General features: G+C 69.6%; 208 protein-coding genes, 3 tRNA genes, 1 pseudogene and 3 riboswitches (2 of these 215 running past the window's edge). Of the genes and pseudogenes, 85 read left to right on the forward strand and 127 right to left on the reverse strand.

The features are described from left to right. From IE250_RS08155 to IE250_RS08180, 6 genes are all read right to left on the reverse strand, one after another. Positions 1-1,255, reverse strand: partial view of an outer membrane protein assembly factor BamB family protein gene (locus IE250_RS08155; protein ID WP_189668760.1) — the 5' portion only. It extends 413 nt beyond the left edge of the window; 1,255 of the gene's 1,668 nt are visible here — the first part of the coding sequence; its start codon is at positions 1,253-1,255; its stop codon lies off the left edge, out of view. 44 nt (positions 1,256-1,299) lie between these two features. After that, positions 1,300-2,997 carry an outer membrane protein assembly factor BamB family protein gene (locus IE250_RS08160; protein ID WP_189668761.1) on the reverse strand — a complete coding sequence of 566 codons (1,698 nt, stop codon included), beginning with the start codon at positions 2,995-2,997 and terminating at the stop codon, positions 1,300-1,302. Positions 2,998-3,085: 88 nt separating this feature from the next. Further along, positions 3,086-4,678 carry an outer membrane protein assembly factor BamB family protein gene (locus IE250_RS08165; protein ID WP_189668762.1) on the reverse strand — a complete coding sequence of 531 codons (1,593 nt, stop codon included), beginning with the start codon at positions 4,676-4,678 and terminating at the stop codon, positions 3,086-3,088. 70 nt (positions 4,679-4,748) lie between these two features. Beyond that, positions 4,749-6,515 (reverse strand): outer membrane protein assembly factor BamB family protein, encoded by a 1,767-nt coding sequence (locus tag IE250_RS08170; RefSeq protein WP_189668763.1) that lies wholly within the window; start codon positions 6,513-6,515, stop codon positions 4,749-4,751. Beyond that, positions 6,512-7,729, reverse strand: coding sequence for an ABC transporter permease (locus IE250_RS08175; RefSeq protein WP_189668764.1), 1,218 nt, complete (start codon positions 7,727-7,729; stop codon positions 6,512-6,514). The genes IE250_RS08170 and IE250_RS08175 overlap by 4 nt, the downstream gene beginning before the upstream one ends. Further along, entirely contained in the window at positions 7,726-8,625 is a 900-nt protein-coding gene (locus IE250_RS08180; RefSeq protein WP_189668765.1) for an ABC transporter ATP-binding protein, read from the reverse strand. The genes IE250_RS08175 and IE250_RS08180 overlap by 4 nt, the downstream gene beginning before the upstream one ends. Positions 8,626-9,010: 385 nt before the next feature. Here IE250_RS08180 and IE250_RS08185 point away from each other — a divergent pair, with 385 nt between their 5' ends. After that, positions 9,011-9,556: a hypothetical protein gene (locus IE250_RS08185; protein WP_189668766.1), complete on the forward strand. Its 546-nt coding sequence runs from the start codon at positions 9,011-9,013 to the stop codon at positions 9,554-9,556. Positions 9,557-9,749: 193 nt separating this feature from the next. Here the strand turns inward: IE250_RS08185 and IE250_RS08190 are convergent, their stop codons facing one another. The 4 genes from IE250_RS08190 to IE250_RS08205 all read right to left on the reverse strand — a co-directional run bounded on the left by IE250_RS08190 (position 9,750) and on the right by IE250_RS08205 (position 13,606). Beyond that, complete coding sequence (locus tag IE250_RS08190) at positions 9,750-11,039, reverse strand: type II toxin-antitoxin system HipA family toxin (protein ID WP_189668767.1); 1,290 nt, start codon at positions 11,037-11,039, stop codon at positions 9,750-9,752. After that, on the reverse strand, positions 11,032-11,286 hold the full coding sequence (locus IE250_RS08195) for a helix-turn-helix transcriptional regulator (protein ID WP_189668768.1): 255 nt from the start codon (positions 11,284-11,286) through the stop codon (positions 11,032-11,034). The genes IE250_RS08190 and IE250_RS08195 overlap by 8 nt, the downstream gene beginning before the upstream one ends. A gap of 92 nt (positions 11,287-11,378) precedes the next feature. Then, a complete protein-coding gene (locus tag IE250_RS08200; RefSeq protein ID WP_189668769.1) occupies positions 11,379-12,062 on the reverse strand; it encodes a response regulator in 684 nt (227 codons plus the stop codon). Further along, positions 12,059-13,606, reverse strand: coding sequence for a sensor histidine kinase (locus IE250_RS08205; RefSeq protein WP_189668770.1), 1,548 nt, complete (start codon positions 13,604-13,606; stop codon positions 12,059-12,061). Before IE250_RS08205 ends, IE250_RS08200 begins: the two co-directional genes overlap by 4 nt. Before the next feature lie 151 nt (positions 13,607-13,757). Here IE250_RS08205 and IE250_RS08210 point away from each other — a divergent pair, with 151 nt between their 5' ends. Then, positions 13,758-14,573 (forward strand): MBL fold metallo-hydrolase, encoded by an 816-nt coding sequence (locus tag IE250_RS08210; RefSeq protein ID WP_189668771.1) that lies wholly within the window; start codon positions 13,758-13,760, stop codon positions 14,571-14,573. Between the two features lie 87 nt (positions 14,574-14,660). On the opposite strand, the gene IE250_RS08215 is transcribed toward IE250_RS08210, so the two are convergent. Together IE250_RS08215 and IE250_RS08220 are read right to left on the reverse strand one after the other, a co-directional pair. After that, positions 14,661-14,906: a YbdD/YjiX family protein gene (locus IE250_RS08215; protein ID WP_229872264.1), complete on the reverse strand. Its 246-nt coding sequence runs from the start codon at positions 14,904-14,906 to the stop codon at positions 14,661-14,663. Beyond that, positions 14,903-17,194 carry a carbon starvation CstA family protein gene (locus IE250_RS08220; protein ID WP_189668772.1) on the reverse strand — a complete coding sequence of 764 codons (2,292 nt, stop codon included), beginning with the start codon at positions 17,192-17,194 and terminating at the stop codon, positions 14,903-14,905. The genes IE250_RS08215 and IE250_RS08220 overlap by 4 nt, the downstream gene beginning before the upstream one ends. Positions 17,195-17,313: 119 nt before the next feature. Here IE250_RS08220 and IE250_RS08225 point away from each other — a divergent pair, with 119 nt between their 5' ends. Then, entirely contained in the window at positions 17,314-18,132 is an 819-nt protein-coding gene (locus IE250_RS08225; RefSeq protein WP_189668773.1) for a CPBP family glutamic-type intramembrane protease, read from the forward strand. Positions 18,133-18,140: 8 nt separating this feature from the next. Here IE250_RS08225 and IE250_RS08230 read toward each other — a convergent pair whose 3' ends face one another. The 3 genes from IE250_RS08230 to IE250_RS08240 form a co-directional block, all read right to left on the reverse strand. Continuing rightward, a complete protein-coding gene (locus IE250_RS08230; protein WP_189668774.1) occupies positions 18,141-18,920 on the reverse strand; it encodes a DUF305 domain-containing protein in 780 nt (259 codons plus the stop codon). 181 nt (positions 18,921-19,101) lie between these two features. Further along, on the reverse strand, positions 19,102-20,433 hold the full coding sequence (locus IE250_RS08235; protein ID WP_229872266.1) for an LVIVD repeat-containing protein: 1,332 nt from the start codon (positions 20,431-20,433) through the stop codon (positions 19,102-19,104). 292 nt (positions 20,434-20,725) lie between these two features. Continuing rightward, complete coding sequence (locus IE250_RS08240) at positions 20,726-22,165, reverse strand: LVIVD repeat-containing protein (RefSeq protein ID WP_229872267.1); 1,440 nt, start codon at positions 22,163-22,165, stop codon at positions 20,726-20,728. A gap of 287 nt (positions 22,166-22,452) precedes the next feature. On the opposite strand from IE250_RS08240, the gene IE250_RS08245 reads away from it, so the two are divergent. Next, positions 22,453-23,166 (forward strand): DUF305 domain-containing protein, encoded by a 714-nt coding sequence (locus tag IE250_RS08245; RefSeq protein ID WP_189668776.1) that lies wholly within the window; start codon positions 22,453-22,455, stop codon positions 23,164-23,166. Between the two features lie 53 nt (positions 23,167-23,219). Here the strand turns inward: IE250_RS08245 and IE250_RS08250 are convergent, their stop codons facing one another. The 5 genes from IE250_RS08250 to IE250_RS08270 all read right to left on the reverse strand — a co-directional run bounded on the left by IE250_RS08250 (position 23,220) and on the right by IE250_RS08270 (position 30,179). After that, complete coding sequence (locus IE250_RS08250) at positions 23,220-25,334, reverse strand: YhgE/Pip domain-containing protein (RefSeq protein WP_189668777.1); 2,115 nt, start codon at positions 25,332-25,334, stop codon at positions 23,220-23,222. A 341-nt stretch (positions 25,335-25,675) separates the two neighbouring features. Next, complete coding sequence (locus tag IE250_RS08255; protein WP_189668778.1) at positions 25,676-26,881, reverse strand: ROK family protein; 1,206 nt, start codon at positions 26,879-26,881, stop codon at positions 25,676-25,678. Positions 26,882-26,910: 29 nt separating this feature from the next. Continuing rightward, a complete protein-coding gene (locus IE250_RS08260; RefSeq protein ID WP_189668779.1) occupies positions 26,911-27,777 on the reverse strand; it encodes a carbohydrate ABC transporter permease in 867 nt (288 codons plus the stop codon). Continuing rightward, positions 27,777-28,670 (reverse strand): carbohydrate ABC transporter permease, encoded by an 894-nt coding sequence (locus IE250_RS08265; protein WP_189668780.1) that lies wholly within the window; start codon positions 28,668-28,670, stop codon positions 27,777-27,779. Before IE250_RS08265 ends, IE250_RS08260 begins: the two co-directional genes overlap by 1 nt. Positions 28,671-28,775: 105 nt before the next feature. Then, positions 28,776-30,179 carry an ABC transporter substrate-binding protein gene (locus IE250_RS08270; RefSeq protein WP_189668781.1) on the reverse strand — a complete coding sequence of 468 codons (1,404 nt, stop codon included), beginning with the start codon at positions 30,177-30,179 and terminating at the stop codon, positions 28,776-28,778. Positions 30,180-30,239: 60 nt separating this feature from the next. Here IE250_RS08270 and IE250_RS08275 point away from each other — a divergent pair, with 60 nt between their 5' ends. Further along, a complete protein-coding gene (locus IE250_RS08275; protein ID WP_189668782.1) occupies positions 30,240-31,694 on the forward strand; it encodes an MGH1-like glycoside hydrolase domain-containing protein in 1,455 nt (484 codons plus the stop codon). 291 nt (positions 31,695-31,985) lie between these two features. On the opposite strand, the gene rplI is transcribed toward IE250_RS08275, so the two are convergent. From rplI to IE250_RS08305, 6 genes are all read right to left on the reverse strand, one after another. Further along, the gene (rplI, locus tag IE250_RS08280) at positions 31,986-32,435 is read right to left on the reverse strand and encodes a 50S ribosomal protein L9 (protein WP_189668783.1); all 450 of its coding nucleotides are present in this window, start codon (positions 32,433-32,435) and stop codon (positions 31,986-31,988) included. A gap of 17 nt (positions 32,436-32,452) precedes the next feature. Then, positions 32,453-32,689 (reverse strand): 30S ribosomal protein S18, encoded by a 237-nt coding sequence (rpsR, locus tag IE250_RS08285; RefSeq protein ID WP_108492916.1) that lies wholly within the window; start codon positions 32,687-32,689, stop codon positions 32,453-32,455. 79 nt (positions 32,690-32,768) lie between these two features. Next, positions 32,769-33,317: a single-stranded DNA-binding protein gene (locus IE250_RS08290; RefSeq protein WP_189668784.1), complete on the reverse strand. Its 549-nt coding sequence runs from the start codon at positions 33,315-33,317 to the stop codon at positions 32,769-32,771. A gap of 109 nt (positions 33,318-33,426) precedes the next feature. Further along, positions 33,427-33,717 carry a 30S ribosomal protein S6 gene (gene rpsF / locus IE250_RS08295; protein WP_189668785.1) on the reverse strand — a complete coding sequence of 97 codons (291 nt, stop codon included), beginning with the start codon at positions 33,715-33,717 and terminating at the stop codon, positions 33,427-33,429. Between the two features lie 213 nt (positions 33,718-33,930). Next, positions 33,931-36,453, reverse strand: coding sequence for a transglycosylase domain-containing protein (locus tag IE250_RS08300; protein WP_189668786.1), 2,523 nt, complete (start codon positions 36,451-36,453; stop codon positions 33,931-33,933). Between the two features lie 210 nt (positions 36,454-36,663). Next, positions 36,664-39,177, reverse strand: coding sequence for a transglycosylase domain-containing protein (locus tag IE250_RS08305; RefSeq protein WP_189668787.1), 2,514 nt, complete (start codon positions 39,175-39,177; stop codon positions 36,664-36,666). Positions 39,178-39,509: 332 nt separating this feature from the next. Here IE250_RS08305 and IE250_RS08310 point away from each other — a divergent pair, with 332 nt between their 5' ends. After that, a complete protein-coding gene (locus IE250_RS08310; RefSeq protein WP_189668788.1) occupies positions 39,510-40,157 on the forward strand; it encodes a PadR family transcriptional regulator in 648 nt (215 codons plus the stop codon). Then, positions 40,154-41,245: an inositol-3-phosphate synthase gene (locus IE250_RS08315; RefSeq protein ID WP_189668789.1), complete on the forward strand. Its 1,092-nt coding sequence runs from the start codon at positions 40,154-40,156 to the stop codon at positions 41,243-41,245. Before IE250_RS08310 ends, IE250_RS08315 begins: the two co-directional genes overlap by 4 nt. Before the next feature lie 107 nt (positions 41,246-41,352). Here IE250_RS08315 and IE250_RS08320 read toward each other — a convergent pair whose 3' ends face one another. Continuing rightward, on the reverse strand, positions 41,353-42,696 hold the full coding sequence (locus tag IE250_RS08320; protein WP_189668790.1) for an MATE family efflux transporter: 1,344 nt from the start codon (positions 42,694-42,696) through the stop codon (positions 41,353-41,355). Between the two features lie 373 nt (positions 42,697-43,069). Here IE250_RS08320 and dnaB point away from each other — a divergent pair, with 373 nt between their 5' ends. After that, positions 43,070-45,658, forward strand: a complete 2,589-nt coding sequence (gene dnaB, locus IE250_RS08325; protein WP_189668791.1) for a replicative DNA helicase — start codon at positions 43,070-43,072, stop codon at positions 45,656-45,658. 133 nt (positions 45,659-45,791) lie between these two features. Here the strand turns inward: dnaB and IE250_RS08330 are convergent, their stop codons facing one another. The 5 genes from IE250_RS08330 to IE250_RS08350 all read right to left on the reverse strand — a co-directional run bounded on the left by IE250_RS08330 (position 45,792) and on the right by IE250_RS08350 (position 50,616). Then, positions 45,792-46,151: a DUF7660 family protein gene (locus tag IE250_RS08330; protein ID WP_189668792.1), complete on the reverse strand. Its 360-nt coding sequence runs from the start codon at positions 46,149-46,151 to the stop codon at positions 45,792-45,794. Between the two features lie 162 nt (positions 46,152-46,313). Then, positions 46,314-47,171 carry a nucleotidyl transferase AbiEii/AbiGii toxin family protein gene (locus IE250_RS25040; RefSeq protein ID WP_189668793.1) on the reverse strand — a complete coding sequence of 286 codons (858 nt, stop codon included), beginning with the start codon at positions 47,169-47,171 and terminating at the stop codon, positions 46,314-46,316. A 29-nt stretch (positions 47,172-47,200) separates the two neighbouring features. After that, positions 47,201-48,274, reverse strand: coding sequence for a serine hydrolase domain-containing protein (locus IE250_RS08340; RefSeq protein ID WP_189668794.1), 1,074 nt, complete (start codon positions 48,272-48,274; stop codon positions 47,201-47,203). Positions 48,275-48,364: 90 nt separating this feature from the next. Then, entirely contained in the window at positions 48,365-48,985 is a 621-nt protein-coding gene (locus IE250_RS08345) for an AAA family ATPase (RefSeq protein WP_308434118.1), read from the reverse strand. A gap of 254 nt (positions 48,986-49,239) precedes the next feature. Further along, on the reverse strand, positions 49,240-50,616 hold the full coding sequence (locus IE250_RS08350; RefSeq protein WP_189668795.1) for a HEPN/Toprim-associated domain-containing protein: 1,377 nt from the start codon (positions 50,614-50,616) through the stop codon (positions 49,240-49,242). Positions 50,617-50,688: 72 nt separating this feature from the next. On the opposite strand from IE250_RS08350, the gene IE250_RS08355 reads away from it, so the two are divergent. The 9 genes from IE250_RS08355 (at position 50,689) to IE250_RS08390 (ending at position 59,949) form a co-directional block, all read left to right on the forward strand. Further along, positions 50,689-51,291, forward strand: coding sequence for a hypothetical protein (locus tag IE250_RS08355; protein ID WP_189668796.1), 603 nt, complete (start codon positions 50,689-50,691; stop codon positions 51,289-51,291). A gap of 353 nt (positions 51,292-51,644) precedes the next feature. Beyond that, positions 51,645-51,881 (forward strand): mechanosensitive ion channel protein MscS, encoded by a 237-nt coding sequence (locus IE250_RS08360; protein WP_189668797.1) that lies wholly within the window; start codon positions 51,645-51,647, stop codon positions 51,879-51,881. 134 nt (positions 51,882-52,015) lie between these two features. Beyond that, positions 52,016-52,828, forward strand: a complete 813-nt coding sequence (locus tag IE250_RS08365; protein ID WP_189668798.1) for a TnsA-like heteromeric transposase endonuclease subunit — start codon at positions 52,016-52,018, stop codon at positions 52,826-52,828. Beyond that, positions 52,821-55,043 carry a Mu transposase C-terminal domain-containing protein gene (locus IE250_RS08370; RefSeq protein ID WP_189668799.1) on the forward strand — a complete coding sequence of 741 codons (2,223 nt, stop codon included), beginning with the start codon at positions 52,821-52,823 and terminating at the stop codon, positions 55,041-55,043. The genes IE250_RS08365 and IE250_RS08370 overlap by 8 nt, the downstream gene beginning before the upstream one ends. Before the next feature lie 116 nt (positions 55,044-55,159). Continuing rightward, the gene (locus tag IE250_RS08375; RefSeq protein ID WP_189668800.1) at positions 55,160-56,149 is read left to right on the forward strand and encodes a TniB family NTP-binding protein; all 990 of its coding nucleotides are present in this window, start codon (positions 55,160-55,162) and stop codon (positions 56,147-56,149) included. After that, positions 56,146-57,675 (forward strand): TniQ family protein, encoded by a 1,530-nt coding sequence (locus IE250_RS08380; protein WP_189668801.1) that lies wholly within the window; start codon positions 56,146-56,148, stop codon positions 57,673-57,675. Before IE250_RS08375 ends, IE250_RS08380 begins: the two co-directional genes overlap by 4 nt. Next, positions 57,672-59,300: a TniQ family protein gene (locus tag IE250_RS24435; RefSeq protein ID WP_229872269.1), complete on the forward strand. Its 1,629-nt coding sequence runs from the start codon at positions 57,672-57,674 to the stop codon at positions 59,298-59,300. Before IE250_RS08380 ends, IE250_RS24435 begins: the two co-directional genes overlap by 4 nt. Next, on the forward strand, positions 59,297-59,650 hold the full coding sequence (locus tag IE250_RS24440) for a WhiB family transcriptional regulator (protein ID WP_229872270.1): 354 nt from the start codon (positions 59,297-59,299) through the stop codon (positions 59,648-59,650). The genes IE250_RS24435 and IE250_RS24440 overlap by 4 nt, the downstream gene beginning before the upstream one ends. Next, positions 59,647-59,949, forward strand: coding sequence for a hypothetical protein (locus IE250_RS08390; protein WP_189668803.1), 303 nt, complete (start codon positions 59,647-59,649; stop codon positions 59,947-59,949). The genes IE250_RS24440 and IE250_RS08390 overlap by 4 nt, the downstream gene beginning before the upstream one ends. A 249-nt stretch (positions 59,950-60,198) precedes the next feature. Here IE250_RS08390 and IE250_RS08395 read toward each other — a convergent pair. Both IE250_RS08395 and IE250_RS08400 read right to left on the reverse strand, forming a co-directional pair. Continuing rightward, a pseudogene (locus IE250_RS08395) lies at positions 60,199-61,003 on the reverse strand (IS5 family transposase). A 68-nt stretch (positions 61,004-61,071) separates the two neighbouring features. Next, positions 61,072-61,389: a DUF6881 domain-containing protein gene (locus IE250_RS08400; protein ID WP_189668804.1), complete on the reverse strand. Its 318-nt coding sequence runs from the start codon at positions 61,387-61,389 to the stop codon at positions 61,072-61,074. A gap of 399 nt (positions 61,390-61,788) precedes the next feature. Between IE250_RS08400 and IE250_RS08405 the strand changes: the two genes are divergently transcribed. Further along, complete coding sequence (locus tag IE250_RS08405; protein ID WP_189668805.1) at positions 61,789-62,157, forward strand: hypothetical protein; 369 nt, start codon at positions 61,789-61,791, stop codon at positions 62,155-62,157. After that, complete coding sequence (locus IE250_RS08410; protein WP_189668806.1) at positions 62,157-62,747, forward strand: MafI family immunity protein; 591 nt, start codon at positions 62,157-62,159, stop codon at positions 62,745-62,747. The genes IE250_RS08405 and IE250_RS08410 overlap by 1 nt, the downstream gene beginning before the upstream one ends. Positions 62,748-63,071: 324 nt before the next feature. Here the strand turns inward: IE250_RS08410 and IE250_RS08415 are convergent, their stop codons facing one another. After that, the gene (locus IE250_RS08415) at positions 63,072-63,542 is read right to left on the reverse strand and encodes a hypothetical protein (protein ID WP_189668807.1); all 471 of its coding nucleotides are present in this window, start codon (positions 63,540-63,542) and stop codon (positions 63,072-63,074) included. Between the two features lie 399 nt (positions 63,543-63,941). On the opposite strand from IE250_RS08415, the gene IE250_RS08420 reads away from it, so the two are divergent. The 8 genes from IE250_RS08420 (at position 63,942) to IE250_RS08455 (ending at position 71,270) form a co-directional block, all read left to right on the forward strand. Then, positions 63,942-64,376 carry an excisionase family DNA-binding protein gene (locus IE250_RS08420; RefSeq protein ID WP_189668808.1) on the forward strand — a complete coding sequence of 145 codons (435 nt, stop codon included), beginning with the start codon at positions 63,942-63,944 and terminating at the stop codon, positions 64,374-64,376. Positions 64,377-64,708: 332 nt separating this feature from the next. Beyond that, positions 64,709-65,344: a type IV toxin-antitoxin system AbiEi family antitoxin domain-containing protein gene (locus IE250_RS08425; RefSeq protein WP_189668809.1), complete on the forward strand. Its 636-nt coding sequence runs from the start codon at positions 64,709-64,711 to the stop codon at positions 65,342-65,344. A 349-nt stretch (positions 65,345-65,693) separates the two neighbouring features. Beyond that, on the forward strand, positions 65,694-66,629 hold the full coding sequence (locus IE250_RS08430; RefSeq protein WP_229872271.1) for a nucleotidyltransferase domain-containing protein: 936 nt from the start codon (positions 65,694-65,696) through the stop codon (positions 66,627-66,629). Continuing rightward, on the forward strand, positions 66,626-67,162 hold the full coding sequence (locus IE250_RS08435) for a hypothetical protein (protein WP_189668811.1): 537 nt from the start codon (positions 66,626-66,628) through the stop codon (positions 67,160-67,162). The genes IE250_RS08430 and IE250_RS08435 overlap by 4 nt, the downstream gene beginning before the upstream one ends. Next, entirely contained in the window at positions 67,159-68,451 is a 1,293-nt protein-coding gene (locus IE250_RS08440) for a HesA/MoeB/ThiF family protein (RefSeq protein WP_189668812.1), read from the forward strand. The genes IE250_RS08435 and IE250_RS08440 overlap by 4 nt, the downstream gene beginning before the upstream one ends. Then, positions 68,448-68,912 (forward strand): M67 family metallopeptidase, encoded by a 465-nt coding sequence (locus tag IE250_RS08445; RefSeq protein ID WP_189668813.1) that lies wholly within the window; start codon positions 68,448-68,450, stop codon positions 68,910-68,912. The genes IE250_RS08440 and IE250_RS08445 overlap by 4 nt, the downstream gene beginning before the upstream one ends. Next, entirely contained in the window at positions 68,909-70,180 is a 1,272-nt protein-coding gene (locus IE250_RS08450; protein ID WP_189668814.1) for an SAVED domain-containing protein, read from the forward strand. Before IE250_RS08445 ends, IE250_RS08450 begins: the two co-directional genes overlap by 4 nt. A 262-nt stretch (positions 70,181-70,442) precedes the next feature. Next, complete coding sequence (locus IE250_RS08455; RefSeq protein WP_189668815.1) at positions 70,443-71,270, forward strand: AbiTii domain-containing protein; 828 nt, start codon at positions 70,443-70,445, stop codon at positions 71,268-71,270. Between the two features lie 181 nt (positions 71,271-71,451). On the opposite strand, the gene IE250_RS24830 is transcribed toward IE250_RS08455, so the two are convergent. Then, entirely contained in the window at positions 71,452-71,574 is a 123-nt protein-coding gene (locus IE250_RS24830) for a hypothetical protein (protein ID WP_268247794.1), read from the reverse strand. Between the two features lie 286 nt (positions 71,575-71,860). Here IE250_RS24830 and IE250_RS08460 point away from each other — a divergent pair, with 286 nt between their 5' ends. From IE250_RS08460 to IE250_RS08470, 3 genes are all read left to right on the forward strand, one after another. Further along, entirely contained in the window at positions 71,861-72,781 is a 921-nt protein-coding gene (locus tag IE250_RS08460; protein ID WP_189668816.1) for a hypothetical protein, read from the forward strand. Between the two features lie 397 nt (positions 72,782-73,178). Then, positions 73,179-73,793 carry an ArsR family transcriptional regulator gene (locus IE250_RS08465; protein WP_189668817.1) on the forward strand — a complete coding sequence of 205 codons (615 nt, stop codon included), beginning with the start codon at positions 73,179-73,181 and terminating at the stop codon, positions 73,791-73,793. Further along, positions 73,786-74,331 (forward strand): HEPN domain-containing protein, encoded by a 546-nt coding sequence (locus tag IE250_RS08470; protein ID WP_189668818.1) that lies wholly within the window; start codon positions 73,786-73,788, stop codon positions 74,329-74,331. The genes IE250_RS08465 and IE250_RS08470 overlap by 8 nt, the downstream gene beginning before the upstream one ends. A 104-nt stretch (positions 74,332-74,435) precedes the next feature. On the opposite strand, the gene IE250_RS08475 is transcribed toward IE250_RS08470, so the two are convergent. Beyond that, complete coding sequence (locus IE250_RS08475; protein WP_189668819.1) at positions 74,436-74,822, reverse strand: DUF7660 family protein; 387 nt, start codon at positions 74,820-74,822, stop codon at positions 74,436-74,438. Between the two features lie 61 nt (positions 74,823-74,883). Here IE250_RS08475 and IE250_RS25140 point away from each other — a divergent pair, with 61 nt between their 5' ends. Then, on the forward strand, positions 74,884-76,128 hold the full coding sequence (locus IE250_RS25140; RefSeq protein ID WP_189668820.1) for a formyltransferase family protein: 1,245 nt from the start codon (positions 74,884-74,886) through the stop codon (positions 76,126-76,128). 164 nt (positions 76,129-76,292) lie between these two features. Further along, entirely contained in the window at positions 76,293-77,477 is a 1,185-nt protein-coding gene (locus tag IE250_RS08485; protein WP_189668821.1) for an AI-2E family transporter, read from the forward strand. A 62-nt stretch (positions 77,478-77,539) separates the two neighbouring features. Here the strand turns inward: IE250_RS08485 and IE250_RS08490 are convergent, their stop codons facing one another. Next, a complete protein-coding gene (locus tag IE250_RS08490) occupies positions 77,540-78,211 on the reverse strand; it encodes a Type 1 glutamine amidotransferase-like domain-containing protein (RefSeq protein ID WP_189668822.1) in 672 nt (223 codons plus the stop codon). Positions 78,212-78,319: 108 nt separating this feature from the next. Next, positions 78,320-79,156, reverse strand: coding sequence for a DUF1206 domain-containing protein (locus IE250_RS08495; RefSeq protein WP_229872273.1), 837 nt, complete (start codon positions 79,154-79,156; stop codon positions 78,320-78,322). Positions 79,157-79,337: 181 nt separating this feature from the next. Here IE250_RS08495 and IE250_RS08500 point away from each other — a divergent pair, with 181 nt between their 5' ends. Both IE250_RS08500 and IE250_RS08505 read left to right on the forward strand, forming a co-directional pair. Beyond that, the gene (locus tag IE250_RS08500) at positions 79,338-80,186 is read left to right on the forward strand and encodes an alpha/beta hydrolase (protein WP_189668824.1); all 849 of its coding nucleotides are present in this window, start codon (positions 79,338-79,340) and stop codon (positions 80,184-80,186) included. A gap of 52 nt (positions 80,187-80,238) precedes the next feature. Beyond that, positions 80,239-80,607: a nuclear transport factor 2 family protein gene (locus IE250_RS08505; RefSeq protein WP_189668825.1), complete on the forward strand. Its 369-nt coding sequence runs from the start codon at positions 80,239-80,241 to the stop codon at positions 80,605-80,607. Positions 80,608-80,639: 32 nt separating this feature from the next. On the opposite strand, the gene IE250_RS08510 is transcribed toward IE250_RS08505, so the two are convergent. The 11 genes from IE250_RS08510 to IE250_RS08560 form a co-directional block, all read right to left on the reverse strand. Then, positions 80,640-81,476: an ABC transporter ATP-binding protein gene (locus IE250_RS08510; RefSeq protein ID WP_189668826.1), complete on the reverse strand. Its 837-nt coding sequence runs from the start codon at positions 81,474-81,476 to the stop codon at positions 80,640-80,642. Continuing rightward, positions 81,476-82,426, reverse strand: a complete 951-nt coding sequence (locus tag IE250_RS08515) for an ABC transporter ATP-binding protein (RefSeq protein ID WP_189668827.1) — start codon at positions 82,424-82,426, stop codon at positions 81,476-81,478. Before IE250_RS08515 ends, IE250_RS08510 begins: the two co-directional genes overlap by 1 nt. Continuing rightward, the gene (locus IE250_RS08520; protein WP_189668828.1) at positions 82,423-83,352 is read right to left on the reverse strand and encodes an ABC transporter permease; all 930 of its coding nucleotides are present in this window, start codon (positions 83,350-83,352) and stop codon (positions 82,423-82,425) included. Before IE250_RS08520 ends, IE250_RS08515 begins: the two co-directional genes overlap by 4 nt. Beyond that, positions 83,345-84,337: an ABC transporter permease gene (locus tag IE250_RS08525; RefSeq protein ID WP_189668829.1), complete on the reverse strand. Its 993-nt coding sequence runs from the start codon at positions 84,335-84,337 to the stop codon at positions 83,345-83,347. The genes IE250_RS08520 and IE250_RS08525 overlap by 8 nt, the downstream gene beginning before the upstream one ends. Before the next feature lie 52 nt (positions 84,338-84,389). Next, complete coding sequence (locus IE250_RS08530) at positions 84,390-86,069, reverse strand: ABC transporter substrate-binding protein (RefSeq protein ID WP_189668830.1); 1,680 nt, start codon at positions 86,067-86,069, stop codon at positions 84,390-84,392. Between the two features lie 393 nt (positions 86,070-86,462). Continuing rightward, positions 86,463-87,329 carry an alpha/beta fold hydrolase gene (locus IE250_RS08535; RefSeq protein WP_189668831.1) on the reverse strand — a complete coding sequence of 289 codons (867 nt, stop codon included), beginning with the start codon at positions 87,327-87,329 and terminating at the stop codon, positions 86,463-86,465. 11 nt (positions 87,330-87,340) lie between these two features. Next, a complete protein-coding gene (locus tag IE250_RS08540; RefSeq protein WP_189668832.1) occupies positions 87,341-87,745 on the reverse strand; it encodes a VOC family protein in 405 nt (134 codons plus the stop codon). 135 nt (positions 87,746-87,880) lie between these two features. Then, complete coding sequence (locus tag IE250_RS08545) at positions 87,881-88,492, reverse strand: GNAT family N-acetyltransferase (RefSeq protein ID WP_189668833.1); 612 nt, start codon at positions 88,490-88,492, stop codon at positions 87,881-87,883. A gap of 4 nt (positions 88,493-88,496) precedes the next feature. Beyond that, positions 88,497-89,105, reverse strand: coding sequence for a DinB family protein (locus IE250_RS08550; RefSeq protein ID WP_189668834.1), 609 nt, complete (start codon positions 89,103-89,105; stop codon positions 88,497-88,499). A 60-nt stretch (positions 89,106-89,165) separates the two neighbouring features. Continuing rightward, complete coding sequence (locus IE250_RS08555) at positions 89,166-90,281, reverse strand: mannonate dehydratase (RefSeq protein ID WP_229872317.1); 1,116 nt, start codon at positions 90,279-90,281, stop codon at positions 89,166-89,168. An 80-nt stretch (positions 90,282-90,361) separates the two neighbouring features. Further along, on the reverse strand, positions 90,362-93,346 hold the full coding sequence (locus IE250_RS08560; RefSeq protein ID WP_189668836.1) for a glycoside hydrolase family 2 TIM barrel-domain containing protein: 2,985 nt from the start codon (positions 93,344-93,346) through the stop codon (positions 90,362-90,364). Between the two features lie 88 nt (positions 93,347-93,434). On the opposite strand from IE250_RS08560, the gene IE250_RS08565 reads away from it, so the two are divergent. Both IE250_RS08565 and IE250_RS08570 read left to right on the forward strand, forming a co-directional pair. After that, positions 93,435-93,962: a nitroreductase family deazaflavin-dependent oxidoreductase gene (locus tag IE250_RS08565; RefSeq protein ID WP_229872274.1), complete on the forward strand. Its 528-nt coding sequence runs from the start codon at positions 93,435-93,437 to the stop codon at positions 93,960-93,962. 24 nt (positions 93,963-93,986) lie between these two features. Beyond that, positions 93,987-94,316 (forward strand): TfoX/Sxy family protein, encoded by a 330-nt coding sequence (locus IE250_RS08570; protein ID WP_189668838.1) that lies wholly within the window; start codon positions 93,987-93,989, stop codon positions 94,314-94,316. Between the two features lie 9 nt (positions 94,317-94,325). Here the strand turns inward: IE250_RS08570 and IE250_RS08575 are convergent, their stop codons facing one another. Beyond that, the gene (locus IE250_RS08575; protein WP_189668839.1) at positions 94,326-95,738 is read right to left on the reverse strand and encodes an aminotransferase-like domain-containing protein; all 1,413 of its coding nucleotides are present in this window, start codon (positions 95,736-95,738) and stop codon (positions 94,326-94,328) included. Between IE250_RS08575 and IE250_RS08580 the strand changes: the two genes are divergently transcribed. The 6 genes from IE250_RS08580 to IE250_RS08605 all read left to right on the forward strand — a co-directional run bounded on the left by IE250_RS08580 (position 95,737) and on the right by IE250_RS08605 (position 100,530). Continuing rightward, positions 95,737-96,657 carry a DMT family transporter gene (locus tag IE250_RS08580; protein ID WP_189668840.1) on the forward strand — a complete coding sequence of 307 codons (921 nt, stop codon included), beginning with the start codon at positions 95,737-95,739 and terminating at the stop codon, positions 96,655-96,657. The genes IE250_RS08575 and IE250_RS08580 overlap by 2 nt on opposite strands. A 74-nt stretch (positions 96,658-96,731) precedes the next feature. Then, positions 96,732-97,094, forward strand: coding sequence for a DUF3817 domain-containing protein (locus IE250_RS08585; protein ID WP_189668841.1), 363 nt, complete (start codon positions 96,732-96,734; stop codon positions 97,092-97,094). 83 nt (positions 97,095-97,177) lie between these two features. Further along, complete coding sequence (locus IE250_RS08590; protein WP_189668842.1) at positions 97,178-98,077, forward strand: SDR family NAD(P)-dependent oxidoreductase; 900 nt, start codon at positions 97,178-97,180, stop codon at positions 98,075-98,077. A 608-nt stretch (positions 98,078-98,685) separates the two neighbouring features. Further along, positions 98,686-99,192 (forward strand): FBP domain-containing protein, encoded by a 507-nt coding sequence (locus IE250_RS08595; protein ID WP_189668843.1) that lies wholly within the window; start codon positions 98,686-98,688, stop codon positions 99,190-99,192. An 88-nt stretch (positions 99,193-99,280) separates the two neighbouring features. Further along, positions 99,281-99,799 carry a mycothiol transferase gene (locus tag IE250_RS08600; protein ID WP_189668844.1) on the forward strand — a complete coding sequence of 173 codons (519 nt, stop codon included), beginning with the start codon at positions 99,281-99,283 and terminating at the stop codon, positions 99,797-99,799. Next, positions 99,796-100,530: a GH25 family lysozyme gene (locus IE250_RS08605; protein WP_229872275.1), complete on the forward strand. Its 735-nt coding sequence runs from the start codon at positions 99,796-99,798 to the stop codon at positions 100,528-100,530. Before IE250_RS08600 ends, IE250_RS08605 begins: the two co-directional genes overlap by 4 nt. Positions 100,531-100,568: 38 nt before the next feature. On the opposite strand, the gene IE250_RS08610 is transcribed toward IE250_RS08605, so the two are convergent. Together IE250_RS08610 and IE250_RS08615 are read right to left on the reverse strand one after the other, a co-directional pair. Further along, a complete protein-coding gene (locus IE250_RS08610) occupies positions 100,569-101,087 on the reverse strand; it encodes a GNAT family N-acetyltransferase (protein ID WP_189668845.1) in 519 nt (172 codons plus the stop codon). 67 nt (positions 101,088-101,154) lie between these two features. Beyond that, the gene (locus IE250_RS08615) at positions 101,155-102,264 is read right to left on the reverse strand and encodes a winged helix DNA-binding domain-containing protein (protein WP_189668846.1); all 1,110 of its coding nucleotides are present in this window, start codon (positions 102,262-102,264) and stop codon (positions 101,155-101,157) included. A gap of 152 nt (positions 102,265-102,416) precedes the next feature. Here IE250_RS08615 and IE250_RS08620 point away from each other — a divergent pair, with 152 nt between their 5' ends. Together IE250_RS08620 and IE250_RS08625 are read left to right on the forward strand one after the other, a co-directional pair. Continuing rightward, positions 102,417-102,863, forward strand: a complete 447-nt coding sequence (locus IE250_RS08620) for an SRPBCC family protein (protein WP_189668847.1) — start codon at positions 102,417-102,419, stop codon at positions 102,861-102,863. A 356-nt stretch (positions 102,864-103,219) separates the two neighbouring features. Next, positions 103,220-103,903 carry a C40 family peptidase gene (locus IE250_RS08625; protein ID WP_189668848.1) on the forward strand — a complete coding sequence of 228 codons (684 nt, stop codon included), beginning with the start codon at positions 103,220-103,222 and terminating at the stop codon, positions 103,901-103,903. Between the two features lie 94 nt (positions 103,904-103,997). Here IE250_RS08625 and IE250_RS08630 read toward each other — a convergent pair whose 3' ends face one another. Both IE250_RS08630 and IE250_RS08635 read right to left on the reverse strand, forming a co-directional pair. Further along, positions 103,998-105,041, reverse strand: coding sequence for a S8 family serine peptidase (locus IE250_RS08630; protein ID WP_229872276.1), 1,044 nt, complete (start codon positions 105,039-105,041; stop codon positions 103,998-104,000). Positions 105,042-105,204: 163 nt separating this feature from the next. After that, positions 105,205-106,098 (reverse strand): hypothetical protein, encoded by an 894-nt coding sequence (locus IE250_RS08635; protein ID WP_189668850.1) that lies wholly within the window; start codon positions 106,096-106,098, stop codon positions 105,205-105,207. Positions 106,099-106,261: 163 nt separating this feature from the next. Beyond that, positions 106,262-106,459, forward strand: a riboswitch (cyclic di-AMP (ydaO/yuaA leader). A gap of 1 nt (position 106,460) precedes the next feature. On the opposite strand from IE250_RS08635, the gene IE250_RS24940 reads away from it, so the two are divergent. After that, positions 106,461-107,192: a C40 family peptidase gene (locus IE250_RS24940; protein ID WP_308434119.1), complete on the forward strand. Its 732-nt coding sequence runs from the start codon at positions 106,461-106,463 to the stop codon at positions 107,190-107,192. Positions 107,193-107,379: 187 nt separating this feature from the next. Further along, entirely contained in the window at positions 107,380-108,747 is a 1,368-nt protein-coding gene (locus IE250_RS08645; protein WP_189668851.1) for a TrkH family potassium uptake protein, read from the forward strand. Positions 108,748-108,833: 86 nt separating this feature from the next. On the opposite strand, the gene IE250_RS08650 is transcribed toward IE250_RS08645, so the two are convergent. Continuing rightward, on the reverse strand, positions 108,834-109,778 hold the full coding sequence (locus IE250_RS08650; protein ID WP_189668852.1) for a hypothetical protein: 945 nt from the start codon (positions 109,776-109,778) through the stop codon (positions 108,834-108,836). Beyond that, positions 109,775-110,038: a GlsB/YeaQ/YmgE family stress response membrane protein gene (locus IE250_RS08655; RefSeq protein ID WP_189668853.1), complete on the reverse strand. Its 264-nt coding sequence runs from the start codon at positions 110,036-110,038 to the stop codon at positions 109,775-109,777. The genes IE250_RS08650 and IE250_RS08655 overlap by 4 nt, the downstream gene beginning before the upstream one ends. Before the next feature lie 207 nt (positions 110,039-110,245). On the opposite strand from IE250_RS08655, the gene IE250_RS08660 reads away from it, so the two are divergent. Further along, a complete protein-coding gene (locus IE250_RS08660; RefSeq protein ID WP_189668854.1) occupies positions 110,246-111,088 on the forward strand; it encodes an ion transporter in 843 nt (280 codons plus the stop codon). Here IE250_RS08660 and IE250_RS08665 read toward each other — a convergent pair. Next, on the reverse strand, positions 111,085-113,007 hold the full coding sequence (locus IE250_RS08665; protein ID WP_189668855.1) for a class I tRNA ligase family protein: 1,923 nt from the start codon (positions 113,005-113,007) through the stop codon (positions 111,085-111,087). The genes IE250_RS08660 and IE250_RS08665 overlap by 4 nt on opposite strands. 661 nt (positions 113,008-113,668) lie before the next feature. Here IE250_RS08665 and IE250_RS08670 point away from each other — a divergent pair. Together IE250_RS08670 and IE250_RS08675 are read left to right on the forward strand one after the other, a co-directional pair. Next, positions 113,669-115,123, forward strand: a complete 1,455-nt coding sequence (locus IE250_RS08670; RefSeq protein ID WP_189668856.1) for an RNA polymerase sigma factor — start codon at positions 113,669-113,671, stop codon at positions 115,121-115,123. A gap of 199 nt (positions 115,124-115,322) precedes the next feature. Further along, positions 115,323-116,732, forward strand: coding sequence for a zf-HC2 domain-containing protein (locus IE250_RS08675; RefSeq protein ID WP_189668857.1), 1,410 nt, complete (start codon positions 115,323-115,325; stop codon positions 116,730-116,732). Here IE250_RS08675 and rlmC read toward each other — a convergent pair. The 6 genes from rlmC to IE250_RS08705 form a co-directional block, all read right to left on the reverse strand. Then, positions 116,699-117,889 (reverse strand): 23S rRNA (uracil(747)-C(5))-methyltransferase RlmC, encoded by a 1,191-nt coding sequence (gene rlmC, locus IE250_RS08680; protein WP_189668858.1) that lies wholly within the window; start codon positions 117,887-117,889, stop codon positions 116,699-116,701. The two genes, IE250_RS08675 and rlmC, sit on opposite strands and share 34 nt — an antisense overlap. A 70-nt stretch (positions 117,890-117,959) precedes the next feature. Next, complete coding sequence (locus tag IE250_RS08685) at positions 117,960-119,333, reverse strand: M15 family metallopeptidase (protein ID WP_189668859.1); 1,374 nt, start codon at positions 119,331-119,333, stop codon at positions 117,960-117,962. 33 nt (positions 119,334-119,366) lie between these two features. After that, positions 119,367-119,990, reverse strand: a complete 624-nt coding sequence (locus IE250_RS08690; protein ID WP_189668860.1) for a DinB family protein — start codon at positions 119,988-119,990, stop codon at positions 119,367-119,369. A gap of 39 nt (positions 119,991-120,029) precedes the next feature. After that, positions 120,030-120,737 (reverse strand): DUF2306 domain-containing protein, encoded by a 708-nt coding sequence (locus tag IE250_RS08695; RefSeq protein ID WP_189668861.1) that lies wholly within the window; start codon positions 120,735-120,737, stop codon positions 120,030-120,032. Between the two features lie 48 nt (positions 120,738-120,785). Next, positions 120,786-121,553, reverse strand: a complete 768-nt coding sequence (locus IE250_RS08700) for an ABC transporter permease (RefSeq protein WP_189668862.1) — start codon at positions 121,551-121,553, stop codon at positions 120,786-120,788. Beyond that, complete coding sequence (locus IE250_RS08705) at positions 121,550-122,515, reverse strand: ATP-binding cassette domain-containing protein (RefSeq protein WP_189668863.1); 966 nt, start codon at positions 122,513-122,515, stop codon at positions 121,550-121,552. The genes IE250_RS08700 and IE250_RS08705 overlap by 4 nt, the downstream gene beginning before the upstream one ends. A gap of 122 nt (positions 122,516-122,637) precedes the next feature. On the opposite strand from IE250_RS08705, the gene IE250_RS08710 reads away from it, so the two are divergent. Together IE250_RS08710 and IE250_RS08715 are read left to right on the forward strand one after the other, a co-directional pair. Beyond that, entirely contained in the window at positions 122,638-123,525 is an 888-nt protein-coding gene (locus IE250_RS08710; RefSeq protein ID WP_189668864.1) for a TetR/AcrR family transcriptional regulator, read from the forward strand. Between the two features lie 160 nt (positions 123,526-123,685). Further along, the gene (locus tag IE250_RS08715; RefSeq protein ID WP_189668865.1) at positions 123,686-124,285 is read left to right on the forward strand and encodes a DNA-3-methyladenine glycosylase I; all 600 of its coding nucleotides are present in this window, start codon (positions 123,686-123,688) and stop codon (positions 124,283-124,285) included. A 3-nt stretch (positions 124,286-124,288) separates the two neighbouring features. On the opposite strand, the gene IE250_RS08720 is transcribed toward IE250_RS08715, so the two are convergent. Continuing rightward, positions 124,289-125,161: an LLM class F420-dependent oxidoreductase gene (locus tag IE250_RS08720; protein WP_189668866.1), complete on the reverse strand. Its 873-nt coding sequence runs from the start codon at positions 125,159-125,161 to the stop codon at positions 124,289-124,291. Between the two features lie 144 nt (positions 125,162-125,305). Here IE250_RS08720 and IE250_RS08725 point away from each other — a divergent pair, with 144 nt between their 5' ends. Then, a complete protein-coding gene (locus IE250_RS08725; protein ID WP_189668867.1) occupies positions 125,306-126,556 on the forward strand; it encodes an NYN domain-containing protein in 1,251 nt (416 codons plus the stop codon). A gap of 85 nt (positions 126,557-126,641) precedes the next feature. Here the strand turns inward: IE250_RS08725 and IE250_RS08730 are convergent, their stop codons facing one another. Further along, a complete protein-coding gene (locus IE250_RS08730) occupies positions 126,642-127,712 on the reverse strand; it encodes an App1 family protein phosphatidate phosphatase (protein WP_189668868.1) in 1,071 nt (356 codons plus the stop codon). 151 nt (positions 127,713-127,863) lie between these two features. Between IE250_RS08730 and IE250_RS08735 the strand changes: the two genes are divergently transcribed. Next, positions 127,864-128,505, forward strand: a complete 642-nt coding sequence (locus IE250_RS08735) for a lysophospholipid acyltransferase family protein (protein WP_189668869.1) — start codon at positions 127,864-127,866, stop codon at positions 128,503-128,505. An 18-nt stretch (positions 128,506-128,523) separates the two neighbouring features. Here IE250_RS08735 and IE250_RS08740 read toward each other — a convergent pair whose 3' ends face one another. The 8 genes from IE250_RS08740 to IE250_RS08775 form a co-directional block, all read right to left on the reverse strand. Then, entirely contained in the window at positions 128,524-129,726 is a 1,203-nt protein-coding gene (locus tag IE250_RS08740) for a golvesin C-terminal-like domain-containing protein (RefSeq protein WP_189668870.1), read from the reverse strand. 205 nt (positions 129,727-129,931) lie between these two features. Further along, a complete protein-coding gene (locus IE250_RS08745) occupies positions 129,932-130,387 on the reverse strand; it encodes an Hsp20/alpha crystallin family protein (protein WP_189668871.1) in 456 nt (151 codons plus the stop codon). Between the two features lie 175 nt (positions 130,388-130,562). Then, on the reverse strand, positions 130,563-131,507 hold the full coding sequence (locus tag IE250_RS08750) for a methylenetetrahydrofolate reductase (RefSeq protein WP_189668872.1): 945 nt from the start codon (positions 131,505-131,507) through the stop codon (positions 130,563-130,565). A 4-nt stretch (positions 131,508-131,511) separates the two neighbouring features. Beyond that, positions 131,512-131,627: riboswitch (SAM riboswitch) on the reverse strand. 91 nt (positions 131,628-131,718) lie between these two features. Then, positions 131,719-132,642 (reverse strand): carbohydrate ABC transporter permease, encoded by a 924-nt coding sequence (locus IE250_RS08755; protein WP_189668873.1) that lies wholly within the window; start codon positions 132,640-132,642, stop codon positions 131,719-131,721. After that, positions 132,642-133,517, reverse strand: a complete 876-nt coding sequence (locus IE250_RS08760) for a carbohydrate ABC transporter permease (protein WP_189668874.1) — start codon at positions 133,515-133,517, stop codon at positions 132,642-132,644. The genes IE250_RS08755 and IE250_RS08760 overlap by 1 nt, the downstream gene beginning before the upstream one ends. A gap of 83 nt (positions 133,518-133,600) precedes the next feature. Further along, positions 133,601-134,845: an extracellular solute-binding protein gene (locus tag IE250_RS08765; RefSeq protein WP_189668875.1), complete on the reverse strand. Its 1,245-nt coding sequence runs from the start codon at positions 134,843-134,845 to the stop codon at positions 133,601-133,603. A 218-nt stretch (positions 134,846-135,063) separates the two neighbouring features. Further along, positions 135,064-135,918, reverse strand: coding sequence for a hypothetical protein (locus tag IE250_RS08770; RefSeq protein WP_189668876.1), 855 nt, complete (start codon positions 135,916-135,918; stop codon positions 135,064-135,066). 145 nt (positions 135,919-136,063) lie between these two features. After that, complete coding sequence (locus IE250_RS08775) at positions 136,064-136,282, reverse strand: hypothetical protein (RefSeq protein ID WP_189668877.1); 219 nt, start codon at positions 136,280-136,282, stop codon at positions 136,064-136,066. A gap of 453 nt (positions 136,283-136,735) precedes the next feature. Here IE250_RS08775 and IE250_RS08780 point away from each other — a divergent pair, with 453 nt between their 5' ends. Beyond that, positions 136,736-137,557, forward strand: coding sequence for a 2-phosphosulfolactate phosphatase (locus IE250_RS08780; RefSeq protein ID WP_189668878.1), 822 nt, complete (start codon positions 136,736-136,738; stop codon positions 137,555-137,557). Between the two features lie 21 nt (positions 137,558-137,578). Here the strand turns inward: IE250_RS08780 and IE250_RS08785 are convergent, their stop codons facing one another. The 6 genes from IE250_RS08785 to IE250_RS08810 all read right to left on the reverse strand — a co-directional run bounded on the left by IE250_RS08785 (position 137,579) and on the right by IE250_RS08810 (position 144,501). After that, positions 137,579-138,004, reverse strand: coding sequence for a (deoxy)nucleoside triphosphate pyrophosphohydrolase (locus IE250_RS08785; protein WP_189668879.1), 426 nt, complete (start codon positions 138,002-138,004; stop codon positions 137,579-137,581). Positions 138,005-138,091: 87 nt separating this feature from the next. Next, positions 138,092-138,316: a LuxR C-terminal-related transcriptional regulator gene (locus IE250_RS08790; RefSeq protein ID WP_189668880.1), complete on the reverse strand. Its 225-nt coding sequence runs from the start codon at positions 138,314-138,316 to the stop codon at positions 138,092-138,094. A 203-nt stretch (positions 138,317-138,519) separates the two neighbouring features. Further along, entirely contained in the window at positions 138,520-138,891 is a 372-nt protein-coding gene (gcvH, locus tag IE250_RS08795) for a glycine cleavage system protein GcvH (RefSeq protein WP_189668881.1), read from the reverse strand. Positions 138,892-138,987: 96 nt separating this feature from the next. Further along, the gene (gcvT, locus tag IE250_RS08800) at positions 138,988-140,154 is read right to left on the reverse strand and encodes a glycine cleavage system aminomethyltransferase GcvT (RefSeq protein WP_189668882.1); all 1,167 of its coding nucleotides are present in this window, start codon (positions 140,152-140,154) and stop codon (positions 138,988-138,990) included. Between the two features lie 80 nt (positions 140,155-140,234). Next, positions 140,235-143,222 carry an aminomethyl-transferring glycine dehydrogenase gene (gcvP, locus tag IE250_RS08805; protein ID WP_373301634.1) on the reverse strand — a complete coding sequence of 996 codons (2,988 nt, stop codon included), beginning with the start codon at positions 143,220-143,222 and terminating at the stop codon, positions 140,235-140,237. Between the two features lie 162 nt (positions 143,223-143,384). Continuing rightward, positions 143,385-143,500: riboswitch (glycine riboswitch) on the reverse strand. A 95-nt stretch (positions 143,501-143,595) separates the two neighbouring features. After that, positions 143,596-144,501 carry a LysR family transcriptional regulator gene (locus tag IE250_RS08810; protein WP_189668884.1) on the reverse strand — a complete coding sequence of 302 codons (906 nt, stop codon included), beginning with the start codon at positions 144,499-144,501 and terminating at the stop codon, positions 143,596-143,598. Between the two features lie 187 nt (positions 144,502-144,688). Between IE250_RS08810 and IE250_RS08815 the strand changes: the two genes are divergently transcribed. Beyond that, on the forward strand, positions 144,689-145,105 hold the full coding sequence (locus IE250_RS08815; protein ID WP_189668885.1) for a CBU_0592 family membrane protein: 417 nt from the start codon (positions 144,689-144,691) through the stop codon (positions 145,103-145,105). Positions 145,106-145,143: 38 nt separating this feature from the next. After that, the gene (locus IE250_RS08820; RefSeq protein WP_189668886.1) at positions 145,144-145,554 is read left to right on the forward strand and encodes a VOC family protein; all 411 of its coding nucleotides are present in this window, start codon (positions 145,144-145,146) and stop codon (positions 145,552-145,554) included. A gap of 14 nt (positions 145,555-145,568) precedes the next feature. Here the strand turns inward: IE250_RS08820 and IE250_RS08825 are convergent, their stop codons facing one another. From IE250_RS08825 to IE250_RS08840, 4 genes are all read right to left on the reverse strand, one after another. Further along, positions 145,569-146,417, reverse strand: coding sequence for an endonuclease/exonuclease/phosphatase family protein (locus IE250_RS08825; RefSeq protein ID WP_189668887.1), 849 nt, complete (start codon positions 146,415-146,417; stop codon positions 145,569-145,571). A 63-nt stretch (positions 146,418-146,480) separates the two neighbouring features. Then, the gene (locus IE250_RS08830) at positions 146,481-147,644 is read right to left on the reverse strand and encodes a hypothetical protein (RefSeq protein WP_189668888.1); all 1,164 of its coding nucleotides are present in this window, start codon (positions 147,642-147,644) and stop codon (positions 146,481-146,483) included. Between the two features lie 119 nt (positions 147,645-147,763). Then, on the reverse strand, positions 147,764-148,165 hold the full coding sequence (locus IE250_RS08835; RefSeq protein WP_189668889.1) for a DUF6766 family protein: 402 nt from the start codon (positions 148,163-148,165) through the stop codon (positions 147,764-147,766). Positions 148,166-148,234: 69 nt separating this feature from the next. Then, positions 148,235-148,921 (reverse strand): PAS and ANTAR domain-containing protein, encoded by a 687-nt coding sequence (locus IE250_RS08840; protein ID WP_189668890.1) that lies wholly within the window; start codon positions 148,919-148,921, stop codon positions 148,235-148,237. Positions 148,922-149,068: 147 nt separating this feature from the next. Between IE250_RS08840 and IE250_RS08845 the strand changes: the two genes are divergently transcribed. Beyond that, positions 149,069-149,929, forward strand: a complete 861-nt coding sequence (locus tag IE250_RS08845) for an SDR family oxidoreductase (RefSeq protein ID WP_189668891.1) — start codon at positions 149,069-149,071, stop codon at positions 149,927-149,929. Positions 149,930-149,966: 37 nt separating this feature from the next. Here IE250_RS08845 and IE250_RS08850 read toward each other — a convergent pair whose 3' ends face one another. Continuing rightward, entirely contained in the window at positions 149,967-151,001 is a 1,035-nt protein-coding gene (locus tag IE250_RS08850; protein WP_229872277.1) for a PEP/pyruvate-binding domain-containing protein, read from the reverse strand. A 69-nt stretch (positions 151,002-151,070) separates the two neighbouring features. Between IE250_RS08850 and IE250_RS08855 the strand changes: the two genes are divergently transcribed. Next, entirely contained in the window at positions 151,071-151,316 is a 246-nt protein-coding gene (locus IE250_RS08855; protein ID WP_229872278.1) for a sigma factor, read from the forward strand. Between the two features lie 98 nt (positions 151,317-151,414). Here the strand turns inward: IE250_RS08855 and IE250_RS08860 are convergent, their stop codons facing one another. Together IE250_RS08860 and IE250_RS08865 are read right to left on the reverse strand one after the other, a co-directional pair. Then, positions 151,415-152,359 carry a hypothetical protein gene (locus IE250_RS08860; protein WP_189668892.1) on the reverse strand — a complete coding sequence of 315 codons (945 nt, stop codon included), beginning with the start codon at positions 152,357-152,359 and terminating at the stop codon, positions 151,415-151,417. 459 nt (positions 152,360-152,818) lie between these two features. After that, on the reverse strand, positions 152,819-154,336 hold the full coding sequence (locus tag IE250_RS08865) for a hypothetical protein (RefSeq protein ID WP_189668893.1): 1,518 nt from the start codon (positions 154,334-154,336) through the stop codon (positions 152,819-152,821). A gap of 200 nt (positions 154,337-154,536) precedes the next feature. Here IE250_RS08865 and IE250_RS08870 point away from each other — a divergent pair, with 200 nt between their 5' ends. Then, a complete protein-coding gene (locus tag IE250_RS08870; protein ID WP_189668894.1) occupies positions 154,537-155,001 on the forward strand; it encodes a DUF6328 family protein in 465 nt (154 codons plus the stop codon). Here the strand turns inward: IE250_RS08870 and IE250_RS08875 are convergent, their stop codons facing one another. Further along, on the reverse strand, positions 155,002-156,171 hold the full coding sequence (locus IE250_RS08875) for a pyridoxal phosphate-dependent aminotransferase (RefSeq protein WP_189668895.1): 1,170 nt from the start codon (positions 156,169-156,171) through the stop codon (positions 155,002-155,004). A 92-nt stretch (positions 156,172-156,263) separates the two neighbouring features. On the opposite strand from IE250_RS08875, the gene IE250_RS08880 reads away from it, so the two are divergent. Continuing rightward, a complete protein-coding gene (locus IE250_RS08880) occupies positions 156,264-156,902 on the forward strand; it encodes a DnaJ family domain-containing protein (protein ID WP_189668896.1) in 639 nt (212 codons plus the stop codon). A 14-nt stretch (positions 156,903-156,916) separates the two neighbouring features. Here the strand turns inward: IE250_RS08880 and IE250_RS08885 are convergent, their stop codons facing one another. The 3 genes from IE250_RS08885 to IE250_RS08895 all read right to left on the reverse strand — a co-directional run bounded on the left by IE250_RS08885 (position 156,917) and on the right by IE250_RS08895 (position 159,487). Further along, on the reverse strand, positions 156,917-157,210 hold the full coding sequence (locus IE250_RS08885) for a hypothetical protein (protein ID WP_189668897.1): 294 nt from the start codon (positions 157,208-157,210) through the stop codon (positions 156,917-156,919). A gap of 115 nt (positions 157,211-157,325) precedes the next feature. Beyond that, positions 157,326-158,558 carry an alpha/beta hydrolase gene (locus IE250_RS08890; protein WP_189668898.1) on the reverse strand — a complete coding sequence of 411 codons (1,233 nt, stop codon included), beginning with the start codon at positions 158,556-158,558 and terminating at the stop codon, positions 157,326-157,328. After that, a complete protein-coding gene (locus tag IE250_RS08895; RefSeq protein WP_189668899.1) occupies positions 158,555-159,487 on the reverse strand; it encodes an NAD(P)H-binding protein in 933 nt (310 codons plus the stop codon). The genes IE250_RS08890 and IE250_RS08895 overlap by 4 nt, the downstream gene beginning before the upstream one ends. Positions 159,488-159,957: 470 nt before the next feature. Here IE250_RS08895 and IE250_RS08900 point away from each other — a divergent pair, with 470 nt between their 5' ends. Continuing rightward, complete coding sequence (locus IE250_RS08900; protein ID WP_189668900.1) at positions 159,958-160,791, forward strand: alpha/beta fold hydrolase; 834 nt, start codon at positions 159,958-159,960, stop codon at positions 160,789-160,791. Here IE250_RS08900 and IE250_RS08905 read toward each other — a convergent pair. Next, entirely contained in the window at positions 160,769-161,617 is an 849-nt protein-coding gene (locus IE250_RS08905; protein ID WP_189668901.1) for a class I SAM-dependent methyltransferase, read from the reverse strand. The genes IE250_RS08900 and IE250_RS08905 overlap by 23 nt on opposite strands. An 83-nt stretch (positions 161,618-161,700) precedes the next feature. Here IE250_RS08905 and IE250_RS08910 point away from each other — a divergent pair, with 83 nt between their 5' ends. Beyond that, positions 161,701-162,975 carry an anhydro-N-acetylmuramic acid kinase gene (locus tag IE250_RS08910; RefSeq protein ID WP_229872279.1) on the forward strand — a complete coding sequence of 425 codons (1,275 nt, stop codon included), beginning with the start codon at positions 161,701-161,703 and terminating at the stop codon, positions 162,973-162,975. Between the two features lie 208 nt (positions 162,976-163,183). Then, positions 163,184-165,658: a hypothetical protein gene (locus IE250_RS08915; RefSeq protein WP_189668902.1), complete on the forward strand. Its 2,475-nt coding sequence runs from the start codon at positions 163,184-163,186 to the stop codon at positions 165,656-165,658. A gap of 187 nt (positions 165,659-165,845) precedes the next feature. Here IE250_RS08915 and IE250_RS08920 read toward each other — a convergent pair. Further along, a tRNA-Leu gene (locus IE250_RS08920) sits at positions 165,846-165,929 on the reverse strand. Positions 165,930-166,168: 239 nt separating this feature from the next. On the opposite strand from IE250_RS08920, the gene IE250_RS08925 reads away from it, so the two are divergent. Genes IE250_RS08925 through pknB form a run of 7 tightly spaced genes read left to right on the forward strand, consistent with a single transcriptional unit; the run spans position 166,169 to position 175,719 of the window. Continuing rightward, entirely contained in the window at positions 166,169-166,885 is a 717-nt protein-coding gene (locus tag IE250_RS08925) for an FHA domain-containing protein (RefSeq protein WP_189668903.1), read from the forward strand. A 10-nt stretch (positions 166,886-166,895) separates the two neighbouring features. Further along, a complete protein-coding gene (locus IE250_RS08930; protein ID WP_189668904.1) occupies positions 166,896-167,387 on the forward strand; it encodes an FHA domain-containing protein FhaB/FipA in 492 nt (163 codons plus the stop codon). 7 nt (positions 167,388-167,394) lie between these two features. After that, positions 167,395-168,900 (forward strand): PP2C family protein-serine/threonine phosphatase, encoded by a 1,506-nt coding sequence (locus IE250_RS08935; RefSeq protein ID WP_189668905.1) that lies wholly within the window; start codon positions 167,395-167,397, stop codon positions 168,898-168,900. Then, positions 168,897-170,393 (forward strand): FtsW/RodA/SpoVE family cell cycle protein, encoded by a 1,497-nt coding sequence (locus IE250_RS08940; RefSeq protein ID WP_189668906.1) that lies wholly within the window; start codon positions 168,897-168,899, stop codon positions 170,391-170,393. Before IE250_RS08935 ends, IE250_RS08940 begins: the two co-directional genes overlap by 4 nt. Then, complete coding sequence (locus IE250_RS08945) at positions 170,390-171,922, forward strand: peptidoglycan D,D-transpeptidase FtsI family protein (protein ID WP_189668907.1); 1,533 nt, start codon at positions 170,390-170,392, stop codon at positions 171,920-171,922. Before IE250_RS08940 ends, IE250_RS08945 begins: the two co-directional genes overlap by 4 nt. Beyond that, positions 171,919-173,703, forward strand: a complete 1,785-nt coding sequence (locus IE250_RS08950) for a serine/threonine-protein kinase (protein ID WP_189668908.1) — start codon at positions 171,919-171,921, stop codon at positions 173,701-173,703. Before IE250_RS08945 ends, IE250_RS08950 begins: the two co-directional genes overlap by 4 nt. After that, entirely contained in the window at positions 173,704-175,719 is a 2,016-nt protein-coding gene (gene pknB, locus IE250_RS08955; protein ID WP_189668909.1) for a Stk1 family PASTA domain-containing Ser/Thr kinase, read from the forward strand. A gap of 52 nt (positions 175,720-175,771) precedes the next feature. Here the strand turns inward: pknB and IE250_RS08960 are convergent, their stop codons facing one another. The 4 genes from IE250_RS08960 to IE250_RS08975 are packed head-to-tail and all read right to left on the reverse strand — an operon-like array spanning position 175,772 to position 178,244. Next, positions 175,772-176,434 (reverse strand): aminodeoxychorismate/anthranilate synthase component II, encoded by a 663-nt coding sequence (locus tag IE250_RS08960; RefSeq protein ID WP_189668910.1) that lies wholly within the window; start codon positions 176,432-176,434, stop codon positions 175,772-175,774. A 9-nt stretch (positions 176,435-176,443) separates the two neighbouring features. Next, a complete protein-coding gene (locus IE250_RS08965) occupies positions 176,444-176,602 on the reverse strand; it encodes a hypothetical protein (RefSeq protein WP_189668911.1) in 159 nt (52 codons plus the stop codon). Continuing rightward, on the reverse strand, positions 176,602-177,432 hold the full coding sequence (locus tag IE250_RS08970) for a class E sortase (RefSeq protein WP_189668912.1): 831 nt from the start codon (positions 177,430-177,432) through the stop codon (positions 176,602-176,604). The genes IE250_RS08965 and IE250_RS08970 overlap by 1 nt, the downstream gene beginning before the upstream one ends. Then, positions 177,429-178,244 carry a DUF881 domain-containing protein gene (locus IE250_RS08975; protein ID WP_189668913.1) on the reverse strand — a complete coding sequence of 272 codons (816 nt, stop codon included), beginning with the start codon at positions 178,242-178,244 and terminating at the stop codon, positions 177,429-177,431. Before IE250_RS08975 ends, IE250_RS08970 begins: the two co-directional genes overlap by 4 nt. Positions 178,245-178,390: 146 nt before the next feature. Between IE250_RS08975 and IE250_RS08980 the strand changes: the two genes are divergently transcribed. Then, positions 178,391-178,663, forward strand: coding sequence for a cell division protein CrgA (locus IE250_RS08980; RefSeq protein WP_189668914.1), 273 nt, complete (start codon positions 178,391-178,393; stop codon positions 178,661-178,663). 252 nt (positions 178,664-178,915) lie between these two features. Here IE250_RS08980 and IE250_RS08985 read toward each other — a convergent pair whose 3' ends face one another. Further along, complete coding sequence (locus IE250_RS08985; protein WP_189668915.1) at positions 178,916-179,797, reverse strand: rhomboid family intramembrane serine protease; 882 nt, start codon at positions 179,795-179,797, stop codon at positions 178,916-178,918. Positions 179,798-179,871: 74 nt separating this feature from the next. Further along, the gene (locus IE250_RS08990; protein ID WP_189668916.1) at positions 179,872-180,411 is read right to left on the reverse strand and encodes a peptidylprolyl isomerase; all 540 of its coding nucleotides are present in this window, start codon (positions 180,409-180,411) and stop codon (positions 179,872-179,874) included. A 123-nt stretch (positions 180,412-180,534) separates the two neighbouring features. Here IE250_RS08990 and IE250_RS08995 point away from each other — a divergent pair, with 123 nt between their 5' ends. Further along, on the forward strand, positions 180,535-181,563 hold the full coding sequence (locus tag IE250_RS08995; RefSeq protein WP_189668917.1) for a hypothetical protein: 1,029 nt from the start codon (positions 180,535-180,537) through the stop codon (positions 181,561-181,563). 114 nt (positions 181,564-181,677) lie between these two features. Here IE250_RS08995 and IE250_RS09000 read toward each other — a convergent pair whose 3' ends face one another. Beyond that, positions 181,678-182,247 (reverse strand): helix-turn-helix domain-containing protein, encoded by a 570-nt coding sequence (locus IE250_RS09000; RefSeq protein WP_189668918.1) that lies wholly within the window; start codon positions 182,245-182,247, stop codon positions 181,678-181,680. A 44-nt stretch (positions 182,248-182,291) separates the two neighbouring features. Between IE250_RS09000 and IE250_RS09005 the strand changes: the two genes are divergently transcribed. Further along, positions 182,292-182,816, forward strand: coding sequence for a GNAT family N-acetyltransferase (locus tag IE250_RS09005; protein WP_189668919.1), 525 nt, complete (start codon positions 182,292-182,294; stop codon positions 182,814-182,816). Positions 182,817-182,818: 2 nt separating this feature from the next. After that, positions 182,819-184,060: an MFS transporter gene (locus IE250_RS09010; RefSeq protein ID WP_189669172.1), complete on the forward strand. Its 1,242-nt coding sequence runs from the start codon at positions 182,819-182,821 to the stop codon at positions 184,058-184,060. 93 nt (positions 184,061-184,153) lie between these two features. On the opposite strand, the gene IE250_RS09015 is transcribed toward IE250_RS09010, so the two are convergent. From IE250_RS09015 to gyrB, 6 genes are all read right to left on the reverse strand, one after another. After that, positions 184,154-184,229 (reverse strand) — tRNA-Ala (locus IE250_RS09015). Between the two features lie 12 nt (positions 184,230-184,241). Then, entirely contained in the window at positions 184,242-184,361 is a 120-nt protein-coding gene (locus tag IE250_RS24455) for a DLW-39 family protein (RefSeq protein ID WP_229872280.1), read from the reverse strand. A 35-nt stretch (positions 184,362-184,396) separates the two neighbouring features. Next, positions 184,397-184,470, reverse strand: a tRNA-Ile gene (locus tag IE250_RS09020). 151 nt (positions 184,471-184,621) lie between these two features. After that, positions 184,622-185,878: a DUF3566 domain-containing protein gene (locus IE250_RS24460; RefSeq protein WP_229872281.1), complete on the reverse strand. Its 1,257-nt coding sequence runs from the start codon at positions 185,876-185,878 to the stop codon at positions 184,622-184,624. After that, entirely contained in the window at positions 185,878-188,538 is a 2,661-nt protein-coding gene (gene gyrA / locus IE250_RS09030) for a DNA gyrase subunit A (RefSeq protein ID WP_373301638.1), read from the reverse strand. Before gyrA ends, IE250_RS24460 begins: the two co-directional genes overlap by 1 nt. 119 nt (positions 188,539-188,657) lie before the next feature. Next, the gene (gene gyrB / locus IE250_RS09035; protein ID WP_189668920.1) at positions 188,658-190,748 is read right to left on the reverse strand and encodes a DNA topoisomerase (ATP-hydrolyzing) subunit B; all 2,091 of its coding nucleotides are present in this window, start codon (positions 190,746-190,748) and stop codon (positions 188,658-188,660) included. A 573-nt stretch (positions 190,749-191,321) separates the two neighbouring features. On the opposite strand from gyrB, the gene IE250_RS09040 reads away from it, so the two are divergent. Next, the gene (locus IE250_RS09040; RefSeq protein ID WP_189668921.1) at positions 191,322-191,981 is read left to right on the forward strand and encodes a hypothetical protein; all 660 of its coding nucleotides are present in this window, start codon (positions 191,322-191,324) and stop codon (positions 191,979-191,981) included. Positions 191,982-192,106: 125 nt separating this feature from the next. Here the strand turns inward: IE250_RS09040 and IE250_RS09045 are convergent, their stop codons facing one another. From IE250_RS09045 to dnaA, 5 genes are all read right to left on the reverse strand, one after another. After that, positions 192,107-192,622, reverse strand: coding sequence for a DciA family protein (locus tag IE250_RS09045; RefSeq protein WP_189668922.1), 516 nt, complete (start codon positions 192,620-192,622; stop codon positions 192,107-192,109). A gap of 19 nt (positions 192,623-192,641) precedes the next feature. Next, positions 192,642-193,880, reverse strand: a complete 1,239-nt coding sequence (recF, locus tag IE250_RS09050; protein WP_189668923.1) for a DNA replication/repair protein RecF — start codon at positions 193,878-193,880, stop codon at positions 192,642-192,644. Positions 193,881-193,906: 26 nt separating this feature from the next. Continuing rightward, the gene (gene gnd, locus IE250_RS09055) at positions 193,907-194,803 is read right to left on the reverse strand and encodes a phosphogluconate dehydrogenase (NAD(+)-dependent, decarboxylating) (RefSeq protein WP_189668924.1); all 897 of its coding nucleotides are present in this window, start codon (positions 194,801-194,803) and stop codon (positions 193,907-193,909) included. 125 nt (positions 194,804-194,928) lie between these two features. After that, positions 194,929-196,062 (reverse strand): DNA polymerase III subunit beta, encoded by a 1,134-nt coding sequence (dnaN, locus tag IE250_RS09060; protein WP_189668925.1) that lies wholly within the window; start codon positions 196,060-196,062, stop codon positions 194,929-194,931. 642 nt (positions 196,063-196,704) lie between these two features. Further along, entirely contained in the window at positions 196,705-198,141 is a 1,437-nt protein-coding gene (dnaA, locus tag IE250_RS09065; RefSeq protein WP_189668926.1) for a chromosomal replication initiator protein DnaA, read from the reverse strand. Between the two features lie 431 nt (positions 198,142-198,572). On the opposite strand from dnaA, the gene rpmH reads away from it, so the two are divergent. The 8 genes from rpmH (at position 198,573) to IE250_RS09105 (ending at position 206,365) form a co-directional block, all read left to right on the forward strand. Next, the gene (gene rpmH / locus IE250_RS09070; protein WP_108493057.1) at positions 198,573-198,710 is read left to right on the forward strand and encodes a 50S ribosomal protein L34; all 138 of its coding nucleotides are present in this window, start codon (positions 198,573-198,575) and stop codon (positions 198,708-198,710) included. 1 nt (position 198,711) lies between these two features. Further along, on the forward strand, positions 198,712-199,089 hold the full coding sequence (gene rnpA / locus IE250_RS09075) for a ribonuclease P protein component (protein WP_189668927.1): 378 nt from the start codon (positions 198,712-198,714) through the stop codon (positions 199,087-199,089). Further along, the gene (gene yidD, locus IE250_RS09080) at positions 199,086-199,394 is read left to right on the forward strand and encodes a membrane protein insertion efficiency factor YidD (protein ID WP_189668928.1); all 309 of its coding nucleotides are present in this window, start codon (positions 199,086-199,088) and stop codon (positions 199,392-199,394) included. The genes rnpA and yidD overlap by 4 nt, the downstream gene beginning before the upstream one ends. 80 nt (positions 199,395-199,474) lie before the next feature. Continuing rightward, a complete protein-coding gene (yidC, locus tag IE250_RS09085; protein WP_189668929.1) occupies positions 199,475-200,620 on the forward strand; it encodes a membrane protein insertase YidC in 1,146 nt (381 codons plus the stop codon). Positions 200,621-200,632: 12 nt separating this feature from the next. Beyond that, complete coding sequence (locus tag IE250_RS09090) at positions 200,633-201,187, forward strand: Jag family protein (RefSeq protein ID WP_189668930.1); 555 nt, start codon at positions 200,633-200,635, stop codon at positions 201,185-201,187. Between the two features lie 112 nt (positions 201,188-201,299). After that, positions 201,300-201,974, forward strand: coding sequence for a 16S rRNA (guanine(527)-N(7))-methyltransferase RsmG (rsmG, locus tag IE250_RS09095; protein WP_189668931.1), 675 nt, complete (start codon positions 201,300-201,302; stop codon positions 201,972-201,974). Between the two features lie 1,936 nt (positions 201,975-203,910). Next, the gene (locus tag IE250_RS09100) at positions 203,911-204,993 is read left to right on the forward strand and encodes a ParA family protein (protein ID WP_373301651.1); all 1,083 of its coding nucleotides are present in this window, start codon (positions 203,911-203,913) and stop codon (positions 204,991-204,993) included. Positions 204,994-205,090: 97 nt separating this feature from the next. Continuing rightward, a complete protein-coding gene (locus tag IE250_RS09105) occupies positions 205,091-206,365 on the forward strand; it encodes a ParB/RepB/Spo0J family partition protein (RefSeq protein ID WP_189668932.1) in 1,275 nt (424 codons plus the stop codon). An 87-nt stretch (positions 206,366-206,452) separates the two neighbouring features. Here IE250_RS09105 and IE250_RS09110 read toward each other — a convergent pair whose 3' ends face one another. The 8 genes from IE250_RS09110 to IE250_RS09145 form a co-directional block, all read right to left on the reverse strand. Continuing rightward, a complete protein-coding gene (locus IE250_RS09110; protein ID WP_189668933.1) occupies positions 206,453-207,475 on the reverse strand; it encodes a D-alanine--D-alanine ligase family protein in 1,023 nt (340 codons plus the stop codon). A 103-nt stretch (positions 207,476-207,578) separates the two neighbouring features. After that, positions 207,579-208,889, reverse strand: coding sequence for an aminotransferase-like domain-containing protein (locus tag IE250_RS09115; RefSeq protein ID WP_189668934.1), 1,311 nt, complete (start codon positions 208,887-208,889; stop codon positions 207,579-207,581). A 196-nt stretch (positions 208,890-209,085) separates the two neighbouring features. Next, on the reverse strand, positions 209,086-209,412 hold the full coding sequence (gene trxA / locus IE250_RS09120) for a thioredoxin (RefSeq protein WP_189668935.1): 327 nt from the start codon (positions 209,410-209,412) through the stop codon (positions 209,086-209,088). 67 nt (positions 209,413-209,479) lie between these two features. Then, on the reverse strand, positions 209,480-210,454 hold the full coding sequence (gene trxB, locus IE250_RS09125; RefSeq protein WP_189668936.1) for a thioredoxin-disulfide reductase: 975 nt from the start codon (positions 210,452-210,454) through the stop codon (positions 209,480-209,482). Positions 210,455-210,697: 243 nt separating this feature from the next. After that, entirely contained in the window at positions 210,698-212,551 is a 1,854-nt protein-coding gene (locus IE250_RS09130; RefSeq protein WP_189668937.1) for a protein kinase family protein, read from the reverse strand. Between the two features lie 182 nt (positions 212,552-212,733). Continuing rightward, positions 212,734-214,461, reverse strand: a complete 1,728-nt coding sequence (murJ, locus tag IE250_RS09135) for a murein biosynthesis integral membrane protein MurJ (protein ID WP_189668938.1) — start codon at positions 214,459-214,461, stop codon at positions 212,734-212,736. An 84-nt stretch (positions 214,462-214,545) separates the two neighbouring features. Further along, positions 214,546-216,792, reverse strand: a complete 2,247-nt coding sequence (locus IE250_RS09140; RefSeq protein WP_189668939.1) for a DUF6049 family protein — start codon at positions 216,790-216,792, stop codon at positions 214,546-214,548. Further along, the gene (locus tag IE250_RS09145) at positions 216,789-217,424 is read right to left on the reverse strand and encodes an NUDIX hydrolase (RefSeq protein WP_229872283.1); all 636 of its coding nucleotides are present in this window, start codon (positions 217,422-217,424) and stop codon (positions 216,789-216,791) included. The genes IE250_RS09140 and IE250_RS09145 overlap by 4 nt, the downstream gene beginning before the upstream one ends. Before the next feature lie 109 nt (positions 217,425-217,533). Here IE250_RS09145 and IE250_RS09150 point away from each other — a divergent pair, with 109 nt between their 5' ends. Further along, a complete protein-coding gene (locus IE250_RS09150; protein ID WP_189668940.1) occupies positions 217,534-218,970 on the forward strand; it encodes a CCA tRNA nucleotidyltransferase in 1,437 nt (478 codons plus the stop codon). Between the two features lie 66 nt (positions 218,971-219,036). Here the strand turns inward: IE250_RS09150 and IE250_RS09155 are convergent, their stop codons facing one another. Both IE250_RS09155 and IE250_RS09160 read right to left on the reverse strand, forming a co-directional pair. Beyond that, the gene (locus tag IE250_RS09155) at positions 219,037-219,330 is read right to left on the reverse strand and encodes a GIY-YIG nuclease family protein (protein WP_189668941.1); all 294 of its coding nucleotides are present in this window, start codon (positions 219,328-219,330) and stop codon (positions 219,037-219,039) included. Between the two features lie 168 nt (positions 219,331-219,498). Continuing rightward, positions 219,499-220,449: a ribose-phosphate diphosphokinase gene (locus IE250_RS09160; RefSeq protein ID WP_189668942.1), complete on the reverse strand. Its 951-nt coding sequence runs from the start codon at positions 220,447-220,449 to the stop codon at positions 219,499-219,501. 61 nt (positions 220,450-220,510) lie between these two features. Between IE250_RS09160 and IE250_RS09165 the strand changes: the two genes are divergently transcribed. Further along, entirely contained in the window at positions 220,511-221,776 is a 1,266-nt protein-coding gene (locus IE250_RS09165; protein WP_189668943.1) for an SMI1/KNR4 family protein, read from the forward strand. Positions 221,777-221,879: 103 nt separating this feature from the next. Here the strand turns inward: IE250_RS09165 and IE250_RS09170 are convergent, their stop codons facing one another. The 6 genes from IE250_RS09170 to IE250_RS09195 form a co-directional block, all read right to left on the reverse strand. Then, on the reverse strand, positions 221,880-223,409 hold the full coding sequence (locus IE250_RS09170; protein ID WP_189668944.1) for an MDR family MFS transporter: 1,530 nt from the start codon (positions 223,407-223,409) through the stop codon (positions 221,880-221,882). Between the two features lie 168 nt (positions 223,410-223,577). Beyond that, complete coding sequence (locus IE250_RS09175; protein WP_189668945.1) at positions 223,578-224,897, reverse strand: M23 family metallopeptidase; 1,320 nt, start codon at positions 224,895-224,897, stop codon at positions 223,578-223,580. Further along, the gene (locus IE250_RS09180) at positions 224,894-225,523 is read right to left on the reverse strand and encodes a hypothetical protein (RefSeq protein WP_189668946.1); all 630 of its coding nucleotides are present in this window, start codon (positions 225,521-225,523) and stop codon (positions 224,894-224,896) included. The genes IE250_RS09175 and IE250_RS09180 overlap by 4 nt, the downstream gene beginning before the upstream one ends. Then, the gene (locus IE250_RS09185; RefSeq protein WP_189668947.1) at positions 225,523-227,505 is read right to left on the reverse strand and encodes a hypothetical protein; all 1,983 of its coding nucleotides are present in this window, start codon (positions 227,503-227,505) and stop codon (positions 225,523-225,525) included. The genes IE250_RS09180 and IE250_RS09185 overlap by 1 nt, the downstream gene beginning before the upstream one ends. Beyond that, positions 227,502-230,033, reverse strand: coding sequence for an ATP-binding protein (locus IE250_RS09190; protein ID WP_189668948.1), 2,532 nt, complete (start codon positions 230,031-230,033; stop codon positions 227,502-227,504). Before IE250_RS09190 ends, IE250_RS09185 begins: the two co-directional genes overlap by 4 nt. A 6-nt stretch (positions 230,034-230,039) precedes the next feature. After that, on the reverse strand, positions 230,040-230,686 hold the 3' portion of the coding sequence (locus IE250_RS09195) for a hypothetical protein (RefSeq protein WP_189668949.1). The gene runs 88 nt beyond the window's last position; only the last 647 of its 735 coding nucleotides appear in the window; its start codon lies beyond the right edge, outside the window; the stop codon is at positions 230,040-230,042.

The raw sequence follows: 230,686 nt of genomic DNA on the forward strand, positions 1-230,686 counted from the left end.
GCGTCGTGTCCGTCTCGTAGGCCCGCAGGCGCGGCCCGGACGCCACCAGGAACGTGGCCGGCCCCGACCCGTCCGTCACACCAGGTTCCAGCGCATGGCCTGCTATCTCGCCGACACGGTCACCGTCGGCGGCGTACAGGACGGTCCCCGCCGTGCCCTCGAAGGTGGACTCGGTGAACCCGCCCCCGGCGAGGCTGGTCACGCCGCCCATCCCGGGCTCGATCGTCGTGCCGAGCGGCACCCCGTCCGCGGTCACGGCGGCCTCGATCCCGCAGCCGTACAGCTGCACCAGATCGGCCGCGATCCGCGCACCGAAGGCGCCGGGGTCGAGCATCTGCTCGAAGTCCACCCAGTTGTCCGAGCCGTCCCAGGACGTGCCGAGCCAGTTGTTGCACTGGTCGGCGCGCGTAGACCGGAACGGGACAGTCACGCTCCAGCGCTCCTCGCCCGTGACCGCATCCTCGGCGCGGAGCACCAGGCCCTGGCCCGCCTCGACGGTCCCGGTGCACTCACCCATGTCGTTGCACACCGCGTCCCCGACGTCCACCGCCGATCCGTCCCGCTTCGCACGCAGCACCGTCCCGCCTGGCCCGGACCGGGGTTCCCCAAATTTCCGCGTGTCGGCAGAGTCGAGCGCCCGCGGGGCCCGGACCACGCCCCCGGGCCCGACCACCGTGACCTCGCGGTCGGCGCCGGCGCCCTGGAGACACACCAGGGCCGACGTCGCCACGTTCTCCCACCCGGCGGCACCGAACGGTCCGCAGTCGGGGTCCTCGCCCAGGGGTACGGTCCACGCCTCGTCGCCAGTAGCCGGGTTCAGGGCGATCAGCTCGCCCTCGGACCGGAACACGAGCATGTCGCCGAGCACGGCCACCTCGTTCCGCCGCCCCTCGTCGATGGCCTCGCGGGAACCGACGAGGCCCTCCCACTTCCACGTTTCCTTCAGCGGGGAGGAGACGTCTGCGACACCCCCGCGGACGTCGCGCATCCGTTCCATCCGCGCGTCGTCCCGCACGCCGTCGACCGCCAGTCCGGTGCCGAGGGCGACGGCGAGGAGCGCCGCGACGGGCGCGATCGTTCGCAGCTTCCCACCCGGCCCGCCCGACGTCGGCGGCTCGCCGCTCCCGAGTTCGTCACCGTCCGGATCTTCCCCGCCATCAGCACCGGTGCGGGTGAGCTGTGCCTCGGGACCGGCCGTGCCGTCGTCGACCAGGTCGAAGACGAACGCACCGCCCTCGACCGGGTCGCGTGCCATGCGGTCGAGGGTATGCCGGGGAGGTCAGGGTTACATCCGAAACCTCATCCGAGACCGCGGACGCCGGTCGAGGTGACCTCCAGCAGGTTGCCGTCCACCGCCACCAGGTCGCCCGAAACGCCCCGTTCGACCACGTCGCCGTTGCGCGGGTCGAACGCGGTGGTCGCCCCGCCACCGGCCTGGTGCCAGACCACCTCGCCCGAGCCGGCGTCGAGCACCACCATGCCGCGGGCTCCGCCGCTCTCCACCACGTTCAGCAGCAGCACGAGCTCGCCGTCGGTGAACGCCTGCGCCACGTTGGCGCTCCCGAAGTAGCCGCCGTCCGAGCCCGACTCGGCGCCGGAGCCGTCCCAGAGCCACTTGTCCTCGCCCGTGGCCAGGTCCAGGCCGCGCACGGTCCCGGCCCCGCTCGTGATCACCACCGTCTCGCCCACCTGGGCGAGGAACTCCTGCCCGCCCGACTGGAGCGTGATGTCCCAGCGCACGGTCCCGTCCGCCTCGTGGGCTGTCATCCGCCGTCTGGGTTCGTCGATGGCGATCAGCGTGGCCGCACCCGCCTCGTCCGTGGACCGCGCGGGGATCACGTACCCGCTGATCTCGCCGACCACGTCGCCGGCGTCGTCGTACAGGGTGGTTCGCGGCACGTCGCTCCAGGTCGTGCCCAGGTACCCGCCCGAACCGAGCCCGTCCACGAAGCTCAGGCCCGGCGGGAACGCGGCGCCGAGGAGCACGCCGTCGGGTGTGACAGCCGACTGGACGCCGCAGCCCTGCAGGTTGATGAGGTCGGCCCAGACCCGGGCGCCGAAGGCGTCGGGGGCGAGCTGCCCGTTGAGATCCACCCGGTTCTCCGAGCCGCCCCACTCCGCGCCGTACGTGGTGGTGCACTGCAAAGCCGGCGTCGCCCGGAACGGTATCGTCACGCTCCAGCGCACCTCGCCCGTGACCGCGTCCTCCGCGCGGAGGACCAGATCCCGCCCGGTCCGGATGATCCCGGTGCACTCTCCCGCCCCGTTGCACCGGGTGTCGCGGTCCACCGCCGACACGGGCCCCACGCGCATCGCGCGCAGCACCGTTCCGTCCGGCCCGGTGTGGGGCGACCCGTGCTCCCGCGATTCCGCGGCGTCGAGCACCCGCGGCGCCGACGCCGCGCCGCCGGGCCCGACCACCATCGCCGCGCGGCTTGCGCCGCGCCCCTCCAGGCACACCAGCGACGGCGTCCTCGGGTCCTCCCACACCGGTGAGACCACCGGCCCGCACTCCGGGTCCTCGCCGAGCGGGATGGTCCAGGTCTCCTCGCCCGTGGCAGGGTCCAGCGCGACCAGCTCACCCTTGGACTCGAACACCAGCTCGTCGCCGAGCACCGCGACATCGGTGGTGCCCTCGCCGACGTCGACCGCACCGCTCCAGGCCCAGACCTGATCCAGCGGCGAGGCCAGGTCCGTCACGCCCCCGGGGACGTCACGCATCCGCTCCATCCGCGCGCCGTCGCGGGCGCCGTCGACCGCGAGCCCGGTGCCGAGCACTATCGCGAGGACCGCCGCCACCGGCGCGGCACCTCGCCACGTCCAGCCCGGGCGGGCCGGGACCGGCGGCTCGCCCGACCAGGCCTCGTCGCCGTCAGCGCCGGCCCGGCCGTACGCGCCGTCCGCGCCGTCCGGGCGTGTCGGCACATCGAGGCCGACGGCGTCGTCGTCGACCAGATCGAAGACGAACGCCTCACCCTCGTCCGGGTCGCGCGCCATGCGGCTGAGCGTAACCCCGGGCGGGGGCTCGTTTCAGGCCTCGCCTGCCGCCCTGCGCCGTGCCTCCGGCTCAGGCGGCTCCGGGACCTCATCCCAGGCCCGTCAGGCCGTCCGTGGTCATCTCGACGATGTGCCCGTCGACGGCGAGCGCCATGCCGGTCATCGGCACGTCCCAGAGCTGCTCGCCGGTACTCAGGTCGAGTGCCACGAGCAGCCCGCCACCGGTGCGCTGCCGCGGCCGATACTCAAGGGCCACGATCTCGCCGTCCGTCAGGGTGCGGTAGCTCGACAGCCCGGACACTTCCTCGCTGCCCCAGGACCAGAGCCGCACGCCGGTCGCGCGGTCCAGGCCTGCCACCCGGCCGCTGCGGTTCACTACCACCACGTCACGCGCGGCGAGCAGCACGCTCTGGCTGAGCCGGTCGGTCCAGGCCACCGTCCCGTCCTTGCGCATGGCCTCGAACCCGTGGGATCCCGAGAAGACGAACCACAGGTCGTCGGGGGCATCGGGCGACGTGGCCGGGATCCGCACAAAACCGTCCAGGGTGCGGACGATCTGGCCGAACTCGTCCACGACGACGGAGTTCGTCGCGTCCCCCTGCAGGGTGTAGCGGCCGGGCTCCAGCTCGTTCACCCACGGCGACGAGCTCGGGTCGGTGCGCACAGCGAGATCGAGCCGCACACCCGGCAGCGACAGCGTCGCCGATATGCCGCAGCCGTCCAGGACGACGGTCTCCGCCCCCGAGCGGACGGTGACATGGTCCGTGTCGACCACAGGGCCGGCGTCGCCGGTGCCGGGGTCGATCCGCTGGCAGTTGATCGTGTGCACCGGGGTGAACGCGACGGTGCTCGCCCAGCGTTCGGCGCCCGTCGCGGCGTCCTCCGCGATGACGAGCACGTCGCGCCCGTCGGTCAGGACCGACGGCGTGCACACACCCGTCGGCCGGCACACCACGTCCTCGGTCTCGTCGCCGGTCCGGGTCACCCGCACCGCCATGCCGTCGGGCCCGGGGAAGATCTGCTCGCCGTCGGCCAGGTCCGCGGCCCGGGACCGGGTGCTGCCGTCGGGGGCGATCGTCAGCACGTCCCGCGCGTCGTCAGGGCCGTGCACGCACACCAGCACGTCGGTCGACGCCGAACCGTCGTAGCCGCTCGGCCCGCACTGGGACCTCTCGTCCAGGGGGACCCGCCAGACGATCTCGCCCGAGCCGGGGTCGATCGCCACGACGTCCTCGAACCCGGCCGGCTCCGGTCCGGCCGCCCCGGACGAGGCGTCGACCGTATAGCTCTGCGCGCTCCCCGGGAGCAGCACCAGCAGCCCGTCCATGGTCACCAGCTGCTGGTCCACGAACGCGTCCTGACCCCCCTGAGGGGGGAAGTCGAACGGCAGGGTCCATATCTCCTCGGGCGGACCATCGAGCGAGGCCACGCCTGCCGGCGAGGTACGCATCAGCTCCGCGCGCCGATGGTCCCGCACGAGGTCGGCCGCGACCATCGCGACCACCACAGCTGCGACCACCGAGGCGGCGACCAGCCAGGTACGCCGCGACAACCGGGGCAGCCGGAGCCGACGCCGGGCCGGGGGACCGTCCGAGGCGTCGCCGTCGGATCCCGGGGCGGCGTCCCTGTTGCCCTCGACCAGGTCGAAAACAACGGGGTCCTGCTCGTCGTGCCGCTCCATGACGGGAGCCTACTCGCGTGACCCCCTTCGATCGCCTGAGGCTACGGGTCGGGCCCGTTCTCCGGTCGGCTCAGCCGAGCCCCACGACACCCCGCTGCGTGATCTGCGCGAGGTAGCCGTCGACGGCTACCAGCTGCGTGTACGGGGTGTCCTGCTCGATCTCCCACCGCACCGAACCGTCACGGAGGTCGATAGCGAGCAGCCGCAGGCCGGTGCCCTCACCGCCCGGGTCCGCCGCCACCGGGAGCAGCAGGGTGTCGCCGTCCGTATAGGCCCCGAAGACTACGGAGTCCGCGGTCCGGCCCATGCCGCCGAGCGAGAGCACGTCGGGGTCGATCGTCCAGCGGTCCGCGCCCGTGCCGAGGTCGATGGCGCGCACCGCCCCCGGGTCGTCGACGACGACGGCGGTGCCGGACACCTGGGCCAGCAGCGCCGTGGCCCAGAGATCGGGGGCGGTCCAGACCCGCGCGCCCGCGTCGCCCTCGTCGGTGGAGCGTGCCTCCGTGCGCACGCCGACGCGCTCCAGCAGCAGCCCCGGGTCGCGGCCGTCGGTGGCCCAGGGCAGGAGGGCCTGGCCTTCGAGGGTGACAGTGCCGCCGTCCGGCAGGTGCACGACGTCGTTGGGCGCGCCGCCTTCGGTGGGCTCCGTGCCGGGCCGGACCCAGCCGCCGTCGGGCAGGGAACCGAACGAGGCGGAGTCCACGCCGTAGGCCGGCGGGTCCGCGGGGTCCTCCGGGTCGTCGAGGCGCGTGCCGTCGAGCAGGAACGCCGCCGAGACGCCGCAGCCCTCGACCTCGATGACGTCGCCGTGCAGGTCCCAGCCCAGGGAGCCGGCGACGTCGAGCGCCGGGGCGTTGTCGCTGTAGGTGACGCAGCCCTCGGGCCGCGGCGCACCGAAGGCGACGGTCTCGCTCCAGCGCTCCGTGCCGGTGGCGGCGTCCTCCTGGCGGACGACCAGGTCCGGACCGACGAAGCCCTTCGGGAGGTGGGGGACGCCCAGCTTGTCGACCAGCGCGGGCCGCGGCTCCTGGTCGCCGCCCCTCAGCTCGAAGGAGACCAGACCACCGCCGGCCGCGGGAGCGACCACGGCCGCCGGGTCGAGCTCCCGGGTCGTCGCCGTACCGTCCGGGTCGATGACCGTGACGGCCTGCTCCTTGCCGTCACCGGAGGCGGTGACGCAGACCAGGGGGTCGGCCGGCTCCACGGCGCCGCCGCGTCCGCCGCTGCCGATGTGCGTCGCCGAGCCGCAGTCCGGGTTCTCGCCGACCTCGACGGTCCAGAGCACCTCGCCCGACGCCGGGTCCACGCCGCGGACCTTCTCGTCGCCGGCGATCGCGAGGATGCCCGGCATCTCGATCAGGGTCGCCGCGATGGGGTTGTCGAGGTCGATCGACCACTGCTCGGTTGGCTTGGTCTCCAGGCTCCGCACGCCACCGGGGGCGGCGACGAGCGCCCGCTCGCGCAGCTGCGCGTTCACCAGGACCCCAGCCGTCACCGCGAGCACGACCACGACGGCCGTGCCGCCGGCCAGCAGCACCTTGCCGCGCCGCGTGGTGGGCAGCCGCCGTCGGACGGCCGCCCCTCCACGCCGCGCCGTCTGCCCGACGGCGGTGCGGGCGCCCGCGAGCGCCAGCGCGACCCGGCTGGGGCCTCGCGGGGCGGGCTCCTCGGCGGGCTTCGCCTCGCCGTCAGCCCCGTCATCGGCGGGGTCGACGCCGTCCGGGTCGGCCCCGCCGTCGGACGCTCCGGGCACCTCGTCGATGAGGTCGAAGGTGTGTACCGTCTCCGGATCGTGGGTTCCGGACCCGGTGTCGTCGTGCTGGGTGCGTTCAGTCACGCCCCGAGGGTAGTGCCCCGGTCCCCGGCCAGGGCCGTCTTCCACGTGACCCGGCCGCCGGTCTGCATGAGCGCCCCGCGATAGGCGCGCTCGCTCAGCAGCACCGCGCCGAACGTCGCCGCCACCAGGATGAGGAGCGACACCAGCGGCTCCCACCACAGGGCGTCCCCGTTGAGGACACGCACGGGCATCGACACGATGGAGGCCGGCGGGATGTAGGAAAGGACCCGTTCGAGCACGCCGTCGGCCGAGAACGTCACCACGTAGACGGCCATCAGCAGCATCATCAGGGGGCTCGTCGTGTACTGGAGGTCCTCGGTGCGGGACGCGAGCGAGCCCGCCACCGCGTAGAGGGCCGCCACCGCGACGAACCCGACGGTGAAGAAGACGACGAACCACAGCATGGTGGCCGTCATCGCGGGCAGCATGGCCGACAGGTCGGTGAACGAGATGCCGACGAGCCCGATGGCGGCGAGCAGGAGGTTCTGCGACAGCGCGATCACCGAGCTGCCGATGATCTTGCCCGCCAGCAGCTGCCGCAGGGGCACCGCCGTCGCGATGATCTCGACGAGCCGGGACTGCTTCTCCTCGATCACGCTGCCCGCGATCATCGCGCCCGAGCCCACCGCACCCATGAAGAACAGGAACGCGAGCACGAATCCGGCCGCGAAGACGATCTCCGGGTCCACCGGGTTGCCGTCGAGCCGTTCGGTCCCGATCTCGCTGCCCGCCGTGAGGGCTTCGACGGTGGTTCCGGCGTCCGTCGCCCGCTCGGCCATGACCTGCTCGCGCACCGTGGTCTCGACCAGGTCGGCGAGGTCCGTGTCGGGTTCCCGCCAGCCGGACAGGGTCCAGCCCGCCGCGCCGTCGGTGGCCGCTGCGCCGTCGGTGCCGGAGCTGAGCCACGCGTCGGCGGTCTCGTCCTCGAGCGCAGCCTCGGCCGCGGCCGCGTCGTCCACCCGCACCACGCTGAGCGCGATCCGCTGGTCCGACGCCGTGGCGTCCTCGGCGGCGGACTCGAGTGCGGTCGCCGCGGCCTCGTCGCCGGCGACGACTGCGACGTCGAACGACTCGGTGCGGCTGTCCATGTAGGACGTGAAGCCGATCAGCCCGCCGATCATCGCGATGGTGACCGCGAGACCGATCAGGAACCCCTTGTTGAGCGCCCGCACCACGATCTCGCGGGTCGCCACCACCATCCATGCGTTCCTCATGAGGTCACCTCGCGGTAGATCTGGGCCAGCGTGGGCCGTACGGGCGAGAACTCCTGGACCGCACCCCGCTCGAGGGCGGCGGACAGGAGGCGGGTGGCCGCGGCGTCGTCGTGCACCTCGACCAGCGCGGACGAGCCGTCCACGTCCACTGCCAGAACGCCCGGCACGCCACGTACGAACCCAGCGTCGCCCGACAGCACCAGCCGGTGCCGCGTGAAGCCCTTTGTCCGCAGCTCGTCCGGGGTGCCGCTCGCGAGAACCCTTCCGCCGCCGAGGATGACGAGGCGCTCGCACAGCCGCTCCACGAGGTCGAGCTGGTGCGAGCTGAACAGCACCGGGACCCCGCGCCGCGTGTGCTCGCGGAGCAGGTCGGCCATGGCGTCGACGGCCGCCGGGTCCAGGCCGCTGAACGGCTCGTCCAGGACGAGCGCCTTCGGCTGTCCCATGATCGCCGCGACGATCTGCACGCGCTGCTGATTACCGAGCGAGAGCTTCTCGACGTGGTCCTTGGCCCGGCCCGCGAGCCCCAGCCGGTCGAGATGCTCCAGCACCTCGCGCCGGGCCACCGGCGCCGCGATACCCCGCAGGCGCGCCAGGTAGACGAGCTGCTCCAGCACAGGCTGTTTCGGGTAGAGGCCGCGCTCCTCGGGCATGTACCCGAACTCACGGCGGTCGTGCCGGGTCACGGGTGCGCCGCCGAACCGCACCTCGCCCCGCGTGATCGCCAGGACTCCCATGATCATCCGCATTGTCGTCGTCTTGCCCGCGCCGTTCCCGCCCACGAACCCCGTGAGCAGGCCCGACGACGCCGTGAAGCTCACGCCGTCGACCGCCCGCCGGGGTGTGTCGCCCGAGGCGAACACGCGGGTCAGGTCCCGCACCTCCAGATCGCTCATGGCCACCACGCTATGGGCCCGACGGCGGCGGCGGATCCGCCGCAAGGCGGAACCGGCCTCCGCCGAGCGATGGGTCGGCGGGGCGCCCGGATCGGCGGGTCATAGGAAACATCGTCGGGTGTCTTTGTCGCGCCAAAAGGGCGGGCGAAAAATCCCGCCAATACATCTGATGAGCTGGTATTACAGACCCCGGTTGCCGCCAAGTACCGGCCACGTATTATCCGGAACGCCACTTGGAGCTGGAGCGGCGCTGAATAGGTCGACTACCCGTCCACGGAGGAATGAGAAACGCGCCCCGGAGGATGATTCGCGGTTCGGTTCATACGGATCGGAGCGTCACGTGAGAGAAGCAGAGTAATGCCAGAGCCCGCAGGGGGAGCTAAGCGTGCGTAAGCGTTTGATCGTCACAGGAACGGCCGCAGCACTGGTGCTGACGGCCGGCATCGTGGGTGCCGTAGCAGTACAGCCGCCGGAGCAGGAGCGGCAGACAGCAACCGGGGCGTCCGAGCCCGACGCGCTGCAGGGACTACCGCCGATGATGCTGAAGCACGAGCCCGTGTCCAGCCCGGCGGAGAACGGCACGGTCGACGTGCACGGGAAGAAGAAGCCCGAGCCGCCGAAGAACCCGTTCACGTATGCGCCGGCGCCTAAGCCGGAGTCCACGAGTCCCACGTACGCAGTCCGGCCGACCAGCCGATTCACCATCACGCCTCAGCCGGGTACCGGCTTCGGGAGTGGCGTCCGCCCTGTCAGGCCGTCGTACCCCATCGACCCGCCCGGCCTGCGGCCGACGAACCCGCCGACACCGAGGCCGACGCCTCGGCCGTCGCCCACTCCGTCGCCCACGCTCACTCCGTCGCCGAGCCCGAGCCCGTCGTCGAGCCCTTCACCGGAACCGTCGGCGAGCCCTTCAGAAGAATCGGCCGAATAGTCCGATTTCCCGGATAGGCATTACGGGGCAGCGTCAAAGGCAAAGAAGCGAAGCTCTGCGTGCGCCTCGCTACTTTGCGCATTCTCGGATGGAGCCCGAGAATTCACCCTGGGCGGCATCTCAAAGTCGCCACCCGCGCATTAGTCTGAACCGCATGACTCAAGGCGGCCAGCGGTCCGGCGCCTGGTCTTAGTTAGATCGGCTTGAGTCGTGCGATCAGGCCCGCAATGCCGTCCTTGAACTGGCGCCCCACAGAGGGCCCGATCGCGGGGCCCGCGCCATCGGTCGCGTCGGCGAACGCGGCCGGGATCGCCTCCCACATGTCCTTCGCGCGCTGGACGAGCCAGTCGGGGTCGACAGCAAGGTCGGCGGCCGCTTTCTCCAGCTCGCGCCAGCCGATACGCCTGATCCCGTACTCGCCGCCGAGCTTCATGGCAAGTTTGCCCTGGTAGAAGACCTCCCGGTCGTCCATGACAAGCGCAGCGGACATCAAGTCGTAGAGCGGCGCAAGGGTGGCGCTGCCCCCCGCGTGGATGAGTGCGTAGTTCTTCGCGTGCGCATCTGTGCCAGCAGTCAGCCAGTTGAAGACCGTCGCCTCAGCGAACCTCTGGCGCACTCGCTCCAGCCGCCGAGGCGTGCTGACCCTGCCGAACAGACCGGCGATGTCACCTGCGGAAGGCCCGCCATCGGCCTGGTATTTGAGAGTCCGGGGTAGGCCGAGTGCCTGACACACGTCCTCCTGATGCACCCGTCGTGGAGGCAGGCCCGATGCCCAACCTGGACCCGACTCGTCCGTGCGATCGAAGCGCTCGACGACGACCGCCAGCTCCTCGCCGAAGGTGCAGAGTTCGATCCCCGCCGTTTGGAGCCCTAGCGCGTGCGCCGCGCGCATCGTCACGTACTCAGCGGCATCGCTGTCGGCCAGGCGCGCAACACCCACCTTGAAGATGTGGGTGCTCGGCTCCCGACCCGTCGGCAGCCCCCAGCCCCCGTCAGCCCGACGGGCGAGTGCAAACTTCCCCTGTTGACCGCCGAGTGACCAGCGTCCGCCGGTTTCCACGAAGTCCCATGCACTGTCGTCCTGGCGAAGGACCCGGAGATGCGCTGCTATCTCGCTGTCCGTGAGCGGGACGAGTGCACCGGCGCTGTCGAACGTGTCGCCGTCCTCGAGAAACTGGACCGCACCCGCGCAGTCCGCTCCCATGTGCTTGAGCAGGTTGAACGCAGTTACCCGGCGCTCGCCGAACTCTCGCGCCCACCGGATCCGCACATCGTCGTTGTCCGGCAGGAGATTGTCGATCCACGGTCGGACGACCGCGTCAGCGTGATGCGCGCCGACCAGAGGCATCGACACGGACAGCGGGGTGGCGCGAGGCGCCGACCGGTAGGCATCGTCGTACCGAAACACCAAGGTCCCGTCGTCGGCCTGATCGAGGTTGCCGATGAACGTGCCGTCGAACCAGACGGTGAGTCGGTCAGTCATCGCGACCGCCGACCAACCGGTCCAGCTCTGCGCCGGCCTCGTCCCGCGAGACGTCCACCGCAAGGTCCACCCACTGCAGCGCGCGCAGCACGAGGTCGAGCCGCGCATTGGGCGACCCGGACTCGACCGCAACCACCCAGGCACGGGACGCCCCGACCGACTCGGCGAGCTGCGCCTGGGTCATTCCCTGGCGCTGACGGGCATCGCGCAGCAGGGCGCCCACGTCCCCAGCGTTGGTGACGCGCATCGGGCCTCCAGTGTCGACGATCGGTGACACGCCCAGTGTATGTCACCGATCGTTGACATCCACCTCGGGTGTCAACGATCGGTGACAATCGCTCAGACCAGGCCCACCCGGTGGGCAAGGACCACGGCCTGCACCCGGTCGCGCAGGTGCAGCTTGGACAGCAGGTTCGACACGTGGGTCTTCACCGTGGCCTCGCCGAGGTACAGGGTCGAGGCGATCTCCGCGTTCGACAGCCCGGTGCCCACCAGCTCCAGCACCTCGCGCTCGCGCGGGGTGAGGAGGGCTAGGCCGGCGGGGGCCGGTTCCTGAGCCGGCCGCGCCCCCCTCGTCTCGGCTGGCCCAACCAGCGAGTGCCGTTCCCCCGCCACCATCTGCTCGATCACGCGCCGCGTGACCTGCGGAGCGAGCAACGCGTGGCCCGCCGCCACCGTCCGCACGGCCTCCACGAGGTGCTCCGCGTCGGAGTTCTTCAGCAGGAACCCCGACGCCCCGGCCGCGAGGCCGTCGAACACGTACTCGTCGTGGTCGAACGTGGTCAGCACCAGCACCTTGGCGAGGTCCTCGGCGACGATCCGGCGCGTGGCCTCGATGCCGTCCATCACGGGCATCTGCACGTCCATGAGCACGATGTCGGGCCGCAGCTCCCGCGTCAGCTCGATCGCCCGGGCACCGTCGCCGGCCTCGCCGACCACCTCGAAGTCGTCCTCCACCGAGAGGATGAGGGAGAAGCCGGACCGCACCAGCGCCTGGTCGTCGACCAGCAGCACGCGGGTCACCCGGTCACCTCCGACCGGTGCTCCGACGCGACGGTTGCTGCGTCCGGCCGAGTCCGGACCGCCCGTCCGGTCGTCGACGACGCCGGCGCGGGCAGCGGCAGCCGCACCCGAACCCGGTAACCGCCGGTCGCTCGGGGCCCGATCTCGACCGTGCCACGGTGCGTCGCCACGCGTTCCCGGATCCCGAGCAGCCCCAGCCCGGAGCCGGACGTGCCGTGGCGGGGGCGCCCGTCGTCGAGCACCTCCACCTCCGCGAAACCGTGCGCGAACTGCGGGTCGGACCACACCTCGGCGTCGCGCACCACGCGCAGCGTGACCGTCGCGGACCGGGCCGTCGAATGCTTCCGCACGTTTGCCATCGCCTCCTGTGCCGTCCGGTAGAGACTCAGCCCCATGGGCGCCGGCACCTCGTCCGCGGCGCCCGGCGGCTCCTCGACCTGGTGGAACGTGGTGTCGAGGCCGTCGTGGTCGGCGGCGGTCAGGGCCGGGAGGTCCGCCAGCCCCGGCTCAGGCGCCCGGGAGGCGCCGTCCGACCCGGACGGTGAGCCGGACGCACCGCCGTCGGGCACCGAGCGCAGCGTGCCCACCAGGTTTCGCATCTGGGCGACGCCCTCGCGCGACTCGCGCTCGATGGTCGCGAGAGCCTCCGCGGCCAGGGCCGGGTCACGGTCCAGGACCCGGCGGGCGGCCGCGGCCTGGATGCCGATGACGGACACGTGGTGCGCGACGACGTCGTGCAGCTCGCGCGCGATCCGCACCCGCTCTGTCACGACTGCCTGGTCGGTGAGGGCCGCCGCCTGCGTCTCGATGGTGATCGCCTGCTCGGCGAGCTGCTCCCGGCGTCGGGCGGCGTGCCACATGAGCTGACCTGACGCGATCGCTCCGCCGAAGTACGCGATGTTGACCAGGAGCGTGTACAGAAAGAAGGCCGGGAGGGGAGGCACGTACCCGGTATCGCGCTCGGCCCCCTCGGACTGGGCGTACAACCACTCGAGGCCTGAACCCACCGTGTACTGCCAGACGATCCACGTGAACATCACGAGCAGCGCCACCCCGACCACGATCAGCATCGAGCGGCGGTCGACGGCCCAGGCGAGCGCGGTGTGCAGCGCCACGAAGTACACGACCTGCATGGGCGCCAGCGCAGTCACCATCGGGACGGTAAGGCCGATCGCGAGGAACGCGCCGTACACGGCGGCCAGCACCAGCAGCGGGTAGCGCCGTCGCCATGCGAGCGGCGCCGCGCCCACCACCGCGAGGACGTACAGGAGCCACACGGGGTGGTCGGTCTCCGCGAACTGGCCCATGCTGCGCCCCAGCTCCACCGCGACCACGCCGAGCACCACGAAGGCCAGGCCCAGCCACAGGTCGTTGCGGTAGGCGCGGCCGGGGTTCGCGGGGACGCGCTCCCAGTCGGAGTCGACGCCGAACCAGTCGAGCAGGCGGCTGGTGACGCTCTCGGCGGGGCGGGGCCCGGGGCGGGGCGTGGCGGCGGGCTTTCCGACGCCGGGCTGCCGGGCGTCGGACTCGGGTGGGGCGACCATGCCCCCAGAGTAGGAACTCCAGGGGCATTGCCGCTTCCGCCTTGAGGCGGAGACGGTGGTCTGCGGAGAGCTTCCGGCCGAATGCGCTGGACGCCATCCGCAGGTTGACTCATGGTGACGATTCACCGGCCCGACGGAGGGAAGCAGTCGAATGTCTTTCTGGATCTGCAGCACGTGCGGCGTGGAGCACGAGTCCCGGCCCGAGCTGTGCGCCATCTGCGTCGACGAGCGTCAGTGGGTGCCCGCCGACGGGCAGCACTGGACCACGCTGGAGGAGCTCGCGGCCGAGGGCCAGAGCATCGCCGTGGAGGAGCTGGAACCTGATCTGTTCGGCCTCACCACGGTGCCCGACGTCGGCATCGGCCCCACCGCGAAGGTCGTCCGGACCACGTCGGGGAACCTCATGTTCGATGTCCCGGGCTACGTCGACGACGCCGCGGTCGCCGCGGTTCAGGGCCTCGGCGGGCTCGCGTACATCGTGGCGAGCCACCCCCACATGTACGGGGTGCAGGTCGAGTGGAGCCGTCGGCTCGGCGGGGTCCCGATCCTGGTCAGCGAGGCCGACGCCGAGTGGCTCGCCCGGCCCGACGCCGCAGTCGAGCTGTGGAAGGGCGACCGGGAGATCCTGCCCGGCGTGACGCTGAGCCAGCCGGGCGGGCACTTCCCTGGCTCCGCGGTGGCCCACTGGGCCTCCGGAGCGTCAGGCACGGGCGTGCTACTGAGCGGCGACACGATCTTCGCGAACCCGGACCGCACGTCGGTGTCCTTCATGCGCAGCTACCCCAACCGGATACCCCTGTCGGGACCCGTGGCGCTGCGGGTCGCGAACCACGTGGGGCGGTTCGAGTTCGACCGGCTCTACAACAACTTCCGGGGCGTCATCCCGACCGACGCCCGGGAGATCGTGCTGCGCTCCGCGGTGCGCCACGCGGAGTGGGCAAGGGGCGACTTCGACCACCTGACGTAACGGGGCGGGTGATCTGGTTGTGGGCGGGATCGTTGCGACTACCTGTCCGCTATAGCCGCAACGATCGCGCCCACAACCATCCTTCGCTCAGCAGCAGCGGGCGCCCGGGTTGGCGTCCTGCTCGGCGTACCGCTCGCGCCAGTACTCCCGCACGGTCGGCACGACGGCGTCCGGGTGGACGCGACGCAGGTGCGCCACGTACCGCTGGTAGTCGCTCTCGCCCAGCACGCCGGTGACGTACCAGGCCAGCGCACGCCAGCCCCGGCGGACGACGGCGAGCACGCCGCCGCCGTCCGCCGTCGGACCCGCAGCCTGCGCCGAGAACGCGCTCACGCGTGCGTCCCCGCCCGGAGCTTGTCCGGGTTCTCCTCGTAATAGGCGGTCCACTGGGCGGCCACCTCCCGTTCGGCGTCCGTGGACACGAGGCCCGCCGGCGCGAACGTGGCCGACTGCGAGTCCGGCTCCTCCGACGTCGGCAGGCCGCCGGCCCGGATCGCCTTGACGCACACCCACAGCGCCACCAGGGCGACGGTCAGCACGAGCAGCGCGAACACTATCGACAGGGTGCCCTGCAGGAACGTGTTGCGGATGACGGCGTCCATGGCGGCGGGATCGGCGGCGGTCCCGAACGACGTCTCGCCCGCGTCCCGCGCCTCACGGAACGCGTTGTGGTTGGCCCAGAACCCGAGGGTCGGCTCGGGCGAGAAGATCTTCTGGTACGACGCCGTCATGGTCACCGCGAGGTCCCAGACCAGCGGGATCGCGGGGATCCACGCCCACTTGAGGTAGCCCTTCTTCACCACCACAACGGTGACCAGGGCGAGCGCCATGGCGGCGAGCAGCTGGTTCGCGATGCCGAACAGCGGGAAGAGCGAGTTGATGCCACCCAGCGGGTCGGTCACGCCCATGAGCAGGATCGCTCCCCACAGGCCGCACACCACTACGGAGCAGATCCACGCGCCCACGCGCCAGGACGGGTCCCGGAACCGGCGCAGCGGGCCGCCGAGGTTGCCGAGCGTGTCGGAGAGCATGAAGCGGGCGACGCGCGTACCGGCGTCGACCGTCGTGAGGATGAACAGCGCCTCGAACATGATCGCGAAGTGGTACCAGAACGCCGTCATCGCGGACCCGCCGAGGAACGAGCCCAGGATCTGCGCCATGCCGAACGCGAGGGTCGGCGCGCCGCCGGTGCGCGACACGATGGACTCCTCACCGACGCTGTCGGCTGCCGCCTGGATCTCCGCGCCCGTGGCGGGCTGGCCGGCAAGGCCCAGGCCGTTCACGTAGTCAGCGGCCGACGCCGGTTCGCCGCCCGTCAGGCTGGCCGGCGCATTCAGCGTGAAGTACAGGTGCTGGTCGATCGAGATCGCCGTGACCAGCGCCATGATGGCCACGAACGACTCGGTGAGCATGCCTCCGTAGCCGATGAGCTTGAGCTGGCTCTCCTTCTCCACCAGCTTCGGCGACGTGCCCGACGAGATCAGGGCGTGGAACCCGGACAGCGCCCCGCACGCGATGGTGATGAACAGGAACGGGAACAGTGAGCCGGCGAACGCCGGACCGTTGCCCTCGATCGCGAAGCTCGACAGGGCGGGCGCCTGGACCGCGGGCTGCGCCACGAGCACGCCCACGGCGAGCAGGATGATGGTGCCCACCTTCATGAACGTGGACAGGTAGTCGCGCGGGGCGAGCAGCAGCCACACGGGCAGCACGGACGCGAGGAACCCGTAGCCCACGATCAGCCAGGCGACGGTCACCGGCTCGAGGGTGAACATCTCGGCGCCCCAGGCGGTGCCGGCCACCCAGCCGCCCGCGACGATCGCGAGGACCAGCAGCACCACACCGATCACCGACACCTCGGACACCCGGCCCGGGCGGAGGTACCGCAGGTAGACGCCCATGAACAGGGCGATCGGAATGGTCATGCCAACCGAGAACACGCCCCACGGCGACTCCGCCAGGGCGTTGACCACCACGAGGGCCAGGACCGCAAGGATGATGATCATGATGACGAAGACGCCGATCAGGCCCGCCGCGCCGCCGATGCGGCCCATCTCGTCGCGGATCATCTGACCGAGCGAACGACCACGGCGGCGGGTCGAGAGCCACAGCACCAGGTAGTCCTGCACCGCGCCCGCGAGCACGCCGCCGATGATGATCCAGAGCGTGCCGGGCAGGTAACCCATCTGCGCCGCGAGCACCGGGCCGACCAGCGGGCCGGCGCCGGCGATGGCGGCGAAGTGGTGCCCGAACAGCACGCGGCGGTCCGTGGGCGCGAAGTCCCGGCCGTTCTCGTGCTCCTCGGCGGGCGTGGCCCGGTCGTCGCGCGGCCGCACCACCTTGTACTCGATCAGCCGGGCGTAGAACCGGTAGGCCACGATGTACGTGCCGATGGCGGCGACGACGAAGTACGCGGCGTTGACGGACTCGCCGCGCAGGATCGCGATGAGGGCCCAGGCGATCGCCGCGACGACCGCGATCACGGCGAACACGAGCTTCTTGCCGGGGGTCATGGGTCTGCGGTCGATGACTGCGACGGGGGGAAGGTCCGGATTGTTCCGAACCAGCTCAACGTGCTCGGGTGAGCGCACGGCGGCCTCCTTGCCGGGTTGCCGGCCCATCGAGGGGGCCGGATCCTTGAGTGATTCCTTGCCGGGGACCGACTCTAGTTGCCCCGGAACACAAAGAACCAGGGTCCAGACGTGCCGAAACACCTGGTCGGTATGGGAGCCTCGTCCCCGTGACCTCTACTCTGCGCGCGCCGCTGGTCGGCCCAGTGCGCCTGACGGCCGCCGTTCTCGTGTGCGCGTCGGCGATCCTGCTGTTCGCGATCCACGTGCGGCCGATCGCCTACCTGCCGCTGGTGCTGGGCATCGCGCTGGGGCTGTGGGCCGACCGCGCGCTCGGTCGGGACCTGGTGCTGATCGGCGTCGGGATGGGGATCATCTCGACGATCTCGCTGCAGGCGGACCTGTCCAACGCTGGGATGCTGCGCTTCACGCTCGCGCTCGGCGGGTCTGTGCTGGTGCCCTGGGCGCTGTCCCGGTTCGTGCTGAAGCAGCGCACCATCCAGTTCCCGGTGCTGACGGGGCGCCGCTGGACCCGCGGGCAGTGGGCCTATCTCGCGATAGTGGTCGTGCTGGGATACGTGCTGCTGCCGTTCTACTTCCTGGGCTCGGAGGCGTACCTGAACTGGCCGGACCTCGAGGGCACGCAGGACATCTGGCGGCTGTTCGTGGGCGTGAACGCCGTCGGCATCTGGGACGAGCTCTTCTTCATCTGCGTGGTGTTCGCCCTGCTCTGCCAGCACTTCCCGATGTGGCAGGCCAACCTGCTGCAGTCGATGATCTTCGTGTCGTTCCTGTGGGAGCTCGGCTACCGCGAGTGGGGCCCGCTGCTGACGATCCCGTTCGCACTGGTCCAAGGCTGGATCTTCGCGAAGTTCAAGTCGCTGAGCTACGTGGTGGCGGTGCACCTGCTGTTCGACGCCGTCGTGTTCGCGGTCCTGGTGCACGGGCACCACCGCGAGCTGTTCGACATCTTCCTGACGGCGCCCTGACCCCTCGGCTAGGAATCGGACCCGTCGTTGGAGCCCGGGCCACCGATCGCGGCCAGGACCTCACGTACGTCCTCCACCTCGATGCGGATCGCGTCAGCCTCGGACTGCGCAAGCGCCTTTGCCTCGGCGTCCTCGCCGGCTTCGATCTCCTGGTCGGCCGGCTGCAGCCCGCCGTAGTGGTGCTCGACGAGCGCCGCCAGCAGCGCGATGTCGAACTCCGACCCGCTGAGCGAAGCGATCCCGTCGACCTGGGCGTCGGTGAGCATCCCGTGGCTCCCGCCCTCGTGAGAGTGCGCGTTGGTGCCTGCCCGGGGCCCGCTGCCGCCGTCGGACAGCTCGGTCTCGAGACCGCCCTCGGCGAGGGCCAGCGCCTCCGTGCCCGCTGCGGGAACCGGGATGTCCCGCGCCTCGAGCCAGTCCGCGAGCTCGCGGATGCGCCCCGCCGATGCCTCGCCCACCTCGACCGCCGTGGCGAGCACGGCGTCGTCGGTGGAGCGCCCCGGCGCTAGAGCGGCGAGCTGCACGGCCTGAGCGTTGTGCTCGATCGCCACCGCTGCGTAGGCGGCGTCGGCTGCGGAGTACCCCGCCGCCTCCTGCTTGGCCGGGACCAGCACGCCGAGCCACAGCAGCAGCGCCAGCACCACCGCGAGGCCACCGGCGAGCACGGCTCCCATGATCCGGAGCCGGCGCCCCAGCCCGTACGCCGACGGCATCGCCGCCGGCCTCTGATCAGGCATGTCGCCCGACGGCTGAGCGGTCTCCTCGGTCGTCGAGTCCTGGGGCGTCATGTCCGGGAGGCTGCCATACAACCTGCTGGATGCGCCAGGGCGCGGGCCCTGCGCCGAGATAGAACCAGGGCGAAGTAGAACCAGGGCGAAGTAGAACCAGGGCGAGATCGAACTCTGGCGGGCTGCGATTCACATCCGCCAGAGTTCTATCTCGCCCTGGTTCTATCTCGGCGAGGGTGGGTCAGTGCCCGAACGACGTCTGCATCTGCGGGTTCAGGCTGTACTGCCGCACCTGCTCCGCCGGCCCGTCGATCGAGTCGTCGATGTCGAACGTGTCGAACCCGATCGACAGGTCGTTCGAGTACGCGTACCCGTTGTAGTAGTACGTGGACCAGGTGCCGCCGCCGCTCAGGCCCTCACCGCGGTCGAACCAGGCCACCTCGACCGGGTTGTCCGAGTCGGTGAAGTCGAACACCGAGACGCCGCCCTGGTACCAGGACTGGACCATCAGGTCCTTGCCCTCGACCGGGATCAGCGAGCCGTTGTGCGCCACGCAGTTCTCGTTGGCAGTGTTGATCCGCGGGATCTTGTAGTAGGAGGCGAACTCGAGCTTCTTGCCGTACCGCGAGCGCTCGATGTCGTAGATGCCGTTGGCGCCCAGCTCCGGCGCGTACTCCCCGGTGCAGGTGGCCAGGCCGCCGCCGCCGAGCTCGTCGGTGAACACGACCTTGGTGGCGTCGTTGTTGAACGAGGCGGAGTGCCAGAACGCGAAGTTCACGGTGTCGCGCACCCGGCTGATGACCTTCGGACGCTCCCGGTTCGAGATGTCCATGAGGATGCCGTCACCCATGCAGGCGCCGGCTGCGAGGTCGTACTTGGCGTAGGTGGTGATGTCGTGGCAGCCGCTCGTGGTGGAGGCGCGACGGGCGGGGTCACCCGGGTAACCACCGTCCGGGAACAGGTTCGGTGTGGCGACCAGCGCCGCCGACGTCGGCTGCTTCACCGGGATCTTCACGATCGAGACGATGTCGTGCGGCGGCTGGCAGTCCGGGAACGTCGCGTTCGGCGAGTACGACGACACGTAGGCGTAGAGGTCCCGGCCGTCCTTGGACGGAGCCAGCGAGTGCGTGTGCGAGCCGCAGTACGTCTCGATCGACTTGACGTACTCGGGGGCGAGCGGGTTGGAGATGTCCCAGATCTTGATGCCCTCCCACGCCGACTTCTCGGTCGCTGGGAGCGAGGTCGAGGCGCACGAGTCGTCGCTGCGCGACGAGTCGGTCGACAGCACCAGGATGTTCTTGTAGACGGAGACGTCATTCTGGGAGCCCGGGCAGTACACCTGCACCACCTGCTCCGGATTCTCCTTGTCCGTCAGGTCGTAGACGGTGAAGCCGTCGTAGTTGCCGGCGAACGCGTACTTGCCCTGGAACGCAATGTCCGAACCCGTGCCCTGGAGAGCGCCGTTCTTGGGCTGGTTGCTCAGATGGGTCATGTTCGAGGACGCGATCTCGCCCGGCGGCACGTCGGGCTCCGCAGCTGAGGCGGCCACGGGTCCGGCGAACGCTACGGCCACGGCAGCGAGCATCACGGTCAGGACGGCACCTGGGCCGCCCCGCGCACGAGATCGGGTAAAGGTTTTACGACGCACGGGCGCCACACCTCCTAGGTCGGTTGAAGCAGTTTCATCCACAGGAACATCTCAGGACCACACCCCTGACGACTTTTTACACAGTGGTGACAAATTGCCCAGACGGCACAAGGCTGCCCGACGCCGGGCAGGGGCACCTTCCGAACGAAAGGTGCCCCCGACCGCCGTCGGGCAGCCATGTGCGCCGGTGCCGGCGCGTCCTGCTCGTGCGGGTGCGTCAGCGCCCGAACGACTCCTGCATCTGCGGGTTGAGCGAGCTCAGCCGCACCTTCTCTGCCTTGCCGTCGATCGTGTTGTCGATGTCGAACGTGTCGAAGCCGATCGAGAGGTCGTTCGAGTAGGCGTACCCGTTGTAGTAGTACGTGGACCAGGTGCCGCCGCCGCTCAGGCCCTCGCCGCGGTCGAACCAGGCGAGCTCACGAGGGTTGCGGGAGTCGGTGAAGTCGAACACCGAGACGCCGCCCTGGTACCAGGATTGGACCATGAGGTCCTTGCCCGCCACCGGGATCAGCGAGCCGTTGTGCGCCACGCAGTTCTCGTTCTCCGTGTTGATGCGGGGGATCTTGTAGTACGACTTGAAGACCAGCTCCCTCTTGCCGAACCACTTGCGCTTGATGTCGTAGATGCCGTTGGCGCCCAGCTCCGGTGCGTACTCCCCGGTGCAGGTCGCCAGGCCGCCACCGCCGAGCTCGTCGGTGAACACCACCTTGGTGGCGTCGTTGTTGAACGTGGCCGAGTGCCAGAACGCGAAGTTCTCGGTGTCGCGCACGCGGCTGATCACCTTGGGCCGCTCGCGGTCGGAGATGTCCATCAGGACGCCGTCACCCATGCACGCACCGGCAGCCAGGTCGTGCTCCACGTAGGTCGTGATGTCGTGGCAACCGGTGGTCTGCGTGTACGAACCGCGGTCGTCACCCTCGTAGCCGCCGTCCGGGAACAGGTTCGGCGTCGAGACGATGCTGGCCGCGGTCGGAGTGCGCAGCGGGATCTTCACGATCGAGATCTTGTCGTGCGGCGGCTGGCAGTCCGGGAACGTCTCGGACGGGAAGTACGAGGAGACGTACACGTACAGGTCCCGCTTGTTCTTCGCCGGGGCCAACGAGTGCGTGTGCGAACCGCAGTCGGTCTCGACGGACTGGACGTACTCCGGCTCCAGCGGGTTGGAGATGTCCCAGACCTTGATGCCCTCCCAGGCTTCCTTGTTGGTGGCAGGGAGCGTGGTCGAGTTGCACGAGTCGTCGCTGCGCGACGAGTCCGTCGACAGCACCAGGATGTTCTTGTGGACGGAGATGTCGTTCTGCCCGCCCGGGCAGTACACCTGCACGACCTGCTCGGGGTTCTCCGGGTCGGACAGGTCGTAGACGGTGAAGCCGTCGTAGTTGCCGGCGAATGCGTACTTGCCCTGGAACGCGATATCCGAACCGGTGGCCTGCAGCGCACCGTTCTTGGGCTGGTTGCTCAGATGGGTGATCTTCGACGACGCAGTCTCGCCCGGCGGCACGTCGGGCTCCGCGGACGACGTCGTCGTCGCGGTGGTGGTTGCGGTGAGCTCTGCCCCACCATCACCGGGGGATGCCAGGCTCGGCGCCGCTACGGCGAGGGCACCTGCCACGAGAGCCGCCGCGAGGGCGGCAGCGGCGGCGCCCCGTGCACGCAATCGATTAAGGGTTGAAGGACGCAAGAGCGTCACACCTCCTAGGTCGGTGGATGAAGTTTGACTCACAGCGTTCTCCCAGCACCAGGAAATTAGGTCGTCTTAACACAGCGGTGACAAATCGCCTGGCAGGATCGTCGCGTGGAAAGACGGTCGAGGTCCGGTCCCGGGAGTCCTTCGGCCCGTGCGCGCTCACATGATCCTGGCGTGGTTCATGGACCACGCCGTCGACAGCTCGCCGACAACCACCCGATCACCAGACGCGAGAGCGTGTACGAGAGGATCACCCCGTGGAGACGCTGACAGGTACCGCACGCCGAGCACGCTTCCGGACGGTCGCGTTCGGCCTGGCCGTGCTCGGGCCCGCTCTCGTGCTGTCCGCCTGCAGCCCGGACGAGGAGCCGGAGGCGGTCTCGACCCCGAGCTCCGTGGTCCTGCAGCCGGGAAGACCGGGCGAGGAGGCCGAGACGATCGCGCCGGAGGACTACGAGGGGGCGCCCGCCCAGGCTCCGTTCTCGAAGGCCGACGCCGAATTCCTGAGCGACATGATCCAGCACCACGGGCAGGCGACCGAGATGGCGGGCCTGGTCCCGGAGCGCGGCGCCTCCGACCAGGTGAAGACGTTCGCGGCCCGCATCGACGTCGTGCAGGACAGCGAGATCGACCTCATGTCCGGCTGGCTGGAGGAGAACGAGTACCCCGTGCCCATGACCGCCGAGGGCGCTGACGGCTCCGGCCCGCGGGCGCCGGAGCACGAGCACGACGCCGACATGCCCGGCATGCTGACCGACGCCGAGATGGCGGAGCTCGAGGGGGCGTCCGGGGCGGAGTTCGACCGGCTGTTCCTCGAGGGCATGATCAAGCACCACGAGGGCGCCCTCACCATGTGCGAGGAGGTCGCGGGCTCGGGCAGCGAGGAGCGGGTCATCGAGCTGGCGAACAACATCGCCGCGGACCAGATGGCCGAGATCGACCGCATGGCCGACATGCTCGCGGACCTGTAAACGCACGATCGCCGGGGCAGAGCGGTTGGCTCTGCCCCGGCGATCGATGAGGATCAGGCGCGGCGCCTGCCCAGGAGGATCAGGCCAGCGACGGCCAGCAGCACCCCGAGCGCCGCAGCGAGGATGACGATGACGCCGACGGTGCCGGCCCCCGATCCGTCCACGCTGGTACGGAGCAGGCCGGTGCCGTCGGACAGCTGCGTCGTACCGGACGCCACCAGCGTGGTGCCGTCCATCAGCTTGACGGAGCCGTCGGCGAGCTGCTGGGTGCCGTCCGCCAGGGTCGTGGCACCGGCCGCCAGCGTCTGGGTGCCCTCGTCGAGGGCGCCCGTGCCGTCGACCAGCGTGCGGGTGCCCAGCCGGGCCTCCTTGAGCCCGTCGCGGACCTTGACCGACCCGTCGGCCAGGCGCTGCGACTTCTCGACCTTCGGCACCACGCGGTCGCGCACCTCGATGATCCCGTCGACGAGGCGGCCGGATCCGTCGTAGAGCTGCTCGGACCCGTCGTGCAGCCGCTCGACGCCGGAAACGAGCGCCGGCGTCTTACCTGCCAGCTCGACGTTGCCGTCGGCCACCCGCGTGGCGCCGGAGAGAAGCGCCGGCAGGCCGCCTTCGAGCTGACCGGTTCCGGCAGCCAAGGTGGCGTTTCCGAACGCGATCACCTCGGTGCCCGCTGCCAGCTTCGGCGTGTTCTGAGCCAGCATCGCGTTACCGTCCGCGAGACGCCCCGCGCCCTCGACGAGCGTCGAGCTGCCCAGGTAGGCCGATCCAACTCCGGCCACGTACTGCTGGATTCCGGGAGCAAGCTTCCCGACACCCGCCTGGAGCGTTGCGCTGCCAACCTTGAGCTGCTCCGAACCGGCGGCGAGGCCTGCCGCACCGGCCGCGAGCGGCTGTAGTCCGCCGGCGACCTTCTGCACGCCGGCGGACACTCCCGCCGAGCCGACGGCCACGGCCTCCGCGCCGTTGGAGACCTTCGTCGCCCCGATCGACAGTGTGCCGAGGTTGGAGGCGAGACCGGCCGCACCGTCCCGAGCCTGTGCCGCACCGGTGCTGACCTGCTCGGCACCTGCCGCCAGGCCGCCCGACGACGCGGCGAGCGCCTCGAGCTGCGCCTTGAGCGTCGGGTCGTCGGTGGCGCCGGCAAGCTGCGTCAGCTTCTCCTGGAGGGCGAGGTTCCCAGCCCGGACCTGGTCCGCCCCGGAGACGAGACCGCCGATCTTCGTGGCCAGCGTGTCGGCACCGCCTTGGGCCGCAGCGACGCCCCCAGACACCGACTTGGCTCCGTCTGCCACGTTGCTGGCACCCGCTGCCACATTGCCGGCGCCCTCGACGAGCGCGGGCGCAGCTGCATTGAGCTGCGCGAGCCCGCCGGCGACCTGGTCGGCGCCCTGGTCCAGCGCCGCTGCGCCCACGGCAAGCTCCCCGGCACCGACCAGGACCGAGCTGGTCCCACCGAGGATGGCGTTGTTGCTGGCCGCGAGCTGCGACAGCCCACCGTTGAGCGCCCGGTTGCCGTCGTGGACCTGCGCGGACCCGTCGGCGAGCTGGGCCGCAGCGTCGTTGACCACACCGGCACCGGCCGCGACGGTCTGCGCACCGTCGGCGAGCTGTTGCGCACCCGCCGCGAGCGGAGTCACGCCCTCACTGACCTTCACGATGCCCGCCTGCACGAGCAGAGACCCGCCGGCGAGCTTCTGCGCCCCGTCGGCCAGCTCCGGCGCCTTGGCGTTCAGCGTGCCGAGCCCGTCGTTCAGGGTGCCGAGACCGTCATTCAGCTTCGTGGAACCGTCGGTGAGCAGCAGCGACGCGTCAGCAAGGTCGGAGACGTCCTCCGCTGTCTCGGCGGTGCCGTCCGCGATCTTCTTGGACCCGTCGTGCAGCTTGATCACGCCCGCACGCAGCTCGCCGGCACCGGAGTCGAGCTGTCCGGCCCCGTCCGCCAACGCCTCGACACCCGGCACCACGTCGTTCTGCACGCCGTCATTGAGGTCCGTCGCCCCCGCGCTGAGGGCGCCGACGCCGGAGACCAGGTCGGCCTGGACGCCGTCGTTCAGCTCGCCCGCGCCGTCGGCCAGCCTGTCCGCTCCGTTTGCGACGCTGCCCTGGAACAGGAGCATGAAGGCGGTGGCCACAATCGCTCCGGTGAGCAGCATGGCGACGCCCACCGCCGTCAGAATCGTGGGTCCTGGGCCTGGCCGTGGTGGTCGAGATGCATGCAGTTGCGTCATCGGTTCGCCTCTCGCTCTGCGGGGCGTCCTTGCCCCGCGGAAAGTTGTCGGACCGGCGACCCTTGTTCGCCGGGCTCGCCGCCGTTGGCGAGCAGGATGCCCGTCTTGCGGGCGTCTGCGCCGAACGTACCGGCGGGTGGTGCCTGGCGGAACGGTTCTACTGATCACAACTCAGTAAAGCGCCGAAAGATCACCCGCTGGGCGGGGAGCCACTGACTTCGGTCGGTTGCTTCGACCGATCTCACGGATTCGGCTGGCTCAGCAACCGACCAGCACGGTCAGCCCAGCCGTGCGTCGACAGCCTTCGCCGAGAACCGGTCGTCGACGGCGACCCGCGCCAGTCCGATGAGCACGGCGTCCGGCCCCAGCGCTGCGGGCCGAATGCGCAGTCGCGCGGTCGCCCGGGGCTGCGCTCCCGCGTACACGCCCGCGCGGATCCCGGCGATCATGGTCGGCACCGCCAGCTCGCCGGCCACGACTAGGTCGGCCGGGTTGAGCACCCCGACCACCAGGGCCAGCACGCGCCCGATCAGGCCTGCGGCCCGGTCGAGCTCCGCGGTCACGAGCGGGTCCCCGCGCTCGGCGAGCGCCCGCAGCTCGGCGAGCGAGCCGACGTCGGCCCCGGCCTCCCCGAGGCGGCGCAGCAGCGCCGCGCCGCCCGCCTCGGCGGCGAGGCAGCCCCGTCGGCCGCACCGGCAGACGGCGTCCCCGCCCACGTCGATGTGCCCGATATCGCCCGCGCCGCCGTCGGTCCCGCGGTAGGTGTGACCGTCGATGACGAGGCCCGCCCCGAGGAATCCGGACACCTTGACCAGCACGAAGGGCTGCGGCCAGTCGTCCCGCCGGGCGCCGAGCTCGGTGAACTCGCCGTATGCCATGGCGTCGGCGTCGTTCTCGAGGTGGACCGGCACGTCGAACCGTGCGCGCACGGCCTCCACGACGGGCCACGCGCCCCAGCCCGGCATGACGGGCGGATCGGACAGCCGGTGGTCGTGCGGGTCGACGGGTCCAGGCACGGACAGGGCGACCCCGCCGACGGCGGCCGGCTTGATCCCGGCGTCGGCCAGGAGGGCGTCGAACGCGTCCAGCAGCTGCGGCACCACGACGCCGGGCCCCGCCGCGAGGTCCACGGCCAGGGGCGCGCGTGTCAGAAGGACCCCGTGCGGGTCGACGACGGCGATCTCCCCCGCGGCCGCGGAGGGAGCTTGCGAGCCCCGCACGGCAGCGGGATCAGGCACAGCGCCGAGCTCGAGCGACGCCACGAGCACGAGCGAGTCGGCCGGGTCGAAGACGAACCGCTCCGAGCGCCGCCCGCCCGTTGCTCCCGCGTCGCCCGCCGCGCGGACGATGCCCGCCGCCACGAGCGCGTCCATCCGCTGCGCCACGGTGACTCGCGACAGCCCCGTCGCCTCGAGTACCTGGGTACGCGTGCTCGCCCGCCCGCTCCGGATGAGCTGCAGGATCTCGCCCGCGCCTGCTGCCACGTTCCGCCTCTGTCTCTCCGCCGGCCCGACTAGCCCTTGTCGGCGCCGGCGGTCAGCCCTTCGGTGAGTGCCCGCTCGGCCACCCCGTACAGAATCACGATCGGCACGGTGAGGAGCACGCTGCCCGCCATGAGGACGGTCTTCGAGACTTCCTGACCGTCGGCGAGGCGGGTCAGCCCGAGCGACACCGTCCACAGGTCCTGCTTTGCCGACAGGAACAGGAGGGCGAACAGGAACTCGTTCCAGGCAATCATGAACGAGTAGAGGGCGGTGGACATGATCGTAGGCATCGCGAGCGGCACGGTGATGCGGGTCATGATCTGCAAGCGGGAGGCTCCGTCGATCACCGCCGCCTCGTCGATGGACTCCGGGATGCCCGCGAGGTAGTTGCGCAGCATGTGCACCGAGACCGGCACGGTCAGCGCCACGTACGCGATCACGAGCCCCACCAGGGACGATCCGAGCCCCAGGACCTGGAACCCGACGAACACCGGCACCGCGATGATGATCGTCGGGAACAGGTACACGGCCAGGAAAAGCCACGAGACCTGCGAGCGCCCCGCGAACCGCAGGCGCGTCAGCGCGTACGACGCCGGGACCACCAGCGCGACGGTCAGCGCCGACGCCCCGATCGCGACGATCGCGGAGTTGCGCATGAACCGCGCGAACCCGTACCCGCCGTCCTCCTCCGAGGCCAGCACCTCGCGGTAGGTCTCGGTGGTGATCCGGTCGAGGGTGGGCAGCACGTGCAGAGGTTCGCGCAGCAGGTCGTCGATGCGCACGAAGCTCAGGATGAGCATGTACACGAACGGCACCACCGTGGCCACGACGAGCGCCGCGATCACGACGACGCGCAGCACCCGCAGCACGCGGCTCTGGACGGACACCGACCTCATCACGACTCCCTCTGCTTGGCCGTCAGGCGCAGGTAGATCGCCAGCGCGACGCCCAGGAACACGGCCATCACGGCGGCGGTCGCGCTTGCGCCGCCGATATCGCTCGAGCCGGTGAGCTGCTCGAACACCCGCACCGAGGCCACCTGCGTGCCGGCGGCACCACCGGTGAGCAGGTAGACGTCGTCGAACTCGTTGAAGGCCATGACCATGCGGAACAGGACCAGCAGCGCCACCGTGGGCAGCAGCTGGGGCAGCACCACGAACCAGAACTTCTGCAGCGGCGTGGCGCCGTCGACCACCGCGGCCTCCTCGATCTCGCGGCTGAGGCCCGTCAGGGCCGCCCCGAGGAACAGGAACGCGAACGGGAAGTACCGCCAGATGTCGTAGACGATGACGGTGAGGAGCGCCGTGGGCGCGGAGCTGAGGAAGTTGACCGGGTGCTCCCACCCGAGCACCTGGGTACCGAACGCGTTCACCACGCCGTACTGCGGGTTCAGCGCCACCTGCCACACGAACGTGGTGGCCACGACGGGCGCCACGTACGGGAGCAGCATCACCGCGCGCAGCGGCGCTCGGAACCGGAATCGGTCGCGGAACGCGAGGGCCGCCACGAGGCCCACCCCGATGGAGCCGACGGTAGTCGCCACCGAGTACTCGACGGTGGTGAGCAGCGCCTGCCAGAACGCGGGCGCGGCGAGCACGTCCGCGTAGTTGTCGAGCGTGAGCTCGTTGAACAGGCCGTTGCGGGCCACGTCCACGTACCGCGCGTCCTGGAACGAGAGCACGACTGTCCACACGATGGGGATGACGATGATCGCGGCCACCACCAGCACCACGGGCGTGACGAGAGTGATGCCGTCGCGGTTCTCGAACCCCCGCAACTTGGACCCCATTCCTACTCCCTCCTCTCTCTGTGTGGGCGTGCCTTGTTGTGGGCGCGATCGTTGCGCCTAAAACGGACGCGTAGTCGCAACGGTCGCGCCCACAACCAACGGGGTTCAGTCGCGGGCGGCGATCTCGGACACCGCTTCCTGCATGGTCGTCTGGGCCTGGGCAGCGTCGATGCTGCCCGACCCGAGGTCGGCGGCTGCTTTGGCGAGCGGCAGCTCGCTCGTGATCGGGCCCAGGATCGCGCCTTGCCCCTGGGGCAGCGCCCAGCGGTCCGCGGACTCCGGGGCCGCGGCCAGGGTGTCGGTCACCTCGGCGGGCCAGACGTCGGAGAACGTCTTCTTGGAGTCGACGCCGATCTCCAGCTCGGACCACGCGTCCGTGTACTCGGTCGGGCTCTCGGCCGTGCCGGTCCGCACGGGCACCTTGCCCTCGGGAGCCATGGACAGCCAGTCCTCGTAGGCGTCGGACATCATGTACTGCACGAAGTCCGTCGTCTCCGGGTCCGCGCCGTCGGTGATGCCCCAGGACACGAACTCGACGTACCCGGCGGCGTCCCCGCCCGACGACGGCCCCTCCACCACGGGGACGACACCGGTGTTCTCGGCGAGCCAGCCCGGGTCGTCGGCACACTCGTCGCACGACGGCGTGAACTCCTCCCGCAGGCCTGCCATCTCGTCCAGCAGGAAGGACGACCAGACGGTCATCGCCGCCTGTCCGGCGAAGTAGGAGGACCGCGTGGACTCGACGCCCTGCGATCCCTCCGGCGAGAACTCGCTCGCCAGGTCGCCGTACAGCTCGATCGTCTCGGTGCACTCGGGGCTGTCGAGGGTCGCCTCCCCGGCGTCGTCCACGAGCTCGCAGCCGTTGCCCTGGGCCAGGAACTCGAGCGTCTGCTGCGTGAACGGGTCGGCCGCGTCCGTGGACAGCGTGATCCCGTACCGGCCGCGCGTCGTGAGCTCCTCGGCGGCCGCGCGCAGGTCGGCGTAGGTGGTGGGCGGCTCGAGGCCGGCCTCCTCGAAGAGGTCGGTGCGGTAGTAGACCATCATCGGCCAGGCGTCCGACGGTACGGCCAGCACCTCGTCGCCGTCGCTCGTCAGTTCCAGGGCCTCCGGCGTGAACGTGTCGGCGCCGAGTGCCTCGACCACCTCGGCGGCGGCGTCGCGGTCGAGGTAGCCGTCCCGGTCGAAGGACCGGACCAGTCCAGGGCTGATCGCGTTGACCACGTCCGGCATCTCGTCGCCGGAGAGTGCCGCAGCGGACAGGAGCTGGGAGACCTGGTCCTCCTCAACGGGCACCAGATCGGTCTCGACACCCGCATCCTCGGCCCAGGCGTCCATCGCGGCCTCCTGGATGGCGAGGCGCTCGGGCTGGGTCTCGACGGTCCAGACGGTGACCGTCCCGTCAGACTCGGGGCCGCCGCTGCCGCAGGCGGTGAGCGTGAGCACCGCGGCCGCGGCCGTCGACGCTGCGATCGTCAGGCGGGCAGTGGCCGCCCGGTTGTGCCGGAGCATGACGTCTCCTCGTCATCGAGTGAGTGGATCGGGCACTTATGTCTAGCCTATTGTCGAAAGGTGCACAAGGACTTGGGGGAAGGTGCGGTCGACGCCGCGGCGCGCGTCCTCGACACGAACTGGACCGGCCGGCACACGGTCCCGGCCACGGGCCTGTACCCGCACCAGTGGAGCTGGGACTCGGCGTTCGTAGCGATCGGGACGCGGCATCGTGAGCCAGAGCGCGCGCGGGCGGAGCTGGTCACGCTGCTCGACGCCCAGTGGTCCGACGGACGCGTGCCGCAGATCGTCTACGACGTCGGGCGCGACGACGACTACGCCCCCGGGGCCGGGTTCTGGGAGGCGGGGTCCGGGCCGGCGAGGTCCGGCCTGGCGACGTCCGGGCCGGCGACGTCCGGGCTGGTGCAGCCGCCAATGCATGCCTGGGCCGCGTGGCTGGTGCACTGCGCGGACCCGGCCGGTTCCGCGCGGGATGGATTCCTCGCGCGCGTGTACCCCCGACTCGTGCGCTGGCACGGGTATCTGCGCGTCCGGCGCGCAGGCGCCGTCGGCCTGCCGGTGACGAAGCATCCCTGGGAGACCGGCACGGACAACTCGCCGCTGTGGGACGCCGCGCTCGACCGGGTGCCGCCGGAGGCGGGGACCGCCATCCGACGGCCGGACCTGCAGCATGCCGGGGCCGGCGAGCGCCCCGGCAGCCGCGACTACCGGCGCTACTACCGCCTCGCCGAGACCTACCGCTACGCCGGCTGCGCCGACGACGTCCCTATCGGCTTCGCCATGGTCTGCCCCCTGTTCACCACGGTGCTGGCGGTCTCGGAGCTGGCCCTGGCCCGGATGGCCCGGACTCTGCACGACGGCGGCGGGGGCGGGGCGTCCGGTGGCGACGGGGGCGGCGGTTTCGGGGATGGCGGGGGCGTGGCCGGTCTGGGGCACAGCGACCGCAACGGCGACGGCGGCCGTGCCGGCGCACACGAGGCGGCGGCCGCCAGCCTGATCACCGCGATGGACGAGCATCTCTGGGACGAAGACGTCGGGCTGTACGTGGCGCTGGACGACACCACCGGCGAGCGCGTCCGTCGGGCAACGGTGAACGGCCTGGTTCCGCTGCTTCTGGCGGATGCCGGGGCCGGAGCTGGGGCCAGAGCTGGGGCCAGGGCGTTGAGGGTCGAGCGGATGCTCGCGACGCTGACGGGGGCCGGGTTCCTCGGGGGCGGGCCGTTCGTGCCGAGCACCTCGCGTCAGGACCCCGCGTTCGACCCCGGGCTGTACTGGCGGGGCCCCGCATGGTTCAACATGTCGTGGCTGTTGCTACGCGCCGTCCGGGCGCTGGGCCGAGGCGACCTCGCCGCCCGCCTGCTGGAGCACTTCGACATCGCCGCGCCCGAGGGGTTCCCCGAGTACGTGGACCCTGACACGGGGGCCGGCAGGGGAACCCGCCAGTTTTCCTGGACCGCGGCGCTGACCCTGGACGCGCTGCTCTCGAACGAGTCAGACGTACTACCGGAGCCGTAGCGCCGGAGGAGGTGGACTGGCCCAGCATCGGTCGGACGGTAGGCCAGGCTCACCGAGATCGGTCCAACGGTGAACCGCGCACAGCGAGATCGGTCCTTTGCCCTCAGATCGGTACATCGAAGGACCGATCTCGAGGCAACCGGCCGATCTCAGCGGCGCGGCGATGACATCGGACCGAACACATCACCCCTCAGACCCGCACACGCAGAAGGCCCCGGCCTCCCCACAGGGGAAGCCGGGGCCCTCTCGCGATCAGCAGATCACGCGGTCAGACGATCAACTGGCCGAAGCTCAGTCGGCGACGACCTGCACGCCGATCTTGGCCGACACCTCAGGGTGCAGGCGGATCGAAACGGTGTAGCTACCGGTCGTCTTGATGGACTGACCGATCTCGATCTTGCGCTTGTCGACGGACGGACCGCCGGCAGCGGCAACCGCACCGGCGATGTCGGCCGTGGTCACCGCGCCGAACAGACGGCCACCGGGGCCGGCGTTCGCCGCGACGACAACCGGCTTCGCGGACAGCGAGCTGGCCAGGGCCTTCGCCTCGTCCAGCGACGCGATCTCGCGGGTCTTGCGAGCCTTGCGGATCGCGTTGATGTCGGACTCGGCACCCTTGGTCCAGGGCGTCGCCAGCGAACGCGGGATGAGGAAGTTACGGGCGTACCCGTCCTTCACCTCAACCACATCGCCGGGCTCACCCAGGCCGGTCACCTCGTGAGTCAGGATCAGCTTTGCCATTGTTCTCGATCCCTTCCTCAGCGAGCCGTCGACGTGTACGGCAGCAGGGCCATCTCACGGGCGTTCTTCACGGCCTTCGCGATCTGGCGCTGCTCCTGGACGGAGACGCCGGTGACGCGACGGGCGCGGATCTTTCCGCGGTCGGAGATGAACTTGCGCAGCAGCGCCGTGTCCTTGTAGTCGATGTTGTTGATCTTCGCCGACTTCAGCGGGTTGATCTTCTTCTTGGGCTTGCGCACCACAGGCTTCGCCATGGTGTTGCTCCTTCGTCAGGTGCTGCTCACTCCGCCTGGCAGGCCGGGCAAGCAAAAAAGGTGAACTGGGTGGTGCCGATCAGAACGGCGGGTCGTCCGAGAACGAACCACCGGACGACGCCGGGCCTGCCGTGGCCCACGGGTCGTCATTGCTCTGACCGCCACCGGAAGAGCTGAATCCTCCACCGGAGCCGCCGCCCTGCTGGGCGCCGCCTCCGCCGTTGTAGCCACCGCCGCCGCCACCGAAGCCGCCGCCACCGGACCGCTGGGCCCGGGTGACCTTGGCCGTGGCGTAGCGCAGGGACGGACCGATCTCGTCCACCTGCAGCTCCACGACAGTGCGCTTCTCGCCCTCACGGGTCTCGTAGGAGCGCTGGACCAGGCGACCCTGCGCGATGACGCGCGTGCCCTTGGTCAGCGACTCCGCGACACTCTCCGCGGCCTCGCGCCAGATCGAGCAGCGCATGAACAGGGTTTCCCCGTCCTTCCACTCGTTGCTCTGGCGGTCGAAGGTCCGCGGGGTCGACGCCACCGTGAAGTTGGCGACCGCCGCACCTGAAGGGGTGAAGCGCAGCTCGGGGTCCCCGGTCAGGTTCCCGATCACTGTGATGACAGTTTCACCAGCCATGCCAATTCCTCGATTCAGTCGACGTTCCGTACGCGGTGCGTGGGTTCGCGGTGAATGCAACCACGAACCACTGACACTCGCGCGGGCGCAGAGGGTTCAGTTCCGACGACTACTTGTCGCCGGTGCGCAGGATCTTGGTACGGAGCACGACCTCGTTGAGGCCGAGCTGACGGTCCAGCTCCTTGGCGGTAGCAGACGTCGCGGTGAAGTCGACCACGGCGTAGATGCCCTCGGACTTCTTCAGGATGTCGAACGCCAGGCGGCGGCGACCCCAGATGTCCACCTTGTCGACGGTCCCACCCTCGGTCGTGATGACCGACAGGTACTTGTCGAGCGACGGGGCAACGGTGCGCTCCTCGACCTCCGGGTCCAGGATCACCATCAGTTCGTACTGACGCATGTGTATACCCACCTCCTCTGGTCTCAGCGGTCACGGTCGTTCCGTGACAGGAGGGTTCACAGCAAGGGTCAAGACTACCCGCCATGCGCCAGACGGCGGAATCGACCGCGCGAGACCCCTCTCACACGCCGGTTCCCACCCATCCGGGCACGGCCGAGGGGTCGTCTCCCGCAGGAGACGGCCCCTCGGTTCACGGGTCCGGGACGACGCGAGCTATGGACTCCCGCTTCCGTTCCCGTTGCCGTTGCCTGTCGGCGTGGCGGTCGGGTCACCGGTCGGGAACACTCCCGGGCCAGCCGAGACGATCACTTGCACCTGGCTGCCCGCGGGCACAGCAGCGCCCTCGTCCGGATTCACGTCCATGACGATGCCTTGTTCGACGTCGTCGGAGGGCTGGTACTGGATGACCGGTTCAAGCCCAGCACGCTGGATCTCCCGCCGCGCGTTGTTCTCGTCGCCGCCCACCAGACCACCCGGCACGGTCGCGGACTCCTCGCCCGGCCCGGTCGAGACCTCGACCCTGATGTCCGAGCCGACCTTCACCTCTCGGCCCTCGTTCTCCACGGAGAGCACAATTCCGGCGCCCTGTTCGCTCTCGACCTCCACCAGAACGGCATTCAGCCCGGCGCCGGCCAGCGTCGCCATAGCTGTCGTGATCTGCTGGCCGACCAGACCGGTCGGCACCATCACCTTGTCGTTCTTTTCCGAAGGCGAAGGCGACGGCGTGGGCGACGGTGACGGCGACGGGGCCGGCGGCTCGTAGGCCGGGAACTCCTCGACCTCCATGCCCTCCGTCACCGTCTTCATGTACTCGGTCCACGCCCAGACCGGCCACGTGCCACCCGTGAGGCTGCCGCCCGCCCACTCCCCGAACGGCGTGATCGAGGCCTGGCCGCCGTCGGGCGTCGTCTGGTAGACGCCAACGACCGTCGCGAGCTGCGGGACGTAGCCGGCGAACCACGCCGACTTGTTCCCGTTGGTGGAGCCGGTCTTGCCGGCGACCGGACGACCGAGCTCCTGTGCCGGCGCGCCCGACCCCTTCTCGACCACCTGCGTCAACGCGTAGGTAGCCTTGGCCATCACGTCGGGCTTGAAGACGCCTGACTCCGGCACACGAGTCCACTCGTGGATGAGCGTTTCGCCCTTCTTCACCGACGTCACCATGTGCGTCTCGCTCCGCGTACCTTGCGCGGCGAGCGTGGCATACGCGCCCGCGAGGTCGACGGCGCGCACCGGTTCGGTGCCGAGCACATTGGACAGCTCGGCGTTCGTGGACTCCTTGGGAATACCCGCCCGGATCGCGACGTCCTGCGATTTCTTCGCCCCGATCGCCACGTTGAGCTGTGCGTAGACGGTGTTCACGGAGTTCGCCGTGGCATCGATCAGGTCGATGTCGCCGAACGACTGGCCGCCCTCCTCGGTGCCGAAGTTGGTGAGCTCCACCTCGGGGCCACCGGCCACGGCGGTCCAGCCCGGGATCTGCATCGGACTGTTCCCCGTGTAGTACTCGTTGAGCTCGTGCCCCTCCTCGAGCGCGCCGATCAGGGTGAACGGTTTGAACGTGGAACCGGGCTGCGCCTTGCCGTCGGTGGCGGCGTTGAACTGCACCTTCTCGTAGTTCTTGCCGCCGTACAGGGCGCGGATGGAACCATCCTTGGGGTCGACTGACACGATGGAGACACCGAGGTTCTTCGACGCAGCGTTCTCACCCTTGTACGGGATCGTGTCGGCCGCGGCGACCGCTGCCTTCTGCCACTTCGGGTTGATCGTGGTGCGGATCTCATAGCCGTTCTTCATGAGGTCGTCTTCGGTGATGTCGAATTCGGCGAGCTCCTTGCGGACCTCCTCGAGCAGATACCCCACCTGGCCGGCGCGCGACGGCGGCTGGTACTTGATGGGCTCGGGGAAGGTCGCGGAGTTGCGTTCCTCCTGGGTGATGACACCGAGATCCGCCATGTTGCGCAGCACGCGCCCCCACTTCTCCTCGGCGACGGCGCGGGACTCCTTGCCGAACCGGGGATCCCAGTACGACGGCGACGGGATGATCCCCACCAGCATCGCGGTCTCGGAGACGGTCAGCTTGGCCGCCGGCTTGTTGAAGTACGCCTTCGCGGCTGCCTCGAAACCGTAGGCACCGCGGCCGAGATAGATGGTGTTGACGTAGCCCTCGAGGATCTCGTCCTTCGTCTTCTGGTCTTCCACCTTGAGGGCGAGGATGATCTCGCGGAACTTGTCCGCGTAGGACGACTGCCCCGCCTGGTAGTAGGTGTTCTCCACGTACTGCTGCGTCAGCGTGGACGCACCCTGCCGCGTACCGCCGGTCACGTTGCTGACCAGCGCGCGGACCATGCCCAGCGGGTCGACGCCCATGTGATTCTCGAAGTTCTGGTCCTCGGACGCCACCACGGCCTGACCCACGTACGGGGGCAGCTCGTCGAGGGACCGGATCGTCCGGTCGACCGCCGCGAACTTGCCCATCACCTGGCCGTTCTCGTAGTAGACGGTGGTGGTCTCCGAGCCGATCTCCGTATTCTCCTCAGGTACGGACCAGCCGATCCACCCTGCCGTGAACACGCCGACCACGAGCGATAGCCCGGTCAGTGCGGTGCCGACAACAACTCGCCATGACGGGATCCATGCGCGGATTCCCGTGCGGTACGGCCGCGGGTAGTTCCAGACCGCCCGCCGGCGCCGGGGAGTTTGCGGCCAGATGGGAGAGGGTCCCCTGTTCGCCACGTCTTCCTCGTTCCTCGAATCGGTTCAGTGAGCGCACTGAACCCCGAAACGATAGAGGATCGATGTTCGCAGCAAGTAGCAGAATCGGAGTTTCTCTGTGTACGCCCCGTGTCAGAAACCCCAGGTCGACCAGCATTTCACCCGCTGCTGGCCGAGCCCGTCAGGCCCCTGACCGGGGCTGTCACCCCCGGTCGAGCCTGCCGTACCCGACTAGCCGAAGATGCCGCCTCCGTCGTCCGACGGGTCGTCGGACGGATTGCCGCCGCCCTCCTCCGGTCCGGTGGAGATGACCAGCGTCACCTCGCTGCCCACGGGCACCTCCGAGCCCTCGCCCGGGTCGACCGAGATCACCGAGCCCTCAGGCACGCTGTCCGACGGCGCCTCCTGGATCACCGGCGTCAGCTCGGCGGCCTCCAGCTGGTCCTCGGCGTAGCCCTGTTCCTGGTTGGTCAGCCCCCAGGGCACCATCGTGGTCTCTTCCTCGGCGCCGGAGCCGTTCGAGACCTCGACCTTGATGGTCGAGTTGACCTCGACCTCCTCGCCCTCGTGCTCCACGGAGAGCACTACGCCTGCGGGCTCGTCGCTGTCCACGTCCACCTGCTCCGGGACGAGCTGGAGACCGGCGAGCGCGGAGGCGACAGCGGCGTACTGCTGGCCAGCCATGTTGGTCGGCACCATTACCATCTCTTCCGGCTCCTCCGACGGGCTCTCGGACGGCGTCGGCGTGGGCGACGGTTCCGGGGCCGGCGGGGTGTACGTCGGAAGGTCTTCGACCTCCATGCCCTCGGTGGCCTTGATCATGTAGGCGGTCCACGCCTCCACCGGCCAAGTGCCTCCGGTGATCTGCTCGTAGTCGCTGAAGGGCTTGATCTGCTCGTACGTGTTCTTGTCGGTGTTGTACTCGTACAGACCGACCACTGTCGTGAGCTGCGGCACGAAGCCCGCGAACCACGCCGACATGTTGTCGTTCGAGGAGCCCGTCTTGCCCGCGACCGGGCGGCCGAGCTCCTGCGCGGGTATGCCCGACCCCTCCTCGACCACCTTGCTCATGGCGTAGGTCGCGGCCGCCATGACCTCCTGGTCGAACATCTGCTCGCTCGTGCTCGGCCCCTCATAGCGCAGCTGCTTGCCGTCCCGGACCTCCGTCACCATGTGCGGTTCGGTGCGGTAGCCCTCCGCGGCGATGGTCGAATAGGCGCGCGCCAGGTCCACGTTGGTCACGTACGCGGTGCCCAGCACGTTGGCCAGGTTGCTGCCGATGGTGCAGCAGTCACGGGTGTCCGGGTCGTCGTCGGCTTGAGGGATGCCAAGGTCGTAGCCGACCTGCGCCGTCGTCTCCGGCCCGATGTCCTTGTTGAGCTGGCCGTACACGACGTTTACCGAGTTCGCGGTCGCCGTCGTCAGGTCGAGGCTGTTCCAGGAGTCGTTGTTGAAGTTGTACAGCGGCACGTCGGGGCCGTCGTCTTCCTGCTTCCAGCCCTCGATCACCGTGCCGTCGACGGCGCTGTACGTCTTGTCGAGCTGGATGCCTTCCTTCAGCGCCCCGATCAGCGTGAACGGTTTGAAGGTCGACGCGCCCTGCGCCTCGAACGTCGCGGCGTTAGTCGGGTACTTCGAGTAGTCCGGCCCGCCGTACATCGCCTTGATCTCCCCGGTCTGCGGGTCGATCGACGTGAGGGACGCCCGGGTGAACGGGTCGGCGTCGTCCGGCAGCTTCATCGTCTCGTACGCCGCGGCCTGCATCTTGCGGTCGATCGACGTGTGGATCTCGTAGCCGTTCTTGGTGAGGTCCTCGGCCGAGATCCCCGCCTTGTCGAGCTCGTTGGCCACCTGCTCCAGCAGGTAGGCGGTCCGGTTGTCGCCCGAGCCCTGCTTGTACTCGATGAGCTTGGGGTACTTCGCGGCGGCGCGATCCTCCTCAGTGATGTAGCCCTGCTCGACCATCAGGTTTAGCGTGCGTTCCCAGCGCGACTGCGCCTGCGCCTCGGCCGCCTCACCCTGCCGCGGGTCCCAGTAGGTCGGGTTCGGGATGATGCCGGCGAGGAAGGCCGACTCGGAGATGGTCATCTCCTTGGCCGGCTTCCCGAAGTACGCCTGCGACGCCGCCTCGACGCCGTACGCGCCGCGCCCAAGGTAGATCGTGTTGACGTACCCCTCGAGCACCTGGTCCTTGGTCTGCTCCTGCGTGACCTTGAGGGCGAGGACCGCTTCCTTGAGCTTCGTCGAGTACGTCGCGTACTCCACGCCGACGTAGTAGTTCTCGACGTACTGCTGGGTCAGCGTGGAGGCGCCCTGACGGTCGCCGCCGGTCACGTTGTTGATCGTCGCGCGGAGGATGCCCAGCGGGTTGATGCCCATGTGGGTCCGGAAGCTCTGGTCCTCCGACGCGATGATCGCCTCCGTCACCTGCGGCGGCAGGTCGCCCAGCGGCACGATCGTGCGGTCCTGCGCCGCGAACTTCCCGATCGGCTTACCGTCGGCGTAGTACACGGTCGTGGCCTCGTCGCGGACCGTGCCCAGCTCGTTCGGCACGGGCACGCTCACCCAGGCCGCCATGATGACGCCGGCCGCGAGCGAAGCGCCCGTCAGCAGCGCGCCCACGACGAACCGCCACGACGGGACCCACGCGCGGATCCCGGTGCGGTACGGGCGGGGGTAGTTCCAGATTCCCCGCCGGCGTCGGGGCGTTTGCGGCCAGATCGGAGAAGGACTCCAGTTCGACACGTCAGCCTCTTCCTCGGTTCGGACTCAGGGACCGCCGGTGTGCGGTCGACGCACTCGCCACAGCGGACCACCCGAAACCATAGGGGAATTCACCCCGTCACCCGTAGCCCGATCGCGGCGCACCGCCCCGTCGTGGACATTTCCCCCAGGGTCAGCCCAGTCCGTCTGTCTCGGCTTCACATTTCATCCACTTTTCGCGCCCGGCGCGGCCGACGTCGGAGCCACAGATTGCGAGCCGACATCACCGGACTTATGCTCGCGATGTATCGACTCGATACATCGTGCGCAACTGATCTGCCCGGGCAACCGGCGGACCGGGAAGGGAGGTCACCGTGCGCAGTCGGTCCGATGTGCTGGAGACCGCCGTCCTCGGCCTGCTCAACGAGTCGCCGCTGCACGGGTACGAGCTTCGGAGGCGCCTCAACCTCGTGCTCGGTTCGTTCCGTGCTTTTTCCTACGGCACGCTCTATCCGGCCCTGAAGGCCCTGGTCACCCGCGGTCTGATCGTGACGACGGAGGTCGACCAGCCGCCGCCCTCACCCCGCAGGGCGAAGCCTGGGATCCCGGGCAAGACCACCAAGCCCAAGCCCCTCGGACGACGTCGCGTGGTCTACGAGCTGACCGCAGTGGGCAAGGAGCACCTCCACACCGTTCTGGCCACCGCCGGTCCTGCGGCGTGGGAGGACGACAACTTCGACGTGCGGTTCGCGCTCTTCGGGCAGACCGACGCCGAGACCCGTCTCCGGGTCCTCGAAGGCCGGCGCACCCGGCTGACCGAGCGCCTGGAGGCGTTCCGGGAGTCCGCGTCGCACCCGCGGTCGCGGCTCGACGAGTATGCGCTCGAGCTCCAGCGTTTCGGGCTCGAAAAGGTCGAGCGCGAAGTGCACTGGCTCGACACCCTCATCTCCACCGAGCGGGGACGCGCTGCGGCGCAGAGCCGCCCACCGCAGCAGGAACCAACGAAGAAGGAGCGAGGATGACCTCCATCCGCGTGGGCATCGTCGGCGTAGGAAACTGCGCCTCGTCCCTGGTCCAGGGCGTGACCTACTACCGTGACGCCGACCCGGCGAGCACCGTCCCGGGCCTTATGCACGTGCAGTTCGGCGACTACCACGTGTCGGACCTCGAGTTCGTCGCCGCGTTCGACGTCGACGCGAAGAAGGTCGGCTTCGACCTGGCCGAGGCCATCACCGCCTCCGAGAACAACACGATCAAGATCGCCGACGTGCCGCCCACGGGCGTCACCGTCCAGCGCGGCCCCACCCTCGACGGGCTCGGCGACTTCTACCGTGCGACGATCGACGAGTCCACCAAGGACGCCGTCGACGTCGTGGCCGCGCTGCGCGAGGCCGAGGTCGACGTGCTCGTGTGCTACCTGCCGGTGGGCTCCGAGGAGGCCGCCAAGTTCTACGCGCAGTGCGCGATCGACGCGGGCGTGGCCTTCGTCAACGCGCTCCCCGTGTTCATCGCGTCCGACCCGGAGTGGGCAGCGAAGTTCGAGGAGGCGGGCGTGCCGATCGTCGGCGACGACATCAAGTCGCAGGTCGGCGCCACCATCACGCACCGCGTGCTGGCCAAGCTGTTCGAGGACCGCGGCGTCACCCTGGACCGCACCTACCAGCTCAACGTCGGCGGCAACATGGACTTCAAGAACATGCTGCAGCGCGACCGCCTGGAGTCGAAGAAGCTCTCCAAGACGCAGGCCGTGACCTCCAACCTCGCCGGCTCCCTGGCCGGCAAGAAGGAGGACCGCAACGTACACATCGGCCCGTCGGACTACGTGGCGTGGCTCGACGACCGCAAGTGGGCGTACGTGCGCCTCGAGGGCCGGGCGTTCGGTGAGGTGCCGCTCAGCCTGGAGTACAAGCTCGAGGTGTGGGACTCGCCCAACTCGGCCGGCATCATCATCGACGCGGTGCGCGCCGCCAAGATCGCGAAGGACCGCGGCGTCGGCGGCCCGATCCTCTCCGCGGCGACCTACTTCATGAAGTCCCCGCCCGTGCAGATGGAAGACACCGCGGGGCGCGCCCAGCTGGAGGCCTTCATCCGCGGTGACATCGAGCGCTGATTCGCCGGTCGAGCGTTCGTTTGCTGGTTGAGCTTGTCGAAACCAGGTTCCGGCAAGCTCAACCAGCGAGGCTCAACCAGCGAGGCACGACTGGCGTACGAACCGATTCACGCACCCGTCACCAGCCAGCGGTCGCCCCGAGCGCGCCAGCCGGTCGTCACGGCGCGGGCTGCCATGAACACACCGGCGAACGCAAGCCAGAGCCAGGCGAGCCCCCGTGCGCCGTCGGGCGCCCAGGCAGCGACCGCGAACGCGAACGGAAGGTAGACGACCAGCGTCACCATGCCGGCCCAGGCCAGGTACCGGCCGTCGCCGGCACCGATGAGAACGCCGTCGAGCACGAAGACCCAGCCGGCCATCGGCATGAGGACGCCGCAAACCGCGATGCCGAGGGCGATCGCCATGCGTACGTCGGGGTCGGGCGAGAAGAGGGGCGCGATCCACCAGCCGGCTACCGCGAGGGCGACGCCGATCGCCGCTCCCGCTCCGATGCCCCACTGCAGGCAGCGGCGTAGCAGCAGGCGGACGTGCCCCACGTCGCCCGCTCCCAGGCCGTGCCCCACCAGGGCCTGCGCCGCGATGGCCAGCGCATCGAGCGCGAACGCGGCGAGGCCCCACAGCGAGCTCACCACCTGGTGCCCTGCGAGCGCGACGGGGCCGAGAGCAGTCGCAACGACCACGGTGATCAGGATCGCGGCCCGAAGGCTGAGGGTGCGGATCACCAGCGGCAGGCCGGCCCGGGCGCCGGACAGGATGCCCGCCCGGTGCGGGCGCAGGCTCGCGCCGCGGGCGCGGGCGCCGCGCACCACGATCACGCCGAGCACGACGGCCATGAGCAGCTGGGTGATCGCCGTGCCCAGGCCGGACCCGGCTATCCCCATCCCGGCCCCGTACACGAGCGTGATGTTCAGCGCTGTGTTGAGCAGGGCTCCGGTGGCGGCGACAACGAGCGGCGTGCGCGTATCGCGCAGACCGCGCAGCACACCGGTCGCGGCCTGGACCACGAGCATCCCGGCGAGACCGGGCGCGGACCACCGCAGATAGGTCACGGCATGCTCCGCGACGTCGCCGTGCGCGCCCAGGGCGGTCACCGTCACCGGAGCGGCGAGCAGGAGGACGACGGCGAGGACCACGCCGATCCCGAGGGCGAGCCAGATCCCATCGATACCGGACTGCAGCGCCTCCCGCTCCTTGCCCGCGCCGGTGAGCCGGGCGACCGACGCCGTGGTCGTGTACGCGAGGAATACGCATAGCCCGACGAGCGTGAGCAGCACGTTGCTCGCGAGAGACAGGCCGGCGAGCTCGGCGGTGCCGAGGTGGCCGACCACCGCGCTGTCGACGAGGACGAAGAGGGGTTCGGCGATGAGCGCCCCGAGGGCGGGTACCGCGAGGGCGAGGATCTCGCGGTCGATCGACCGCGGGGAACCCGGAGTGTGGCGCGGCTCGCCCAACTTTCTTTCCTCCACAGGCTGGGGGTTACGTCAATGCAGGTCAGGGGGTATGGCGATGTTTTACACAGGGGTTATCCACAGCTGGGGACAGGGTTGTCCACCCACTGTGCACAGCCCTGGGCCACCTTTCCACATGCTGTACACAGGCTCGTCCACAGGTCTCGTTGCGCTGGCGTCCGCAGGGGCCTAGCGTCAGCGGCACTTGGTTGCTGGTTCGATCTCGCAGGGACTGTCGCACACGACACAAAGGCGTGTCGGGGCTGATGTCCCGCGAGTGTCGGTGGCGGGGAGTAGAACAGGTGTTGGACGTCGACGAGCGCATGCGCAGCGTGTGCCGGAACGTCATGAGATCAGGAAGCTGGAGGAGGTGCGGATGTCGATCGAGGAGCTCGAGTCGAGCTATTCGGGACGAAGCCCCGGCCTCGACCGCACACCGCCGCAGGACATCGCCGCGGAGATGAGCGTGCTGGGCGGCATGCTGCTTTCCAAGGATGCAATCGCCGACGTGATCGAGCAGATCCGGGGCAACGACTTCTACCGGCCGGCGCACGAGGCCATCTACGACGCGATCATCGACCTCTACGGTCGCGGTGAGCCGGCCGACGCGATCACCGTGCTCGCCGAGCTGCAGCGCCGCGGCGAGCACGCGCGCGTCGGGGGCGCCCCATACCTGCACGACCTCATGGCCGGCGTACCGACGGCGGCGAACGCCGGGTACTACGCCCGGATCGTGCGCGAGCGCGCCATCATGCGCCGGCTCGTGGAAGCGGGCACGCGCATCGTCCAGATGGGCTACGCCACCGACGGGGGCGAGGTCGACGACGTCGTCAACAACGCGCAGGCAGAGGTCTACGCGGTTACGGAGCGGCGGGCATCGGAGGACTACCTCCCGCTGGCCGACATCATCGGGCCGACGTTCGACGAGATCGACGCCGCGCAGGGCCGCGGCGAGGGACTCACGGGCGTGCCGACGGGGTACTCGGACTTCGACCGCCTGACGAACGGCCTGCACCCGGGTCAGATGGTGGTCGTGGCCGCCCGACCTGCGGTGGGTAAGGCCCTCGCGCTCGACACCCCGCTGCCGACGCCGACCGGGTGGACGACGATGGGCAACGTCGCGGTTGGCGACTTCCTTCTGGCGGCGGACGGCACCCCGACGCGAGTCGTGGCCGCAACCGAGGTCATGCAAGGCCGCCCGTGCTACGAGGTGGAGTTCGACGACGGCACGGTGATCGTGGCGGACGCTCAGCACCAGTGGTTGACGAGCACCCGCACGCAGCGGCGCAAGGTTCGCGTGGGCACCGTGCCCGAGAGTTCCGTCCACACCACCGAAGAGATCCTTGCGTCTCTGCGGACAGCTACGGCAGACAAGCGCGCCAACCACTCGGTGGCCACGGCCCAACCGCTTGATCTGCCTGACGTTGACCTGCCGATCCACCCCTATGCGCTCGGCGTCTGGCTGGGCGACGGCACGTCGCGGCGTGCGGAGTTCACTTCGGCAGACCCTGAGATCGCGATGATGATCGAGGGCCTTGGTTACGTAGCCCAGGCGCGGGGCGCGGTAAAGGGCGCCGCTCGCACCTATTCGATGCTGCTTCCTGACCCAGAGGTACGGCCGCAGGCCTGCATTATCTGCAGCAAGCAGTTCGTACCGAAGATGGCGACGCTGCTCGCGTGCAGCAAGGCTTGTGCGGCACGTTCCCGAGGTATGGCGCGACCCGAACGGCCGACGTGTCCCGACTGTGGCAAGCCCGGCTGGGGTTTCCGGCGGTGCCAGGAGTGCCACAACGCACACGGCACGATGGGCGGCCGGCTACGCAGCCTCAACCTGCTGCAGAACAAGCACATCCCTACCGAGTACCTCCGAGCGAGCGAGGATCAGCGGCGCGCCCTCCTTGCGGGCCTGCTCGACTCCGACGGCACGGTCAATCCACAGGGCAGCGTCCAGATCGCCGTGACCAACAAGCGGCTGGCCCTGGACGCACGCGAACTGATCCTGTCTCTCGGCTACCGCACGGGCTGGTCGGAGAAGCGGGTCAACGGCCGGACCGAGGCGTCTTCCACAGCCTTCACGATCACATTCACCACTGAGGACGACGTCTTCGCCCTGGAGCGCAAGCGACTTACCCACAAATCCCGCCGCCGTCCTGCAACGGCCAAGCTGACCTCACGGTTCGTGGTGGACGTGCGGGCAATCGAGTCGGTGCCGGTGCGCTGCGTCGAGGTGGAGAACCCGTCGCACCTGTACCTGGCGAGCCGGTCGATGGTTCCTACGCACAACTCTGTGCTGGGGATCAACGTTGCTGCTCACGCTGCCATTCACCACGACATGGCCGCCGTCATCTTCTCCCTGGAGATGAGCCGCAACGAGATCGTCATGCGAATGCTCGCCGCCGAGGCGCGCGTGCCGCTGACCAAGATGCGTAGCGGCAACATGGACGACGGCGACTGGCAGAAGCTTGCCGCCACCATGGGCAAGGTCTCGGATGCTCCGCTGTTCATCGACGACTCGCCGAACATGTCGCTGATGGAGATCCGCGCCAAGTGCCGCCGGCTCAAGCAGCGGCACGACCTCAAGCTGGTGGTCATCGACTACCTCCAGCTGATGTCGTCCGGCAAGCGCGTCGAGTCGCGTCAGCAGGAGGTCTCCGAGTTCTCGCGTTCGCTCAAGCTGCTCGCGAAGGAGCTCGAGGTGCCCGTGATCGCGATCTCGCAGCTGAACCGTGGTGCGGAACAGCGCAGTGACAAGAAGCCGCAGATGTCGGACCTTCGTGAATCAGGCTCCATCGAGCAGGACGCCGACGTCGTGATCCTGCTGCACCGCGAGGATGCCTACGAGAAGGAGTCGCCGCGCGCCGGTGAGGCGGACTTCATCGTGGCCAAGCACCGTAACGGCCCGACTGACGTGATCACGGTTGCGTTCCAGGGCCACTACCAGCGGTTCGTCGACATGCAGGTCTGAGCCTCCGACTGTGGACGTGCAGCCTAGATTGCAAAATGGTCCACCTTTGTTACAAAGCCGCTAGCGTGCCCGTGGGTGACCACCTGGCGGTGTAGTGGCCGCGTGGTTGGGCACAACGTGGGCGGCCGCGGGTTCACTCGTAGGTCGCAGTCGCCTGGAGCGCGTCATTGAACACCTCCCAGCCGTTCTGAGGCGGAGTCCGGCGCCCGACGACGTTGAGGTAGTACCCGTCGGAGTCCTCGAGCCAACCGGCGAGAGCTTCGAGGTATTCGTGCAGCGTTGAGTTGGTCGACGGCTCGTCGGCCACAGCGGCGATCGCGAGTGATCTGGCTGTCGCGATGACGGCCTGCTTCCCTGACCCGTGTGCGGCCGATGGGCACCCAGCGAGGCCACAGCTCTCATCGACGTCGAAGCCCCGGTGCTCGAATTCGTAGTGGAAGCAGATGTAGTGCATCTGCTCGAACGTGTCGTATCCGGCTGCGCCGACGCTCACGGGGCGGTGGCATCGGCGGCATAGGCGCTCCATCCCGTGATGATGGCAGAGCGGGTGGCTCGCCACTGGTTCCAGACGGCCGTCCTGTGCCTCGCGGTCTTGAGGGCCTGGCCAGCACGCTGCCACACTAAGCGAGCCGCCTTTACCTAGTGCAGGAGCCTGTCACGATCTCTCGGCTTTCAGCCGTGTGGCGCCTGCGAGGGCTCTGACCAACCCCCTCGAGTCGGTCGCCACCGTGCGTACGGCGTCGACGGGCTCTTCCGGTTCGACGCGCGCATCCCCGCTCCCATGGCGAAGCGCCTCTACGAGTATGCGCAAGCCTGCGGTCGTCCGGTGACGGCCCTGCACGCAGACCTCCTTGCGCACGCACTCTCCTCGTCCGGGCAGAGCACTTCGAGGGAGGCGCCCTGCCCGAACCGGGGCGAGGCGCCGCGCTGCACGATGTTGACGACGAAGATGACGTGGGGCGCGGAATTGGAGGGGCATGACCAAGACGTATGCCGATGCCAGGTCCATGTGGCGCAGCCGAGCGCCGGGTCGTGACGTTCGGGCTCCACCTGTTCCGGTTCGCGGGCGCGCCAGTCGCGATCCCAGGGCCGGGGCAGGGCGCCGGTCTGGCGAGGCGGTCATGAGGGACCCGGTGACCAGGTCGATCTTGAACGGCTCGAGGGGCTTGATGCCCACGCGGGGGACGACGGTCAGTGTGCGTCCCTCGATTCCCGGCTGCTGGTCGTCGCCGGGCGTGGGGCGCGTGCTGCGGATGTCGAAACTGAAGAAGTCGTCCAGGTCCCGAGCCAGTGCCACGGGCAGCGCGTCGACGGCGTCATCGATGTCCTGCAGGCTCGCCCGCAGGTCGACGTCCTTGGAGTGGCGGGCGTCGTCGGCACGGGCGAGGAGCGCCGTTCCGCCCTTGAGGACCCAGGGCTCATCTGGTTCGGCGAACACGCGCGCCAGGAGCCGTTCGTACACGAACTCGCGTAGCAAGCCCTTGGCCGGGCGTCCGGTGCGTACAGCTGCCACGCGGGCCCGGTCCGAGGCGCCGGGGGCCGCTACGCGACGTGGGCCAGGATCGGCTCGAGCAGCTCGGGCAGCGGGTTCGAGCCGAGCGTTCCGTCGTAGCCGCCGGTTGTCTGCACCACGACGAGGTCGTGCTCGGGGAGCAGGTGCAGGCGTTGGTCGCCGTTGCCGATCGCGCCGGCCCAGTGGTCCGGGCCCTCACCGCCGAGGTACCACTGGTAGCCGTACCCGCACCAACCCGTCGAGACGCGCGGGGTCAGCATCCGCGTGATCCAGTCAGGCGCGACGACCTGCCGGCCGCTCCACACGCCGTCGTTGAGCACGAGCTGCCCGATCCGGGCGAGGTCGCGAGGCGCGAACCGGAGCCCGGAGCACGCGATCGGCGTCCGGCCCGGTTCGGCGATCCACTCGACCCGTCCGATGCCGAGCGGCGCGAACAGCCGCCGCTGCGCGAACTCGTGCAACGGCATACCGGTGCCGTCGGCGACGATACGGCCGAGCACCTCCGTGGTGCCGCCGCTGTAGTTCCACCGCTCGCCCGGAGGCTCCTCCACCGGGCGCTCGAGGACGTACCGGTACCGGTCCCGTGCCATCCGCATGGCGATCTCGCCGTTCCTCGGGTCGCGGTACGGCGGCTTCTCCCGCCACTCCATGCCCGTGGTCATGGTCAGAGCGTGCTCGATCGTGATGCCGGACCGCTTCGGGTCGGCGGCGAGGTCGGGATACTCGGGGAACCGCTCCAGCAGTGGCGCGGACACGTCCGGAACGTCGCCGTCGGCCAGCGCGATGCCGTACAGCAGCGCGACGACGCTCTTGGAGACCGAGCGCACGTCGTGCAGCGTGCGAGGCCCGAATGTGACGGTGCCGAGCGGCCTGCCGTGCCGGAAGTCCTTGCCCCGGCCGTACCACTCGGCGACCAATCTGCCGCGGTGGACGACGACGACGCCGTGCAGGCGCGGGTGCCGGGACGCGGCGTGCGCGACCGCGTCGTTCAGCTCGGCGGTCGTGCCGGCGTCGGGCACCGGCCACGGCGCACCCGGCCGACCGTCGCCGACGCGGAGCGTCGGGTTGAGGACGAACCGGAGCAGCATCTGGATCGCGTGCATGCGCGAGATCGTGCCAGGTCAGACAGGTGTGGTCACGCGGGCGCGCGGCCGAAGCGGCGGGCGCGGCGGAGCTCGGTAGTGCCGGGCTGATCACCCCCACGTGTCTGGGGCGAGGCCCGGCATGGGCCGTTCGTAGGGAGCCCCGAGCGGTTCACCGTCCGTGGGCGCGCCGCCGAGCAGCGACCGCGTGATCCGCTCGCCGTCGGCGGTCATCTCCTCGACCGCTGCGCGCAGGTCGTCGTCCCCGGTCTCGCGGCCCGCCTCGGCGGCGAGGAGCACCGCGCGCCGGATCACCTCCTTGACGAACGACGCGGTCACGCCTTCCGTGCGTGCCGCCGCGTCGTCGAGCGCCGGCCCGCCCAGGGGCAGATGACCGCGGTAGAGCTCGAACAGCCGACGCCGCGCACCGGCGTCGGGCAGGGGGATCTCGACGGCCAGGTCGACCCGGCCGGGTCGCTGGGCGAGCGCGCGCTCGAGCAGGTCGGCGCGGTTGGTCGTGAGGACGAAGGCGACGTCGGCGTCGGGTCCGAGGCCGTCCATCGCGTCGAGCACCTCGAACAGCAGCGGCTGAGGGCCGTCGTGGAACGAGCGGTCCTCCGCGATGAGGTCGCAGTCCTCGAGCACGATCATGGCCGGCTGCATCGCCCGCGCGGCCTCGGCGGCCAGCCCGACCTGCCGGGTGGCCCGTTCGAGCGTGCCCGGCGGCAGCACGAAGCGCAGCGTCGCCCCGGCGAGCAGGATGACGGTCGTGCCCTCCGCGCGACGCCGAGAACCACAGCGTGCTGCGCGGGCAAGTCGTGACGACGTCGACGGAGGCGCCGTGGGCTGATCGCGTCGGCGCAGGACGCCGAAGACGCGAAGCAGGCCCGAGAGCTACCAACTCTCGGACCCGATCGCCTCGCCTGCAGCGCGGTTTCCGCGTGCCCGGCGACCCGCCTGGGATCATCCGGGCTCACCAAGGCGATTCAGGCTGGCTGTGGCCGTTGTGTCAGGTTGATGCGGATTTCGCAGAACGGATCACGCCTCCACATCTGAGTTAGGACCGAGCCCTCGGACGCCGGGATTCGCTGCGGCGGATCGGCGGCAGCGATCAGCATCCTCGCCAGCCGGACGCACCCAGTCCGGACCTGATCGGGCACGCGGTTGCTCGTTCCGACGGAGAGCGCCGCGTCGATCCGCTCGCCAACACGTACTTTGTCGGTAGTGTCCAGGCGGCCCTGGTAGTCGCCCATCTTCTCGTTGAAGGCGTGCCAGCGCACCGGGGCCAGTTCGCCCGCAGCGTTGCGGAGGACGTCCTCGCCGAACATGAACTCCATCGAGACCGCACGGCCGTTCACGTCCTCGGCTCCACGCCCCGACGGACCGAGGGTCGGATACCTGTTTGCATAGGGCGCCGTCGGGAGGCATACGGCCACGACCTGCGCCGGCAGGTGGAGCTTCGAGAGTTGCGCGGCAGCCTCGCGTCCCGCCGTGTCGTTGTCGAGCACGGCGATGATGCGGTTCATGACGCCTGCTGCGGCCATGCCCTTGGTGAGGGAAACGACGCGGTCGGTTCCGCCGGGAGGACGCAGGTCAAAGTCAAGGAATCTGAAGAGGTGGGCCACCTCGGGCGCCGCGACCTCCACAGACCGGCGCAGGCGATGCGCATCACTTGATCCCTCGGTGACGACAATGACGGCTCCGTCTGCTGCAACTGTGGCGGACATCCGTAGGCGCGCCTCGCGATGGGGGTTCTCGTCGGGCGTGAGCCAGCCGCCCAGCACGAGATCGGTGAGATCGAGCTTGACCTCGCTCGCCGCGCGCGTTCGGCACAGCGAGAGCGCCAGCGCGAACCGCGGATCATCGAAAGCCTCTCGCAGCCGCTCCCATTGCTCGTGCAGGAAGTGCTCCTCGGGGCGTTCTCGTGGATCGGGGCGGATGCCCGCGCCGGCGGCACGGCCGGAGCGGGTGGTCAGTGCAGCCGTGATCGCAGCGCCGTTGGGATACGCCGCTGTTCCCTCCTGCCACAGGGTGGACAGGCGTCGCTCCTCCTCGTCGTCGAAGAAGGCTGTGCTTAGTCGGCTGACCCAGTCGGAGGAGAATCCCTGAAGTTCCAGCCGCCGCCGCAGGGTTCGGGCCGTCGCCGAATAGCCCATCAGGTCGTCATGCCACGGCAGCGGCAGCCCGTCCGGTTCCGGCGCGTCGGCTGCCCGGTTCTCGTACTCAGCCAACGCCGCGAGCTTCGTGGTGTCCACGAAGCGGTCCTCATCGGCGAAGAGCAGCATCAACTCGTCGGGTACGTAGTTCTTTCCCCATACCGGGATGGCCTGCCCTCCGACCTGAATGCTCCACCACGATCCCACCTGCCAGACCCTAGCCGCGAGTCGGTCCGCGGCAGTGCCGAACGCCGTTGTTTGACATGCCATGATTCCGGCATGCCAGAGCAGACCGTCAAGGACGTCGACCGACGCCTCGTCAGGTGGGCCCACATGTGGGCCGCGGCGGCGTCCGCGACGTACGAGACCATTGAGTCCATCTCGATGCCCGAGTCGCCTGCAACGGAGATCGGACGCCGCGACGCGATGACCATGGTCCTTGTCGACGCTGTGCGCAATGTCGTCCGCGGGGCCGAACTGGCCGTCGGCAGAGAGAGCGAGATCGTCCGACGCTTCAGCGAAGAGCATCCCGCCCTCAAGGACCTCCGCGACAGGTTCGAGCACTACGAGGACTACGTCCGGGGCACCGGCAATGCGCAGCGCTCGGGCCGGACCTATAAGGGTGACCCATTGGACCTGGAAGAAGAGGGAATCCGGATCTCGGCGTCCAGCGGGGGCGGCCCCGAGGGCCACCTGGTGAGCGTCGTCGTGATCGAGCGCGACGAAAACGACAAAGCGGCAGAAGTCGTTTATGAAGCGCCGTCCAGGACGATCGCCGTGGCGGTTCGCCGCCTGGCCCGCGATCTGGTCAACGCGGCCAGCATGCTCGACGAGCGCCACCTCGAGCGCTGCGAGATCTGCGCGGCCCCGGAGGGAATCTGAGCGCCAGTCCGTCCCGCGACGGGACCGGCCGACGATAGCGCCCGGCCGCGCGCAGGGATCGGGGCTCGTCACAGACGAGGGTGTAGCCGAGCGTTGGAGCCTCGGTCGGCCATCCTCAATGTGCCGATCCTCTGCGCAGGAATGCCTCGCGCTATTGAGGCGTGACTGTTGCCGCTGCCATACTCAACGGAGCCGCCTGTACCTAGTGCAGGGGTAGACGTCGGGCGCAAATCACAGGCCCGAGGTAGAGCCAGGGCCTGACCACACCCTGCTGATCGGACTGACCACCCGAACGAGCGGATCTACGGATCCGGTAGTTCGAGTTGTGTTTGGTTCGAGAGCAGGTGGGGAGCATGGCGGAAGGCAAGAACGAATCGGTCGTGGTCCCGTCAACGAGGACGGGCCGGCCGCCGACGCGCGACCGTGCGTACGGCGTCGACGGGCTCTTCCGGTTCGACGCGCGCATCCCCGCTCCTCTGGCGAAGCGCCTCTACGAGTATGCGCAAGCCTGCGGTCGTCCGGTGACGGCCGTGCACGCAGACCTCCTTGCGCGCGCCCTCGACGACGTCGACGGAGGCGCCGTGGGCTGATCGCGTCGGCGCAGGACGCCGAAAACGCGAAACAGGCCCGAGAGCTACCAACTCTCGGACCCGATCGCCTCGCTGCAGCGGACCTCTACTTCCGCTGGTTCTGAAACACCCACCGCGCATTTGGGGGTACTTCTATGTCTTCAGCACGTCCAGAGTGCTCTTCTGGAACTCCGTCCGTCAATCGCAACGACCGCCACAGCGTCGGGTCGACGACCAAGCCCAGGTCCACCGTCCTCACACTTCCGAAGACGACGTGGCGCATCCGCACGCTCACCGGCGGCGCGCACGAGTGGGACTGGCGCAGCGGCGCACCGCAGACTCGCGATCTCGCTCCTTCTCGCCGTCCTGCCGCTGACGCCATGTCGCGGCACGCACCCGTCCGGATGATGTCGCAGACCACCGGCGCATTTCTCCTGCTCGAGTCCGGTCTCGAGTACGAACTCGCACGCCAGCTCGACCGTGAACCGAACGTCGTCTGGCTCGTCGGTCAGCCACTCCTTCTGGAGTTCAAGGGCGGACCGCGGCACACACCCGACCTGCTGGCTGAGCACGCTGACGGTCGCGTCGTCGTCTGGGACGCGCGCCCCGTCGAGAAGCGCGACGAGAAGTTCGAGCGGGTCGCGGAACTGACCGAGCGGGCCTGCGAGTCCGTCGGCTGGGAGTACGCGCTCTTCGACTCCCCGGACACGACCGAGCAGCTCAACCTGTTCTGGCTCCGCAACTACCGGCACGCACCCGGATGGCCGCACCTGGATCTACGCCGCCACCTTCTCCGCCGGGCTGCGACGCCCGTATCCATCGGAGACGTCCTCGGTTCCGACCAGGGCGATGGCCACCTCACCGCGGTGATGTGGCACTTGCTGTGGACCGGCGAGCTGGTCATCGACATCAGCCAGCGCATCACCCCGGAGACGCTCGTGACCACATCGGAGGCAACCCGTGTTTGAGAACAGGCTCACCGTCGAGGCCGGCACCATGGTCCTCACCGATGACGGCACCTCCCTCGTGCTCAAGGTTGACCGCGCAGGCATCGAGCTGCGCGACGCCCGCGGCCGGGTCAGCTGGGTTGACTGGCCTGACCTCGGCACGGTCGAGCCGATCGATGGCAGCCAGCCCGACGACGCGCCAGCGCTGCGCAGCTTTGCAGAAGACTGGGAACGGCTCGACAAGACGACTCGCGAGGAGGCGTACTTCCGCCTCGGCATCGTCCAGGAGATCCGCACCGGCTACCGGCACGGCCACGCGGAACTCGCGCTGCCGGGCGAGCCGTCGGAACTCTTCGACCCGAACCGGGGTCTGTCGGTGCACGAGCGGTGCACGCGCATGGCCCAGCGCCTGGCTCACGAAGCGATGACCTCTCGCATGGGCACGGAGCGCCGAGCACCCTCAGTTCGCACGATCGAGCTCTGGGTGAACCGCTACGAGACCGGTGGCCTGCTCGGACTTGTCGACGGCCGGCGGGCCAAGCGCGTTGAGGTGTTCGCAACGCTGCCGCTGGAGTTCCGGCTCATCGGCGCGGAGGTGCTCGCCGAGTTCGACGGCAGCGTATCCACTGTCAACCGGCGCGAGGTCCGTCGCCGAATCAAGGAGCGCATGCACAAGGCGGACTTGGACAGCAAGGTCCCCAATCGCGTCGCCGGGCGCTACATCTCGCACCTGATGGACACCAAGGGCGGCACCACGAGAGCGCAGCGATCCAACCACCTGCGCGGCATCTCGGGGACCGAGTCCTACCCCGGGATGGTGCCTGGCCAGGTGGTCGCGATCGACGTCACCCGGGCAGACGTGCTGGTGTGGTGCCCGGTTCGCGGCGCGGCGTGCAGCGTCGAGATCATCTCCGCGATCGACGTCGCCACCCGCATGATCCTCGCCTTGCGCGTCGTGCCGATGAGCGCCGACGCCCACGACGCCGCCATGCTCCTCTACGACGTCATGCGCCCCTTCTCTCAGGTCGTCGAGGGCACCACCGTCCACGATTGGGCGTGGGCGGGTGTTCCGCAGGAGATCGAGTTCTACTCCGACACTGCGGACGCGAGCCCCGACTGTTCGGGCGTCGAGGTGACCTGCCCGCGGAGCTGCAGAAACATGCACATCGCGCCGGGACTCCAAGGCACGCACATGATCCCCGGGGTCAAGCCGTCGGCGATCCGGGCCGACCACGGCTCTATCTTCGTCTCCCAGGTGTTCCGTGACCTGCTGGCACGGTTCGGTATCGACCTGGCGCTGTCACGCACCCGGCGCCCGATCGACAACGGCATCCTGGAGCGGTACCACGAGACCCTCCAGCGAGCTCTGCAGCAGCTCGCCGGCTACAAGGGCCGCAACCCGTCCGAGCGCGGACGCACAGTTGGCCTCAAAGGCTCCCATACCGAGGAACCGCTCCTGACCGCGGCGGAGTTGGAGAAGTTCCTGCGCCGCTGGATCGCGCTCGACTATCACCGCAGCCCGCACACCGGGCTGCATCTGCCCGGTGCCGAGCACACCGACCTGCGCCCGATCGACATGTTCGACGCTCTGCTCAAGGTCACCGGGCGTCTCCACGTCCCGCAGCGGCCCGACCTGATCTTCGACTTCCTTCCCGTGCGATGGGGAACCGTCGGACAGTCGGGCGTCGAGTTCGCCGACCTCACGTACGACGGCCCCGAGCTGCACGGCCTGCGAGCCGTGCCCAAGGGCACCTTCCGGGCCGAGGACCGAGCCATGCCGTTCCACTACGACCCGCACGACGTCACGAGGATCTGGTTTCGCCGCCCCGACACCGGGCGGATCGTGGAAGTGGCCTGGCGCAAGGCGTACCTGACCAAGGCGCCCCTGACGGAGGCACTCGCTCAGCATGTGCGCGGCGAGGTCCGGCGGCGCCCGGGCGGTGCCCACCTGTCCGTCACTGCTGCCGAGGACGAGATCATCAAGGAACTCGGCAACCTCCTGGACGGCATCGTTCCGAAGGACTGGAAGAAGAGGCTCTCCAGTGCGCGCCTTCGGTACGAGACCTCCCGGCGAGATCACTCCGAGTCGGAGATGGCGACGACAGTCGCCGAACTCGTCGCGAGCCAGACCCCGGTGCCAGCGACGCCGCCAGCACAGACGGAGAGGGACCTCTCGATCTGGGCGGACTCCTGGCCCTTCATGCCACCCGAGTCAGACGGGGGCGACGTCGCATGAACGCGCGACGGCCTGTGAACACCGAGAGCGTCCTCAACGCCACCACGTGGCACAGGGAGGCTCGCAAGACCCCGGCGGCGCGGCCGCCCGTGCACACGGTCCATGATCTTCGTGCCATGCCACAGCGTGTACTTACGCGCTACATCCGCGATCGCGACGCGTGGATCAAGAACCTGGTGTTCCCTTGGGCGGCTGGCAACGAGGCAGTCTCCATGATCGCCCAGGTCGTCGACGAGAATCAGTACGGGCCACCCGGAGCAAAGGAGATCGTCGCGATCACGGCTCCGTTCACGGCGGGGAAGTCGACGCTCGTGCGCGGCTGGGCCAACGGCTACTACCGGGAGCTGATCGGTGCGGCGATCCAGAGCGCCGCCCAGCCCACGTGGCGGCCCCGGCCCGGAGTGGAGGCCGTCCATGCTCCGGTCGTGTGGATCGACCTCGGGTCGGCGAGCAAGCAGCGAACCCTGACCATGCAGATCCTCGACTACTTCGGGTACCCGATCTCAGGACGCATCCCCGACCTGATCGTCCGCTTCTCCCACGTAGTCGCGAACCACCAGGTGCGCCTGATCATCGTGGACGACATCCACCTACTCAAGGTCGACCAGCGCGACTCGCGACAGGTACTCGACCACCTCAAACACATCAACACCGTCCTCGGGCAGCAGGGCGGGTCGCTCGTCTTCGTCGGCAAGAAGGACAACAAAGACGGCCTGGTCTTCAACGACCCTCAGCTCGCAGGTCGCCTGCAACTGAACGAGCTCCACACCTTCGCGGCCGACACCCCGAGCCAGGTCGCGGAGTGGCAGACGTTCCTGCACGGTGCCGAACACATGCTCCTGCCGTACCTGCCCGCTGCCTCGCCTGGACTCCTGGCCAGCACCCATGCTCCGCGGATCTGGCGGCGCACGCAGGGGTTCATTGGCGATACGGCAAAACTGCTCAAGCGCGCCACCATCCAGGCAGCGCTCGACGGGTCGTGGACGATCACAGCAGGCCATCTGGATGCACAGCGGTTGTCGTTCAGGGCGACCACGAGGGAGCAGGCCCTCCGCGGCCGTCGGGCACCCGCTCCGGTTGAGCACAACGTGGAGGTGTCGGCATGACTGAGCAACTGCTCCCGGTGCGACCCGACCCGGAAGCAGGCGAAGACCTCTACTCGTTGGCTGAACGGACGGCCGCCATGAACGGTATGCACCTTGCAGCGCTCGGTCTCACGCCCAGGACCTTGGTCCGGCGCTCCGCCAACCCAGCAGTGGTCGACCGCCTGTGCTTCGCGCTCGGGCTGAGCGCGAGCACTGCGAAGGCAATGACGGTCGACGTCTACCCGCGCTCGGTCGCAGGCCGGCCGGGCCACTCCCAGTCGCGGAGTTGGCGGCTGCCGGGCGTGCAGTGGACGTGCCCACGATGCACCTCGAGGACGGGCATCTACCTGCGCGACTGGCAGCTCGCGCTTCATCCTCTGTGCGTCGAATGCCCGTCGCTGCTTGAGCGGCCCGACGATCCGTGGTCCGATGCCGAGCAGCCCGACCGGCGGGCCGTGGCGACTCAGCGTCGCCTCGCCGGCACCCTGGCGAAGGCGCGCACAAGCCCTCTGGACGCGAAGCAGCTCCGGCGCCTGTACACGCTCATCACGCTGATCGCGTTCACGGCCGACGACGAGTGGCCCTTGCTGCTCGGGTGGGAGGCCGAGGTGCGCGAGGCACTCACGGACCGGCACCGCGACTGGACCAAGCGGCCCGCAGCCCAGCCGTCCCATGCCGCAGTGCTAGTTCTGGAGTGCTCACGCGCGCTGGGGGACCGCCAGTCTCGGCGTCGGCTGGTGCAGGAGGGGTGGGAGCGACTCAGTGACGATCCAGTACTGGCCAGGTACGGCCAGCGGGGCGACTGGAACAGCCTGCTGCCTGACATCAACGCCGACGCCCCGAGCAGCGGGATCCCCGTCTGGGACGTCGACGCCTGGCGGCGGTACCGGGCCCTGGCGCACGACCTCGTAGACCTGCAGGAAGGGACGGGACTGCGCGCCGACCACGTCCCTGCCTGGGACCTGCGGCCAGGGGAGATTTTCGCCCCGCCCGAGGACGACCTGGCGCAGCGGGTCGAGGTCGCCGTCACGACGCACATGCTCGTGGCCGGCCCGGTGCACAACAAGGACACCGAGCGCCGGTCCCGAATCGCACTGGGCGTCACAGGGTCGGGCTGGACGACACGCCGCCTCGCATACGGGCGCGGCATCGCCTCCACGGCCGCGAACGAGATCCGGCAGCTCGCCCAGGCGCTCGTCGAGGACGGTCTGGTCGACTACGCCGAGCGACGTCGTCACCTCGGCGAGGCACCCGGGCTGACCCGCCACCTGCAGGGCCTCTTCCAGTCGTGGAACCCGTATGCCCCTGTGCCGATGGAGGCCGTCGAGACGTGGCTATGGGTCGCGATGACACGCAGCCCACCTGCGGAGGGCTTCCTCCTCGACTCCGCACTCGAGCTCGATCGACGCCTCGACCCCGAACAGCGGATGGTCCTGCATCAGGCGGTGGTGGAGTACCTCGCGGACGTCGCTGAGCCTGACCTGCTCGTTGCCGAGCGCGAGCACGACGATGTTGTTGTCGCCGACGTGTGGGAGGTCGGCGCATGAGCCCGCTCCCGGTGCGGTCCCAGCCCGCCGGAGGCCAGTGCATCACCGACTGGCTCGAGCACGTAGCGGAGGACAACGGTCTGCTGACCACCCAGCTCGAATCCGCACTCCGGCGGGGCGGGGGCATGACGCGCTTCCTGGCCGTGAAGCCCGACCACCGCACTCTCGCGTCGATCACCGACCTGACCGGCGCCCCGCAGCCTAAGGTCGTCGCGGGTACGTTGTCGCGCTTCGACGGCACCGCCCTCGATCTGGACGGGCTCGACCCGCGGCGGTGGTCGTCCTGGCGGAACGTCGCCGGGCGGGGCTGGTTCCGTCTGCGGGGCACCGCGGCATGCCCGGAGTGCCTGGCCGACGATGGCTGCTGGATGGTCGCCTGGCGGCTGCCCACTGTTACGGTCTGCACCCGGCACCGCAGGTACCTGATCGAGCGCTGCCCAGGCTGTGGACGACGGTTCGCCGACCACCCCCACGAGCCACTCCGGCACGGAGCCGGGACCTGCTGCCTCAACCCGATCGGTGAACGCACCGTGTGCGACCTCGACGTCTCGAGACTCGGCACGCGAATGGCTCAAGGTGACGACCTCGCACGCCAGGAGCGGCACGATCTCGCATGTACCGGGACAGCGGTTGTCACGCTGGGCGAGTTGTCGCCCGTCAAGGAGTACCTGACCGACGTCCGGCATCTCTCGGTCCTGCTCCTGCACCTCGCGAGCCAGGCCGACGCCGAGAGCCTCGGCCCTTGGGTGGAGCCGATTCGAAGGGAAGCACGGGACACCCGGCGGGTGCGCTGGCACCTGTCACCGCCATCCGACCCGCGGGTCCGATCCGGCGTGCTGACCACCGCCGACGGGATCCTCGCCGCACCGACCGTGAGCGCTGCAGCAGACCTCCTGGCCCCATGGATCGAGACTGCACCCACCGGCACCGAGTCACGGCTGGCCTGGCTCGCCGACCGCACCACGATGACCCCGACCCTTAGCCGCCTCACCAGGGCAGCCCTCGCGCCGCACGAGCGCATCAGCACCCACCTACGCAGAACGATCAGTTCGATCGACCCGGCTCGGATCCCTCAGGTCGTCCCGGAACCGCTCTACCGTCGCCATGCCGTGCACTTGTTCACCACGAACAAGGGTGAGACGAACCGCTTGTTCGTCTCCCTCTGCCTGGCCCGACAGTCCGGCACGGCGACGTGGGCCAAGGCCGCTGAGCTCCTTGGCCTCGACGGCGACCTCGGCACCCGAACCGCGCGCAGCGTCACCGCCCGAAGCCGCCCCGACCCGCGAAACCTCACCACGGCACTCGACGCGATCCGCGCGGACCTGACAGGCAACTACAGGAGCCGTGAGCAACAGGTTCACGCCCTGATGAGAAGCGATACATGGTTCGAGCAGTGGGCCGACGATCACCGCCCTGCAACGCGGGCGAGTTCCCACCCGTACGCGGTCAGCTACCTGTGGTGCTTGCACGCCGGCGGAATGCTGGCTACCAGCCCGGCGTGGACGACACCGCCACCCCGCCTCGTCCGCGTCGCCTACAGGCAGTTTGCAGCCTCCCTGCGCCCCTTGGCAGCCGCGGCTCTCCTCGCAGCAGCACGAACTCCGCCCGTAGGAGGCGCAGCGTGAACGCCCCAGGTCAGACGACGGCGCTGGGTGGCTCCCGATACAGCGACCAAACTGTGGTCCGGGCGTACGCCGAAGGACTGCTCGGTCGACGGCGCACTCCGCGCCCGGGCTGGGAGAAGGACGCCGCGTGCGTCGGCGACGAGCGCTTCTACGAGCGCGACACCGTGACGCCCGCTGTCGTCGCGCACCAACGACGAGTCTGCTCGGCATGCCCGGTCACGGCCGACTGCCTCCTCGACGCCCTGGCACACGAACGTGTCGAACCGGGCTGGCAGGTCAGCACCCGCGGCGGCCTCCTCGCCAGGGAACGCCGCCACCTCACCAAGCGCACCCGACCGGAGCAGTCATGACCAGCTACATCGAGATCGCCAACCTCGGCCGCATCGCTCAGAAGGCCGTCCACGAACTCAAGATCTCCGGTGGACACGTCCCCATCACCCGCCTCGGACAGCCCACCGGCTCCCACCTCACCGTGGCGAAGCCCGCCGCACCCCTCGCGTTGCCAGACGCGATCGAGGAGGCAGCCCGACTCCTTGCCGCGTTTGATGACGTTCCGCCCGAGGACATGACGGACACCTTCTACCTCCACGCGTACAACGAACTCACCATCGTGCTCGAGGACCTGCTCATGGCGCTGGGGGAGCCCTGAACGCCTGCCCGAACCGCGTCGTCGCAGCCAAATCGAGGGGTCGCACACGTGTAGCGGACTACTGACGCCCCCGACCTCGCGCAAGCGCGTCTACCCGGTAACGGCGCACCCAGCCCGCGGTCGGAGAGAGTGGCAGCCCGCTCAAGCCGGCCCGGTCCGAGGGAGACCCTCGCGCTGCGGGCGCGATGGGCCTCCCGCATCACGAGCCGGCGATCTTGCCCGTGGTGACCGACCGGCTTAGAGCTCGTTTCAGACTGGCTGGTCGGGAAGCTTGCGCCAGCAGATGATGGCGCAGGCGAGCTGCATCAGGCCGAGGTGGAGGTCGGCGCGGCGTTCGTAGCGTGTCCGCAGGCGTTTGAACTGGTGGAGCCAGGCGAAGCCGCGTTCGACGACCCACCGCTTCTTCCCGAGCCCGGAGCCGTGAGCCACGCCGCGGCGGGCGATCTTGGGGGTGATGCCGCGGGCGCGTAGCTGGCGGCGGTAGACGTCGTAGTCGTAGCCGCGGTCGGCGAACAGCCGCTTGGGCTTGCGCCGTGGCCTGCCCACCACGCCGCGGATCGAGGGCAGCGAGTCGACCAGCGGCAGCAGCTGGGTCACGTCGTGCCGGTTCCCACCGGTCAGGCTCACCTGCAGGGGGGGTGCCGTTCGCGTCGACGATCAGGTGGTGCTTGGAGCCGGGGCCGCGGTCGACCGGGGACGGGCCGACATGGTCCCCCCTTTGAGGGCCCGCACGTGGGAGCCGTCGATGCTCATCTCGTCCAGATCGAGCAGCCCTTCGCGGCGCATCTGGGCCAGCAGCGCTTCGCGCAGCGCCGGCCAGACCCCGGCCTCACTCCCGCAGCCGCCGCCAGCAGGTGACCCCCGAGACGCCGAGGACAGTCTGCGGGACCTAGGCCCACCCCACCCCGTGACGAAGCACGAACACGATCCCGGCCAGCGCCGCCCGGTCATCGGACCGTCGCCGACCGTAATGCCGGTACGGACGCGGCTTCGGCGCCGGAAGCAGCGGAGCAACCTGCTCCCACAGCCCGTCAGGGACCAGATCCTCGATCACGAGCCCGCAGCCTGCCCGATCCCCCGAACCAGGCGAAGCGGACACGCCGGTCATTCTGAAACCAGCTCTTAGGCGGTGCCATCCTGGCGAGCCCGCCGCCAGATGTACTCGAACTCAGCGCTGTCAACGACGTCGACTACGAACTGAGGATCCTCAGCGATCCCGGTAGGCGGCGGCACAGGGATCGTCCCGAGACACGTGCTCTCCGACTCATGGTCTGCGTCGGCCCACGAGAGGTGCCCGTCTCGAAACTCGTCGACCTTCCGCACCTCCCAGCCGTCGACAACGTGTGCCCACAGGACGACGGGCTCGTCGGCATGCTCGTGCAGCCACTGCACGCGCTGGAAGTACACCGTCACGCCGCGCGCTTTCGGTTCATCAGGCACCGTCCGCATGCTGGTGCGAGTATCGGGCCGGCTGCCAAGACGAAATCGCCGATGGCTGGCTTGTCCAAGAGTGGGGACCACCAGGTCCCGCTTCTGCGTGCGAGTCTACCGACGGCGCCGTGGCGGTTACTACGATCAGTCGACGCCTCGAATCTGTCCTTGTCGCTCCCCGGTAGTCGGTGAAGGCTGGGGTTCCGCCTTGGCAGTCACGCGGAGGCTGTTGCTGCTCGACGATGAGGAACCACGTGGGAAGTACCGACTATCTTGAGTTTGAGGCAGCCTTGCTTGATGAGGTCGCTGCCTGGGCCTACCCGCCGGGCAATCTGATTGTCGACCCGCCGGTTGCCGACTTCCCGCTCATCGCCTGGATGGATCTTGTTGCCGACGGGAGTGGCCATCATGACGGTCGGTGTGCACTTCTCACGGGACAAGATCGTCGGCGATCAGGTGCACAACCAGCTCACGACGCTGCCGGCAACGCCGACGGCGATCGAGCTTCGTGCGGTGGGCTCAGCGCGCGTTCTCGCGAAAAGCACCAGCGAATGGTTGCGGGTCTTGGCCACTCGCGGGTACGCCCGCGAGGAGTGGGTCCACGAGGGAGCGGTGTACACGCGCCGCTACGTCGTCGCGGACACGGGTGAGCCGCTGGCCGAGAGCTACGACCACATGCGTGCCCCGAGTGCACTCGCCGCTAAGGGCGCGCAGGGGGTGCGCGTTCGTGAGCTCGGCAGCTCGGACCGCATCGTTCCCCTGACCGTGGAGTACTGATGCGCCAGACTCGACCACCCGCACCCCTCCTCGCCGAGATCGACGTGTCGGTCAGGGAGGCAGTGCTGCGAGTGAAGTGCGTGATCTCCGCAGACCAGCATGACGATGTCATCCACCTGTTGGATCACAACGAGCAGGGGTTGGCCCTTGAGACGCTGTGCAGCCACCTGTACGAGGACGACATAGAGATCGACGACGACGCCCGGCAGCTGATCGCCCATGCGGGCAATCTCATGGGCCTGAACCCGTTGCTCTGGGAACGCCTCGCTCCCGCACCTTGGCCGGCGCTCGACCCTGACTACTGGTGGATCCTGCCCATCGACGAACCCGACGACACCGAGCATCTCGTCGCACTGCGCACCGAACTGGACCGTGAAATCGCGCCCGGTCACCCGCTCCATGGCGAACCGTTCGACATCCTCGCGCGTTTCGCAGGTGCCGACGAGGTCCTCGTTCGGCTCACCGCCGGCCGGTTCGCCCTCGTTCACCCCACGTGGAGTCGACGGCCTGAACCTCCGCAGTGGCCCAAGACGATCATCTGCCGGGACGTCGTCGCTGCACAGGACGAGGTAGGTCGGATCCAACAGTGACGTCGTATCGTCGACGACGAGATCACCGCCCAGGCCAGCGGCCTGGACGACGACAACCGCAACGACGCTCTCGCGTGGGCGGAGTGGATCCGCGAGCACGCCAGCAACCGAACCCCTGAACGCCGCCGGCCCATGGATGCCGGCGACAACCAGTTCACCGACCGACCTTCAGCCCTACCTTGGCGGCTGGACATCATATGGGCCGCCTGTAGGTTCCGGTGGAACGTGACGGACGGACGGGCGAGTCTCAGTTTCGTGTCAGCGCCAGATTCTTGATTCCGTGTCGGAATCTTCAAGGAGAGCGTGTGGGCGGGCTCAGAGGCGTCAGAGCAGCGGCAGGTAGCGTGCCGCGGAAGCGAGAACGTTGATGCAGTCCTCGCACCGGAGGTGTCGCTCATCAAGCCGCTCGCGGGCGGCCGTGAGCAGCCCGGTCGTTGCATCCCACATGTTGGGGGTATAGAGCAGGCCATGATGCTGGAGGTGGAGCAGGACGGTCTGCGCGATCACACCAGCCGTCGCATGTGGCGGGACGACGATGTCGTAGCGGCCGATCACCTCAAGCGGTTCTTCTCGAATCCGTACGACCTCATGAGCGAGCCCACTGTCGATGATGCGCCACGTCTTGCGTTCGTCCGACTCTTCTCGATCCTTGTGCCAGTAGGCGCCGTCGTACTCGATCCCGAGTCGCGGTCCGTACTCGTGCGTGAAGAGCATGTCGAGCCACATCCTGCGGTCGCCTGGAACGGGGATGTCGCGCTCGCCCCGACCAAGGACGAAGCTCAGCAGCGTGAACACCTCGGTCTCCAGCTTCGAGGCGCGCGCGTCGTCCTTCGCGCACCGCGGGCATCCGTTCCCGGAGACAAACCTGCCGCGAGGTGAGTTGCCGTGCCAGTGTCGCCCCATGCTGGCACCGTAAGGGGAGCCACCGACATCGATCCGGAACGCCGCCCTGGCCTGAGCGAGGCAAGTAGCAGCCCGTCACGCCCGGCAAGGGTGGGTGTTCCTCGCACCCTTGGCGTTCGTTGACGACGCCCCTCGTCCTGGAGGCGGCCTGCGAGCGGGCACCGCGCGACCGGGTTGCCGGTCACTTACGGCACAACGACGTCGACGTCGTTCGGGTTGCGGTCGGGCCAGAGTAGAGATCTGCCGGCTCCCCCACTACAGTTATTACAGTTAACAAGGGAGGTCGGGTACATGGTCACTACGGTCGAAGCAAGCAAGGCCGACGCGAATGACCTCGTCGTCCTCGACCACGCCTTGGAGCAACTGCCAGCAGATTCGCCTGTCCGGGCCCTGCTCGCCAACCTGCACGGCAGCCTCGCGTCGGGCAAGAGCGCGACGCTCGTCGAGCAGGATGCTCAGCTCAGCCCTAATCAGGCGGCAGACCTGATCGGCGTCTCTCGCCCGTTCCTTCTGAGCTTCATGAAGTCCGGTGCGCTGAGCTTCACCATGGTGGGTACCCACAAACGGATCGCGCTGCCTGACCTGCTTGAGTTCAACGAGCGCCGGCTTGCAGCAGGCAAGCTTGTCGCGGAGGCCGCCGCGAGTGCTGCTTCGCGTGAGAGGGCTACCGTCGAGGCTGGCGCGCCGATCAGCGACGAGGCGCTTAGCGAGCTCGACGACCTCTGATCTGTTTAGGAGCGCGAGCCGTCCGGAACCGCCTGGGCCGATGGCGTGCGCTCCTCGCACTGCTGGCACACGGCAGGCGGGCAGAGAAGACCCTCATCGACCAGCGCTGCGTTGCTCCGGCCGGGTTCACGAGGTACTCCTCCGGGTCGGCCTGACCCGTCCGGGCCGCACAACGCCTGCTTGCGTTGGATCTGCGCAGCAGCTCGCGCGACAAGCTGGTCGACGTAGGCGTCAGGTGACAATGCCTGCGGCTCGTTCCCAGACCGAAAACCTAGCCACCCGCCCGAGGGGGCCAGCGCTGCAAATGTCACTCTCCGCGTTACATTTGCACCATGGGCGGCGTGCGACAGCGTGGGCAGGTGGCGCAGGTCGCGGCCGCACAATGGGGCCTGATCACAACCGCACAGGCGGTCGAAGCCGGAGCTTCCCGGATGCTGCTGTCGCGGATGGTGACGTCGGGAGAGCTGGAGCGGGTCACGCACGGGGTCTACGCGACGCCTGCGGCGGCCGCCGACCGGCTGGTGGCGGTTCGGGCGCTGTGGCTGTCCCTCGACGTGCGGCGGACGGCCGAAGAGCGGCTGCGCGACCGGTGCTCGGCGGGAGTGCTCTCCCACGCGACCGCCGCGTCGATGCACGAGATCGGTGATCTGCTGGACGCGTGGATCGAAGTCATTCTTCCGCACCGCTACCAGGGGCGACGCGACAGGATTCGGGCACATCGCGCGGCTCTCGGGCCCGACGAGGTCACGGTCGTCGACGGACTGCCCGTGACCACGGCGGCACGCACCGTCGCCGACCTGGTCGTCGATGGCCACGACCGGGATCACGTGGCCACGGTGATGACCGACGCGCTCCGGCGCGGACTGACGGACAGGGCCGACGTCGGCCGCGCGCTGGACCGAGTGCTGGGGCCGGCCGGTCCGGAGGTGCTTGCGGAGCTTCTCGCGGCAAGCGGGCAGGGTGCCTGAACCACCGGCGCACCGACACAACGTCGACACACCCACCTGGAGCACCGACAACCCGCATGTCCGCAGGCTCCCGCACCCTGCCTGCCCCCGTAGCGGTGACAGAGTTCATCCATGGTTCGGACGGAGGCGCTGCCCGAAGACGACCGCCCTCGTGAGCGCCTGCCGCCGGACAGGTCAGCGCGTTAAGTATCGCTGTGCCGGCTTGTCAGTGGTCCCACGTAAGGTCGTGGGTGCGGTCGGACACATGCCGAACGGGTGATCTCGGGGGAACGGCCCCGGGTAACCCAGGGCATCAGCAGAGCGAGGGCCAGTGAACGTTAGTGATGCGTTTGGCCGCTATCAGTCCTATGTGGATGCCGACCCGGCATCGGTGAAGGAAGCGCGCCGTCGTGGGAACGTCTTCAAGAGCGCCTTCGAGGAACTTTACGAGGTCGAGGAGGTTTTCATCTCCGGGTCCCTCGCGCGGAAGACGCACAAGAAGCCCATCAACGACGTCGACGTCGTCATCGTCTACGACCGTGACGCGCACCCCGACTGGGGACAGCCCGGAACCTCCGCCGAAGACGCCCTCAAGTACACCGGCGCCAAGGTCAACGAGCTCCTCGGAGCCACCAACGGCAGCCACGAGCGGTTGGTCCGCCTCGCACGGCCCGGCAACCACGCCGTTAAGTGCTTCGTCGACGACCCAGACGATCCAGACGCCTTCACGGTGGATGCCATGCCCGCGTTCCGAACCGAGACCGGACTGCTCATCCCCGAGACGGCCTCGACAGACTGGGTGCCCGCCAATCCCGAGTACCTGATCGATCAGGTTGCTGCCCGCACCGCATCCTGGAGTAAGTACCCGGGAACCGCACGGATGCTTAAGACATGGGCCAAGGAGCAGCCAGGCATCACGATCAAGTCCCTCGTGATGGAGGTGCTCGCTCTCCAGTTCCTGCGCCACGACGGCACCATGCAGCCGATCGCCGTCAAGGAGTTCTTCGTGCGAGCCGCCAACTACGTCGAGGAGGGATACGAGGTCACTGACCCGGCGGGGATCTGTGGCGCTATCCAGAACAGCCTCGACTACGAGAAGTTCGCCGAGTGCCTCCGGGACACCGCTACCAAGGCGGGCGCCGCGTTCTCCAAGCAGGCGGTCGGTGACCACGCTGCGGCGATCCGCCTCTGGGGCGAGATCTTCGGAGACGGTTTCCCGTCCCCGCCGCAGGAGCCCGGGAAGCCGGGCATCATCCCGGTCGTTCCGGACAAGCCGCGCCCGGTGAAGGACACACCTCAGGGATGACCGGGTCGCTTGCCCCGATCGTCTGGCCGGATGCGGAACCTCAGATCCTCGAACGTGATCTCGCTGCTATCCCGACCATCGCCCCGGACCTCGCCTACGAGCCGCCCGAGATGGCAGGTGAACATGTGATGCATCACGGACGCTGGGTAGGTCGGCTGCCCGTCTGGCCGTTCGATCGCCCTATGCCCGAGAGGCTGCGGGAGCTCGTGCCTGAGGGGGCGTCAGTCACGATGTGGTACTCGGCGGCCCATCCCGTGCTTCCGCCGCGCATCACGGTTACCGAGCCGGACCCGGAACTTGAGGAGCGGACCCAGCACAGGTGGCATGTCGCGCCCGGAGGCTCGCTGTGTCTGCTTCAGACCGAAGGTGACTGGACGCCCGAGACGAGCCCGGTCGAGCTTCTTCTCAAGGCTGCGGGCTGGCGTATCGAGTACGCGCTCATGAAGGCGGGGGTGGTCGATTCCATGACGACGAGCGGCATCGTCAGCGACTCGACGCGTGACCACCTGATCGCGGAAGCTGCTAGCCGATGAGTGCCGAGCATCCTTTCGTCGTCTTGCCGCGCGAGGTTGCCCAACGGATCGAAGATGCCGACGCCAGCGTCGGAGAGCTCACCCTCCAGTACCTGCCGTCTGAGGACATGTACGTCGTCAGGCGAGTCGCCGTTAACGGTGTGGGCGTTCAGGTCCGTCTGTCGGACTACCCCACCCTGAACTGGGAGGGGACGGTCTTCATTGGGCAGTGGATGACGAAGCCCGCCCCGGGCATCAACGAGAAACACCTGGACATGCTGCGACGAGGCGCAGACGTTCACGCGCCCTACGCAGACTTCAAGGACTCGCTGCCCTCCTTGCTCGACCCCGGCACGAAGACCGGCTTCCTCATCACCCACGACCCGGACATCCCCGCGGACTGGCTCACGCTGGGCGTGCAGCAATACGCCGCGTGGCTGGTCAACCGGGAAGGCGTAAGGCCCATGCCGCTCGCTGTCGAACCCGCGAAGCTCGGGCTCGGTCAACTCGAAGGCAAGTGGCCGGTGGCCGACCTCCAGCGCGCGAGGATCGCGGTTGTCGGCATCGGCAGCATCGGTGGAGCCGTTGCGCAGGCACTTGCCCAGTACGGCGTCGGGACGGTGGACCTTGTCGACCCTGACCGGTTCCTCTGGCACAACATGGTCCGCCACGTTCTCGGCCCCGACGCCGTCGGTCGCTACAAGGTCGACGCCATGAAGAGCGTGCTTGAGAAGCGATGGCCGGACACCGCCGCCCCCGCCCATCGCCTGGATGTGGTCGAGGACGCGCACCTCATGCGCTCCCTCTTCGCGGGTGTTGACCTCATACTGTGCGCTGCCGACGGCATTGCACCTCGCCGCGTCGTCAGCCATCTCGCCCGGCGGGCCGGCAAGCCAGCCATCCTCGCCTGCGTACTCGACGACGGAGCCCTCGCGGAGGTCATCCGGCTCCGCCCCAGTCCCCGGTACGGCTGCCTCCTCTGCCTCCGCAAGAGCCTTCGCGACCAGAACGCCCTCGATGCAGAGGCCGCTCAGGAACTGGACTATGGCACCGGCTTCATCCACCGTCCCATGACCGCCGTCGGAAGCGACCTGCACCTGGTCGGGCAGTTCGCCGCGAAGGCAGCGGTGGCCACGCTTCTCGAAGCGCAACACGGTGACCACACCCAGAGACTCCCGGGCGATTACGCCACCATTGGCCTGCGGCCGCCTGGAGACATGGCTGCCCCGTTCGACCTCGATCGCGCCCTGCAGGTGAACTGGGCTGGCCTGCCTTCCCCGCGCCCCGACTGCACCACCTGTAACCCATGAGCCCCGTGATCCACCTGACCACCACTGCGTGGGACACCATCAGAAGCGAGGTCGCCGCAGAAGCGGGTCGCCTCGAAACCGGCGGGATCCTCCTCGGCCACGACTTCGGCGACGTCCTCCAAGTCACCGTCGCAGGCGGCCCAGGACCGAACGCACAGCGCAGCCGCGACCGGTTCCTCCGCGACCGAGACCACGCCGCGCAACTCGCTGCCGGAGCGTGGGAAGCAGACCGTGCGCAATGGATTGGTGAGTGGCACACGCATCCCACTACGCCGCCCGTCCCCAGCCCGATCGACCTGGCCTCATACGCCCGACACCTGCAAGATCCAGACCTGAGCTTCGACCGCTTCCTGAGCGTCATCATCGGACAAGACGATCAGCACCAAGCACGTGTTGCTGGATGGATCGTCACCGCTGGCGCCGCGACATCCGTGCCCGTCAGCCTTGGAGACCTTCAATGACCGACACGATCGAGTTCGATCCCACCGATCCGGTCTTCATCTCATACCGCCACAGCGACGGCACCGACACCACTGCCGAGCTCGCATGGCTTCTCCGTGCGGCAGGGATCCCTGTGTGGCGTGACGTCGATGACCTCCCGCCCGGCGACACCAACGAACGTCTCAAGCAGGCCATCGACTCCGGGCTCTCCGGCGCCGTTCTTGTCATCACCCCAGAGGTGGCGCACAGCACCGTCATCCGAGAGGTCGAAGCACCTCGCCTCATCAACCTGCACCAGACCGACAACGACTTCGCCCTCGGCATCGTCAACGCCGTTCAGACGGAGTCCGGCTCCGTCGACTACGGCGCACCCGACCGCGTCCTGAACCAGTCCACCGAGACCCTCACGGGCGTCGACCAGAAGGCAAGCACACGCGAGGGCCTCATCGCACTCGTCCGAGGCATGGTCTTTCACCGCATCGCGCATCGGCGCTCCGCGGTCGAACTGAACGACGGAACGTTCAACCTCACAGTCCAGACCCGCAACACTCCGCAGGTCTACGACCGCACCGGCAGTGAGCTCGACATTCGCATCCGCCCCTCAACGCACGAGAGGCTGCCGAGCGCCGAGGGCCTCGTCGACCTCGCCGATGTCATCCAGTTCCTCCCGACGGCGGTCACTCGGGCAAGTGCGAAGCGCGTCAGGATCACCGGCGGCGCCCACCTCACCGTGGCTCTCGCCGTCGGCATGGCACTTCCGGCTTCGCGTATTGGGCAACTTGAAGTTATCGACCAGCGTGGCGTGGCTTGGGTTGGTGACGGCGTCGCACGCATGCCGGAAACTCCGAGCCTCGCCGTGGCATCCAGTGGTGCCGGTTCCAACGCCAACGACGTCGCCGGCCGCCCCCGCGTCGCGGTCTACCTCGACCTGATGTCGCCGCGCAGCGACGCAGCCTTCGAGAGGTTTGTCGAAGAGAACCGGTCTGCCCTGGCCACTTGGGTACACCTGCGACCCATCAGCGACAGCCCACTCGACCCTGCCATGGCCCGTGAGCTCGCCACGGAAGCGGCCTACCGAATCCGTGAACTCTCCAGCACCCATGCAAATGCCGAAGTTGACCTGCTGATCCGCGGTCCGTTCGCAATGGCAATCCTTGTGGGCTCGCTCCTCAATACTGTTCGCGTCACCGCGTACGAGTGGGACGACACCGAAGGGCCCGCGTACGTCCCCACTCTCCGCCTGCTCTCGTCGATGACAGAGGGAGCCATTCGAGAGGTGCTCATCTGACAGCGGCGACACCCTCTCATCGTGACGATCTCTTTGGCTTCCGGCAGGATCGGGGCCATGGCGACCGACGCGATACCGCCGAGCAGGGCCAGATTCCAGCAGCCCGACCCACAGACCCCCGGGGCACACCACAGCCTCCACTGAACCTGGGGCGGGACATGGGGCGTCAGATCCCAGAGATACGGACTGAGGCGGGCACAGCGGCCGGTAGTCTCACGCCCATGTACGCAGACAAGCCGTGTCTTCCGGCAGCTCGCGTCTCGTGACCGGAGGAACGGGCCCGGGGCTCCTGCAGGAGATCGAACGGGATGCGCTCGACAGCACCGCTCCGCTTGCGGACGTCCTGCGCAAGTGCGTGGCGCTCGGTGGACAGTCAGGTTCGACAGCGCTACGCGACTGGGCGCGACGAGAGCTCGACGGGTACAGGTACCCGGGGGCGGAGAAGGACCTCCCCTCGTACCGTCGAGTAGACGCGATGGTGATGATCGACGGCGCGGACCTCGCCAAGTCCGTACAGCGTCAGCAGCTCTCCTCCGTGGACGTGCCGGAGTTCGCGCGGAAGAAGATTTTCGGTCCGGTACCCCTGGGCCATCGGGTTGCGGAACTTGAGCGCCTGGCCAAGACCGCGGGCAGCGTCGAGTTTCAGGATGGCGCCATGCCCGAGGTCGTGCGCTACATGAACGAGCTGGCGACCGGTCCCGGAACCACGATCCACCGGATGTACTGGATGGTTTCTACGACGGCGGTGCACGGCGTCCTTGACACGATCCGAACGACCCTTGTCGCACTCGTCGCTGAGATGCGTGCGGCAACCCCGAACGAGAACACGCCGACAGCCGCGGTTGCGGATCAAGCTGTGAATGTCGTGGTCCACAACGCCAAGCGCAGCACGATCAACGTCAACACGAACCAGTCGGGTACTTCGATCGGGGACGCCACATCGACGGGAGCGAGCCATGCACCAGCCGATGGGCGCTCACGTGTTCTGGGCTGGATTCGCGGACCTTGGGGATTCGCCGTCGGCGCCGCCACGATCATCGCGGGAATCGTGGCGGTCGCGGCCTGGCTGAACTGGAACCCGTTCAGCTGACGTGCCGGGCGCCTGGTCGCGGCTGGGCGATGCACCGGGCCAGCTGCGAGGGAGGGCAGTCCTTGTTGACACGGATCGTGATGGGCTTCTCGGCGCCATTGAGCTGTTGTGCACAATCGCCTTACCGTAGAGGAGGCATCGAGGCCCGCCCCGCTGCAACGGGACGGGCCTCGTGGAGATCTCAGTGGTCTCCGAAGATGCTGATGATGAGCAGGATGGTTCGGGTCGCCTGGAGCAGCAGTCTGCTGATCTCCAGGCACCCGGATCTCTTGTCGTCCGGTGTGGGGCCTCGTGAGCTGGCCACGTGTTCACCTCCTTCGGTTGGGTTGTGAGCAGACCGTAGGCACTGATCGCAGCGGCGATCCAGTACACTGAAGGTGCGGCTAAACCCGCCAGAGATCGGCACACATCGATAACCGTATGATCTGAGATTCAGGCAGGTTTACACGTCCGGATCTAGACGTCACAATTGACTCATGAACTCCCTCGACTGGAGCCGCCAGCTCACCTCGAAGGAGCGCAAGTCCTTCGAGCACCGTGCCCACCTGCTCGGGCCAGGCTCGCCGTACAGCCGCTCCGTCACTGCGGCGATGCGGCGACGCGACGATCTGGCCCCTGCAGGCCGCGACCTGGTCTTGCGTCAGGATTACGTGTACCTGCGCAAGCCGATCGACTCGGCAGTCGTGTCGGACCGGGCGGCCCCGCCGCGCGAACTTCGCCCGTCGGCTACCCGCATCTCCTCCAGCCAGGGTTCGGCGCTGCGGTTCCACCTCGCTGTCTTGGACATCGCGCAAGCCACAAACAAGCGAGGCAATCGCGGCCGGCTTCCTGAGCTCCCGCTCGCGGCGTTTTCCGGCGGGATCGGGTGGACGGACGTCCTTGCCTCCGCAGCGGTCGAGTCGGGCGCCGGGAGCGACCTGTCGACGGTTCGCGACAAGAAATTCCGGACCCTCCGGTCGGTCCTGAGAACTCTCGACGACGCCAAGCTCGTCGGCCTGCACGGGCCCGCCAGAAAGAATGGCCGCCACGAAGGGTTCACCCTGCGGCACGAGGGCGGGCCTCAGAACGAGGGCGATCCGATCCCGTACGTCGTACCGACGGGCAGGGACGTGGCGGCCTTCTCACTGCCGGCCGGGTTCATCACGAACGGGTGGGTGCACGTCCTGGCAGACTCGGAAATCAATCTGCTTCTGATGGTCGCGTCCGGACGTGCCGGGCTGTTCCCCTGGGGCGATAGCGCAGACCTGGCGCCGGGTGAGGTCGCGATCCCTGCTGAGGTGCGCCTGCGGCACTACGGGATCCACCGCGATCCGTTCTCCGTGGCGCGCAAGACTCTCGCCTGGTTCGGCCTCCTGACTGTTCGCGAGATTGGACGTCACGACGATGGCCGGGCGCAGGACGACGAACGCAAGCTGCACCGACTGTCGCTCGACGTGGCCGGCTTCGAGCGGGACGCTCTCACTGTGCTGCGCGACCAGATCCAGCAGCAGCTCGCGCGACCAGCGCGATAGCACGCCGCTCGGTGACGTCCCGCCGAGTGATGTAGTTGCTCGACACCGTGCGGGGCCAGTTTTCCGAGTCCGGTGGAGGAGAGATCGCGCACCTCGGTCCCGGATGAGACGGTGCAACCTACTTTGCGCGACCGGCTCGACGCGCCCGGGATGGTGCAGGGTAGAGCGGCGTGTCCGAGCAATCTGCGCTGCACGTCGACACCGACACGGTCGCAACACTGCCGTGACACGAACACGGCCAGCGCGGGTGACATCACGCCGGTTCCGGGGTCGCCGAGTCCGGCGATCGCCGGATGCCCTGTCACGACGTCCTCCTGCGTGAACGGTCGCCGGTGCGTAACGGTTACGCACTGGGTTACTTTGCCACTCACATAACGTGAACGTAGTATCACGTTATGTGAAGACCATGCCATCCGCCCTGACACCGTTCCTTCGCTCGGACGCACAGGGTGCGGTACTCGCGGAGACAATGCTCGACCCCTCGGTTGAGCTGTCGTTCGCTGCAGTGTCGCGCAGAGCGGGTGTCTTGCCAGCCGTTGCACACCGCGAACTGACGCGCCTCATCCAAGCCGACGTCTTGCGTGACCGACGAGACGGCAACAACAGGCTCGTCCGCGCAAATACAGAACACCCCTTGTGGCCCTTGATGTCGCAGCTCGTTATCGAGACTTATGGACCCGTCCCCGTATTGCGCTCCCTGCTTGCCGACGTCTCCGGCGTCAGGGAGTCTTACCTCTACGGATCATGGGCGGCCCGCCGTGCGGGCCAACCCGGCCCGCCACCCAAGGACCTTGACGTTCTGGTGGTTGGGACCGCCTCACGCACCGACCTCCTCGACATCTCAGAGGCGGCGAGTGCGAAGTTGCACGTCGAGGTCAATGTCCATCGCACGTCTTCTGAAGCATGGGACGCGATGACCGATCCGTTCCTTGCCACGGTCGCATCGCGTCCGAAGGTTCAGTTGACGGGGGCAGACTCGAGCCCTCAAGAGAGGGAAGGCGCCGATGAATAGCGCTAGAGAGCCGGGCACCACGGGAATTGCATGGCGGCCAGATGCACCGGCCACCGCCTACCTGCTCGAGCGCGGCCAAATCGAACAGGTCAACGCCAATCCTGGCCACGCGTTGGCGATCCTCGCGGAAGCTCGGAAGCATCTGGGTTCTGCCCAACTGTTGGCGACGACTGACGATGTCGCCGCGGCTTTCGTGATGGCTTACGACGCAGCGCGCAAAGCCCTGGCTGCGATGCTCGCCGTCCAAGGCCTTCGGGCGAAGGGCGGCGATGGAGGACACCGAGTGCTCGGCGAGCTGATGCAGGCGCAACTTCCAGAAGACAAGCGGTTGTTGCGAGAGTTCGACTGGATGCGGCAGAAGCGCAACGACACTGAATACCGTGAAGAGAACCGGCCGACCGCGACCACCGATGACGTGACTGACGCGATCCCGGCCGCCGAGCGCATCGTCGAACTCGGGGAACGGTTCGTGGAGGAGATCAATAGGCGGTCCGCATCACCACGCGACATCAGCCGGCTGACCTCGACCAACCCGTGAACGTGCGAGCAACGGCCCCAACGACGTGATCACCGTGAGGTCCTCATGGAGATCGGCAATCAAGCGGGACGAGTGTGCGGTGTTGGGGCAACCATCGGACAAGATCACTCGTACGTGGTCGCGGCGCGCAGCCCGTCGTTCACGACTTCCCAACCGCTCCCCGGCGGAACCCTTCCCTGGTTGATGTAGTACCCGTCGGAGTCTTCGAGCCATCGTGCGAAGGCTTCCAGATACTCGTGCACTGTCGGATTGGCCCACGGCGCGTCCGACGCCGACTCGATCGCTAACGCCCGCGCGGTCCCGATCACGATGCCCCTGCCCGTAGCGATGGTCGCGGACGGGCATCCGCCGGCACTGCACTCCTCATCGACGTCAAACGCATCGTGCTCGAACTCGTAGTGGAAGCACACGTAGTGCATCTGCTCGAAGACGTCGAACTGTGCAGCGCTGACCCGAACTGGCCGATGGCTTCGCCGACACATGAGTTCCATGTGGTGGAGCATGGCAGAGCGTCATGGACGAAGAGTCTGCACGCTTGTATGACGGGCGGCTTTGAGCGTCGGAAGTGACGGCCACTCACTGAGCCTGGCCCTGAATGGCTCGCCAACTCTTTGCACGCCCGGCTCGACACACGCGAGATCGCGCAGGGCACAACGGCGTGTCCGCGCAATCTGCGCTGTACGTCAACATCGGCACCTTGGCGCCGGTCCGCCAGTCACCTCTGCGCGTAGTGCGCGATCAGCGCCGACCGGCGCGACGGTCCACCAGGTGACGGCGGATTACGACGAGGGGCCAATCATCGCCCAGGTCGAGGTGTCCGTCTCGCCGATGACGACGTCCCGACGTTGCGAGGCCGGGTGCAGGAGGCGGAGAAGGAACTCCTCATCGACGTCATCCGCCGCTGGTTCGAGTACCCAGAAGGGTGCGACCTACCACCGAGACTGCCCAGTTGTAGGCGGTCCTGGTGCTGGCACCGCCGCGCGACGCATTGCCCACGAGATCGCCGAGCCGCCTGGTTGTGGCCAGGGCTCTGGGCGCAGACCCCTGCGTGCGAGGGGGTGTCGTCCACCCGCGTGCCAACCCGTCGCGCGCCGCTGCGCCGGTAGCGACGAAGCGAGCGCAACTAGGGTCGGCTACCTTTGCCACGTGCAAGTCCTGGTCGAAGAAGGTTCGTGCATCGAAGTCCCCAATAGGGACGCCACGGGCATCGAGCGACGAGCCCATGGCGAATTCGTCGGCCCAAGAGGTGAGCTGGCGTCATATGCGATCGGGTGGACAACAGGTGTCGAGCCACACATCGGTCGACTCACGGTCGGGATTGGCGCGGGGAACCCGGGCGGAGGATCCTTCCATGCCGTCGTGTTCGAGAACGAAGAGGGCCACGCCTTCTCGCTCACGGACGAGCCGTTCGAGCGCGTCCCCCAGGGCGGACCAGACCTAACGGCTCACGAGGCGCGCGCGCACGAAGACCTGCCGTTCGTCTGGTGGGTCGCCGACCTGGTCATGCAACGCGATCGCCGGGCCTGGTGGATGAGGCACTGGCTGCTCGGCACCAGTTCGATCCGGACCGCGGAGGTCTTCGAGCTGGCCGAGCCGATCCTGCTCGTCAGCCATGATGACGCCGGCTACTGGCAGCTGATCGGGACATCTGACGCCGACGACAGCACAGGAATGGTCGGACACCTCTACCACGCCGTCGACGAGGATCCCACGCTCATCGACGTTCTTGATCTGCCTCCCGGCTACAGCGCGACGAGAGCACGCGTCGGTGACCCCTGGACTCGCCACCGCGACTAGACGGCTGTTGCAGGGTGCTGCGTTCCACGACGCGACGTACCTGCGGGTGAAGACGCACCTGCCGCGCCCGCTGCCGGCGCCGAAGTCGCCGCGCGACCGGGGCCCGACCGCAATAGCGTCGGCACGTCCGGCGTCCGCCGGATCCAGCACAAGGAGGTCAGGCGATGGGACTCTTCGGCCGCCGTACACCGCGCCCCGCCCGCCAGAGCGCCGAGGCGACCAGCGTCGAGACGCGGCCGCCGACCGACCACGAGTCGCCCGCCGACCGCGAGGCGTCCCGCCTGTGGTCGGACGGCTTCGGCCGCGTCGGCACGCGGTCGCTGCAGGTCCTCGCGGTCGTCGCGGTCATCACCGTCTTCGGGTTCGTGGGCACGCGCCTGACCCTCGTCGTGATCCCCGTACTCATCGCCCTCGTGCTGTCCGCGGCGATCTCCCCGCTGGTCACCTTCCTGCGTCGCCGCGGTCTGCCGTCGCTGCTCGCGACGTGGATCTCGCTCCTGACGCTGGTAGCACTGCTGTCGGCGATCGTGTGGCTCGTCGTGCGGGCCGTCGTGAACCAGTGGGACGAGCTGCAGGACCAGGCACTCGAGGGCTTCGACTCCCTGCAGGACTACGTCCAGGACCTGCCCTTCGACATCACCGACGAGCAGATCAATTCGGTACGCGAGTCCGCCTTGAACTTTCTGCAGTCCGACGCCGTCGGCTCCGGCGCCGTCGCGGGTGTCTCCCAGACCGCCGACTTCGTCGCCGGCTTCTTCATCATGATCGTCGTCCTGTTCTTCTTCCTGAAGGACGGCCCGGCGATGTGGGAGTTCCTGCTGCGGCCGTTCGAAGGGCACCGGTACGAGCGGGGGCAGCGCGTCGGCACCGCGACCATCCGTACGCTCGGCGGCTACGTGCGCGGGACGGCGATCGTGGCGGTCGTCGACGCTGTCGCCATCGGTATCGGCCTCGCGATCGTGGGCGTGCCGCTGGTCATCCCGCTGTCCGTGCTCGTCTTCCTGCTCGCCTTCATCCCCCTGGTCGGCGCCACCGTGGCCGGCATCCTCGCGGCCCTGGTCACGCTCGTCGCCGTCGGACCGGTCGAGGCGCTCATCGTCGTCGCGATCGTCGTCGTCGTGAACCAGCTCGAGGGCGACTTCCTCCAGCCGATCGTCATGGGCCGGACCCTGCGCCTGCACCCGCTCGTCATCCTGTTCGCCCTGACCGCTGGGACGGTGCTCGTCGGCATCACCGGCGCCATACTCGCCGTGCCGATCGCCGCGTCGATCTGGCGCGCGATCCAGGTGTGGGACGGGCCCGACCTGCCGGCACGGTTCGCCCGCCAGAAGCGCTCCGAGACCGTCTGAGGGTGTGCGACTTACGTCGCCAAGGCTGCGGTACAGATCCTCGACACCCCGGCGTGCACGCCTCAGCCGCCCAACAACTTCCAGGTCCCCTCGGAGACGACCTCGACGGCCCGGTCGGCCACCACGATGGCGGTGTCGTCGTCGATCGCGTACGCCGGGCCGCCGATCCCGGCCGCCCACTTCTCGGCGGCCGCCATCGTGTTGTACGGCAGCATCGGATGGTCGACGTGCGGGAAGATCGAGAAGTCGACGACCCCGAGCGCGGCGTCGTCGCCCGACGGCGGCGTCCACTCGACGAAGAACTGCCCGATGCGCGGGGACATCACCATGCTGCCCGCGCTCATCCCCACGTAGACCGTCTCGGTGAACGACGGCAGGAGATCCGCGACCCCGGACTCCCGCATCCAGTGGTTCAGGTACAGGGCGTCGCCGCCCGACACCAGCAGGACGTCCGCGTCCCGGAGCTTGGGCACCCAGAGCTCTGGGTCGATGGTGGGCAGCGCGGTCAGCTCCAGCACCCCAACGGACTTCCAGCCCAGCTCGACCATGGGCTCGGCAGAGCGTCCGGCGATGAAGCGCCACGCCTCGTCTCCCGGGCCGGCCTGGGGGTGCCCGTACATCGCGGTAGGGATGCAGAGCGCGTCGCAGTCTGCGACCGGCCGGCCGAGAAGGCCGAGCAGCGCGTCGTGGATGCTCGTGTTCTTGACGCCTGCGGACGTGAGAAGAAGCTTCACGATGTCTCCTGGTTCGAGTGACGGGAGGGAACGAACCGTAGACCTCGAGGCGCCGGGAGAATCATCGCTGCCGCAGGCGCTGGACGGGCGGCTCGCTCGTCGGCTCGTTCAGAGGCGCGCGAACCGTGCACGCGCGAAGGAATAGAAGCCGAACGCGGCGAGTCCCAGCCCGATCAGGAGGAGCAGCACAGCACCGAACTGCTGGTCGCGCACCGTCCGCAGCGCGTCGTCGAGACCGCCGGCCCGCGACGCGTCCGCTGTCGCCGCGGCGGCCGCGACCAGCCCGCCGACGATGCCGAGCGCGATCCCCTTGTCGACGTAGCCGACCTGCCCGAGCCGTACCACCAGCCGCCCGACGGAACGACCGCCTGTCCCCGCAAGGTCGCGCAGGAACTTCTTACGCAGCCCCTTGACGACGTGGTACACGCCGACGGCGACGATCGCCAGGCCCACGCCGGCCACCAGCCAGCGGCCACCCGGCATGGCCAGGACACCGGCCGTCATGCTCTCCTCGCTCCTGCCCCTTCCGCCGGCGCCCTGCGCGTACCGGACGCCGACGACCGCCAGCGCCGCGTAGAGCACACCCTTGGCAACGTTCTTGGCCCGCGCGGCTGCCTTGCGCTCCATGTTCGGCCCGCCGACGACGGCCGTGGCGAACTGCCACACCGCGAGCGCGGCGAACCCGACGGCGACCGCCCAGAGGATCACCTCACCGCGAGGCGCCTGGGCGAGCGTGCGGAAAGCACCTGACGCGTCCGCCTCGCCCGAAGGCCGGCCGAGCGCGAGCTGGACTGCCAGCCATGCGACCAGTAGGTGCAGTACGCCCGAGGCGACGTAGCCGCCTCGGGCCAAGGCCTGCACGGCACTGCTGTCCTGGGCGTGCCGGGCGGCGTCGACGGCCGGCGGGGCGGAGTCGTCGGCCGGCGACGATGAGTAGTCGGACAAGCACCACACCTCCGTCGGTCCGCGGATCGCTGTGTAGTCCACGTTCGCGCGTTTTGGCGCCATTCGCATACCGCACGTACGGGACCGCGGCCGAGTCGGCACACGGGGTCGACTTCGTCCAGCCGGCGAGCGGCGACCTGGATGCTTTACCTGACGATGCGCGACGGCGGACGATGAAGGCATGGCAGCGTTGCGACGCGCGGTGCGGGCGGCGGCGCTGACGGCCGGCGTCCTGGCGGGGGTCGCAGGCCTGGCCGTCGGCGTCGCCTGGCTCGGCCAGGACGCGCTCGTGTACCACCCCGACCGCTCGTCGCCGGGCCCGGCAGCATCGACGGTCGACGGCGGTGTCGACGTCACGCTGGTCACCGCCGACGGGCTCGATCTAGCGGCATGGTTCGTCCCGCCGTCGGCCGAGGTGCGCGACCGTGAGGTCGCAGTCCTGGTCGCGGCGGGCAACGGTGGCAACAGGCTGGGACGCGCCGAGCTTGCCGAGCTGCTCGCGGAGCGCGGTTTCGCGATCCTCCTGCTGGACTATCGCGGCTACGGCGGCAACCCCGGCCGTCCCACCGAGGTCGGGCTCGCGCTCGACGCGCAGGCCGCCCAGCGGGCACTGGCCGAGCGGGGCTACCCGCCCGAGCGGACGATCTACTTCGGCGAGTCGCTGGGCGCCGGAGTGGTCGCCACACTCCAGGCCGAGGTACCGCCCGCCGGGCTCCTGCTGCGCTCACCCTTCACGTCCTTCGCCGACGTCGGCGCCCACCACTACCCCTTCCTCCCCGTCGAGGCACTGCTGCGGGACCGGTACACGGTCCTCGACCACGTGGCCGCGACGCAGGTCCCGGTCACGGTCGTGCACGGCGACCGCGACGACATCGTGCCGCCGGCGCAGAGCGAGGCCGTGGCGCGGGCCGCGCCCCGGCTGGTCGAGCACCTCGTGCTTCCGGGGGCAGGGCACAACGACGCCTTGATGTTCGGGCCGAGGATCGCGGACGCCGTCGTCCGGCTCGCCGATCATGCCGTCGGCGGATGAGCGCTCGCGTGGTGAGTGTGCCGATCTCCCCGGCGTCTGGCATCCTGCATCGATGCCAGCACGAGAGATGATGAAGCGCCTCGCAGAGGTCATCGACGCGCATCGGTGGGATGAGCTCCCGCAGCTGCTCCATCCCGAGTTCTCTTGTCACTACGTGCACACAGGCGAGACGTTCGACCGCGATTCGTGGGTGCGACTCAACGCGGACTACCCCGGCTTCGAGAATTTCCGGCTCCTCGACTGTGTAGCCGATCACGAGCGCGCCGCCGGCCGCGCCCACGTCACGGGGACGACCGACGGCGAGCCGCAGCACTTCGAGGTGGCGACATTCATCACCGTGCGCAGCGACCTCATCGTCGACATGACCGAGGTGTGGACGGACGTCGACCTGACCGCGCCCGCAGGCACCAGGCCCCAATAGGACAAGACCTGTCGCGCAGGCAGGGCACGAGCCTAGGCCCGCTCCCCGGCGAGCTCTGCCCGCACCTCGTCACGAAGCCGCCCGTGCCGTGCCGGGTCCGGCGCGGCCGCGAGCAGGGTCTTCGTGTAGTCGTGCTGCGGGTCGAGGATGACCTGGTCGGACGGACCTCGCTCCACGACCTCGCCGCGGTACATGACGAGGATCTCGTCGCTGAAGTGGCGGGCCGTCGCGAGGTCGTGGGTGATGTACAGGACGCCGAGGTTCTCCTCCCGCTGCAGGCGTGCCAGGAGGTTGAGCACCCCTAGGCGGATGGAGACGTCGAGCATGGAGACCGGCTCGTCGGCGACGAGGAACCGCGCCCCGGGCGCAAGGGCACGCGCGATCGCGACGCGCTGGCGCTGGCCGCCCGACATCTCGTGCGGCCGCTTGGCCGCGTAGACCTCGGCGGGCGTCAGGGACACGCGCTCGAGCAGGGCGCGGGTGTGCTCGGCGACGGCATCGCGGCCGCGCGCGACACCGTGGAGCTGCAGCGGCCGCTCCAGGTGGTGCGCCACCGTGTGGAACGGGTTGAGCGACGCGAACGGGTCCTGGAAGACCATCTGCACGTCGTGCCGGTACGCCCGCAGGGCGGAGCGGCTACCCGACACCGAACGGCCGTCGAGCATGATCTCCCCGGACGTGGGGGTCTCGAGCCGCGCCAGCGTCCGGGCCACGGTCGACTTGCCCGACCCGGACTCGCCCACGAGCGCGACGGTCTTGCCCGCCTCCAGGGTGAACGACACGTCGTCGACGGCGCGCAGCCGGGAACGCCGCAGGCCGTGGCCCAGGCGGAATTCCTTGACGAGGTTGCGGACCTCGAGCGTTCCCATCAGGCGGTCCCTTCGATGGTGGTGTCGGCAGCGCTGTCGGCGCTGTCGGCCGGAGCGGCGCCCGGGCCGGCGTCGGCGTCCGAGCCCGGTGCGTGGCCGGTGCCCGACTCTCCGGCCGCGGCCCCTGACCGCACGAACCCCCCACGCTCGCCGACGAGGCTGGGGAACGACTCCAGCAGACGCCGCGTGTAGGCGTGCTGCGGGCGCTCGTAGATGTTCTCCGCGGTGTCGAGCTCGACGATCTCGCCTTCGAGCATCACGGCGATCCGGTCACTGATCTCCAGCAGGAGCGGCAGGTCGTGGGTGATGAACACGACCGCGAACCCGAACTGCTCGCGCAGACGCATGATCTCGCGCAGGATCCCCCGCTGGACCACGACGTCGAGCGCGGTGGTCGGTTCGTCCATGATCATGACCTGGGGGTTCAGCGCGAGGGCCATGGCGATCATGACGCGCTGGCGCATGCCGCCCGACAGCTGGTGCGCATAGCTGTCGAGACGCGCCGGGTCCACACCCACGAGCCCCAGGAGCTCGGCGGCCCGTCCGGCGCGCTCAGCCCGGGACATCCCGGGTCGGTGCGTCGTGAGGACGTCGTCGATCTGGGCTCGCACGGTGATCACCGGGTTGAGCGAGTTCATCGCGCCCTGGAACACCATCGAGACCTTGTCCCAGCGGAAGGCACGCAGCGCCTCGCCGTCGAGCGCCGCGACGTCCACGTCGCCGCCGACGCGGTCGTGGAAAAGGACCTCGCCCGACGTCAGGACGGCCGGGGACTTCAGGAGCCGCGTGAGCCCGTAGGCGAACGTTGTCTTGCCGCAGCCGGACTCGCCGGCGAGCCCGAGGATCTCGCCGCGGTGCAGCGTGAGCGACACGTCGCGCACGGCACGGACCACGGGCGTGGTCCGGTACTCGATCGACACACCCTTGGCGGACAGCACTGGGACGGTCATACGGTCACCTCTGTCTTGGGCTCGGCGGGTGAGGCCGGGACGGCTGCGGGCGCTGAAGCCTCGGTTGCCCGACGTCGGCCGGTCGCCTCCGCGACGACGCGCAGCTTCGGGTTGACAACCTCGTCGATCGAGAAGTTGACGAGCGAGAGGCCGGCGCCGAAGACGGCGATGAGCAGGCCCGGCGGTACGAACCACCACCAGGCGCCCGCGGACATCGCGTTGCCGCCATAAGCGTCCGTGATCATGGTCCCCCACGTGATGGAGCCGTTGGGGCCGAGCCCGATGAAGGACAGGCCTGCCTCACCGAGGATCGCGAAGACCACGGCGAACAGGAACTGGGCCGCGAGCAGCGGCAGGAGGTTGGGCAGGATCTCGACGAGGAGGATCCGTACTGTCCGCTCGCCGGCTACCTGCGACGCCTCGACGTAGTCGCGGGACCGCAGGGACCGGGCCTGCGACCGCAGCACCACCGCGGAGCCTGCCCAGCCGGTGATGCCGAGGATGAACGCGACGAGCCAGAGGCTGCGGCTCTGCATGTACACGGCGATGACCATGACCAGCGGCAGCCCGGGGATGACGAGCATGATGTTGGTGACCATGGTGAGGATCTCGTCGGTCCAGCCGCCGGCGTAGCCGGCGAAGATCCCGAAGATCAGTGACAGCACGATCGCGATGGCCGCGGCGGCGAGTCCGACGACGAGCGAGCCCCGAGCGCCATGGGCGAGCTGCGCGAGCACGTCGTAGCCCAGCTTGGTCGTGCCGAGCAGGTGGTCGGCGCTGGGCGGCAGCAGGGCGTCATTCCCGGAGAACCGGGGGTCCTGGACGAGGAACGGCGCCACTACGGCGAACACCACGATGCCCAGGGTGATGACAAGGCCCGCGACAAGCTTCGCGGAGCGACGGGGAAGGATCCGGTTCTCAGCCATTGTGACGCGTCCTCGGGTCGACGAAGCCGTAGACGATGTCCATGAGGAACGTCGCCGCCAGCACGGTGAGCGTGATGACCAGGAACAGGCCCTGCATGAGGGCGAAGTCGTTGCCCTGGACGGCGGTGATCATCAGCTTGCCGAGACCGGGGTAGGTGAAGACCTGCTCCATGACGATCGCGCCCGTGACCACGAAGGCGAGCGAGATGCCGAAGCCCGCGATGGACGGCAGGGCCGCGTTGCGGACGGCGTAGCCGAGCAGGATCCGCGAGCGCCGCAGGCCCTTGGCCTCGGCGGTGGTGATGTAGTCCTCGGACAGGGTGGACACCATCATGTTCCGCATCCCGAGGAGCCAGCCTCCGAACGACGACAGCACCACGGTGAGCGCCGGCAGGACGCCGTGGTATGCGACGGAGCCCGCGAACACCCAGGAGGCCTGCGGACCGTCGAACGTGAACACGTCGTAGCCGCCGATGCGGGGGAACCACGGGTTGACCACGGCGAAGCCGTAGACGAGCAGCAGCGCCACCCAGAAGTACGGCAGGGACTGGAGCAGCGTGGAGCCGGGGATGATGTGGTCCACCCAGGTGCCGCGCTTCCAGCCGATCCACGCGCCTGCCGCGATGCCGAGGACGAACGAGATGATCGTCGCCAGGCCGAGCAGGCCGATCGACCACGGCAGGGCGGCCGAGATGAGCTCCACGACCGGCGTGGGGAACTTGGTGACCGAGACCCCGAGGTCGCCGCGCAGCAGGTTGCCCCAGTACGCGACGTACTGCTCCCACATGGTCTGGTCGGTGTCGGACCCGAGGAGGAGCCGGATGGTGCGCTCGACGCCGGGGGTGACCTCGCCGCTGCGGGCCATCTTGGCCAGCATGATGTCGGCGGGGTCGCCTGGCATGAGCCGGGGGATCAGGAAGTTCAGCGAGATGGCGGCCCACACGGTGATCGCGTAGAAGGCTGCCCGCCGCAGGTAGTACCTCACGTGTCGCTCCCGTCCGTCCGCACCGTCGCGGCTTCTCCTCGGGTCCTCGTCATCACTCCACCGGTTCCAGGTTTGCCAGGATGTAGCCCGCGGAGACCGAGCCCCATGACGGCGGGAACGCGTAGAGGTCCTCGTCGGTGGGCCAGCCGGTGAACTCGGTGTCGTTGTAGAACGTCTGCGTCGCGTTGATGACGAGCGGGATGTACGGCAGGTCACGGGTGATCTCGTGCTGGATCTCCGCGTACGCGTCCGTCTTGATCTGCTCGTCGGACGCAGCCGCGGCCTCGGCGACCGCCGCGTCGACCAGGGGGTTCGAGTAGCGCGTGAAGTTCCACTCGCCGGGCTCGAGCTCCGTGCCGACCGGCTGGGTGTACTCGCCCGAGAACCAGTCGCGGTAGATCTGGAACGGGTCGGCGACGCTCGTGCCGATGATGCCGCCCATGATCAGCTGGAAGTCGCCGGACACACGCGAGTCGGAGAACTCCTGCCACGTGGCCGTGGTCGCCGTGACCTTGATACCGGCGGCCGACACCTGCTCCGCGATGAGCTTCGCGGCGTCGTTGTAGTCCGTCCAGCCCTCCACCGACGTGAGGCTCAGCTCGACCTTGACCCCGTCCTTCTCGTAGACGCCGTCGGCGTCCTTGGTGTAGCCGGCCTCCTCGAGGATCGCGGCGGCGGCCTCCGGGTCGCCGGTCTGCGGGCTCTCCTTCTCGACGTCGGGTGCGATCCACTGGTCGTCCCGGCCGAGCAGCGCGAAGGTGGGCGAGATCGTGGCGGCAAGCCCGACGAACGCCTTCTCGTTGATGGTGCCGCGGTCGATGGCGACGTTGAGGGCCTGGCGCACGGCCACGTCGGTCTGCGGACCCTCGCAGCCCAGGTCCGCGTTGGCGCAGGTGTACAGCACCGTCGGGTCCTGCGGGGTGTTCACGTAGCCCGCGGGCCCGCCGGCGGCGGCGACGCCCTCGGGGTCGGGCACGAACATGCCCGCCCAGTCGAGGTCACCCGACTTGAGCAGGTCCTCGGCGGAGGCGTTGGCATCGATACCGAGGTATCGCACCTCCTTGACCGCCGGCTTGCCCTCCTGCCAGTAGCTCTCGTTGGCGACGAGCGTGTAGGAGGCCTCCGAGACGCTCTTGACCGTGTAGGGGCCGGTGCCGACCGGGGCCTCGTTGGCCCAGGTGGTCGCCTCCTCGACGGACTTGTCTGCCCAGATGTGCTCGGGGAGCATCCACGCACCACCGAGGATCGCGGACTCGTTGGTGAACTGGGGCGAGTCGTAGGTGACCACGACGGTGGTCTCGTCGGTCGCCTCGGCGGACACGAGCTGCGGGGACTTCCCTACCTCGTTCGTCAGCGAGTAGACGACGTCGTCGACGGTGAAGTCTTCGCCGTCGCTCCACTTGACGCCCGCGCGGATCGTGATGGTGAGGACTGTGCCGTCCTCGTTCCAGGCGAACGACTCACCGAGCATCGGCTCGGGGTCGCCGCTGCCGGCCTTGTTGAAGAAGAAGAGCGTCTCGTAGACCGGGCCGAGCGCGCCGTGCAGCACGGTCGGCGCGTAGGGGTTGAAGTTCGCGGCGATGGGGGTCGCGCTGCCGGCCCACACGTTGAGCGTGCGGTCGACGGTTCCCCCTTCGGACTCGGCGGCGCCGGAACAGCCGGCCGCCAGAAGTGTCACAGCGGTGAGCGCGGCGGCAAGGGCCATCCCCCTGCGGGCACGTCGTCGGATCATGTCGTTCCTCTCGCGTCGGCGGCGCGACGGTGTCGCGCGGTTCCGCCGGGTTCGTACGGAAGGAGACCTAACTAAAGATCGGCCGCGAGCGGGAGGGGGCATATCGATAAAAAACGTTATAGTTACCAAGTTGAGATGATAGTGAGGTTGATCACGAGACGCCGGACCGCTCGCCGGGCCTTCTTCGCGGCCCCCGGGAGACGGCGTCTCGCCTCGCGAAGGCGTCTCGGACACCTTGCGGAGGCGTCCCGGACACCTCGCGGTGGCGTCCCGGACACGGCGCACGCGCGCCTCGGCGCGGCGAAATCCGTAAGTTCATTTCCGGGCGGATTCTCGCGAGGTCACCAGATCGCGCCGACGAACCGCGTGTCACCGCGGCCGTCGACCACCGGCTCAGGCTTCTGCAGGGGCCTCACCGGATGCGAGCCCCGCAAGCAGCTCCGCCGCGGGGCGAGGGCGCACCAGCCACATCAGGTGGCTGGACGCGAGGGAGTGCACGTCGTACGGGTTGTCGGGCGTGAGTGCGTCGCCCTCCCGGATCATCCGGTCCTGCATGGCCGGCGGGATGCTCGTGTCCTCGGTGAGCCGCACGTACGTCTTGGGGATCGTGCCCCAGGTCTCGGCACGGGCGCGGTCGGCGGGCGTGCCGACGTCCAGGTTCTCGTCCGGCTGGAACGTGTTGAGGAAGGTGAAGAACTCGTCGTCGGTGCCGTCGGCGAGGAACGCCTCCTTGAAGCTTGCGAGCACGCCAGGGTCGGCCGTGCGGAAGTTGCACCGCAGCAGGCCGAGCGCGGCGGGATCCGCCGCGAGCGCACCCGCGAGCGCCCCGGCGTCGACGGAGGCCATCTCGGGCTCGGCGTAGTAGTCGCCGACGTCGAGGTCCACCGGGGCCCACGCGGAGACGTACACGATCCGGTCGATCAGGTCGGGGCGGGCGTTGCCGACGGCGGTCAGCGTGGCCCCGCCCCGGCTGTGGCCGACCAGGATCACGGGTCCGTGCTCCTTGGCGCGCTCGAGGACCTCGATGACGCGGGCAGCGTTGTCGACCAGCGTCACGCCCTTGATGCGGCCGGGCGTCGTCGCGAGGCCCGCCGGGTCCTGCGGGGCCTGGTACGCGGCGGGGTAGGTCGCCTCGAAACCGTGGCCGGGCAGGTCGACCGCCGCCGAGCGGTGGCCCAGGAGGGCTAGCTCGGCCTGGAGCGGCGCGAACGAGAAGGAGTTGGCGAAGGCGCCGTGGACCAGCACGAACGTGGGGGGCACGGCGCAAGATTTTAGCCCAGGAGGTCCCGTATCCCATCACCGTCCGCGAGTCCGACGATGTTGCCGGCCGGGTCGGTGAACCAGGCGCCGTCACCGCCCTCCATGAACCCGCGCACGATGCCCTTCTCGTCCTGCTCGAACCCCTCGTACCGCTCGAACGTCACACCTTTGGCGGTGAGCTCGTCGACCACCTGGTCGACGTCTTCGACCTCCAGGTGCATGATCGTGAACGTCGCCGGCTGGTGGTTCTCCTTCGGGTAGACGAAGACCGAGGTGCCGCCGTCCAGGTTGAGTGCCAGGCCTGCTCCTTCGGGGAGGGCCGTCACCCGCAATCCGAGCGTGTCCTCGTAGAACGCGCGTGTCGCGTCGAGGTCGTTCGTCGAGAAGGTCGGAACCACACGTCGCACAGTGACCATCGCTGTCTCACTCCTTTGTGATGCGCCGGCGACCGCACCACAGGACGTGCCACGGGGAGCCGGACACTTCCAGAATCCCACCGTCGGGCACACGCGCAACGCGACGGCTGTGCGCGGGGAGCGTCCGGAGCGACCTCAGGTGGCGATCCGCATCACCGCGCGGCGCTCCGTCGGACGACTGACCTCGGTGAATCCCGCGGACTCGAACATGCCCACGGTCCCGACGTAGAGATCGCCGGTTGCCACACGCCCGTCGGCGCGCGGCAGCAGCGGGTAGCCCTCGACCGCCTTCGCCCCGCGGTCGCGGGCGAAGCCGACAGCGGCCTGCGCGAGCGCGGTGCCGACGCCCAGGCGCCGGTAACCCTTCCGCGTGACGAAGCAGGTCACGGACCACACCGAGCCGTCGTCGCGGTCCTCGTCCCGGCCGGCCCAGACGAGCCGGGAGGTGCGCAGGCGGGGGTACGCGGTGCGTGGTTCAACCGCGCACCACCCGGCGGGCTCGCCGTCCACCAGAGCGACCAGCCCGCTGGTCGAGGGCGCCGCCGGGTCCCCGCACCCGGTCTGCTCGGCGAACCGCTCCTGCCGCTCGGGAACGTCCATGGCGTCGAACTCTGCGTTGCGGAACTTGAACCACTGGCACTGGCACCAGTGCGGGGTGCCGCGCTCCCCGAACACCGCCTGCAGGTCCTCCCACGACACCTCGTTGGCGGGGACGACGACTATCGCGCGCGTTTCGGGGGCAGCCATGCGACTACTGGCCCACCCGGCCGTCGATCCGCTCACGGAGGATGTCGGCGTGCCCGCAGTGGCGCGCGTACTCGACGATCTGCGACACCAGGCCGTCCCGGAGCTGCAGCTCCGCGCCGTCCGGCCCGAGGTCGGACACGCCGGCGTTCCACGCTCCGAGGTCGGACACACCGTCCAGGTACCGGTCGGTGGCCTCCATCTCGGCGTGCCACTGTCGCCAGGCGTCGTCGACGACCGCCGGATCGGCGACAGCGCCGTTCCAGTCACCGTCGCGGTCCTCGTCGGTCCGGTACAGGTCCGGCGCGTCCTCGCCGGCCATCACCCGGCGCAGGTGCCGCTCGCCGTCAGCGAGGTGCCGCACCAGCCCGAGCAGGGACATCGTGGACGGCGGTGCCGACCGGCGGGCGAGCTGCTCGGCGTCGAGCCCCGCGCACTTCATCTCCAGGGTGAGCCGGTAGTAGCGGAGGTAGTCGAGCAGCATGCTGCGCTCGTCGCTGTGCGTGGCGTCGGCCTCGCGGGGGTCGTCGTCGGGGTCGGTCCACATGTCGGGGAAGACGGTCGCCTGGGTCCAGCGCGTCGCGTGGGACTCTTCGGCCTGCTCTCGTGGCTCCATACGAACATCGTGGACCCGTGCCGGAGCCGCCCGCCACGGTAAATCGGCCTGCGCCGACGGTCACCCCTGGTAGCGGAACGCGTCCCACGCGCCGAGGAGGTACTGGATGCCGAGCGCCCGGTCGTACAGGCCGTATCCCGGCCGGGGCTTGTTCGTGGTGTTCTCGTCCCACAGGTGCCGGCCGTGGTCCGGCCGGACGTAACCCTGGTAGTCGGCCTCGGCGTAGGCCCGCATGATCCCCGTCGTATCGACGCTGCCCTCGGACGCGCGGTGCGCGACCTCCGTGAAGTCACCGTTGTCGAAGTGCTTGATGTTGCGCACGTGCGTGAAGTGGATGCGGTCCATGAACGTGCGCACCGCGTCGACGGCGTCCTGCTCGGGATTGGCGGAGAAACTGCCCAGGCACAGCGTCAGGCCGTGGTGCGGGCTCGGGTGCAGGTCGAGCACCCGAGCCAGACCCTTCTTGGTCGAGACGACACGCGGCCAGCCGAAGACGTCGAACGGCGGGTCGTCCGGGTGCACACCCAGCTTGACGTCGTACTCCTCGCAGGTGGGGATGACCGCCTCGAGGAAGTACCGGTAGTTCGCGTACATGTCGTCATGGGTCACGCCCTGGTACGCCGCGTTGAGCTCGCTGAAGCTCGCCAGCCGCTCCGGCTCCCAGCCCGGGAGCGTGAGCCCGTGGGTGTTCGCCTCCATGTCGGCGATGAGGGACTCGGGCGACATCTGGTCGACGACGGCCTTCTCGTAGTACAGCGCGGTCGAGCCGTCGGGCAGCGGGTGCCACAGGTCGGTGCGCAGCCAGTCGAAGACGGGCATGAAGTTGTAGCAGACGACCTTCACGCCCGCCCGGCCGAGACGACGGATCGTCGTGATGTAGTTCTCGATCGCCTCGTCCCGGCTCAGCCCCAGGACGGTCCGACCCAGCTTGATCGACTCGTGGACGTTCACGGACTCGACCACCTCGGCGTCGAACGTCCGCGTCACGCCCTTGGCGCGCGCCTCGTCCGACAGGCCGGTGATGCGCGCGACCTCGGCGTCGATCTCCGCCTGCTCCCACACCTCACCGGCCTGCTTGTGGTGCAGGCTCCACACGATGGTCTCCACGCCAGGGATCTGGCGCACGTGATCCAGGGTCACGGTGTCGTTGCCCTCGCCGTACCAGCGGAAGCCCATCTTCACGGCGTCTCTCCTCGTCGTCGTCCTTGTATAGCGTTCTTGTATACATCATGCCCGCCCTGGCGGGTGCACGATGTTCAGAACGCGGTAAGACGCAGCCGCATCCGGACGGGCGCGGCGTGGAGCTGCGCGTTCGGCAGGACGCCGGGCCCGCAGGCGGCACTGCCGACGCCGTGCTGGGCGGCGTCGATGTGCAGCCACAGCCGGCCGTCCGGCACGAGCTCGTGCGGATGCGCCGCGCGGTCCAGCGCCTCGTCGGACCACGGACGGAGCGAGAGCTCGAACCCGACCTGCGAGCGGGCACCGACCGACACCTCACCGGCGTCGATCCGCAGGCCCGAGCCGTCCGCGAAGGAGAGGACCGCGCTCGTGACACCGCGCCGCGCACCGTTCTCCTGCGGGTGGGTGTACCGGGTCTGCCAGTCGGCGACGGTGTGCTGCCACGCACCTCCGAGAGCCGCCTTCCTGGAGTCCGCGTACGACTCGTCCGGGCCGAGGCCGGCCCACCGCACGCCCGTCTCCGCGGCCCGCGGCTCGTCGAGAGCGAGCAGCACCCCGAGCCGGGCGACGCTCTCCGGCCACCGGCCCTCCGGCTGGATGTCGAGGAGCAGGTCCACGGCGTCGGGCGCGTCGGTGACCGGCTGCCAGCGGTAGCGCGTGGCGAAGCCGGTGCGCGTCGTCGGCCCCGCGATGCGCGCGTCGATCTCCAGTGCCCCGTCCCCGCTGACGCCGACGCCGGCCTTGCGCTCGGCGAGCAGGTGCAGGCCCACGTCGCGCCACGTCTTCTCGTCGGACGGCTCGCGCCAGAAGCCTCCCGTGTGGTCGTTGTCGATCGGTGCCCGCCAGGCGTCGACCCGGAACGTGTGCACGGCGCGGCCCGCGAGCGAGCGGAGGTCGCCCCGGCTGTCGAAGAGCGCCGGGCCGGCCCGGTACCCGCCGTCAGCCTCCACGGTCACCTGGCCGGCCGGAGCCGAGAGCGGCGCCGGCTCCACCAGGAGGAGCTGGCCGGCGCCGAGCACGAAGCCGGGCTCGAGCCACGCGTCCTCCAGCGCGTCCGCCTTCTCCTGGACCGCCTGCACGGTCCACCAGACCGGCGCCTCGCCCGGCTCCGGCAGCGGCAGGTCGGCAGGCGGCCGCACCACCGCCTCGGTTCCCGCGTCGAGCACCAGGTCGAGCGTGCCCGAGGAGAGCTCCTCCTCGCCGCGGTGCAGCGTCCAGCGGAGCTCGACGTGGCTCGTGTCGCGGAACGCATAGCGGTTGCGGACGAGCAGCGAGCCGTCGGGCCGGACGTCGATGCGGATCGGCGCGAAGACCGCCGCCGCCTCGAGGAGCCCGGGCGAGGGCGTGCGGTCCGGCAGGAGCAGGCCGTCGGCGATGAAGGTGCCGTCATGGATGCGCTCGCCGAAGTCGCCGCCGTACGCCGAGAACAGCACCCCGTCGGCGTCGGCGCGGGTCAGGCCGTGGTCGATCCATTCCCAGATGAAGCCGCCGAGCAGGCGGGGGTACCGGTCGAAGAGCGCGTCGTAGTCGGCCAGGCCGCCTGGGCCGTTGCCCATCGCGTGCGCGTACTCGCACAGGACGAACGGCATGGCCCGACGGCGGGCGTCGGCGTCGGCGCGCTCGAGCGGCTCCTCGATGCCCTGGCCGATCAGCGCCACCTCCTCGGTAGCGGCGTACATGCGCGAGTACACGTCGAGGTGGTCGCTCGACCGGTCGCCCTCGTAGTGGATGGGCCGGCTCGGGTCGAGCTCCCGGACGGCGTCGGCCATGGCGGCGAGGTTGCGGCCGACCCCCGCCTCGTTGCCGAGCGACCACATGATGATGCTCGGGTGATGGGCGTCGCGGCGCACCATCCTGGTGGCGCGGTCGACCAGCACCTCGGTCCAGTCGGGGTCGTCGACCGGGTTGCCGAGCCAGCCCTCGTTGTCCTCGAAGCCGTGCGTCTCCAGGTCGTTCTCGTCGATGACGTAGAGCCCGTAGCGGTCGCACAGGTCCAGGAAGTGGGGGTGCGGCGGGTAGTGGCTCGTCCGGACGGCGTTGATGTGGTGCCGCTTCATGAGCAGCACGTCCTCGAGCATCCGCTCGGGGGTCACGGCGCGTCCGCGCAGCGGGTCGAACTCGTGCCGGTTGACGCCACGCAGCTTGATCGGCCGCCCGTTGACGAGGAACACGCCGGCCTCGATCGAGACCGTGCGGAAGCCGACGGCGAGGGTCACCGTCTCGGTGTCGGTCGAGACGACGACGTCGTAGAGCCGCGGCCGTTCGGCGCTCCACGGCTCGACCGGCACGCGCAGCTCCTCGCCGACCGACGCCTCGACGCCGAGCTCGGGCACCGACACCCGTGCGACCACCACACCCGGTCCGGCCACGACGGTCGCGGCGTTCACCCGCAGCGTTCCGACGCCGGTCGCATGGTCGTAGTCCGCGCGCACGCGCACGTCGTCGAGGGCACCGTCGGGACGGTGCTCCAGCGTGACGCTGCGGAAGATGCCAGAGAGCCACCACTGGTCCTGGTCCTCGATGTACGACATGGCCGACCACTTGGTGACGCGGACGGCCAGCAGGTGCTCGCCGCCCCTCCGGAGCCGGTCGGTGAGGTCGATCTCGGTGGGCAGGCGGGAGCCGTGCGAGGTAGCGAGCAGCTCGCCGTCGAGCGCCACCTGGAACCAGGAGTCCACGCCCTCGAAGCGCAGCAGGGTGCGGCCGCCGTCGGGCCAGTCCGCGGGCAGCCGAAGCGTCGTGCGGTACTCACCCGTCGGGTTCTCGTCGGGCACGTGCGGCGGCTCGATCGGGAACGGGTAGACCACGTTGTTGTACTCCGGCACCCCGTAGGGCCAGGAGTGCGGGGCCCCTGCGAGCTGCCAGTGCCCGGGCACCGCCAGGCGGTCCCAGTCGTCGCCCGGCTCCGCGCGGTCCACACCGGTGTCGGCGTGGGGGAACAGCCGGAATCGCCAGTCGCCGTCGAGCGACACGGTGGCAGCGCTGGAGGCGCCGGTCGGTGGCCGGAACCGCGACGCGACGACGCCGTCCGGCGTGACGACGGACTCGTGGGTGATGCTCATGACTCCTCCAGGCGGCGTCGGGTGGGGAAGTGCAAACGCGCAAGCGTCGATCGCGACGTTACAACCCAGCACGGCACAGAATGGGCGAGTGTCCATCGTTGTGCATCGCGTCCGCTCAGTGCTCGCCCCGTTGACGCGCACACGGGCTTTCCGCGCCGCCGGGCCCGTGCTGCTGCCGCCCGCCGAACGGGCGCTCGCGTGGCTCTCGCGTGGCCGGTTCCAGCTCAGCGCGGTGCTTGTGCCGTCCCTCGTCCTGCACTCGACGGGCGCGCGGTCGGGGGAACCGCGTGACACGTACCTGATGTACACGCCCGACGGGCAGGGCCGGGCGATCGTGGCGGGCACGTCGTTCGGTCGGCAGCGGCACCCGGCGTGGACCTACAACCTGCTGGCGCACCCGGACGCGAGCATCAGTGTGCGTGGCCGGCGGATGCCGGTCCGGGCGACGCCCATCAAGGCCGACGACGAGCGCGAGGCCGCCTGGGCCCGGATCGAGGCCCAGTGGCCGGGCTACCGCTCCTACGAGCGGGAGTCCGGCCGGGTGGTGCGCCTGTTCCTCCTGCAGCCGCTCGCCGACGACGCCGGGCCGGACCCGCGCGCCGCGCGAAAGCAGTGAGACGGCGAGCGTAGCCTCGAGCTCATGGCATACGACCTGGCCCTCGCGGACGAGATCCGGAGCGTCCTGGACGGCGAGCCCGAGCTGACCGAACGGCGCATGTTCGGCGGGCTGGCGTTCCTGGTCAACGGCCACCTCGCGGTGGGAGTGCGGGGCTCGGGGATCATCGTGCGAGTCGGGGCCGACGCCGCCGAAGAGCTGGTGCGCACCACGGCCGCCACCCGCGCGATGATGGGCGCGCGAGTCATGACGGGCTGGCTGGATGTCGGAGCCGACAGCCTCGGCACCGAGGCGGAGCTCTCGGCGTGGGTGCGGCGCGGAGTCGGCTACGCCCGCTCGCTGCCGCCCAAGTAGCTCAGCGGGCTAGCCCGACTGCTGCGCCAGCGTCTCCCCCAGCACGCGCGCGCCCTCCGGGAACGCCCCCGGGTTCGGCCCCGAGTAGTTGAGCCGCAGGTAGGCACCGGTCGGCTCCGCCGGGAACCACTCGTCGCCGGCGGCCACGATGACGCCGGCCGCCTCGCAGTCGCGGACCAGGCGCGCGACGTCGATGGTGTCGGGGAGCCGCACCCAGAGGTTCAGGCCGCCCTGCGGCACCGCCTCGACCCGGGCGGCCGGGACGTGCTCCCGGAGCGCGCCGAGCAGCAGGTCGCGCCGCGCCGCGAGCTGCTGGCGCAGGCCGCGCAGGTGGGTACGCCAGGCCGGCTGGGTCACGACGTCGAGCGCCACCGCCTGCAGCATGCCGCTCACGTACATGGACTCGGCCTGGGCGTCAGCGAGGATCCGTTCACGGGCCGGGCCTCGGGCGACGAGCCCTGCGACGCGCACCGCGGGTGAGACGCTCTTGGCCAGCGAGCGCAGGTAGATCACGTGCCCGCCGTCGTCCCGGGCGGCGAGCGGGACCACGTCCTGGGTGATCCCGAAGTCGTGCGCCCAGTCGTCCTCGATCACGAACGCGCCGTGCTCACGCACCAGCCGGAGCACCTCGTCCGACAGCTCGGGCGACCATCGGGCGCCGGTCGGGTTGGCGAAGTGGGGCTGCGCGTAGAGTGCGCGCGCCCCGGTCTGCGCGAAGGCGCGAGCGAGCTCGTCCGGGTCGGGTCCGCGGGGGCCGCTGGGCACCGGCACGAGCCGGACCCCTACCTGCTCCGCCGCGAGGATCGCACCCCAGTAGGTCGGCGATTCGACCAGTAGCGGTCGGCCTGCGCCGACAAGGGCACGGAAGATCGTGCTGAGGCTGGTCTGGCTGCCGGGAAAGACGACGACGTCGCTCGGCGTCGGCGGCGCGATACCTACGGGCGAAGCGGCGCCCAGCTCGGCCGCGAACCACGCCTGCAGCTCCGGGACCCCCGCGGCAGGCGACCTGGTGACGGCGGCGTCGCTGCGTGCGGCCCTGAGGAAGGCGGAACGGACCAGACGCTCCGGCAGCAGCTCACGGTCCGGGTAGCCCGAGTGCAGCGCTATCACGTCGTTCGGATAGGTGTGCAGGGCCGAGGCGAGCTGCTGGGCCGGCTTCGGCCGAGGACCGAGGGCCGCCGTCTGCCAGCCGTAGTCGTGCGGGCGCGGCACGCGCACCGCCCGGACGAACGTCCCGACGCCCGGCCGAGTCTCCACCACTCCCTGCGACGTCAGGGTGCGCAGCGCCTTCTGTACTGTGACCGGGCTCGCCCCGTACTGCGCCACGAGCGCCCGGCTGGACGGGAGGCGGGCCCCCGGCGCAGCCGTCGCCATCCACTCGTGAAGGCCGGCGACGATGCGAGCACTGCTATCGTCATACATGACAGGCAATAGTAGCGCTACTCTCCTTGCGGCCCCGCCGCTATCCGCCTCGCGCGCCGGCCTCTGGTGGGGCCTCCTCGGGGTCGCGGCCTTCTCTCTCACCGTCCCCTTCACCCGCATGGTGGTCGACGGCGGCGGGATGTCACCGCTGTTCGTGTCCTGCGGCCGGGCCGTCGTCGCGGCGGTGCTCGCGGCCGTCGCCCTGGCGGCCACCCGCCAGCGACTGCCCCGCGGCGCCCAGTGGGCGCGGCTCGCGATCGTCGCGGGCGGCGTGGTCGTCGGTTTCCCGGTGCTCACCTCGTTCGCGCTCACGACGGCGTCGGCGAGCCACAGCGTCGTCGTCATCGCGGTGCTGCCCGCGGTCACGGCGGTGCTGGCCGTGCTGCGCGGGCGGGAGCGTCCGCGCGCGTCGTTCTGGGTGACGGCGTCGCTGGGCGCGGTCGCGGCGGTCGGTTTCGCCGCCGTACGGGGCGGCGGGCTCGGCGGGCTGCACGGTGCGGACCTGCTGCTCATCGGGGCGGTCGTCGCGTGCGGTATCGGTTATGCGGAGGGCGGGCTGCTCGCCCGCGAGCTCGGCGCATGGCAGACCATCTCCTGGGCGCTCGTGCTCGCCGCCGTCCCGATGGCGTTGCTTACCGGGGTCGCGCTGCTGCAGGACCCGCCCACGGGCACGCCGCTCGACTGGGCGCTGTTCGGCTACCTCGGGGTGGTGAGCATGTTCCTCGGCTTCTTTGCCTGGTACCGCGGGCTCGCGATCGGCCCGATGGCGCAGGTCAGCCAGGTCCAGCTGGTCCAGCCGGTGCTCAGCATCTGCTGGGCGGCGCTGCTCCTGCACGAGCAGCTCACGTGGCCCACGGTGCTCGGCGCGGCGGCGGTCATCGCCTGTGCCGGCACGGCTGTCCGGACCCGGCTGCGGTAGCCGAGCGGCACGGAGCATCGTCCGGCGTCGGGCAGACTGAGGGGACTGCCCGCCTCGCCTCCGGAAGGTTCTGCATGCCCGCGATGTCCCGTCTCGGCCGCCTGTTCGCCATCGTCGCCTGGATCGAGGCGTTCACCTGGGCCGGACTGCTGGTCGGCATGTTCCTCAAGTACGTCGCGGAGACCACCGAGGCCGGGGTGTGGCTGTTCGGCCGCCTCCACGGGGGCGCGTTCGTGCTGTTTGTCGGGGTCACGCTGTTCGTGGCGATCAAGCTGCGCTGGGGCTGGTTCCGCACGCTGGTGGCCCTCGCCGCGTCGGTCCCGCCGCTGACCACGTTGCTCGCCGAGCGGTGGCTCAAGCGGACCGGCTACCTCGCCGAACCGGCCGACCGCGAGGCGGCGGCACGGACGACGGCGGACCTGCAGCCGACACGCTAGGAGCCGGTCAGCGCCGGTACACGGCCTCGGCGACGGAGCGTGGTCCGTGTCAGCGGACGCCCTCTCGCCATCCTGGAGCCACCATGCACACCATCGTCATGACCGGAGCGACCCGCGGCATCGGCCGCTTCGCCGCGGCACGCATCCTGCGGGAAGACCCCGAGGCCCACCTCGTCGTGATCAGCCGCGGCACGCCCGACGACGACCGCACCCGCGTCTCGCACGTCGCCGCCGACCTCGGCTCCCTCGCGGAAGTGCGAGCCGCCGCATCGGACGTCGCGCGGCGGCTGGACGACGGGGAGCTGCCGCCGCTGCGCGGCTTCGTCGGCAACGCGGGGATCCAGTACACGAACGCCCGCACGAAGGGCGCCGACGGGTACGAGGCGACGTTCACAGTGAACGTGCTGGCCAACCACGTGCTGCTGCGGACGCTGATGGACCGTTTCGTCGCGCCGGCACGCCTGGTCATCACGACGAGCGACACCCACTTCGGGGACTTCGCGCACACCCTGGGCCTCGTGCCCGCACCCCGGTGGCAGGCGCCCGAGGCGCTCGCCCGGACGGGCGCGTTCCCGGCGTCGGACCGGCCGTCGGGCGGGCGGCGCGCCTACTCCACGAGCAAGCTCGGCACGATCTACCTCGCGCACGAGTACGCACGCCGGCTGCCGGCAGGCGTAGACGTCCTCACGTTCAACCCCGGCCTCGTGCCCGCGACGGGTCTCGCCCGCGACGCCGACGCGGTCAGCCGCTTCGTCATGCGCCGGGTCCTGCCCGTGCTGAACCTGACCCCGCTGACGAACAGCGCGTCCGTCGCCGGACGACAGCTCGCCGACGTCGCCCTCGGCAGGGTGGCGGCGCCGACCGGCTCGTACGTGAACCGCACGCGGGTGGGGCCGTCGTCGGACAAGTCGTACGACGCGGGGCGGGAGCGCGAGCTGTGGGATGCGGCGGACCGGCTCGCCGGATTTTCCGTACGGGCTTGAACCTCACGCCACGTGAGGGCTGACGCTGGCGTCATGACCGATACATACCCTGCCTTCGACATGGGTCCCGTCCCCCTTCCCGGACCGCGTCACTCATCTGCGGCGGTGGGCCAACGGCCCACGGCATCGACCCCGCGACCGCGACCTGGGTCTGAGACGGGGCAGCGCCCACCGGCCGCTGTCGAGGGCAGCCACCACGCGGGGGCGGGTAGCGGCCAGTGGAGAAAGCACGTGTACCGGGCCGGGTCCGTGTCGTAGCATCGACCGGTCGGCTGTGCGGCAATCGTGCCCGGCCGACCTACGGATCACACGAGGAGCGAGAGATGCGGGCACTCACCGCGGGATGCGGGGCGGCCGTCGAGGCCTGCTCGGGCACACCCGGGACCCGCGTCACGACTCTCTGATCTGGCAAGGCAGCATGCCGCACCCACCGCTTCGGCGGGTGCGTGCCATGCGGCCCGACGTCGGAGGGCGGGCGCGGCGTCGCCCCCTGCCCTTCCGCTTGCCGGCCCGGTGACCGCTTCAGGTGACCGAGGCGCCGTCGCGCACGCTCTCGCGACGGTGGACGCCGGCCGGCGGCATCCGAACGACCGGAAGCCGAGACCCTCATGAATCCCTTGACCGAGAAGCAGATCCGCGCGTCCTTCCTGAACGCGAGCAAGCGGGAAGCCGCACAGGCGACCCTGCCCGACCTCGACACCCTCGACTGGGAGCACCTCGACTACATCGGGTGGCACGACCGCAAGGCGCCGTTGTCCGCGTACGTGGTGCTCGAGCTCGACGGCGAACCGACCGGCGTGCTGCTGCGCGCCGCCGACGCCAAGGCGGGCCGCGCGCGCACCAAGGGCGTTTGCGCCTGGTGCGAGGACGTCGTCGTCACCGACGACGTCTCCCTCTACGTCGCCCGCCGCGGCGGCGCCTCGGGGCGCAACGGGAACACGATCGGCACGCTGATCTGCACCGAGTTCGGCTGCTCCCGGAACGTGCGGCGCAAGCCGACGTTCACGGAGGCGGGCAACGACCCGGCCGTGCGTGAGCTGATCGTCGACCGGCGCATCGCTGGACTGCGCGAGCGGGCGGCGAGGTTCGTCGCGGAGGTCGGCAGCACGCGCTGAGCCACAGGTCAGACGCTCAGGTCGCCTTCGGTGGCCTGAGCGTCCGACCCGCTCGCGCCGCCGACAGAGTGCCGACTAGCCTGGTCGGGTGCCCCTCTCCCGCCACGAGCCGCGCCCCGACTCAGCCGACCCGGCGGCCCTGTTCACCTCCTACCTGGACTACTACCGGTGGGCGGTGGACCGGAAGCTGCGCAGCCTGTCCGACGCCGACCTGCGCGCCTCCCGGCTCCCGTCCGGCTGGTCGCCGCTCGAGCTGCTGATCCACCTGGTCCACATGGAGCAGCGCTGGTTCCGGTGGGGGTTCCTGGCGGAGCAGGTGGATCGGCCGTGGGGCGACAACGTGGGTCAGGACCCCCACGGACCGTGGACCGTGCCCGACGACGTCGACCTGGCCGAGCTGCTCGAGGCGCTGCACACGGGCGGTACCGCAACCAGCGCGGTGCTCGCGGTGCACGACCTGGAGGAACGGGCCGCGCTCGGCGGCCGATTCACCAAGGACCCGCCCACGCTCGCGTGGATCTGCTTCCACGTGCTGCAGGAGTACGCCCGCCACGCGGGCCACCTGGACATCGCCGTCGAGCTCGCCGACGGCGAGACCGGCGAATGAGGATGCGCACAGGCCTGTGGACGACGGCGGCCGGGGTTGCCGTCGTGGCGGTGCTCGGCGTGCTGGTCGCGGCCGGCGTCGTATGGCCCAACCGGATCCTTGCGGCCGGCTACGACGTGCGGGGCGTGGACGTCTCGCACTACCAGGGCGAGATCGACTGGGACGTGCTCGCGGAGCAGGACCTCGAGTTCGCGTGGATCAAGGCCACGGAAGGTGCGTCGCACACCGACCCCCGGTTCGCCGCGAACTGGGCGGCCGCGATGAAGACCGATCTGCTCGTGGGGGCGTACCACTTCATGAGCTTCGAGAGCTCAGGGGCGGAGCAGGCCGCGCACCTGGCGGCCGAGGTGCCGGCGACGCCCGGCACGCTCCCGCCCGTCATCGACCTCGAGTTCTACGGTGCGTTCTACGACGACCGTCCGACGCCGGGCGAGGTGCACGCGATCCTCGATCCCCTCGTCGCGGGCGTCGAGGAGCACTACGGCGTGCCGCCGATCGTGTACGCCACGGACGAGGCGTACGACCTGTACCTCGCGGACCGCTACCCAAACCTGCCGATCTGGATCCGGTCGGTCGTGTGGGCGCCCCGGCTGTCGGACGGCCGCGACTGGACGATCTGGCAGTACTCGAACCGCGACCGGCTCCCCGGGTACGACGGAGTGGAGCCGTACATAGACGTCAACGTGTTCGCGGGCACGCGGACGGAGCTCGAGGCTCTGACCCTCGACTGAGCTCGAGGCGTGCTCTTGAAGCGATGCCGCGGGCGCCCTCAGGGCAGCGTGAGGGTGCCGACCAGGCCGCCGTCGCGATCCGCTACCTCGAAGCCGATGCGCTCGAGGGACCTCCGCGCTACCGCCGAACCCACCAGCGTGCGCGCGACCAGGCGTTTCGCGTCCATGGTCTGGGCCGCTGCGACCGCCCAGTAGGCCACCTCGCTGGAGATGCCCTGCCCGCGGTACGACTCGCCGAGCCAGAGGCCGACCTCGCGCACCTCCGGATCGCCGTCGACCAGCGCGAGGCGGGCCGCGCCCACGATCCTGCCCCTGGCCTTGACGGCCCAGGTCACCTCGGGCACGAAGGCGTGGGGGTTGACCCGGCACCGCCGGTGGTACTCGCGAAAGGCGCCCTTGCGGAGCTCGGTCCACGTCGTGCGTGGCTCGCCGGGCGACTCACCGGAGGCCGGCGGCATCACTTCACCGGGCTGGGCCTCGGCCACGGCCAGAGTGAGGAGGTCTTCAAGTACGTCCTCGTTTACGGGAACCAGATCGACCATCATCTGAGACGTCACCTCGCGGATGTTATCCGCATTTCTTGAGAACTAAGATGATGAAACTTTCAATCTTGTGATGTGCGGATCAAGCGTCTCTCGCGTAGTCGACCCGGCCCAGCCCGAGCCACGACGCGAGCCGCTCGAGCTCGGCGTGGACGGCGTCCATGATGGCCCCGTCGAACGGCAGGTCCTCGTGCACCGCGAAGACGTTCAGCACGTTCTCCTTGCGGTCCGCCTTGGCGTCCAGCTTTCCGACGAACCGCTCCCCGTGCAGGATCGGCAGCGCGAAGTAACCCCAACGCCGTTTGCCCTTCGGCTTGTACATCTCGAGCGTGTACTCGTAGTCGAAAAGGTCGAGGAGCCGCGGCCGGTCGGCAGCCATCGCGTCGAACGGGGACAGCAGCGCGGTGCGGGGTTCGAACTCGTCGTCCGCCCGCTCCAGCAGCTCCGGGTCGACCCGCCACTCGCCGTCGACTCCCTCGACCTGGACCACCTCACCAGGCAGGTCCACCCACCAGACGCCGTCTCCCGAGCGGCCCTGCACCCGCTTGCGCGCGATGCCCTCCGCGGCCAGCCTCCGGTCCACCCGCTCCCGGAGCGCCTCGTCCAGCGGCACCGCCTCGACCTGCGGGTACACGCGCTCCGCGAGGTCCCACAGCCGCTGCCTGCCCTTGCGGCCCACCATCGCCAGCTTGCCCTGCATGTTCAGCGCCTCGAGCATCTCGGCCACGCTGCGCCTGCTGCTCCATCCGTCGGCACCCCAGGTGAACGGCACCCGGGCCGTGTCCGGCACGTCCTTGGCGAGCACCGGCCCCTCGGCCTCGACCAGCGCCAGCACGTCCCGCTCGAAGCCGGCGTTGTCGTCGAGCCACTGCCGCATGGTCTCGTTCTGCGGCCAGCCCGCCATCTGCTCCAGGTACAGCGGCAGATCGGCCATCGACCGCACTGTGCCCCGGAGCTGGAACAGCATGCGGTCCGCGATCGCGTCGTCGACGGCACCGAGCCAGTACTCGTTCCCGAGCCGCGACCAGGCAACGAGGTCCACGGACGGAGCCACCGCCGACGTCGGATCCACCGCGAGGAACGTCAGATCCTCCACGAGGTGCACCAGGTCGACCGGCCGGTGGGCGTCGAGCAGCTGGGCACGGAGCGCGATGCGGCGTGCCTGCTGGACGGTGAGCCGATGGGTGCCCATGAGCGCGAGACTACGGAACGACACCGACACGCTCATCCGGTCACGCGTGGGCGCCCCGGTCACCATCGTGCTCTCGACGGGTTCCTGACCTGGCAACTCGCCACCGCCCCGGGTTGCGCCGCCTGCTCTCGAGCCCGGCGTAACCTGGGGCGGTGGCACACGCCTACCGCACCAGCGCCCGCGTCGAGGCACCCGCCGACGTCGTCTGGCAGGTCCTGGCCGACGTCGAACGCATGCCCGCCTGGACCAGCTCCATGAGCCGCGTGACGATCCTCGGCCCCGAGCCGGCGATCGCCGTCGGGTCCAGGGTCGAGATCGAGCAGCCGGGCCTCCCGAAGGCGATCTGGGAGGTGGACGGCCTCACCGAGGGCCGCGGCTTCTCCTGGTCGAGCAGCAGCCCTGGCGTCCGGACGAGTGCGGCGCACCAGATCGCCCCGCTGCCCGACGACGCGTGCGAGGTCACGCTCGCCGTCGCCCAGAGCGGGATGCTCGCCGGGCTGACCAACCTGGTTCTGGGGTCCAAGGCACGGGATTTCGTGGACACGGAGCTCGCCGGAATAAAGGCGGAATCGGAGCTTCGCGCCAGGGACAAGGGCTGACACGCCGCTTGAGACCGGCGTGTCGCAACATTTCTTTCTTTGATACACAGCGTCAGCCAATCGCGTCTTATCGGCGTCAAGAATGGCCCTTAGCCTGCGAAAAGGCATCTGGTCGAAAAGTTACGCATTGTTAGGCGCGCCCGGTAATTCACGACAACCGTTATCTGATCGAGACAAGGGCGTTACGCGTATGTACCGTCGGCTTCGTTGTGCCACCAGTGGCGCAACCGCGGGCCCCCATTCCCCAGTTCGGTAAGGGGCCCACGCACCCGGCGACTTGGAGAACTTCGGTGAGTACCACCGTCCGACGCGCTCGACACCGCGCCGATCATGCTCCTAGCACTCATTTCCTGGCCGTGACCCGCACAGCAGCCCGCTCGGGCGCACTGATCGCGGCCTCATCCGGACTACTCGCAACGGTGCTCGCACCCAGCGCACACGCGGTCGCAGGAGACGGTTCGAACCGACTCGCGAGCGTCGACACGGCAGCACTGACGCAGGACGCGCGCACTGAGCTCCGGGCAGCGCCTGCAGTGCAGGTCGCGAACGACGCGAAGCTGAGCCTCGAGAGCAAGCCGGTCAAGGTCACCCCCGCTCCTGAGCCCGAGCCGGAGCCAGTCGCGGAGGCCGCCACCTACGCGGTGGCCGAGACCACGGAGGCCGTGGAGCAAGCCGAGCCGGCCACTCCGGACTACGTGTCCGACGGTTCCATCGGTGCCCAGGCCATCTCGATCGCCATGCAGTACATCGGCATCGCCTACGCGTACGGCGGCGAGTCGCCGGCCACGGGGTTCGACTGCTCGGGCCTGATCAAGTACGTGTACGCGCAGCTGGGAATCGACCTGCCACACTCGTCGTCGTCCCTGGTGAGCGCGGGCTACCAGGTCGAGTCGCCCATCCCCGGCGACATCGTGTGGACCCAGGGCCACGTCTCCCTGTACGCGGGCGACGGCATGGTGGTCGAGGCAGCCAACTACGGCAGCCCCGTGCGCTACGTCTCGCAGTGGCAGGACTACGCGGTCTACATCCGTCCCTACTGATGCCGAAGCGCCTGTCCGGTCTCGACCGGCTCGACCAACGATGGTCGAGCCCGTCGAGACCCGGACAGGCGCTCTACTTCGGCAGAGCCACGAGTCAGTACGCGACGGCAGCCGCGGCGTCGACGATGCCGAACCCGTACAGCGGGGTCCACAGGCCGTCGAGGCCCAGAAGCGGGTCATGGGAGGTGTAGAGGATGGCGTCCTCGACCTCGTCCATGCTCCGGCCCTGGCTGTAGAGCAGTGCCGCGACCCCGGCCACGTGCGGCGTCGCCATGGACGTGCCCGCGTAGGAGTCGTAGTTGCCGCCTCCGCAGGTGGCCGACCCGGTGCCCACGGGGACCGTGGACCAGACGTCACCGTCGCAGCCGGTCAGGCCGCCCGAACCGCCGGGCGCCGAGACGCTCTTCAGGTCGAGCTTGACCGGCAGCTCCGAGTAGTACGAGTGGATACCGGCGGAGTCGGTGGCCCCGACGCAGATCGCGACGCTGTTGAACGCCGGGTCGCTGCAGAGCGGGGTCGACGAGTTGCCGGCCGCGGCCACGGTGACCACGCCCTGCGTGCGGGCGTACGCGATGGCGTCGCGCATGAGGGTGTCGACACCGACGATCGTCAGCAGCTGAGCGCCCGGGCCGGAGCCCAGAGACAGGTTGATGACGTCGGCGCCGTTGTCGGCCGCCCAGCGGATGCCGTCCGCGATGTCCTCCGACGAACCCGACCCGGCTTCGAGGACCTTCACCGGGAGGACCTTGGCGCCAGGCGCCACACCCGCGATGCCGATGCCGTTGTCCGCCGCGGCGGCGACGATGCCTGCCACGTGCGTACCGTGCTCGTCGCCGTTGTTCTTGCCGTCGGGTCCCCTGAAGTCCCCTTCGCCACACGGACGCACGTCCGCGCAGCCGGTGAAGGTGGCGCCCGGCAGGAGCTGCCCCGCCAGGTCGGGCTGGTCGAAGTCGACGCCCGTGTCGACCACTGCCACCACCGCGCCCTTGCCGGTGCTGGCCCCCCAGGCCGCCTCGGCGTTGATCTGGTCCAGGCCCCACTGCTTGCCCCGCAAGGGATCGCTCGTCGCGGCCTGAGCACCCGGCGCCACGGCGACGACCGCCGCCATGACGAGCACCGCGGAGGTGGCGGCACCCACGAGTGACTTCCTATTCATATGAGCCCCCATTGTTCGCACAGAGGCCCGATTGCCCCCGAACTGGGGCAAACCTATGCGGACTGGACAGGCCCCGAACAGGTCTGGCGTGGGGTCGAGGGTGAAATTTACACAATCGCAATCAGTAGTGGCACAGCCTGTCGGATCAGGCCCAGGCCTCGGAGAGCTCCCCCTCGTCCGCCGCCTCCCGGGAGAGCCGGAGCGCCGCGATCGCCGCTCCGAGCAGCAGTGCGACCACCCAGGCGCCGAGCAGGTGCCCGTCGCTCACGACCGCCGCAGCAGCGATCTCGTCCCAGACGATGCCAGCAGCCCGCAGGGGGTCATCGGTGAGCGCCGAGCCCGGCCACACGTTCTCCTGCACGGCCAGCAGGGCCGGTCCGGTCGCCTGCAGCACCCATATGACGCCGGCGGCGGGGAGCCAGCCCAGGAGCTCGATGGGCTTGCTGTCCACGGCGAGACCGAACGCGACGCCGAGTGCGACCGCGAAGACCCACCACGTGCCGGCGGGAGACACCGGGTTCCCCGGCACCAGGCCCCAGAACCAACCGTCGAGGAGCACTACCGGCAGGGCGAGGGCCAGGCCACGCAGGGCGGCCGGCCCGAGAGCCGCAAGGAGCCCGATGCCGAGGCCGACGATCCCTGAGGCCCCGGCGACGACGAGCATCCCGAGCGGCATGGCGTCGTCGGGAACCGCCTCGCGCGATGCGAGCCACCAGGAGGCACCGCCCGTGGCGGCCATCGCAAGCAGGGTCCCAGTGATCGCGGCACCCGCGCCCGCGCCGCCTGAGGCGGGCATGCGGGAGGTGACGCCGGCGAGGAGGCCACCGATGAGGGCCATGACCACCACGCCGACCGCGCCGTCGTCGGCCATGACGGGGAGCGGCAGAAACCCGTCGGCCGCCCCGGTCGGCGCCTCTGCCAGGCCGGTGACCTGGTAGAACATTTGCAGGAGCCAGGGCAGGAAGCCGCAGGCCCACCAGACGATCGCGCTGATGGGAAGTACCCACCAGGCGGAGATGCGGTACTCCGATTCAGCCATGCCGCCGAACGGTATCGGAAGTGTGATGTCGGCCATAACCCCTGACGTCCGGAACGGGGTAAATCTGCGCCTTCGTTGGGTCAGACCGTAATGTGTAACCCGATCGTGACTTTTTCGGCGAAGGTGTGTACTTTGACTTTTGCTCCACTGCAACGGTGGAGTCGTGAGCCGGACGCCGAATCCTGTCACCGGTTCATGACCAGACGTTCGAGACAGGAGCGGGGGACCCACTTCCCGGGCGACAGCAGGATCGTCGTCCTAGGGGTGAAGCCGAGCGGTACCCCCCAAGTAGCCGTGCGGCCGGGTGTTTACTCCCACCCGAACCCGACAGCTGACCTCGCAGGCGGTACAGGAGACATTAGGTGACGAACTCCATTCGCGGCCGGCATCGTGACAGCCGGCCGGCCATGACACCGCTGACCATCCTCGCCCGTACCGCCACCGAGAACGCCGGCACCGTCGCCCGTCGCGGCGCCATCGCCGCAGCAGCAGGTGGCGTTCTGATCTCGACCATCGCGACGACAGCCCACGCGGCCCCGGCGATGGATCTGAAGACCGAAGTCAAGACGGCGAAGATCAACTCGACGGACCTCAACTCCCTCACCGCGGTGGCCAGGCAGGCCGTCGCGGGAGCCCCCACCGTGACCGTCCCGGCTGACGCAAAGATGCCGATCGAGATGGAAGCACTCGGTACCTCGGGTGCCGACGGCGAGAAGGGCGAAGCCCCCGCCGTCGTCTCGGTCGACGCGCCGGACCCGGTCCCCGTTGGCACGCAGGCCGTCAACATCGCCTTCAACTACCTCGGTATCACGTACGTGCTGGGCGGCAGCACGCCGGCCACCGGTTTCGACTGCTCGGGCCTCATCGCGTACGTCTACGCGCAGCTCGGCATCAACCTCCCGCACCAGTCCACGGCCCAGCTCAACTCGGGCTACCAGGTCACGTACCCCGAGCCCGGCGACATCGTCTGGACGCCCGGCCACGTGGCCCTGTACGCGGGCGACGGCATGGTCATCGAGGCGTGGGCCGCCGGCATGCCGGTGCGCTACACCGAGATGTGGCAGAACAACCCGACGTTCATCCGCGTCACCTGAGACATCCGCGTCACCTGAGCCGAAGCAGCTCATCGCGAGGCGCCGCCTCCGTATCGGGTTTCCGCCCGACGCCGGAGGCGGCGCCTTTCGCATGCCCGCGTCCAGGACCCGCTACGGTGACCGCGGGCGTCCGGCGGACGCCGGTGGGACAGCTCAGCACGTGACGAACGAAGGACGACCTGTTCAGATGCGGTTCAGTAGCCCCCTGGGTCGCCAGGAGGGCCGGGGTGCCGCTCTACGGCGTCGGCCCGGCCAGCTCATCATCGTCGGCTTTGCCGGCGCGATCGCGGTGGGCACGCTGCTCCTGCTGCTCCCGATCGCGGCGTCGAGCGCGCCGGCCTCGTTCATGGAGGCCCTGTTCACCGCGACGTCGGCCGTATGCGTGACCGGGCTGATCGTCACTGACACGCCAGTGTTCTGGTCCGGGTTCGGCGAGGCCGTGATCCTCGTCCTCATCCAGCTCGGCGGGCTGGGTGTCATGACCGTCGCGTCGCTGCTGGGGGTCCTGGTCTCGCGCCGCCTGGACCTCAGCTCCCGGCTGGTGGCAGCCGAGTCGACGCGCACCGTCGGCCTCGGCGACGTACGCCAGATGCTGGTCCGCGTGGTCATTCTCGCGGCCGTCGTGGAGACCGCCGTGGCCCTCGTCCTGGCGGTCCGCTTCGCGGTCGCGTACGACGAACCGCTCGGCCGGGCGGTCTGGCACGGCGTGTTCCACTCGATCTCCGCGTACAACAACGCGGGCTTCGCCCTCTTCTCGCTCTCCCTGATCGACTTCGTGGCCGACCCCTGGATCTGCGTCCCGATCTGTATCGCCACGATCCTCGGCGGGCTGGGCCTGCCCGTTGTCCTCGAGGTGCTGCGCGAGCGCCGGCGACCGGGCCGGTGGAGCGTACACACCAAGATCACGCTGCTCATGACCGCACTGCTGCTGGCAGGCGGCACGCTGTTCTTTCTCGTGGCCGAGTGGGACAACCCCGCGACCATGGGCACGCTCGACACCGGCGGCCGCATCCTGGCGTCGTTCACGCAGTCGGCACAGGCGCGAACCGCGGGGTACAACTCCGTGAGCACCGGCGACATGCACACCGAGACCTGGCTGGGCACCGTCATCCTCATGTTCATCGGCGGCGGGTCGGCGGGAACCGCGGGCGGCATCAAAGTGACGACGTTCGCCGTGCTCGCCGTGGTGATCTGGTCCGAGCTGCGCGGCGACCCGGACGCCACCGTCTTCGACCGGCGCATCTCGCCCGCCACCCAACGCCAAGCACTCACCATGGCCCTGCTCGCGGTGGCGATCGTCGTTCTCCCCACCCTGTGGATGACGGCGCTCTCGCCGTTCACGGTGGACCAGATCCTCTTCGAGGTGACCTCGGCCTTCACCACTACCGGCCTGTCCACCGGGATCACAGCGCAGCTGGCCTGGTATCACCAGCTCGCGCTCGTGGCGCTCATGTTCATCGGACGGCTCGGACCCGTCACGCTCGGCACCGCGCTGGCCCTACGCGCCAGCAGGCGCCTGTACCGGCTCCCGGAGAGCGCCCCGATCATCGGCTGAGCCCCCTCTTTGTTGTGGGCGCGATCGTTGCGCCTAAAACGGGCAGGTAGTCGCAAGGATCGCGCCCACAACAAAGCGGAGGGTCGTTACTCCGGCCAGTCGCAGTAGTCCGCGATGTAGGCGAACAGGTCGGCGCGCGCGGCGTCGGGCATCGGCAGGTAGAAAACGTGCTGCGGCGTGCCGTCCACGCTCGCGTACACGGGCACGAACGTGCCGCGCTTGTCCTCGCCCACGGCGTGGGCATCGCAGCGGGCCGGCACCACTGGAAAAGTGATCTCCCCGGCGGACCGGGCTGCCAGGTCCCGGCCGCTCCAGCCGGACGTGCCGCGTCTTGGGTTCGGGTTAGCCATGAGGGTCGTCCCGGCGAGCCGGTCGATCGTGACCTCGGGCCCGCCGTCGACCGGCTCGACCCGCACCGTCACCAGGGCGGTCAGCTCACCGCCGCGCGTCTCGACGGGAATGTCGGCGTCCACGGCGAGCTGCGCGCCCGCCTCGACGGCGGCCTGGGCGCAGTCCACCGCATGGTTGCGGGCGAGGTGTCCGGCGGGATCGCCGACCTCGTCGACGACGACGTCGGTGGCCGGACCCAGGTCGTCGTACTCGCCGAGGGCCAGCGTGATCGTGGCCGACGGCGTGGCGTCCGGCACTGGCTCGTCCGGACCGGCCGGGAAGCCTGCGCACTCCGCCTCGCCCAGCCCGACGTGGACGTCCCGCGTCGTACCGGGCCGCAGCGCGATAGTGCGTCCGTCCTTGGCGGGGCGTGACGGTCCGAAGCCGTCGGCTTGTAGGGCCCCGGAGAGGAGCGTCATCGTCTCGTCGGAACTGTTGGTGACCTCCAGGAGGATCTCCCGGTCGGCGTACTGCGTGCGCCCCTGCCCCACCTCGACGCTGAGGTCGGCGGCGACGCCGTCCGGCACGGGACCGAGCGTCGACGACGGCGTCGCGCCGGTGCCCGAGCAGGCGACCGCGACCACGCCGATCATCGTCGTCAGGACGACGATGAGGGCGCGGCCGCGTGGTGATGCGATCAAGCGGTCCTGCGACGGAAGATCGCCTGGGCGATCAGGATCACGATCAAAGCACCGATCACCGAGAACAGCCAGCTCTCCCACGACCAGAACTCGTCCATGGTGACGTCGAACAGGACGCTGCCCAGCCAGCCACCGAGCATGGCTCCGAGCACACCAAGAAGCAGCGTGACCCAGAACCCTCCCGGCTGCTTGCCCGGGATGACGATGCGGGCAATCACACCCGCGATCAGTCCGAGGATCAGAAAGGCTAACCAGCCCATGGCATTCCTCCCGAGTGGTACGGCTTACTTGCTCACTACCTCAGCACTGATCCGGTTCACTTGCCACCGGACCCGCCGATCGATCCCATATCGGGACATTGCGCCCACCGAAGAAGTTGAACCCCGCCGCGCTACAGTTCGGCCGGGCATGGGCCTGAAGCAGTACCGGGGCAAGGACTCCGGGCACGTGACAGCAAGGGAGACCCGATGAACCAGGAGATCGGCACGCAGGCCGCGCCACGGACCGCACGGGAGCGCGTCCGCGCCCTCCTCGAGCGCCGCTGGTTCACCAACCTCGTGCTCGTCGTGATCCTGGTGAACGCCCTGGTGCTCGGCGTGGAAACCATGGTGCGTCGGTCCGCGCTTCAGCCCGTGCTGGAGGTCCTCGACCACATCATGCTCGGCTTCTTCGTGCTCGAGCTTCTCCTGCGATTCTTCGCCTACGGCCGGCGGTTCTTCACCGACCCGTGGAGCGTGTTCGACCTCCTCGTCGTGGGCGTCGCACTGATCCCGGCCAGCGGATCCCTTGCCGCCCTACGAGCCCTGCGGGTGCTGCGGGTGCTGCGGGTGATCACCGTGGTGCCGTCGCTGCGCCGGGTCGTCGACGGCCTGCTGCGGGCCGTGCCGGGGATGGGCGCCGTGGGCGCGCTGCTGGCGCTGGTCATGTACGTCTCGGCGGTCATAGCGACGGGCCTGTTCGACGAAGCCGCGCCCGAGTACTTCGGCCACCTCGGGACATCACTGTTCACGCTCTTCCAGGCCATGACGGGCGAGGCCTGGCCCGACATCGCCCGCGCGGTGATGGAGACCCACCCCTCCGCGTGGATCTTCTTCGTGCTCTACATCCTGGTGGTCGGCTTCGCGGTGCTGAACCTGTTCATCGCGGTCATCGTCAACGGCATGGAGGAGATCTCCGAGGAGGAACGCAAGGACGACCAGCAGAAGGACGAACGCCTCGACAACCTTGCTGCGCAGAACCGGGAGATCCTCGCCGAGCTCCGCTCCCTGCGCGCGAAGCTCGACGAGGACGACGCCGGCGCCGTCGCCTAGTCCAGTACGACGGCGACCAGGTGCGGCGGCCGCACGACCACCCGCCGCACTGCCCGGTCGCCCACGGCGCGGGCCACGGCCGGCCGGGCCCGGGCCATCCGCTCCAGCTCGGCAGGCGCGACGTCCGCGGACACCTGCATCCGGTCCCGCACCTTCCCGTCCACCTGCACCACGGCCTCGACCTCTGTGATCACCAGGAGCGCCGGGTCGACCGTGGGCCACGGCTGCGCCGCGACCGGAGTGGTCCGCCCCAGCCGCTCCCACAGGTCCTGGGCGGTGTGCGGCGCGAACAGGCTCAGCACCACGGCCACGGCTTCGACCGCCTCGCCGTAGGTCTCCGCCCCGGCACCGCCGGCCCCCGACGCCGCCCGCCGCACTTCGCCCACCAGCTCCATCAGTCGTGCGATCGCGACGTTGAACCGCCCCGCCTCGACCAGCCCGTCGATCTCGTGCACGATGCGGTGCACCGTCCGACGCAGGGTGTCGGGTCGGTCAGCGCCGGTCGAGCCTGGCGGCACCAGCCGCAGCACCCGGGCCAGGAACTTCCGCATCGCGTCGGGCGAGACGTCCGCCCAGTCGACGTCGTCCTCCGGCGGCCCGGAGAACAGCATCGCCAGCCGTACCGCGTCGACCCCGTGCCGGTCCAGCTCGGTCGCCAGGTCCACGCCGTTGCCCAGCGACTTGCTCATCGCCCTGCCGTGGTTGACCACCTGGCCCTGGTTCAGCAGGCGCGCGTACGGCTCGGACGAGGGCACCAGACCCATGTCGTACAGCACCTTGGTGACGAACCGCGCGTACAGCAGGTGCATCGTCGCGTGCTCGACGCCGCCCACGTACAGCGCGGCGGGCATCCACCGGGCGGCGTCCTCCGTGCGGAACGGGCCGCCGTCGTACCCGGGCGACAGGTAGCGCAGGAAGTACCAGGACGAGTCCACGAACGTGTCCATCGTGTCGGTGTCCCGTTCGGCCGGGCCGCCGCAACGCGGGCAGGTGGTGGCCACCCAGTCGCGCGCACCGGCCAGGGGAGACACGGCTTCGGTGTCCGACGGCGAAGCCGGCGGCAACAGCTCGGCGCCCTCCAGGTGCGGCAGCTCGACCGGCAGCTCGTCGTCCGGCACCACCACCTCCCCGCACTCCGGGCAGTGGACCACGGGAATCGGCGCTCCCCAGTAGCGCTGCCGGGAGACCAGCCAGTCGTGCAGGCGATAGGTACGGGCGGACTCGCCGCCCGGCCCCACGTCGTCCCGCCGCCCGATCCAGTTGCGCTGCATGGTCAGCACGTGCGCGGGCCAGCCCGCCTCCAGCAGCGTCATGTCGTCCAGCAGGCGGTCCGCGTAGGCGGTGATCCGGAAGAACCACTGCGTCAGGCTGCGGGCGACGACGGCGGTGCCGCAGCGCTCGCACGCGCCGTCGACCACCTGCTCGTTGGCCAGCACCGTGCGGTCCTGCGGGCACCAGTTCACCTCCGCCGCGGCCCGGTAGGCCAGACCCCGCTCGTGCAGGCGGGCGAACAGCCACTGGGTCCAGCGGAAGTACTCCGGCTCGTGGGTGTGCAGGCGACGCGACCAGTCGAACGAGACGCCGAAGCGCCGGATCGACGCCGCCTGGGTGGCGATGTTCGCCTCCGTGTACACGGCCGGGTGCTCGCCACGGCGGATGGCCGCGTTCTCGGCCGGCAGGCCGAACGAGTCCCAGCCGACCGGGTTGAGCACATCGAATCCCTTGGCCCGCCAGTACCGCGCCACGACGTCGGTGATCGCGAACACCTCGGCGTGACCCATGTGCAGGTCTCCCGAGGGGTACGGGAACATCGTCAGCAGGTAGCGGCGGGGGCGGGCGCCGTCGTCGGACGCCTCGAACAGGCGGGCCTCCGCCGGGTCGCTCCCGACGGGTTCACGGGTGGCGCGCTTCTCGCTCATGACTCTCGCTCTCCGGTGCTTGATCGGGTCCGGGCACGAAAAAGCCCCTCGCAAGGAGGGGCGGCCGCACCGGGTGTGCCCGATCGAGGGCGGATCCGGTGCGGCTAGGTAAGCAGCGAGCGTGTGCGCATGTCCCCACGGTACGTGGGCCGGCCGAGGCGGGTAAAGGGAGTTCTCCGTACCGCTGCGTGGTACGAGCGCCGGGTCGGTACGCCGCCGGCGAGGTCCGAGCCGGTGTACGCGCCGTCGAGCGGGAGCCGTGGCCAAGCGCGCCTCAGGCACTCCGAGCCACGGCTCCCGTCCGACGCGTAGCTCGGCCCGCCCCCAGCGAGGTCCGAACTTCGTCCGCGTCGCAGTTAAGACGCGGGCACGTCCCGGAAGTCACAGCACCATGGATGAAATTTCATAAGGCCTAAGTCCTAGGACTACCCGACGACGTCGTCTCGCGCGCGCCGAACGATGCCCCGGGCACTAATTGCCCCGCGAAACGGCGCCCGAACCGGACGTCGCGGGTGAATTGGAAGAAATCGTCGGAAGTACCGACCAGCCGGCCGCTCGAGCGCCCCACGATCACTCCGGAAGGTTGCACAAACCCGGATTCGTGGTGCGATCATTACAGCGAGTCAAAACCGACACTATGCGCAGAGAGGGGCAGGTTCGCGTGACCACCACAGGTGACCTGCGAATCGACGACTGGGTAGTGCACCGCCTCAACGTCGTCCGCTCCGTCGCCGCACGCGTACCCGGTATCGAGGCCGAAGAAGCCACCGGCCGCGCCCTGGAAAAGATGGTCCGCATCGTGTCCACCGGCGGGTCCATCGACGACCCCGCCCCCTACTGGCGACGCGCCGCGGTCAACGAAGCCATCTCCATGACCCGCGCGGCCGGCCGCACCAAACCCGTCGAGGACGACACCTTCGATGGACTCACACCCCCCGTCGCCGGCGGCGAGCTGGACGCCGAACGCCAGGCCGACGTCTCCATGCTCCGTACCGCCCTGTCCGACCTGGCCGACGACGACCGCGAGATCCTGCTCGACCGGCACGTGCACGACAAGGCCGTCGCGCACATCGCCGCAGGTCTCGGCGTCCGCCCCCACGCCGTCACCATGCGCCTACGCCGCGCCGAAGAACGCCTCGCCGGCGCCTTCGCCGCCGCCCACGCCCAACGCGTCGACGCACCCGAGTGCCGAAGCACCCGCGCCGCCATGCACGACTACCTCAAGGGACGCCTCCTGCCCCGCCGGCAGCGACGCCTCGAGGTCCACATGAACGGCTGCGGCGAGTGCACCCGGGCCTTCATCGACGTGCGTGAGGTCTCGTGGATGCTGCGTGACCTGGGCCAGCACCTCATCGGCGGCGGGATCGTCACCGGTGCGATGGGTGGCGCCGCCGGTGCTGCGGACGCGGGGAGAGCGCGTTCGTTCGGCAAGAAGGAGACCGCCGTGGCGGCGGGCGTGCTCGCCGCGCTCGCCATCGGCGGAGGCGCTGCGGCATACGTCGCCAACCAGCCCGCCGCGCCCCCCGTCCAGGCCACCGATGACGCCGGGGCTACCGCCGGTTCCGACGGCGAGGGCGGTGGCGGCGAGGGCTCAACCCCCACCCCGGAGGATCCGACGACGGAGGAGCAGCCCCCGTCGATCCCCCCGCCCGCCGGCCCGCCGCCCCGCCCCGAGACCACGCCCAAGGAGGACGCGGCGCCCGTCGATGAACCCTTGGTGGCGGCGGAGCCAGCGCCCGCTCCCGTGCCCGAGGCCGCGGACGCGCCCGAGCCTCCCGCGACGAGCTCGGGTCCGAGCTCCGCTCCCGGCCCACACCCAGGCGGAGGTACGGACGACCCGCCGCCTGCTGGTCCCGCGGGGCCTGAGCCCGCAGAACCCCCGGCGGAGCCCACGGAACCCCCCGCCGGCCCGCCGCCAGGGACACCGGACCCGCCGAACGTTCCCGAGGACCCGCCCGGCCTCGGCACCGCGCTGGAGGACCTCCTCGTGGAGCTGGGTCTCGGCAACCTGCCCGGTATCGATCTGGCGACCACCACGCTCGACGAGATCTGGGAGCTGTTCGACGGCGCGGCGTCGGACGCCGGCGGCCACGCAGAGTCAGGGTCCGGAGACTGATGGCTGTGCGGGCCTCCTACCAGGCCCGCGTCTCCTCCTTGCTGTGCGCCCGCACAGACCTACTGGGCGAAAGCCCAAGATCACCCCGCGATCACACCCATACCTTCCATGCCTCTGCGATCTTTGGAAGCATGCGTGCCCCAGGTTCCGTGCAACGTGATGCGATGCGGCGCCTTGTCGCGGTCAGGAGGTGGGCAGCGTGACCGTCACCAGCGCAGAGCTCAGCCAGTGGGCAGCACATCGCCGCGCCGTGGTCTTCACGGTGTCTCGGCGTGTTCCCGGGATCGACCCCGAGCTTGCCGCGAGCCGCGGGCTCGAGGTGCTGTGCATCGAGCTCATGAAGCAGGGCGATCTGTCCGACCCCCTCACGTTCTGGAGCACCGCATCGGTGGACGCGGCACTGAAGATGGCGCAGGAGCAAGCCCTGTCCGTCGACGGGTCCCTGGACACCGAGGCGATCACCGCCCCGATCCGGCGCGCGATCGACTTCGAGGTGCTGAACAGTGCGATGGAGAGGCTGCCGGCCGGTGAGCAGCAGATCCTCTGGGACCACCACGTGGGGTCCCGGCCCGTGGCCGCGATCGCGGACGAGATCGGCGTGCTGCCCTATGCCGCCCGACGGCGCCTGCGCCGCGCCGAGAACCGGCTCGCGAGCAGCTTCGCCGAGACGCATGCTGGTTCTACCGATGACCTCGAATGCAGGACCACCCGAGCTTCCATGCATGATTTTGTGCGACACCGCCTCCTGCCTCGCCGCCGGCAGAAGGTCGAGGACCACATGGTCCAGTGCGCCGACTGCACGCGGGCGTTCGTCGACGTGCGCGAGTCGTACTGGATGCTGCGGGCCGCGGCCCCGGTCCTGCTGATCGGTGCCGCAACCGCGGCGGAGACCGGCACGGTGGCCACAGCGGGCGTCACTGCGGCGGGTGCGGGCCTGGGCTGGCTCACGACCCTCGGAACACGGGCGGTCCTGACCGTCCGCAGCGCCCTCACCGATCCGCTCAGCCTGACCGCCACCGTCGCCGGCGGGCTGTTCATCACCACCGCCGTCACGACCGGTGTTGCGGGGTACGCGGACGCGGCGACGTCGTTCTTCGACGCCGGCACTGTCTCTGTCTCCGCGCCGGACCGCGCGGCTCTTCGACACGTCACGCCGATCTCCCTGGCCGAGGACCCGGCGAACATTCCCGACCTGGCCGAGCCCGATCCGCCCGGTCTCGCGAAGAACGGGACGCCGCCGGGCCTGGCCGACAAGGACGGGATACCACCGGGCCTGGCCAAGAAGGACGGCATACCGCCCGGGCAGGGGAGAGAGTCGGACGACCAGGAGGAGACCACCGGGCCGAGAGTCCCGGTCCCGCCTGACCAGGCGGGGAAGGACGACACGCCACCGGGCCTCGCGAAGAAGGACGACATACCGCCCGGGCAGGCGAAAGAGGACGGCACGCCGCCGGGCCTCGCGAAGAAGGACGGCATACCGCCCGGCCACGCGAAAGACGACGGACCGCCCGGCGAAGCGAAGAAGGACGCGCCCGACACCGGCTGGCGCGATGACGTCGGACCTAGCCGGTCGGATCAGACGCGTTCCAGGAGCACCATCACTTCGTAGTGCGCAGTCTGCGGGAACATGTCGAGCAGGCGCGCCCGCACGGGGCGCAGCGACGGCATGGCGGAGAGGTCCTTGGCAAGCGTCGTCGCGTTGCAGCTCGAGTACAGGACGTGGTCGATCACCGAGTTCTCCAGCCAGCCCGCAAGATCCGCGCCGATGCCACGCCGGGGCGGATTCACTATCACCATCTCGGGTAGCTCAGGAGCATCCGGCCCGACGGCGAACGCCGTCGCGTCACCCGCGGCGAACGTGACGTCGCGGAAGCGGCCGGCCCGTTCGCCGTCGCGCAGCTTCTCCACCGTGCCCGAAGCCGCCGTGACGGCCTCGGCGCTGATCTCGATTCCAGTTACCGCGCGCCCGGGCGCTGCGCAGTGCAGCGCGAACCCGCCGACGCCGCAGTACAGGTCCCAGAGGCTCTTCGGGCTCACCTCGTCGACCCAGCTGCGGGCCTGCCGGTAGAGCTCGGTCGCAACCGCCGTGTTGGTCTGGAAGAAGCTCTGCGGGCGCAGGTCCAGGGTGATGTCGTCGATGCGCATCGGGAGCGTGGTGCGCTCGGTGAGCGGGATCTCGAGGTCCCCCTCGAGCACTGCGGCGTGGGCCGGCTGGATGTTCGCCGACGCAACCGCCAGTGCCGGGAGCTCGGCCAGCAGCCAGCCCAGGTGCTTGCGGATCCGCGCTATCGCCTCCTGGGAGCGCAGCACGAACCGAACCATGAGCTCGCCGTCGGGAGACAGGGTGACCAGGAGGTACTTGAGCTCGCCGCGCTGCTGCGCGCGCTTGCCGACGCCCGAGACCTGGTACGGCTCCAGGTTCGCCCGCGTGACGAACGCCGCCAGGGTCCCGAAGGATGCCTGGAGGGCGTCCGGGTAGAGGCCGCAGTCAGTGAGGTCGACGCCGTGGCCGGCCCGGTCCAGGATGCCCAGCACCGGCTCGGCGACCGTGCCGCTGACCACCATCTTCGCCTTGTTCCGGAAGCCCGACTCCACGCTGCTGACCGCCGGGAGCCACGTCAGCTCCGCGCCGGTGGTCGAGCCTGTCGCGACCGAGGCGAGGAGCGTGGCGACGCGCCGCTCCTTGTCGAGCACCTGGGTGGGGTAGTCGATCTCCAGGAGGGTGCAGGAACGGCAGCGGCCTGCATCGTAGTGGGGGCACTGCACGGTTCCATTATCCAGCCCGCGCGCTATCGCCTGGATCACTCCGGCGCGAGGCGGCCCGGAGGCCGCTGAGTCACCCCGTGTACTCGAAGTGCCACGGCTCCTCGCGCCCGCCGCCGGCCCGCGCCCACTCCGGATGGACCCAGCCGTGCTTGGGCCCGTTGGCCGCCAACCATTCGTACTCGGGCTGGCCGAAGCGGAAGCCGTCGTCCACCGGCACGTCGACCGCGGTCCCCCAGCCGTGGTTCGAGGTGCCCGGCTCGGCGACCTGGCCGGCGCCGAACTCGTCGAGCGCCTGGAGCTGCCAGTCGTAGGGCCGGTAGCCGTACTCCACGCGCAGCGGCTTGCCGAACTCGGCCTCGAACGCCGCGCCGACCTTCTTGAGGTCCTCGGCGGCGTCGCAGCGCAGGTACTGGTTCTGCCCCTCGGGCCCCACCCCTACCTTGCACAGCTTCTTCTGCACGAGCCGCCCGTTGGAGCCGTCCGCGACGGTGGCGCGCGCGTTCCACGCAGCCGACTCGATGGCCAAGCGGGCGGCCTCACGCCGCTGGCCGAGCTCGGTCACGGAGCCCAGGCTGTTCGGATTCGCACTGGCCGCGAGCGCCGCCTGGCCCTCCGCGCGATGGGTCGAGAGCGTCTTGCGGACGCCCTCGGGAGCGCCGGCGCTCTTGGTCCAGTCGAGCGTGTACTGGGAGTCGCGCACGGAGACCTTGAGCTGCGCCGTCACCGACGACAGGGTCGTCTTCGCCTTCTTCAGCTGTGCGGCGTTCTTCTTCGCCTGTTCGGCCGCCGCCTGGGCCTTCGCCTCGGCGTCGTTGCGGTCCTCCTGCCACTGCAGGTGGGACGCCTGCACGAGAGCCGTCGCCGACGCGAGCGCCGTCGACGTGGTGCGCATGGTGATCGCCCACTCGGTCGCCCGCGCCTCCAGGGCGCCGATGTCCTCGGGAGCGTCGAGCCCGTCGGCACCGGCCTCGGGAACTGGCGGCGCCTCGATGGCGCCGAGCTTCTTGGCTGCGGCGACGTGTCCGGCCAGCTCGGCGCGGACGGCGTCGTCGGTCACCTTGCCCTTCGAGGCCGCGAGGGCCTGCTCCGCTGCCGCGATCTGCTCGGCCAGGCCCTCCTGGGCCGTGCGTCCCTCGTCGACTGCCTGCACGACGTCGGCGCGGGCGTCCGTCAGCTGTTCCAGGTCACGCTCGTTCCCGGCGTGGACGAGCGCGAACACGATGGTGCCGACGAGCGCCGCTGCCGCCGCGATCAGGAAGACGAACAGTGGCCGCATGGACCCGCCGTCCGAGCGCTCGTTCGCCCAAGCTCCGCCCGGTACCCCGGGCGAGGACTCGACCGGAACATCAGGCGACAGGCCGGGCGAGGACGGGCTCGGCGTGTCCACTGAGGACGGTTCGGGCGGCGGTCCGGAGAGTGTGGGCGGCTCCACGTTCAGGGGCATGGGCCGAAGTTTGGCGAATCTGGGACGCGGGCGCTAGTCGCCCGCCCGCTCTGCAAGGTCCTTGAGCTTGTCGACGTACGCCGCGACCTCGCCTGTCTGCCAGTCAGGGATGTTCGTGTTGTCGGCGCGGAGGCCCACGGACTGGTCGGTCAGCTCGCGCAGGATGTCCGCGTGGCCGGCGTGCCGGGCGATCTCGTCGGTCACGTGGATGATGAGACGGAACAGTGTGACGTCGCCGGTCTTCCACCAGGACACCCGTCCGACCTTGTCCAGCGGCAGCGTGTCGATGGTCTCGTCGCAGAACGCCCAGGCCCGCTCGTAGAAGTCCACGACCGAGGCGACCGACTCGTCCGGCGTCGCGTACCAGTCGGCCTGCGGGTCCTTTTCCCAGTCCTCGTTGGAGACGAGCTCCTCCGGGTTGGGCCACTCCCGCCCGAAGCACAAGCCGAGGTAGCCGATCTCGATGTTGGCGCAGTGCTTGACGAGGCCCAGCAGGTTGTTGCCCGAGGGCACCAGGGGCCAGCGCGCCTGCTTCTCCGTGAGGCCCTCGAGCTTCCACACGAGGGCCTCACGCGATTCGTGGAGGTACTTCTTCAGGATCTCCTTCTGCTCGAGCTCTGCCGCGTTGCTCGCTGTCCCGCCGGTCGTCTGCGCCATGTGGCCAGTGTGTCCCCCGCCACTGACATCAACGAACGATCAGCGGACCCGGGACCGCCTCTTGGGCTTCCGGTGGATCCACCATTCGGCGAACATGAGGTTGACGATCCACGACACCCACGCGGACGCGACCGCCGCGCCCTCGATCTCGGGGGAGCCGAACCCGATGTCCGGGTCGGTGAGCGCCCCTGGGGCGTAGGCCGCGATGAGCACCGTGGACCAGAACCGGTTGGTCACGATCGAGAAGGCCAGCGCGGTGCTCCTGACCATCCACTCCCGATGGTCCGCGAAGCGCCGCTGCCGCACGGCGCGGTAGCCGAGAAGGGTGAACGTCAGGAGCAGCACGCCCAGGAACGTGTTCGCCACCTGCTGCGCCACCCCGCCGCTCGGGAACTGGGCGACCACCAGCGCCGCGATACTGGTGGGAATCGCGGAGGCGACATAGACGCGCCCGCTCCACCGGTGCACGCGCGGGTGGTGGGCGCGCAGCCAGGGCCAGAGCTGCAGCACGGCGGCACTCAGCATCACCGATCCCGTGAAGATGTGGGTCACCAGAGCCGGGTAGAACGCCGGACCGCGGTCCGTCGGGACCAGGGAGCGCGCCGGGTCAAGGCCCACGTAGCGCGGCAGGGCCGTCGCGAGGAACACCGCCGTGACGATGGCCAGCGGCGCTATCCAGGGGCGGCGCCACCAGCTGACCGTCCCGGGCGGACGGGCTGGGGCCGTCGTCGTCGTGTCGGTTGCCATGTCATACCTGCTTTCGCCAGGCCGGATGAGTCGGTTGGAGCGAACGGTTCAGCGCCGGGCACGGAAGGCCAGGCCGGCCGCCACCGCGAAGGCGAGCCCGAGGCCAAGGCACCAGACGACGGCGAGCACAGCGACGCCGGCGGGGTCGGCCACCGTCGGGACGTCGCCCGAGACCAGCCCGCGGACCGTCTCGATCACGGGCGTCACCGGCTGGTGCCCCGCGAACCCACGCAGCCAGCCCGGCAGCGTGTCGACGGGTACGAACGCGCTCGACGCGTAGGGCAGGAACATCACGAAGAAGGAGAAGCCGCCGGCCGCGTCGGGCGACCGGACCAGCACGCCGACGAGCGCGGCGAGCCAGGTGATCCACCCGACGAAGAGCAGGATCATCCCCACCGCGGCGAGCCACTCCAGCGGGGAGGCCTCCGGCCGGAACCCCATCAGGATCGACACGCCGAACACGACGGTGGTGGTGACCAGGTTCTTCACGAGGCTCGCCACCACGTGCCCGGACAGCACGGTCCAGGCGGTGACGGGCATCGACCGGAGCCGTTCGACCATGCCGCTCGACATGTCGTGCTCCACCGCCAGCGCCGTGTTCGCGGCGCCGAACCCGGCCGCCAGCAGGATCACGCCCGGTGTCACGTAGTTGATGTATTCGGTGCCGGTGTCCATGGCGCCGCCGAAGATGAGCACGAACATCAGCAGGATGATCACGGGCAGCAGCACCGCGGTGATCATCGCGTCCACGTCGCGCGAGACGAGGCGCAGGCCGCGAACGGTCATGGTCGAGACGTCTCTGAGCACGTAGGTCATGCCGCCACCCCCGCGGATCGCGCCGAGCGCTCCTGGCCGACGTGCCCGGTCAGGGCGAGGAAGACGTCGTCGAGGCTGGGCGCGCGCACCTCCCAGTGGTCGGGCGTCACCCCGGTCGCCTCGACCGCGGACAGCACGGACCGCACGTGCGCGACCGAGCCGTCCGTGGGCACCCGCACCCGCGCGCCGTCGATGGTGGCCGCGAGCGCCGGGGCCACCAGGCCGGCGTCGGACGCGGAGGCGAAGGTGAGCTCGACGCCCGCCTCGCCCACGTCGCGCTTGAGCTGGGCGGGTGTGCCGTCGGCGACGATGCGGCCGCCGTCCACCAGCGCTACCCGCTGGGCGAGCCGGTCGGCCTCCTCGAGGTACTGGGTGGTCAGGAACACGCTGGTGCCGTCGGAGACCACGCCCCGGACGACGTCCCACAGTGCCTGCTGGGATCGCGGGTCGAGACCCGTGGTGGGCTCGTCGAGGAACATGACCCGCGGCCGGGTCAGCAGGCCCGCCGCGAGGTCGAGCCGACGCCGCATGCCGCCGGACCAGGTGATCACGCGCCGGCTCGCCGCGTCGGCCAGGTCGAAGACCGTGAGCAGCTCCGCGACGCGGTCCCGCACCACGCGGCGGGGGAGATGAGCGAGGTGGCCCATCATCGTGAGGTTCTCGGCCCCCGACAGCTTGTCGTCGACGGCGACCTGCTGCCCCGTGAGGCTGATGATCTCGCGGACGCGTCGCGCGTCCCGCACCACGTCGAACCCGGCCACGGTCGCGCGACCCGCATCGGGCCGCAGCAGCGTGGACAGGATGCGGACCGTGGTGGTCTTGCCCGCGCCGTTGGGCCCGAGCAGCGCGAGCACCGCTCCCTCCTCGAGCTCCAGGTCGAGCCCGTCCAGTACCGGCGGGCTCGTCGAGCCCTGCCTCCCGAAGGACTTGTGCAGGCCTTCGGCCGTGACGATCGCAGCCATGATCTTCCTCTCTCGACGGTTACTGTGTATGTCTTACGCGTTTTAGTGTGGAGCGTAAACAGTATGCGGTCAAGAGAGTTTCGGGTCGGAGTACGCCGCGCGGCAGGGCAGGATGGGAGCTGATGAGCACCGACACCACTCCCGGATCGTCAGACCGGCCGCAGGTTCCGGCCGACCAGCCGCAGGACGCGGGGGCGACCGGCGAGCTGCCCGCCGTCGTGCGGCGTCTGTGGGGGGCCGACGCGCCGCGGCGGCGCGGGCCCAAGCCCGCGCTGTCCACCGGGCAGATCGTCCAGGCAGCGATAGACCTGGCCGACGCCGAGGGCCTCGCCAGCGTCTCGATGGCGCGCATCGCGGAGGCCGTCGGGTACACGCCGATGGCCCTGTACCGGCACGTGTCCGGCAAGGACGAGCTGCTGGTCCTGATGGCGGACGCCGTGGCGAAGGACCTGCCCGACCTGCCGGCCGGCGTCGGCTGGCGCGCCGGGCTCGAGGCCTGGACACGTGCCCAGATCGACATGGGGCTGGACCGGCCGTGGTTCCTGGACCTGCCGCTGTCCGCCGCGCCGCCGGGGCCCAACCGGGTGCGCTGGATGGACCAGGCGTTCGGTGTGCTGCGCGGGCTCGACCTACCGGCCGACGAGAAGCTCGCCATCGTGGGCCTGCTCGCCCAGCACGTGCTGGGCGAGGCCCGCGTGCACATCGAGACCCGCCGCGCGGCGGCCCAGCGGGTGCGTCAGGAGGCCGGGCTGCCCGACACCACCCCCGACTCCGAGCTCGACCCCGCAGCGATCGAGGCCGCCGATCCCTACGCGGACTTCGACACCATGATCGCCCGGCTTGCCGATCCAACGACATACCCGCACCTGTTCGAGGCGTTCGCGGCATGGACGGGGACGTCGACGGACGGGCCCACCGAGGACGACATCACGTTCGGGATCGGCGTAGTGCTCGACGGCATCGAGGCCTTCCTCAGGCGCCGCGGCGCGCTTCCTGACGACGGCTCATGAGCCCCTCCGCACCGCGGCCCAACGGTTCTGGCGCGACCACAGGCAGCGGTTTTCGGACGTTGTACACAGGCGGACCGCCGGAGGGTGTGGAGCGTCGGAGGCGTGAGTCAGAGTGGTGTCCGTGACAAGCAACCCCGGGACAGACACCAGGACGGTGGCCATGGAAGCAGAGACAGCCGCCCGCTGCTTCGGCGACGGCGACCCGCTGTACGCGGCGTACCACGACAACGAGTGGGGACTGCCCGTGCACGGCGAGCCGGCCCTGCTGGAGCGCATAGCCCTGGAGGGCTTCCAGTCCGGGCTCTCCTGGATCACCGTGCTGCGCAAGCGTCCCGCATTCCGCGAGGTCTTCGCCGGTTTTGACCCGGAGCAGGTGGCGGCCTTCGGGCCCGACGACGTCGAGCGGCTGCTCGCCGACGCCCGGATCATCCGTAACCGCATGAAGATCGAGGCCACCATCGACAACGCGCGAGCCGTGGTCGCGCTGCACGACTCGGGACGCACGCTCGACGAGCTGTTCTGGTCCTTCGCCCCCGATCCGACCGCGCGTCAACGTGCGTCCACCTTCGGCGACGTGCCGGCCTGGACCGCCGAGTCGAAGGCCATGAGCAAGGCGATGAAGAAGGAGGGGTTCCGGTTCATCGGCCCCACCACTGCCTACGCGGCCATGCAGGCGTGCGGCCTGGTGGACGACCACCTGGCCACGTGCCCGGTGGTGCTCGGCCGCGCCGGCGCGGCTGAGCACGGGGCGGCTACCTGAGGGTCACAGCTCGGCGCACGGCTCCACCACCGGGACCACGGCGTCGCGCACCCACTCGGCCAGCGACGTAGCCGGTGGCCGCAGGATCACCGTGTCTACGCCGTGCTCGGCGAAGCCGCGCATCTCGGCGACGAAGTCCGCGGTACCGCCCGGGACGAGCGGCGCCCCGCGGTGCAGCATCGTGACACGGATGTCGGCGGGGTCGCGGCCGACGTCGGCGCAGTGGCGGTGCAGCACGTCGAGCAGGTGACGCAGCCGCTCGGGGGTCTCGGCGAACAGGTTGCACGCGTCGGCGTACTGCGCGACGAGCCGGAGCGTCCTCTTCTCCCCGGACCCGCCGATCATGATCTCCGGGCCGGACAGCGGCGGGGGCGAGCACAGCGTCTCGGCGAGCTGGTAGTGCTTGCCCTCGAACGGGCCGTTGTTGTCCAGGTCGTACATCTGGCGAGCGATCAGGACCGTCTCCTCGAGCATCTCGAAGCGGTCCTTGAGCGGCGGGAACGGCACCCCGAGGGCCGCATGCTCCTTGGCGTACCAGGCGGCGCCCACGCCGTAGGTCGCGCGCCCGCCGGAGACCACGTCGAGCGACGCGACGATCTTCGCCAGCAGGCCCGGGTAGCGGTACGTCACTCCCGTGACCAGCGCGCCGAGCTGCACCTTCTCGGTCACCCCGGCCAGGTAGCCCAGGGTCGTGTATGCCTCCAGCATCGGGTCCGACGCCGGGAAGCCCTGATGCTCCATCTGAAAGTAGTGGTCCATCACGGAGATCCACGAGACGCCGCCCTCGTCCGCGTACCGGGCGGCGTCCGCCAGCTCGGTACGCATCCGGGCGGGCTCCATCGAGTCGAAACGCATGAAGTGGGTGCCGATTCGCATGCCCCCGATCCTCCTACGCCGTCGCGGAGCAGGCCAGCCCTTCCGTCTGCCCAGGACGCGCACGCGCGAGCAGGTGGAGCCTGGCGCCCCTGGCCCCGGACGGTCGCGAAACTCCGGCCCTGGAAACCCCATAGGGTGGCGAGCATGGACCTCGAAGAACGCCTTGCTGTCTTCATCGACTACGAGAACCTGGCGCTGGGCGCCCGGGAGCACCTGGGCGGGATGCAGTTCGACTTCGGCCCGATCGCCGACGCCCTCGCCGTGCGCGGCCGCGTCGTCGCGCGCCGGGCCTACGCGGACTGGTCGTACTTCGACGAGGACCGGCGCATGCTGACCCGGCACCAGGTCGAGCTGATCGAGATGACGCAGCGGATGGGCGCCTCCCGCAAGAACGCCGCCGACATCAAGATGGTCGTCGACGCCATCGAGATGGCCTTCGAGCGCGACTACATCTCCACGTTTGTCATGTGCACCGGCGACAGCGACTTCTCCCCGCTCGTCCACAAGCTGCGCGAGCTGAACAAGCGCGTCATCGGCGTCGGCGTCGAGAAGTCGACGTCGCGCCTGCTGCCGGCCGCCTGCGACGAGTTCCTCTTCTACGACCGCCTCGAGGGCGTAGAGGTGCCCGACGACGAGCTGGGCGCCCCGGCCCCGAAGCGCGGTGGCCGCTCCCGCAGGCCCGCCGCTACGCCGGAGCGCGCCACCGCGCAGAAGGCCCCCGCAGCATCGCGCCGCACCAAGGCCGCTGAGGCGGTGGCCGAGGCCGTCGCCGAGGCCACCACGCCCGACGGCACGATCGAGCCCGAGGCCAAGCCCGCGACACGGCGCCGCAAGAAGGCGGAACCAGCGCCGACACCCGTCGAGGTGGCGGCCGAGATCGAGTCCGAGACCGACGTGACCGAGCAGGAGGAAGCCCCGGCGTCGAACGACGCGCCCATGGAGGTGCGCGTGGCACAGACCCTCGCCGACCTGCAGTCCTCCACGAGCGGCGCGGTGACGGCTTCGGCCCTCAAGCGCACGCTGCTGCGCAAGGACCCGACGTTCAGCGAGTCCGACTACGGGTTCCGCACCTTCGGCGAGTTCCTGCGGTTCCTCGCGGACCGCGGGTTCGTCGAGCTGGCCACGGGCCCGTCGGCGGGCGACCCCGAGGTGTCGCTGCCGGAGCAGGGTGACACGTCCGCCGCGTTCGCGCTGCTGCGAACCGTCGTGCAGGAGTCGAACGGCTCGGCGGCCCTGTCCGGCCTGAAGAACGCCGTGCGCAAGAAGCGCCCCGACTTCTCGGAGAAGGCGCTCGGCTTCCGCGGGTTCCTGCAGTTCGCGAAGGCGGCGGAGGCCGCCGGCGCCGTCGCCCTGGCCTGGGACGACGACGCCGACGACTACCTGGTCACCGCCTGAGCCGGAGCGGAGTCGCAGGCTCAGGCGGCAAACGGGAACCGCCTGAGCCGGAGACGCAGCGCAGGGTGCGGGCCGATGTGCTCCATCAGTCGGTGAGCACGCCAGGCACCGTGCCGAGTCGAAGGGCGAGCTCGCTCCCGTCCCGGCCGGCGACGGTCGACACTCGAGGGACGTCGAGGTCGGCCGCCGAGGACCCGGCGTCCGGCACGTTCCCGGCGAGGATCTGCTGCCCGCTGGTGAGCTGCCGGATCGCCACCGCACGCACGCGGTCTGGACGACGGCGCGCGACCCTGTCGTAGATCTCGACGTCGTGCTGGCCGTCGTCGCCGAAGAGCACCCAGCGCACGTGCGGGAACCACGACATCAGGTGCTCGAGGCTTGCCTCCTTGTGCGTACGGCCGCTGCGGAACCACCCGGTGAGGGTCGGTCCCCAGTCGGTGAGGAGCAGCGGGCCCTGCGGATACGCATGGCGCGAGAGAAAAGCGCGCAACGTGGTCGCGGTGTTCCAGGCCCCGGTCGACAGATAGAAGAAGCCGGCGTCCGGGTGTGCCTCCTGCACCGTCCTGTACAGCTCGGGCATGCCCGGCACCGCCCGACGCGCGCTGGGATGCCGAACGAACGTGTTCCATGCCGCGAGCAGCGGCCGTGGCACCGCCGTCACCATCGTCGTGTCGTCGATATCGCTGACGACGCCGAACCGCGTGCGCTCGTCCAGTACCAGCAGTGAGGCGTCGGCCGTGCACGGTACTGGCTCGTCGAGGCACGTCAGGACTACAGGCTGCCAGCCGGCCGCCAACGGGGCGCTGGTGGGAAGCTCGACGTCGATGTAGCCGGCGCGGTCGCACGTCACGACGGAAGTCTGGCCGCCGACCTGAAGCCGCACGCGGCGGTGGGGCGCCGGCACGGTGAGGAAGTGCCGGAACCCGCGCCGGCCGGCACGGAGGACATCGTGCTCGGGGGACAAGGGACGCGGCCGCGAGAGCAGCACGCGAGCGAGGACTCGCACCCGGTCCGGCGTGCCGTACCCGGCATAGGTCTCGAGCCGGGGACGCCAGCCGGCGCGACTGAGCACCCATCCCGCCGCGGCGTAGAGGTGGTCCTCCACAACCGCGGCAAGGTGCGGGCGCTGCGAGGGGTGCGGGGTCGAGGTAGCCACACCCGATTGTCCCCTGCTTCTGACCAACCGTGCTCGTGGTCGCGCTGCCCTGCACGATGCGGCGCCGTTAGGGCTCTTGTAGGTCTCTTTAGTCTTTTACACCACATATAGTCCCGTCCCCGGGGGTGCTTGAGGGGTGCACAATAGGCCGGTGACGTACCGGCTCCTCAAGCTCATCCTCTCGATACTCGTGCTCGTGCTTCTGCGTCCGCGCGTCACTGGCCTGCAGAACATCCCGAAGCGCGGCGCCGTGATCCTGGCGAGCAACCACCTGTCGTTCATCGACTCGCTGCTCATCCCGATCATGGCGCCGCGGCATGTCGCGTTCCTGGCCAAGGCCGAGTACTGGACCGGCAAGGGCATCAAGGGCCGCATCTCGCGCTGGTTCTTCACCAAGATGGGCGACATCCCCGTGCAGCGAGACGACCCGCGCGCCGGGCAGCGCTCCCTCGAGGACGCGCTGGCCGTGCTGCAGCGCGGCGGCGCGTTCGGCATCTACCCCGAGGGCACGCGCTCGCGCGACGGCAAGCTGCACAAGGGACACACCGGCGTCGCGTGGCTCGCCCTGACCGGCAAGGCCCCCGTGGTCCCGGTCGCGCTGCTCGGCACGGACAAGGTCAAGCCCATCGGCAAGATGCCGCGGTTCGCCCGGGTCGAGCTGCACTTCGGGACGCCGATCGACCCCTCCCGTCAGATCGCGGCCGGCACCAAGCCCGCGCAGGCGCGGCGCGAGCTGACCGAGCAGGTCATGCAGTCCATCCAGGCGATGAGCGGCCAGGAGCGTGTCGACTGACCCGCCTACGCGAGGCGACTACAGCCGCGTGATCCGGATCGCGTCCGCGACGACGTACTCCGTGCCCTGGGTCCAGCGGCTGACCGCTACGACGGTCCGGGTGCCCGCCGTCATCGCATAGGTGCCGAGCGAGAGCCAGGCGCCTCCGCCCGTGGACTGGTCCACGCGGATCGTCGACGAGCCGGTCCCGGTGTGGACGATGAACGGCGTCGACGTGTTGTAGCCGGCCACCGCCGGGAACCACGCCTCCACCCGGTACGAGCCGTTGGACGGGATGGCGGCAGAGAACGACGCCAGGTCGCTGACCTCGGCGGGCGTCGCGTAGCGGTAGCTGGCGCCGTACCGCTCGGCGGAGAACGACGACGTCTGCCATGACGAGCCCGCCGAGAAGCCGGACGACGTGTTGTCGACGATGACGGACCAGCTCGACCCCGCCAGGGCTGCGGCCACCTCGGACCGCAGCTGCGGCAGCATCGAGTACAGGACGTCGCCGGGGCAGGCCGTGGCCGTGTAGTCCCGGTGCCCGTAGATCTGCGTCGGCGCGATCCCGTACTGGTCGCAGATGTAGGCGCACAGCTCCACCAGCCGGCTCCAGAGCTGCGCGGGCGGCGTCGCACTCGTGTAGGTGCCCTGGTTCTCGATCCCGATGGCCTGGCTGTTCTGCCCGGGTGCGTGCGCGCCGACCACCGTGCCGCTGCCGCTCTGCAGCCGGGACAGCGACCCGTGCCGGCCCTCCATGACGTACCCACCGCGGCTCACCGTGAGGTGCTGTCCGGTGTCCACCCAGCCGTTGGCGAAGTGCCACTGCTGGATCTCGCGCGCTATCTGATACCCGGCTGCCTGCGAGTAGTCGGTGACGTTCGCCGACGCCGTGTGGTGGATCAGGATCTTGTTCGGGTTGGTCGAGACCGTGTCGATGGTGCCCCGGGCGGCCGCGGCGCCCCACGTGTTGCAGCTCGCGATGGTCGGCACTGCGACCTCGACCCCGGCCAGCGCCCCAGGTGGTGCGTCGGCCGGCGCCTCTGGATCGGGTGCCAGGGACGGCGGGGCGGTGGCGCCTCGCACCGGGGCGGCGACGGTAGCGGCGACGGCGGGCGCAGCGATCGTCGCGCCCGCGGCGCCGATCCCGAGGACGACAGCGCTGCGCAGGAGGTCACGCCGGCCGAGCGAGCCGTGGCTGTCGGAGCTGTGGTCGGCGGAGCTGTGGTCGTGATCGTGCACGGTGGGGCCTCCACAAGGTCGGTCGCGCCGGGACGGGCCGAATTCACCCGTAGTATCAGCCGACGCCGTACCCCTCCGGTACATCACATCCGGGGTATACCCCCGCGCGATGGCTACCCCTCCGGCACGTCATGGAGACGCTCAGGTCACCCTGTGACCTGAGCGTCTGACACGTCCGATGTCCACGGACCGCCGCGCGAGGCAGTCAGGACTCGATCGTCCGGTGGCTCTCGGACGAGCCCTGTTCGATCTGGGTCGAGCCGGCGGTGTGCTCCACCTCGATCTTGCGCGGCTTCGCCTCCTCGCTGACCGGGATCGTCAGCGCGAGCACGCCGTCGGCATACGAGGCCGAGATCCTCTCGAGCGCGAGTCCGCGACCCACCGTGAGCTGTCGCGCGAACGTGCCAGTGGGCCGCTCGCGGACCAGCCACTGCGCGTCGGTGTCCGAACGCTGCGTGCGCTCGGCGCGGACCGTGAGAGTCCGGTCCTCGACCGAGACGTCGATGGTGCCCGGGTCGACGCCGGGCAGGTCCATGGACAGGACGTAGTGATCGCCCGTGCGGAACAGGTCCATCGGCATGCCGCCGGACTGCCGCGCATTCGTGGCGAACGTGCTGAACAGCCGGTCCATCTCCTGGAACGGGTCCCAATAGGTAGCCATAGCGCATCACCTCCTACGACAAGGCGGCTCTGGCGACTCCAGGGCCGCCGCGCTGGACGACGGCCCTCGCCGTCGTCCGGCTACCTCTCCGTTCTAGCACTCGCCATGGGCGAGTGCCAGTGCTCGGGCAGGCCGATCGCGGTCGGCGAACGGGTCGGCGATCCGCCGCCGCCCGCTAGGCCGCCGCGCGGCCGGTCAGCCCCACACGCTCGAGGAGGTCGAGCGCCGGCCGGTGCTTGTTGAACGTGTACACGTGCACACCGGGCGCGCCGGCGTCGAGCACGTCGCGCGCGAGCGCGGCGGAGTACTCGATGCCGTGTGCGTGCTGCGCCTCGGGGTCGACGGCGCCGTCGGGCGCGACGAACCGGTCGAGGTCCCGCAGCAGGTGCGCGGGCGCGGCCACGCCCGTGAGCTCCTCGACGCGGCGCAGGCGGCGCGCCTCGGTGGTGGGCAGGATCCCCGCGAGGATCGGGATGGTCACACCCGCGGAGCGGGCCGCCTCGACGAACCCGGTGTAGGACTCCACCCGGTAGAAGAACTGGGTTATCGCAAAGCTCGCACCGGCCTCCTGCTTCTCGAGCAGCCGCTGCACCTCCTGCTCGCGCGTGGTGCGCGCCCCGGGGTTGCCGTCGGGGAACGTCGCCACGGCGATGGTGAGCGGGCGGGCGGCGGCTCGCAGGGCCGCGCTGGCATCGTTGGCCACGCGGCGCTGGTCCACCTGCGTGAGCAGGCGGACCAGGTCCACGCTGGAGCGCACGCCGTCGGACGGCGGACACCAGTCCGGCTCGTCGCGCGGGGGGTCTCCGCGCAGGGCCAGGAAAGACCGGACGCCGGCCTCGAGGAACTCGTCGATCACCTCGGACACGTCCTCCCGGGACGCGCCCACGCAGGTCAGGTGAGCCACCGGCAGCACCGGGGTGCCCCTGAGCAGCGTGGCGAGCACCTCGCGCGACGTCGCCCGGTCACCGCCGGCGGCGCCGTACGTGACGGACACGAAGTCCGGGCGGGCCGCCACGAGCCGCTGTGCCGTCTCCCAGAAGTTGGGCGCGACATCGGGGCGACGCGGTGGCATCAGCTCGAACGACACTGTGGGGCGGTGCGGGTATGCCTCGACGACCATGGCTGCTCCATCGAACCTGGCGTGAGCACCTTACGTCCTCACGCCACGGCCACGGGGCAGGAAGTCGGCAGGTTGCTGCGGTGTCAGGGAGCCAGGACTCTCGACCGCTCTGGATGGGATCGCCACCATGTTAAGCGAATGTCCAGCACTGGGACGCATTCCGTCCGGAGACCGAGACGGCTCGGTCCACGAGCGCGCACCCGCGGCGTCGCTACTTCACCGAGCCCGCCACCAGGCCGCCCACCAGCCGCTTCTCGATGGCCATGAACAGGATCACCACCGGCACTATCGCGACCACGGAGACGCCGAACACATAGTGCCACGACGTCTCGTACTGGCCCACGAACTTGGTGAGCGCCACGGACAGCGGCTGGTTGCCCGCCGTCGTCAGCAGCACCAGCGAGGCCGCGAACTCGTTCCAGGACGCGACGAACGTGAACACGACCGCGGTCACGATCCCGGGCCACACGAGCGGCAGGTTGATCTTGGTCAGGACGGCGAAGGTGCCGGCGCCGTCGAGCTGCGCCGCCTCGTCGACCTCCTTCGGGATGCCCGCGAAGAAGCTGTGCATGATCCAGACCGCGAACGACAGGTTGAACGCCGCGTTCACCAGGATCATCGCCACCCACGTGTCGAGGATGCCGATGGCGATGAACTCGCGGAACAGGCCGGACGTGAGCACCGCCGGCTGCACCATCTGTGTCACGATCACGAGGAACAGGAAGACGAGCCGCCCGCGGAACCGGAACCGGGCCGTGTAGTAGGCGGCAGGCAGCGCGACGGCGAGCACGAGCAGCGTCGCGCACAGCGAGATCACCAGGGTGGAGATCAGGTTCTGCAGCAGCGGCGTCTCGGGCGTGGCCCACATGGTGGCGTAGTTCTCCCAGTGCCACTCCGTGGGGAAGTAGGTGGGGTCGACCGACCTGATCTCCGCCTTCGTCTTCACCGAGCCGAAGAACATGATCAGGTAGGGGAGCAGGAACACCACCAGCACGACGAGCCCGGCGAGCATGCGCAGCAGCAGGGAACCGAGGGGCACCTGGTCTGCCGTGTACTTCCGCATCCGCTGCGGCTTGTCCGACGTCGGACGGGTCGCCCTCCTCGGGGCGGTCCCAGAATCGATGATCGCGGTCATCAGACCTCCTCCAGGGGGCGGACTACCCGCACGTAGATGGCGACGATCCCGATGACCACCAGGAACGCGATGACGGACAGCGCGCTCGCCAGATCGATCTGCCGCTGGTTCTGCATGTACTTGAAGATCATGGTCATGACGGTGTCGGCGTCGTACCCGGGGATGGACCCCGTCATGACCTTCAGGATCGGCAGCGAGTTGAACACGTTGATGATGTTGATCAGCACCGCCACCGATACCGCGCCCCGTAGCTGCGGCAGCACCACGCTGAAGTAGGTCCGCACCCCGCCGGCGCCGTCGATGCGCGCGGCCTCGACGGTCTCGCCGGGGACGGTCTGGAGGCCGGCCAGGATCGTGTACGTGGTGAAGGGCAGCGACACGAACACGGCGACCACCATGGCCCACGCGAACGCGGTGCCCGGGTGCCGGGTCCAGCCGTAGCCCTCTGGAGTGTCGATCAGGCCGACGTCCACGAGGAACGAGTTGATGATGCCGAAGTACGGCTCCAGGCCGTAGTGCACCACCAGCGTCGTCATGACGACGCTCGACGCCCACGGCACGATGACGGCCATGCGCACCAGGCGGCGACCCGGGAACGCCTTGTTGAGCAGCGCCGCGAGCGCGAGCGACCCGATCAGCGTGCAGGCCACGACGACGACCACCCAGACGACGGTGCGCCCGAGGATCGGCCAGAAGTACTGGAAGCCGACCACCGTCGCGAAGTTCGCGAGGCCTACGCCTCCGTCGTCCACGCCGCTCTGGCTGATGTCGCGTGTCGAGTTCCAGAACATCAGGCCTACCGGGAACAGGACCACGGTCGCGATGAGTGCGACCGCGGGCCCGATCCACGGCACGGCCTTCAAGAGGTCCTTCACAGGTTTCCCCCTGCTTTCCGTTCGTAGTGTGGTCAGCCGTGTGGTTCAGCCGCGAGCTTGCTCGCGGCGGTCAGCGTCGGGCGTCAGCCCGCGTCGACCTGTTCCTGGATCTCGGCCAGGACGTCCTTGGCCGACTTGTCGCTGTCGAGCTGGCCGAAGAGCGCCTTGAACGCGGAGTCCGCGGCGGCCCAGTCGGGGTTGGTGCTCGGGTAGAACTGCGCGTCCGGCAGGACCTCGAGGAACGGGGCGAGCGCCTCCTCGTCGGCCAGCGCCTCGGAGCCGGAGACAGTGGTGGGCAGGAAGCCCTCGGCCTGGACCCATGGGACGTAGACGTCGGCGGAGTACAGGTAGTCGAAGAAGGAGGTGATGGCCTCCTGCTTGTCGCCGTCGTTCTGGAACGCCATGAGGTGGTCCGCGACGCCCAGAGTGAACGGGGAGCCGTCCTTCGTCGGGATCGGGTGGATCGAGTACTCGAGGTCCGGGTTGTCGGACTCGATCTGGCCCACGCTCGGCGGCAGGCCGACCTGCATGCCGATCTTGCCCTGGACGAAGATGTCGAACAGCGGGCTGCGGTCGGTCGCGCCGGCGTCGGCCTGCGTCGCGCCTTCGTCGATCACCTTCTTGATGTACTCGGCACCCTCGAGGTTCTCCGGGGTGTCGACGGTGATGGCCTCGGCGTCACCGAAGGATCCGCCACCGCCCCACAGCCACACCGCTGCCTCAGCCTGGGCCTCCTCGGAGCCGAGCGGCATGCCGTAGCCGGCCACGCCGCCGCCGAGCTCCGAGACCTGCTTGGCCGACTCGAGCAGCTCGTCCCAGGTGGCGGGGACCTCAGCGCCCGCCTCCTCCAGGAGCGCGTCGTTGACGAACAGCGCGCGGGCCGAGGCGATCCACGGCAGGCCGTAGGCGGTGTCGCCCACCTGAGCGTTACCCAGGAACGTCGGCTGGAAGTCGGCGTAGGTCTCGTCGGAGGTGACGTCCTCGACCGGGTACAGCAGCTCGTCGTCGGCGAAGCCCGCGAAGGGGCCGCCGTTGTAGATGTCGGGTGCGTCGCCGCCCTGGATCTTGGTGGCGATGACGGACTCGAGGTTGTCCCAGGACTCGACCTGGAGGTTGACCTTGACGTCGGGGTTCGCCTCTTCGAACCCGGCGATCACGTCTTCCCACAGTCCCTGGGTGGCGTCGGAGTAGCTGGGAACGAGCAGGTCGAGCGTGGTTCCGTCACCGCTCGCTTCCCCGCCGGACCCGCCGAAACCGCATGCCGTCAGACCGGTTGTCGCGGCCAGCGTGATCGCGATGATCCCGCCAGACCTCTTGTACTGGGCCATTTCTGTCCCTCGCTCTCTTCGTGGTGCCGGTCACGTTTTCACTTGGGACCATAATCTGTCAAGGGTTCTAACAAACCTGTGACATGCGAGTGACACGATGGCCCCAGACGGCCCGGAGGCCAGTGGAGAGGCTAAAAAGGAGGGCCGCAGCCCACGGCTGCGACCCTCCTTCGGCATGCCTCCGGACCGACGGCGGGCACCGCCGCCGGCCGGATTCGTCAGCAGCCGCAGCCCGAGTGGTCGCCCTGCGGGAGCCACTCGACGGCTGGGGCGTTCTGGACGTTGCCCGTGTAGGTGAGCTTCCACCACCGGTCACGCGCGGCGACGCGCGTGAAGAACGTTCCGTAGTCCGAGCTGACGGTCAGGTCGCGCACGAACACTTCGCTCATGCCGTCCTCCCAGGGGCCGTCCGGGTCGTAGGTGAGGCGCACGGTGCCCATGTACATCCTGTCCCACGTGAGGTCGCCGTCGTCGCGGATGCCAAGGACCAGCACGTTTCCCTTGATCCGCGAGGTTCGCCCGTCGGTGGCCGTGGGGTTCGAGATCGACGCCTCGATCATGGTCTGGCGCCGGATGGGTACCGTCTTGGCGTTGTTCACGTCGACCGTGTGCACGACCAGCTGGCCGTCGGGGCGCTCCACCGTCGCGGTGAACTCGATACCCACACGGTAGGACCCGGTGGTAATGGTTCCGGGCAGGGCGATCCTCTTGCTCCGGTCCCCGTCCGCGTCCACGGTGAGCGGGAACGTGCGCACCTGCCGCGCGCCGGCTCGTTGGAGCGTGACCACGCCGTCGAACGCCTGCAGCTCGCCGCCGGTCCAGTCCAGGTTGACCCAGTAGAAGACAAGCGCGCGCGAGAGCTCGTCGGTCTCCACGTTGCCTGTGATGACCGAGCCCCTGGCCTGCATGCGGGTCGTGACGACGGTGCCGTCACGCTCGCTGGTGTCGACGAGCGGGGTGGCCTGAGCCGCCGGTGCGGCGACCAGGCCGCCGGCGAGCAGGGTCGCGGCGGTGGCGAACACCACCAGACCCCGGCGAAAGATGGAACTGCGGGACGTGCTGTGCAGAGACATCACGGTTTCCTGTCTGTTCGGTGGCGCCTGTCCCGGCGAGCACGTCGCTCGCCGTCAGGCTTCACCACCGAGTACGGACGGCAGGACCGGAACGTTGTGGGAGAGAGCCGGAACGTGATGAAGACGGTCGCCCTCGTTTGCGCGGTTACCGCTCAGTGGCGCCGGTCATCGGCAGGCCGAAGGCCAGCCCGACGGTGAGGATGCCGGCCACGAACAGGTACGGCGACGACGCCCCCTCGTCCGTCGCGCCGATGCCGATCAGGGCGAGCCCGCCCAGGAACAGCGCGAAGCAGAAGATCGCGCGTACCAGCAGGGTCGCCGTGGGCTCCTGCTTCTGCCTGCGGGCCACCTCGAAATCGCTCATGGGGCAAATCTACCGTCGCGGCGCGTGACGACGCGTCCCCATCGAAGACGAGGGGGAGATGGGTGACATCTTCGGAAATTTCCACGGCCTTGGCGGACGCCCGCGTGGCGCTCGCCAACGGCGATGGAGCCGTCCGCGCGGCGCTGGGCGAGGGCCGTCCTCCGGTTTCGGACGGCGGCGCCGCGAGCGGACCCGTGCCCAGGGCAACCAGGACAGCCGTAGCGATCCCCCAGGTCAGCGCTTTGGTCAAAGCACTCCGCCGCATCACCGAAGGCACTGGGGCGCAGGGCTCGCAGCATGCTCTCTCCGTCTAGGGTTCGGGGGGAGCGTTCGGCGGCAGCCTTGCGCGGCGAGGCCATGGCCCCGCGGCCGGAGTGTGAATAGCGCCCAAACCGCAACGATGTTCACTGAGCGCGAAACATGGGCGAGTCCAGGTGACACTACGATGCGTTCGTGGCAAACACGTCCCCCGCCTTCGACCAGCGTCCAGCCCGTGTGCGCACGGACTGGGGTATCTCCGGCGCGCTCGCCCTCACCGCCACCGATGCGCGATCGTCGCTCGTGGTCGTCGTGGACGTGCTCTCCTTCTCCACCGCGGTCACCGTTGCCTGTGAACAGGGCGCCGGCGTGTATCCGTTCCCGTATCACGACCCCGCCGGAGCGGCCCGGCTCGCGCGCACCATGCGCGCCGCTCTGGCCGGCCCGCGCTGGGAGGACGGCATCAGCATCTCGCCGGCCTCTCTGCAGCAGCTCGACGCCGAGCGCCTGGTGATCCCGTCGCCGAGCGCGGCCCAGATCTGCCACACCATCGCAAACCGCGGCGCGCTGATCGTCGCGGGGAGCTTCCGCAACGCGAAGGCTGTTGCCGGCCTCGCCGCCGCGCATCTGGACGCCTCCGAGAAGCACGACGTCGTGCTCGTCCCCGTGGGCGAACGGTGGCCCGACGACACGCTGCGGCCCGCGCTCGAGGACTACCTCGCCGTCGGCGCCATCGCGTCGCGGCTCACCGCGATGCTGCCCGCAATAAGCGTCTCCCCCGAGACCGCCGCGACGGTCACCTTGTGGAAGTGCACCAAGGACATCCCGGACTCAGTGGGCGGCACGGCGAGCGGCCGGGAGCTGCTCGACTCCGGGTTCGCCGACGACGTCACGATCTCCACCGAGGTAGACGCCACCGATGTGGTGCCGGTGCTGCTGGACGGCGCGTTCGTGCCGCTCGGGCACCGCGTCGCCGCAGCCCGCGGCCGCAGGAACGTCTCGGCGGGCGCCCGCTGACCCACCCGCCGAGGTAGTCGTCTACTTGGGCGCCAGGAGCTGGGAGAGGGCCGCGACGATCTGGACGTCGCCCTCCAGCCAGGGGACGTCGTCCAGCTCGGACGCCGTGAGCCAGCGCAGCTCGTCGTGATCCTCCAGCGGTTCGGGCGTGCCGTCCTGCAGCCGCGCGAACCAGACCCGCATCCGGTGCTTGGCCGTGATGGGCCACGCGCCGCCGTCGGGTCCCGGGAGCTCGGCGCCCAGGGCGACCCGCACGCCGAGCTCCTCATCGAGCTCGCGGCGCAGCGCATCGAGCTGCTCCTCGCCCGGCTCCACCTTGCCGCCCGGGAACTCCCAACGCCCGGCGAGCGCCTCCGGGGCAGAACGTCGGGCGGCGAGCAGCCGGGTGGGATGGTCCAGGTCGTCGACGATCACGGCGGCAACCACGTTGATGAGGGTCTCCTGCATGCCGAGCAGTCTCCCACCCGGAACTTCCACCGACACATACGACGACGGCACCGCTGGGGACAGGCGCCGTCGTCGTAGTGCTGGGTGTCAGTCAGCGATATGGAACTCGTTCGCCTTGGCAATCGCCTCCGCACGCGAGGAAACGCCGAGCTTACGGTAGACGCTACGGACCTGCGTCTTCACCGTGTTGCGGGTGACATACAGGCGTCGAGCGATCTGCTCGAGCGTGGCGTCCTCGGTGAGGTTCGCCAGGATTACCCGCTCACGACGGGTCAGGCTGGGGATACGGTGGTCAAGGGTCATCGCAGTCATGGTCGTTTTCCTCCACACAGCGGCCGGTTCTGGGGTTCCGGCCTTCGGTTGCTGCTATGTGGTAGAGCCCAGCGCGTGAAATTCATGACGCGGTTATCACGTGACTTTTCGACTGTTACCGTTCCGAGACCCAAGCCGCCCCCCGGATGCGCACAAAGCGACCCGAGGGGCGGTTCTGACGGGCTCGGAGGAGCCGCGAGCGGTCAGTGCCCGGTGTGCTCCGCGTACTCCGCGGCGGTGAGCAGCTCACCCGTGCCGGAAACCTCGACCTTGAAGAGCCAGCCCTTGCCGAACGGGTCCTGGTTGACGATCTCCGGGTTCGCCACAGCCTCGGTGTTCACCTCGGTGACGGTGCCGCTGACCGGCGAGTACAGCTCGGACACGGACTTGGTGGACTCGATCTCGCCCACCACGGCGCCCGCCTCGATCGTGGCGCCCACCTCGGGCAGCTCCAGGTAGACGACGTCGCCGAGCGCTTCGGCCGCGACGTCGGTCACGCCGATGACGGCGGGCGTGGACCCGTCCAGCCACTCGTGCTCGGTTGTGTACTTGAGGTTCTCGGGGAAGTCGGCCATGTCAGCTCCTTGCATGCTTCGGATCGGTGGATGTCGGTGGTCGAGCCTGTCGAGACCTCGCGCAGCCAGGTCTCGACAGGCTCGACCACCGATCGTTCAGTTCTGGGGACGACGGTAGAACGGCATGGGCACGACCACGAACGGTTCGGCCCGCCCGCGGACGTCGACGGCGAGCTCCGTGCCCTCGGCCGACACCTCGGGCGTCACGTAGGCCATGGCGATCGGGTAGCCGAGCGTCGGCGACGGCGCACCCGACGTCACGTGGCCGACTACCGCTCCCGGTTCGGAGCCGACGCCGCGCTGCACGACGGCGTAGTCGGCGCGCGCCGGGCGCCGGCCCTCGCCGCGCAGCCCCACGAGCACGCGCGCCGGCGCGGACTCCTTGCGTGCGGCCAGGGCGTCCCGGCCGACGAAGGGCAGCGGCGTGCCGTCGTCGGACACCTTGTCGAGCCGCACCACGCGACCCATCCCCGCCTCGAAGGGCGTGGTGGTGGTGTCGAGCTCGTGGCCGTAGAGCGGCATCCCGGCCTCGAGGCGCAGCGAGTCGCGCGCCGAGAGGCCCGCCGGGACGAGCCCCAGCGGCTCCCCCGCCTCGAGCAGTGCGCGCCACAGCGCTACGGCCTGGCCCGCGGGGACCCAGATCTCGAACCCGTCCTCGCCCGTGTACCCTGTGCGGCCCACGAGCACGGGCTCGCCCTCGAAGCGCATGCCCATGCAGGCGTAGTACTTGAGGTCGGCGAACGCGGTACCGCCCGAGATCTCGGCGTCCTCCGCGAGACCCTTGGTCGCGAGCATGATCTCCACGGCCCGCGGACCCTGCACCGCGATCAGCGCCTGGTCAGGCTGGACGTCCCGGAGAACGACGTCGAATCCGGCGGCTCGCTGGAGCAGCTCCGACATGACCAGCCCCGCGTTGGCGGCGTTCGCGATGACCGAGTATTCGCCGGGAGCATTGTGGTAGACGATGAGGTCGTCCAGCACGCTGCCGTCCTGGGCGCAGATCATCGAGTAGCGCGCGCCCATCTCGCGGACCTTCGAGATGTAGCCCACGAGCGCGTAGTCGAGGAACGCCGCGGCGTCGGGCCCGGTGACGTTGATGTTGCCCATGTGCGACAGGTCGAACAGGCCGGCGGCCTCGCGCACCGCACGGTGCTCGGCCAGGTCGGACGTGTACCGCAGCGGCATGAGCCAGCCGCCGAACGGCGTCATCGAAGCACCGAGCGCCACGTGCTCGTCGTGCAGCGGGGTGGTCTTGTCAGCCACAGACTCTCCTTGGTTGTGGGCGTGATTCTTGCGACTACCTATCCCTTTTGGGCGCAACGATCACGCCCACAACAAATGGGTTACTCCGCGAACGCCTCTACCGGCGGGCAGGAGCAGACCAGGTTGCGGTCGCCCTTGGCGCCGTCGATGCGGCGCACCGGCGGCCAGTACTTGTTCCCGCGGAGCGACGCCACGGGGAACGCGGCCAGCTCACGCGAGTACGGCCTGTCCCACTGGTCCGTCATGAGCGACGCCGCCGTGTGCGGCGCCCCGCGCAGCGGCGAGTCCTCGGCGCTCCAGCGGCCGGCCGCGACGGCGTCTATCTCGCCGCGGATGGCGATCATGGCGTCGATGAACCGGTCCAGCTCGGCGAGATCTTCCGACTCGGTGGGCTCCACCATGAGCGTGCCCGGCACCGGGAACGCCAGCGTGGGGGCGTGGAAGCCGTAGTCCATGAGGCGCTTCGAGACGTCCTCCGCGGTCACGCCGGTCTCGGCGGTGATCTTGCGCAGATCGAGGATGCACTCGTGCGCCACCAGGCCGTTCGGCCCGGTGTACAGCACAGGGAAGTGCGGGTCGAGGCGCGAGGCCACGTAGTTCGCCGTCAGGACGGCGGCCTTGGTCGCCTCGGTCAGCCCGTCCGGCCCCATCAGGGCCACGTAGGCGTACGAGATCGGGAGAATGCCGGCGGAGCCGTACAGCGTCGAGGCCACCGGGGTGCCCGCCGAACCGGTGGTCGAGCCTGTCGAGACCCCCGGCGTCGGGTCGCCCGGGAGAAACGGAACCAGGTGCTCGGCCACTGCGACCGGGCCCACGCCAGGGCCGCCGCCGCCGTGCGGGATGCAGAACGTCTTGTGCAGGTTCAGGTGCGAGACGTCGCCGCCGAACTCACCCGGCCGGGCCAGGCCGACGAGGGCGTTGAGGTTGGCGCCGTCGATGTACACCTGGCCGCCGGCGTCGTGCACCAGGTCGCAGACCTCTCGCACGTGCTCCTCGTACACACCGTGCGTTGAGGGGTACGTGATCATGATCCCCGCCACCTGCGGGCCGTACTGGTCGAGCTTGGCGCGCAGGTCGTCCAGCAGGACCTCGCCGTCGTCCGCCGTCGACACCACCACTACCCGCAGGCCGGCGAGCGCCGCCGAGGCGGCGTTCGTGCCGTGCGCCGACGCCGGGATCAGCACGATGTCGCGGCCCTCTTCGCCGCGCGACGCGTGGTAGCCCTTGATCGCGAGCAGGCCCGCGAACTCGCCCTGGCTACCCGCGTTGGGCTGGAGGGAGACGGCCGCGTAGCCGGTGATCTCGGCGAGCTGGTCCTCCAGCGCGGAGATGAGCTCGACGTAACCCTGCGTCTGGTCGACGGGCGCGTAGGGGTGGATGTCCGCGAAGCCAGGCCAGGAGATGGCCTCCATCTCGGCGGTCGCGTTGAGCTTCATGGTGCAGGAGCCCAGCGGGATCATCGTGCGGTCGAGCGCCAGGTCCTTGTCGGAGAGCTTGCGCAGGTAGCGGAGCATGCTGGTCTCGGAGCGGTGCTGGTGGAAGATCGGGTGTTGCAGGTACTTGGTCGTTCTGGTCAGGTGCGCGGAGAAGTCGGCGAACGCTCCCTGCACCGTGCCGGCTTCAGCGGTGGGGGTCGGCTCCAGGCCCAGGGTGGCGAGGAGGGTGGAGGCGACCGTCTCGATATCCGACTGGGTCGTCGTCTCGTCGGTGCTGATCTGGATGTGGTCGGCGTCCGGGACGAAGAGGTTGTAGCCCGCCTCGGCTGCTGCGGCCGCTAGCGCCTGGGCCTTGCCGGGGACTGCTGCGCGGACCGTGTCGAAGAAGAGGTCGTGCTCGATCTCGACGCCCGCTGTGCGGAGTGTGTCGGCGAGGTCTGCCGCGTGCTGGTGGACGCGGGTCGCGATCGCCTTGAGGCCCTCTGGGCCGTGGTAGACCGCGTACATGCTGGCGACGATGGCAAGCAGTGCCTGCGCAGTGCAGATGTTGCTCGTGGCCTTCTCGCGGCGGATGTGCTGCTCGCGGGTGGCCAGCGCCAGGCGGTATCCGGCAGCGCCGTCGACGTCGATCGAGACGCCGACCAGGCGGCCGGGGAGCTGGCGCTCCAGGCCCTTCTTGACCGCCATGTATGCGGCATGCGGGCCGCCGTAGAACAGCGGGACGCCGAAGCGCTGCGCGGAACCGACCGAGATGTCGGCGCCGAGCTCGCCCGGGCTGACCAGGAGCGTCAGGGCGAGCAGGTCGGTCGCGACGGTGACGAGCGCGCCGGCCTCCTTGGCCTCGGCGACCACTCCGCGCGCGTCGAGCACGCGGCCCGACGCCCCGACCTGCTGCACCACGAGGCCGACCAGCTGGCCCGCGGGCAGCACGCCGCCGTCGGACGCCGCTGCCGCGAGGCCCGCCTGCAGACCCTGGGTGAGGTCCGCCACGACGACGGGGAGGCCGATCGCCTCGGCGCGGCCCTGAGCCACGGCGAGCGACTGCCCGAACAGGTCGGCGTCCAGGACGACGTACCCCTCCTTGGCCCTCGACGCGCGCCACATCAGGGCGACGGCCTCCGCGACGGCGCTGGCCTCGTCAAGCAGGGAGGCGTTCGCGATCTCCAGGCCGGTGAGGTCCTCGACCGCGGTCTGGAAGTTGAGGAGCGCCTCGAGCCGGCCCTGGCTGATCTCCGGCTGGTACGGCGTGTAGGCGGTGTACCAGGCCGGCGACTCGAGCACATTGCGGCGGATGACGGCGGGCGTGTGCGTGCCGTAGTAGCCCTGGCCGATCATCTGGGTCTTGACCTGGTTCTTGCCCGCGAGCTCACGCAGGTGGGCGAGCACCTCGGGCTCCGTGCGGGCGGCGGGCAGGTTCAGCGGCGTCTGGCTGCGGATCGCCTTGGGGACGGCCCGGTCGACGAGCGTGTCCATCGTGTCGATGCCGAGCTGGTCCAGCATCGTGCGGACCTCGCGGCCGCGTGGACCGAGGTGCCGGTCGGCAAAGACATCGGGGTTGTGGGGCGTGCTCACGGCGGGCTCCTGGCTGTCCGAGGGCGTGGGGACGACTGCGGTCCCTCCCCGCTCTGTCATCGGACGCTCTGCCCGCTCAGGGGCGTGCGTCTACCTGAGAGTTTTGCCGGTCCGTCGTCTTCCCTCCCGGTTCGCGGAGGGGGCGGGACGCGCCGACTTGCACCGTCGGTGGAGCCTCCGCACCCGGTTGCCCGACGACGGCGGCTCGCTTTCCAGAGTTGCCTCGCCGTGACGGTACGGGGGCCTGAGAGATTCCCGGGGAGGAAATTGCTCCTTCGGCGCCGGGTCGGGCGTCGTCATACGACGACGCCGGGACCGGACTCTCCCGTCGCGGCTGATGGCGGCGTATTCGGTTGTGGAGTCAAGCCTACTGTCATGCGGGGCTCATTCCGGCCACCCCGCACCGATCTCTTCGACGAACCGGTAGCGGCCGCTAGCCCAGGTCGATCTCCCGGGCCGCGGCGACCATCTCGTCCACGACTGCCCGCACCGCCGGGCCTGGCTCGTGCCGGTTCTTGCGGTGCCGCACCACCATCCGCCGCGAGCCGAGACCGGCGAGCGCCACGACGGCGACGCCGTCGGGCACCTCCTGCTGAAGGGCCAGGGCGGGCAGCATCGCGATGCCCTGGCCTGCGGCCACGAGCGAGATCGCGGTGTCGAAGTCGTTGTAGGCGTGGCGGGTCTCGAAGGCCGTGCCGAGCTGAGCCGCCAGGCGGCTGACCGCGCGGTCAGCAGCCGAGCCGGCCTGCGGGCCCACCCAGGTGAGCCCGGCGAGGTCGTCGAGGCGCTTCGGCACGGGCAGGCTCGTCGGCACCACTATGCGCCATGGCTCGTCGAGCAGCGGGACGTCGTGGGCGCCGCGCGGGGCCGGGGCGTCGACGTCGACGTCGCGCTCCAGCACCACCACATCCAGGTCACCGGCGCGCAGGCCGCGGATCGCCTCCGGCGGGTCGTGCTCCTGCACGTCCACCTCGATGTGCGGGTGGCGCTCGGCGAGCGAGACGAGCGTCGGCGCGACGACCGTGCGGATGGCGGTCTGGATGGACCCGACCGACACCCGCCCCGTGAGCTCGCCGCCCAGGGCAGCGACTGCCTGCCGCGCCTGGACCAGCTCCGCCTCGATGCGCTCGGCCGCGTCGGCGAGGATGCGGCCGGCCGGCGTGAGAGTCACGCCACGGGGTCCTCGGTCCAGCACGTCGATGCCCTCTTCCGCCTCCAGGCGGGCGATCTGCTGCGAGACGGCGGAGGGTGTGATGTGCAGGAGATCGGCCGCCGCGAGTACCCCGCCTGCCCGGTGGACGGCGAGGAGAAAAGCGAGTCGCCGCGGGTCGGTAGCCATGTAGTGATGCTACATCCCGGAGTCACGAACGTTCGATTGTGCTGAATCAAGATCTGCCTCATGATTGACCTTGGCGACAGTCGGACCAGTTCCTCCGGACCGATGCCCACACCCCCCGCACGGACTCCGGCTCTCGGTCTCCAACTACCCATCGAATCGTTTCGATCAGATCCTCAGGAGTATTGCCATGACCCTCATGATGGTTGCCACCGCTCTCGGCTGGGTCGGCGCAGTCGCCGGCCTCGTGGCCTACGCCATGGTCAGCCGTGGGCGCTGGAACGCCGACTCCCTCGCGTTCCAGGGCACCAACATGGTGGCGGGCGTGACGCTGCTGACAGTCGCCGCGACGAACGGTGTCTGGCCGTCCGTCGCTGCGAACATCGCCGCCATTCTGATCGGTATGAACGCAGTCGCCACCGTGCTCCGCGCGAAGAAGCGACCGGCGAGGAACGCACCTGGCCTGACGGTCGTCGAGGGCACCGCGCAGGACCGCACGGAGCCTGCGGGGCAGCCCGCCGCCCCACCCCACGGAGTCCTTGCTTCGCCGCGGAGCTCCGCGGGGACCCCGGGTGTCGGCCACCGCGTGTACGCCGAGGCCGCCTGACTGGTGCGTCGCGGCGCGGGATGTGATGCGCTGTACGCATGATCCCGCGCATCCGACAGGTGGTGCTCGACACCACGGACGCCCGCGCTCTCGCCGAGTTCTACCGGGAGCTCTTCGGGCTCTCGTACCGCCCCGGCGACGAGCCTCCGCCGCCCGGCGAACCCGACCCGAGGGGTCGCGACTGGCTTGTCCTCCAGAACGACGACGGCGTACCCCTCGCGTTCCAGCAGGTCGACGAGCTACCGAGGTCGACCTGGCCGGAACCCGTCATCCCGCAGCAGCTCCACCTCGACACGACGGTGCCCGACCTGGCCGCGCTCACCGAGGCCCGCGACCGCGCCCTTGCCGTCGGGGCGACGCTGCTCTACGACCGCTCGGGCGATCCGGAAGAAGCGCTCTACGTCTTCGCGGACCCGATGGGGCACCCGTTCTGCATCTTTGTCGGGTAGCTCAGGCGGGGGTGCTATCCCTGCGGCTGAGCGAATGACACGTCCGCGACCAGCGCCCGATGGTCCGAGACGCCCGTGTCCACGACCTGGCCGTCCACTGAGTCGGGCGGCACTCCCCCGGAGCCCTCGTCCAGCAGGATGTGGTCGATCTGGAGCCGCGGGTCGTGCCGGGGGAACGTGTCGCCGGTCGCGAGCGGGCGCCAGCCGGTCCGGTCGGCCGGCACCGACCCGCGCAGGTTGAAGTCGCCCAGCAGGACGAGGGGCCGCGGTAGTCCCGCGAGCCGACGCCGGAGGTGGTCCACCTGGCGTTCCGCGTGCCGCTCTCCCGGCATACCCCGGCCAAATCCGATGGCCTGTCGCACGACCGCGCCCGCCCAGGTGACGGAGTGGAACCGGTACACGCTGAGGTGGGTGCACACGACGGTGAGCGGTCCCGACGGCGCGTCGATCACGGCCGCGAGCGCCACGCGGGGCTCGTCGGTGCCGAGCTGGGCGCGGCCCCACACCCAGGGTGTCGCGGGCGGCAGGAGCACGGTGTCCCAGCTCAGGACGCGAAAGCGGGACAGCAGGGCGATGCCGTAGCCGGGGGCGTCGGGCCGCTCGGTGCGGCTGGCGCGGCGTCGGAAGACCGGGTAGCGGAAGGGGCCCGCGAGCGCGGGCTGGAACCGGTGGTCGACGGCGCCCATCGTCTCCGCGCAGAGCCGCGCCTGGTCAACTCCCCCGGACCGCGCCTGCCGCCGGTCGACCTCTTGCAGCCCGACGACGTCGGCGTCGAGCGCGGCGACGGCTCCGGCCAGCCGGTCGTTGTCGACGCGACCGTCCGGGCCGAGGCCGTGCTGGACGTTGAACGTGGCGAGGCGCACGCACCGATCATCGCGGCACCGGGCAGCGGGCGCCATGCTCAGCAGTGCTGACCCCAGGCCGGGTCAGTCGACGGTGACCCGGACCTTCTTGACGTCCGAGGCGTTGATGTTGTTCTGCCGGTTACCGACCTGCCAGGTGCCCGACCCGTCGGTCCACACTCGGGTCTGGTAGACCCCGTCGGCGTTCGTCTTCACCGTCTTCTCCAGGACCGGCCGCGATCCGTCGAGCCAGGAGACGTCCACGGACACCCACTTGGCGGGCAGAAAGCTCGCGCTCTGACCGTCCGCGGCGAGGACCAGCTTGCGCACTCGTCCGGTCAGCGTGACCCATCCGGGTTCGTTCAGCGAGGAGTCGTCCGCCGTGGCCGTGACGAGGCTGGCGCGCCGCAGGCGGAACACCTCGAGCTTGTGCTCCTCGAACGAGAACTCCTGCGAGTCGATCACGCCGTCCTCATCGGTGAGCGCGGTCTCCGTGTACACGCTCATCGAGCCGCAGGCGCCGATCTCGTAGAGGCCGACAGGATCCGTCGCCTGGAAGGTCTCCGTGGTGTGACCGGAGCCGGGGTTGGTCCACTCGACCGGAGCCGTGTTCGTCCGCTCCCCGGTCGCCCACTGGCCCTCGACGCTGATGTTCCGGAAGCAGGGCGCGAAGTCGCCCTGACCGTAGCTCCTCATCGCCGCGTCGAACGGCACCTGCACGGGCTGCGTGCCGAGCACCACGTCCCGCGCGTAGACCCTGCCCTCCGCTCGGGGGTCGGTGTTCACCGTGAAGCCCGACTGCTTGAGGCTCCACGTGTCGACCGGCCGGATCTCTTGGCGGATCTCGAACGTCGCGGGCTCGTGGGTCGCGTCGCCGTAGTAGCGGAAGCTCCACGTGGCCGTGCGCTGAGGAAGTGTGTTGAAGGAGAACCTGCCATCCGCGCGCACCACACCCCGGCTGGAGAAGAACTCGCGCCCGTCGTCGAGCACACGGTAGACGCTGAACGTCGCGCCCTCGTGCGGCTCCCAGTCCTGGGGGTCGCTCCCGGGCTCGGATCCGCGCGCGAGCAGGCCGTGCACCTGACCGTGCCCACCCTTGTACGAGGTGTCCGGCGCCACGTAGACGCCCATGAACTGCGTCTGCGTCTTCTCGACGGTCTCGTCTGCCGTCGCGGGGGCTGTCGCACCGCTCACTAGCAGCGCGCAGGCCGCAGCCAGCACCAGGATCGTCCGGTTCATCGACGCCATAGCCGTGTCCCTCCCTCGGGGCCCCGTGGCCGAGGCCTCGTCCACTATGGCTGCCGGGCGGAGCCGGCGCACGTAAAATCGCGGGAGCTGCTCCCACCCTGGAACGCGACGCCCACGCCTCACTCGTTCTCGACGATCTCCCTCGACTGCCGGTCGATCTCCACCGGGTCGAGCCCCCGTTCGCGCATCAGGGCATCAACCTTGGCCTCGAGACGCTGGTCACCCTCGCGGGACTGCGACGACCCCCAGAAGTAGAACAGCCCTAGCCCGGCCGCCTGCCAGACGAGCTGGAGGAACTCGGACTGCCAGTTCTCGAACGTCGATGCGAGGAAGTCGGGCCAGTACTCGATCCAGGAGAACGTGGCGCCGTGGTCGCTCGCCTGGTTGCCGAACTGGATCGCCTGGAACACGAACTGTCCCACCCACGACACCAGGAAGAACGCACCGGTCACCAGTCCGAACGAGTAGGCCTTCCAGAACACCGGACGCGACTTGACTTCGTCCGCCTTCGCGTCGCTCATCACGCCTCCTGGCTGCCGATCGACGTCCCTTGGTGCGGGACGTCTGTCCCACCAACGTAGGCCGGTGTGTCAGAGCTCGCCCGGCGGGATCGGGTCGGCCAGGAACTCGTCGATCGCCGCGCGGGTCGGGAAGACCGTGACTGCCGGGCCTGAGAACAGGTGCACCAGCGTGAAGGCGATGTCCCGGACTGCGATGTTCGCCTGGTTCGACGCCTTGCGCAGCAGCTCGAACGCAGCCTCTTCGTCGACGCCGTAGACAACCATGAGCACGCCCTTGGCCTGTTCGATCACTGCCCGCCGCTCCGCCGATGCCCGGATGGAGGCTGTCGCGTCACGTGCCGCCGCCTCGCGATGCGACTGCGTGACGTCGATGAAGTAGCCGAACAGCTCCGTCACCCGGCCGGTCCCGGGGTCACGCCGCCCCTGGCCGGTGACGGCCAGCGTGCGGGTCTTGCCCGTGGCATCGAGGATGCGGTGCACGGAGCTGAACGGCTGCCCGGTCTCGGCAGCGCGCCGCAGGACGCCGTCGACGCGCGCCCGGTCGTCGGGGTGCTTGTGGGACAGCATGAGCGGCGTCGTCGGCACGATCTGGCCGGGCTCGAAGCCGTGCATCACATATACCTCGTCAGACCATGCCCACTCGCCCGTCGCGAGGTCGAGCCGATACCGGCCGACGGGCGGCCGGTCACCCCCAGCCAGTACTTCCTCGATCTTGTCAACGAGCGGAGGCTCGCTGGGCGTTGGTGCGGAGTTCACGAAGCTCCTTCCAGGGCGAGTTCGCTGAACCGGTGCTCTGACAGTACGGGATGTGCGACGCACGAGCGCTCGGTCTAGCGTGAAGAACAGAGGTCGAGCAAAGGCCACCACGTCGGTTCGAGATGTCATACGACGATGGAGGACGACATGAGCCAGGACCAGGGTTTCCCACCCCAGCAGCAGAACCCGCCGGGGACCACCGACCGGATGATCCCGACGCCTGATCACGGCGAGGCCAGCTACGTGGGCAGCGAAAAGCTCGTCGGCTACAAGGCGCTGGTGACCGGCGGTGACTCCGGCATCGGGCGGGCGGTGGCTATCGCGTTCGCCCGCGAAGGCGCCGACGTCGCGTTGTCGTACCTCCCCGAGGAGGAACAGGACGCCAAGACGACGGCGGAGTGGGTGCATGCGGCGGGACGCCAGTGCGCCCTTCTCCCGGGGGACCTGCGCGACGAGGCAACAGCGCGCGGCGTCGCGCACCGGGCGGCCGGCGAGCTGGGCGGCCTGGACGTGCTGGTGAACAACGCGGGCTATCAGATGGCGCGACGCGACTCCATCGCCGACGTGACGACCGACGACCTGGACCGCGTGCTCAAGACCAACCTGTACGCCCTGTTCTGGGTGACGCAGTCGGCGCTCGGGCACCTCGGCGAGGGCTCGGCGATCATCAACAACTCGTCGATCCAGGCGTACCAGCCGTCGACCTCCCTGCTCGACTACGCGGCCACGAAGGCCGCCATCAACAACATCACGGTGAACCTCGCCGCTGAGCTGGGGCCGCGCGGAATCCGCGTGAACGCGGTGGCACCCGGGCCGATCTGGACACCGTTGCAACCGGCCACCCAGCCCGAGGAGAAGATCGCGTCGTTCGGTGCGGACACGCCCCTGGGCCGGGCCGGCCAGCCCGCCGAGGTCGCGCCGGCGTTCGTGTTCCTGGCATCACCCGTCACGGCGTCGTACGTGTCCGGGACGGTGCTCGGGGTGACGGGCGGAAAACCGGTGTTCTGAGCGCGCGGCTGGACGTTCAGCCGTTCTCGGCTGTCGTTCACACGTTGGTGACCGCGCCCTGGCCCGCCAAACCCGTGACGGGGCGCGCCTGCAGGATGAACGGCGAGCCGTCGTGCACGGCCCACTCCACGTCCGTCGCGGCTCCGTACAGCTCCTCGATGCGGACGCCGAGCGCGGCGAGCCCCGCGGCCTGGGCGTCGGTGAGCGACGGCTCGTCCTGGAGCTCGGCGGGGACGGGCTCGTTCCGGGTTCCGTCATCGGCTCGGACGGTGCGCACCTCCTTGGTGCTCACCGTGGCATCGACGGCGCGGCCCACGCGCGCCACCAGGAAGGTGTCGGGCGTGACCTGCCCTCCGACGACCGCCTCCCCCAGTCCCCAGGCAGCGTTGATCAGCACGCGGTCCCGCGAGCCGGTCATCGGGTCGACGGTGAACAGGATGCCGGCCGTGTCGGCGTCGACCAGGTGCTGCACCACCACCGCGAGGGTCACCTCGTCGGCGGGTATGCGATGCCGCGCCCGGTAGCCGATCGCGCGCGCCGTCCACAGGGAGGCCCAGCAGTCGCGGACCGCGCGCAGCAGCGCGTCCTCGCCTCGGACGTTGAGGAACGAGTCCTGCTGGCCGGCGAACGACATGCCAGGCAGGTCCTCGGCGGTGGCGGAGGACCGGACGGCGACGGCGGGATAGCCGGCCTCGCTCGCATCGCCTGCGCCGCTTGCACCGCTTGCGCCGCGCATGGTGCGCAGCGCCGAGTACCCGGCCCGGACGGCGTCAGCCACCGCGGCCGGGATCTCCAGGGCCGCGAACACCTCGGTGATCCGCGCCGCCGCAGCCTCGTGGGTCTCGGGCCGGTTGGGGTCCACGTTCCTCGCCGCCGCGACGATGGCCCGCTGCGGAGCGCCGGTCACTGCCGCCCGGTAGGCGTCGGTGGTGACGTGAAATCCGCCAGGGACCGGCAGGCCCGCCGCTGCGAGGCGCGCCAGGGACGAGCACTTTCCGCCTGTCGTCTCCAGCCGGACCGCTGCGGGGTCCGCGAGGTCCAGCGCGAAGGGCTGACCGACATCAGTGATCACAGGGGCAGTCAATCGTTGATCGGGTCATCGTTCGAGGTTAGACCTGGTCCCGCGAGGCGTGGACGGGCCATGGTCGCCTGCTCTCCCTCGTCCGCGCTCTTGCTCTCCGGCGACCCGCATCGCGCCGAGGAGCTGGTCCAGGCGACCTTCGAGCGCACCTACCGCTCGTGGCGCAGGGCCCGCGACGGGGAGCCCAGGGCCTACGCCCGGCGCATCCTGCTCAACCTGCGAATCGACGGCTGGCGCCGGTCCCGGACGAGGTCGTTCGCCATTTTCCCGACCCCAACTGACCTTCGATCTCGGGCGAGCACCTAGAAAGGTCCGCTTCGAGAACGCGATCTGGCATGGGTCTCGCATCAGAATCATGCCGGATCGCGTTCTCGAAGCGGACCTTTCTAGGTGCGCCCGACGGGCTATCTGACCGTGATGGTCACGGCGCGCTGCGACGGCGCCTGCAGGCCGGTGCCCGGGCACTTCGCGATCCACTGGCCCGAGGTGCTGGTGCTGACCGTCGTCCGGTAGATCCCGCGGGAACCCGTGCGGACGGTCTTGCGGTAGAACGGCCCGCGCGGACCAGCCGGATCGAAGTACAGGTTCACCGCCGTGTTCGGCGCCAGCAGGTTTGCGGCCTCACGATCCCTGATGAGCTGCACCTTGCGAACCGAACCGGTGAGCTCGATCGACCTCGGTCCGGTGAACGACGTCGATGATGCCGTGATGGTTGTGCTGCTGGCGCGGCGGACGCGAATGGTAGCTATGGGCTCGTACGGGATGGGAATCCATGCATTATCTCTTGAGCCATTACCACTAGTATCCCAGGGGTCCGTGTAGACACTGAGCTTGCCATCGTAGTAAATGTCATAGAGACCCGCGGGCTGCAGCGCGGACATGCGATAGGACGCCGTAAAGCTGTAATCCGTAAGCCATGTTCCATCGTGACCACCCAGATACCCACGAGCGTCGTACCCGCCCTCGGTGCGCCGGTTGCTCAGGTACGGCCCGCCGTCGCTGCTGGCGTAACCCGGGGTCAGGATCCCCGCTTCGAGATAGACGGTCTGTGGTTCTACCTTGGTGACGACATCCTGCGCGATAACGCGCATCTTCGCGGTGTAACCGTTCCTCGTCGCCGAGACCACGGTGGACCTCGCGGCCTGCCTGGTCGGGCGCCTCGTGAACGTCGCCTCGTTGCGTCCGTAGATCTCGCCCCCTGACTCCACAAGAACCTCGTACGTTCCGGAGGTACGGGGCCAGAACGTCTTGGCGAACCAGCCGACGTCATCGGTCACCACGGTCGCAACGGCGGTACGGGGCGCCGTACCGGCGGGGTCGAAGTAGATCGTGGCACCGACACCGATCATGGGATCCCGCAGACCCTGGTCCCCGATGTACCCGTGGAGCTGGACAGGTTCACCGGCCGGCGCCCTGCTTGGCGCCAGTGACACTTCATAGCCGGTGTACACAGCCTGCGACTCGATCGACCTCGTCTCTGCGTCGTCCGAGCCTGCGGCGGTCGCCGGTGGCCCGCCCACCAGGCTCCCGGCCAATACCAGCCCGAGCGCAGACGTGAACAGCTTTCGGGCACCGATGACCATGGAGAAACCTCGCGGGAGGAGTGGGGCCCGAGAACCGGGAACAGGCCCAGATCCTGCCAGCCCTAGTGGGGCCGGAAGACGGCCGGGCGGAGATCTCCCGGGTGAACTTGTGGCCGGTCGACAGAAAGATCCGCCTCCACCACGCAGTTATGCATGCTATTTCGCGAGAACGCATGCGTAACTGCGTTGTGGAGGCGGACCTTTTGTCGGGCGTCGGACGACGCGCTAGTTGACCGTGATGGCCACAGTGCCCTTCGACGACGCCTGCAGGCTCGTACCGGAATACTTCGCGATCCACTGGCCCGACGTGCTGGTGACGACCGGCGTCGCGTAGGTCCCGTCGGATCCCGTGGTCACCGTCTTCGTGTAGACCGGCGCCGCCGAACCCGCCGGGTCGAAGTACAGCTTCACCGACACGTTCGGCGCAGGCCGGATCGCGGCGCCGCCCGTGCTGAGGAGCTGCACCCTGCGGACATCACCCCGCAGGGTGATCGTCTTCGGCCCGGTGAACGACGTCTCGGACGCCGTGACGGTGGTGCTTGTCGCGCGCTTCACCACGATGGTCGTGACCGTTGAGTCCTGCACCAGCATGTCGTGCGTGCAGTTGCTCGCGCCGCTGGCGGCGTCGTTCGCGACCCAGTCAGGTGCGGAGCATGCCTTCATTGCGTCCCGGATGCCGATGTCGTACACGCCCGCCGGCAGCGTCGGGTTGAAGGTCAGGGTCGCGTGGCTCGTCCCGACCCCGGAGTGCACCAGCTCCTTCTGCACCTGGTACCCGTCCGGGAAACTGCCCTCACCGCGCCGGCTGGTGGCACTGACCCAACCGGAGGTCCCACCCACGGTGAAGTCGAGGCTGCCGACGTCGACGCGCCGCAGCACGGGTGTCAGACCCACCACGACGTCGTGCGTCATCACGTGGTCGCCCGCAGTGAAGCCGTTCTGGGTAGCGCTGACCGAACCCTGCCGCAGGATGGTGTCACGGACCCGCTCGGCGGAGGTGATGGTCCACACCGCACGTGCGCCCGTCTCGGTCATCGGCATCTCCGCCCGCCACTTTCCGGACGCGCCGGGCTGCTGCCGGACCGTGAAGAAGCCGCGCGAGTCCGTCGTGAGGGTCGCCCGGTAGGTCTCCGGTGCGTCGCCAGTGGGGTCGAAGTAGAGCTTGACCTCCTGCTCCGTGGCCGGCTCGTACTCGCCGGTTCCCAGGCTCCTGATGTTTGCGGCTCCCGAGACCGAGATCATCGAACCCGCGGGCGCGCTCGCCGTTGACGTCCAGATCATGGGGATGTTCCGCTGCGCCCGGAACGGCACCGCTACGGGGTCCGTGGTGCGGATCGGCACGTTGACCACTCCGTCGCTGGTCGTGATGGCGACCTCCGCGACGACGCTGACCTGGTAGATGCCCGGTGCGGCGTCCGCGGACAGCGGGACGTTCGAGGTCCACGCGTTCGCGGTCCCGGATGCGACGAACTGCGTGCCCGCGAGGTCCCGGCCGTCCGGGTCGACCATGGTCATGCGTCCGGACCGGATCGCCGCAGACGTCCCGTTGTGCGTGATGCTGAGCGTCCCGGTGATGGACCCTTGCACGGCCGACCCCGGCGGCAACGAGATCTTCGCGGTGACGACCACGTCGTCCACCCGCATGGTCATGTTCCCCTCAGCGCCGCCGGGCGGCGCGGCGACGCCTGGCGGCGCGAAGCCAGCCACCATCAGTGCTGCCCCGAGCGCCATGCTCAGTGGCACACGCATCCTTGCTCTCATCCCTGCACGCCCCCTCGTCCTGGGGACGCAGACGCGTCCCGCCGAGCCGCATATTCCCCCGGCCGGCGAAGGCGGGCGACGGGAGGCAGTGATGTGATCGGGTGAATTTTGTTATGACGATCGAGACCCGTGGGCCCGGGTGATCTTTGTCCGCGGCGGCCGGTCAGGGCGACAATGGAACCGTGGAGGACGACGGACGCAATGAGTCACCCGCCCAGCGCGCCGACCGGAACTGGAACGAGCTCCTCCAGGAGCTACGTGTCATGCAGACCGGCGTGCAGATCCTCACTGGGTTCCTGCTCACGCTGCCCTTCCAGTCACGGTTCGCAGACCTCGACGCCTACCAGCGCACCGTCTACCTGGCTCTCGTGGTGACCGCTGTGATCGCCACCGCCCTCATCGTGGCCCCGGTCAGCGTGCACCGATCGCTGTTCCGCAAGCAGATGAAACACAGCATCGTCACCCTGACCGACAGGCTCACGCGCATAGCGCTCGGCGTGCTGGCGCTGGTGATGACGGGAGCCGCCCTGCTCGTGTTCGACATAGTGGTCGGGCGGACCGAGGGAATCGTGGTCGGCGCGTGCGTGCTTGTCGTGCTGGTGATCGTGTGGGTAGTGCTCCCCGAGGTGCTGCGCCGCCAGCGCTGATCAGAGCGTCTTGTGCCAGGCCACTATCCGGTCCACGGCGCGCGTCACGGTGTCCAGCGAGGACGCGAACGACAGCCGCACCCAGTCGTGGCCGTGCACGCCGTCGAAGTCGGTGCCGGGCGTGATCGCGACGTCGGCCTCCGCGAGGAGCCGCGCGCAGTACGTGACTGAGTCCAGGCCGAACTCGGCGATGTTTCCGTACAGGTAGAACGCGCCGTCGGCGGGGGCGACGGGCCGCCAGCCGAGCTCCCCGAGCCGCTCCAGGAGCAGCGTTCGCGACGCCGCATACTGCGCCACGTTCTGCGCAGCCGCCGCATAACCCTCGGGAGTGAACGCGGCGATGCCCGCCTGCTGCGCCAGCGCCGGCGGTGAGAGCGCCACATTGCCCGCGAGGGCGTCGACGGGCGCTACCAGCTCGTCGGGCAGCACGAGCCAGCCGAGCCGCCAGCCGGTCATCGCCCAGTACTTCGAGAAGGAGTTCACGACGACGGCGCCCTGGTCGACGAACGTCGCCGCCGTCGCCTGCGCCACCTCGTCCGAGTACGCGATGCCGTGGTAGATCTCGTCGCTGATCAGGCGCACGTCGTGATCGGCGCACCACTCTGCGATCGCGGCCAGCTCGGCCGGCGTGATCATCGTGCCGGTCGGGTTGGCGGGCGAGGCGACCATGACGCCGTCGAGCCCTCCGCCGTAGTACGCCTCGTTGAGCTGCGACACCGTGGGCTGGTAGCGGGTCTCTGGACCGCAGTCCAGCTCCACGACCTCGCAGCCCAGCGCCGACAGGATGTTCTTGTAAGCGGGATAGCCAGGCCGGGCGAGAGCCACGCGGTCGCCGACGTCGAACGACGCGAGGAACGCGAGCACGAACCCGCCGCTCGAACCCGTGGTGACAGCGATGCGCGCCGGGTCGACGTCGACGTCATACCAGCGCTTGTAGTGGCCCGCGATCTCGGCACGCAGGGCCGGCACGCCCAGCGCCTCGGTGTAGCCGAGGTTGCCGTCCCGGAGCAGCGCGATGGCCCGCTCCCGTACGACGTCGGACGCACCGGTCGACGGCTCCCCCGCGCAGAGGTTGAGTACGTCCGCACCGGCGGCCCGGCGCGCGTTCGCGGCCGCGAGCACCTCCATGACGGCGAACGGGGGCACGTGAGACCGGCGAGAAACCTTCATGCGGCCCATCATGCCCGGATCGGGCGCGCACGCTCGCGCGACCGCGGTCCTCAGCCCTTTCGGGCCGCTTGTGAAGGTTGTAACATGACTCCATGGCGCCGGGATCGCGCGATGACGCAGACAACGACCCACTCCGCCGGGCCGCGCAGTATCGCGTGGACCGGGAGGCCGAGCTCGCCGGGGAACCAGCCGACACCTCCGCGCCCGACGATGCGGACGAGTCCGACGGGAAGAAGCCGCTCGGCAGCATGAGTGTCGAGGAGCGCTCGCGTTACGTCGACGTGGTCATCGACCAGGCGATGCGCCGCGGCGAGTTCGACAACCTCCCCCTGCAGGGCAAGCCGATCCCCGGCCTGACCGGCACGCACGACCCCGACTGGTGGGTCAAGGGCTTGATCGAGCGCGAGAACATCACGGGCGTCCTGCCCTCGGCGCAGCTCCGCAAGGACGACGCCGAGCTGAACGCCAAGCTCGACCTCGAGGCGATGGATACGCGCGTCCGGGAGATCGTCACCGACTTCAACGCCCGCGTCGTCGACGCCCGACGTCAGCTTCAGGGCGGCCCGCCCATCGTCACGCCCACCCGGGACGTGGACGAGGAGGTCCGGAGGTGGCGGGATCGCCGGGCGGCGCGGCGATCCGCGAGCGCACAGCCGACGCCGGCCGCGCGGCGCGAGCCGACGACATCGGGCAAGACGTCGGAGAACAGGCCGTGGTGGAGGTTCTGGTGACGCACGTCCGGCGGTCAGAACCCGTACGCCGTCACGATGACCACGGCGGTCATCAGCCAATAGGGGACGGACCCGAGCGCGAACCCCAGTCCTGCTGCGACGGCCATGCGCCCCCAGCCGGCGCCGAACCTGCCGAACAGCACGCCCGCAGCCATGGCGAGACAGCCCGTGATCGTCACCCCCTCGGCCGCGCCCTGCGAGATCAGCATCCCGAATATCAGCGCAGAAATTCCTACGGCGGCCTCGCTCCTAGCGAGGTACGGCCCGCCCCGGCGAGACCGGTGGTGGGTCTCCTGGTGCGTTGTCATGGCGCATCGCCCCTCGTGCCCGACGTCGGTCGGTTTGGGCACCTCCTTTCCAGGATCGCACCACGGCCCGCTCTTTTCCAGGGTTCGCCGCGACCGGAAGACGGGGCCGCAGATGCTATTCCGGAGAGAGCACGTAGCCGCGGAACCAGCGGGCAGTCTCGCGCCATACCTGCTCCCGCGCGGGCTTCGCGGAGAGGGTCACGTCGTGCAGGCCACCAGTGATGCGCACGAGCGTGGTGACGGAGCCGACGTCGGGCACCCGGCGAGCGATCCCGACCACGTCCAGCACCGAATCCGTGCTCTTCATGTCCTCGCTCCACCGCGTCGGGATGGTGCTGCGGCTGCTGAGCAGCACGAGGACCGGTATCTCGATGCCTAGCCCTCGTGCCACCTGGTCCTGCCCGCGAAAGATGGCGGCGAGCCAGGCCGGTGTGGGGGACCATCCCGCGTCGGGCCGCCAGACGACGTCGTAGTCCCACTCCCCGTCGAACCGCGACGAGATGGAGCGCGCATACAGGCCCCGGTCCAGGTTGACGAGCTGGCTGCGCGGCACCAGCGCGGACTGGACTCGGATGCCGGGCTCCATGATCTTGCGCACGGCCTCCCGGGGCTGGAACTCGAGCCACGGCGCGTTCAGCACGAGCCCGGCGACGCGCTCCTGGTTGCGCGCCGTCCACAGGCTGACGATGAGGCCGCCCGTGGAGTGCCCCATGAGCAGGAGCTTGCGCTCGTGCGCGGCGTCGCGACCGTGCCCCATGGCTTCGAGCGCGGCCTCGATGTCCTCGTCGTAGGTCGCGAGGCTGCGCACGTACCCCGGGGTCTGGCCCTCGCGCAGGCTACGGCCGTAACGCCGCAGGTCGAGGGCGTGGAACCGCACCCCGTGCGACTCCCAGAAGTCCGCGAGGTGGGTCTGAAAGAAGTAGTCGAGCCAGCCGTGCACGTACAACACGTCCACGCCGGAGTCGGGCGCCGAAGCCCGCGGCTCGCCGTCCTGCCCAGCGTCGGGCGCGGCTGGAACGGAATCGTGCGTGGCCTCTGGTTGCGGCCGTGCGGCGCCCCGCAGGTGCAGCCGCCGGCCCAGCTCCGACAACTCGTCCCAGAGGCGCGCCACCTGCGGGTTCTCCGCGCCGACGAGGCGGATGCCCCGGCGTGGCTCGGCATCGTCAGGCCGGTCCGGTGCGGGCCGGGCGCGGCGCACCAGGGTCGCCACCACCTCGTCCTCGTCCTCGTCGGGTTGCAGTTGCAACGTCAGTCGCTCGAAGCCCGGCAGTACGTCGGGCTCCCACGCCGGCTCCGGCGTCGGTTCCGGCGTCGGCCCGTCTTCCAGACCCGGGGAGAGGCTCGTCATCTGACCGACGGTAACCGGAGGTGCGCCCACTCGGCCGGATAGTCGTCGAGCCAGACGTCGAGCGACTGCGCCTCGCGCCCGGCGAGATGCCCGACGTCGGAGGTCACGTCCTCGAGCACGCCGGCCTCGATCGCCTGGCACTGGGTGATCCAGTCCTCCACCTCAGTGGCCGTCGACCGGTAGAACAGGGCGCGCGCCTGCTCGACGGTTTGCGGCACGTACTGGATGGTCCGCCCGGCGGCCGCCGCCAGCGACGCCGCGATCTCGTCGAAGCTCAGCGCTTCCGGGCCGGTCAGGAGATAGGTCCGGCCGGCATGTCGGCGCCGGTTCTCGTCGAGGAGAACGGCGGTGGCGACATCTGCCACGTCGTCGTGCGATACGGAGGCGACCCTGCCCTCGCCGGCGGGTGCGCGGAGCAGCGCGGTATGCCTCCCGGACGACTCGTCGTGGACCGCAAACGCCAGGGTGCGATGGAACATGGCGGTCCGCAGCATCGTCCACGTCAGGTCGGTGCCGCGCAGGTACTCCTCGGTGAGCCAGTCGTCTCGGGCCGCGGAGGCGATGGCGTCCGGCCCCGCGCCGACCGACGACACGTAGACCACGTGCCGCACGCCGGCGAGCACGGCGGCATCGATCGCCGCGCGGTGCTTGCCGAGCCGGCCGGGACGCTCAGGGCTCGGCACGAGGAACACGGCGTAGGCCCCGGCGAACGCTCTGGTCAGCGCCCTGGTGTCGGCGTCGGACGGCGTGGTGAGGACCTGGGCCTCCGGCAACGGAGCGCCGTTGGGCAACCGGGGTGCCACGCCCCGCCCGCTGACCAGGAGGCGCTGCTGACCACCCGCCGCGGCCACGCGGAAGGCAAGCTTTGAACCCAGACGACCGTCAGCCCCGGTGAGGACGACCAGCCGGTTGGGCGACGCTGGCGTCATCCACACACCGTAATCGCCGGAGGCTCACCGAGGCGGGCGTAACGGGGTGAAATGCCCGCATCGCGCCGTCATGTTCCGATAGGGAGTCAGGCGCACATTCTGCCTGATTGCGTGGGAAAGCCCGCGGGGCGACTTTCGTCAGCCGTGCTGGACGAGGCACGGCACCCGCGGGCTCCGGTGGCCGCGAGAAACTCGCCACCATGTCCCGTTGCGCCTGAACAGATCAGGAAGGCCCCGTGCTGAGCACTCCGACCGGCGTCGGCGCGAAACGCTTACGCGTCACGCGACTAGCGCGCGACCACCTCATGGGTCCGATGTGCATTCACTACTCGGATCACCTCCCTTCTCATGTGCCCACGAACCTACGCCGTCCGGCGGCGTCCGCCCAGGCTTTTTCCTTGCGGCGAAATCCATAGCCCCGAGCATCGGTCCGAGCGACGACTTTTGGTGCGTTCGTCCGTCTGCCCTGCATGAGCATCACCACCGTCGACGCCTTCACCACGTCTGCCGACGGCACCCGGATCGCGTACGACCTCACCGGGCCCGGCCGCGGCCTGGCGCCGGCCATCGTGGTGGTCGACGGCGTCCTCGCCCACCGCCTGCCGATAACGCTCGCCGTGGCGTCGAAGCTTGGCGACCGGGCGACCACGCTGCGGTACGACCGGCGCGGGCGGGGCGGCAGCGGCGACACACCCCCGTACAGCGTGGACCGGGAGGTCGACGACATCGCCGCGCTGCTGGAGGTCACCGGTCCGGCGGCGCTGCTTGGTATCTCCTCGGGCGCGTTCCTGGCACTGCGGGCGGCGGCCGATCTCGGCGCCTGTGTCACCGGCGTCCTCTGCTACGAACCGACCTACGACGTGGCGAGCGGCGAACCGCCCACCGACCCCCGGATGATCGCGGGGGTCGAGGCCTGCGTCGAGGCGGGCGACCCGGGCAGCGCCGTCGAGCTGTTCCTCGACGCGGTGGGCATGCCCTGTCGGCTCGTGCCCCTCATGCGGGCGTCGCCGTCGTGGGCGAACCTCGAGGCGATCGCACCGACCATCGCCTACGACGGCCGGATACTCGCGAATGTCGCCCTGGGGCACCGCGCCCTGATGGGCCGGTGGGACCTGATCACCCAGCCCGTTCTCGTGGTCGACGGCTCCGCGAGCGCCGCGACGGTCGCGGCCGCCGCCGAGTCGCTGGCGGCCGTGCTTCCGGCGGCGCGTCGGATCACCCTGCCCGGGCATGGGACCGACGTGCCGCCGGAGGCGATGGCGGAGGCCGTCGCCGGCTTCCTCAGAACGGCCGGCGCGCCTTGACCAGGATGCGCGGGGCCTCGTCGACGAGCTCGTTGCCCGTCGCGAAGTGCATGTGCAGCGCGCGCAGCCCCGCCTCGTGCCGAGCGACGGCGGCCGGGCTCAGCTCGGCGAGGTCCGGCACCTGCCATGCCGCCATCCGCAGGTACCAGAGCACCGAGGACAGGTCCTTGAAGGTGCGCGTGCCCGCGTACTCCGTGGCCTCCACGACCTCCAGGCCGGAGGCGACGAGGCCGTCCGAGATGACGTCGAGAGTGACGCCGTCCGGGTCCCAGCCGAGCGGCACACCGAGCGCCTTGTTGAGGACGATGCCGTCGCGCGTGTCCACCTGCTCGGTCAGGAACGTCCCGCCCGGCTCCAGCACGCGGCCCACCTCGTCGGGGTCGATGGCGCTGAACCGGCTGAGCACCGCGCTGTACTGGCCGTCGAAGAAGGGCAGCAGCACGTCACCCGCCCAGGACGGCTCGACCCGGCGTACGTCCACGCCGATCGGCTCGAGGCGACGTCGGGCGGTGAGGAAGGCCGGACCGACCTCCGTCGCGGCCGAACCCTTGGGGAGCGGGCCGAGGCCCGCGAAGAAGTCACCGTCGCCGGTGCCGATGTCGAGCACGGCACCCGTGGAGCCGAGCACCACCTCGCGTGCGAGCGCGGGGTAGTCCCACTCGGGGGCGTCAATCGTGAGACGGTCGTCGACGGGGGCGCCGTCGAGACCACCTGTGAACAGAGCAGAGGGGGTCGAAGGGGTCGCAGGGGCGTTGCGCGCCCATTCGATGTGGTCCTCGAACGGCGCATCCGGCGCCGGAGCTGGGGCGATCGAGACGTCAAGCATGTGGGAGATTGTGGCGCAAACGGGGAGCAAGGGCTAACACCGCCATAAACACGACCGGAGCGGTCGGTCGGAAGGGGGATCGGATGCTCTCGGATCGGCAGCCGGCGGCGGGGTCGCAGTCCCCGTTGCGCGTGATCGGCCTGATGTCGGGCACGTCCCACGACGCCGTCGACGCCGCCGCGTGCGAGCTCCGCCTCGCCGGCGACACACTTGTGCTCACGCCGCTCGGACACCTCTCCGTTCCTTACCCGACGGCGCTCCGGGCCGACCTCATGGCGGCCCTCCCGCCAGCCTCGACCACGCTGGAGACCGTGTGCCGGCTGGACACGGGAGTCGGACAGGCCCTCGCCGATGTCGCCGCCCGCGCCGTGGCCGAGCTCTGCGGCGGGCGCGCCGACCTCGTGGTCTCGCACGGCCAGACGGTCTTCCACTGGGCGGCCTCTGACGGGGGTGTACGCGGGACGCTGCAGATCGGCGAGCCAGCGTGGATCGCCGAGGCGACCGGGCTGCCCATCGTCTCCGGCCTCCGGACGCGGGACGTCGCCGCGGGTGGGCAGGGCGCTCCCCTGGTCGGCCTGTTCGACGCCCTGTGGCTCGCCGGCCGCCCCGGCACGACCGTCGCGCTGAACCTTGGCGGCATCGCGAACGTGACGGTGCTGCCTTCGGCGTCACCGCGGGCCTGGTCGCTGGTCGAGCCTGTCTCTTCGCTGGTCGAGCTTGTCGAGACCCCTCTCGCCTTCGACACCGGCCCCGCGTGCGCGCTGCTCGACGCCGCGACGCGACACGTCACTGCCGGCCGCCTCGCGTTCGACGCCGACGGAGCCCTCGCCGCGCGCGGTCGCGTGCTCCCCGACCTCCTGGCACGCCTGCTCGACGAGCCGTACTACGCGCGCCCGGCGCCGAAGTCGACGGGCAAGGAGCTGTTCAACCTGGACTACCTGTTGGCTCGCCTCGTGCCCACGCCGCCGACGCCGGAGGACCTGCTCGCCACCCTCGTCGCGCTCACCGCCGGCACCGTTGCGGACGCCGTCCGGCACACCGCCACCGAGGTCGTCGCCTCGGGTGGTGGTACGCACAACCCGGTTCTGATGGCGGCGCTCCGGGAAGAGCTGCCGGGCGTCGCCGTGCGGACCTCGGACGAGCTGGGCGTACCGAGCCAGGCCAAGGAGGCGCTGGCGTTCGCGGTGCTGGGCTGGCACACCTGGCACGGCCTGCCCAGCGTGCTGGCGGGTGCCACGGGTGCGCGGCACCCGAGCGTGCTGGGGTCGGTCACGCCTGGGCCGGACGGGTGGTATCCGCCGGGGCGGGGCGCTTGGGTCGGACAGCCGACGCGGCTGGAGATCTCGCGGCCGGTCTGAGCTGCCAAGACGGTGCGGCGCGGAACCTGTCCGGGTGAATACGGTGAGGAACGCCCCGTTTCGGCGGAAACCCGGTTCGGCGCCGGATAAAGTCACGCGACTTGTCGTCCCGCGCACGAATCATGCGCGGCTACCGCTGGAGCGTCCGATGTCGACCTCAGTATCTCGGCGGTTCCTCCCCTCAGCCCGGCGGGTTGGTGCGTCACTCGTGGCTTCCGGGCTGGTCCTCGCTCTTGCCACGACGACCGCCGGGGCCGCGCCGGCACCAGCCGCGCCCGCCTCGTCGGGAGCGACGGAGGCGGTGGCCGAGCCCATCGACCCCACGTTCGTGCAGGAGGGGATGCCGAGCCTGAACGGGGGGCAGGTAGTCGCGTGGGGAGACCTCGGCGGCCCGCTCCCCAGCGCCTCACCGCGAGCGCTCCCGGACGGGGTGCATGCCGTCGGAATGTCTGCCGACAAGCACCAGGTCATGGTGCTACGGAGTGACGGACGGGTCGACGTGCACCCGTACGACGTCTCCGGCGGCACCGCACGTCACCTCATTCCTCCGACGGGCACAACGTTCGTTGCCGTCTCAGCGGACTGGTACGGGACGGCGGAGCTCCTCAGGTCCGACGGCGTTGTGGTGAACGCAGCAGGCGAACCGACGAAGACACCTCCCGAGGGCCTGGAGTACACCGCGATCTCAGGTCACCTGGCCCTCCGTTCAGACGGAACCCTCGACCCCGCCCCGGTACCAGGCGAGTCATGCCCCGAATCGCGCGACCCGGGTACCGGTCTTCGCTACACGGCCGTCACCGCTCTCCCGCGGTGGCGCAGCTGGGCCGCGCTCCGGAGCGACGGCGCTTACGTGCACTGCGGGTGGCCGCTCGACGGGGCCGAGGGATCAGAGCCAATGGTCGTCAAACCTCCGGCGGGCACGATCTTCGTCGGCATCGACATGAGCCTGGGGGAGGTGGTGGGTGCCACCGCGGACGGTCGGATCATCTCGTCCGGCGGGAGGCAGCTCGCGACCGCTCCTCCGGGACGTTCGATCGTCTCGCTGGCCACGCTGGAGCAGGGGGCCGGCGCCGCAACGCTTGACGACGGGTCGATCCTTGAGTGGGGTCTCAGCGAAGTGGACTCCGCGCCCCCACTTGTCCCAGCCGACCGCGCCGTGTTCTCTGCCGTCGGCGGATATACGAGCGACGGACAGCACTGGGCGATCGTCGTCGGCGACCCCGTACCCGTGGAGGTCTCCGTAGAGCCGGTGCTGCCACTGGACCGGCCCCTCCGGGTCACGGATTCCGTCCAAGTCAGCGTGACCGCGGCGCTCGCCGACGGAATGCCTGTCCCCGGGCAAGCAGAGCCGACAGTGCGGGCACCTGACGGGGGAGATCAGACGCTTGCGCCGGTGAGCGTGTCGCGGTCGGATCCTGCCGAGATCTCCCTCTCGCGCGAGCAGCACGCACAGATCGGAACCCACACGCTGAACGTGGCCTTCTCCGGGGCGCCTTACATCACGACCACCGTTGAGACCCCGCTCGACTTCGTCGAGCCTAGCCCGGTCGTGCTCACTACTTCGGGCCCGACCACCTGGCACCGCGGCACCGAGAACTCACTCTGCTTCACGCTCGCTACCGAGGACGGGTCACCCCTCTGGTGGACGAGGGCCGGCCAAGCGACGATCAGCGTGGAAGGTGATCCGGGCCAGGTCTACCAGGTGTGGCAACCCTCCTGGGAGAGCGCGACGGTCAGGTCGTGCATGCACTATCTCGCGCTTCAGCCGGGGACCTACACGGCCCACTTCGACTACGAGGGTTGGAGTGCAGCCGACTCGGCATCGTGGACAGGTCAGGTCGTGGTCTTGCCGCCAGCGAGAACACAGGTCGAGAGCGATCTGCCGACGGGGTGGCGCTACGGGCAAATGCCAGACGTTGTCTGGGCCGACGTGACGTCCGAGGGTCCCGTGCCGTCCGGGTACGTTCATTTGCAGGTGGACGGCTCCTCGTTCGGCTCTGGCGATTGGCTTGACGCGACCGGGCGCGGTCGACTCTGGATCGGCGACGAGGAAGAGCTGGTTCCAGGCAGCTACTCGATGGTGGTGAGGTACAGCCGCGACCCCGGCTTCCTCCTGTCTAAGCTGGAGCGAACCGTCTTCGTCCGTCCTGCGGTCTTCACCACGAAGTCTGCATCGATCAGCGGAACTCCGAAGGTGGGCCAGACCCTGACCGCCGTGCCTGGCACGTGGTCGCCAACGCCCACCAGCTACCTCTACACCTGGAAGGTCGACGGCGTGGTCGTCCTGGGCGCGACGTCGAGCACGTTCACCGTCCCAGCGTCCGCGGCGGGCAAGACGATCAAAGTGCTTGTCACTGGTCTCAGGCAGTACTACGAGTCGTTAGCAGCCAGCGCCCCCGTCACTGTCGCGCCGGGGACCTTCACGGCGCCGAGGCCGACGATCACGGGGACGAAGCAGGTCGGGTCGACGCTGACGGTGAGCCGCGGGACGTGGTCGCCGCAGCCGACGTCGGTCACCTACGTGTGGAAGGCAGACGGCGTGAAGATCGCGACCCGCACGAGCAACCAGTTCGTGATCCCCGTATCGGCTCGGGGCAAGCACCTGACAGTCACGGTGATCGGTTCCCGCACCGGCTACACAACCAAGTCGGTCACGAGCTACCGCACGGTGACCATCCGCTGACTCAGGGACAGCCCCACACCGGCCGAGGCAGTGACGTCCGAGCGGACGTCACTGCCTCGGCCGTTCGGGAGGTGAGAGAGGGCGACCCGAGCCACGGGAGAAGTACCCATATCGGGGCGCTGACCGCCGCCCCGGTCCGGGCATGACGAAGGCCCCGACTCTCTGAGTCGGGGCCTTGCGTACAACGTGCGCGAGGGGGGAGTTGAACCCCCACGCCCTTTCGGGCACACGGACCTGAACCGTGCGCGTCTGCCTATTCCGCCACTCGCGCGCTGCTGGACGAGGCTAGCACGGCGAAGAGGGTGACTCCGAATCCAATAACGGTGAAGTGGTTCACGTCCCGCCGCAGGTCTAGTAGCGTGCGGATCCGCCCAAGTCTCTCCTCACCGCGCCACCTGAGGGAAGATCGGAGAAGATCCGCAGGACATCCACAGTATTGGAGTCTGCGGAGACCTACCGGTCTATACGATCTAGGTAGTCTGCCCGGCGCAGACCCTGGAAGGAGGTGGCATGGGCGCCCTGGACCGCTTCGAGAAGAGCGTGGAGCGCATGATGAACAACGCGTTCGCCAAGGTGGGTCGTGGCGAAGTGAAGCCCGTCGAACTGGCGAGCAGGCTGCGGCGCGAGCTGGACGACCGTGCCGCGGTCGTCGGACGCGACCGTACTGTCGCACCGAATGAATTCACCATCGAGCTCGCTCCCGACGACTTCGCCCAGATCGAGGCGTGGGGTGCACAGACCCTGGCCGACGAGCTCGCGTCCAACATCACGGCATATGCCGCGACGCAGCACTATGCGTTCGTTGGACCCGTGAGCGTGACGTTCGACGAAAAGTACGAGCTGGTGCCCGGCCGCTTCACGGTGCGGTCACGCAGCGTGCAGGGGAGCGTCGCCCCGGCGACGTCCGGCGCGCCGACCGGCCGCCACCCGCTCATCGACATCGATGGTCAGCGGTACCTGCTTACCGGGCCCGTGACCGTCATCGGGCGCGACGCCGAGGCTGACATCGTGGTGGACGACCCGGGTGTCTCCCGGCGCCACCTCGAGATCCGCGTGACGCCGGACGGCGTCGTCGCAACCGACATGGGCTCCACGAACGGTCTGTACGTGGAGGGCCACCAGGTCCCGGCCGCGACGCTGCTCGATGGCAACACGATGACCATCGGCCGTACCCGCATCATGTTCTGGACCGGCAGTGCGTCCGGTGCGGACAACGAGGACTGGTGAAGAATCTGAAATGAGCGAGCTGACGTTCACCCTGCTTCGGCTGGGCTACCTGGTGCTGCTGTGGGTGTTCGTGCTCTCCGCCGTCGCCGTGCTCCGGCGCGACCTGGCCGGACCGCGCACGTCCAGCAGCCGGCGGCGCCGGCCTGAGCTCGCGGGGCCGGCCCCGGCTGCAGGCCCCGGTGGCGGCGCGTCCCGCGCGCCCCAGCGCGGTGGCCCGTCGCGGCTCGTCGTGGTGGCCGGCCCGCTCACCGGGACGACCATCCCGCTCACCTCGTCCGGCGTGCTGATCGGGCGCGCGCCGAGCTGCACCCTCGTGCTCGACGACGACTACTCGTCATCGCGCCACGCGCGGATCTTCCCCCAGGGCGGCCAGTGGTTCGTGGAGGACCTCGGTTCCACGAACGGCACCTACATCGGTGAGGAGCGGGTACAGGGCATCATCCCACTCGCTCCCGGCGTGGGCGTGCAGATCGGACAGTCCGTCGTCGAGCTCCAGGGATGACCACCACGTGACCGTGACCTTGCGGTATGCCGCGCGCTCCGACGTCGGCCTCGTCCGCTCCAACAACCAGGACTCCGCCTACGCGGGGCCCAACCTCCTCGTCGTGGCCGACGGGATGGGCGGGCACGCAGGCGGCGACGTCGCGTCCGCGCTGACGATCGCGGCCCTGGTGGGTCTTGACCGGCCCGACCACAGCTCCGACCAGTCGATGTCCGAGCTCGAACGCTCGATCGACCGCGCCCGGCAGGACCTCGTCGACGCGACGACGGCGAACCCGGACCTCGCGGGCATGGGCACCACGGTGACGGCCCTGCTGAAGTCCGGCAACACGCTGGCCATGGCCCACCTGGGCGACTCGCGCGCGTATCTGCTCCGCGACGGCACCCTGGCGCAGGTCACGGTGGACCACACCTTCGTGCAGCACTTGGTCGACACGGGTCGCATCACGCCCGACGAGGCCGAGACCCACCCGCAGCGCAACGTCGTCATGCGGGTGCTCGGTGACTTCGACCTGGACCTTACGCCCGACCTGTCGATCCGCGAGGCGGTGCCCGGCGACCGCTGGATGCTCTGCTCCGACGGCCTGTCCGGGTTCGTCCCCAACGAGGAGATCGGCGAGGTCCTCAACTCGGTCCCCTCCCCGCAGGACGCCGTCGAGCGGCTCGTCTCGATGTCCATGCGCGCGGGCAGCACCGACAACATCACCGTCGTCGTGGCCGACGTCCTGGACGACGCCGCTGCGGCTACGACCGCCGTCAGCGTCACCCCCGAGATCGTCGGCTCGGCCGCCCTCGCGGGCGTGACCGCCGCAGGCGGCGGGCCTTCGCCCACGTCCCTGCCGGGCTCCGACATCGACGGCGACACCGTGACGGGCTTCAGCCGAGGTGCAGTCCCGCCGGGCGGTCAGTCCGCGCCCTCGCCCGCGACGGTGGGTGTACTGCCCGACCCCACGGCGCAGGACGGCCTCGCGGACACGCTCGAGCAGGCCATGATCGCGGGTTCGTCCGACGAGGAGCAGTACCAGCCGGACGTCCAGCCCGACGACGACCTCGAAGAAGAGGTCGACGAGGAGGAAGCGGCGCCGAAGAAGCGCGGCTGGCTGACCGTCGTCGGCGTGTTCCTGCTCGTGATCGGCCTGGCCCTCGCGGGCTGGGGCGGCTACCGCTGGACCCAGACCCAGTACTACGTGGGCGAGGCCGACGGACAGGTAGCTGTGTTCCGCGGTATCCCGGCGACCGTCGGTCCCCTGACCTTCTCGACGGCGGTCGAGCTCACCGGCACCCGTGTCGACGAGCTGCCCGGGTTCGTCGCCGACCGCGTGCAGGAGACCATCCGGGCCACGTCGCTCGAGGATGCCCGCGGACGCGCCGACCGCCTGATCTCGGACGCCGCCGAGGAGACCGAGCCGTCGCCGTCGCCCAGCCCCTCGCCGAGCGACGAGCCGCGCGGGAGCTCCTCGCCGGAGTCCCGGTCGACGGCTACGAACGACTCCGACCAGGGGGCGAACGGATGAGCGGCCTCCGGCCCGAGGAGAACGCCCCCACCCGCATCGCGGAAGCGGTGCTGCTCGTCGTGGCGCTGGCCCTCGGCATGGGCGGCATGTGGATGGTCGGCTATGCGCTCGAGGACGGTCTGCCCGAGGGCTTCTGGACGTACTCGATAGTGCTGGCGGCGCTGGCGTTCACCACGCACATCGTGCTGCGGCTGCGCGCACCCTACGCCGACCAGGTGATCCTGCCGGCCGTGGTGCTGCTGAACAGCGTCAGCATGGCGATGGTCCTGCGGCTGGACCTGGTGGATATGCGAGGTGCGAACGCCTCCCGCCACCTCATGTGGACCGCGTTGGGCGTCATCGTCGCCTGCGTCGTCATCTTCCTGCTGCGTGACCACCGCAGTCTGCGGCGTCTGACCTACACGGCGATGGTCGTGGGCATCGTCCTCGTGATCCTTCCGCTGATCCCCGGCCTGGGCCAAGAGATCAACGGTGCCCAGATCTGGATCTTCATCGGCCCGTTCTCGCTGCAGCCGGCCGAGTTCGCCAAGATCGCGTTCGCCGTGTTCTTCGCGGGCTACCTGGTCGCGAACCGCGACACCCTGGCACTGGCCGGCAAGAAGTTTCTCGGCCTGCAGCTCCCCCGGCTGCGCGACCTGGGGCCCATCCTGATTGTCTGGGCGGTTTCGCTGGCGGTCCTCATCGGCGAGAAGGACCTGGGTACGTCGCTCCTCTTCTTCGGCCTGTTCGTCGGCATGCTCTACCTGGCCACCGACCGGGTGGGCTGGATCGTCATCGGTCTCACCATGTTCGCCGGCGGCGCGGTGGCGGCGTGGTCGATCTTCAGCCACGTCCAGGCCCGGGTGGACATCTGGCTCAACCCGCTCGACGCCGAGCTGTACGCGCGCGAGTTCGGCGGCTCCTACCAGATCGTCCAGGGCCTGTTCGGCATGGCGTACGGCGGCATGTTCGGCGCCGGCTGGGGCGAGGGCTACCCGGACCGCGTGCCGTTCGCGTTCTCCGACTTCGTCTACGCCTCGCTCGGCGAGGAGCTCGGACTCACCGGCCTGCTGGCGATCCTGCTCATCTACCTGGTGATCGTCCAGCGCGGCCTGCGCCACGCGGTCGGTGTGCGCGACGGATTCGGCAAGCTGCTCGCGGGCGGCCTCGCGTTCGTCATGGCGCTGCAGCTCTTCGTGGTGGTGGGCGGCATCACCCGCATCATCCCCCTCACCGGCCTGACCCTGCCGTTCATGGCGCAGGGCGGATCCTCCCTGCTCGCGAACTGGATTGTCATCGCACTCATGCTGCGCATCTCCGACGCCGCTCGACGCCCCTCGGCCCTGCCCACCCGCGGCGCGCTGGCCGACCCGGCGCCCGCGATGGTGGGCGGCGACGCCATCGAGGTGGGTGGCCCCGGTGTGGGCCCGGTGCAGGCGGGGACCGAGGCCGGCGCCGGCCGGGGTGCGACGCCCGACGAGGCTACCCAGATCGTCCGGGGGGTGGAGCGGTGAACACGACTCTGCGTCGCCTCTCGACCGTCGTGATGGCCATGTTCGTGGCCCTCATGGTCTCGACGACCTGGATCCAGTTCGTGACCGCGGGCTCGCTGAACGAAGATCCGCGCAACTTCCGCAACATCTACAGCGAGCTGGGCCGCGACCGCGGGCCGATCGTCGTGGGCGGCGAGCCGATCGTGACGTCCGAGCCGGTCGACGACGACTACAAGTACCAGCGCACCTACTCGGGCGGGGACGCGGGCGCCGCCAGCGTGTACGCGCCGCTGACCGGCTTCTTCGCTGTCACCGGCACCTACACAGGGCTCGAGCGCTACGCGAACGGGTACCTCGGCGGCGAGGACGACTCGCTCTGGCTCGACCGGCTGCAGAACCTCATCACCGGTGAGGAGGCGCAGGGCTCCTCCGTCGAGCTCACCATCGACCCCAAGGTTCAGAAGGCCGCCTGGGACGCCCTCGGCGACTACACCGGTGCCGCTGTGGCGTTGGACCCGAAGACGGGGGCCATCCTCGCGATGGTCTCCAAGCCTTCGTACGACCCGAACACGATCGCGGTGCACAGCAACGACGAGGCCACCACCGCCTACAACAAGCTTCTGAACCAGAACCCGCAGGTCAACTCGGTGGACGGCTCGGAGCGGTTCAGCCCCTACGGCCCGACCGTGAACCGTGGCATCAATGCCACGTACCCGCCTGGGTCGACCTTCAAGCTGCTCACGGCGGCCGCGGCCGTCGAGTACGAGGGCATGTCCCCTGACACCCAGATCCCGGCGCCGGACGTCTACCAGCTTCCCGGCACGACGGGCGACGGCGGCAGCGTGCAGAACTTCGGCGGCGAGACCTGCTCCGCCACGGGCGAGATGACGCTCAAGGACGCCCTCCGGATCTCCTGCAACACCGCTTTCCTCGGCCTGGCCAACGAGGTCGGCAAGGACGGCATGCAGCAGATGTTCGAGGACTTCGGGTTCACCGAGTCGATCGACATCCCGATGTCCACTTCGATCGGCGCCTACCCGGGCCTGTCCGACACGGCCAAGGACGACTCCGACGCCCGCATCGCGCTGTCCGGCATGGGCCAGGGTGACCTCCGCCTGACGCCGCTCCAGGTCGCCATGATGTCGGCCGCGATCGCGAACGACGGCGACCTCATGGAGCCGTACCTCATCAAGAGCGTGCGGGACAGCGACGTCGAGCTGGTCAGCCAGACCAAGCCGAGCCGCTACAAGAGCCCGTTCTCGTCGTCCACGGCCGACGCGCTGACCGAGATGATGATCGCGGTCGTCAACGACGGCTCCGGCCAGGGCGCCCAGATCCCGGGCGTGGAGGTGGCCGGCAAGACCGGTACCGCCGAGGACGACCCGCGGTCGCCGACGCTGTGGTTCACGTCGTTCGCCCCGGCCAACGACCCGCAGGTCGCAGTGGCCGTGGTGCTGGAGAACGAGGGCCAGTCCACCAACGAGTCGACGGGTGGCGCCCTGGCCAGCCCGATCGCCGCGCAGATCATGCAGGCGGCGATCTCGAAATGAGACCGGTTGAGGGTCTGACGCTCGGCGAGCGCTACACGCTGGTGCGGCGCATCGCCATGGGCGGAATGGGCGAGGTCTGGGTCGCGCGCGACGAGAAGCTCGCGCGCGAGATCGCCGTCAAGGTGCTCCGCGAGGAGTACACGGGCAACGAGGACTTTCTTCGTCGCCTGCGCACGGAGGCCCGGAACTCGTCGACCCTCACTCACCCCAACATCGCTCAGATGTTCGACTACGGCGAGGAGAACGGCGCCGGCTACCTCGTCATGGAGCTGGTCCTGGGCGAGCCGCTCGCCGACCTGCTCGAGCGCGAGCCGGTGCTCCCGCCGGCCAAGCTGCTGCCGATCCTGGCGCAGACGGCGCGCGGCCTGCACGCCGCGCACCTCGCCGGCGTGGTGCACCGCGACGTGAAGCCGGGCAACATCCTGCTGGAGCACACCGGCACGGTGAAGATCACGGACTTCGGTGTCTCGGTCGCGCAGAACCAGGTGCCGATGACGGCCACCGGCATGGTCATGGGCACCGCGCAGTATCTGTCGCCCGAGCAGGCAGTGGGCCAGTCGGCCACCGGCGCCTCGGACATCTACGCGCTCGGCGTCGTCGCCTACGAGGCGACCGCGGGCCGCCGCCCGTTCACCGGCAGGACGCCGGTCGACATCGCCATCGCGCATGTCAACGCGCCCGTGCCGCTGCTGCCTACGTCGGTGCACCCGGGCCTGGCCGAGACCATCACGCAGATGCTGGAGAAGGACCCGGCGCAGCGGATCTCCTCCGCGGACCTGCTTGCGCGGCACCTCGACGTGCTCGCCGCCGAGATCGCGGAGGACCCGTTCGGCAGCTCGCGCTACGCGCGCCGCACGCGCCGGGACGGGCAGGCGCCATCCCCGCAGCGAGCGGCCAACGGCCGGAGCAACGCGGCGCAGCCTGGTCCGTCGCACGCCCGACGGCAGGCTCCGTTCGGCCAGAGCAGCGGCGGCCGGCACACCACGGTGGCCAACGCGCAGTCCGCACCGCCCAGCCCGGACCAGGGCACGCCGACGAGCGGATACGGCTCGGGCACCTCGGCGGGTGGCTACGGCTCCGGCCCCTATGCTTCCGGCTCGTACGGCTCCGACTCGGCCGGGTACGGCACGACGTCGGGCGCCTATGGGACGGACGCCTACGGGCGTCCTTATTCGCCTGCGCCGGGCACCCCGGCCGGCGGTCCCGGCTCGGCTCCCCGCTCGGACGCGTACGGCACGGATTCCGCCGGCTACGGCTCGGACTCCGCGGGCTACGGCACGACGTCGGGCGCCTATGGCTCCGATGCCTACGGCCGGCCGAACGGTTCCGGATACGTCCCGCCGCCGTCGGGGGGCGGGGCCGGCAGCGGCGCCGGGAACGGCGCGGCGCGGGCCTACCCATCCCGCCGCGACCTGCACTCGACACGCCAGGACGGACGGAGGGTCCCCCAGCAGGGGCGCTCGGGAGGGCACCCTGGGAAAGGACGCCGAAGTCTGTCGTCCGACATCCAACACTGGGTGAACGGGATCGAGGGCCGTTTCGGGGTCCGGGTGTCCTGGCCGCTCGTTGCGCTGGTCGCGTTGCTGCTCGTGGTCCTCATCATCACGCTGGTCACGGGGGGCGGCAACGACGGCGCTCTGCAGGAGCCGTGGGGTTCCTCCGAAATCTACGCCGAAACGCTGAATTCCCCAGCAGCGGCCGGACTGGCCACTTCTGGGATGATGCTCCTCAACGAGTCGTATGCCCTGAGGCAGACGGCCACGACATCAAAGGACCTATGAGTGGTGGAGAACACGCCCCGCGTACTCGCCGGCCGTTATGAGGTCGGCGAGCTCGTCGGCCGTGGCGGCATGGCCGAGGTACACATCGGCCACGACACACGCCTCGGTCGTACAGTCGCGATCAAGGTGCTCCGTTCCGACCTCGCTCGCGACCCGTCCTTCCTCACGCGCTTCCGCCGTGAGGCACAGTCTGCTGCTGCTCTGAACCACCCGGCGGTCGTCGCCGTGTACGACACGGGCGAGGACATCCACCAGAACGCCGCGGGCGAGGACGTGCACGTGCCGTTCATCGTCATGGAGTACGTGGAGGGTCACACCGTCCGCGACATCCTGACCGACGGCGCAGCGGTGCCCATCGAGGAGGCCGTCGAGATCACCGTCGGTGTGCTGAGCGCGCTGGAGTACTCGCACCACGCCGGCATCGTGCACCGCGACATCAAGCCTGCGAACGTGATGATCACGCCGACGGGCGCGGTGAAGGTGATGGACTTCGGCATCGCGCGTGCCATGGCGGACTCCGCGTCCACCATGACGGCGACGCACGCCGTGATCGGCACCGCGCAGTACCTCTCGCCGGAGCAGGCCCGTGGCGAGCAGGTGGACACACGGTCCGACCTGTACTCGACCGGATGCATGCTGTTCGAGCTGCTCACGGGCCGCCCGCCGTTCCAGGGTGACTCGCCCGTCGCAGTCGCCTACCAGCACGTGGGCCAGGAGCCGCAGCGCCCGTCGGAGGTCGCCACCGACGTCCCCGACGTGCTCGACCGCATCACCCTCAAGGCCCTGACCAAGGACCGCGACCACCGGTACAGCACGGCCGCCGACTTCCGGCGCGACCTGGAGGCCGCCATGCGCGGTGGCCAGATCAGCGCACCGATGGTCGGCGCCATGATGGGCGCCACGCAGGTCGCGGGCCCGCCCGCCTACGGCGCCACCCAGGTCATGACGCCGGCCCAGGGCAACTGGGGTCCGACGACCGCGCAGCAGAGCCCGGTCACGCCTGGCGGGGGTTACCCCGGTCAGCCCACCCGCGGCCAGCGCGAGCCCGAGCAGAAGAGCCGGGCGCTCATGTGGTGGCTGCTGGGCATCGCCCTCGCGGCCGTCGCGGCGATCGTCATCGCCATGGCGATGAACAACCAGACTCAGACGCCGACGGGGGTTCCGGTACCCCCGATCGCGGAGGGCCTGACCGCCGAGGAGGCGCGGGGGCAGATCGAGGCCGCGGGCCTGCAGTTCGAGAAGGCCATCGACAAGGACTCCGACCTGGAAGAGGGCCGGACGACGGGCAAGACCGACCCGGCCGCCGGGAAGGAGGTCGCCGCGAACTCGACGGTCACCGTCTTCGTGGCCGGCGCCCCTGGCCAGGTCACGATCCCTGACCTGAAAGGCCTGTCCGAGGACGCCGCCCGGGCTGAGCTCGAGAAGCTCAACCTCCAGGTCAGCGGCACCGACACCGAGAACAGCCCCGACGTCGATCAGGGCATGGTGACCAAGAGCGAGCCCGGCGCCGGCAAGCCGGCGCAAGAGGGCTCGGAGGTCGCCCTGTACCTGTCGACCGGTAACACCACGATTCCGAACGTCATCGGGCAGTCGAGGGACGCCGCCGAGCAACAGCTGGGGAACCTGGGGCTCGGCACCATCCAGTGGGACGAGGAAGAGACCGACGAGGTCGCTGAGGGCACGGTGGCCCGCACCGATCCTGAGGCGGGTGACGTGCCGCAGGGCACCTCGATCACCGTCTACATCGCGGTGGCGCCGGCTCCCCAGGAGGCGACGGTCCCTCCGGACCTGGCCGGCAAGACGGTCGAGGAAGCCCAGCTCGCGTGCACCGGTGTGCAGATCACCTGCGTCGAAGCCGCCCAGGAGCCCTCCGACATCTTCGACGAGGGCCAGGTGATCCGCTCGGATCCGCCGCCCGGTTCCACCGTCGAGGTGGGAGACACCATCAACCTGGTCGTCTCGTCCGGCCCGGAGAACGGCGGCGGAGAGGGCGACGGCGAGGACATCATCCCGTAGCCCCTCCGACCCGGGACGCCCGGTCAGCAGAGCGCGGACATGGCGCCGTTGGTCACGAGGTGACCAGCGGCGCCATCCCCTTTGCCCGCTCGACGGAGCCCTCGAGCCCGCAGGTCTCGAGCCAGTTCGCGAGCAGCCGGTGCCCGCCCTCGGTGAGCACGGACTCGGGGTGGAACTGGACGCCGTGCAGCGGCAGCTCACGATGCTGCAGCCCCATGACGATGCCCGACGCCGTCGAGCAGGTCACCTCGAGCTCCCCCGGCACGCTGTCCGGAGTCACGGCCAGCGAGTGGTACCGCGTGGCGGTGAACGGCGTCGGCAGGCCGGCGAGGACCCCGGCACCGGAGTGCTCGACGAGGCTCGTCTTGCCGTGCATGAGCTCTGGCGCGTGCGTCACCTTGCCGCCGAACACCTCGGCGAGCGCCTGGTGTCCCAGGCAGACGCCGAGCATCGGGGTGCGTGACCGGGCGCAGGCGCGGATCACGTCCTCGGAGGCACCGGCCTCGGCGGGCGTACCGGGTCCGGGCGAGACGAGCACGCCGTCGTAGGGCACGGGGGAGCCGTCGCCGCCGTCGTACCAGTAGCGGCCATCGGCGTCGGGGGAGGGCACGGCGTCGTTCCGGACCACAACGGTCCGGGCGCCGATCTGGTCGAGGTAGCCGACGATCGTATAGACGAACGAGTCGTAGTTGTCGACGACAAGGATGCGCGTCATGCAGGCATGCTACGCGCCGACCGTGGTGTCGTTGAACGGCATGTAGTCGCTGAGCCACGGAAAGAACTCCGTGAAGCACACTGCAACCACCCCGAACACCAGCACGAGACAGACCAGGAGCTTGAACCAGCCGGGGCCGGGGATGGCCCGCCACAGCAGCCCGTACATCAGCTCATCAGCTCCTTCGGCTTGCCTTCGCCCACCGGTGACCAGTACTCGAGCTCGCCGTGCACGATGTACCGCTGGGTCGCGGAGAACATGGGGTGGCAGGACGTCAGGGTGATGAACCGCTTCTTCGGGTCGGGCATGGGCTGGTCCTTGGTGACCCCTGGCACCGGCGCGATGACCTCGACGTTCTGCGGGTACACGATCTTGTACTCCGTCACCTTGTACACGTACCAGGTGTCCTCGGTGCGGACCACCAGCGGGTCGCCCTTCTTGAGCTCCGCGATCTTGTTGAAGGGCTTGCCGTACGTGGTGCGGTGCGCGGCGACGGCGAAGTTGCCCAGGGCGCCCGGCATCGCGGTGCCCTCGTAGTGCCCGATGCCGATCGTGTCGAGAACCGTCGCCTTGTCCGTGCCCTCGGCGACCGGCTTGACGTAGTCGTCGCCGAACCGCGGGATATACATCTGCGCGAACAGCTCGCCGACCCCAGGCTCCTCCAGGACCGGTGGTGGCCCGTCGCTCTCCGGGGTGGGCGCGGGGCCCGTCGGGGCCGCCTCCCAGTCCATCTCGGCGATGATCTCGCTCTGGGCACGCTCGCCCTCGACGTCGGTCCACCAGAGCTGCCACACCACGAACAGCCCCAGTACCACGCCCGCGGTCACGAGGAGCTCACCCACCACGCCGATCAGCCAGGCCACGGGCCGCATGGGGGACCCCGACGTCCGCGGACGCCGCGCGTTGCGCGGTCCCATCCCGGACGGACCGCGTTCATACGCGATGGGGAACACCTCCTGTGGCAGTGGCACGTTGTGGCCGGTCTGCGCGTGGGTCATCCAAAGACCTCCGTACCGTCGGGAACCGTCGCGTACTGCAGACCGCCGCCGTCGTACGCCGGAAGGTCCAGATGGTCGCTGCGTTGCACATCCCAGCCCAGGTGCACCCAGTCGACGTACTCGAGATACGTCTGCACACCCTCGGAGCTCATCAGCGCCGCCTCCATCTTCTCCGGGTCTCCCACCGCCGTCACCTTGTAGGGCGGGGAGAACACCTTGCCGTGCAGCAGCAGGATGTTTCCTGAGCAGCGGAACGCCGACGTCGAGGTCACGCGCTCGCCCTGGAGCGCCATCGCCTCGGCGCCGCCGCTCCACAGGGCGTTGATGACGTGCTGCAGGTCCTGCTGGTGCACCACGAGATCGTCCGGCTGCGGCTCCACGCCGGCCGGACCCACGTCGACCGACGTCGACGGCGCGTCGTCGAGCGTTACCGTCAGGCCTTCGCCCGCCACGGGCTCGCTGCCCGACACCACGCCCTCGCGCTCCACCAGATCAGGGTCCAGCGTCGGGACGGTGGTACCGGCACGCGAGCTGAGCGCCTCGATCTCGCTGTTCAGCTCATCGGTGAGCTCGGTGAGCTCGCTGACGCGCGCGGTCTCGTCGTCGACGAGCTGTGCCAGGTCCTGCGGGTCACGGGTGTGGGCGCCACCGCCGTCGGCCAGTCGCGCGCTCGCGCTGAACATGAGGCCGGCCAGCACGGCGACAGCACCCACGCTGAGCCACGAACGCCATCTCGCGTTCACCGGGGCGCGAAAGAAGCCCGCCGCGCCGCCCTCGGACGGCGGCGTGCGCGTCGGTTCGGCTCCGGTCACACGCGTCCCTCCTGCAGCACTCGACAAACCCGCGGACGCGTCTGGTCACGACTCAGGCCTGTTGACCACTACGCTAGTCCACGAGTAAGTCAGACGTCGGCTCGGCACACCTGTCGGGCAGACCCCCCAGGACAGGAGCCCGCCTCGTGCCCGAGTCGAAGTCCCGCAACAAGAAGAAGGTCACGGCCAAGGCAGAGAAGGCCGAGGCCAAGATCGCCCTGCCCGGTGAGGCGGTCAACCCTCGTTGGCTCGCCCCGGTCATGGTCGGTCTCATGGTCCTCGGCCTCGCCTGGATCGTGACCTTCTACCTCACGAGCGCCGACCTCGGTCTGCCGATCCCGCAGATCGGCCAGTGGAATCTCGCCGTCGGCTTCGGTCTGATCATCGTCGGTTTCGGCCTCACGACCCGCTGGCGCTGAATGCGGAGCGCAGTGCAGGGTGAGAGCCGAGGAACGAGGCACTCGCCCGCAGCGGAGCGCAGCGGAAGCGCCATCTGGCAGGGAAAGTAGCGGTTCCGCGGCCGCGCTGAGGCGGCCGCGGGGCTGTGTCCCTCTTTATCCACAGCTGTGGGTAAAGCTGGGGAAAAGAGAGTGGTGCCACACCGCCAGCTGGTTCGTCCGGGTCCAGATCCGTATGTCTGACCGGGCTCCGGAGAGGCGCCGACGGTCCGTTCACAGGACCCCGACGGAGCTGTAGCGCCACACCGCCAGGCCCACGAGCAGCACGACGCCGGCCAGCGGAACCACCCAGGCGACGACGCTGCGGCGGTCCTTCGGTGCGTACGCGTACGCAGTCGCTACCAGCGCACCGGTGACGAGCCCGCCCAGGTGCGCCTGCCAGGCGATGTTCGGCACGTAGAAGCCGATCGCACCGTTCACCGCGAGCAGGACGAGCACCTGGCCCGTGCTGCGGCCGAGGCGCCGCATCACCGGAAGCATCGCCCCGAACAGGCCGAACACCATGCCGGACGCACCGACCACTCGCGTCCACCACGCGTCGGACGTGGCCGGGTCGCCCGCCAGGAGCAGCACTGCGACCGACCCACCCACGGCGGAGAGCAGGCACAGGACCCCGAAGCGCCACCGCCCGAGCAGAGGTTCGAGGAACTGGCCCGTTATCCACAGGGCATACATGTTGAACAGGATGTGCAGCGGTGACGTGGAGTGCAGGAACGACGCCGTGAGGAAGCGCCACGGCTCGTCCACGCCGCCCCAGGGCCAGAACCACAGCAGCTCCGTCCACCTGCCCCCCGTCACCAGCTGCAGCAGCCAGCTCACGACACAGAGCCCGATGATCGAGAGCGTGACGATCGGCCGGCCGTTGACGGCCGCGCTGCTTGCCGAGCCGCCGAACACCGTCCGCACGCGGGGAGCGGCACGCTGCGACTCCCGGACGCAGTCCACGCACTGCACGCCGACGGCGGCCGGGCGCTGGCATTCGGGACAGGCCGGCCGGCCACAGCGCTGGCAGCGCACGTAGGACACCCGGTCGGGATGTCGCGGGCAGACGGGAGCCGCGGCCTCGGTCGGCTCCTCGGCGGCCGGGTCGTTCATCGCGATACGTCCTCAGTCCCCTCGGTCCTCAGTGCTCAGGAACGTGCTCGGTCCGGCTCGGTCGCCGCCGGTCCTCAGGGCTCGATGGTGACGGAGTTGATGGTGATGTCCTCGACAGGGCGGTCGCCGGGGCGCGTGCGCGTCGTGCCGACCTTGTCGACGACCTGACGCGAAGCGTCGTCCGCCACCTTGCCGAAGATCGTGTGCTTGCCGTTCAGCCACGGGGTCTCAGCGGTGGTGAGGAAGAACTGCGAGCCGTTGGTGCCCTCGATCTGGCCGGTCACCGGGTTGCGTCGCTTCCCGGCGTTGGCCATCGCGAGGATGTACTTCTCGTTGAACTGGAGCTCCGGGTGGATCTCGTCGTTGAACGTGTACCCCGGGCCTCCGGTTCCCGTCCCGAGCGGGCAGCCGCCCTGGATCATGAAGTCTTCGATCACGCGGTGGAAGATGAGGCCGTCGTAGAACGGGTCCTTGCGCTCTTCGCCCGTCCGCGGGTCCGTCCAGGCCTTCTCACCGGTCGCGAGGCCGACGAAGTTCTCGACAGTCTTGGGCGCGTGGTTCGGGAAGAGCTCGATGCGGATGTCACCGGAAGTGGTGTGCAGGATTGCGAACATGCATCAATCCTCCCATGGAGCGGCCCGCTGATGCTGCACCATTGGCTCCCGCCCTCGCCAGCAGGCCCAGGCGGTGGCAGAGTGGCACCTTGAGGAGTATTTGAACCGTTCGGGGGGAGTTTCATGACCCGCAAGAAGGTGACCGACTACGTGGACACGAGCAAGATCGACACCGAGAAGGTCAAGGAGAAGGCCGCAGAGGCCACCGCTCTACTTTCCGACGTCAGCTCCAAGGCCGCCTCACAGGCGGGGTCTCTCGCGGCCCAGGCCAAGGATCGGGCCTCGAACGCCAAGGACTGGGCCCAGCCCCGCGTCCACGACTTCATCGCATGGCTGACGCCACGCGCTGAGAAGGCGTGGCAGGACAGCCTGCAGGCTGCTGCACCCCAGGTCGAGAAGGTGGCAGGCAAGGCCGCGCCGCTCATCGACTCCGCGCACGACAAGCTCGTGGACGACCTGCTGCCGAAGATGGTCGCCGCGTTCAACGCCGCAGCGTCCAACGCCGCAGCGTCTCAGAGCAAGGCATCGCTCACCGACACCGTCGCCGACGCGGCGGACAAGGCCAGCAAGAAGGGCAAGAAGGGCTGGCTCGTAGCGCTGGCCGCTGGCGGCGCCGCCGTCGCGGGCTACGTCTTCTGGAAGCGCGCGCAGCCGCAGACCGACCCGTGGGCCGAGCCCTGGGAGCAGGGCGCGGGGGCCGATTACTCGAACGGCACCGCGGCGCACTCGTCCGGCATCGGCTCGGCGGCGGGTTCCGCCGTCGCCAAGGGCCGGGAGGCGGGAGCCAAGGCCGCGCAGACGGCCAAGGATCTCGGCATCCGGGCCTACTCGGCCGCCAGCCCCGCGTTCGAGGCGGCCAAGGAGAAGGCCGCACCGGTGCTCGACGCCGCCAAGGAGAAGGCCGCACCGGTCCTCGACGCCGCCAAGGAGAAGGCCGCACCGGTCCTCGACGCGGCACGGTCGACGGCACACAAGGCCACCACGGCAGTGTCCGAGGTCGCGCACAAGGCCGGCCGAAGCGACGCTGACAGCTCCAACGGCACGACGTCGGAGGCGTCCGACCTGGACGAGCCCACCGACACGGCTCCGCCGGTGGCGGACGAGCCGACCGTGGACCACGCCCCGCCGGGGGAGAGCAAGCAGGAGAGCTGACTCAGCCCACCGCGCATGTCAGAAGGGCCTGGCCAGTGGCCAGGCCCTTCTGTCATGGGCGCCTGCGCCTCGTATGCGAACGACGCCGACCACCGACCGCCATCGAGCTCGTCGTCACCGTGGGCCTCGCGGACGCATGATGAGCGCGGCGACGTAGTAGGTGCACGGTTCGCCGGCGGGGTTGGCGTAGGCGTGCGTCACGTCGGCGGCGAAGTAGACGGAGTCCCCGGCAGAGAGGTCGGCGACCTGGTCGGCGAGGCGGAGCCGGAGGGTGCCGGTCTCCACGACCACGAACTCGTGTGAGCCTGGCGCGTAGGCGGGAAACTCACCGGCGTCGCAGCCGCCCGGCAGGGTGGTGCGGATCCACTCGAAGTTCACGCCGGGCACGACCGGGCTGACGATGGTGCGGTGCCATCCGCCGGGCTCCTCGACCGTGTCCTGGTCGGCGGCGCGGCGGACGATCACGCGGCGAGGTTCGGCATCGTTGATGAGGTCGGCCAGGCCGATGCCGAGCCCGTCGGCGATGCGGGACAGCACCACGACGGTGGGGGCCTTCTGCCCGCGCTCCACCGAGGACAGCATGCTGACGCTCACCTCCGTCGCGGAGGCCAGCTCGGCCAGAGTCATGCCCCGGTCGTGGCGCAGGCCCTGGACGCGACCGCCCAGCTTCACAAGGTCAAACATTCCGCTATAATAGCAGATGTGTTTACTATAGTGGAATCAGCCTGATGTCTGCAGCACCTCCGGTCGTTCGTCCTGTGGTCCCTGGCACCTCCGACCTCTCCGCGGTGACGGCGATCATGGAGCACTACGTCGAGCACACCGTCGCGACCTTCAACGAGATCCCGCCGAGCACCGAGGACTGGGCACAGCGGTACTCGGCCCTGGCCGCGCGGGGCCTCCCGTTCCTGGTCGCCGAGATGGCCGGGGAAGTGGTCGGCTTCGCCTATGTCGCACCTTGGCGCCCGCAGTCCGCGTACCGGCACACGGTCGAGAGCACCGTCTATCTCGCCCCAGGCGCGACCGGTCACGGCATCGGTACCGCGCTGCTGAGGGAGCTGATCGACCAGGCCACCGCGGCCGGATGCCGCCAGATGATCGCCGTCATCGCCGATACCGGCAGCCCGGCCTCGGCGGCTTTGCACCGCCACCTCGGCTTCGTCGACGCAGGCCGGCTCCACGCGGTCGGGGTCAAGCACGGCCGATGGATCGACACGATGCTCATGCAGCGCGACCTGACCACACCACCGTGAGCATGCCGCGCGGTCCCGAAGGTCGGGGGCGCGCCGTCGGCGGACTGTGCATCACCGAGCTCGTCAGCTGGGGCGTCCTCTACTACACCGTCCCGGCCACGCTGCCGTCGCTGGTCGAGCAGACCGGCTGGAGCGCAACCCAGATCATGACCGGCTTCACCGCCGGGCTGCTGGTCAACGCCGCCGCGACCGTACCCGTCGGCCGGCTCATCGACCGGCACGGTCCACGCTGGGTCATGACCGCCGGCTCGGTGCTCGGTGCCGTCGCACTGGTGGCCGTGGCTGCTTCCACCGAACCCAGATGGTTCGCCGCGGCGTGGATGCTCGCCGGCCTCGCGCAGGCCTGCCTGCTCTACCCGCCGGCCTTCACAGCGCTGACCAGGTGGTACGGGCCGGGTCGTGTCCGCCCCCTCACCATCCTCGTTCTCACGGCCGGGCTGGCAAGCACCGTCTTCGCGCCCATCACGGCCGAGCTCACCACTGAGCTGGGCTGGCGGGATGCCTATCTGGTGCTCGCGGCACTGATGCTCTTCGTCACCGCTCCGATCCACGTGGTCACTCTCAACCTGCCCTGGCCCGCCGCGCGAGTCACCGACCGGCCCGGAGACGCCGGACATATCCGCCAGGTCACCTCCACCAGAGGGTTCCGGCTGCTCGCTCTCGCCTTCGCCGTGACCGGACTCGGTCTGTACGCCGCGACGACGAACCTGGTGCCTCTGCTGGTCGATCGCGGCATCGATCCCACGACCGCGGCCACCGTTCTCGGCCTGTGCGGCGCCGGCCAGCTGCTCGGCCGGGTCGGGTTTCCGGCACTGACCCGACGCACGCAGCCGCATGTTCGCGATGTCGCGATCCTGACGGCTGCTTCGGTCAGCGTCGTTGTGCTTGCCCTCAGCCCCGGCGCGCTGCTCCCTGCCATCGCCACGGCGGTCTTCGCCGGCGCAGCCCGAGGCGCCTTCACCCTAATCCAGGCCTCAGCCGTCGCCGACCGCTGGGGCACGCGTGACTTCGGAACGATCAACGCGTTGGCCACCACGCCGGCCGCGATCGCCATCGCCCTCGCACCGGCCACCGGTGCTGCACTGGCTGAATGGGCCGGCGGCTACACACTCGCCTGGCTGCTCCTCGGCGGCCTCGTCGCGATTGGCGCCCTTCTCGTCACGGGCACCGCGCCGCCCGGCCCTCCGGCGCCGGAACCCGGCGGCACGCCATCCGAACCTGGCGGCGCGACGGACTCCACCTAGGAGTGGAATCCCGTGAAGCACCAGGTTGCCGCGCCGGAACCCGGAAATGACTGCGCCCACCGAGAGCCGAATGTATTCGGCCCTGGTGGGCAGTGGTGGAGCCAGCGGGACTCGAACCCGCAACCCCCTGCTTGCAAAGCAGGTGCGCTACCAATTGCGCCATGGCCCCGGTGAGGGCCGCTCAGTCGATCGAGTCGGTGACCTCGGACCAGAGATCGCGCCCGGCTGCGTCCTCACTCAGCTTGCGCCAGAGAACGTAGCCGGCACCGGCCGCGAGCAGCACTACGAGCAGCTTCTTCACGAGTTCCTCCTGAGGAGCCTCTGCAGGTCCGGGAGTGGGGCTAGGAGGACTTGAACCTCCGACCTCTTCCTTATCAGGGAAGCGCTCTAACCGTCTGAGCTATAGCCCCGGGCGAGCGTTCCGCACGCTCACGCGACACTGGAGATTACCCCAGGTAGGGACGATGTCCCAAACCGAAATCACGGTCCGCGGTGTGACGTGCATCGAGTCGTGCGTGATGGCGCACGGGAACGCTCTGGGTGACGCCGACGAGGCGTGGTTCAGTCGTCGGTCAGCGTCATGTGGACGCCGCCGACGAGTGCTGCCGTGATGTTGTACAGGAACGCCATGATGGTCGCGATCGCCGTCAGCAGCACGATGTTGCAGATGCTGATCAGGGTCGCGAGCGAGATGACGCGGGGGAACTCCACGAACTGCGTGAGGTTCACGTTGCTCTGCGGCCCCACGGCGTCCTCCACGAAGCTCTGCACGGTGGTGAACACGCCGAAGCCGTCGAGAACCGACCAGAAAACCGCGGTGGCGACCACTGTCATGATCGCTATCGCGACGGCCAGCAGGAACGCCAGCTTCATGACGGACCACGGGTCCACACGGGAGATCGCGAGACGCACACGTCGGGGGCCGGCCGGAGCCGGAGCCGGACGCGGCACCTCGGGCGTGGGGGTCGACGCCGGGTGCGTGGGCGCCTGCGGCCCCGGAGCGGCCGGAGCGCCGGTCGGGGTGGCAGTGCCGCGTACGCCGCCCGCCGTGTAGTGCATCTCGGGCCGCGGCTGAGGCTCGCTCGGAGCCGGAACCGTCTGCGCGTCGTCGTCTGGCATGATCGAGGACACCTTCTTCGCGGCACTGCGGGCTACGTCGAGGGCAGCCTGGGCAGCCTTCATCGCGCCGGCCTTCACGCCGTCCGCGGCACCCGCGGGGGCTGGGGCGTCCGGCGCCGGAACTCTGTTCCACGACTTCGCGTCGGGCTCAGGCACGGTGGCGCTCTGCGGCGTCGGGGCATCGGTCTTCTCCGATACACGCCCGATCGCGGAGACGAGGCCGGGAGGAGTCTTGGCCTCATCGTTCGCCGCTGTCTCCGGCTGCGCAGGCTTCGACTCCTTGCCCGCGCGGCCTGCCTCGTAGGCCGAACGCCAGACGCCACCGGTCGTGGGTATGTCCGTACCCGAGTCGCGCGGCGTCGTCGGGGCCGGCGCCTTGGTCTCGGGCTTGGCCTCGACCACCTTCACCGACGGCGACGGCGACGCGACCACTATCGGCTCCGACAGCTTCTCACCACTCTTGGCCGCGGCGGGCGTGGACGCCTCACCGGTCGAGCCGGTACCCGGGTTGGCCTGGTTGGCCTTCGCCGAGCCGTTCGACCCGGAACTCTTGTCCGAACCGGTCTCGACCGATGCGGCTTCCGGGGTCTCGGCTGGAGCCTTGTCCTCGGTCAGATCCTTGCGATCCCGGGTGATCTCCAGGTCTTCCTCGAGGGCGGGCGGCGCGGTGCGCACGGGCCCGCTCTTGTCACTCGTCATCAGCTGTCCTCGCGTCCGGTGCTGTCCTGCTCTGGGGTGCTCGGAACTTCGTCGGGGGTCGGAATCCCTTCCACGGTAACCCGCTCAGCGGGATCGCCGTCGGAGTTCTCGTCCAGAGCACCCGTCGCATCACCCGCGTCCTCACGCTCCGCGTTGCGCGCGACGGCGATTATCCTGTCCCCCTTGTCCGGCTTTGCGAAGGTTACTCCCTGTGTGTTCCTGCCGGTGAGGTTGACCTCGGCAACTGCCGAACGCACGATCTTGCCGCGCTCCATGATGACCAGCACCTCGTCGTCGGCGTGCGTGACGAGCGCCCCCACAAGATCGCCGCGCGCCTCGACGAGGTTGGCGACCTTGATGCCGAGGCCACCGCGGCCCTGGATCCGGTACTCCGAGATGCGGGTCCGCTTGGCGAAGCCGCCCTCGGTGACGACAAAGAGATCGGCCCCGTCGATGACAACCGCGGCGGACAGCAGCTCGTCCTCCTCCCGGAACTTCATGCCGGTGACGCCGGAGGTGGCGCGACCCAGCGGGCGGATCGACTCGTCGTCCGCGTGGAAGCGGATCGACTGGCCCTTGCGCGACACCAGGATGAGGTCGTCGTCGGCATTCACCAGGCGGGCCGAGACCAGCTCGTCCGCAGCGCCGTCGGCGTCCTCCCGCAGGTTGATCGCGATGAGACCGCCCGAACGGGGCGAGTTGTACTCGCTCAGGCGGGTCTTCTTCACGAGCCCGCGACGCGTGGCCAGGACCAGGTACTCCGCGGCCTCGTAGTCGGGGATGTCGAGCACCTGGGCGATCTTCTCGCCGGGCTGGAAGGCAAGCAGGTTCGCGACATGCTGACCCTTGGCGTCCCGGCCGCCCTCTGGCAGCTCGTAGCCCTTCGCCCGGTAGACCCGGCCGAGGTTGGTGAAGAACAGCATCCAGTGGTGGGTGGTCGTCGTGAAGAAGTGGTCCACGATGTCGTCCTCGCGCAGCTGCGTGCCGCGCACACCCTTGCCGCCACGCTTCTGCGAGCGGTAGTTGTCCGTCCGCGTCCGCTTGGCGTAACCGCCTCGCGTGATCGTGACGACCACGTCCTCCTCGGGGATGAGGTCCTCCATCGACATGTCGCCGTCGTACGGGAGGATCGTGGTGCGACGCTCGTCGCCCCAGCGGTCGGTGACCTCGTCGAGCTCCTCGCCCACGATGGACCGCTGGCGGTCCGGCTTGGCGAGGATGTCCTGGTAGTCGTCGATCTCGGCCTGGAGCCGGGCGTGGTCGTTGAGGATCTTCTGTCGCTCGAGGGCCGCCAGACGGCGCAGCTGGAGCGCGAGGATCGCGTTCGCCTGCTGGTCGTCGATGGTGAGCAGCTCCATCAGGCCCGTCCGCGCCTCGTCGGCATCGGGGGAGCGGCGGATCAGCGCGATGACCTCGTCGAGCGCATCGAGGGCCTTGAGGTAGCCCTCGTAGATGTGGATCTGGTCCTGCGCCTCCTTGAGGAGGTACTCGGTGCGCCGGCGCACGACCTCGATCTGGTGCGTGGTCCAGTGCCGCACGAACGCGTCGATGCTGAGTGTGCGGGGCACCTCGTCGACCAGCGCGAGCATGTTCGCGCTGAAGTTCTCCTGCAGCTGCGTGTGCTTGTACAGGTTGTTCAGCACGACCTTCGCCACGGCGTCGCGCTTGAGCACGATCACCAGGCGCTGGCCGGTGCGGCCCGACGTCTCGTCGCGGATGTCGGCGATGCCCTGGATACGGCCATCGTTCACGAGGTCCGCGACCTTCGACGCCAGGTTGTCCGGGTTCACCATGTACGGCAGCTCGGTGATGACCAGGCAGATCCGGTTCTGGATCTCCTCGACGTTCACCACCGCGCGCATCGTGATCGACCCGCGGCCCGTGCGGTAGGCATCCTCGATGCCCTTGTGCCCCAGGATCTGGGCGCCCGACGGGAAGTCCGGCCCCTTGATGCGCTCCATGAGCGCCTCGAGCAGCTCCTCGCGCGTGGCCTCGGGGTGGGCGAGGTGCCATCGCACGCCGTCGGCCACCTCGCGCAGGTTGTGCGGCGGGATGTTCGTGGCCATACCGACGGCGATGCCGGCTGAGCCGTTGACCAGCAGGTTCGGGATACGCGCCGGGAGGACCACCGGCTCCTGCGTGCGGCCGTCGTAGTTGGGCCGGAAGTCGACGGTGCCCTTCTCGATGTCGCGCACCATCTCCAGTGCGAGCGGCGCCATCTTGCACTCGGTGTACCGCGGGGCGGCCGCGGGGTCGTTGCCCGGCGAGCCGAAGTTGCCCTGGCCCGCGACCAGCGGGTAGCGCAGCACCCAGTCCTGGACCAGGCGGACCAGGGTGTCGTAGATCGCGGTGTCACCGTGCGGGTGGTACTTACCCATGACGTCGCCGACGACGCGCGAGCACTTGGAGAACGCGCGGTCAGGGCGGTAGCCGCCGTCGTACATCGCATAGATGACGCGGCGATGCACGGGCTTGAGGCCGTCGCGCACATCGGGCAGCGCGCGGCCCACGATCACGCTCATCGCGTAGTCGAGGTACGACCGCTGCATCTCCAACTGCAGGTCAACCTGCTCGACGCGGCCGTGGTGCACCGCGATCCGCGCGTCGTCGATGGGAATGCCGTCGTCGGAGTTCTCCACGCCGGGGGTCTCGTCCGTCACCGTCTGTACTTCCTTTCCACGCCGACAGGCGTGTCACTTCGTCTCCTGGGCCACCATCTCCGTGCCCGACGCCGGCCGCCCGGTAGGGCGATCGGCGTCGGCGCTCGCAAGCTCGTTCCTCAGATGTCGAGGAACCGCACGTCCTTGGCGTTGCGTTGGATGAAGGTGCGGCGGGACTCGACGTCCTCGCCCATGAGGATCGAGAAGATCTCGTCGGCCGCGGCCGCGTCGTCCATGGTCACCTGCAGCAGCGTCCGGTGGTCCGGGTCCATCGTGGTGTCCCAGAGCTCGGAGTAGTCCATCTCACCCAGGCCCTTGTAGCGCTGGATGCCGTTGTCCTTGGGGATCCGCTTGCCCTGTGCGACGCCGGCCTCGAGGAACGCGTCGCGCTCCCGGTCCGAGTAGACGTAGTCGTGCGGGGCGTTGCTCCACTTGAGCCGGTACAGCGGCGGCTGCGCGAGGTACACGTGGCCGTGCTCGATGAGGGGACGCATGTACCGGAACAGCAGCGTGAGCAGCAGGGTGCAGATGTGCTGGCCGTCGACGTCGGCGTCGGCCATGAGCACGATCTTGTGGTACTTGAGCTTCGAGATGTCGAAGTCCTCGCCGATGCCCGTGCCGAACGACGTGATCAGCGCCTGGACCTCGGCGTTGGACAGCGCCTTGTCGAGCCGCGCGCGCTCGACGTTCAGGATCTTGCCGCGCAGCGGCAGGATCGCCTGGTTGTGCGGGTTGCGCCCGCGCACCGCAGAGCCGCCCGCCGAGTCGCCCTCGACGATGTAGATCTCGCACTCGTCGGGGAACCGGGACTGGCAGTCCTTGAGCTTGCCAGGCATGCCGCCGCCGTTGAGGATGCCCTTGCGGCGGGTGGCCTCGCGCGCCTTGCGGGCCGCGATCCGGGCCTGCGAGGCCTGGATCGCCTTGCGGATGACGTCGCGAGCCTCGTTCGGGTGCGCGTCGAACCAGTCGACGAGCTGCTCGCGCACCACGCGCTGCACGAAGGTCTTGGCCTCCGTGTTGCCCAGCTTGGTCTTGGTCTGGCCCTCGAACTGCGGCTCGCCGAGCTTGACGGAGATGACGGCGGTGAGGCCCTCGCGGATGTCGTCACCCGTGAGGTTGTCGTCCTTCTCCTTGATGATCCCCTTCTCGCGCGCGTAGCTGTTGACCAGCGTGGTCATCGCCGCGCGGAAACCCTCCTCGTGCGTTCCGCCCTCGGTGGTGGAGATCGTGTTCGCGAACGTGTGCACCGACTCGCTGTAGGCGCTGGTCCACTGGAGCGCGACCTCGACGGCGATCTTGCGCTCCGTGTCCTCGCTCTCGAACGAGATCACCTCGGGGTGGATCAGCTCCACCCGCTTCGCGGAGTTGAGGTGGTGCACGTAGTCCATGAGGCCGTGGTCGTACTTGAACGTGACGGTGCGCCAGTTCGCCGGCTCCTGGCCCGCGTCCTGAGCGTGTCCGTCGCCGTCCGACGCACCGTCGGTCCCGACGACCGCCCCGACGCCGTCTGCCGCGATCACGGGCTCTGCGCCGGTGACCTCGTCCGTCGCGGAGGAATGGCCCGCCCGCTCGTCGGTCAGCGTGATCTTCAGGCCCTTGTTGAGGAACGCGTACTGCTGGAACCGGGCTCGGAGCGTCTCGAAGTCGTACTCCGTGGTCTCGAAGATCGACCCGTCCGCCCAGAAAGTCTGCGTGGTTCCGGTGTGCTCGTCCGGGCCGAGGGGCTCGAGCCGGTCGACGCCGGTGACCGGGTTGCCGCCCTCGGTGTACTCCTGGCGCCAGTGGTACCCGTCGCGGCGTACCTCGGACACGAACCGGTAGCTCAGCGCGTTCACCACGGACATGCCGACGCCGTGCAGGCCGCCGGAGACGGCATACCCGCCGCCGCCGAACTTGCCGCCGGCATGCAGGATCGTCATGACCACCTCGAGCGTGGGCTTGCCCTCGGTCGGGTGCATCGCGACCGGGATCCCTCGGCCGTCGTCAGTTACGCGCACTCCGCCGTCGGGCATGAGGCGTACGTCGATCTCCGTGGCGTGGCCCGCGAGGGCCTCGTCCACAGCGTTATCCACAATCTCGTACACAAGGTGGTGGAGCCCACGCTCACCGGTCGATCCGATATACATGCCCGGTCGCTTACGAACGGCCTCGAGACCTTCCAGGACTGTGATGTTCCCGGCGTCGTAGCCGCCGTCGATTCGCTCTGTCACGGGCGGGGTTGCTCCTCGTCTTTCAGGCACACGATGTGCACGACGACGGACGCGCCAGCGGCTGCACGAGCGGCTCGGACCCAGTAGGGGTCCATGCCGTGCTCGGGGTGCTGACGTACGGTCCGACGGCTCGTCGGTGCTCAGCGTTCCGGGTCCTCAGGACGGTCCTGGGAACCCGGCGCGGTTGACCCCCTCATACTACCTTCTGAGCGGCGAAAACCCGGGATCCGAGGCCGTTTGTGGCCACTCCTCCACAACCTTTCTCCACAGGGTGTTTCTTGAGGTCCTGGAGCGGTTCCAGGGCAGCCGCCCGGCCCTCGATCGGAGCTCGATCGGGCCTGAGTGCGGTCCGTCGGCAACCGTTTTCAGTCGACCGTCCGCGCCGCGCCCCTGGACCCCACCGGATCGCGGACTTCGAGCGGCGAATCCTCTGCGATCGTCATGCCCACGTCTGTCGAAGGTCAGAAGATTTGTACACAGAGGGTGACATTTCGTTCATTTACTGTTTTCTGCTCTAATAGCGCGCATCGGTCACACGCGCAACTTCGCGCAGTCTCTTCGAAGGGCAACTCTGTGAAGAAGCTTCTAGCCGGCGGAACTCTCGCCGTTCTGGTTTTCGGCGGCTTTGTCGCCACCGCTGCCCCCGCATCGGCGCACAAGCCCGATGCCGTTGGAGTCTGCGACGCCGCGGCCAACGTCTCCTATGTCTCTGCTGATGCGGTCATGTACCCGGCCGACGCCAGTGTCGTCGTAACCATCGATGGCACGCAGGTCGAAGCGGGCACGTTCGAAGAGATCGGCTACAAGTCTGGTAGCAACCAGACGCAATACGAGTACAGCTACTCCAACAAGTTCGACACTCTCGACCCGACGATCGACCACACGTGGTCCGTCTCGTTCGACTCGCCCGATGGCCAGGGCGTCAAGGAATTCGGCGACACCATCGCTGCTTGCGTCCAGGCAGCACCGACCCCGGAGCCGTCGCCGAGCGAGCCCCCGGTCACCGAGCCCGAGCCCTCGGAGGAGCCGACGCCGGAGCCGAGCGCCACGCCCAGCGAGGAGGCCGTGGTGCCGTCCGCCGAGCCGTCCGCGTCGCCCAGCCCCGCCGCTGAGGAGCCCCCGGTGCTCGCCGCGACCGGTGCGACCGTCGGTGGCGCCATCGCGTTCGCGGCGCTGCTCGCCGCCGGTGGCATCGCCCTGGTCTGGGCCCGCAAGCGCATGCAGAACGCCTGAGCAAGTACACCCCAGGCTGCGCTGAGGCGCCGCTGAACTGAGAAGGGCTCCCCGGCCTCGGCCGGGGAGCCCTTTTTGCGTCTCCCTCCGCCGGTGCGCGACCGCCGCCCGAGCCCGACCCGAGATCAGCCCCAGGTGTCCCGCGGCCCCGGTCCGCGCACGGAACGAGGACCCCGGCGGAACCCGGGTCCGGCCGGCCCGAGGACGGTGACTTCCTCGACCACGCCCTCCCCGATCTCCTCCGCCATGCGCCGCACCAGCGTCGGTGCGAGCAGACGAAGCTGGGTTGCCCAGGCCGTCGAGTCCGCGCGCACCACGAGCACCTTGTCCTCGAACGTCTCGGGCGTGCAGTGGTCGGCAATCTCCGGACCTACGACCTCCCGCCACCGGCCCATGACGCCCCCGACCGACACCTCCTCGGTCCAGCCCTTCTCGCGCAGGAGCCGGCCGACCACCGACCCGAGAAGCTGCGGGTCCCGGGCACCCGGACCCGATCCGCTCGACCGGGGCTCGGCCAAGGGCGAGCGGCGCGAGGGGGATCCGGGCCGCAGCCCGCGCGCCCGGGCCGCTGCCTTGGCGCGATTCAGTGCGGCCCGTGCCACCTCCGAAGCCGGCGTCAGGCTGGGCTCAGAGTTATCCACAGGCCCCTGTGGAGATTCGTCAGTCACGGGTCACCGTCCCGGGTTCCACGTGAAACCGTACGCCGTCGAGCACCTTCGGGATGTCCTCGGGCACTGCTGCCGTCACCAGCACCTGACGGGCCGGGAGCACCAGGTCCGCAAGCCGCTCCCGGCGTCGGACGTCGAGCTCGGCGAACACGTCGTCGAGGATCAGCACCGGGTCGGCGTCGGTGCCCAGATCGGGGTCCCAGAATGCGGGTGAATCCGCCGAATTCTGCGGATCTCCGCCGAGGAGACGGAACGATGCGAGCCGCAGCGCGAGCGCAAACGACCAGGATTCGCCATGGCTCGCGTAGCCCTTCGCGGGCAGTCCGCCGAGGGTCAGGACCAGGTCGTCCCGGTGCGGGCCGACCAGGCTCACTCCTCGCTCGAGCTCCTGCGGCCGAGCCGACACGAGAGCCTCCAGGAGCAGGTCACGCAGGTGTCCGACGTCCGCAAAGTTATCCCCAGAGCCTGTGGATAACTCCGGTGGATTACCCTCCGAGAGCGCCGGCAGAGAGGATCGATATGCAATCTCCGCGTCCCCGTCGGCATCGCTCACCTGCTCGTACGCAGAGGCGACGGCCGGTCGCAATGCGTCGACGAGCTGGACCCGGAGTGACAGGATCTCCGCACCGAGCTCGGCCAGCCTGGCGTCCCATACATCGAGTGTCGCCAGCTCGGCTGCCGCGGCATTCTCGGACCGCGACGAGCCGCCGGAACGGCGTGACGCCCGAGCCGACTTGAGGAGCGCGGAACGCTGCCGCAGCACCCGCTCGTAGTCGGAGAGCACGGCGGACACCCGCGGCATCATCAAGACCAGGAGCTGGTCCAGGAACCGCCGTCGGCCGTCCGGATCTCCCTTGACCAGGGCGAGGTCCTCGGGCGCGAAGAGAACCGTGCGCAGCAACCCGAGGATGTCCCGCGCGCGCACCGGCTGGCCGCGGTTGATCCGGGCGCGGTTCGCCTTTCCCTGCGTGATCTCTACCTCTACGGTGCTCGCACGATCGCCGCGGACGATCCGCGTCCGCACAACGGCGCGGTCGGCACCTGACCGGACGAGAGGCGCGTCCGTGGCCACACGGTGCGAACCGAGGGTCGCGACGTAGCCGATCGCCTCGACGAGGTTGGTCTTGCCCCGGCCATTGCGTCCTACGAACGCGTTGACTCCGGGCTCAAGCTCCACGTCGACCGACGCATACGACCGAAAGTCCAGTAGGGAGAGGTGGGAGACGTACATCGGTAGGAGATCGTACGTCCCGGCCGCTACTCCGCCGACTTCACCGCGTGCCCGCCGAACTGCTGGCGCAGCGCGGCCACGGCCTTCATAGCCGGCGACTGCTCCTGGCGGGAGGCAAAGCGTGCGAAGAGAGCGGCGGAGATCACGGGAAGCGGGACAGCCATGTCGATGCCCTCGTCCACGGTCCAGCGGCCCTCACCGGAGTCGTCCACCCAGTCGTCGAGGAGGGCGAGCTTCGGGTCCTGCTCGAGCGCCTTGACCATGAGGTCGAGGAGCCAGGAGCGGACGACCGTGCCGCGGCTCCATGCCCTGATGGTGCCGTGTACGTCGGTGATGAGATCCGACTTGGCGGCCAGCAGCTCGTAACCCTCGGCGTATGCCTGCATGAGTCCGTACTCGATGCCGTTGTGGACCATCTTGGCGTAGTGGCCCGCGCCCACGCCGCCGGCGTGGACGAAGCCCTCCTCGCGGGGGCCATCGGGACGCAGTGCGTCGAAGACCGGCATGACGCTCTCCACGTCCGCGGCCGCTCCACCGACCATCAGGCCATAGCCGTTGTCGAGACCCCAGACGCCGCCGCTGACACCGACGTCGAGGTAGCCGATGCCGTTCTTGGCAAGTTCCGCGGCCCGCTCCTGGTCCTCCACGTAGTGGGAGTTGCCACCCTCGATCACGATGTCGCCCTCGGAAAGGATCTCACCGAGGTCGTCGAGCACGCCCCGGGTGGGGTCGCCCGCCGGAACCATGACCCAGACGACCCGCTTCTCCTGCGGAAGTGCGGCGGCGAGGTCTGCGAGCGTAGCGACGTCGGACACCTCCGGCCGCGGGTCGAAACCGGTGACCTCGATACCGCCCTTGCGCAGGCGGGACCGCATGTTGTTGCCCATCTTCCCCAGGCCGACCAGGCCGATGTGGGTGACCATGTGCGTGAATCCTCCAGGGTCGTTCGACGGGCTCGCTCGTGGCGGCCGTCCTTGGTGCAGCCCGTGTAGCAGGCTGCCGGTGATCGTGGGGCTGTCGGGACCGTCCGTCGGACGACCCCCGACTGTCAGCCGGTGAAACGGATCGGAACCAGCAGGTACCGGTAGGCGGAGTCGTCCTCGCCGTCCAAGCTGCCCTGGCCGGTGAACTCGACCGGCTTGTTGGGGTGGGTGAACGACAGCCGGACGAAGTCGGTGCCCAGCGCGCCGAGCCCGTCGAGCAGGAACTGGGGGTTGAACGCTACCGCGATGTCCTCACCCACCAGAACGGCCTCCAGGGCCTCCGACGCCTGCGCGTCGTCCCCCTGCCCGGCGTCCAGCACGACCTGCCCCTCGCTGAACGAGAGCCGGATCGGCGTGTTGCGCTCGGCGACCAGGCTCACGCGCTTTGCCGCTTCGATCAGGGGAGCGGTGGCGACCACTGCATGGATGGGCGTGCTGTCCGGGAACAGCCGGCGGACAGCGGGGTAGTCGCCCTCGACCAGCTGGGAGGTGGTCTGTCGGCCGCTGGCCTCGAAGCCCACAAGATCCAGCCCCTGGCCTGTGGACAGACCGACGTTCACGAGACCGCCGCCCGAGCCGAGGGACTTGGCGACGTCGTTCAGCGTGCGTGCGCGCACGAGTGCGACGGCGGAGAAGCCCGGCGTTGCCGGGGTCCACGTCAGCTCACGCAGCGCGAGGCGGTAGCGGTCCGTGGACAGGAGCGTGATGCGCTCGCCCTCGATCTCCACGCGGACGCCGGTCAGCAGCGGCAGGGTGTCATCACGGCTTGCAGCGACCGTCACCTGCGCGACCGCGTGCGTGAACGCATCGCCCGAGACGGTGCCGCTGACCTCTGGTAGGCCCGGCAGTGCGGGGTACTCGTCCACAGGCATGGTGAGGAGTGTGAACCGGCTGGCGCCACAGGTGACGATCACCTTGCTGCCTTCGAGCGACACGTCCACAGGCTTGTTGGGCAGTGCCCGGGAGATCTCTGCCAGCAGACGCCCCGAGACCAGGACCGTGCCTGGCTCGGCGACCTCGGCGGGGATCTCAGACCGCGCGGAGGTCTCGTAGTCAAAGCTCGCGAGGTTGATCACGCCCTCGGCAGCGGCCTCGATCCGGACGCCGGCGAGCACGGGAGCCGGCGGGCGCGTGGGGAGCGTGCGAGCGGTCCATGTCACGGCATCGGCGAGGACATCGCGCTCGACCCTGAACTTCATGCCGTTGCATCTCCTCTTGTTCCTGGACTGTCGAGGGAAACCCTACGCGAGTTGCTGACCGGGCGGCACTCGGTACGCCGACCTGTGGATGGACATCCCGTTGCTCCTCGTACTAGTGTTCGAACCGGTGTGCCGAGCGCTCGAACCGCCTGATGAAGGCGTGTGGATTCCCTCTTAGAGATAGATGTCGTAGTAGTAGTCGGTGCTGTGGAAACTGGGGAAATCGTGTCTTTCCGCAGGTCAGAGGCAATTTCCTCCTGTGGAGGAGCTGTGGGTCTATCTGTGCATGAACTGGGGACCCTTGTGGACGGCCAGTTTTTACACACAGGCTGTCCACCGATTGGGGGGTCGCTGCCCACAGAAATCGGGGGTTCATCCACACCCATCCACAGGCTTGTCCCCAGGTGTGTATGGGCAGGTCAGCGGTGTGGGCCGAGTTCTGCACAGAGTGTGTCCACAGCACTGGGGATGACCGGACCAGAGTGGCCACAATCCGCGGATCCACATGTGGATAGACCTGTGGAGGTGCGGATACGCAACACCCCCGCGCACCGGTGAGGCTGTGCACAGGGGTGTGGAAAGGTGTGGAACCGGGCTGGATGTCCGATTTCTAGGCGGTCTGAGCGCCTCGGGGCTCGTAGGTCAGCCGCGCTGCTGCTGCTTGATCCGGCTGGTGAGTTCTGTGACCTGGTTGTAGGTCGAGCGGCGCTCCGCCATCTGGCCGGCGATCTTCTTGTTCGCATGCATGACCGTGGTGTGGTCGCGCCCGCCGAACTGCTGGCCGATCTTCGGCAGCGACAGGTCCGTGAGCTCGCGGCACAGGTACATGGCGATCTGGCGGGCGGTCACCAGAACGCGGGAGCGCGAGGAGCCGCACAGGTCCTCGATGGTGAGGCCGAAGTAGGCGGCTGTCTGGGCGATGACGACGGCTGGGGTGATCTCAGCGGTGTCGTCGTCGTCGGTGATGAGGTCCTTGAGGACTATCTCCGCAAGTGCCAGGTCCACCTGCTGCCGGTTCAGGTTGGCGAACGCGGTGACCCGGATCAGCGCACCCTCGAGCTCCCGGATGTTCGTCGAGATCCGCGAGCCGATGTACGAGAGGACGTCGGCCGGCACGTCGAGGTGCTCGCTCGCGGCCTTCTTCCGCATGATCGCGATACGCGTCTCGAGGTCAGGCGGCTGGACATCGGTGATGAGGCCCCACTCGAAGCGCGAGCGGAGCCGGTCCTCGAAGCCGTTGAGCTGCTTGGGCGGAACGTCGGAAGTGATCACTACCTGCTTGTTCGCGTTGTGCAGCGCGTTGAAGGTGTGGAAGAACTCCTCCATCGTCTGCTCCTTGCCCTGCAGGAACTGGATGTCGTCGATGAGGAGCACGTCGACGTCGCGGTACCGACGCTGGAACGCGCCGGCCTTGCCTTCGCCGATGCTGTTGATGAAGTCGTTGGTGAACTCCTCGGAGTTCACGTACCGCACCCGGATGTGTGGGTAGAGGTTGTGGACGTAGTGCCCGATGGCATGCAGCAGGTGGGTCTTGCCCAGCCCCGAGTCGCCGTAGATGAAGAGCGGGTTGTACGCCTTGGCCGGCGCCTCGGCCACGGCGACAGCCGCGGCGTGCGCGAACCGGTTGGACGAGCCGATGACGAACGTCTCGAAGATGTACTTCGGGTTCAGCCTGGTGGGCTCCGCCGACGGCTTCGGCGCCGGCTGCGGCGCGATCGGCATCTGTGCCTGCTCCGGCTCCGGCGGCTCGTGCTCGAGGGAGAGCGCGGCCGGGCCGGAGATCTGCGACGGTCCGGCGAGGGTGCTGCTGCTCAGCTCGGGATCGACGGTGATGCCGAACCGGACGTCGCGACCGAGCACCGAGGACATGGCAGAGACCAGGTCGTCGCGGACCGCCGTCTCCAGATAGGTGCGGGTCTGCTCGTGGGGGACGGCGATGAAAACCATGTCGTCCAGCACGGCCATCGGCTTGGCCAGACGGATGAAGGCGAGCTGCCGGGGGCTCATGTCGGGCCGGGCCTCGAGCGCCGTCAGGGTCTGTGCCCAGACGTCACCGATGTTCTCGTCCGGGTTGGCCACTGGCTTTCCTTCGTCTCGTGCGTGGGGTGGTGCGCGATGCTGGGGGTGTGTTGGAGTCTGCCATGATGGGGCACCGTCCACACAGTTGTCCACAGGTTGTGGATTGCGCGGAACGTCGCTGGGTAAGTGGTATGCGGGCCCCTGCCGGAGGCATCCGGAAGCCCTGTCATCGCGCGCGATGTGGCGCGTCCGACACGCATGTTGCCGCCGTTCTGGTTTGACCCGGAGGGGCCCGGCGGCGTAACGTCAGACAGCCGTTCCAGGTACTTCTGCGCGCCCACACATGGATTCGAGCCACGTCCTCTGACGTCGGCGACGACCTGTGGACCAGGCCCCGGGTCGGCGAGGCCGATCGCTGTATTGAACGGCCAACTTTCACTGCATCGTCGAGGACAGACGGTGTGCCTACCCCGACGTTCTTGGAGTACCTCGTGAGCAAGCGGACCTTCCAGCCGAACACCCGCCGTCGTGCGAAGACCCACGGCTTCCGGCTGCGCATGCGCACCCGCGCCGGCCGCGCCATCCTGGCGGACCGCCGTCGCAAGGGTCGCGCCGAGCTTTCAGCCTGACATGTTGCCCGCGGCGCACCGTTTGCGCCGTTCCGTCGACTTCGAGCGGACGGTGCGTCGCGGCACGCGTGCAGGTCGATCGACCTTGGTGGTTCACCTTCTCATTCCGGACGAAAACGTCTCGGAAACGGGATCGGGAACTCCACAGGTCGGTTTTGTCGTTTCCAAGGCTGTGGGTAACTCCGTGCAGCGCAACCTGGTGAAGCGTCGGCTCCGTGCCGCCGCGTTCGGGCACCTCTCGGTGCTGCCGACCTCCGCGCGCGCCGTCGTCCGCGCGCTGCCGCCGTCGGCCGGCGCCACGTACGCGGATCTCGACCGCGACCTCGACTCGTGCTTACGCCGTGCCGTCGCACGCGCAGCCGGAGACGGGAAGAGATGACCACGATCCCCGCACCCGGGGGCGAGGCGCCGCCTCGCGAACCCTCGCTGATCGGCCAGCTCCCGGTGACCCTCCTTGTGGGGATGGTCCGCTTCTACCAGGCGTTCATCAGCCCGATGAGCCCCCCGAGCTGTAAGTACTACCCGTCCTGCTCGCAGTACACCCTGATCGCGCTACGGCGCCACGGTGCGCTGCGCGGGCTGGGTCTCGCGCTGTGGCGCCTGCTGCGGTGCAACCCGTGGAGTCTCGGCGGCGTCGACGACGTGCCGCCCGCGCGCGGCGCGCACACCCACGCCGAGGGCTGACCTGCCCCGGCTCGTGCCGCCGTAAACGACACCGCACCTACCGCAGACTTCGCGTCACCAACTCTGGAGCTTCCTGACCGATGGACTTCTTCGCTTTCCTCTGGCCGATCGAATGGGTCGTCGCCTGGATCATCTACGGGTCCCACTGGGTCTTCACGACGCTCGGTCTGGCTGCGGGCCCAGGCACAGCATGGGTCTTGTCGATCGTCGCCCTGGTGATCGTGATCCGGATCGTGCTCATCCCGCTCTTCTTCAAGCAGATCAAGGCGTCGCGCGGGATGCAGATGATCCAGCCCGAGCTACAAGCCGTGCAGAAGAAGTACAAGGGCAAGACGGACCCGGCGTCCCGCGAGAACATGACGCGCGAGACGATGGAGCTGTACCGGAAGCACGGGACCAACCCGTTCGCCTCCTGCATGCCGATCCTGCTGCAGTCGCCGATCTTCTTCGCGCTGTTCCGGGTACTGAACGGCCTGGAGGGCATCTCAACGGGTGACGCGGATCCGATCGGCCCGATCACCCGCTCGGTCGCCGGTGACATCGAGTCGTCCACTCTCTTCGGCGCGCAGCTGAGCGACGTCTTCCTGCAGACCGACTCGTGGGTCTCGCGTACCGTCGTCATCGTGCTCATCGTCGCGATGAGCGTCACGACCTTCACCACGCAGCGTCAGCTGACGATGAAGAACATGCCGCCGTCGGCCCTCGAGGGCCCCATGGCGCAGACGCAGAAGATGATGCTGTACATGCTGCCGCTCGTCTTCGCGATCTCCGGCGTGAACTTCCCGGTCGGTGTCCTGATCTACTGGACGGTGACCAACATCTGGTCCATGGGCCAGCAGTACTACACGATCAAGCGCATGCCGACGCCAGGCTCCATCGCTGAGAAGCAGATGAAGGAGCGGCAGGCGGCGAAGGCCGCAAAGCGCGCTGCCAAGAGCGGCGAGGTCATCGAGGACGAGATCCCGGTCGTCGAGGAGCCGAAGAGCGGCCAGCGGGTCCAGCCCAAGCGCAAGAGCCGGCAGAAGAGCCCGGCCCCGACGCGTCCGGCCATCGCGCAGTCGGCACCGCAGGACGCCCCGGATGCGACGACCGGGAAGCAGCCGGGGGCCAAGCCCAAGCAGTCCGGTACGACGTCCAGCACGCAGCCCGGCTCGAAGCCCAAGCAGCCTGGTACGGCGCCGGGGGCAACCCCGACGTCGTCGGGCAAGCGCAAGCAGAAGAAGTAGGAGGAAGACGCGATGAACGCGAGCACAGGTACGGCCGTGCCCGATCCCACGGCTCCGGTCGCGGATCCGGAGGACCGCACCAAGCGCCTCGAGGAGGAGGGCGAGATCGCTGCCGACTACCTCGAGGAGTTCCTCGACATCGCTGATCTCGATGGCGACATAGATCTCGACATCAAGCACGACCGGGCGGCGGTAGAGGTGGTTGCCGACGACCCCAAGTCGCTCGCGCACCTTATCGGTCAGGACGGCGAGGTGCTCGACGCGATGCAGGAGCTCACGCGCCTGGCGGTCCAGACCCGCACGGGGGAGCGGAGCCGGCTGATGCTCGACATCGGCGGCTACCGTGCCGCACGTCGGGTCGAGCTCACGCAGATCGCCGAGGAGGCGATCGAGGAAGTGCGGGCGTCCGGCGAGGAGGTCGAGCTCGAGCCGCTGAATGCCTTCGAGCGCAAGGTCGTGCACGACGCCGTCGCAGCGGCAGGCCTGGTCAGCGACTCGCGGGGCGTCGAGCCCGAGCGGTATGTCGTGGTCCAGCCCGCCGAGACGTCGGCCACGGTCACGGACTGAGCCACTGGGTGTGGCCGAGGGCCGGTGTGCGTCCTGAGGACGTGTACCGGCCCTCGGTGTGTTCGGCTTCTTTTTGACAGCGAGTGGAGGACGGGACGTGGAAGGTTCGGACGTGGCACGGCAGGGGGAGTCTGCTGCCGGCGCTGAGGTGCCCGACGCCGAGACGCTCGGCGTGAGCGACGCGGTCAAGGCATACCTGGGCAACGCGTACGACGGCGTCGCGCACTACGCGGACCTGCTCCGCGACCAGGGAGAGCTGCGTGGGCTGATCGGACCGCGGGAGGTTTCGCGCATCTGGGAGCGGCACATCCTGAACTCCGCCGCGGTGGTGCCGTACCTGCCCGCGACGGGTTCGGTGGCGGACATCGGTTCGGGGGCGGGGCTGCCCGGCGTGGTGGTCGCGGTGATGCGCCCCGAGCTCGAGGTAATCCTGATCGAACCGATGGAGCGACGGACGACGTGGCTCGCTGAGGTCGTCGCTGAGCTCGGTCTCACGAACGTCCAGGTGAAGCGGGGGCGGGCGGAGGAGTTCCACGATGCGTTCGAGGTCGACGCGGTGACGTCCCGGGCCGTGGCCGCACTGTCGAAGCTGGTGCGGATGAGCATGCCGCTCGTCAGGGTGGGCGGTGAGATGGTGATCCTCAAGGGACGTAGCGTCGAGCAGGAGGTAGAGCCGGCGCGGAAGCTGCTGCGGAAGTACGCCGCCGGCACACCCGAGATCCTGGAAGGCGTCACGGTTGAGGGCGTCGAGTCGACGACGATCGTCCGGGTGCGTCGCGGGAAGTAGTTCGCTCGAGATCGATGTTTCACGTGGAACGGGAGCCGATGCCTGAGGGCGACGGCTCCCGTTCTGGTCTGTCCGGGCCTCGGCGCTCGTAGAGGACTGCAGCGCATGCGGCGGCCGCGCCTGTCGAAATGGATGTCCCAGTGGTTGGCCTCGGCGGTGTACAGGATTCCCGCGCCGGAACGGAGAGGCGTGGCCCGAGAGCGTCTGGCGCACCGGCTGCTTGGCGGAACGGTACGGGGAGACGTTGTGGTCGTCGCGCCCTCCACTCGACGTCCAGCTGGTGCCCCGCAGTGCTTGGTTGACTGACGGCCTGGGCGGGTGGGAGGTCGCGGTGGCGCTAGCGGGGTCGCGAAGGCATGGAAGCGTGCGGTGGTGCAGGCTGCGATCAGAGTTTTGGATCGCGTGATGGTTCGACGGGACGTCTGCCGGCGTGGGACGCGGTTGGGCAGGCTGAGGATCAGCGCCGCCCGTTTCACGTGAAACGGGCGGAATGCATCGGTCGCGTGGGGGAGCGGCGATACGCCAGCAGCGGGCCTCGGTGCTCGGAGAGCCGTCTGCGGACGATCGGCTACGTCGAGGCCGGGGCTCGTTTCAGTGGTGACCGTCGTACCAGTGGCGCACGTTGCGTGTTTCACGTGAAACGTGCTGACTGAGCAAAGCAGGAATCCTGCGGATCAGGACGATCAGGTGTGTGGTGAGTTCGGATCGCGGGGTGTCAGAGCGATTTCCCGTTGAACTGTCGATCTGATCCCTCCGGGGTCGGCGTTTCGACGCCGCTGAGCAGGCACGCGACCGTAGCGTTGCGCGGGTGTGCTTCTTCAGACGAAAGTCCAAGCGAGTAGCGGCAGCTGCGCCTGTTGCGACGCCGGCTGCGTCGGCAGCGGCGTCCGACTCGTCCGTCTCGGAGCCGCCCTCTGCGGCCGGGGAGCCCTCTGCTGATACGGCACCGGCATCGTTGGTGGCCGCGCGGACTGATCGGCCGGCATCGGGCGCCGACGCGATTCCCGGACAGCAGACCACCGATGCACCTGCCACGGAGCCGCCGGACGCCTCGGTCGAGGACGGAACGAGCGAGAGCCTGGAAGCGGCATCGGAGTCGCAAGCGGATGCGCGATCCCGCGAGGCGGCGGAGGGCGAGCCGAAGACGCTCCCGCGGTCGGACGAGTCCGAACGGACGCCCGGCGTGTCCCAACCGTCCAGCTCCGCCCCAGTCGCTCTGACTGGAGGAACTCCTGGCGACGAGAGCTTCGAGGCCGGTTCTGATGCGGGAGAACGCGAGGGGAGTGGCGCGGGATCGGCCGAGCCCTCGAGGTCGGCCGAGCCGACGAGCCCGGGGGAACCGACGCAGCCCGAAGAGCCTGAGGACGCGGAAATACCGTCGTCAGTAGACATGGCTCCGCCGCAGTCCGAGATCGTGCGCACGGGCCCTCGCGATGAGGTCTGGGGTCAGGATCGCCCCGGTCGGGAAGGGGAGAGCGCCACCGCGCTGAACGAGTTGATCGAGTCCGTGACGATGTCCGCATCGGCAGGGCATGAGATGGCCGCCGAATTGGCCGAGGCAGGGGAGATCGACGACGTGACAGGCGTGCTGGAACAGCAGTCGGGCAACGCAGACAGGGCGGCCGACGTAGAAGACCGGGCGGCCGACATAGAAGGCAGAGCGGCCGACGTAGGAGCGGCAGATGTGGATCCGGATCTGATGGACGAGCTTCCCTCGGATCGGCCGGTGCCGGCAGACGCGATCAAGCGTGCGAGCGAGGCACTCGACGCAGCGGTCAACGCCGCGCCCGCGGTGATCGGTTCCACCGGGTTTGTGGACGATGACGAGGCCGTGGCGTTCGTCGACTCGGAACTCACACATTTCGACGGAGAATCTGGGTCGGAGGCCGAGCCAGAAGACGTGGCCAGCGATTACAGTGTCCGCGTGACGGATCCGATTCCTGTGCAGAGCCTCTCCGCTCCCGACGTTTCACGTGAAACGTCTGGGTCCGTGCAGACGCCCCTTGGCACCCAGCAGCCCACGGGCGGCCCGCACGGTAGCGATGACGAGCGGCGGTCGGCCCTCATCGCAACCGTCCCGGCCGTTGACGAAACGACTCCTGTCGCCGCCGAGCTCGCGATGGACGCTCGCCGACGCATCGAACTTCAGGGGCGGCGGTTCCCACGCCCGCCGAAGACCCGCATCATCACGGTGGCAAACCAGAAGGGCGGCGTCGGCAAGACGACGACCACGGTGAACGTCGCCGCGGGCCTGGCGCAGTCCGGCCTGAACGTCCTCGTCATCGACAACGATCCGCAGGGCAACGCCTCGACGGCACTAGGCATCGAGCACCGTGCGGGGACTCCGTCGGTCTACGAGGTCCTCGTTGAGGGCGAGTCCCTGGCGAGCACCGTGCAGCAATGCCCGGACGTTCCCAATCTCTGGGGCGTGCCTGCGACGATCGACCTCTCCGGCTCCGAGATCGAGCTCGTCTCTCTGGTTTCACGTGAAACCAGGCTCCGCAAGGCGATCGACAAGTATCTCGCTGACCGGCTCGCTGCGGGCGAGGAGCGGATCGACTACGTTCTCATCGACTGCCCGCCGAGCCTTGGGCTGCTGACGGTCAACGCCTTCGTAGCGGGCCGTGAGGTCTTCATTCCCATCCAGTGCGAGTACTACGCGCTCGAAGGCCTGAGCCAGCTGCTCAAGACGATCGACCTGATCCGGTCACACCTGAACCCTGAGCTTCGCGTCTCGTCGATCCTGCTGACCATGTACGACGGTCGCACCAACCTGGCGCAGCAGGTCGCAGGCGAGGTCCGGTCGCACTTCCCGGCCGAGACCTTCAAGACGACGATCCCGCGTTCGGTGCGGATCTCCGAGGCTCCGAGCTACGGCCAGACGGTGATGACGTACGACCCGACGTCGACGGGCGCACTCGCGTACCTTCAGGCGTCCCGTGAGCTCGCCGAGCGTGGTCAGGGCGGCTCGAGCCCGCGCCGCGCGATGAAGGCGGAGCCAGTCGGAGCGCAGGATTGATGGTCCGCAGTGACGAACGGGGCGCGATGCGCCTCGTGATGATGGAGATGAAGCCTGTCCGCGCTCGGCGTCGGACCGAAACCGACGAGGAGACACGATGAGTGCGAAGCGACGCGGGCTCGGGCGGGGCCTGGGCGCCCTGATCCCGACGGGTCCTGAGCTGGACGAGCAGGCACCCGGTGCGGGGTTGGGCGAGTCGGACGGCGCCGACGGCGCGCTGGGCGGCTCGGTCGCGACCGTCGTCGAAGAGCGACCGTCACCGGCGCTTGCCCCGACGGACGAGGTTCCGGTGAGCACAGTGTCGGTCGGCACGGTCTCGACGGAGTCGGTGCCGGAGAAGAGGATCGTCAAGAACACCGGTCCCCGCCCGAGCACGGTGAAGTGGGACTCCGCGATCGCGAGCGGCCGGCTCTCGGTTGCCAACGAGGCAGCGGAGGGTGGCGGCGGCTCGGCGCTCGACGACACCTTCTTCAGCCGGGAGCAGGGTGCGTCCGACGCTGTTTCACGTGAAACACCGGAACTTGTTCCCGTGCCGGGCGCGCGCTTCGCGGAACTGCCCGTCACCGCGATCCGCCCGAACACGTGGCAGCCGCGGACGGTCTTCGACGAGGGTGACCTCGACGAGCTGGTCGAGTCGATCCGGGAGATCGGCGTCCTTCAGCCGATCGTCGTTCGCCCCGACAAGGAGCACCCCGGTGAGTACGAGCTCATCATGGGTGAGCGGCGCTGGCGCGCAACGCAAGCCGCCGAGCTCGAGACGATTCCCGCGATCGTTCGCGACACCGACGACGGAGACATGCTCCGGGACGCGCTGCTGGAGAACCTGCACCGCGCGGATCTGAACCCGCTCGAAGAGGCGGCGGCCTACCGCCAGCTCCTCGACGACTTCGGCTGCACGCACGAGGAGCTCGCCACGCGCATCGCGCGTAGCCGTCCGCAGATCTCGAACACCTTGCGTCTGCTGCGGCTGCCCCCGCTGGTGCAGCGCCGTGTCGCAGCCGGTGTGCTGTCGGCCGGCCACGCACGCGCCCTCCTCGGCCTGAGCGACGGCGCGGAGATCGAACGGCTCGCGCAGCGCATCGTGTCGGAGGGGCTCTCGGTGCGTGCGACCGAGGAGATCGTGATGCTCACGGAGTCTGACGGCAGCGGTACCAAGACGCGCAAGGCGCCGCGGGCCGGTACGCGCAGCGAGGCCGTGGACGAGCTGGCGACGCGGCTCTCCGACCGGTTCGAGACGCGGGTCAAGGTGGCGCTCGGGAAGAACAAGGGCCGCATGACCGTCGAGTTCGCCTCGGTCGAGGACCTCAACCGCATCCTCAACGTCATGGCACCCGACGAGCGGGGTCTGCTCAAGGCGACGCCTGACGCCTGACGCGCTAGACAGCACACGGCTCCGGGCCGGCACCCCCTGCGGGAGGTGCCGGCCCGGAGCCGTTGTGCGCACGGGCCGCCCCACGCGCTATCGCGCAGGCGTCAGGGCGGTGTCGACTATGGCGCGGTACAGGGACGACAGTTCGTAACCGCTCGCCGCTACGGCCTGGGGCAGAAGTGACATCTCTGTCATACCCGGCGCGACATTGACCTCAAGGATCTGGGCGACGCCGGACCGGTCGAGGATCAGGTCTGTGCGGGAGAGGTGTCGCAGGTGCAGCGCCTCGTGTGCGCGCACGGCGGCGTCGGCCACGAGGGTTGCCTGCTCCGCGGTAAGGCGCGCTGGTGCGAAGAACTCGGTCTCGCCGGCGACGTAGCGAGCGGCGTAGTCGTACCCGCCGTCGGCCACGATCTCAACGGCGGGGAGGGCCTCCGGCCCGTCCGGGCCGTCGATCACGCTGACCGCCAGCTCGACACCGTCGATCGCCTGCTCGATGAGTGCGGTCTCGCCGTAGGCGAAGCACTCCACCATCGCGCGAGCGAGGTCCTCGGCGCGGGTCACGACGGTGACGCCGAGCGCGGAGCCGCCCTCGGTCGGCTTGACCACCAGCGGGAGCCCGAGGCGTCGCACTATCGTGTCGAGCACCGGCTGCGCGCCGAGATCACGGAAGAGGCTCTGGGGGAGCGTCACGTAGTCGGGCGTCGCGAGCCCGGCGTCGAGCAGGGCAGCCTTCGAGATCGGCTTGTTCCACACCACGCGGCTGGCGCGCGGACCCGTGCCGACATAGGGGAGGCCGACCATGTCGAGCACGTCGCGGACCGAGCCGTCCTCACCGGAGGCGCCGTGCAGCAGCGGCCAGACGACGTCGGGCCGGGTCTCGCGGAGGAACGCCAGGAGGTCGGCGTCGACGTCGTGCAGCACGACCTCCAGGCCGGTGGCGCGCAGCGCCTCCGCGACCCGGCGCCCCGATCGGAGTGACACGTCCCGTTCGTGCGACAGGCCGCCGGCGAGGACAACGACCAGGGGAGCGCCTCGCGCGGCGTCCGGCCGGGCAGGCGCGGCGGGTGCGCCCGTGGGTGCGTCGGACGGGGCGGGGGCGGAACTGGTCATCGAGGACTCACTCGGTCGGGATCTATGGTCAACGGCTCAGCTGCCATCGTGTCAGACGCGCAGGTCACCCGGGCGACCTGCGCATCGGACACGGAACGGCGCGTCACGCCAGGTCGGGAGCCGGGCCCTCGACGTCGTCCGTGTCGGGGTCGGGCTGCGCGGAAGTGCCGAAGATCTGCACCAGCTCGGACTCGCCGTTCACGACGCCGGCCAGCCTGCGTACGCCCTCGCGGATGCGTTCCGGCGTGGGGAAGCAGAAAGAGAGGCGCATGTGGTCGGAGCCGCTGCCGTCGTAGTAGAACGCCGTACCCGGGACGTACGCGACGCGCGCGGTGACCGCGCGGGGCAGCATCGCGCGGGCGTCGAGACCGTCGGGAAGCCGCACCCAGACGAAGAAGCCACCGTTCGGTACGTTCCACGAAGCACCGGGCAGGTACTCACCGAGCGCGCCGACGAGGGCGTTGCGCCGCTCGCGGTACATCTCGCGGTAGGCCTTGATCTGCGCCTTCCAGTCGCACGTCTCGAGGTAGGTCGCCACGGCGAGCTGCGAGGCGTTCGACGGCGACAGGACCGCCGACTCGCTCGCGAGCACGAGCTTGTCGCGCACCGCGTGCGGAGCAATCACGAAGCCCACGCGGTAGCCCGGCGCGAAAGTCTTGGAGAAGGAACCGAGGTACAGGACGCCGTCGGTGTCGTAGGAGCGCAGCGCGGGCAGCAGCTCGTCGTCGAACCCGAGGAGGCCGTACGGGTTGTCCTCGACGACGAGGACGCCGTGCCGGCGGCAGATCTCCAGCACCTGCGGCCGGCGCTCGGCGGACAACGAGACGCCCGCAGGATTTTGGAACGTCGGGACCGTATAGAGAAACTTCACGCGGCGGCCCTCGGCCGCCAGGCGGGTGAGCGTCGCCTCGAGCTCGGCCGGGACCAGGCCGTCGGCGTCGAGGGGCACCTGGACGACGTCGGCCTGGTAGGACCGGAACACGCCCAGCGCCCCCACGTACGACGGCGCCTCGGCGATCACGACGTCCCCCGGGTCCACGAAGATGCGGGTCACGAGGTCGAGCGCGGACTGCGAGCCGGTGGTGACGACGACGTCGTCGGCGTGGGCGGACACGCCCTCGAGCGAGACGACCTGCGTGATGTGCTCGCGCAGCACCTCCTCGCCCTGGCCGGAACCGTACTGGAGGGCAGTGGTGCCCTTGGTGGCGATGAGTCGCTGCATGGTGTCGGCGATGACGTCGAGGGGCAGGCCCTCGAGGTACGGCATGCCGCCTGCCAGTGACACGACCTCCGGGCGGTTCGCCACCGAGAAGAGTGCCCGGATCTCCGAGGCGCGCATGCCGTGCGCTCGCGCCGCGTACGAACCGAACCACGGGTCGAGGCGGTTACCGGCAGTCTCGGGAAGCTCGTTCACGCGGCCCAGTCTCGCATGCAGGCGGTGTGCTACCCAGTGTCCGTTCGTGGCGAAACGGTGAGATTACGCGGCTCCGAGGCGGTTCCGACGCCGATTCCGACGGTGTTCCGACGCAGAAGAGCGCGCGTCCGATGCCGCACCCGATCGGTGATCAGGTGGGACGGACACGCGCTCTACCGAGCGGTGCGCGAAGCGATCAGCCCGCGAGGACCTCGTCGATCTCCTCGGTCAGCGCGCGCTTCGGCCGGGCGCCGATGATCGACTTCACGACCTCGCCACCCTTGTAGACGTTGAGCGTCGGGATCGACACGATGCCGTAGTCCATGGCGGTCTGGCGGTTCTCGTCGGTGTCGAGCTTGACGATCTTGATCTTGCCCTCGTACTCGTCGGACAGCTCCTCGAGGATCGGCGCCACCATGCGGCACGGGCCGCACCAAGTGGCCCAGAAGTCGACGAAGACAGGAATGTCAGAGTCGAGGACCTCGGCCTTGAAGGTGTCGTCGGTGACCGTGATGGTGCTCATCCAGCATCTCCTTGTTCGTGGCCCTGGGGGCCGAGTGGGGCGGGTCGGGTTGAAGCCGGCCGGAAGGTCAGTCGTTCAGCGAATCGAGGTACGCCTGGGCATCGAGTGCTGCGGAGCAGCCCGAGCCGGCGGCCGTGATCGCCTGGCGGTAGGTGTGGTCCACGACGTCGCCGCAGGCGAAGACGCCGGAAAGGTTGGTGCGAGTGCTGCGGCCCTCGACGAGGATGTAGCCGTTCTCGTCCAGGTCGACCTGGCCCTTGACCAGGTCGGTGCGGGGCTCGTGGCCGATCGCGATGAACAGGCCGCTCGCGTCCATGTCCCGGATATCGCCGGTGACCGTGTCGCGAAGGCTGAGGCCCGAGACCTTGTTCTCACCGGTGATGCCGGCGACCTCGCTGTTCCACGCGAACTCGATCTTCGGGTCCGCGATGGCACGCTCGGCCATGATCTTCGAGGCGCGCAGGCCGTCGCGGCGGTGCACCACAGTGACCTTCGAAGCGAAACGGGTCAGGAACGTGGCTTCCTCCATCGCGGAGTCACCACCACCGACCACGACGATGTCCTGGTCGCGGAAGAAGAAGCCGTCGCACGTGGCGCACCACGAGACGCCGCGCCCGGAGAGGCGCTTCTCGTCGGGCAGGCCCAGCTCGCGGTAGGCGGAGCCGGTCGCCAGAATCACGGAGCGGGCGCGGTAGGTGTCGCCGCCGCCCGTCACGATCGTCTTGATGTCGCCGCTGAGCTCGACCTGCTCGGCGTCGTCCCAGATGACCTTGGCGCCGAACTTCTCCGCCTGCTCGCGCATGGCGTCCATCATGTCGGGACCCTGGATCCCGGCGGGGAAACCGGGGAAGTTCTCGACCTCGGTCGTGTTCATCAGCGCGCCGCCGGCGGTGACCGAGCCCGCGATGACTACGGGCGCAAAGCCGGCACGCGCCGCGTAGATCGCGGCGGTGTAACCCGCGGGGCCGGACCCCACGATGACGACGTCGAGCACGGGGGCGTCGGTGGTCCCGGCAGCCGGAGCTGTGGTCTGTTCGGTCAAGGCGGTCTCCTCGAGTTCCATGGGCACACGCAACAACACGCGGGCGGGTCCCAGTGTTCCAGCCGATGTCGTCCATGGCTCGGCCGTGGGCGTGAGTCTCGCCACACAATATCGACATACTTCGATGGATGGGACCCCCGGGCCGGTACCGGAACACGAGAGCGGCCCCGGGCCGGCACTCCCAATGCGGGAATGCGGGCCCGGGGCCGTTCTCGGTGTTCCGGTGACATCTCGGCGAAGCCGTCAGCTGAGCACGACCTCGTTCAGCTCGAGCCGGAAGCCGTCGGAGACCTGCGGTAGCTCGGTGATCCAGATCGTGAACGCATCGCTCACCACCGGCTCGGTCAGCTCGAACGTGGTGGTCTCAGAGAACGTGCCCTCGGCGAGCACCTCTCCGCCCTCTCCGCCCTCGAGGATCTGCACCGTGCCGCCAGGGGTGTTGGTGAGGAGCTCGACCTTGGTGACCGACGCCGGCTCGCGGAGCTTGAGCTCCATCCCCAGCGCGTCCTTGTAGCCACCGAACGCCGCCTGCTGGTAGGTGGTCGTGTAGTAGAACGTGGCTGGGTCGGTGTCGTAGGCGAGCTCGACCTTCTCCGGGTGGTCGATCGTGTCACCCTCCCACTCCAGGTTGCCCAGCAGGGTGGCGGAGTCGATCACCGGACGCGCCTCAGTCTGCGCGGGAGGGGATGCCTCGCTGCTGCCCTCTCCCTCGTCACCCGTGCCCGCGGTGGAGGTCGCCGCGGGCGTCGGCGACGCGTCGGCGATCACATCGGGGGTCGGCGAGAGCACGGCGTTGATGGCCCAGATCAGGCCGGCCACGACGGCGACGCCGACGAGACCCAGCACGATCGGCGTCGGGTTCACGCCGCCGCGCTTGGGCGCGGGCTGCGTGGCGAACCCAGCATCCTGCTCGTAGTAGCCGCCGTTGGGGTCGAAGCCGCCGGGGGCGTACTGCGGCGGGTACTGCTGGGGCGCCTGCTGCGCGTACGCCTGGTCGTATCCCGGCTGGGGCTGTGCGACCGGCTGGCCGAACTGGTCGTAGCCCGACGACCCGCCCTCCGGGGGCGGGGGCGGCACCGGGGCGTGCTGCCCGTAGGCCTGCGGCTCATAGGTGTACTCGTTCTGCGGCTCCGGGTAGCCGGCGGGCACGCTGCCCGCCCCCGTCGCGATGGTCTCGTCGGTGCGTGCGATCCGGCCGGAGACGGGACGCCGCGCGGGCGGTGTCCCCTCGCCGCTGAAAGCGTCGGCGATGGACTGCCGTCGCGGACCCTCCGGCTCGGGCTGCACAAATCCAGGCAGCGATGCCACTACGGAAACCTCTCCCCACGGCTGGAGAGCCGTGGTCACGTCGTCGGGGTTCATCGGTCCGTCGGTGCCGCCGGACGCGTCGAACGTCCGGGCCACCAGGGCGTCGATGTCGGTGTCCACGTGGGGCACCAAAGTGGACAGTGGCGCCACAGCGCCTGAAGCGTCGACCTGCGCGGGCAGCGGGATCAGGGTGTCCTTCGCGATCCAGCCGGCCTCGAGATCGCTGCCGGGCCAGCGCGCCGTCATCGCGTAGTAGAGCAGGGCGACAAGTCCCTGGGCGTCGAGCAGCGCGGGCTTCACGTTCAGCGTATCGCCCGAGGCGAGGCCGCCGTCGAGCCCCAGGCCGGTGACCCGGACCCGGTGGCCGTCGATCCGCACGGCCTCGGGGCGCAGCGCCGTGTGGTGGACACCGCGGGCGTGGGCCACGCCGAGGGCGGCAGCCGCCTCACCGACGATCGCCCGGGCCTGCTGCTCGTCCACCAGGCCGCTCGAGACGATCTCGGTCAGCGTGGTGCCGGTGTGCGGTTCGGTGACCACGTACTTGTGCCCGTCGGCATCGGACCCGGCGTCGAGCACCCGGACCAGGCGCGGGTCCGTCACGAGTGCCGCGCGCCGCGCGGCGTCCAGGGCGTCGTTCGCATAGTGCCCGGTCACGAGCGTCACGCGGACCTCGCGGTCCAGGATCAGGTCGTGCGCCTCCCAGGCGGTGGCCGCGGCAAGGTCGGTGGTCGTCCGCTGGCCAAGCCTGTATCTCTCGACAAGCACGCTGCCTGGCTCGACGGTGCTCACGCGGACCTCCTCGCTCGCTCGGGGGACAGTAGCAGGTACGTGACAACAGGGGTCACGTACCGTCGCCATGCTACGCGGAACGGCTGACAGTCCGCCGAAAGGTCGGCCCTACGGACGTCCCCAAGGCCAGAGGCGCCGATCACCCCTGGTGATCGGCGCCTCCGGTCCGACGGCGGAGGGCGTCAGCGCTTGAGACGCGCCAGCACCGGGGCAAGCAGCCGGTTGAGCTCCTCGACGCGGAGCAGGCGGAGCAGCACCACGTACACGGCGAGCATGACCAGGCCGCAGAGCGCCGTCACCCACAGGCCGCTGAGCATGGTGAGCACCCAGCCCTTGCCGAACGAGAGCACGTCGAACCCGCCCACCAGCTGGTACACGCCCCATCCGGCGAGGCCGGCCAGGACGGCGGCGAGGAGCGTCTTGGCGTGGAGGAGGAGGACGCGGCCGCCGTCGAGCCGCCCGCCGAGCTTCTGCCTGAGGCCACCCGTGCGCAGGAGCACCGTGATCCAGTTCGAGAGGGCGTAGGCGCCACCGGCGGCCACCACCCACAGCTCGATCGGCAGCCAGGTCTTCGCGGCGACCAGGCCGGCCACGAGGGCGAGCGTGGACGGCACGGTGATCCAGAAGACGGAGCGGCCGTCCTCGTAGGCGTAGTAGACCCACTTCATGAGGGCCATCGCGCCGAGCGGCACCAGGCCGAACGAGAGAGCGACCAGCACTGGCGCGATGAGCGCGGTGCCCTCCTCGCCCGCCGTCGGGACGATGAACGCCGTGGCCGGCGCGGCCAGCACGGTGAGCGCGGCGGTGGCGAACACGGTGAAGACGCCGATGGTGCGCAGGCCGAGGGAGAGATCGTCCCGGACGCGGTCGGTGTCGCCCTCCTGGGCGGCCTTGCTGATCCCCGTGAACAGCGCGGTGGCGATGGAGACCGTGACCAGCGAGTGGGGCAGCAGGTAGATCAGGAGTGCCTGCGTGTAGGAGCCGTTGCCGGCGACCGCCTGGAAGGGGGTGCTGGCGGCACCCGCCTCGGCCGAGACCCTGGTCAGGTAGGCGACGCCGACCTGCTCCAGGACGACCGCGGCGAACGTCCACATGGCGACCGACCCGGCCGAGCGCAGCCCGATGCCGCGCAGCCCCAGACGGAAGCGCCAGCGGAAGCCCGAGCGCAGCAGGGGGACCAGCAGCACCAGAGCCTGCGCGGCGATGCCGAGGGTGGCCGTCGCCGCCAGGAGGATCGTGCGCGGCGTGTCCCACTGGGACAGGTCGTTGATGCCGAGCTCGGGCGAGGTGCCGAACACCAGGAGAAAGACGCCGAACCCGACGACCGAGACCACGTTGTTCGCCACGGGCGCCCACATGAACGGCCCGAACTGCTCTCGTGCGTTCAGTACCTGGCCCAGCAGCGTGTACAGGCCGTAGAAGAACAGCTGGGGGATGCACCAGTAGGCGAACACGGTGCCCAGTGCGAGCTGCTCCGCCGTCCAGCCGTCCGTGTAGAGCATCACCACCCATGCCGACATGCCCGTGAGGACCGCGGTGATCGCGAGGATGCCTACGGCGGAGACCGTGAGCAGCTTGTCGATCCGCTCCTGCGAGTTGTGCGCGCGGAACGCCTTGACGATCTGCGGCACGAGGACGGCGTTCAGCATGCCGCCCGCGAGGATCGCGAACAGCACGTTGGGCAGCTTGTTCGCGACGTCGAACGCGATGGCGACGCTGCCCACCGAGCCGATGGCGGCCACGAGCATCATGTTCCGCACCAGGCCGCCCAGGCGGGAGGCGGCGGTGCCGGCGGCCATCACTATCGAGTTGCGTCCCAGGCCCCGGGAGGACGGCGGCATCGCGGGCACGCCCGGACCGCTCGCGGCTTCCGAGCTGGGGTCCGACGCTGGGTCGGTCGGTGCGGTCACGGCGTTCTCCTGGGTCAAGCGACTACTCCCGTGGTCTGGGCTTCGCCCGGCGCTGTTCGGCCGACGTGTGCGGCGGCCGAAACACTACTCTGCCGGGACGGCCACGGAATCCGCGGACGCCATGCGTGCGGAATCCGGCGCCTCGGCCGCCATGCCGGTCGCCTCCTCGACGTCCTCGCGGGTGGCACGGTACGGGGAACGCCCGCGGCGCACCGTGCGCCAGATGCCTGCGAGGAACAGCAGCGCGACGAGGCCCGCGGCGATCCACGTGCCGATCTCCTCCCAGCCGGCGCGTACCCGGACCTGGAACGACGAGTCGTCGGTGATCTTCGCGCCGGTCGGCGTGAGCACCTGCGCGGCGACCTCGACGTCGCCCGAGCCGATCGCGCGCACCGGCACCTGCACGTCCATCTCCTGACCTGCCGGGATGGTCTCCGTGCTGCGGGCATCGACGGTGAGCCTCGGGTGATCGGGGCGCAGCACCACCGTGACCGTCGCGTCGACGTTGAGGCTGTTGCGCACCCGGACGGGGATGTTGCCGACGTCGGAGATGAAGTTGACGTCCTGCCGGGGGACAACCGACACCGACTCCTGCGTGAGCTCGCTCGTCGACGCCAGGGTCTCCTCGACGAGCACCTCGCGGAGGCCGGGGTCGGCGCGGTGCGCGACGGAGAGCGGAGCGACCAGGCGTGTGACGCCCGGTCGCCAGATCTGGGCGGCGTCCTGCCCGGCGACCGTCGAGAACGTGACTACCGCGTCGCGCGCGTGCTCCAGCCCCGCGACGTTGGTGGCGCCGAGCTCGGCCTTGGCCACCCGGCGGTCCGGCAGGGGAGTGCGGGGCACGTCGGGCGCGTCCTGCTCGAAGAGCTTGTCCAGGGACGTGACGGTGACCCAGCCCGAGGCATCGAGCTCGTCCAGGATCGAGCTCGCCGCCTCGGCGTCGGGCGTCCAGGTGCGCGGCGCCACTATCGACAGGGACGGGGGGTCGGACGGCGCTTGGCTCACGACGGCGGCCGTCTCCGCGAGGAGACGCTGCGTGCCCTCGGTCGTCGTGGAGGCGGTGGTGACCGCCCTCGGGGCAGCCGCGTTCACCGTGGCCTGCGCGGTCTCCGCGCCCGACAGGTCGGTCGCGGAGAGGAAGGCCTGCGTGAGGGCCGCGTCGCTCACGACGGCGTGCGCCGTGCCCGACGGGGTGGTGACCTCCGCCCGGCCCGTCACAGTGCCCCCGTCCTCGGTTGCCAGCCCGCCGCTGCCGACCACGACGTTCCGCCGGTCGGCCGAGACGGCGAGGTCGAGGGTCTCGACGTCGGGCACGACGCCGTCGGCGGGCCAGGCCAGGTTCGACCGCCACGCCTCCGGGACTTCCCAGTTGGACCGACGGGGGGCGTGGAGGAAGCTCCGCGCGCCGGAGGTACGCACGTTGGCGTGAGCGAGCGCGGCGAGGTCCGGGTCGTGGCTCGGCAGGGTGTAGGTGGCGGTGTTCGCGGCGGCATCGAGCATGTCCTCGGACCACTGCGCGAGGGCCGGGTCCTTCGACCGCGTGGCAACGCCCATGACGTCGGGGTCGATCGCGAGCGACAGGTTGCTCTTCTTGGCGACCTGCAGCACGCCGTCGAGCCGCTGGCCGGCGGCAGTGCTCTGCGCCAGCTCGATCTCGACGGTGCTCGGGTCGGCCGGGTCGGCGGCAGGGCCGGTCACCGCGGCCAGGACGCTGAGCTGCAGGGGATCGCGGTCGGCGCCGTCGGCGTCGTACACCAGGAACGAGCGGGCGATGCCGAGGCGGCCCGTGGCGTCGCCGACGGCGACCGCGAGCCGGCGCGCACCGAAACCCAGGAACGTCTGGGCGCCCGGGTCGTAGGTGTAGGAGATGTCCGCGGACGCACCCGGTGCCAGGCGCGGGACCGACTTCGGCACGGGATTGCCGTGGACCCGGTCGAGCAGGCTAGCCGCGGACCACGCATCGATCTCGGCGCGCGTCGTGAGCGCGAGGTAGTCGACGGTCAGCTCGGCCACTGCGTCCGAAACCACGGCGTCGGACTTGTTGGTGACCTTCGCCCGGATGGTCACCTCGTCGCCCGGCCTCGCGACCGGATGCGAGATCTCGACGACGGAGACGTCCAGCAAGCCCTGTGCGGAGACCGCCGCGGGGATGGACTGGGTGACTGTGGTGCTCGCGGTGCCGCGTTCCGTCGTCGGACCTGTGGCAGCGGCCGGAGTTATCGCCGAACCGACGAGCATCGCGCCCGCCAGGAGCACGGCGCCGATCGTGCCGGTGCGGCGGGCCGCCCGGAGGCGGGCGGGACTGCGCGAGATGTCGTGGTGCTGCGTCATGGCAGGTCGGGGCGCTCCGTGGGGAAGGCGTCGGCGCGCAACGCGTCCCGGAGGTTCCTCGACGACTCGAGGAGATCCAGGGCGGCCGCGGCCAGTCGCTGCTCGTTCGGGTACGACAGGCGCTCGGCAAGCTCGTCGACCCTGACCCAGAGAGCGTCCTCGGCTTCGCCGTCCGGATCGTTCTCCACGGTCAGGTGACCGCCCTCCGCGCGCAAGAGGTAATGGTGCACCACCTTGTGCACCCGCCGGTCCTCACCGGTGAACCAGTAGTCGATCACGCCGAGCTCCGCCTGGATGGAACCGCGGATCCCGGTCTCCTCGCGAATCTCGCGGATCGCAGCCTCCTGTGGCGTCTCGCGACCCTCGAGGTGGCCCTTCGGCAGGCACCACTCCAGGCGCCCCGTTCGGTTGCGGCGCAGCAGCACCGCGGCGCTGAAGTCCTCAGGGCGTTCGGACCCAGCCCGCAGCACCAGTCCGCCGGCCGACGTCTCGTCCACTATCGGCAAGTGCGCCGGGGCGGTCATCGCCGCGGCGCGCCGGGCAGGGTTGACCCGCAACGGCGCCCCGCCGGGTGGCGTGGGCACCTCCGGGCGACCGCCAGGACGGTCGCTCGCCGGAACAGGGGTGGACATGCCCCAACACTACCGACTGAGCGTCGTTGGTCTGGTCAGGTGAGGTGGTGCGGGCGGTTTCGGGCGCGGGTTCGGTGAGTGGGGGTGGGGTCTGGGAGAATCTTGGGCTGTGTCTACCCCTGAGCAGGATCTGCTGCGTCGCGCGCTCGGCGTGCTGACCGAGATGGCGCCCGCCGCGCTCGAGCTGGGCGAGCAGTTTCGTGCCTCCGGCCACGAGCTCTCGCTCGTCGGCGGTCCGGTGCGGGACGCCTTCCTCGGCCGTGCGAGCAACGACCTGGACTTCGCGACGTCGGCGTCGCCGGATCAGACGCAGAAGATTCTCGCGCGCTGGGGCGACGCCAACTGGGACATCGGCAGGGAGTTCGGCACCATCGGGGCGCGGCGGGGCGACGTCGTCGTCGAAGTGACCACGTACCGGACGGACAGGTACGACCCGGCGTCGCGCAAGCCGCTCGTCGAGTTCGGGGACTCGCTCGACGGCGACCTGTCGCGCCGCGACTTCACCGTGAACGCGATGGCGGTGCGGGTGCCCGACCTGACCTTCGTCGATCCGTTCAACGGGCTGAGCGACCTCGCGGCCGGGGTGCTGCGCACTCCCATCGCACCCGAGCGCTCTTTCGACGACGACCCGCTGCGCATGATGCGCGCCGCGCGCTTCGCCGCACAGCTCTCGTTTCACGTGGAACAGGGAACGCTCGCTGCGCTGGTCGCGATGGCCGAGCGGATCGAGATCGTGTCGGCCGAACGCGTGCAGGCGGAGATCACCAAGCTGCTCCTGAGCGACAACCCACGCGCAGGGCTCGAGGTGCTGGTCGACACCGGCCTCGCCGACCAGGTGCTGCCCGAGCTGCCCGCTCTCCAGCTCGAGATCGATGAGCACCACCGGCACAAGGACGTCTACCAGCACTCGCTCACCGTGCTGGAACAGGCGATCGCCCAGGAGACCGGGCCCGACGGTCCGGTGCCGGCGCCGGACCTGGTGCTGCGCCTCGCTTCGCTGCTGCACGACATCGGCAAGCCCGCCACGCGGCGCTTCGAGCCCGGCGGGGGCGTGAGCTTCCACCACCACGAGGTGGTCGGCGCCAAGCTCACCGCGAAGCGGCTCAAGGCGCTCAAGTTCGAGAAGCAGGTGGTCAAGGACGTGTCGCGCCTCGTGGAGCTGCACCTCCGGTTCCACGGATACGGCGACGGCGTATGGACGGACTCCGCCGTCCGCCGCTACGTGACCGACGCCGGCCCGCTCCTCGAGCGGCTGCACCGGCTCACCCGCGCCGACTCGACGACGCGCAACAAGCGGAAGGCCAAGCGGCTGTCCGACGCGTACACCGACCTCGAGGACCGGATCTCCGTGCTGCGCGAGCAGGAGGAGATCGACGCGATCCGGCCCGACCTCGACGGCACGCAGATCATGGAGATCCTGGGGATCTCGCCGTCGCGCGAGGTCGGCGAGGCATACAAGTACCTGCTGAGCCTGCGCATGGAGCGGGGGCCGCTGGGTGAGGAAGTGGCGACGGAAGAACTGAAGAAGTGGTGGGCCGACCGGTAGTTCGCTGCCGCCGCTGGTCGAGCCCCGTCCGCTGGTCGAGCTTGTCGAGACCTCGTTCCTGCAGGCTCAGCTCGTGGCAGGGACGGTCCTCGAACGAGCCAGCTTCGGCAGGTCCCCAAGCCGACCCTCGATGAGTGCAAGCCGTTTCGCTCGAGACCAACCCTGTACTTGCTTCTCGCGAAGGAAAGCGTCGTCGATGCGCGAGTACTCCTCGCAGTAGACGAGGCGGACTGGCCGACGACGCCGCGTATAGGCCGCGCCCTCGCCCTCGTTGTGCTGACCGAGGCGGCGCTCGAGGTCGAGGGTGCTACCGACGTAGAACGAACCGTCGCTACAACTGAGGATGTACATGTGCGCCATGGATCGACGATGACATGACAACCGCTGGTTGGGGCGGTGCCAAAGGGATCTGTGGATAACTCGGAGGTCTCGACAAGCTCGACCAGCGGTTGGACCTGCAGTCCATCAGCTCAGCCCGTCGAAACCGGTCTCGACAAGCTCGACCACCGACTGGCTCCGCCCGACGAGCTAGACGTGGGTCGGGTCGAAGAGGGCGCTCACCGATTCGCCGCTGTGGATACGGCGCACCGCCTCCGCGAAGGCCGAGGCCACGCTGATCACGGTCAGCTTGTCGTGCGCGAGGAGCCCGACCGACGGCACCGTGTTGGTGGTCACGATCTCGACCACGTCGGGGTCGGCGGCGATACGGTGCGCGGCGTCGTTGGCGAAGATGCCGTGGGTACAAGCGATCCGTACGGTGCGCGCGCCGTGCTCCCGGAGCAGGTCGAGGATGGCCAGGATCGTGGACCCGTTGGCGATCTCGTCGTCGAGCACGATGATGTCGCGGCCGGCGACGTCGCCGATCAGGGACGTGATCTCGACCCGGTCGCCGTCGAACCGCTCCTTCGCGGCCGCCGCGACCGGAACCCCGAGCATCTTCGCGAACGCCGACGCGCTCTTCGCGTTGCCGAGATCCGGGGAGACTACCGTCGCCTTCGAGAGGTCGCTCGGCAGGAAGTGCGCCGCGAGCTCACGCAGCGCGTTGAGCTGGTCGGTCGGCACCCGGAAGAATGCGTGCACCTGCGGCGCATGGAGCGTCATCGTGAGGATCCGGTTCACGCCAGCCGTCTCCAGCAGGTCCGCGACGAGGCGGCCGCCGACCGAGATGCGCGGTGCGTCCTTCTTGTCCGACCGCGCATACGCGAAGTGCGGCATGACCGCGGTGATCCGGGCCGCCGACGCACCCTTGGCCGCGTCGATCATGAGCAGAAGCTCCATCAGGCTCTCCTGCGCGGGACGCACCACAGGCTGAACCAGATAGACGTCGCGCTCGCGGCAGTTCTCCAGGAGCTGGACCTGTAGGCAGTCGTTCGCGAAGCGCTGGATCTTGATCGGGCTCAACGGTACGTCGAGATCAGCGCACATTTCCTGAGCGAAGCGCTGACCCGTGGTTCCGGCAAAGACCCGCACCTCAGCCATGGCCGAAGTCTACGGAACCTCGAGCCGACACGCCTAGCCCATGAGGGGCATCATGTTGGCCGTGAGCCTCACCGAATGGCAGACCTGGGAACCGTTCGTCGACGCGCTGCGCCGGTCGGCGCCGCGGGGGACGGAAGTCAGCGAGTTCGTCGGCACAGTCGGCGGCGGCGCATGGCAGGGCAGGTACCTGGACGACGGCGACGCCGACGTCCGCCGCGAGCACTACCGCAAGCTCGCGCACGAGGCCGCACGGACGGGCGGCCGTGGACCGAAGGCCGACCTCGACGATGCGCTACGGGCGATCGCCGATCTCGTGCCCGACGCCGAGCAGCCCGTGCGGGTAGTCGCGGGCGCCCGACCCGGCGAGGACGTGGTCGAGCTCGTCGCGCTGCCGCCGGCCGTCGTGTCCGCGCCGGTCACGCCGATCCTCGAGGTCGTCCTGGACCCGGGAGCGCTCCCGATGCAGTACCTGGCGACGATCGCGCCCCAGCCCGGCGCCGCCGCGGCGCCGTCGGCCGATCCGGACGCCGTGGCGCGGGTGGTCGCGGACCGGATGTCCAAGGCCGTCGGCGCGACACCCGACGAGATCGCCGCCGCCCAGGCGGCCCTACCCGGCGGCGCACGTCTGCCGGAGGAGGTTCGGGCGCTGTATGCGACCGCCGGGTCCGGCAGCTTGAAGCTCGCTGGCGAGGAGGGCCTGTTCGGCGGGTTCGAGATAGTGCCGCTGAGCGGGAGCATCCTGCGCGAGGCGTTCCTGCCCGCCGCCCGCTTCAGCACCTGGACGGCCGACGCCGACACATTCGCACCCGAGGACCCCGCCGGCCGGGTGCAGGCGGCGATCGGCTCGCCGCTCTGGTTTCCCGTGGGGACCGACGGCGCCGGGAACGTCTACGCCGTCGACCTCGCCCCGGCGGCGAGCGGGCACGTGGGGCAGGTCGTGTTCCTCGACCACGAGCTGCGCGCCGGGGCGGCGTACCGGGCGGAGAGCATCGCCGCGCTGCTCGTGGGGCGGCGAGCCGGCTCGTCGGAAGCGTCGCGCGGGCCGAGCCTGCCGAAACCGGGTCCCGACAAGCTCGACCAGCAGGGTGACGCCGAGTTCCTGAACCTCGAACCCGCGGGCTGGGCGGAGCTGCTCGACGCCGGGACCGTCCCGACCACCCTCAAGGCAGCCGGCCTGTTGCCGGACCGCGCAAACCCGCCGGCGCTGCCGGACACGATCTCGGTGGCGAATCGGGTGCTCGACCTGCGCGGTCTGGATCCGATTCAGGTCACCCGCGTTACGCGACCCGAGAGCAAGGGTCTGCTCGACCGCCTGTTCGACCGGTAGGCCGATCGAGGCCCGTGGGCGGCGGCGCCCCGCGGACATGCCAACGGCGGGAACCCGAGATCGGGTTCCCGCCGCGGCCTGCTCACCACAATCCTGGGACGGGCTAGTGACCGCCCTGGAGCTCGCTGGCGGTCTCGGGACGCTTGATCATCGTCGCCAGCCCGATGGTCAGCGCCATTACGACGGCGCCGATCCCGAAGGCCAGGCCCGCGCCACCGGCCATGCTCTCCGTGGCGGACTCGCCGGCGTCGGTCAGGGACGCCGACCGGATGGTCATGATCGCGATGAACAGCGCCGTGCCGGCGGCACCCGCCACCTGCTGCACAGTGTTGATCGTGGCCGAGCCGTGCGAGTACTGGTGCGGCTTCAGCACCCCGAGCGCGGCGCTGAACAGCGGCGTGAACACGGCGGCCAGACCGACCATGAGCAGGATGTGCGCGCCCAGGATGTAGAAGATCGACGTCGTGGGCGAGATGAACGCGAACGCTCCGATCGCCACGGTGACCGCCGCGGTGGCGGGGATCATGATGGGCCGCGGGCCGAACTTGTCGTACCACCGGCCGACGACCGGGCCGAGCAGGCCCATCGCGACGCCACCCGGCAGCATCAGCAGGCCCACGGTCAGCGGCGCCAGGCCCAGTGCCTCCTGCAGGACGAGCGGCAGCACGATCAGGGTGCCGAACATCGCCATCATCGCGACCGCCATGATGGCGACTGCCACGCGGAAGTTGGACTCGAGGAACGTGCGCAGGTCGAGCAGCGCGGAGTCGGTGCGCTGGCGCGCGATCTGCCGCCAGATGAACAGCCCGAGCACCGCGAGGCCGACGCCGAGCGGGATCCACGGGTTGACCGGCGCAGCGTGCTCCGCCGCCTCGCCAAGGCCCGAGAGGCCCCACACCAGGCCACCGAACGCGACGAGCGCGAGCAGGAGGGACAGCGGGTCGAGGTGATGCTCGTCCTTGTCGGACACGTCGCGGATCCACAGGATGCCCGCCAGCAGGGCGAGCGCCGAGATCGGCAGCACGACGCCGAACACCCCGCGCCAGCCGAGGGGCTCCAGGACGGCACCCGACAGCGCCGGCCCGAGCGCCGGAGCCAGCGCGATGACCAGCGTGACGTTACCCATGATGCGGCCGCGCATGTGCGCCGGAACGATGGTCATGATGGTCGTCATGAGCAGCGGCATCATGATCGCCGTGCCGGTCGCCTGCACCACGCGACCCAGCACGAGGACAGCGAAGCCCGGCGCGATCATCGCCAGACCGGTGCCCGCCGTGAACAGGGCCATCGCCAGCAGGTAGGCACCGCGCGTGCCGAGCCGGTTGATGAGGAAGCCGGTGGCCGGGATGACGACGGCCATCGTCAGCATGAACGCCGTGGTGAGCCACTGGCCGGTCGTGGCGGTGACGCCGAGATCGGTCATGATGGGCGGCAGCGCCACCGACATCGTGGTCTCGTTGAGGATGACGGTGAACGCGCTCGCCATGAGGAGCGCGATGACGCGGAAGTGGCCCGCACCGAGCTTGTCGGTACGTGCCTCGGCCGGAGCTTCGCTCGGCGCACCGCTCGACGGCGGCGGGGTACTGGGTCGGTCGTGCAGCTGGTCAGAACTGTCAATGATTTCGGTACTCAAGGCATGCCCTCTCGGTACGGTGCGCGGGCCGAGATCGGGAGCGACGCTGCACACGACCTACGTCTAACGACGCCGGACCATCGTCTGGTATTCCCCAGGATGATCGCGACCTGTTTTTGTAGACGTCTGCGGTGAGCAGAAATAATCGCTCCTGGGGAATACGACGGCTCAGTTCCCCGTCGCGTCCGCGGGCTCCGCGCCGTCCGGCGCGTCCCCGGGCGAGACCGACTCCATGACCGGCGCCGCCACGCCGAGCGTGACGCCCTGCTGGGCCATGAACGGCTCCGGGTCCACGGCCTGCCCGTTCATCCGCACCTCGTAGTGCAGGTGGCAGCCCGACGACGTGCCCGCACCCGCCGGGTCGATGCGCGAGTCGCCGCCCATGGAGGCGATCTGCTGTCCGGCCTGCACCGTCTGGCCGACCCGCACCAGGTTGGTACCGGTGAGCAGGTGCCCGTACGTCGAGTCGAGGCCCATGCCGTGCTCGATGCGGATCGTGTTTCCGGTGCCCCAGCCGGTAGCGCCGGAGATCACCACACGCCCCGCGGCGGCCGCGAACACCTGGGTGCCGCACGCCGCCGCGATGTCCTGGCCCAGGTGATAGGTCGACGCCCCGGCGATGCCGGTGTTGCGCGGGCCGAACCCGGACGCCTTGGACCCGACGGCCGGGTTGGCCCAGCCGCCGGCGCCGACCGCGGAATGCCCGATGGAACCGGTCATGCAGGGTGCGGCGGCCGCAGCACCCTGGATCGACTGGGACAGCGCGGCGAGGTCCTCCTCGTCGGCCCCGCTGACCAGTTGGATCACCTGGAGTGCCTGGTCCCAGTACTGCTCGTAGTGGTACGGGTCGGCGTTCCGCTGTGCCTTGTGCGCGGCGATGGTCGGCTCGAGGGTCTCCCAGCCGGTGATCGCGAGCAGCCGGTCGTAGAAGCGCCCCGACGACTGCACGGGGTCGAGGCGCTCCTCGACCGTGCCGTACCACTTCTGCTCCTGGAACATGCCGATCGAGGAGGTCAGCGTGCCGTCAGGGTTGCGGACCCCGAACCGGTCGTCGCCGTAGGAGAGATTGCGCATGCCCGACTCGCCGAGGGCCGTCATCACCGCGATGGCCTGCGCCCGGCCCGGGACCCCGCGCTCCTGGCCCACCTGCAGGATCACGGACGCGTTCTGCAGCTGTTCGCCCGTGAAGCCGCCGGCCGACTTCGCCTGGCCGCCCGCCGGCACGACGGACGCCGACATGCTGCAGTCGCCTCCCGACTGGTTCTCGCTCACGGCGCCGCCCACCAGGACGACCATCGCGATCACCGCAGCCGGCACCGCGAGGACGGCGGCGGCCAGCACGGCCAGCACGAGCACGGCGCGCCTGGTCGCGTCGTCCTTCCTCCTGCCGGTGCCAGGCCGCCCGCCGGTGCCGGGCCGCGAACCTCGGGACCGGACCGCCTGCGACACGGCCCGCGTCGCGAGCCCGACGGGATCCCGCCCGCTCACGACTCCTCCGGCGGCCTGATCTGCTCGGCCAGCCACGGCGCCGCGCCGTCGGCCCGGGTCAGGAGCACCGTGTAGCGGCCGATGTCGGTGGGCACCGCCACCTCGGCGAGCAGCGTGGACGTCTCGTCGGTGACCTTCGGCTCCCCGGTCACCTCGTTGACCGGCACGAGCCGCGGGTCGACGTCCTTGTAGACGGGCTGCGCCTGGGGAGTGAGGAGCGGCTTGAGGTCGGCCCACCACGCGTCCTCGGCCTTGTCGGTGGAGGCGAACGCGGTGATCGTCGCGCGGGCGGCGTCGCGCGCGGCCTTGCGGACGGCGTCGTCCCACGTCGCCTCGACCGGCTCGGTGGGAGCCGTCTCGTCGAACTCGGGCTCGGCGGTCACCTCGACCGCGGGCTCGCCGGCCCCCGGCTGCCCGTCGACCTCCTCGGTCGTGGCCGCGTCGCCGGTGGTCTCGTCGGGCGTCCCCACAGGATTGTCGAAGTCGTCCTGGCTTCCCGGGGCGCCGACTCCGGGGCTCACCTCGGCGGTCGGGTCACCTGCCGGACCGCCGTCGCGCGGCCAGCCGATCCAGGTTCCGACGGCGAGGGCGATCACCGTGATGGCTACGACGAATATGCGCTTCATCAGCGGCCCAGCCCTCGCATCTGACGCCGTCCCGGGTTGTGCACGATGGCCGCCGGCTGCGGCCCGGCACCCGGCGCGGCCCCGCCCTGACGTGCGGCGTTGAGGGACTGCGCCAGCCGGGCTGCGCTCTGCGACCGCTCGCCCCGGCGGCCCAGGCCGCGGATGGCGCCGAGCATCTGCTTCGCCTGCCCAGCCCTGCGCGCCACGGTGAGCGCCTTCGAGGCGCCGACCGCGGCGGCGGACGTGCCGCCGCTCGCGACCATCGCGCCGGCCTGCAGCGCTACCGATGTCCCCGTGCGGCGCGCGCTGTTCAGCCGGTCGCCGAGCCGCTCGCCCGCCGTGGGTGGCAGGTGCGGGCTGGGCTCGTTCGACGCCTTCTCGGCGGCGTTCGCCCCGTCCGGCAGCGGTTCGGTGCCCGGGCGTCCGCCGTCGGGCGATCCGTCCTGGACCGTGCGCGCGGCCGCGGTCCAGGCGTTGCCGCCGTCGTTCCCGTTGGGAGGTCCACCGTCGGGCCCGCCGGCATACCCGGAACCATCCACCGGGATCGGGACGGTGCGGACCCCGCCGCCGCTGCCCGCGGCGCTACCGCCCGCGGCGCTACCGCCCTGACCTCCGGCCGGAGAGCCGTCCATGGCGGACGGACCCGCGGCGGGCAGGTCGTCCCGGTCGATCTCGACCGCATTGCCGTGCGGCTGCACGGGCGCAGGACCGAGGCCGACACCGGCCCACTCCTTGGCCTTGTTGTACCGGTCGCGCCACTTCGCCGTGCCGTCCCACGGCATGGCGGCCGGCTCGCCCACCTGGGAGGGGACGCCGGCGGCCGCGAGCTTGTCGGCCAGCGCCCGCAGGCCCTGCCGCACGCTCGCTCCCATGAGCACGTAGAAGACGGCGCCCGCGATGACGAGCGTATTGAAGAGGTACAGGCGCACGAGGAACGGCAGGCCGCTCGTCGCGTCGTAGAAGCCGAGCAGCATCTTCATCCATGCGACCAGGAACATCGTGGCCATCGCGACGAGGATGCAGCCGAAGCCGACGCTCGCGAACGTGCGGAACAGCTGGGCACGGGTGCCGCTCGAGACGACGCCGACAGGGAGCTGCCACAGCAGCTTGATCGCCGACCAGCCCAGCAGCAGCACCGCGAAGATGGTGCCGCCCACGATCACCACGGACAGCAGGAGGAACACGAACCCCGTGGTGAGCAGGCTGAGCGTGGAGACGACGGTGCCGGCGTCGACCGTGGACGCCGCCTCCTTGTATGCCGCGTCGCACGACCCGATGGCGTCGACGGCGTTCTCACGCCCCACGTTCTCGGTGTACGTGTCCGCGCAGCCCGTGCCGTCGATGACCGAGCCGTAGTTGATGATCTGGTGCGGCGCGCGGAGCAGGGTGTCCACGAGCTGGCCCTTGAGGCCGTCGCGGATCACCGTGGAGTCCCGCTCGAACGAGGCGCCCTCGGTGGCGAAGCCGGTGGCGATGTCCATGCCGGCGTTGCGCGACTGCATGATGACGCCCTGCTCGCCGCCGATCGTCGCCATCGGGTTGGCGAGGAACGTGGTGGCCAGGGCGGCGATGAGGCAGCCGACGAGCAGCTCCATGAAGCCGCCCGCGAACCGGCCCTTGAGCAGCCAGAACCCGACGACGAACGCCAGGATGATGAGCATCAGGTTGAGCAGGCCGATCTGCGCGATCATGCCCTGCACGATGATGCTCAGCCCGGCCAGCGGCGCCAGGATGTAGCCGAGCCAGTCCATGCCGAGCACCCAGTCGAGCACCCAGATCTGCACCGCCACCATGTCCCGGTACCAGACCCAGAACATGCCCGCGAGGGTCGAGAAGATCTCGGAGTCGACGTTCAGCGGGTTCCACGGCGAGCCCGTGTCCCACTGGAGCGTGAACCGGTCGACGGCCACGCCCTCCGTGTCCTCCAGGTTCAGCCCACCCTGTGGATCGGCAGCTATCGGGAGGGGCGCCAGTCGGATCATGACCCGATCACCGCACCCGTGGAGCTGGTCGGGGTGGTCTTCACGGTCTGGGCGCGCGTCTCGACCAGCGGCGCCATGACCTTCGCCCGGCCGTACCGTGCCTGGAAGTCACGAATCAGACACTCCCCGCGGCGCTCCTCGACCACGCCGACGGCGGCGTCCGTCACCGGGGCGGTGCCCTCGGTCACGAGCTTGACCAGGCCCTCGTCGACCGGCGCGTCGGTCGACAGACCGTGCAGCCAGCGCAGCCCGCGGCGGGCGAGGTTCGCGTCGCGGTGCCGCAGCAGCACGCGGAACGGGATCAGCCCGCGCACCACCTCGTTGCCGAAGTCCTCCTCGGCGTCGTGGCTGCCGAGCAGCAGCGCGGCCTTGTGCTTACGGCCGTCCCTGATGAACGTGCCGATCTCCTCGGCGGCCTCGGGTGAGGACATGGTCTTGGACGCCTCGTCGGCGGCGAAGATGTCGAGCCGGGAGCGGTCCGCGAAGCAGCGGTAGCGGGCCAGGGCCGCGATGAGCGCGAACGTGGCGCGGCCGAACACCTTCTCCGCCTTGAGCTCGGCGAACAGGTGGCCGTGCTCCATGTCGGCCCGCGAGGGCAGCTGCATCTTGTGCGTGTGCAGCACGATCGCCGGCGAGCTCAGGTCGAGCGGCGGCAGGGTGTCGTCGAAGAGGGCGCGTCCGAAGTCGAGCTCGGAGAAGATCCGCATCTCGTCGGCGAGCAGCTTGGCGCCCGGGTACTCGCAGTCCACCTCGAGGTGCCGCGCCAGAGAGCCGAGCGAGGTGATCTTGTGCCGCCACATGTATTCCGTCTGCAGCACCTTGGAGAGCAGCACGTTCTGCTCGGACTTGGTCTGCACCGACAGCAGCACGGTGATGAAGGAGCGGGCGACGCGCGGTGCCTGCGCGGGCGGCAGGATCCGCAGGGGATCCATGGACACCGTCGCGTCCTCGGAGATCTCCACGACCTGCGAGCCGGGGATCTCGGAGACCGCGATGCCCCACTCGCCCATCTCGGTGTGGTCCACCGCCATGAGCGTGGCGCCCATGTCGACGTTGTCCATGGCCACGGTCTTCATCGAGACGCTCTTGCCGGAGCCGAGCTCGCCCACGAAGCCCATCGCGAGCGCGACGTCCAGCTTGTCGGTGGCGCCCGCCAGGTTCACGAACACCGGGTTCGGCCGCGCGGCCCCGTTCGAGATCTCCAGGGCGAACAGCGCCCCGGAGGTGTCGCCCAGCTCCGTCGTCGCGAACGGCACTGCCGCCGAGAACGCTCGCGCCGTCGTGATCTGCGAGTACTCCCGCACAGCGCGCGGCGTCGGCATGCCCGGCAGGGTGGCCTCGAAGAGGGTCGGCTGGATCGTGGGGTCCGTGCGCAGCGAGAACTGCATGGCGGCGAAGTACTTGGTCAGGTCGCGGGCGTCGTCGAGCGCCTGCTCGGGGGTGTTGCCCGAGACCGTGAACATCGTGGTGGCGTCCACCTCGACCTCGAGCTCGTCCGCGTCCATGACCGCCTGGTACTCGCCCAGGGCTCGCGCCGTCGTGTCCAGGGACGATCCGGCTCGCTCCTCCTCGGAGCGCTGGTCGAACTGGTCGTTCAGGGTGCGCACCGCGCGCCGGTTGCGGTTGGTCACCTCGTCGCGCGACCGCACGGTCATGCGGATGGCCCAGTCGCACGGCACACCCGACTCGTCGACGCGGCCGATCCACTCGCACCCCGGGTACACGATCCCGCCCGACGGCGTATCGCTCACCACGAGCGTCGTCTGGTACGAGGCGAGGTCCGGGTTGGTCGGGTCGAGCACCTTGACGTAGGGCCGCTTCAGGATCTGCAGCGGGCCCAGCTTCTTCTCCGAGTCCGTCTGCCCGGCCGGGTCCACCAGCGCGGACGGCAGCACGGACGGTCCGGACAGGTGCATCTCCGCATCCAGCGACCCGTCCACGGGCACCGCTGTGTCCAGCCCGAGCCCCCGCTGCATCGCGTGCCCGAACATCCAGGCCATCTCGGCCACCGTCGCCGGCTGCGGGTCGAACGCCGAGGGCATCTCCTTGCGCAGCGCCTCCGCCTGCGCGGCCCGCTCGCCGATCGCGTGCCTGCCCGGCACGGAACGCGGCATCATCAGGGTGTCCTGCAGCGTGGTCCAGCTCGCCTGCAGCGGCTCCATGAACGCCTTCGCGCCCGGGTTGGCCAGGGGTGCGGCGATCCAGTGGACGCGCCGGCCGATCGGGATCTGCTCCAGGAAGTCGAGGGTGGCCTCGCACTCCGCCGCCCACGCCTCGCGCTCGGTCAGGTCGACGCCCTCGATCATCGAGAGCACCACCGACGCGGGGTCGGTGGCCGCCGTCAGGCCCAGGTGCAGGGACTCGCCGCGCAAGGCGCGGTACAGCGCGGTGTGGTGCCGCCGCGCCGCGTGCTTCTTGTCGTCCGGCTGGAACGCGTACGGCACAGGTGACACGCGCCAGACCGCCCACACGGTCCCGGTGCGGGTCCACATGAGTCCGTCGGTCAGGGCCGAGATGTGGCTCAGCATGGGGGCTCAGTCCTCTCGCGGGGTGTTGGGGGCCGTGCGGTCGGTGTTCTGCGGCTTGCCGGCGAGCAGCTGCCCGATGCCGGTGAGGTCGGCGCTCCTGCGGTCCGCTGCCGTCGCCGCCGCGGTAGCGGCGGCTGCCGCCCAGTCCGCCGGCGAGCGCTTGTCGGGAACCTGCCTGGGTTGCGGGTCCGGCTTCGGTTGGAGCTGTCTGCCCTCGTAGCTCGCGTCCGCCGGCCCTCGGCCCGTCAGCTCCGGTAGGAGCTCGGTGGGCACCGGCTGGACCACCGTGGGGCGTGGCGCCTCGGCGGGTCTGGCGGGTCTGGCCACCGGCCCGGTGTGCTGTGCGGAGCCGGCAGCTGCCCTGGGCAGCACGACCATGACCCGGTGCGTCACGAGGCGTGGCTTGGGCAGGGCCACCTGTCCGCCGACCAGGCGTCCTGGGCTCGACGTGAGGTTCATCGCGTCCATGACGAACGCGACCGGGTTACGGCCGCTGCTCGGTAGCTTGCCGGTGGCCCAGACGACGCCCACGACCACCCCGACGGCGACCACGATGTTCATGAAGCCGCCGAGCTGCGCCCACAACGGAGCGGTCTTCCACAGGGCGAACGCCACCACGGCGCCCGCTCCCACCTGGGTGATGGTGTACGGGC

It is taken from the genome of Promicromonospora soli (assembly GCF_014653785.1).
Lineage (GTDB): Bacteria > Actinomycetota > Actinomycetes > Actinomycetales > Cellulomonadaceae > Promicromonospora > Promicromonospora soli.

What these genes read in the sequence shown, in the direction of transcription:
- IE250_RS08445 (WP_189668813.1), top strand. Translation starts at nt 68,448, where the DNA reads ATGAGCCCCGTGATCCACCTGACCACCACTGCGTGGGACACCATCAGA.
- IE250_RS08205 (WP_189668770.1), bottom strand. Translation starts at nt 13,606, where the DNA reads ATGGTCGCCCCACCCGAGTCCGACGCCCGGCAGCCCGGCGTCGGAAAG.
- IE250_RS09110 (WP_189668933.1), bottom strand. Translation starts at nt 207,475, where the DNA reads ATGACCAGTTCCGCCCCCGCCCCGTCCGACGCACCCACGGGCGCACCC.
- IE250_RS08290 (WP_189668784.1), bottom strand. Translation starts at nt 33,317, where the DNA reads ATGGCTGGTGAAACTGTCATCACAGTGATCGGGAACCTGACCGGGGAC.
- IE250_RS09010 (WP_189669172.1), top strand. Translation starts at nt 182,819, where the DNA reads ATGCCGCGCGGTCCCGAAGGTCGGGGGCGCGCCGTCGGCGGACTGTGC.
- IE250_RS08315 (WP_189668789.1), top strand. Translation starts at nt 40,154, where the DNA reads ATGACCTCCATCCGCGTGGGCATCGTCGGCGTAGGAAACTGCGCCTCG.
- IE250_RS08340 (WP_189668794.1), bottom strand. Translation starts at nt 48,274, where the DNA reads ATGCACGCGATCCAGATGCTGCTCCGGTTCGTCCTCAACCCGACGCTC.
- IE250_RS08790 (WP_189668880.1), bottom strand. Translation starts at nt 138,316, where the DNA reads ATGACTGCGATGACCCTTGACCACCGTATCCCCAGCCTGACCCGTCGT.
- IE250_RS08855 (WP_229872278.1), top strand. Translation starts at nt 151,071, where the DNA reads ATGGTCGCCTGCTCTCCCTCGTCCGCGCTCTTGCTCTCCGGCGACCCG.
- IE250_RS09000 (WP_189668918.1), bottom strand. Translation starts at nt 182,247, where the DNA reads ATGTTTGACCTTGTGAAGCTGGGCGGTCGCGTCCAGGGCCTGCGCCAC.
- IE250_RS08440 (WP_189668812.1), top strand. Translation starts at nt 67,159, where the DNA reads ATGAGTGCCGAGCATCCTTTCGTCGTCTTGCCGCGCGAGGTTGCCCAA.
- IE250_RS08685 (WP_189668859.1), bottom strand. Translation starts at nt 119,333, where the DNA reads ATGCCCCTGAACGTGGAGCCGCCCACACTCTCCGGACCGCCGCCCGAA.
- IE250_RS09185 (WP_189668947.1), bottom strand. Translation starts at nt 227,505, where the DNA reads ATGATCCGACTGGCGCCCCTCCCGATAGCTGCCGATCCACAGGGTGGG.
- IE250_RS08540 (WP_189668832.1), bottom strand. Translation starts at nt 87,745, where the DNA reads ATGGTCACTGTGCGACGTGTGGTTCCGACCTTCTCGACGAACGACCTC.
- IE250_RS08690 (WP_189668860.1), bottom strand. Translation starts at nt 119,990, where the DNA reads ATGGCGCAGACGACCGGCGGGACAGCGAGCAACGCGGCAGAGCTCGAG.
- IE250_RS08755 (WP_189668873.1), bottom strand. Translation starts at nt 132,642, where the DNA reads ATGACCGCGATCATCGATTCTGGGACCGCCCCGAGGAGGGCGACCCGT.
- IE250_RS08710 (WP_189668864.1), top strand. Translation starts at nt 122,638, where the DNA reads ATGAGCACCGACACCACTCCCGGATCGTCAGACCGGCCGCAGGTTCCG.
- IE250_RS08585 (WP_189668841.1), top strand. Translation starts at nt 96,732, where the DNA reads ATGCCCGCGATGTCCCGTCTCGGCCGCCTGTTCGCCATCGTCGCCTGG.
- IE250_RS08510 (WP_189668826.1), bottom strand. Translation starts at nt 81,476, where the DNA reads ATGGGAACGCTCGAGGTCCGCAACCTCGTCAAGGAATTCCGCCTGGGC.
- IE250_RS08705 (WP_189668863.1), bottom strand. Translation starts at nt 122,515, where the DNA reads ATGGCTGCGATCGTCACGGCCGAAGGCCTGCACAAGTCCTTCGGGAGG.
- IE250_RS08365 (WP_189668798.1), top strand. Translation starts at nt 52,016, where the DNA reads ATGTCTTCAGCACGTCCAGAGTGCTCTTCTGGAACTCCGTCCGTCAAT.
- IE250_RS08270 (WP_189668781.1), bottom strand. Translation starts at nt 30,179, where the DNA reads ATGCTCCGGCACAACCGGGCGGCCACTGCCCGCCTGACGATCGCAGCG.
- IE250_RS08720 (WP_189668866.1), bottom strand. Translation starts at nt 125,161, where the DNA reads ATGCGAATCGGCACCCACTTCATGCGTTTCGACTCGATGGAGCCCGCC.
- IE250_RS09140 (WP_189668939.1), bottom strand. Translation starts at nt 216,792, where the DNA reads ATGACGCAGCACCACGACATCTCGCGCAGTCCCGCCCGCCTCCGGGCG.
- IE250_RS08410 (WP_189668806.1), top strand. Translation starts at nt 62,157, where the DNA reads ATGCGCCAGACTCGACCACCCGCACCCCTCCTCGCCGAGATCGACGTG.
- IE250_RS08785 (WP_189668879.1), bottom strand. Translation starts at nt 138,004, where the DNA reads ATGCAGGAGACCCTCATCAACGTGGTTGCCGCCGTGATCGTCGACGAC.
- IE250_RS08965 (WP_189668911.1), bottom strand. Translation starts at nt 176,602, where the DNA reads ATGTACGGGCTGCTGTGGCGGGCCATCCCCGGCCCCGGCTGGTTCAAG.
- IE250_RS08970 (WP_189668912.1), bottom strand. Translation starts at nt 177,432, where the DNA reads ATGACCCACGCGCAGACCGGCCACAACGTGCCACTGCCACAGGAGGTG.
- IE250_RS08485 (WP_189668821.1), top strand. Translation starts at nt 76,293, where the DNA reads ATGGGACTCTTCGGCCGCCGTACACCGCGCCCCGCCCGCCAGAGCGCC.
- IE250_RS08830 (WP_189668888.1), bottom strand. Translation starts at nt 147,644, where the DNA reads ATGGCGTCGATGAACCGGACGATCCTGGTGCTGGCTGCGGCCTGCGCG.
- IE250_RS08845 (WP_189668891.1), top strand. Translation starts at nt 149,069, where the DNA reads ATGAGCCAGGACCAGGGTTTCCCACCCCAGCAGCAGAACCCGCCGGGG.
- IE250_RS08875 (WP_189668895.1), bottom strand. Translation starts at nt 156,171, where the DNA reads ATGAAGGTTTCTCGCCGGTCTCACGTGCCCCCGTTCGCCGTCATGGAG.
- IE250_RS08605 (WP_229872275.1), top strand. Translation starts at nt 99,796, where the DNA reads ATGAGGATGCGCACAGGCCTGTGGACGACGGCGGCCGGGGTTGCCGTC.
- IE250_RS08475 (WP_189668819.1), bottom strand. Translation starts at nt 74,822, where the DNA reads ATGGAACTCATGTGTCGGCGAAGCCATCGGCCAGTTCGGGTCAGCGCT.
- IE250_RS08900 (WP_189668900.1), top strand. Translation starts at nt 159,958, where the DNA reads ATGAGCATCACCACCGTCGACGCCTTCACCACGTCTGCCGACGGCACC.
- IE250_RS08695 (WP_189668861.1), bottom strand. Translation starts at nt 120,737, where the DNA reads ATGGCAACCGACACGACGACGACGGCCCCAGCCCGTCCGCCCGGGACG.
- IE250_RS08435 (WP_189668811.1), top strand. Translation starts at nt 66,626, where the DNA reads ATGACCGGGTCGCTTGCCCCGATCGTCTGGCCGGATGCGGAACCTCAG.
- IE250_RS08895 (WP_189668899.1), bottom strand. Translation starts at nt 159,487, where the DNA reads ATGACGCCAGCGTCGCCCAACCGGCTGGTCGTCCTCACCGGGGCTGAC.
- IE250_RS08700 (WP_189668862.1), bottom strand. Translation starts at nt 121,553, where the DNA reads ATGACCTACGTGCTCAGAGACGTCTCGACCATGACCGTTCGCGGCCTG.
- IE250_RS08175 (WP_189668764.1), bottom strand. Translation starts at nt 7,729, where the DNA reads ATGAGGAACGCATGGATGGTGGTGGCGACCCGCGAGATCGTGGTGCGG.
- IE250_RS09155 (WP_189668941.1), bottom strand. Translation starts at nt 219,330, where the DNA reads ATGGCGCACATGTACATCCTCAGTTGTAGCGACGGTTCGTTCTACGTC.
- IE250_RS08770 (WP_189668876.1), bottom strand. Translation starts at nt 135,918, where the DNA reads ATGTCTCTGCACAGCACGTCCCGCAGTTCCATCTTTCGCCGGGGTCTG.
- IE250_RS08655 (WP_189668853.1), bottom strand. Translation starts at nt 110,038, where the DNA reads ATGGGCTGGTTAGCCTTTCTGATCCTCGGACTGATCGCGGGTGTGATT.
- IE250_RS09190 (WP_189668948.1), bottom strand. Translation starts at nt 230,033, where the DNA reads ATGCTGAGCCACATCTCGGCCCTGACCGACGGACTCATGTGGACCCGC.
- IE250_RS08160 (WP_189668761.1), bottom strand. Translation starts at nt 2,997, where the DNA reads ATGGCGCGCGACCCGGACGAGGGTGAGGCGTTCGTCTTCGATCTGGTC.
- IE250_RS08985 (WP_189668915.1), bottom strand. Translation starts at nt 179,797, where the DNA reads ATGAACGACCCGGCCGCCGAGGAGCCGACCGAGGCCGCGGCTCCCGTC.
- IE250_RS08505 (WP_189668825.1), top strand. Translation starts at nt 80,239, where the DNA reads ATGCCAGCACGAGAGATGATGAAGCGCCTCGCAGAGGTCATCGACGCG.
- IE250_RS08725 (WP_189668867.1), top strand. Translation starts at nt 125,306, where the DNA reads ATGGACCTCGAAGAACGCCTTGCTGTCTTCATCGACTACGAGAACCTG.
- IE250_RS08500 (WP_189668824.1), top strand. Translation starts at nt 79,338, where the DNA reads ATGGCAGCGTTGCGACGCGCGGTGCGGGCGGCGGCGCTGACGGCCGGC.
- IE250_RS08905 (WP_189668901.1), bottom strand. Translation starts at nt 161,617, where the DNA reads ATGCTTGACGTCTCGATCGCCCCAGCTCCGGCGCCGGATGCGCCGTTC.
- IE250_RS08750 (WP_189668872.1), bottom strand. Translation starts at nt 131,507, where the DNA reads ATGGTCGTCGAGGCATACCCGCACCGCCCCACAGTGTCGTTCGAGCTG.
- IE250_RS08745 (WP_189668871.1), bottom strand. Translation starts at nt 130,387, where the DNA reads ATGGCTACCTATTGGGACCCGTTCCAGGAGATGGACCGGCTGTTCAGC.
- IE250_RS08545 (WP_189668833.1), bottom strand. Translation starts at nt 88,492, where the DNA reads ATGGCTGCCCCCGAAACGCGCGCGATAGTCGTCGTCCCCGCCAACGAG.
- IE250_RS08925 (WP_189668903.1), top strand. Translation starts at nt 166,169, where the DNA reads ATGGGCGCCCTGGACCGCTTCGAGAAGAGCGTGGAGCGCATGATGAAC.
- rpsR (WP_108492916.1), bottom strand. Translation starts at nt 32,689, where the DNA reads ATGGCGAAGCCTGTGGTGCGCAAGCCCAAGAAGAAGATCAACCCGCTG.
- IE250_RS08550 (WP_189668834.1), bottom strand. Translation starts at nt 89,105, where the DNA reads ATGGAGCCACGAGAGCAGGCCGAAGAGTCCCACGCGACGCGCTGGACC.
- IE250_RS08520 (WP_189668828.1), bottom strand. Translation starts at nt 83,352, where the DNA reads ATGGCTGAGAACCGGATCCTTCCCCGTCGCTCCGCGAAGCTTGTCGCG.
- IE250_RS08390 (WP_189668803.1), top strand. Translation starts at nt 59,647, where the DNA reads ATGACCAGCTACATCGAGATCGCCAACCTCGGCCGCATCGCTCAGAAG.
- IE250_RS08890 (WP_189668898.1), bottom strand. Translation starts at nt 158,558, where the DNA reads ATGACGAGCCTCTCCCCGGGTCTGGAAGACGGGCCGACGCCGGAACCG.
- yidC (WP_189668929.1), top strand. Translation starts at nt 199,475, where the DNA reads ATGGACTTCTTCGCTTTCCTCTGGCCGATCGAATGGGTCGTCGCCTGG.
- rnpA (WP_189668927.1), top strand. Translation starts at nt 198,712, where the DNA reads ATGTTGCCCGCGGCGCACCGTTTGCGCCGTTCCGTCGACTTCGAGCGG.
- IE250_RS08420 (WP_189668808.1), top strand. Translation starts at nt 63,942, where the DNA reads ATGGTCACTACGGTCGAAGCAAGCAAGGCCGACGCGAATGACCTCGTC.
- IE250_RS08405 (WP_189668805.1), top strand. Translation starts at nt 61,789, where the DNA reads ATGACGGTCGGTGTGCACTTCTCACGGGACAAGATCGTCGGCGATCAG.
- trxA (WP_189668935.1), bottom strand. Translation starts at nt 209,412, where the DNA reads ATGAGCACCATCACGGTCACCGACGACACCTTCAAGGCCGAGGTCCTC.
- IE250_RS09180 (WP_189668946.1), bottom strand. Translation starts at nt 225,523, where the DNA reads ATGAAGCGCATATTCGTCGTAGCCATCACGGTGATCGCCCTCGCCGTC.
- rplI (WP_189668783.1), bottom strand. Translation starts at nt 32,435, where the DNA reads ATGGCAAAGCTGATCCTGACTCACGAGGTGACCGGCCTGGGTGAGCCC.
- IE250_RS08835 (WP_189668889.1), bottom strand. Translation starts at nt 148,165, where the DNA reads ATGAGCGACGCGAAGGCGGACGAAGTCAAGTCGCGTCCGGTGTTCTGG.
- IE250_RS09090 (WP_189668930.1), top strand. Translation starts at nt 200,633, where the DNA reads ATGAACGCGAGCACAGGTACGGCCGTGCCCGATCCCACGGCTCCGGTC.
- IE250_RS08775 (WP_189668877.1), bottom strand. Translation starts at nt 136,282, where the DNA reads ATGAGCGATTTCGAGGTGGCCCGCAGGCAGAAGCAGGAGCCCACGGCG.
- IE250_RS08765 (WP_189668875.1), bottom strand. Translation starts at nt 134,845, where the DNA reads ATGGCCCAGTACAAGAGGTCTGGCGGGATCATCGCGATCACGCTGGCC.
- IE250_RS08815 (WP_189668885.1), top strand. Translation starts at nt 144,689, where the DNA reads ATGACCCTCATGATGGTTGCCACCGCTCTCGGCTGGGTCGGCGCAGTC.
- IE250_RS08570 (WP_189668838.1), top strand. Translation starts at nt 93,987, where the DNA reads ATGGCATACGACCTGGCCCTCGCGGACGAGATCCGGAGCGTCCTGGAC.
- IE250_RS08880 (WP_189668896.1), top strand. Translation starts at nt 156,264, where the DNA reads ATGGCGCCGGGATCGCGCGATGACGCAGACAACGACCCACTCCGCCGG.
- IE250_RS08715 (WP_189668865.1), top strand. Translation starts at nt 123,686, where the DNA reads ATGGAAGCAGAGACAGCCGCCCGCTGCTTCGGCGACGGCGACCCGCTG.
- IE250_RS24435 (WP_229872269.1), top strand. Translation starts at nt 57,672, where the DNA reads ATGAGCCCGCTCCCGGTGCGGTCCCAGCCCGCCGGAGGCCAGTGCATC.
- IE250_RS08355 (WP_189668796.1), top strand. Translation starts at nt 50,689, where the DNA reads ATGCCAGAGCAGACCGTCAAGGACGTCGACCGACGCCTCGTCAGGTGG.
- IE250_RS08425 (WP_189668809.1), top strand. Translation starts at nt 64,709, where the DNA reads ATGGGCGGCGTGCGACAGCGTGGGCAGGTGGCGCAGGTCGCGGCCGCA.
- IE250_RS08885 (WP_189668897.1), bottom strand. Translation starts at nt 157,210, where the DNA reads ATGACAACGCACCAGGAGACCCACCACCGGTCTCGCCGGGGCGGGCCG.
- gcvP (WP_373301634.1), bottom strand. Translation starts at nt 143,222, where the DNA reads ATGACAGAGCGGGGAGGGACCGCAGTCGTCCCCACGCCCTCGGACAGC.
- IE250_RS08265 (WP_189668780.1), bottom strand. Translation starts at nt 28,670, where the DNA reads ATGGGGTCCAAGTTGCGGGGGTTCGAGAACCGCGACGGCATCACTCTC.
- IE250_RS08910 (WP_229872279.1), top strand. Translation starts at nt 161,701, where the DNA reads ATGCTCTCGGATCGGCAGCCGGCGGCGGGGTCGCAGTCCCCGTTGCGC.
- IE250_RS09145 (WP_229872283.1), bottom strand. Translation starts at nt 217,424, where the DNA reads ATGTCCACCCCTGTTCCGGCGAGCGACCGTCCTGGCGGTCGCCCGGAG.
- IE250_RS08575 (WP_189668839.1), bottom strand. Translation starts at nt 95,738, where the DNA reads ATGTATGACGATAGCAGTGCTCGCATCGTCGCCGGCCTTCACGAGTGG.
- IE250_RS08595 (WP_189668843.1), top strand. Translation starts at nt 98,686, where the DNA reads ATGAATCCCTTGACCGAGAAGCAGATCCGCGCGTCCTTCCTGAACGCG.
- IE250_RS08665 (WP_189668855.1), bottom strand. Translation starts at nt 113,007, where the DNA reads ATGAGCGAGAAGCGCGCCACCCGTGAACCCGTCGGGAGCGACCCGGCG.
- IE250_RS08450 (WP_189668814.1), top strand. Translation starts at nt 68,909, where the DNA reads ATGACCGACACGATCGAGTTCGATCCCACCGATCCGGTCTTCATCTCA.
- IE250_RS08995 (WP_189668917.1), top strand. Translation starts at nt 180,535, where the DNA reads ATGACCCGCAAGAAGGTGACCGACTACGTGGACACGAGCAAGATCGAC.
- IE250_RS08180 (WP_189668765.1), bottom strand. Translation starts at nt 8,625, where the DNA reads ATGAGCGATCTGGAGGTGCGGGACCTGACCCGCGTGTTCGCCTCGGGC.
- IE250_RS08660 (WP_189668854.1), top strand. Translation starts at nt 110,246, where the DNA reads ATGAACCAGGAGATCGGCACGCAGGCCGCGCCACGGACCGCACGGGAG.
- IE250_RS08615 (WP_189668846.1), bottom strand. Translation starts at nt 102,264, where the DNA reads ATGGGCACCCATCGGCTCACCGTCCAGCAGGCACGCCGCATCGCGCTC.
- IE250_RS08230 (WP_189668774.1), bottom strand. Translation starts at nt 18,920, where the DNA reads ATGACGCCCCAGGACTCGACGACCGAGGAGACCGCTCAGCCGTCGGGC.
- IE250_RS08645 (WP_189668851.1), top strand. Translation starts at nt 107,380, where the DNA reads ATGCGGTTCAGTAGCCCCCTGGGTCGCCAGGAGGGCCGGGGTGCCGCT.
- IE250_RS08555 (WP_229872317.1), bottom strand. Translation starts at nt 90,281, where the DNA reads ATGGGCTTCCGCTGGTACGGCGAGGGCAACGACACCGTGACCCTGGAT.
- IE250_RS08580 (WP_189668840.1), top strand. Translation starts at nt 95,737, where the DNA reads ATGACAGGCAATAGTAGCGCTACTCTCCTTGCGGCCCCGCCGCTATCC.
- IE250_RS09105 (WP_189668932.1), top strand. Translation starts at nt 205,091, where the DNA reads ATGAGTGCGAAGCGACGCGGGCTCGGGCGGGGCCTGGGCGCCCTGATC.
- IE250_RS08930 (WP_189668904.1), top strand. Translation starts at nt 166,896, where the DNA reads ATGAGCGAGCTGACGTTCACCCTGCTTCGGCTGGGCTACCTGGTGCTG.
- IE250_RS09160 (WP_189668942.1), bottom strand. Translation starts at nt 220,449, where the DNA reads ATGGCTGAGGTGCGGGTCTTTGCCGGAACCACGGGTCAGCGCTTCGCT.
- IE250_RS08220 (WP_189668772.1), bottom strand. Translation starts at nt 17,194, where the DNA reads ATGGGCCGGCAACCCGGCAAGGAGGCCGCCGTGCGCTCACCCGAGCAC.
- IE250_RS08810 (WP_189668884.1), bottom strand. Translation starts at nt 144,501, where the DNA reads ATGGCTACCGACCCGCGGCGACTCGCTTTTCTCCTCGCCGTCCACCGG.
- IE250_RS09005 (WP_189668919.1), top strand. Translation starts at nt 182,292, where the DNA reads ATGTCTGCAGCACCTCCGGTCGTTCGTCCTGTGGTCCCTGGCACCTCC.
- IE250_RS08860 (WP_189668892.1), bottom strand. Translation starts at nt 152,359, where the DNA reads ATGATCGGTGTCGGTGCCACGATCTACTTCGACCCCGCCGGTACGGCG.
- IE250_RS24460 (WP_229872281.1), bottom strand. Translation starts at nt 185,878, where the DNA reads ATGACGAGTGACAAGAGCGGGCCCGTGCGCACCGCGCCGCCCGCCCTC.
- yidD (WP_189668928.1), top strand. Translation starts at nt 199,086, where the DNA reads ATGACCACGATCCCCGCACCCGGGGGCGAGGCGCCGCCTCGCGAACCC.
- IE250_RS08960 (WP_189668910.1), bottom strand. Translation starts at nt 176,434, where the DNA reads ATGACGCGCATCCTTGTCGTCGACAACTACGACTCGTTCGTCTATACG.
- IE250_RS08460 (WP_189668816.1), top strand. Translation starts at nt 71,861, where the DNA reads ATGCGGCGACGCGACGATCTGGCCCCTGCAGGCCGCGACCTGGTCTTG.
- IE250_RS08165 (WP_189668762.1), bottom strand. Translation starts at nt 4,678, where the DNA reads ATGGAGCGGCACGACGAGCAGGACCCCGTTGTTTTCGACCTGGTCGAG.
- dnaB (WP_189668791.1), top strand. Translation starts at nt 43,070, where the DNA reads ATGTCGATCGAGGAGCTCGAGTCGAGCTATTCGGGACGAAGCCCCGGC.
- rpsF (WP_189668785.1), bottom strand. Translation starts at nt 33,717, where the DNA reads ATGCGTCAGTACGAACTGATGGTGATCCTGGACCCGGAGGTCGAGGAG.
- IE250_RS08590 (WP_189668842.1), top strand. Translation starts at nt 97,178, where the DNA reads ATGCACACCATCGTCATGACCGGAGCGACCCGCGGCATCGGCCGCTTC.
- IE250_RS08990 (WP_189668916.1), bottom strand. Translation starts at nt 180,411, where the DNA reads ATGTTCGCAATCCTGCACACCACTTCCGGTGACATCCGCATCGAGCTC.
- IE250_RS08950 (WP_189668908.1), top strand. Translation starts at nt 171,919, where the DNA reads ATGAGACCGGTTGAGGGTCTGACGCTCGGCGAGCGCTACACGCTGGTG.
- IE250_RS08515 (WP_189668827.1), bottom strand. Translation starts at nt 82,426, where the DNA reads ATGACCGTCCCAGTGCTGTCCGCCAAGGGTGTGTCGATCGAGTACCGG.
- IE250_RS08360 (WP_189668797.1), top strand. Translation starts at nt 51,645, where the DNA reads ATGGCGGAAGGCAAGAACGAATCGGTCGTGGTCCCGTCAACGAGGACG.
- IE250_RS08210 (WP_189668771.1), top strand. Translation starts at nt 13,758, where the DNA reads ATGTCTTTCTGGATCTGCAGCACGTGCGGCGTGGAGCACGAGTCCCGG.
- IE250_RS08530 (WP_189668830.1), bottom strand. Translation starts at nt 86,069, where the DNA reads ATGATCCGACGACGTGCCCGCAGGGGGATGGCCCTTGCCGCCGCGCTC.
- IE250_RS08195 (WP_189668768.1), bottom strand. Translation starts at nt 11,286, where the DNA reads ATGCGCGTCACCAACGCTGGGGACGTGGGCGCCCTGCTGCGCGATGCC.
- dnaN (WP_189668925.1), bottom strand. Translation starts at nt 196,062, where the DNA reads ATGAAGTTCAGGGTCGAGCGCGATGTCCTCGCCGATGCCGTGACATGG.
- IE250_RS08380 (WP_189668801.1), top strand. Translation starts at nt 56,146, where the DNA reads ATGACTGAGCAACTGCTCCCGGTGCGACCCGACCCGGAAGCAGGCGAA.
- IE250_RS08635 (WP_189668850.1), bottom strand. Translation starts at nt 106,098, where the DNA reads ATGGCTGAATCGGAGTACCGCATCTCCGCCTGGTGGGTACTTCCCATC.
- recF (WP_189668923.1), bottom strand. Translation starts at nt 193,880, where the DNA reads ATGTACGTCTCCCACCTCTCCCTACTGGACTTTCGGTCGTATGCGTCG.
- IE250_RS08560 (WP_189668836.1), bottom strand. Translation starts at nt 93,346, where the DNA reads ATGAGCATCACCCACGAGTCCGTCGTCACGCCGGACGGCGTCGTCGCG.
- IE250_RS08375 (WP_189668800.1), top strand. Translation starts at nt 55,160, where the DNA reads ATGCCACAGCGTGTACTTACGCGCTACATCCGCGATCGCGACGCGTGG.
- IE250_RS08190 (WP_189668767.1), bottom strand. Translation starts at nt 11,039, where the DNA reads ATGACTGACCGACTCACCGTCTGGTTCGACGGCACGTTCATCGGCAAC.
- gcvH (WP_189668881.1), bottom strand. Translation starts at nt 138,891, where the DNA reads ATGGCCGACTTCCCCGAGAACCTCAAGTACACAACCGAGCACGAGTGG.
- IE250_RS08470 (WP_189668818.1), top strand. Translation starts at nt 73,786, where the DNA reads ATGAATAGCGCTAGAGAGCCGGGCACCACGGGAATTGCATGGCGGCCA.
- IE250_RS08260 (WP_189668779.1), bottom strand. Translation starts at nt 27,777, where the DNA reads ATGAGGTCGGTGTCCGTCCAGAGCCGCGTGCTGCGGGTGCTGCGCGTC.
- IE250_RS08820 (WP_189668886.1), top strand. Translation starts at nt 145,144, where the DNA reads ATGATCCCGCGCATCCGACAGGTGGTGCTCGACACCACGGACGCCCGC.
- IE250_RS08940 (WP_189668906.1), top strand. Translation starts at nt 168,897, where the DNA reads ATGAGCGGCCTCCGGCCCGAGGAGAACGCCCCCACCCGCATCGCGGAA.
- gnd (WP_189668924.1), bottom strand. Translation starts at nt 194,803, where the DNA reads ATGGTCACCCACATCGGCCTGGTCGGCCTGGGGAAGATGGGCAACAAC.